Below are 229,283 nucleotides of genomic sequence, written 5' to 3'. Positions count from 1 at the left end.
CCACCTGCACGAGAGCGTGTTGCACGCGCAGGTCACCGATTTCATCGCCAGGCTGCGCCGCGCGTAGCGAGCCAGCGTGCGCCCCCGATCCGTAGTTTCAGACAGCCAGCTCTGATGCATCCTCGCCCCCTGGCTCTCGTCAGCGGCAGCACCTACACTGACGGTATGACCATGGCAGAAGTGATCGCGGCCGCGATGGCCCTTACCCCCGAGGAACGCTCGCGAGTAGCCGATGTGCTGTCTGACATAGACGGCCCTGATGCAGTTGCGGTCGAGACGGCTTGGGCTAGAGTGGCTACCCGGCGCGCCGATGAACTTGACCGCGGCACGGTCGCAGGTCTCACGCGCGAAGACTTGAAGGCGCTTTTAGCCAATCGTCGTGCATCGAGATCCGTGTGAGCTTCACGCTCGTCGTCCACCCCGAAGCCGCAGAAGAGCTGAACGAAGCAATCGCTTGGTACGAGCAAGGCGGTCAACACCGAGGTGTTGCGTTTGAAGCTGCCGTCGACAGACTAATCGATCACTGCCTCGCCTGGCCCCGCTCAGGCGAGATTGTTCCGGTGCCCGAAACTGAGCGGGTCTTCCGGCACGCAAGAATACCAAGATCTCGCTATCGTCTCATCTACTCCATTATCGGCCAGAGGTTCGCAGTGCTGGCTTTTGCGCACGAAAGCCGTATGCCCCTGTACTGGGCCAGTCGTGGCTGACCCAGTAGTAAAGAGCTGAACCGACTAGCGATCTTTGGGCGCCCGAAACGCGAGAATGCGCGCGGGGTTGTCGACCATCATCGCCGTGAGGGCCTCGTCCGAGACACCAAACTCTGCGAGCGTCGGCAAGAAGTGTTCTTCGATGTACCCGTACCCGTGCCCTCCGTAGCGCACGAGCTGCACCTTTTGACAGACGTCACCGCCCAGCACAAGCTGGCTGCCCCAGCCATCGGCCACGAGCTGGGCGAAGCCGCGCGCCACGACACGGTCAGTGAACGGAAACAGCGTGCCCCAAGGGCTGCCCGTCGTGCCCAAAAAATCAGCTTCAACACTCACGCCGCGCGCAAGCAGCCGCTTCGCGAGCGGCATCTCGTCGGCGATCGTACCGGCGTGCCCAAACACGACCGATCGCGGGTCTGCGCCTTCTTCTTCGAGCGCGTCGAGCACGCGCAGCTTCTCTTCGCCGAAGCCACCCATGTGCAGCGTAATCGGCGCACCGGTAATAGCAGAGGCCCGCCCTGCGGCACGCACACTGCGCATCTCGTCGGGGTGCACAGGGTTGCCCTCGGCCCCGACCTCACCGATGATGCCGGACTTCACGTACTGCCCTGGGCCCACGCGCGTGCCTACCACGAGGTCGCGTACGATCTCGTCGGTGAGCTCTTCAAGCGAACGCTCGGCAAAGCCCGCAGGGTGCAGATCTTTTTGGTACCAGCCAGCCCCCATCACGATGTTGAGGCCCGACGCGCGGCTGAGCCGAGCGAGCGCCTCGGGGTCGCGGCCCACCCCAAACGGGGTCACTTCAACCATCGTGCTGCCGCCGTAACGTGCGAAGTGCGACACCTCGTCAAGCATTTCGTCGAAGTCGCCGAGCACGTCGTTGTCAGAGTTCACGCGCCCGCGACGCACGGCGGCAAGGTTCGCCACCGTGAGCGGTTCGTGCACGGCGTCGTCCCACTCCCCCGCCCGCGGGCCCGGCGTGTGCAGCGGCCTGCGAATGTCGAGGAACAGGTGCTCGTGCATGAGCGTGCGGCCGAGCAGCTCTGGGCGCAGCACGCCCAGCACCGTCTGCGCGAGCCCTTCGCGGTTGGTGATCTCAAAATCGTGCGACATTAGCGGTCTTCTCCTGTAGCGGGGGCGTTTGGTGCGGCGATCTCCTCTGACGAGCGCGCAAATACGGCCGCGGCGTTACCCGCGGCGACAGCGGCAAGTAGCTCTGCGCCAGCACCCACCATGCCGAGGTAGGGCAAGAACTGCTGCGACAAGAACTCGAGCCCGTTGCCACCAAACGCGGTGAGCCGGTGCTTTCGTCGCACCCCGCACCCCGCGAGCACGCGGTCGCCTGCGCCCTCGGTCCATAGCGCGGTGAGCGCGAGAGCCGTGTCGTGGTCTGAGACCACGGTCGTCACGTTGGGCAGCTTGCCGAGCGCATCGAAGCACATGACCACCCCGAGATCCGCCACGGCCGCCAGCTTCGCCTGGTCGATGCCCGCTCCCGGCGCGCCGGTCGCAAGCCGAGCCCCAATGAGCTCGGCCATACCGGTCACGACAACGCTGTCACGCGCGAGCCCCGCCGCGTCGGTCGCGGCGAGACCCCGCCTGGCCGCGGCGATGTCACTTGCGGGCGCAAAGACGAGCGCGACCCCGGCGCGCCTGGCCGCCCGCGCCGCGGCCGTCACACGCTCAGCCTCGGCATCACGCCGAGGCCCCTCGCCCGGCAGCTCGATGAACCCGACGACGCCCGCCGGGTACTCGGCACGCGACAGGTCTGCCAAGATCTGAGCCTCGAGTGCTTCTGGGCTGGGCGCTGTTTGATCCGGATCGAAACCCGCCAGCCCATTGGTGCCGCCCACGATGTGGGCGCCGCTCGTGCGGGCGAGCTCACCGAGCTCACCCGGGCTCCACGAGGCGCCGTGACCCGCGAGGGCCGCCACGACCGCGGTGCCCTCGTGGGTGCTCGTGAGCGCGGTGAGCATGCCCGCGGCGTCTTGGGCCGTGAGGGTGCGGTCGCAGGCGTTCTCGGCGCCGAGCATCAGCCGCCCCAGCATCTCGGGGGCGACGCTCGCGCGCGCAAACGCGGCCGCCGTGGCTGGCACCGCGGCGTTGCCGAGCGGCTTTGCCGGGCGCGAGATAAGCGTTTCGGCGGGCAAAAACAGGTCGATACCGGCGACGTCGATGTCGCCGAGCACCGTGGTGACGAGGGGCATGTTGCTCGTTTCGTGTGAGCCAAGTGTGTAAATAAGGTAAGCCCGCGACCGCATGTAGGGGGATGGCGGTCACGGGCTTACGACCGCGCGCTTCGGGCAGAAACGCGCGGCGCCCACGCACAGTGCGTGGAGGTGTAGTCGTCTTGTGAGACGGCTTGCTTAGATCGCGGTCGCGACGAGCACGCGCGGGCTGCCGGGGAGCGCGACGAGCTCATCGAACTTCCAGCCGGCGTCTGCGAGCCACGCGGTGACCTGCTCAACGCCGTAGACGACCGTGCCGTCGATGTTGAAGTACTCGCCCGCGTGCAGCGCATCGATTGAGCGCTGAGCGTCGTCGTTGTCAAGGAAGAAGTCGATGATGTGCAGAGTTGCGCCGGGCACTGCTGCCTCGCGTGAAGCCTGCAGAATCGCCTGGCACTGCTCTTCGGTGAAGCGGTGCAGCACGCCGCCGAGCAGCACGAAGTCGTGCTCGCCGCCGGGCTTAGCAGTCTCGGTGGCGTCTTCTTCGATCACAATGCGGTCTGCCACGCCCGCCTTGGTCGCTGCGTCAGCGATGCCGCCGCCAAAGCCAGGTGCGTACACGAAGCGGGTCTTCAGGTCTGCGTTCTGCGCCATCGCGGTGATCGCGAAGCCAGCGGCGAGGCCACCGAAATCGAGCAGGCTCTTGTAGCCGTCGAACTTGAACGCCTGGCCGTACTGCTCGGCGTGCAGGTCGTTGTACGTCATGACACCGTTCATGAAGTCGCCCCAGCCAGCCTCGTCAAGGTCGAGCGTGCCGGCTTCGTCGGTGTCAACCGTGTGGTCGTAGCCGAGCCACTGCTTGTAGCTGATGTCGCCGAGGAAGGCGATGAACGGGGTCAGGTCAATGTCGCCCTTGCCCGAAAGGTACTTTGCCGAGTCCCCGGCGAGCGAGTACTTGCCGCCCTCGCGCTCGAGGAGGCCCAGGCCGTTCATTGCGTCGGCGAGGGTGCGGACCTGGCGCTCTGCGTGCTTGGTCGCTTCGCAGATCTCGGCGAGGTTCTTCGGGCCGTCGGCCAGAGCCTTGAACAGGCCAATGCGGCTAGCAGCGTCGAGCTGCTTCGCGCCCATGAAGCCAATGGCGATGTCGACGATACGTGCGGGTGTTGCGGTCATGAAGCGTCCTTGCATTTCAGGTCCTGCCGACGGGCGGGACGACGGTGTCCAAGAGTTGGTCTGCGGGAAACTCTACAAGCGTAGACAGATAATGTCCAGTGGGTTTGTGATTTATTTTCTACTAACATAGAAAAACAACTTGCTGTTTGCGTTTCACCGTCGAAAGGTTCACTTCTCATGGCTCTCACCACTCACCGCCTCGGCGCGGCGTCGTCTGAACTCCCCCCGATCGTTTTGCTGCACGGCTTTGCTTCGAGCGCATCTGACGATTTCGTGGCGCCCGGCTGGGACGCCGCTCTTTCGGCCGCGGGGCGCACCGGTATCGCCGTTGACCTGCCCGGGCACGGCGGGGGCCCGGCAATCTCGGGCGCTGCAGAGGCGACCACTTCGGCCGTCGTCGCAGCAATTCTTGAGGCGGCGTTCGCCGAGGTACCCGAGGGCCCCGTCGACGTGATCGGCTACTCGCTCGGAGGCCGCCTGGGCTGGGAGCTGCCTGCCGCATCTGACCGCGTGCGCCGCGTTGTGCTCGGCGGCGTCAGCCCCTTCGAACCGTTTGGCGCGGTGGACCCGGCAGAGCTCGCATCAGTGCTCTCAGGTGAAGCCCCCCAGAACCCGCTCGTGGGCATGATGGCCGGCATGATCTCGCAGCCGGGTCGCGACACCGCGTCGCTCGCCCAGCTGATCCCCGGCCTCGCGTCTGAGCCGTTCACCCCTGAGGCGGGCGGGCCCACCGTGCCCACCCTGCTGATCGCGGGCACCGAAGACCAGATGACCCAGGGCATCGAGACTCTCGCCGAAGCTCTGCCCGACGCCACGCTCACCCGCGTTCCCGGCGACCACATTGGTGCGCTGCGCAGCACCGAACTGCGCGACGCCGCGCTCGCGTTTCTGGCGTAACTCGCGTAACTCGCGACGAAACTGACAGGGGCGGTGCCGCGCTACTACACGCGGCACCACCCCGTTGTTGCTTAGAGGCGCTCCAGCCACTCGGTCACTGTGACACCCATACCGGCTCGGAAGGCTCGCCCCAGCGCTTTGCCGTCTGTGAACCCCGAACGCGCGGCGACCGCATCAAGGGTGAATTGCGGGTGGCTGCGCAAGAGTCGCTGGGCGAGCGCAAGCCTCTCAGCACGGATAGTCTCGGCCGGCGTACGGTCGGCCGAGCTAAATAGTGAGTACAGGGCGCGACGGGACATGTGATGTCGACGCGCCAGTTCTTCTGGCGTGAGCCACGGTTCATGCAGGTGTTCACGAAGGTCGGCCAAGATGAGCTGCAGGCGAGCCGCATCTGATGCGGGCAGCACATGCGCTTCTGCCGCGATCGATGCCAGGGTCGTGGTGAGCATCTCGATCGCAAGCAGACCAAGCGGCCCCGGCTGCTGCAGCGAAGTCGCCTCTGTGCGCAGCGCGGCCGCGAACGCCGAAAACACGCGGGCTTGAGCCGAGCGCTCAAGCGGCTGCATCACGAGCTGGCCAAGCGCACCGTGCGGCAGCGTAAGCAGCGTGCGTGGCACGCGAAATACTAGTTGCTGCTGGTGCGGCTGCGAGTAGTCGAGCATGTACGGTACATGTGTCTCGTACACGGTTAAGCTGCCCGGTGCCACGCGCACGCAGCGGTCTTGCTGGTGAATCGCGCCGGTCGATGAAAGCTGCAGGGACACGTGCAGGTCGTCGTTCTCACTTTGCCGCGCGAGATTCTGGGTGCGCGTCACAACGGTGGCATCTGATTGCACCGCCGCAACCATAACTTCGCGAGACAGCCCATACCGCTCGATAGTGCCGTTGAACTCGTGCGTAAACGTACGGCACTCGAGGGGCAGAAAGCTACTCGAGGCTGCGCGCTGCCAGTCTGCGGGGCTGCGCGCAGTGAGCATTGTCACGGTGATCCTCCTTTGCGCGGTTCGCTTGCATCGGCAGGCCCAGGCCGCCCTCTGCACTCCACTGTACGTCTGGCTTCGCAAAAAGTGGTGCCACCCGCGTGGGCGCGCTGTGCACAGATGGGGGTGCGGTGTGCACGTTTAGTGGCTGCGCTGCGCACTGGGGCTGCGTAGCATTGCCCGCAACAGCCTCCGACCAGGAGGGTTTCGAAGAAGAAATCGGAGTACAAAGATGACTCGCACGCTTCGTGTCGCAGCAGTTCAGGCAGAACCGGTGTGGTTCGATCTCGCCGCCACAATGGACAAGACAATCGACCTGGTGGCGCGGGCCGCCGCCGAAGGAGTCGATCTCATTGCATTTCCCGAGACCTGGCTGCCCGGGTACCCGCTATTCTTGTGGACCCTGCCCGTCCCAGAACAAATTGCCTGGGTCGGTAGGTACCACGCTAACTCGGTGCGCGTCGACGGGCCCGAGATGCGCAGGCTACGAGAAACCGCGCGCGAGCACGGCATCGGCATTGTGCTCGGCTACAGCGAGAAAGCTCACGGAAGCCTGTACATGGCGCAGACGGCGATCGGCCCCTCGGGCGAAATTCTGCTGCACCGTCGCAAGGTGAAGCCTACGCATGTCGAGCGCACCCTGTTTGGTGAGGGTGACGGGTCTGACCTCGTCGTAGCAGACACCCCGTATGGGCGCCTCGGCGCTTTGAACTGCTGGGAGCATCTGCAACCGCTCGGCAAGTACGCCATGTATGCCCAAAACGAACAGATCCATGTCGCCGGCTGGCCTTGCTTCGGCATGATGGGTCAGATCCCACAGTTGAGCCCCGAGGCAAACATTGGCGCGAGCCGCACGTACGCGCTCGAGGGCGGCTGCTTTGTGCTCGCAAGCACACAGATCATGAGCGCCGAGGGCATCGAAACGTTCCGTCTCGCCAGCGGCGAACTGCCGCCTGTCTATAACGGGGGCGGCGGATTTGCGACGATCTTCGGCCCCGACTCATCGCGCCTGTCGGAGCCCCTTGACGAGCACACAGAAGGCTTCGTTACCGCAGACATCGATCTGTCATGGATCGACCTTGCAAAGAATGCAGCAGACCCAGCAGGGCACTACAGCAGGCCCGACGTCACCCAACTAATTCTCAACACCGAGCGCCGTCGCACCGTCATTGCTGAAGGACTGTACGGTTCCGAGATCGAAATTCCGCCGCTCGACAGCGTCGACGCGGCGGCTACCCGTGACTCAGTTGGCGCGACAACGGGCGACGCCTCGGTTGACGCTCGCGAGCCAGGGGCAGCCGCCGCCCAGTAACCTACGCCGCCGGCGGCTCCCACAGGCCGTCGGCGCGCACGTCGCGGTCGAGCCACAGGTCGGCGGTCACCTCGCGAATCGCGCCGGCGCCCGCCGACTCGAGCAGCGCGATCGCTCCCAGGTTGTCGTCAAGCTGCGCCACGCTCGACGCGCCAAAGAGCACGTTCGCCGTCGCGGGGTTCGCGAGGCAGAATGCGAGGCCGAGTTGCGCGGGCGTCGCGTCGAAGGAACGCGCAATGCTCTCCACCTTGGGGTACGCCGCGACAATTGCCTCGCGAATGCCACCCACGTCGGCGCCGATCTTGCGCTTGGGATTGAGCTTGCCCACCAAAATGCCGCCCTCGAACGAGTCTGACGCCTGCAGGGCAAGCGTGCCCTCGCTAAACCAGCGGCCGTAAAACTCCCCCTCCGCCATACTGCGGCGCACGAGCCCGTACTTCAACTGCGCGAAGCTCGGCGGCGTGAGCCCCTCAGCCTCGGCCGTATCGAGGGCGAGCTGCAACGCCGCCGCCGGCCAGTTGTTCACACCCCACGATGCGAAGCTGCCGCGCGTAATTTCGGCCTGCACATCGCGCACTACCTGTGCGATATCGATATCGCCAAAGAAGTCGCCCACAACGACCGTGTCGAACGCGCCCGGAGCCCCTGCGGCACCACCCCAGGCCTCGCCGATGCGCGAGAGCGACTCGTCCATCTGACCGGCGAACCCGGTCGCCGGGTACTCCCAGAGCCACAGCTTGCCGCACAGCTGGTACTCCGAGCGATCGAGCGCCAGGTCACGCAGAGTCTCACCAAACAGCAGGTCGGTGCGCGAGGCTTCGGCGTGCGGGCCCATGTTGTAGTAGGCAACGTCGAAAAAACCTGCCCCCGCTTCAACCGCCCGCGACATCAGCGCCCGGCGATCCGGTGCCTCCATGCGGTCCCAAATGTTCCATGACCCGAGCGCAAACACGGGCGCCGTGAGACCCCCGGGGCCGAGCGTGCGTGTGGGAACCCTACCGTGAAACTCCATTACCGCCTCCTTGCAGCGCGCCACGAAATTCCCGCAGCGTTATTTTCTACGATCGTATAATATAAAGAACACGAGCGCCATCGCGCGCCCCATAAAGTGACACATCAGGCAAGACAAAGGAGTCCCATGACCACCCCAGAAACAGCCCCCAAAGCGCCCCAGGCGCCCCAGGCGCCCCAGGCGCCCCGCACCGTTCTCGTCACCGGCGGCGCAGGCGGCATCGGCCAGGGCATCGCCCGCGAGTTCATTGCAAACGGCGACAGCGTGATCCTCGCCGACCGCGACGAGACAGCCGTCACGGCCGCCGCCACCGAGCTCGGCGCGACTGCTCTCGCGCTCGACATCACCGACGCGGCCGCCGTCGCTGCCGCGTTCGAGAACCTTGCGGGCTCAGGCAACGCTGGCAACACAGGCGTCGACGTGCTCGTCAACAACGCGGGCATCCTGTCCGTGCACGGCGCAGTCACCGAGCTCACCCCCGAGGCCTACCGCTCGATCCTCGACGTCAACGTCGTGGGCACGTTCACCGTCACCCAAGCCTTCGCGCGCCACCGCATCGCGGCGGGCGGCGGCGGCGCGATCGTCAACATCTCCTCGATCGGCGGCCGCCAGCCCACCCCAGGCATGGGTGCCTACGAGTCGAGCAAGGCCGCCGTCGACTCGGTCACCCGCTGGGCCGCGATCGAACTCGCTGCCCACGGAATCCGCGTCAATGCCGTCGCCCCTGGCCCGGTACTCACCCCGATGCTCGAGATGGGCATGCCCGAGGGATCTCCCGCCCGCACAGCATGGTCGAGCCGCATTCCGCTCGGTGACCTCGCCAAGATCGGCGACATCGCCCCCGCGGTCGTGTTCCTCGCAGGGGCTTCGCACATCACGGGCGTAAGCCTCGCGGTCGACGGCGGCCAGCTGCTCACGTAACCCACGCGGCTCGCGGCGGGGCCCTGCTACCGCGAGGTCCTACTGCCGCGAGATCCTGCAGCCGCACGCCCACGAGACGGTATCAAAATAACGAGTCGGCCCGATAAGTACGTATTTATCAGGCCGACTCGTTATTTCGATGCCGACTCGTGCGTACTGCTGCTCGGCAACGCCCCGCGCGCGGGTTGTAATCCGGTGCGCGCGCATCGGGGCCGCGTGGCGCGAAGCGACACGCGAGGGGTCCCCGCCCTCAGCGCGCACTGGGTTGCAGCCCCGCGCCGCGCCACAAACCCGGGGCGCGGGCGCAACAGCACTATGCGCGCTCGAAGACCACCCGTCCGTCGACGACAGTAACGTCGACCTCAACCTCGGGCAGCCCCGCAGCGCCGACCTCAAACGGGTCACGCGCAAGCACCACGAGGTCTGCCACCTTGCCTGCCTCAAGCGTGCCCTTCCACGACTCGGCGTGGTCTTGCGCTGCCGGCACCGCCGTGTACGCGCGCAAAAGGCCGTGCAGGCGTGCCGCGGCGTCGTCGTCATCAGCTAGAGCTGCCACCCCGCCATCAGCGCCAACACCAGCAGCAGCATCCAAACCAGCAGCAGCACCCACACCAGCAGCAGCACCAGCACCCACACCCACGAGCACCCCGGCTGCCTCGCGCATGCGCAAGATGCGCGCGTCGGCGTCGGCGATGCCCCGTCGCCAGTCGAACCCAAGCACGGGGGCATCAGACGACAGCGCGAGCACGCCCGCTTCGAGGGCGACCTCAAGCTGCCACGCGAGATTCGCGACGTCCTCCCCCAGCGCCCCCACCAGCCAGTCGGCGGTGAGCGCGGCGATGCCCGACTGGGTGTTCAAGAACGCGCCCAGGCGAGCGATCTGCTCAACCTGATCCGGAGTCGCGAGATCGCCGTGAATGATCACGTGGCGCGCATCGCGGGCCGCGGGGGCTCCGGGCTCTGCCGCGGCTGCCTCGATCGTGTCGAGCACGAGCCCGATCGTGCGGTCACCCGTGGCGTGCACACCGACCTGCAGCCCGGCGAGGTGCGCCTCGCGCACGATCGCGGCAAGCCCTGAAGCCTTCGCTTCGATGGATTCGCCCTCGATGAGCAGGTCGCCGTGGGTGCCGTCTTCGTAGCCGTGCGCGGTCCATGCGTGGCGCGAGAGCGGAATCAGATCACCAAAAACCTTAATGCCGGGCACGCTGAACCAGCGTGGGTCGCTCACCCCTGCGACCCGGGCGTGCGAGCGAATGCCCGCGACGACCGTGTCAACGTCGCTTGGCCCGTCGAGCACGCCGTAGAGCGCGAGCAGGGTGACGCGCTGACGCAGCTCGCCTGCGGCGGCCAGCTCGCGGTAGATCTCGATGACCTCGCTGTGGAAGCAGCCGGTCTCGCCGTCGTCTTCGCCCGGACCAATGCCTGGCTCGGTGTAACTCGTAATGCCCGCGGCCGCCAGCAGTTCTGCCGTGCGCAGGATAGCGGCGCGGCGCTCCTCGCGCGTGTCGACAAGCTTGGCGGGCAGCCCCGAGGCGGTCTCGGGGTTCATGTCACCGAAGAGGGTGTGCGGCCAGCGCGCGCCGAGCCAGCTGCCGTGCAGGTGCGAGTCGTTGATGCCGGGCAACACAGCGCGGCCTGCCAGTTCGACCACCCGGGTCTCGGGGCCAACAAGCATAGAGATCTCGGCGTCGGTGCCGACCGCGACGATCTCGCCGCCGCGCACGGCGATGGCGCTCGCGCGACTCGCCGCCTCGTTCATCACGAGCACCACGCCACCGCGCAGTACGAGAGTGGCCGGTGTGTTCGGGGCTAAAGCGTTCATGCGCGTCACCGTACTTTCTGCGGCCGTCCTTGGCCGCGATGCGGGCCGGTCGGCCCGGTAAGAACTTCACCCGAGTCGAGTGACAAATTAAGTTCCACGTATGTAGAATAAAACCACATGATCGGCATGCGGGCAAAGGCGCCATGTCGAAAACTTGAAAATGGAGCACTCAATGACGATCCCTACTTCCACACGCGCAGCGGTTCTCACCGAGCACGGCGCCCCCCTCACGATGCAGGAGCTGCCCCTGCCCGACACGATCGAGCCCGGCGCAGCCCTCGTACAGATCACCTGCACCTCGCTCTGCGGCACCGACATTGAGATCTGGGCCGGCAAGATGACCTTCCCCGGCATGCTGCCCATGGTGCTCGGCCACGAGATGGTCGGCGAGGTCATCGCGGTGGGCGAAGGCGCCCAAGACGCGCTCGGCGAACCGCTCGAAATTGGCGACCGCATCGGTTGGTCTGAGTCGGTGTGTGGCCAGTGCTTCGGCTGCACCGTGCTGCGCCAGCCCGTCGCATGCTCGAAGCGCGGCTACGGATTCCTGCAGCGCTCAGACGTCGCGCCCTACGCGACCGCCGGCCTGTCGGAGTACGCCTACGTCACCCCCGGCGCACAGAAGCTCAAGCTGCCCGCCGAGGTCAAAGACACCTGGGCGTCGGCCGCAGGCTGCGCCGCCAAAACCGTGCTGCGCGCCTTCGACCGCGCGGGCGGCGTGCGCCCCGGCTCACGCGTCGTGATCCAGGGTTCTGGCGCCCTCGGCATCTTCGCGACCGCGGTCGCCGCGATCTCGGGCGCCGCCCAGGTCATCACGGTCGGCGCGCCCGCCCCCCGCCTCGAACTCGCAAAGCGCTTCGGCGCGACCGACACCGTCGACATCGCTGCCGGATCAGAGGCCACCATCGCCCGGGTGCTCGAGCTCACCGGCGGCAAGGGGGCAGACCTGATCCTCGACTTCGCGGGCGCGCCGTCGATCGGCCCCGAGGCCGTCGCCATGGCCGCCCAGCGCGGCACATGGGCGATCGTCGGTTCAACAGGCCCCACGGGCGACCCGTTTCCGATCTCGGCGATCATGGGCAAGGAGCTCACCGTCGTCGGTTCGCTCAACGGTGACGTATCTGATTACTACCGCTCCATCGAGTTCTTTACGTCGTTCGCCGATCGCTTCCCGTGGGACGACCTCTTCTCGGCCCCCTGCGGTCTCGCCGAAGCGTCAGACCGCATCGCGAACATGCACGAGCTCGGCGAAGTCAAGGCAGTGATCGACCCGCGCATCGACGCGGTTTCTTGACCGCACCAGTGTGAGCGAGCGGGTCCATGAGGTGGGGTTCGGGCTTTGGGCCCGCCGCTATCCGGTCGCGTCAGCTTCGCCGCCGCTCCTGCCAGACCCAGCCACGCGGCGGGCCCAAAGCCCGAACCCCACCTCACTCACTACCTACAGCACACAACCTAATAAACCACTAAGGACGACGATGACCTCCACCCCTATTCCCCGCAAAAAGCTCGGCACGAGTTCGCTTGAGACCTCGCTCTTTTCGCTCGGCTCCTGGCACGTGTATGACCGCATGCACTTCGAGGAGACGGTCAACCTGCTGCGCACCGCGATCGACCGCGGCATCAACCTGTTCGACGTGGGCGTCTACAGCGCCCCCGGTTTTCCTCCCGCATTCACCGACATCATCTTCTCGGCTGCCGTGCGCGCCGCGGGCATTAAGCGCGACGAGTACCTGCTTTCGGCAAAGCTGTGGCTCGAGGGCTTCGACCAAGAGAAGGGGTTCCGCCCGCAGCTCGAGGGCGCGCTCTTCCGCGTAGGCGCAGAGCATGCCGACCTCGTGGTACTCGGTGACCTGCGCCGCGACGACCTCGAACTGCGCGACCTCGTGACAAACCTCGCCGAGCTCAAGCAGGCAGGCCTGATTCACGCCTGGGGCGTCAACAACTGGTCGGCCACAAACGTGCAGAGCCTCATCGATATCGCAGCTGCCGAGGGTGTCGACGGCCCCTGCATGGCGCAGCTGAAGTACAGCGTTTCGCGCCGCTCGATTCCTGACGGTGCACCGTTCGCGAAGCTGTGGGAGCAGGGCCTCGCCATGCAGGCCTCAGATGTGATGGAGGGCGGCTACCTCGCGGGCAAGATCACGACCGACCGTGAGGTCGGCCGCGATCCGGGCTCGATTCGCCAGCGCATCATCGACGACGTGCCCGGTTTCGTGAAGCTGGCAGAAGAGCTCGAGTGCACGCCCGCACAGCTCGCCATCGCGTTCACGCTCACCCACCCCGCCACCGCCAACACCCTGTTTGGTGCATCGAGCGTGAAGCAGCTCGAGGCGAACCTCGTGAGCCTCGACGTGCTCGAGCGCGTGGGCGCCGAGACGATTCGCGAGAACGTCGCCCCGTTCTGGGCCGACAAGGGCCTCGTCGACCCCGAGGGCCCGTAATCATGAACGCGTTTGATTCAGCGGCGGCGGGCCAGGCGGCCGGCCAGGCCGCCGCTCAGGCCCCCGCTCAAGCTTCCGGCCAGGCCTCCGCTCACGGAACCGAGCAGCCAGGAGCCCGCCCGTTCGCGGCGGGCTCACCGCAGCTTACGCCCGTCCCCTTTGCGACAGAGCTCGAGCCGATCATCGAGGCGATGACGGCGACGCCGCAGCCGCCTATGACCCGCGAAACGCTACCGCTCATGCGCGGCGGCGGGCCGACGTTCCCCTCCCCCGCAGAGGTCGCGTCACAGTACGGCCTCGACACTGAGGAGCTCGTGATTCCCGGCCCCGAGGGCGCCCCCGACATCGAGCTCACCGTGTTTCGCCCGCGGGGTGTGCCTGCCTTCGTCGCCGACGCAGCGCAGTCGGCCGCAGCCCACGAGACCGCGCTGCCCGTGCTCGTGAACTTTCACGGCGGCGGCATGATCGTGGGTCACCGTTCGTGGGAGCATGGCCGCGTCGCCGACCTTGTCGCGCGCCACGGCGTGATCGGCGTAAACGTCGAGTACCGCCTCGCGCCCGAGAACCCCTTCCCTGCGGGCGTCGAAGACAACTACGCCGCCACCTGCTGGGTCGCTCAGAACGCGGCACAGCTAGGCGCCAACGCGGATCAGCTCATCGTCATGGGCGGCAGCGCCGGTGGCGGGTTCGCGGCGGCGGTCTCGCTGATGGCGCGCGACCGCGGCGGGCCACACATTGCGGGCCAACTGCTGTTGTGCCCAATGCTCGACAACACCAACTCGAGCCCTGCCAGCCTGCAGTATGACGGTATTGGCACCTGGCCGCGCGAGTCGAACCTGCTGGCGTGGGAGTGTGTGCTGGGCGAAGAGCTCGCCTACTCGCCCGAAGCATCCGAGTACGCAGCGCCCGCGCACGCGCGCGACCTGGCGGGGCTACCGCCCGCGTTCATCGAGGTGGGCGCAGCCGAGATGTTCCGTGACGAAGACACCCAGTACGCGAGCCGCATCTGGGCGGCGGGCGGGCAGGCCGAGCTGCACGTGTGGGCCGGCGGTTTTCACGGCTTCGACATGTACGCGCAAGACGCCGAGATCACCCGCGCGGCCTTTGCGAGCCGCGACTCGTGGCTCACCCGCATCATTGGCACAGTGCCGGTCGCGGCAACGGTCGCACCCGCGACGACCGCTCCCGGCGGGCCCGGTAGTGCGCCCACCGCAGAGGCTGATCAAGCGACAGACGCGCTGTGAACGCTCGCGCGCGCGGCGGCGCAAAGAAGCCCATGAGCATCTTGCGCATCACCCTGGTGCTCGGGTTACTCGAAGCGTTTGGGCCGCTATCGATGGACCTCTATCTGCCGCAGCTGCCGCAGCTCGCGCGCACGCTCGACACCACCGATGCGCTCGCCCAGGCGACCATGTCGGTCTGCATGATCGGGCTCGGGCTTGGGCAGCTGATCGCGGGGCCGCTGTCAGACCGCTACGGGCGCAAGCGGCCGCTCGTGGTGGGCGTCGCGCTCTTCGCGGTGCTGTCTGCGGTGTGCGCGGTGGCGCCCTCGATCGAGGTGCTCCTTGCGGCGCGCTTCTTGCAGGGGCTCGCGGGCTCGGCCGGCGTCGTGATCAGCATGGCGGTGGCGCGTGACCTGTTCGAGGGCGTCGAACTGTCGCGCATGCTGTCGCTCTTGGCACTCGTGACGTCGCTCACCCCGATCATCGCCCCGGTGATCGGCGGGCAGCTCGCACTGTTTATGGACTGGCGCGGCATCTTCTTCGTGCTCACCGGCGTGGGCGTGGCGCTGTTCTTTCTCGCGGTCTTTGGGCTGCGCGAAACGCTCTACGAGGGGCGGCACACGGGCGGCGTCGCCCGCACCACCGCGAGCCATATTGGCGCGGTGATGCGCGACCCGCTGTTCGTCGCGTTCATGGCGGCGGCCTGCCTCGGTGGGGTCGCGTTCTTCTCGTACCTGTCGATGTCGAGTTTCGTGCTGCAGGGACAGTTCGACCTGACCCCGCAAATGTTCAGCCTCGTGTTCGCTGCCAACGCGGTCGCGCAGCTCGGCGGCGCGCAGCTCAGCCGCCTTTTCGTGCGGCGCCTCGGCACCGCGCGCATGTACCTCACGGGACAAATCGCGGGCGCCGTATCGGCGGTCGCGCTCGTCGTCGCGACGCTTATGGGCGCCCACGCCCTCACCTACATCGTGCTGCTCGCACTGTTCATCGGCTCGGCTGGGCTCGGCGGGCCCAACGGCTCGACCATCGCGCTCGGCTCCCACGGATCGCGCGCCGGCACCGCCGCGGCCATGCTCGGCATGGCCATGTTCAGTGCGGGGGCGATCGTCGCCCCCACCGTGTCTGCCGTGTTTGGTACTTCGGCGCTCACCATGGCCGGGGCCATCGCAGCGGGCTCCGTTTTCGCCGCGATGATTGCGGTCTGGGCGATCCGGATCGTGCTGCCGCGGCAGCTCGCTGCCCAGCAACGAGAGCAGGATCGCGCCGCGCAGGATCGCGCCGCGCAGGATCGTGCCGGGCAGGATCGCGCCGCGCAGAGCGATGTGGTCACGCAAACGCAACCTCGAGTCTCTTGAAGACAACCCAATCTGTCTCGGCCGGGCTTACGCTGAACGTAACGACCGGTCTCGAAGTGGAGGAACCATGAATACCTACGAAAGTTTGCTTGCAGCCGTTGTCGCCCAGGGCGGCGAGACACGCGAGGTGATTGATCCGGCGACGGGCGAGCTGATCGGTCTCGCCCCGGTCGAGAACGTCGCGGCGCTTGAGGCAGCAATCGACAAGGCCGAGGCAACCCAGAAGTCGTGGGCTGCGCTGTCTGATGATGAGCGCATCGCGTACCTGCACAAGGCGGCCGACGCGATCGAGGCCTCGTCAGAGGCGCTCGCCGAGTTGCTGTCACGCGAGCAGGGCAAGCCGCTCAACGGCCCCAACGCCCGCTTCGAGGTGGGCGGTTGCGTCGCTTGGACCCGCGCTGCGGCAGACACTCCGCTGCCCGTCGAGGTGCTCGTCGATGACGAGTCAGGCTACGCCGAAATGCACTACCGCCCGCTGGGCGTCGTGGGTGCGATCTCGCCGTGGAACTGGCCCATGATGATCTCGATCTGGCAGATCGCGCCGTCGCTGCGTATGGGTAACACGGTGGTCATCAAGCCCGCCGAGACGACCACGCTGTCGGTGCTCGCGCTCGTCGCTGTCATGAACCAGGTGCTGCCCGAGGGCGTACTCAACATCGTGGCGGGCGAGGGTCGCGTCGTCGGCGACGCGCTCACGCGCAGCCCCAAGATCTCGAAGATCATGTTCACCGGATCGACCCCTGTCGGCAAGCGCATCATCGAAGCCTCGGCCCCGAACGTGACGCGACTCACCCTCGAACTCGGTGGCAACGACGCGGGCATCGTGTTGCCCGACGTCGACCCCGCCGCAATTGCAGAAGACCTCTTCTGGGGCGCGTTCATCAACACGGGCCAGACCTGTGCCGCGCTGAAGCGCCTGTACGTGCACGATTCGGTGTACGACGCGGTCGTGTCAGAGCTCGCTAAGGTGGCGGCAGCCGTGCCGATGGGAGTGGGCCTCGACGAGCAGAACGTGCTCGGCCCGCTGCAGAACCGCGCGCAGTATGACATCGTCGACCGCCTCGTCGAGTCGGCCAAGGCCTCGGGCGCACGCGTCGTGCTCGGTGGCAACCCTGACCGCGAGGCCGTAGGCAACTTCTACCCCACCACGCTCATCGCCGACATCGACCCGCAGCAGGAGCTCGTGCTCGAGGAGCAGTTCGGCCCCGCGCTGCCGATCGTGCGCTACTCAGACCTCGACGAGGTCATCGAGCTCGCGAACTCACTCACCGTGGGTCTCGGTGCGTCGGTGTGGTCGTCGGATCGTGACGCGGCACGCAAGATCGCTGCGCGCCTCGAGGCCGGCACCGTGTGGATCAACTCCCACGGCGGCCTGCACCCGATGATTCCCTTCGGCGGCGCCAAGCAGTCGGGTTACGGCCGCGAGTTTGGTGCACTCGGGCTCAAGGCTGTCGCGGAGCCGCAGGTCGTCAGCGGCTAACCCTCCCCGTCGTTCTGCGTGTTCGCCGCAGAATTGATCCCGAAAGGAACTACCCATGCAAGACCAGGTTCAGGCCGCGGTTCAGAAGTACGTTGACGGCTGCAAGGCCGCCGATGCAGCTGTTGTCGCTGACGCATTCGACGAGAACGCGATCATGTGGGGCTACCTCGGCCCCACATACGTGACGCAGTCGGGCGCCGATTTTGCCGCTAACGTTATCGCCGCGGCAGAGCCCGCAGGTGATGACTACGACTACCAGATTCACGGCATCGAGGTAACGGGCGACGTTGCGCACGCGATCCTTGACGAGCAGAACTTCTTGGGCGCGAGCTTCCGTAACCACTTCGGCCTCGTGCGTCGTGATGGCGTGTGGCGTATCGCGAGCAAGGTGTTCACCACCGTGTAGGTTTCGTAAGTAGCACAGCGGCCGCGTGCCCCCGTTCTCTGTGGGGGCACGCGGCCGCTGTTTTGTTCCGTTACGTCCCACGTCACGCGCTACCAGGTCCACCTACGCCTATGGTTGCGACCGGCGCCTATGGTTTCGTCATCGTAAACCGTCACAATCCCATAGGCGCGGGTCGCGCACGTAGGCGCAGGTGGCCACGCAGCCAGCACAGACGCTCACAACCGAATCAGCACACCAGTTATCCACAGATTCGTTACAGCCGCCCACGGCAGACGATATGCCGCAAAACTAGAACAGTGGACGTCACTAAATTTCTGTCTGAGGCAGAGGCGCTACTGCTGCAGCTGGAGGAGCTCTTGCGCACCGGGCACACCGAGGCAAGCGTGCGTGCTCACACTCATCGGGGCAGGTTGGTGAGGGTGCGACCCGGCATCTACGTCGCCGGCGACACTTGGCATTCGTTACGCCAAGATCAAAGGCAACTTGTTTCACTCATCGCCGCTCAAAACGCAGCCAGCCGCCCACTACTGTTCTCCCACCGAAGTGCGGCCACGCTCTTCGATGCTCCGGTATGGTCTGAGTGGCTTTGGCGTTTAGCTCGCGACGGACCCCACACAGTCGGGAGCGCTGCTCTTACGCCTCATGTGCTCACTGTTCCACCGCACAGCAGTGGGTCCTCCTCGGGAGTGCGTCGCCATCGCGCTGCAACGCTGCCCAGCGACACAGTGACGACCCACCGGTTCACTCATACGGGGATGGTTTCAACTGCCGTGGCCCTCGCGCGAACTGAGCCGTTCGTGGTGGCGCTCGCGTGTGTCGACCACATGCTGCATCACGAATTCAGCATCAACAACGTCATTGATGTGAGCTCGTGGCGACACTGGCAGTCTGAACTTTCGGCTGTGCTGCGCGCGACCCCGCGCAGCGCCGGCAATCTCGCGGTGCGGGCGCTGCTCGAGTTTGCGAACCCCGCTTCTGCGTCACCGCTGGAGTCCGTCAGCAAGCTGCGCATGCTGCAGTTGGGCATCGATTTCGAGTTACAGAAGCGCGTGCAAAGCCCGGGCGGACGCTGGTGGTACATCGATTTCTGGTTCCCCGGGCAACAGCGCTTCGGCGAGTGTGACGGTCGTGCGAAGTATGCCGATGAAGTGCTGCGCGAAGGCCGCAGCGCAGACGATATTGTGTACGCCGAGAAGCGGCGCCAAAACGCCATCGAGGGCATCACTCGCACGCGCGGTGTGCGGTGGGGCGCATCAGAAGTTGAGACGCGCGACACATTTGCAAAGATGTGCACTGACTACGGTGTCTCGCACCTCGGACGCCCGTTACCGAGCCTCGACCGCCGGCTGGCCCAGTTTCTGCTCATGCAGCCGTGACGAAAGAAATCGTCGAAGGCACACACGTAAGCGGGCGGTGGCCCTCAAATAAGAGGAGCCACCGCCCGCCAAAAACTCAACCGCGCAAGCACTCAAGCCCAAGCCCAAGCCCAAGCCCAAATGCCCAGGCGCCCCAGTCCGTAAGCGATCAGCTACGCGGTCGCTGCCTGCCGCTCGCGCAGCGCGAGCCACTCAGCCCGGCGCGACGCTTGCAGTACCGGGTCAGCGACCGGCGATGCCGCGAGCAGTCGTTGGCTGTACGGGTGCTGCGGGTTACGCGTCACCGCGTCGCCGTCGCCGACCTCAACCAGGTTGCCGCGGTACATCACGGCGACCCGATGGCAGATGCTGCGCACCACCCCCAGGTCGTGCGAGACGAACAGGTACGACACCCCCGTCTCGCGCTGCAGATCAATCAGCAGGTCGAGCACGGTGGCCTGTGTGGTCAAGTCGAGCGCACTCACCGGCTCATCACAGATGATGAGGCGCGGCTTGCGCACGAGCGCACGCGCGATCGCAATGCGCTGCCGCTGACCTCCCGAGAACTCGCTCGGGTACCGGTCGATCACATTCGCCGGGAGGTTGACGCGCTCGAGCATCTCGCCCACAACGCTGCGTGCCGCGGCGCGATCCATGCCCGCGGTCGACAGCGGCTCGGCGAGGATCTCACCGATGCGCATCTGCGGGTTCAGCGAACCGTAGGGGTCTTGAAACACGACCTGAATGTCAGACGCCAAATCACGCCGCGCCTTGCCCTTCAGGTGAGTGATGTCGCGCCCGTCGAACGTGATCTTGCCGCCTGCGACCGGCACCAGACCGAGCACGGCCTTGCCGAGCGTCGACTTACCCGAGCCCGATTCGCCCACGAGGCCCACGCACTCGCCAGCCCCCACCTCGAGCGACACCTCGTGCAGCACCCGGTTGGGTTTGCGCTTCGTACCGTACTCAACGACTACGTTCTCAGCCCGCAACAGCGGTGCAAATTCGCTCATCGCACTTCCTCCTTCACCGCTGCGCTGCCCGCGGCAGCACCCTCGGTTGTCCCCTCGACTGCCTCTGCGTCCAGCTCGGTGCGGCTCGCCGCACCGTCGAGCGATGCCGCGATCAGCTCGCGGGTGTAATCATTCTCGGGCGATTCGAAGATCGGGCCGACGTCATCAATCTCAACGATCGATCCGGATCGCATAACGACGACGCGGTCACAGATATCTGCCACTACACCGAAGTTGTGGGTCACGATGACGAGTGCCATCTGGTACTCGTTTTGCAGCTCACGCAGCAGTTCGAGCACCTCGGCCTGCACCGTCACGTCGAGTGCCGTGGTCGGCTCGTCGGCGACGAGTACCGAGGGCTTACCCGCGATCGCTCCGGCGATCAGCACGCGCTGCGCCATACCGCCCGACAGCTCGTGCGGGTACGACTTCATCACACGCTGCGGGTCGACGATACCCACGCGGTCGAGCATCGCGAGCGCGCGCTCTTTCGCGTCTGCCTTTGACATGCCGTGCACGGCGCGCAGCGGTTCGATGAGCTGAAACCCGATCGTGTACGACGGGTCGAGGTTACTCATCGGCTCCTGCGGAATGTAACCGATTTCGTGTCCAAGCAGCTGGGCGCGGTCGCGCTTGGACAGCGTGGTCACGTCCTCGCCACCGATCCAGATCGCGTCGGCGGTGTAGTAGCCCGACTTGGGCAACAGGTCGAGCATCGAGAACACCGTCTGCGACTTACCTGATCCGGATTCACCGACGATGCCGAGCACCTCGCCCGGAGCGACGTCGAGCGTGATGCCGTGCACCACCTCGACCTCTCCCTCGGGCGTCTCGTAGTTGACGCGCAGGTTCTCAAGCCGTACAGCGGAGTCGACGGCGGCGACCGAGATTGATCCGGTCGTGGTGGTCGTTGCGCCGATCGGCCGCTTGTTCGCGTTTTGCGCGTTGATCTTGCGGCGTGCGCGCGGTGACAGGGCGACGGTCTTGACGCTGATCGTGTCAGCGAGCGCCGAGCCGAGCACCGCGAGGGCAGCGATCGTGATGCCGAGCGCGAGCGACGGCCACAGCAGCAGTAGCGGGTCGGTGCGCATGACGCGGAAGCCCTCGTTCATCGAGGCGCCCCAGCCGGGGGTCGTGCCGCCGCCGATGCCGAGGAACTGCAGGCCTGCCTGCATGCCCATCGCCATGCCGGCGGTCAGCGCCGACTGGATCACGATGGGGGCGGTGACCTGGCGAATCACGTGGCGGGTCATGATGCGGGCATTCGACAGGCCCGATACCCGGGCAGCGTCAACATAGGCTTCGCTGCGCACCGCAAGCACGGTGGAGCGCGTGAGACGGAAGTAGCCGGGCGCCATGAAAACACCGACGGTGACCATCAGAATGTTGAAGTTGTTGCCCGTGTTCGCGCCCACAATCAGCAGGATCACCATGCCGGGGATCGACTGCAGGCCATCGCTGATCCACGTGGTGATGCGGTCGAGCTTGCCGCCGTAGTAGCCGGCAGAGAGGCCCGAAGGTACGCCGATCACGAGCGCCGTAACGATGGCGACGAGCGCACCCCACAGGGTAATCTGCGTTCCCCAGATCAGCCGGCTGGCGATGTCGCGGCCGGTGGTGTCGCCGCCAAGCCAGTGCTCAGCGCTGGGGGCCGCGCGCGTAATCGCGAGGTCAACGAAGTTGGGGTCGAAGGGCGACAGCCAGGGCGCGAAGACGCCCACGAGCACCACGAGAGCCAGAACCGAGAGCGAGATCGCGCCGGCAGGCTTTCTGATCAGTCGACCGAACAGGGAGTGGCGCTTACCCGCGCGCGAATCCACCGTCTGCGGTTCGATGTTATCGGTGAGCGGAGAGGTCATTTCACACGCGCCTTCGGGTTGATCCAGCCGAGCAGAACGTCGAGCAAGAAGTTAATGATGACGACGAACACGACCGTGATCACGGTGATTCCGAGCAGCATCGGAATGTCGCCGTTTTGCGAGGAGGACTGTGTCATCGGGCCGATGCCGGGCAGTGCGAAGATCTGCTCAACAATGATGGCGCCTGAAAGCAGGCCAACAAACATCAGCGCGAGGATCGTGAGTGACGCGGGAGCCGCGTTGCGCAGCAGGTGCATCACGATACGGTGACCGGGCAGTCCACGGCTGCGCAGGGTGCGCACGTAGTCCTGGGTGTCGGCCTGAATGATGGCGTTGCGCAGCTGTTCGGCGATCATCACGACCGCGCCCAGCGCGAGAGCGATGGCGGGGAGGGTGATGGACTGCAGCCAGCCGGCGACCGACTGACTCGGCTGCACGTAGCCCACTGCGGGGAACATGCGCAGCTGAACCGCGAACGTCATGACGAGCACAAGGGCAACCCAGAAGCCGGGCAGCGCGAAAAGGATCACCGAGCCCGCTTTGACGAGCTTGTCGATCCAGGTGCCGGGGCGCAGGCCCGCCGCGATACCGAAGATCGCTCCGAGAACCGCCGAGAGCAGAATCGAAACGGTCACAACCGACAGGGTGACGGGGAGCTTCAGCGCAAGCTGCTTGCCCACCGGCTGGAAGTTCTTCCAAGAGACACCGAAGTCGCCCCGAAGCAGGTTTGCAAACCAGTCACCGAACTGCACGAGCAGCGGCCGGTCAGTGCCGATTTTCTCGGCGAGAATGGCTTGCGATTCGGGGGTCGCTGCGCTTCCCAGCAAGCCGAGTGTTGGGTCAGGGATGGCGGTGTGCGCGAGGAAGAACGTGCCGGTCGCTACGACGAACAGCAAGATCACTCCCGAAAGCAACCGCTTCAGGGTAAAGGTGAGCATGAAGACTCCGGTGTCCGATCATTGGGGGTGGTGTGAAAGGGACCCCGCGTGCGCGGGGCCCCTTTCGAAGTGGTGACCGCTCGCGGTTAGCCCGCGAGGTCGATCTGACGCAGCGTCGGGAACATCATGCCGGTGATCGGGGTGACGGTGAAGTCACTCGACGAAACGTATGTGTTCACCGACTGTGCCCAGACCGAGAAGAACGCGTTCTCGGTGACGAGGGTGTTGAGCTTCTCAATCTCCTTGGTCTGCGCGTCACCCGGCTCTGCGGTCTTCACGACGTCGAGCTGAGCTGCAACCTCGGGGAACGAGTCGAGGCTCGGGTTCGGGTTGTACCACTGGGGCTGAGAAATCTGACGCTCAATGGTGGCCATCGGGTTCGAGTCCATCGCAATCACGCCGATGAACATCGGGTAGTCGGGAGCAACCGACATGTACTGCATGAAGTCGGTCTCCTTCCAGGTGAGACCGATGCCGAGCTCCTTGAACGTCTGGTCGACGATCGCCTGGTAGGGCTGGAACGGGGGTGCCATCGGCATCGTGACATCGAAGCCATCAGCGTAGCCTGCTTCTGCCAGCAGCTCCTTCGCCTTCTCGATGTTCGCGGGGTAGAGGTCGGTGAGCGACTCGACGTAGCCTGCGGTGCCCACGGGGAACACCTGGTTGGTGGCCTCGCCGACGCCCTGAGCGATCGTCTCGACCATCTCGGGGCCGTTAAACGCGTAGTTGAGCGCCTGGCGCACCTTCAGGTCGCCGAGCGGCTTGCCCATTTCGGTGGCACCGATGCGGTCACTGAACTCGAGACCAACCCACATCGAGAGCCCGGTTGCAACATTCCAACCCTGATCCGGAGCCATGTCCATGGCCGTCTTGTCAGCGTAGATGAGGTTGAACTGGTTGCTCTCCATGCCGTTGAGCATTGCCGTCGCGTCAGACAGCGGGCTCACCGTGAGCGGGTCGAACGGGAAGTCGTCGCTTGCCCAGTGGTCTGCGACCTTAGCGAAGTGGTACTCGGCGCCGGGGATCGAGTCGTCGCCGAGGGTGTAGGGGCCCGAGCCGACCGGCGTCTCTGCCAGCGTGCCCGCATCGATTGCGTCGGGCGACATCATGTAGCTACGGCCGAGGCCCATGTAGTACAGGATCGTGTCGTCGCGCTGCGTGAGGTTGATCGCGATGGTGTCTTCGTCGACGGCCTCGAAGCTATCGACGTTGCGGTACGCCTCCTGCGAGCGTGCACCCGCCTGCAGGTACTCGAGGCTCTTCACTGCGGCGTCGGCATCGAACGCAGCACCGTCAGAGAACTTCGCGTCGCTGCGAAGATCCATGGTGATGGTCTTGAAGTCGTCTGAGACCTCCCACTCGGTGGCGAGGGCGGGCAGCGGCTGGCCGTTCTCGTCGATCGCGAGCAGCGGATCGTAGATCGCCGAGAGGTACGGGCCATCGAACCCGACGTCAGCGAGCGACGGGTCCCACGACGTGACGTCGAGGAAGTTGCCGATGCTGAGGGGCTTGACTCCGCCGGCGGCCTCATCGCTGCCGCTGGCTGCATCCCCGCCACCGCCAGAGCAGGCGGTCAGAGCGAGCGCTGCTGCGGCGAGGGCCGCGACGCTCGTAAGTGTTTTCTTCATGTCTACTTCTCTCGATTCCGGGACATGGGTTTTGGGTGAAGACCTCGTTGTTGTCAGTGCCACCATGCAACGTGAACTGTCCGTTGTTCACCCGCGGGTTGTACGTCACTTCAACGTGTCGTCGGTTTTCATTCTACGCACGTTGACAATAAGCACAACTCCATTTTGTGTAACAAATTAGAAACAGACCGGCTGGCAAGTCTCTTGCGGATCGTATACGATCGCATCACGCCCCCATTGAAGTGGAGAACACGTGCTCAATCAATCCCAGATCGCAGCGATCGCCGACGAACTAGTGCAGGCAGACAAGGATCGCACGATCCTGCCCAAACTCACCAGCCGCTACCCCGGCATGCAGATCGAAGACTCCTACGCCATTCAGAAGGAATGGTCAGATCGTCGCATCGCCCAGGGCGCGCGCCTCGTCGGCCACAAGATCGGCCTCACCTCCAAGGTGATGCAGGTTGCCACAGGCATCTCAGAGCCCGACTACGGCGTGATTCACGACGACATGGTTTACGAATCGGGCTCGGTGCTCGAATTCGATCGTTTCTCGAACGTGCGCATCGAGGTTGAGCTCGCGTTCGTGCTCTCGAAGCCCCTCACCGGCCCCAATGTGACACTGTTCGATGTTCTCGACGCGACCGCGTACGTCGTGCCCGCCCTCGAGGTGCTCAACTCGCACCTCGAGCTCGAGGGCCGCACGATCGTCGACACGATCAGTGACAACGCTGCCATGGGCGCCATGGTGATCGGTGGCCGCCCGGTCAAGGTCGACGACATCGACCTCACCTGGGCGAAGGCGCTGCTCTACCGCAACGAGGGCATCGAAGACTCGGGTGTCGCGGGCGCGGTGCTCGGCCACCCTGCGCTCGGTGTCGCGTGGCTCGCAAACAAGCTCGCCCAGCACGGCCAGTCGCTCGATGCCGGTGAGATCATTCTCGCGGGCTCGTTCACGAAGCCCATGTGGGTTGAGCGCGGCGACACGGTGCACGCCGACTACAACGAGCTCGGGAGCGTCACGTGCCGGTTCATCTAACCCTCCCCGACACGCTGCGCGCGCGTCTCGACAAGAGCGATCGCCCACTCATCGGGCTGTGGGCCTGCGCCGGCAGCGCCGTCACCGCCGAAATTGTGGCTGGAAGCGGCTGCGATTGGGTGCTGCTTGACGCAGAGCACTCCCCCAACGGGCTCGAGTCGGTGCTGGCTCAACTGCACGCGATGTCGGCGTACCCGGTCGCGCCGGTCGTGCGCCCACCGTTTGGCGACACCGTCACGATCAAGCAGTTTCTTGATCTCGGCGCACAGAACCTGCTTATTCCCATGGTCGACACGGCGGCGCAGGCGCGCGAGATCGTGCGCGCGGTCAGCTACCCCGACGGCCAGGGCGGCGGAGTGCGCGGCGTAGGCTCAGCGCTCGCCCGCTCGGCCCGCTGGAACCGCGTCGAGGGCTACCTCGGTCGCGCCCGCGACACGATCAGCCTGACCGTGCAGATCGAGTCGGCCGAAGCTGTACGCAATGTCGAAGAAATCGTCGCCACCGACGGTGTCGACGCGATCTTCGTCGGCCCCTCCGACCTCGCGGCCTCGATGGGGCTGCTCGGCCAGCAGAACCACCCCGACGTGGTCGCGAACGTGCTGCGCGCGATCGAGGCGGGCCGCGCGGCAGGCAAGCCCGTGGGCGTCAACGCCTTCGTGCCGGCCGACGCCGAGCGCTACATCGCAGCTGGCGCCTCGTTCGTCGCCATCGGCGCCGATGTCGCGATCCTCGCGCGTCAAACCGAGGCTCTGGTCGACCGCTTCACGGCCTCTGGCTCCGGATCAGCCACCCCCCGCGCAAGCTACTAGCCGCGCGCGAGCCTCCTCCCCTGTCATGCTGCGGGAATACTCCCTCCCCCGTCATGCTGCGCGAGCGAAGCGCGTCGCAGCATCCACACGACTGGCCCCAGCGACTCCTTCGTCGCGCAGGGTGACAAGGAAGGGTTCGCCTTACCACTGCCGTCATGCTGCGGCGACGGAGTCGATCGCAGCATCCACGCGACCTACAGTTGCACTCACGCAGGAGATCAGCACTCCTGCAGGATCAAAACCTGGTTTTAGTCCTGCAGGAGTGCTGATCTCCTGCACGAGTGCAAATTCACTGCACCGCACCGAGCTCCGTGTCGACCGGAGGTGGACCCTGCGACTCGCAAGCTCGCGCAGGGTGACATGGGTGAGCCCGCGCAGGGTGACGGGAGGCTGGACAAGCTCGCGCAGGGTGACATGGGGTGAGCTCGCGCAGGGTGACGGGATTAAAACGGACCACGCCCACTCGGAGCCCCGAAAACTGCGCGTGACAAACGCCACCAGATCGTATATCATTTGAAATACAACAACGAAGTGAGGTAGCTATGACTTACGGAATCGACACTCCGGGCAAAATCATTGCCGTCCATCTCAATTACCCCTCGCGCATGCAACAGCGCGGCCGGGCCCCCGAGTTTCCCTCCTACTTCTTCAAGCCAGCTTCTTCGCTCGCTGCCACCGGTGGCAGCATCGAGCGCCCCGCCGGCACCGAGCTGCTCGCTTTCGAGGGCGAGATCGCACTCGTCATCGGTGAGCCCGCCCGCTGGGTTTCCCCCGAAGACGGCTGGAAGCACGTAGCAAGCGTCACCGCCGCCAATGACTTTGGCATCTACGATCTGCGCGCAGCCGACAAGGGCTCGAACGTACGCAACAAGGGCGGCGACGGCTTCACCCCCATCGGTCCCAAGGCCATCTCAACAGAGGGAATTGGTGAGGGCGAGTGGCGCGTGCGCACCTGGGTCAACGGTGCACTGGCACAGGAGGACACGACCGAGACGCTCAAGTTCAGCTTCGGCCAGCTCGTCGCAGACCTGTCTCAGCACTTCACGCTCGAGAAGGGTGACGTGATCCTCACCGGCACCCCTGCAGGCTCGTCTGTCGTCAACCCCGGCGACGTCGTCGAGATTGAGGTTGACGCCCCGAACGCGGCGGGTGCACCCACCACGGGCCGCCTGGTGACCACCGTCACGCAGGGCACCAACGAGTTTGGCGCTTTTGGTAACACCCCCAAGGCCACCGACCTGCAGCGCATCGAAGCCTGGGGCAGCGAAGACGAGCACGCGGCAGCCGTCGCGGCCGGCCGCGCAACCCCGCTCGATGCTGCCCCCCATCCCCTGAACGATGAGGTTCGCGCACTGCTCGCGAACGTCGCCGTCGCAACTGTCTCGGCATCGCTGCGCAAGCGCGGATACGTCGATATTTTCATCGACGGTGTGCACCCGAACCACGAGGGTGACCGCATCCTTGGCACGGCCAAGACTCTGCGCATGATCCCGTTCCGCCCCGACCTCTTCAAGTCACACGCCCCCGGGTTCAACGCCCAGAAGCGCGCGTTCGACACGGTCAACCCGGGCGAGGTACTCGTGGTCGAGGCTCGCGGCGAACGCGGCACCGGCACCGTCGGTGACGTGCTGGCACTGCGCGCCCAGGTGCGCGGCGCGGCGGGTGTCGTTACCGACGGAGGTGTGCGCGACTACGCAGCCGTGCAGGAGTTCGACATTCCCGTCTTTTCGCAGGGCGCGCACCCGAGTGTGCTCGGCCGCAAGCACGTGCCGTGGGAGACCGACGTCACGATCGCCTGCGGCGGCGCTGCGGTGCAGCCCGGCGACGTGATCATGGGCGACCGTGACGGCGTCATCGTGATTCCGCCGTTCTTGCTCGCAGAGGTTGCGGCAGAGGCCGCCGCACAAGAGAAGCAGGACGAATGGGTGGCCGCTCGCGTCGCCGAGGGCGCGGCGGTAGACGGTCTCTTCCCCATGAACGCGAAGTGGCGTGCGCGCTACGACGCTGAGCTCGCGGCACAGGCAGACCAGGCCTAAATCATGGCTGCGGAGTCCAAGTCAGAGCGGGCATACCGCCTGATCCGGGGTCGCATTGACAGCGGCCAGTACGTGCCGGGCTACCGGCTCGTACTGGCCCCCATTGCGGCAGAACTCGAGATGTCGGTCGTGCCGGTGCGCGAGGCGATCCGGCGCTTGGAAGCCGAGCAGTTTGTTACATTCGAACGCAATGTGGGCGCGCAGGTCTCACTCATCAAGGAGACAGAGTATCTGCACACCATGCAGACCCTCGCGGTCGTTGAAGGCTCAGCGACAGGGCTTGCCGCGCCCCACATTACGCCCGATCAGATTCGCCGTGCGCGCGAGATCAACCAGACCATGCGCGAGTCACTCACCATGTTTGATCCTCAAGCTTTCACCGCACTGAACCTCGATTTTCACAGTGTGCTGTTCGAGACCTGCCCCAACCCGCACATTCTTGAGCTGGTGCACAGGGGCTGGAACCGCATGAACGTACTGCGCAACTCGTCGTTCAGTTTCGTGCCGGGGCGTGCGAGCGAGTCAGTGCGCGAGCACGACAAGCTCCTCGACCTGATCGAGGCCGGCGCAGATCCGGTTGAGATTGAGCTCACGGCGCGCGAGCACCGCACGGCCACGCTCAACGCGGTGCTCGCCCACCAAGACGCGCACGATCACCCGCAGTTGCGCCCCGCATAATCACTGCACACCCAGCTACCCTCTCAAGACTTATCAATTTCACCGAACAAAAGTTACCCAACGAAGGAGTAATCATGACTCACGTAAAGCCCGAGGGCCTTCCCGAGAAGCTGCAGCTGTTCATCGACGGCGAGTTCGTCGATGCCGCTGATGGCGCCCAGTTCGACGTGGTCGACCCCGTCACGAACGAGGTCTACATCAAGGCCGCAGCCGCCGGCAAGGTAGACGTAGACCGTGCGGTCGCTGCTGCCAAGCGCGCGTTTGACGAGGGCCCCTGGCCCACGATGCTGCCGCGCGAGCGCTCACGCATTCTGCACCGCGTGGCAGACATCGTCGAGTCGCGCGACGAGCAGCTCGCGCTGCTTGAGAGCTGGGACTCGGGTCTGCCGATCACGCAGGCCAAGGGCCAGGCGCGCCGCGCAGCCGAGAACTTCCGCTTCTTTGCCGACCTCATCGTTGCCGAGCACGACAACGTCACCAAGGTGCCCGGCCGCCAGATCAACTACGTGAACCGCAAGCCCAAGGGCGTCGCGGGCCTCATCACTCCCTGGAACGTTCCGTTCATGCAGGAGTCCTGGAAGCTTGCTCCCGCCATTGCGACGGGCAACACCGTCGTGCTGAAGCCCGCGAGCTACACCCCGCTGTCGGCTGTGCTGTGGCCCGAGATCTTCCGTGAGGCTGGCGTGCCCGAGGGCGTGTTCAACCTGATCCTCGGCTCGGGCGGCGTCGCTGGCGATGCGCTTGTGAAGCACCCCGATGTGCCACTCATCTCGTTCACGGGCGACAGCTCAACGGGTGCCATGATCTCAACGAACGCTGCTCCCTACCTCAAGGGCCTTTCGCTCGAGCTCGGCGGCAAGAGCCCCTCGGTGGTCTTCGCTGACGCCGACATTGAAGAGGCGCTCGACGCGACCGTATTCAGCGTCTTCAGCCTGAACGGTGAGCGCTGCACCGCGGGCAGCCGCGTGCTCGTCGAGCGTTCGATCTACGACGACTTTGTCGCCCGGTACGCAGAGCGTGCCAAGAACATTGTCGTCGGCCTGCCCAGCGACCCGGCTACCGAGGTCGGCGCACTCGTGCACGAGAGCCACTTCGAGAAGGTCATGAGCTACGTCGAGATCGGCAAGAGCGAGGGTCGCCTCGTCGCCGGCGGCGGTCGCCCCGAGGGCTTCCCCGAGGGCAACTACGTGGCTCCCACCGTGTTCGCAGACGTGAAGTCTGACGCGCGTATCTTCCAGGAAGAGATCTTCGGCCCCGTCGTTTCGATCACCCCGTTCGACTCAGACGAAGAAGCACTGAAGCTCGCAAACGACACAAAGTACGGCCTCGCGGCCTACGTGTGGACCACGAACCTCAAGCGCGCACACAACTTCGCTCACGGCATCGAGTCAGGCATGGTGTGGCTCAACTCGAACAACGTGCGCGACCTGCGTACCCCGTTCGGCGGCGTGAAGGCTTCGGGCCTCGGCCGCGAGGGTGGCTACCGATCGGTCGATTTCTACACGACCGCACAGTCGATCCAGATCACCCTGAATGAGGCCCACAGCCCCCGCTTCGGCGCGGGCGTCGAAGCCGCAGGCAAGACCGTCTAACAAGACCGTCTAACAAGACCGTCTAACACTTTTCTCGATCCCCCCAAGTTAGAACGCAAGGAAGCGAACACCATGTCAAAGCTCAACGAAGAAGACAAGCAGTCTGCGGGTTTCTGGGTCACAAAGGAGGCCCCTATCGAGGCCCCTAACCCGATCCCCACGGCTACCAGCGAGGCACCCGACATCCTCCGCTGCGCCTACATGGAGCTCATCGTCACCGACCTCGCTGCGTCGCGCGAGTTCTACGTCGACGTGCTCGGCCTGTACGTGACCACCGAGGACGACGAGGCAATCTACCTCCGCTCGACCGAGGAGTTCATTCACCACAACCTCGTGCTGCGCAAGGGCCCGGTCGCCGCGGTGGCTGCGTTCTCGTACCGCGTGCGCACCCCCGAGGACCTCGACAAGGCTGTCGCCTTCTTCGAGGAGCTCGGCTGCGAAGTGCGCCGCAACCCGAACGGCTTCGTGAAGGGCATCGGTGACTCGGTGCGCGTTGTCGACCCGCTCGGCTTCCCGTACGAGTTCTTCTACCAGACCGAGCACACCGAGCGCATGTCGTGGCGCTACGACCTGCATATTCCCGGCGAGCTCGTGCGCCTCGACCACTTCAACCAGATTACGCCCGACGTGCCCCGCGCTGTCGGCTACATGCAGAACCTGGGCTTCCGCGTCACTGAGGACATTCAGGACAACGATGGCACGGTCTACGCCGCGTGGATGCGCCGCAAGCCCACCGTGCACGACACGGCCATGACGGGCGGCGACGGCCCCCGCATGCACCACGTCTGCTTCGCGACCCACGAGAAGCACAACATTCTCGCGATCTGCGACAAGCTCGGCGCGCTGCGCAAGTCGGACAGCATCGAGCGGGGACCTGGCCGTCACGGTGTCTCGAACGCGTTCTACCTGTACCTGCGCGATCCCGATGGCCACCGCGTCGAGGTCTACACCCAGGACTACTACACGGGCGATCCCGACAACCCGGTCGTCACCTGGGACGTGCACGACAACCAGCGCCGCGACTGGTGGGGCAACCCCGTCGTACCCTCGTGGTACACGGACGGCTCGCTCGTGCTCGACCTCGACGGCAACCCCCAGCCCGTCATCGCTCGCGAGCACGACTCCGAAATGGCTGTCACGATCGGCGCCGACGGCTTCTCATACACGCGTGACGAAGAGGGCGAGAAGGGCTTCAAGCTCGGCAACACGCTCTAGGTTCTTGGCAGCCTGAGGCTGCTTTTGATCCGGATCAATCCCCGGGGTGCTTCGCACCCCGGGGATTTTTCGCGCCCGCTGGGCAGCCCGCGCAAAATATGCGCGAGTAATTCCGCTTATGAACGAGCGTAAAGCGGAATTGCTCGCGCATATTTTCTACACGGAGGCGGCGGTCGGAAGTTCGATGCCCAGGGCGAGCTCCGCGTAGCTGCGCACCGAGGCACGGCACACCTCACGGGGAGTCGTGTCGCCGACGAGCGGATACAGGTCATAGGCGTCCTCGAGCGCGACCAGGTTGCGCGCGATGATCGCTGGTGGCGAGCCGAGCACGAACTCCCCCGTGCCTGCGCCGATCTCGATGAGCGTGCGGTAGAGCATGATCTGCCGCTCGGTAAGCGCGCGGTGGGCAGGTTGGTATTGCGGGTGCTCGGCCAGAATCGCGACGCTCTCGTATACGTGACGCAGTTCGTCGCTGATTTCGTCGGGCACACCAGCGTCAATCATTGCTGCGATGCGAGCCGCCGCGCTTTCGGCGCGATCGAGAATCTGCTGCCGCAGTTCACTGAACTCGTTCATCGCGCCCGCAATCGCCGTCATCTGCAGTTCATCGAGCGTCGCAAAATAGTGCAGCACGTTTGCCGGACTCATGTCGGCCTCTGCCGCGACCGCGCGCACATTCACTCCACGCTTCGGCCGTGACCGCGCGACGCGCCAGAACGCCCGAATAATGTCTTCACGTCGTTCGAGGCGGCGTCGCGCGGTCACGTTCATGCCCCCAGCTTATGGGATGGCGCAACAATACAATCCTTTTGTTTAAACAACAGTCCAACCTATACAACAAGGCGGTGACTTGACTAGCATAGGCACCAACGAAAGGATTAAACATTGTTCAATGATGAGCTCTCTAACCTCGCCGGCACCGCCCCTGTCGTAGGCACGCGTGCACGCGACCTGGGGGTGCCGTTCGACGGCACACCGGGCCCGCACAACGCCATCACCGACGTTGCCGGCCTGGAGGTTGGGTTCGTTACGATCATCGGTGATGAGCCCGACGCCCCCGTCGCGCGCACCGGCGTCACGGCGATCCTGCCCCGCGGTCGCGGGCGTGCGGGCGAACCGTGCGCCGCGGGCATCGCGGTGCTCAACGGCAACGGCGAGCTGACGGGCCGCAGCTGGATCGAGGAGTCGGGCCAGCTGCAGACCCCCATCGCGATCACCAACTCGCACGCCGTGGGTGCCGTACACTCGGGCGTCGACCGATGGATGGCCGAGCACCACCCGACAAGCGCCGCCGCTTGGATGCTGCCCGTCGTCGGTGAGACGTGGGACGGCTATCTGAACTCGATCAACGCCCCCTCGGTCACACCGGAGCACGCCGCGCAGGCACTCAATAACGCACGCTCTGGCCCCGTCACTGAGGGCAATGTTGGCGGCGGCACCGGCATGAACTGTTACGGGTTCAAGGGTGGGACCGGCACCGCATCACGCGTCGTACGGTCGGGCGACGATGCGTGGACGGTGGGCGTGCTGATGCAGGCCAACTTTGGCTCACGCAAGGAGCTGCGCATCGCGGGCCAGCCGCTCGGCCGCACCACGGCCGCCCCCAACCCCATGGAGACGAGCGGTTGGTTTGAGCGCGAAGCCAGCGCGGGCCTGCAGGCGGCGGGCGGTGCGGGCAGCGTGATCGTGGTGGTTGCCACCGATGCCCCGCTGCTGCCCGCGCAGTGCGAGGCGCTCGCCCGCCGCGTGCCGCTCGGCCTCGCCCGCACCGGCACGACCGGCAGCCATTTCTCGGGCGACATTTTTCTCGCGTTCTCAACCGCGAACGAGGGCGCGCTCGGCTCGAAGATGGCCGGCAATGGGATCCGGATCGAATCGCTTGCGCACGTCGCGTGGGGCTCGATCGATGCCTTCTTCGAGGCCGTCGTCGAAGCGACAGAGGAGGCCGTGGTAAACGCGCTCGTTGCGGCCCGCGACATGGAGGGACGAGCTGGCCACCTCAGCTACGCGCTGCCCCACGATGAGGTGCGCGCAGCCTTCGGTTCCGCTCGGTAACAGTCTTGAGAGCGCTCGCTGGCTACGCATGCGGCGGACACCCGGTACTAGGAAGCGGCCCCCGGGTGTTCGCGCACCTCGCTCGAAAGCGATGTGCCGCCCAGTTCAAGATAGAGCTGTCCCTCAGTGCGCGACACCGAAAGCGTGTTGCGTCGGCCTACTTCGGCCACCACCAGGTCAATGAAGCCCGGGTCAAATGAACGAAGGGTGATCTCTTCTGAGCGGTGAATGGTCTTACCCGCCCACGACGCGAGCAGCTTCGCAGGGTCGCGATGCGTATACACCGCCACCCTGTCGGCCAGTTTGCTGCCGAAGTGCAGCCGCGCGGCGTCGGGCGCACCGATCTCAATCCACGCGGTGATGTGGCCGGTCAGATCGCGCACGAGCACCGCCGGCTCGTCGGTCGAAGACACCCCGCCCGCCGCAAATGTGATGCCTTCTTCGTACTCGAGGCAGTACGCGAGCAGGCGCGTCACCATGTACGCGTCGGTTTCAGAGGGATGCCGCGCCACGCGCAGTGAGAAGTCCTCGTACACCCCACGATCCACGTCTGCCAGCTGCACATCAAAGGTGTGAATCGTCGCGCCTATTGCCATGTGTCAAGCCTACCGGCCGAGCGTTGCCGCTTCCTCTCGTAGGCGTGCATCGAGCTCGGCCTCGCGCTCAGGATGCATGACACCGGCCACAAACACGACCACGAGCGCGCCGCCCCAGATCAGAGATTCGAGCACCCCGCCCACCAGCACAGGCAGGTTCCACACCGAGATCGCAAGCACCGCACACAGCCCCAATCCGCCCAGCACGCTCGCTACGAGCACCGCACGCGGCGCCGCACCGCCCGCCACGCCCCGTCGCCCGCCAAAGGCGAGCACCGCGGCGCTCGTGAGGGCCATCATGAAGATCACGCCCACGGCACCCGCCCCCGAGTACCAGGTGTAGATCTGGGTGACCGGATCGAGCTGACCCAGCGCCGAGACGAGCACCACCGCCGAGGTCACAATGCTCACCCAGAGCGAGGCACGCGAAGGCGCCCGGTGGGCTGCGTGCACCTCGGCAAGCGCTCCCGGCAGCACACCGCGCTGGCCGAGGGTAAAGAGGTAACGGGTCACGATGTTGTGAAACGACAGCATGCAGGCAAACATGCTGGTGACCACGAGCACCTGCACCAGGTCGGCGACAATGGGGGCGACAACGGCTCCTGCGAGGTCGATCACGACACTGTCGGGCGCCTCGTTCGAGAGCGCAACGGCTTCGCCTGCCCCGAGCCCCGAGATCACGAGCCACGACGACACAAAGTACAGGGCGCCGATCGTGATCACGGCGATGTACGTCGCGCGCGGTACCGTTCGATCCGGATCCTTGGCCTCATTGCGAAATACGGCCGTAGCCTCGAAGCCAAAGAACCCCAGAAACGCGAAGAGGAGCCCGAGCCCCGGGGCCCCGACAAGCGCCTGGGCTGGATTGAGCGGAGCCGCCGAAAGGCTGCCACCGTTGAACAGCACGCCGAGATCGATCGCCAGCACCGCCACGACCTCGAGCACGAGCACCGCGCCCAGCACCTTCGCAGAGAGCTCAATGTCGCGGTAGCCCAGCACGCCCACAATGAGCAGCATGATGCCCGAGATCAACCACCAGGGTGGGGTGACACCGAGCCACAGATTGATCAGGTTGCCGGTTTGCACGCCGAGGTAGCAGGTCATCGAGACCGTAAGCAGCACATAACTGAACAGCGCGATGGCGGCGGTGCCCAACCCCAGACGCCTGCCCAGCCCGCGATGCACGTACGAGTAAAACGCGCCGGCGTCGGGTACCCGCGGTGACATCCACGTATACCCCACTGCGAACAACAGCAGAATAGCGGTGGCGGCGAGCACCATCGTGGGCACCCCCACCGAGCCCGAAATACCAATGATGATGGGAAAGTTGGCAGCGACAACGGTGATGGGCGCGGCCGCCGCGATCACCATAAAAACGATGCCGGGCACACCGAGGGTGCGGTTAAGCGTGAGATTCACGTGGGTCTCCTGTTGCGGGGCTTGACTCTGAGAAGTCTGGGCACACCTGAGTGATCTGCCGCGCGGTGGCGCGTACGAAGCACTCATGGCTCAACAGCGAAGAAGGGGTGGCGACGCTGCGCTTCTTCTTCGAAATGCTTTTCGGCAACCCTCAGTTTAGCGCGACGCTTGTTGCCGGGAGGTTACGACGTCCCTTGTGGCTAGTCTTTTGCGGCGCGCTCGGCCACCCGCACGTCGAGCGGAAAATCGACCGGCGAATCACCAAACAGCAGTTTCCCCGCCGAGCCTGCTGCGGCCGTGACCGCCGCGACGACTCGGTCTGCGAGCGCGATAGGGGTGTGCACAATAATCTCGTCGTGCAAGAAGAACACCAGGTGTGGCCTGTGCGCGAATGCGGGCCCCGAGGCCCGCGCCGCGGAGGGCGCGCCCGCCGCGCCCACCGCCGCGGGCTGCTCATCGAGAGCGGGCAGCTCGCCCAGCCGCAGCCGCAGGTCGGCGATCCACGCGAGCGCCCACTCGGCCGCGGTGCCCTGCACCACGAAATTACGCGTAAAGCGCCCGAAGTCTCGGGCGACCCTGCGGGCATTGCGCTCGTCCGCGGCCGTCGCGGCAGGGGCGTTCGCGCGCGCCTGTAGTTCGAACCACGCGGGATCCGGCCGGGGCGATGAGCGCCCGAGCCACGTCGACACGACCCCGCCGCGCTCCCCCGTCTCAGCCGCAGCGTCGACGAGCCGCATTGCGGCCGGAAAGCTCTTGCGCAGGCGAGGCACGAGCCGACCGCTATCACCCGTGGTGGCACCGTACATCGCGCCGAGCACAGCGATCTTGGCCTCCTGCCGGGTGGCGACCGCACCGCTCGTGACGATGCCTGCGTACAGGTCGGTGCCAGCGCCCGCTCGCGCCATCGCGCGGTCGCCCGCCATCGCCGCGAGCACCCGCGGCTCGAGCTGCGCCACATCAGCCGACACCAAGACCCAACCGGGGTCTGCACGCAGCACGGGCCGCAGTAGCCGCGGCAGCTGTAACGCGCCGCCGCCGTTCGACGCCCAGCGGCCGGTCACGACACCGCCTGGAATATACACCGGCCGGTAACGCCCGTCACGCACCCACTCGTCGATCCAGTTCCAGCCGTTCGCGGTGTAGAGCCGCGACAGCTTTTTGTACCGCAGCAGCGGCTCGATCGCCGCGTGCTCTACGTCTGCGATCTCCCACTGCGACGTCGAGTGCACGTCGAGGCCTGCATCGCGCAGCGCTTGCAGCAGCTTCGGCGGCGAATCGATGTTGACGCCCGGGTCGCCCAGCAGCTGTCCGATCCGCGCCGCGAGTACCGCCATCTTCTCGGGCCGCGCCCCCGCGGGCACGCGCGGCCCCAGGGCCTCTTGCAAAATACGTTCATGCTCGGTTACGTCCCACGGCACCCCGGCCGCACGCAGCTCGGCCGCGACGAGCGCGCCCGCCGACTCGGCCGCCACGAGCAGCGCCAGCTGCCCGGGCGACGCGGCAAGGGCGGCCCGCTGCCGTTCGAACTCGGCCACCGTCTCAGAAATACCCTGCGGCACCGCCGTTATTCGGGGCGTTTCGAGCTCAAAAAGTGTCGCTTGTTTCGGCTCCGGATCGGGGTCCTCGGGCCCCACGTCCCACGCCGCTGCAGCGCGCAGTGCGCGGGCGTCGGGCACGAGCTCGGAGCGCACGAGAATGGCGTGCGCGAGCCGGAGGTCGTGGCAGCGCGCGACGCGCAGGCCGCGCCGTAAGAGGCCCGGCAGCCAGCGGGCAGTGTCATTCCAGACCCAGCGCGGACTGTGCCTGGCCTCGGTGGTGCGCACAAACTCGTCGAGGTCTGCGGGCGCGAACTCTGTGCGCGATATTTCGCTCGCCGCTGCGTCGAGCCCTAACGCAGTGATGCGCCCGTCGGCACTTTGGCCGAGGGCGCACCACCGCATCGTCATCTGAGTATCGCGCTACGCGCGCTGGTACCCCGTAGGGTTACCAGCGCGGCTTGCGCTTGCCGTCTGCGCGGTCGCCACCAAAGTCACGGCCGCCGCGATCGTTACGGTCGTTGCCGTAACCGCCGCGGTCGCCACGATCATTGCCGTAGCCGCCACGTGAGCCACGATCGTTGTTGTAGCCACCACGATCGCCACGATCATTACGATCGTTACCGTAACCACCACGCGAACCACGATCGTTGTTGTAACCGCCCCGGTCGCCACGGTCGCCGCGGTCGTTGTTGTACCCACCGCGATCGCCACGGTCGTTACCGTAACCACCACGCGAACCGCGATCGTTGTTGTAACCGCCCCGGTCGCCGCCACGGCCACCGCGGTCGTTGCCGTAGCCGCCGCTGCGCGAGCCGCCACGATCGCCGCCGCGGTCATAGCCGCCGCGCGACCCCCCGCCGCCACGGTCTTCCTTCAGCTCAATGGCCTTGCCGCTGATGCGCGTGTCCTGGAGCTTTGCACGAGTCTCTGCTGAGAGATCCGCGGGCAGCTCAACAAGCGAGAAGTCGTCGCGCACCTGAATGCGGCCGAAGTCATCGCGGGTGAGGCCACCCTCGTTGGCGATAGCGCCAATAATCTGACCGGGCTGCACGCGGTCGCGGCGGCCCACCTCGATGCGGTAGCTCTTGAGGTCGTCGCGGCGCGGGCCGCGCTCGCGCTTCTCACGCTCAGGACGGTCCCTGCTGTCGTCCAAGAAGTTCGCGGCCTGCTTGCGGTCGCGATCAAACTTGCGATCGTCTTCAGCCGACAGCAGCAGCGGTGTCGCACCCTGTGCGACAACTGCGAGCGCAGCAGCCACATCAATCTCGGGAACGTCGTGGTGCTTCACGTAGTGCTGAATGATCTCGCGGAACCGCTCGATACGGCCCGTGCGGCCGAGGGCCGCCGTGATCTCGTCATCGAAGCGCGACAGACGCGTCGCGTTGACCTCTTCAATGCCGGGCAGCGGCATCTGAGTGAGGGTCTGCTTCGTGGTCTTTTCAATCTGCTTCAGCAGACGGCGCTCACGCGGGGTGACGAAGCTGATCGCGTCGCCCGTGCGGCCCGCGCGGCCGGTGCGGCCGATACGGTGCACGTACGACTCGACGTCGATCGGCAGGTCGTAGTTCACAACGTGGCTGATGCGCTCCACGTCGAGGCCGCGTGCAGCGACGTCGGTGGCGACCAGAATGTCGAGCTTGCCGTCCTTCAGGGCCTGCACGGTGCGCTCGCGCTGAGCCTGCTGCACATCACCGTTAATAGCGGCGGCCGAGTAGCCACGCGCGCGCAGTTTCTCTGCGACCTGCTCGGAGTCACCACGGGTGCGGGTGAACACGATCAGACCGTCGAAGTCCTCAACCTCGAGCACGCGGGTAAGCGCATCGAGCTTCTGCGTGTACGACACGACGATGTAGCGCTGCGTGATGTTCTGGCTGGTCTGCGTCTTGCCAGCAATCTTGATCTCTTGCGGGTCCTTCAGATACTGCTGCGAGATGCGGCGAATCTGTGACGGCATGGTGGCCGAGAACAGTGCGACCTGCTTGTCGTCGGGAGTATCAGCGAGGATCGTCTCGACGTCTTCTGCGAAGCCCATCTTGAGCATCTCGTCTGCCTCGTCAAGCACGAGGTACTTGATCTGGGTGAGATCGAGTGAGCCACGCTTCAGGTGGTCCATGATGCGGCCGGGGGTGCCGACAACAACATCAACGCCGCGGCGCAGAGCCGACAGCTGCTGGCCGTAGGCCTGGCCACCGTATACGGGCAGCAGGTTGACCTGCGGCAGGTGTGTCGCGTAGCTCTCAAACGCTTCACACACCTGCAGTGCGAGCTCACGAGTCGGGGCAAGCACAAGCGCCTGCGGCACACCAGCACCGGGCGTCATGCGCGAGAGGACGGGCAGCGCGAACGCTGCGGTCTTACCGGTTCCAGTCTGTGCGAGGCCGACAACGTCACGGCCTTCAAGCAATACAGGGATGGTGGCGGCCTGAATTGCCGACGGGGTCTCGTAGCCCACGTCGGTAACGGCCTGAAGAACTTCAGCAGAGAGACCGAGGTCGGCGAATGTAATGCGCTCACCCTCGGTTTCTGAAGGGACAGCGGATTCGCCTGATGTGGCATTCTCAGAAGAGGTCATCATACTAGTCTACCCCCGATTTACCTGAACACTTGGCGTGACAACGATTATTCATGCACTCGCCCCTTGGCAGCTCGCTTACTGCACTCAAAATCACCGCTCGTGCGCGCAGAACCAAGCACCCCGGGCATTCCTCGGCTTACGCTCAAATGAACAAGTGCGCACGGTCAACTTCGGCGACCCATTCGCGCACGGCAATGAAGCCTCAGAAAGGACTCCCCCATGAGTGAGCAGGCCCCTCCACAACAACCCGGTCTTAGTAGGCGTACTCTCGGCGCCCCGGCCATCACCCTCATGATTATCGCTGCTTCTGCACCACTTACAGTGGTCGCCGGCGGTGTCACGACCTCTTTTGCCGTCACCGGATCGCTCGGTGTGCCCCTCGGCTTTCTTTTGATCGCCGTCATCTTGACCGTGTTTGCGGTTGGCTACACCGCCATGAGCCGGTTCGTCACCAATGCTGGAGCGTTTTACGCTTACATCGCGCAGGGCCTCGGGAGGCCCCTCGGGGTGGGCGCCTCGCTCATTGCGCTCGTGTCGTACAACGCGATGCAGGTGGGCATCTACGGCCTGTTTGGTTTTCAGCTTTCGCTCTTCTTGGAGGCCAAGCTGGGCTTCGCTTCCCCCTGGTGGATCTGGGTATTACTGTGCATCGTTGTAGTCGGCGTGCTCGGCGTCAACCGCGTCGATCTTTCGGCTAAGGTGCTCGGTGCCCTCGTCGCACTCGAATTTCTCGTGGTGATCATCTTCGATGTCGTTTCGTTCTCGGTAGCGCCTGAGGGCGTCTCTACGGCAACACTCAACCCGTCCGAGTTGTTCGGCCCTGCCCTCGGCATCGTGCTCGTGTTTGGCGTGGCCGCATTTATGGGCTTTGAGGGCGCAGCCATTTATGGCGAGGAGGCGAAAGACCCCAAGCGCACGGTCGCCCGCGCCACGTACGCCGCCGTGGCAATTATCGGTCTGTTCTACGCGTTCAGTGCGTGGGCCTTTTCTGTGGGCATTGGCCCGTCGGAGATCGTTGAAGCGTCACGCACCCACGGCCCCGATCTGATGTTTGTGTTTATGACCGACCACACGAGCATGCTGTTTGCAGACATTATGACGCTGCTGTTCATCACGAGCCTGTTCGCGGCACTGCAGTCGTTTCACAACGCGGTCGCGCGCTACTTCTACTCGCTCGGCCGTGAGGGCGTGCTGCCCCGCGGCTTTGCGCGCACGTCGGCCGCGGGTGCACCGTGGGCGGGCTCACTCGCGCAGACCGTGATCGCCCTCGTCGCGGTAGCAGGCTTCGCGCTTGCAGGTGACGCGTTTGGCGGCGCCGCTGCACTCGGCGAAAACGCGATCCTGTATCCCGTGCTCACCATGTTCACGTGGCTCACCAACACGGGAGCGGCAGGTCTTGTGCTGCTCATGGCTGCTATCGCCGCCGCGGTGATCGGGTTCTTCATGAAGAACCAGCGCGGCCTGGGGCTCTGGACGCGGGTGATCGCCCCTGCCATTTCAGGGCTGGCACTGCTGTGGGTGTTCATCATGATCCTCGCGAACTTCCAGCTCATGCTCGATCAAGAACAGCCCGACGCGACGACCTACATATTGCCCGGCATGATCTTTGCCGCCGGCATCGTCGGCATCGTCTGGGGGCTGGTGTTAAAGGCGCGCAAGCCCGCACTCTACCGCCAGATCGGCCACGGCACCGAGCCCGGAGCTTACGACACCGAGCTGGTAGATCTGCAGGCAGAATAGGTCGCACCCCCTGGATCCGGAATCCCAGACAGAGGAGCTTCCGGGCGCATTGAACAGGCGGCGGTGACGCGGTGAGATAGAAGCACCGCGGCACCGCCGCCGCACTGTTTCGAAAGGGCCCACACCATGGCACTCCCCGGCGCACGTCCCGTCAAAGCCCCCCGCGGCACCGAGATCTCAGCGAAGAGTTGGCAGACCGAAGCCCCGCTGCGCATGCTCATGAACAACCTCGACCCCGAGGTCGCTGAGCGCCCCGACGACCTCGTCGTCTACGGCGGCACCGGCCGCGCGGCCCGCAGCTGGGAGGCGTACGACGCGATCGTCGACACCCTGCGCGACCTTGAGGACGACGAGACCCTGCTCGTGCAGTCGGGCAAGCCCGTGGGCGTCTTTCGCACGAACGTCTGGGCACCGCGCGTGCTCATCGCAAACTCCAACCTCGTGGGCGACTGGGCGACGTGGCCCGAGTTTCGCAAGCTCGAGGCAGAGGGCCTCATGATGTACGGCCAGATGACCGCCGGTTCGTGGATTTACATTGGCACCCAGGGCATTCTGCAGGGCACGTTCGAAACCTTCGCGGCGATCGGCGCTAAACGCTTTGGTGGCAGCCTCGCCGGCACCCTCACCCTCACCGGCGGCTGCGGCGGCATGGGCGGCGCGCAGCCGCTCGCCGTCACCCTCAACGACGGCGCGTGCCTCATCGTCGACGTTGACGAGTCACGCATGCAGCGCCGCGTAGGCAAGCGCTACCTCGACGAGGTCGTCACCGATCTCGACGAAGCGCTCGCGAAGGTGCAGCAGGCGAAAGACGAAAAGCGCGGCTGGTCAGTTGGGCTCGTCGGCAACGCCGCCGAGGTGTTCCCCGAGATTCTGCGCCGCCACCGCGCCGGCGAGATCACGATCGACATCGTCACCGACCAGACGAGTGCCCACGACCCGCTCTCGTACCTGCCCATCGGATACACGGTCGAAGAGTGGGCAGCACGCGCGGCAGCAGACCCCGAGCAGTTCACGCTCGACGCGCAGGCGGCCATGGCCGCGCACGTCAAGGCCATGGTCGAGTTTCAAGACGCGGGCGCCGAGGTGTTCGACTACGGCAACTCGATTCGCGATGAGGCACGCAAGGGTGGCTACGACCGCGCCTTCGAGTTTCCCGGCTTCGTACCGGCCTACATTCGCCCGCTGTTCTGCGAGGGCCTCGGGCCGTTCCGTTGGGCTGCGCTGTCGGGCGACCCCGAAGACATTCGCGTCACCGACGAGGCAATCCTCGAGCTGTTCCCCGAGAACGAGCACCTGCGCCGCTGGATTCGCGCGGCGCAAGAACGCGTCGAATTCGAGGGCCTGCCCGCCCGCATCTGCTGGCTCGGCTACGGCGAGCGCCAGCGCGCCGCGCTGCGCTTCAACGAACTCGTCGCCGAGGGCAAAATCTCGGCCCCGATCGTGATTGGTCGCGATCACCTCGACTCCGGATCGGTCGCATCGCCATACCGTGAAACCGAAGCGATGGCCGACGGCTCAGACGCGATCGCAGACTGGCCGCTACTCAACGCGCTGACGGCAGCGTCGTCGGGTGCGACCTGGGTGTCGCTGCACCACGGTGGCGGCGTGGGCATTGGCCGTTCGATCCACTCGGGCCAGGTGTCGGTGGCCGACGGCACACCGCTTGCGGCCGAGAAGCTCGAGCGGCTGCTCACGAATGATCCCGGCATGGGCGTGATTCGCCACGTCGACGCGGGCTACCAGCGCGCAGTAGACGTTGCGGCCGAGCGCGGGGTGCGCCTGCCAATGACGCCGACGATTCGCCACGAGTAACCCCTCCCGTCATTCTGCGCGAGCACCCCAGCCACCGTCATTCTGCGCGAGCTTGCGAGTCGCAGAATCCACCCCCGAAAGCGAACCTCCATTGCCCTCAATACTGATCGACAACATTGGCGAACTCACCACGAACGCTGACGCTTGCGAGCCAGGCGCCCCGGCGCGCCTCACCGACGCTTCGGTCGTCATCGAGGGCGACCGCATCGCATGGGTGGGCGCGGCAGCTGTGGCGCCGGCCGCCGACGAACGCTTCGACGCGGCGGGGCGTGCGGTGCTGCCCGGCTGGGTGGACTCACACACCCACATGGTGTTTGCGGGCGACCGCACCGCCGAGTTCGAAGCACGCATGTCGGGAGAGGCATACGCCGCGGGCGGCATCAACGTCACCGTGAACGCGACGCGCGAGGCCTCTGACGCCGCGCTCGAGCACAACCTTGAGCGCCTCGTCGACGAGGCCCGTCGTGGCGGCACGACGACCCTCGAGACAAAGACGGGCTACGGGTTGACGGTGGCCGACGAGGTACGCTCAGCACAAATCGCTGGCCGGCACGTCGACGCTGTCACCTTCTTAGGGGCGCACCTCGTACCAGCTGGTTCTGACCCCGGCGCATACCTAGACCTCGTCACGGGGCCCATGCTCGAAGCTGTTGCCCCGTACGTGAGCGCCGTCGACGTGTTCTGCGAGACAGGTGCCTTCGATGAAGCTGCATCTCGCAGCGTGCTCGAAGCTGCCGCCCGCGTCGGGCTCGCCACCCGCGTGCACGGCAACCAACTGGGACCTGGCCCCGGGGTACAGCTCGCCGTCGCGCACGGCGCGCTCAGCGTCGACCACGTCGCGTTCCTGAGCGACGAAGACATCGAAGCACTCGCGGCGTCTTGGACGGGATCCGGCAGTACAGCGGCACGCGACAATGCAGCGGCACACGGCACCGAGGCGGTGCGTGGCACCGTGGCGACCGTACTGCCCGCGTGTGACCTATCGACCCGCATGCCGCTCGCACCCGCACGCCAGCTCGTCGACGCGGGCGCGCAGATTGCGATCGCGTCAAATTGCAACCCGGGCACCTCGTACACGAGCTCGATGGCGTTTTGCGTCGCTACCGCGGTGCTGCAGATGGGTCTGACAATTCAAGAGGCCGTGCGGGCGGCAACCTTCGGCGGCGCACTCGCACTTGGCATGCACGAGGAGGGCTGGCGCGATCCGCGGGGCGCAGCGCAGCCTGCCATCGGCGTCGTGCGCGTGGGGGCGCGCGCCGATCTGCAGCTACTCGAGGCCCCCTCGGTGACCCACCTCGCGTACCGCCCGGGCATGCCGCTCACGACGGCGGTGTGGCGGCGCGGAGTGCGCGAGGTGTAGCGCGCTCGCAGCTTGGCCCTCACCGTGCGGCCAAAAGTGGGTGTTATGGGGCCCCATAACACCCACTTTTGGCCGCACAGTACGGGATGGGCTGCTTTCAGACACCCGGGAACGGAGACTCAGCGAACAGACGAGTGAGTTCGGGTGAGAGCGGCTTTGGGTTTTGCCCCAATTTTTCACACAGCAGCGCGCGAGTGCTGTCGATGTTTTCTCTGAAGAAATCTTCGTAGTGCAGCCGCACAACCGTGTACCCAGCGTCGCGTGCACGCTGCAGTCTGTATTCATCGCGGAGATACTGGGAGCGATCTGTGCGGTGCTGCTCACCGTCGTACTCGAAGATCAGCTTTCTCTTGTGATCGACCTGGTCGAAGCGGCCGATCCAGTTACCCTGCACATCAAAGACATCAGACTGCATCTCCAGTCCGTCAAGCCCCATGCGGGCCAGCTCAAAGTGCAACAGAGTTTCCATTCGTGATTCTGCGCCCACCCGCGACACTTGCAACGTTGCTCGAACACGCGTTACATGCGGCATGGAACATTTCGACAGCACAGCCGCAATCTCCTCGTGCGTTAATAGCGAAAAGGGGTTCGAGAGCGGGCCCTGCACTTTTAACAAGTGGTCGAGTGCCACCACGAGTTCAACAAAGCTAAGCATGCCCGCCGATTGCAGGAGCGCTGCTAGCTCGGGCATACAGGGCAAGCCAGCACGGTCACGCACTGTGCGAAATGAGGTTCGTTTGCGATGTCCAACAACATTTCGAACTCGAGGCCGGTTCATGTGGTTTGGCGCTGTGACGTGTACTTCTAGTGGGGCGATAATGGGCACACTTCTCAGGATCAGCGCTGTCGTATGGCTGAACGCTTCCCCCACACGCAACAACGGCAGCATTCCCTGCGCCATGTACCGCATTTCATCTTCACGATATCCGCGCTCATTGCCTTGCTGTAGACGATAAATCCCATGACGCACCCGCGTAAATCTCGGGTGTTTCAGCATTTCACGAGTCACCCCTAGAAGTGCCCAGCCCGCAATCGTGTGGGTAGTGCCCGGCGGAGCATCAACAGAAGTAGGTGTACGAGGCATACACTCCAGTGTGCACACCTTATGCGCCCTCACCGAGTTATCCACAGGAGGCGCCAAAGACGACCAGATTCTGTGTGCTCTTCACTGTTGTGGACGAAGTATTTCGACGAAGCGTCTACTTTTCACGCGTGTTTATCGGCCTGCTGTGCTTCCGTGTTATGTCGTGCGGCCAAAAGTGGGTGTTATCGGAGCCGATAACACCCACTTTTGGCCGCACGGTGAGGGCGGCACGGCGCGGCCCCTACGCGCGGCCGTGAATGCGGGTGGAGAGGGTCTGCGCCGCCTGCCGTACGGCGAGGGCGACGCCTGCGAATTGATCCGGAGCGATGCGCTCTTCAGCGAACGTCACCGCGATCGCAGCCACCGGCCACCCTCGGTGGTCAAGCACCGGCACGCCGATCGACGCGAGCCCTTCGGTGACCGACCCCCGCTCGAGCGCATACCCGCGCGTGCGGGTATCGTCGAGCACGGTACGCAGCTTGGAGTAGCGGTCGATGTGCTCACCGTCGGGCAGCGTGTGCCGATGCACGAACGCCTCCTGCGACGGAAATAGCGCCCGCACCTGGGCTTTAGGCAGCGATGCGAGAATTGCGCGTCCGCTCGCCGTGAGCTGCATGGGCAGCCGCACGTCGACATCGGTGACGAGGGGCCGCGACCCGGGCGCCCGCTCCTCGATGACGTAGAGCACGTCGCGGCCGTGCGGCACGGCGAGGTGGCAGCTCTCGCCCAGCCGGTCGACGAGCTGCGCGACGAGCGGGCGACCGAGCCTACCGAGCGGCTCCTGGCGCTCGTACGCACTCGAGAGCTCGACCGCGGCAATGCCGAGCCCGTAGCGTTTCTCCTCGGGCAGGTGCATCACGAACCCGTGCTGCTGTAGCGTCGCGAGCAGGTGATACACCGTCGACCGCGGCAGCTCGAGCTGGGTGGCGATCATGCTGGCCGCCATCGGCCCACGCGAACGCGCGAGCAGGCTCAAGATGCGCAGCGTCTGGTCGGCCGCCGGTACCTTGGGTTCGGTCATGAGTGCACCCTATCGCGCGCCGGATCGGTTGGGCCCGAGCCGCGGTGGGCCCGAGCCGCGGTGGGCCCGGGATAAGAGGTGAGCCCGGGCCGCGGTGGGCCCGGGATAAGAGGTGAGCCCGGGCCTACTGCTTAGCGTCGCGGGTACGCGAGCGTCGTGCCTAAGCGAGCTTTGCGCCGAGCGCAGCTTCGACGCTCGCACGCACCGCCCCGCTCACGACGAACTCGTGCGCCGCCGTGATGGTGGGCGACAGGAACGAGTCGGTGTCGGGGGCCGCGATGCGCGTGCGAAACAGCTCGTGCACCGCGAGCGTTGCGGGCGACGGCTGATGCTCGGCTGCGTCTTGCGCCTGCGCCCGAAAATCGAGCGAGCGAGTCGACGTGAGCAGCTCGATAGCGAGCACACGTGAGAGCCCGTCGATCGCGCGGCGTAGCTTGCGCCCGGCATGCCAACCCATCGACACGTGGTCCTCTTGCATCGCCGACGACGGGATCGAATCGACCGAGGCTGGCGCGGCGAGTCGCTTGAGCTCGCTCACGATACCGGCGGCAGTGTACTGCGCGATCATGAGCCCTGAGTCGAGCCCCGCGTCTGCGGCGAGAAACGGCGGCAGCCCGTGGTTGCGCGCGACATCGAGAAAGCGGTCGGTGCGGCGCTCGCTAATCGAGGCGAGGTCGGCGACGGCCACGGCGAGAAAGTCGAGCACATAGGCGACGGGCGCGCCGTGAAAGTTGCCGTTCGATTCGACCCGGCCATCGGCGAGCACGACCGGGTTATCGATGGCTGACGCGAGTTCGTACCCCGCTACGGTCGCAGCGTGGGCGGCGGTGTCGCGGGCGGCGCCGTGCACCTGCGGTGCGCAGCGGAGCGAGTAGGCGTCTTGTACGCGCGTGAACTCGCCCTCGCGGGGGCGCTGAATCAGATGCGAGCCCTCGAGCACGGCGCGCATGTTGGCGGCGGCGGCAGCCTGGCCCGGGTGCGGGCGCAGCGCGTGCAGGTCGGCGGCGAAGACCGCGTCGGTGCCGGTGAGCCCTTCGACGGAGGCGGCGGCGGCCACATCAGCGACGGCGAAGAGCTCGGCGAGATCTGCCAGCGCCAGGCACAGCATGCCCAACATGCCGTCGGTGCCGTTGATGAGAGCGAGACCCTCTTTCTCTGCGAGCACGAGCGGGGTGATGCCCGCGGCGGCGAGCGCGTCTGCTGCGTCGGTCGGGGCCGCATCGGCCGCCGCCCCGGCGAGCCGCACCTGCCCCTCACCCATGAGCGTGAGTGCACAGTGGGCCAGTGGGCTCAGGTCGCCCGAGCAGCCGAGCGAACCGTACTCGTGCACAACAGGGGTGATGCCGGCGTTGATGATCGCCGCGTAGGTCTCAACCACGGCCGGGCGCACACCCGTGCGGCCGGTGGCAAGCGTTGCGAGGCGAAGTAGCATAAGGGCACGCACAACCTCCCGTTCGACCTCGGCACCCGTGCCTGCGGCGTGCGACCTGATGAGGCTGCGCTGCAGCTGCTGCCGCTTTTCTACGGGAATCTGCACCTTAGCGAGGGCCCCAAACCCGGTCGAGATACCGTAGTGCGGCTGCGAGTCGTTTGCGAGATCTTCGACGATCTGGCGGCTGGTGGCAACACGCTCGAGCGCCGCACTCGATACAGCGATGGGGGCGTCGTGGCGTGCGACGGCGACGACGTCGGCGATGGTGAGGGGTGCGTCACCGAGGGTGACGGTGGCATATGCGTTCATGCTTCGATCACACCGCACCTGCGCGCCGGGTGGTACCCCGCCACACACTCCCCTGTCTGGGATCCCAGATGATTGGTCAAGCGGGGCGCGCGAGGGGCACCGTCTTTGTTACGGTCGAAGCATGATCCACGACACAGGGTTTCGCAACGAAGAGCCCCGCAACGAAGCGCACGTCACCTCTAACCTGTCGGTAGACCCGGCCTGGCCCCGCACAGGCGAGTGGGGGCCGCTGCCCGCAGACGACACGCACATCGATCTCGCACTCGTCGGCATTCCCACCTCGCTCACATCGCTCTCACCCACGAATGCCCACGAGACACCCGCCGCGGTGCGCGAGGCCCTGCGTCGCTACTCGAGCCACGTCGTCGCCCCGGGGTTTCCCGGCCGACGCCGCCGCGAGAACGAGATTGTGCTCGACGAGGCGCTCACCATCGTCGACGCCGGCGACGTCTCAAACCCCGACTCTGAGGCGGGCGAAGCTGCCGCTCGCGAACTGGTCGCGACGCTGTCGCAGCGCGCCGAGCTGGTTGTCGCGCTCGGCGGCGACAACTCGCTCACCGTGCCGGCCGCGCTCGGCGTCTGCGGCGCAGACCTCGAGAACGCAGGCCTCATTACGCTCGACGCCCACCACGACCTACGCGACGGCCGCTCGAACGGCTCCCCCGTGCGCAGGCTCATCGAGGCCGGGCTCAACCCGCGCCGCATCGTGCAGATCGGCATCGCCGACTTCGCAAACTCAGCCGAGTACCGCCGCCGCGCCAAGGAATACGGCATCACGGTCATTCACCGCGACGAACTACACACGCGCACCATGCACGAGGTTGTCGAAGAAGCGCTACACATTGCAGGCTCAGGCGGCGGCCCACTGCACGTCGACCTCGACGTCGACGTGTGCGATCGCTCGGTGGCCCCCGGCTGCCCCGCATCAATTCCCGGCGGTATTCAGGCGCACGAGCTGCGCCTCGCGACAAGGCTCCTCGCCACCGACCCGCGGGTGCGCGGCATCGATATCGCCGAGGTCGATGCGACAGCCGACACGAGCGACCAACGCACCGTGCGCCTTGCTGCGCTCTGCGTGCTTGAGGCCGCTGCCGGCCTCGCCGCCCGGCTCGGCAAGTAACCGCGGCGAGCCTCGCTACCCGGCTCGGGCGGCACTAGCCCGGATCAGGCCGCCCGCGACTCGCACACGGCCAGCACGCGAGTCGCGGGCGGCACCCTCGATTGCGTCTCACGGAGCCGCCCGGGTTAGAGTGTTTCGGTGCGGGAGACCCCGCCGAGAGGGAACACACCATGAATTCGACGGACGGCTCGCCCGCCGCAGCACCGCACGCCGCCGCACCGCAGCAGACCGCGCTCAAACGGGGGCTTTCGGCCCGCCACATCAGGTTCATGGCGCTCGGGTCAGCGATCGGCACGGGCCTCTTCATGGGGTCGGCGGGCGCGATTCAGACCGCTGGGCCCTCGGTGCTGCTCGCGTACATCATTGGCGGCGCGGCGGTCTTTATGGTGATGCGCGCACTCGGCGAGCTGGCCGTGCGCAACCCTGTCTCGGGCTCGTTCTCTGCCTACGCCTCGAAGTACATTGGCCCGTTCTCGGGCTTTCTGGTGGGCTGGACGTACACGTTCGAGATGTTCGTCGTCGCGCTCGCAGACGTCACCGCGTTTGGCATCTACATGGGGTTCTGGTTTCCAGACGTCGACCGCTGGATCTGGGTGCTCGCAGCCGTGTTCTTTATCGCGGCACTCAACCTGATTAGCGTGAAGGCGTTTGGCGAGCTCGAATTCTGGTTCTCGCTCATCAAGATCTCGGCGATCGTGCTCATGATCGCGGGCGGCATCGCCGTCATCGTGTTTGGTTTCGGTACGCAAAGCGCGGGCGCGGCGGGCCTCTCAAACCTGTTTAGCCACGGCGGGTTCATGCCCAACGGCGTGTGGGGATTCGTCGCCTCGTTCACAATCGTCATGTTTGCGTTCGGCGGCATCGAGGTGATCGGCATCACCGCCGGCGAAGCCAAAGACCCCGGCCGCGTGATTCCGCGCGCGATCAACTCGGTGCCGCTGCGCATTCTGTTGTTCTATGTACTCACGCTGGGCGTCATCATGTGCCTGCAACCGTGGAACGCCATCGACGGCAACTCCAGCCCGTTCGTGTCGGTGTTCGACGCGCTCGGCATTCCCGCCGCCGCCCACGTGCTCAACTTCGTGATCATCACGGCCGCCCTGTCTGCCATCAACGCCGACATCTTCGGCGCGGGCCGCATGCTGCACGGCCTCGCGCTCAAGGGGCAGGCCCCTCGTTCGTTCACGCACACGAGCCGCGGCGGCGTGCCCTATATGCCGGTCGTGGCGATGGTCGCTGCGCTGCTCGTCGGCGTCGTAATCAACGCGCTATTTCCGGATCAAGTTTTCTTCTTAATCGCCGCGCTCGCGACCTTCGCGACGGTGCTCGTATGGCTTGTCATCTTGATCGCGCACGTGCGCATGAAACGCGAAGTCGCACGTGAGGGTCTTGCCCCGAGCGCCTTCCCTGTGCCGTGGTGGCCGGCCGCGTCGTACATCACAATCGTGTTTGTCATTGTGGTGCTCGCGCTCATCGCCGTCGTGCCCGACACCCGCCCAGCAATCTACGTGGGCGCCGCCTGGGTCGTGCTCATTGCCGCCTGCTACTGGTTCTTCGTGCGTGGACGTAACCCGGCAGACCTCACCCCGTAACCGCGCCACAGAAGGGACACTCCGTACGCTTTATCAGCCTCTGAACCGTACGGAGGTTCCCATCTGTTGCGGCCGCTTGGTGTTGCAACCGGGTAATCCGTTGGATTGAGCTCAGCCCAGGCGCCAATCAATCGGAGGGGCGCCCTGCGCCGCCAGCTCGGCGTTCGCGCGGCTAAACGGTTTCGACCCAAAGAACCCGCGCCTGGCCGACAGCGGCGACGGGTGCGCACTCTCGATTACGGGCACGCTCCCCAGGCGGGGCGCGAGCGCCCGGGCATCGTTGCCCCACAAAATTGCGACGAGCGGCCCGCCACGTTCTGCGAGCGCGGCGATCGCGCAGTCGGTAATGCGCTCCCACCCTTTACGTCGGTGTGACCCCGCCTCCCCCGCCTGCACCGTCAGCACGCGGTTGAGCAGCAGCACCCCCTGCTCGGCCCACGAGCTCAGGTCGGGGTGAGTGGCAGGCGAGGCCCCGAGATCGTCGTGCAGCTCGCGATACATGTTGACGAGGCTACGCGGCAGCGGCCGTACGTCGCGGGCCGCCGAGAACGCGTACCCCATCGCGTGGCCGGGGGTGGGGTACGGGTCTTGCCCGACGACGAGCACACGAGCCAGCGCGAGCGGCCGCTCGAACGCCCGAAAGATGCACTCGGCGGGCGGCAGCACCTCGTGGCCCGCCGCCCGCTCTGCGTCGACGAATGCGAGCACCGCTTCGAGGTCGCCCGCGACCGGGCGCAACGCCTCGGCCCAGTCTGGGGCAATACGGCCCGCGGCCTGGAGCCTCTCAAGCGCCGCGAGGCCATGATCCGGATCAGTCATGAACATATTCTGCCTGAAACCGGTGGCAGATCAGCCCGTGACGCCACGAAACGAGCGACCCCTGTGGCGCATCTGCGGCAGGTTACGCCTCGTGTCAGCAAACATTGCCACGCATGCATCTGTTTCGTAGTCTCTTGGCAGCACCCTCGCGAACTCCGTCGCGGCGGCACCCTCTACTTCCACTCACCGAGGAGTTTCACGATGACTGATAACACCGCTTGGGGCTTTGAGACCCAGCAGATTCACGCCGGCCAGGTCGCAGACCCGACCACGGGCTCGCGTGCGCTGCCGATTCACCAGACGACCGCGTTTGTGTTTGAAGACACTGCGCAGGCAGCGGGCCGCTTCGCACTCACCGAGTTTGGGCCCATCTACACGCGCCTCAACAACCCGACGCAAGACGTTGCTGAGCAGCGTATCGCCGCGCTCGAGGGGGGCACGGCAGCCCTGCTGCTCGCGAGCGGCCAGTCAGCTTCGACGTTTGCGGTGCTCAACATTGCGGGCGCGGGCGACCACATTGTGTCATCGTCATCGATCTACGGCGGTACCTACAACCTCTTCAAGTACACGCTCGCGAAGCTCGGCATTGAGGTCACGTTCGTGGAGGATCAAGACGATCCCGCCGCATGGCAGCGCGCCGTTCGCCCCAACACGAAGCTGTTCTTCGCCGAGAGCATCGCAAACCCGCGCTCGAACGTGCTCGATATTCGCGCCGTCGCAGACGTGGCTCACGAAAACGGCCTGCCCCTCATCGTTGACAACACCGTTGCGAGCCCCTACCTGGTGCGCCCCATCGAGCATGGCGCAGACATCGTGCTGCACTCGGCCACCAAGTTCTTGGGCGGCCACGGCACAACCATGGGCGGCGTCATCGTCGACGGCGGCAAGTTTGCTTGGTCAGAGCACGTCGACCGGTTCCCCGGTCTCACCGAGCCCGACGAGTCATACAACGGCGTGAGCTACACCGGCGCGGTGGGTGACGGCATCGCTTACATCATCAAGGCGCGCGTGCAGCTGCTGCGCGACCTCGGCGCATCGATCGCCCCCATCAACGTGTGGCTACTGCTGCAGGGTATCGAGACCCTGTCACTGCGCATGGAGCGCCACGTGCAGAACACGCAAGAAATCGCTGAGTGGCTCGACGGCCATCCCGACGTTGCCACCGTGTACTACTCGGGTCTGCCGACGAGCCCGTGGTACGCCGCCGCGAACAAGTATGCCCCGAAGGGCGTAGGCGCTGTCGTCTCGTTCGAGCTCAAGGGCGGCGTCGAAGCCGGCCGCGCGGCCGTTGAGAACGTTGAGCTGTTCAGCCACGTCGCCAACATCGGCGACGTGCGCAGCCTCATCATTCACCCCGCTTCGACCACACACTCGCAGCTCACCCCCGAGCAGCAGCTCACCGCCGGCGTCACCCCGGGGCTCGTGCGACTCTCGGTGGGCCTCGAGCACATCGATGACATCAAGGCCGACCTCGAGAAGGGCTTCGCCGCCGCACGCAAGGTTGTCGCCGAGGCCAACGCCAACGCATAACCTCGCGCCGCAGATCGCCCCGAACGCGCCTTCGCCCTGCTGCGAAGGCGCGTTCGGCGCATATCGCGTCATACCCCTGGCGTTTACTCGCGCACGCGCACACGCACGCACGCTCCGAACCACGCACGCAGACCCGGCAGAATGGATCATCATGGACTGGCAGACCCCCGAGGACTCGTTTCCCACCGACTTCATCACTGACGCCCAGCTGCGCGCCCTCATGGGCCGACCCCCTATCTCGGGCGGATGGCGCGACGGCGACCCGGTGGGCCAGCGGCAGTTCGCCGCGATCGGCTCACTCACGACCGAGGCGGGCGAAGAGCTACCCAACGTGCGCATCGCGTACGAAACCTTCGGCGAGCTCAACGACGCACGCGACAACGCAATTCTCGTGTTCCACGCGCTCACGGGCGACAGCCACCTGATGGGGCCCGCGGGCCCCGGCCACCCCACCGACGGCTGGTGGTCTGAGATCGTCGGCCCGGGCCGCCCACTCGACACCGAAAAATACTGCGTCGTGGCCCCCAATGTGCTCGGCGGCTGCCAGGGCTCGACAGGCCCCGGATCCCTCGACCCCGAGCATCGCGAGTGGGGTGGCCGGTTTCCGTTCCTCACTATTCGTGACCAGGTGGCTGCGGCCGCACGTTTCGCAGACGCCCTCGGCATTGATCGGTTTCACACCGTCATCGGTGGCTCAATGGGCGGCATGCACGCGCTCGAGTGGGCCCTCACTCAGCCCGGCCGCGCCGGGCGGCTCGCCGTCATCGCGGCGCCTCCCGTAACGACCGCCGACCAGATCGGCTTGAACCTCGTGCAGCTCGAAGCAATACGTAGCGACCCTGCCTACCACGGTGGCGACTACTACGACGCCCCCGACGGGGTGGGTCCGCACCACGGCCTCGCTACCGCGCGCAGGCTCGCGCTGCTCAACTACCGCTCGAACACTGAGCTCGACGAGCGTTTTGGTCGTGCCTGGCAGTCGGCGGTAAGCCCGCTCGGCAGTGGCGGCCGCTTCGCTGTCGAGTCATATCTCGATTTCCACGGCAACAAGTTCACACGCCGGTTCGACGCCAACAGCTACCTGACCCTTGTGCAGGCCATGAACTCGCACGATGTGGGCCGCGGCCGCGGCGGCGTGCGCGCAGCGCTGTCGACCCTCGATCTCCCCACACTGGTACTCGGCATTCCAAGCGACCGCCTGTTCACGCTCGACGGCCAGGACGAGATCGCGCGTCACACCCCCGGCAGCCTCGACGGGCCCCAAGCCACACGCATCGATTCACCGTTTGGGCACGATGCGTTTCTCATCGAGTTTGAACGCGTCGGCACGGAGCTCTTGCGCCTGCTGAACAGCTGAGACCGTACCTCGTCAGGCCTGCCGCGGTGGCATCGCCAGTCCGCTACAGTTGTGTTGAAGCTTGCAGAATTCGACCGCTTCAACACGTACTCGGCTTACACGGAAGAGAGCCCGATGTCTGGCTTTTCAAGCGCGACGCGCCCCGCACGTTTACTGTTGCCCGCCGCGCTCGCGGCCACAGCGCTCCTGCTTACGGCGTGCAGCGGTGACACACCTGCACCCACCAGTTATGACGAGAGCCCTCTTGCCACCTACACCAACGGACTCTGGGACGGCGAAGAGCTCACACAAGAGCAGATCGTGAAGCAGCAGACTGAGCATGAGGAGCTCATTGCGCAGTGCATGACGAACGAAGGGTTTGAGTACACACCTGTCATCAACACGGGTGTCGAAACTAACGCTGAAAGCGAAGTCGAAGCGCCCGACTGGGGCACAGACGAGTTTGTCAAACAATACGGCTACGGTATCGCCGACAACCCCTTCGTTCAGGTGATGGCAGAGCGCCCTGAACCCGAGGAGTTCGTCGACCCGAATACCGCCTACGTCGATTCGCTCTCCGACACCGAACGTGCCGCATACTGGGAAGCGCTCACTGGCCCAGAGCTCACCGACGAAGAGTTGGCCGCGCTCGAAGAAGGAGACGGCAACGCCGAGGCGGGGTACGACTGGAAAACCTCGGGCTGCGACGGTTTCGCGCGGCATGAAACGGGCCAAGATTATGACCCGTATGTGGCCGCAAGCGAAGATCCGCAGTATGCCGACCTCTTCACCCAGATGCAAACAATTTGGGCCGGTGTCTACGACGATGAGAAGCCGCATGAAGACGTCGCGGAGCTCAACCGCACCTGGGCTGAGTGTATGACTGAGGCGGGGCAAGAAGACTACGCCTCACCAAATGTCGCCTTACAGGCACTCGAAGCCGAGTACCGCAGCATTGAACGGCCAGCGACAGCAGACGGCCGATACCAGGGGCCACTCAAGGCAGACAAAGAGAAGTTTCAGGAACGCGAGTTCGAAGTGTCTCTCGCTGACGCCGAGTGCAAGAAAGCCGTCAAGTACAACGACTCGCTCACACAGATCTTGTTTGCGCTTGAGCAAGAATTCGTCGACGAGCACAAGACGATGCTCGATGCCATGGTCGCCCAGTACGGCAGCGAGAGCGCTGCGCGTGGCAGCGCAGACGGCTAAGCCGTGTGGCTACGCAACCAGGGCGCGTCAGCTACTACAGTTGTACCCATTCACCGACAAGCGCTGCCGCATCGAAGCGCTAGCGGCCCCAAACGAACGAGAGCCTGATGCCTAAGATTTCACGCGTTACGCGCCCCGTGCGTCTCATACTTCCTGCCGCGCTTGCCGCCGCAGCACTCATGCTTACCGCTTGCAGCGGCGCTGACTCAAACAAAACCGAGCCGGGCCAGGGCCCGCTGTCGAAATACACGAACGCCCTATGGGACGGCGAAGAGATCACACAGGAGCAGCTCGATAAGCAGAACATCGAGGAACAAGACCTGATCGCTGCCTGCATGGCGAAAGAGGGGTTCGAGTACACCCCTGACACCAACAATGGCGGCACAGTCTACTCGCCTGATGAAGAGCCTGAAGGCCCGGAGTGGGGAACCGAGGAGTTCGCAAAGCAATACGGCTACGGCATCATCGATTCACCGTGGATGGGCTCTGAAGAGACCATGTCAGAAGAAGAGTGGGTCGATCCCAACGCTGACTATGTGAACTCACTCAGCGAATCTGAGCAAACCGCGTACTACGAGGCGCTCAGCGGCCCTTCACCCACCGAGGAAGAAATGGCCGCGATGGAGGACGAAGACTACCAGTACGAGTACAACTGGGAGACCTCCGGCTGCTACGGCGCAGCCCAGCACGAGTTACAACAAGATACCGACCCGTATCAGGCCGCGAGCGAAGATCCCCAATTCGCCGACATGTTTAAAGCGATGGAAGAGATGTGGAACACGCTCTACGACGAGCAGAATCCAAACGAAGACATCGCAAAGCTGAACCGCACCTGGGCTGACTGCATGGCTGAGGCTGGCCAGAACGAGTTCACGAGCCCCAACGCTGCCCAGCAGACGCTCTATGACGAGCTAAACGCTATGTCAATGATCGGCGATGACGGCGAGTACAAGGAACCCAGCAAAGAAGAGAACAAGAAGTTCCAGGAGCGCGAAATCGAAGTCGCACTCGCAGATACAAAGTGCAAGAAGAAATCTAACTACGATGACGCTCAGATGAAGATCATGTTCGACGCTGAACAGAAGTTTGTCGACGAGCACACGGCCACCCTTGAGGCGATGGTCGCCCAGTACGGCGTCAAGAGCAAGAAGGACTAGATCCTGTGACAGAGGACTCCAGCGAAACTCCTGAGACGTCTGACACTGCTGACACGGCTGAGGCTCCCGACAAGCCCACCCCCGAGCGTCGCGGCTGGTCTGGCACCAGGCTTGTCACGCTCGTCGCCTCGGTTGCGGTCGCATCGCTCCTGGTCGGTATCGCCGCGATGCAGTTCATCGTCTCCCCCGCCGAGTTAGCCGCGAAGTCGAAGCCTCCCGAGCCCGGCCCCATCACTACTCCTGTTGAGCTCCGCACGATCGAGAACACGGTCGTCTCGCGAGGCGAAGTGACCTACGCCGACGCAGTCGATGTGACGATCGACACCGCCGGGGGTGACGATCGCCCCGTGATCACGGGCCACGTGCCAACGGTGGGCACCGAGTTCAACACCGGCAACATTGCGCTCGAGGTCGCCGGGCGTCCCGTGATCGTGATGCCGGGTGGGCTGCCGGCCTACCGATCGCTCTCAATCGGCATGCGCGGCCCAGACGTCACGCAGCTTAAGACCGCGCTCGCGGGCATGGGGTATGCGTCGGGCGATACCAGCAATGACACCTTTGAGTGGGACACCGCCGCAGGCCTCGGCGCACTCTACGAACAAATCGGTTACTCAGCTGCCACCGGTGGCGAGGCTGCCCAAGACGCGCTGCGCGCCGCCGAGCGTGCCGTGCGCGATGCAAACGTGAGTATCGCTCAAGCACAGGCGAACCTCGAGCAGGCGCGCGCAGACAAATCGTCATCCCTCATCGGAGAACAGGCCGCAGTTAACTCGGCCTACACCTCACTCGAAGACGCGCAGAACGAGCTCGCCCAAGCGCAGCAGGCCGCTCAGCCGACGCTACCCTCAAGTGAGGTGCTCTTCCTTGAGAGTCTGCCCCGTCGCGTTGATGCTGTGTCAGTCGAGCGCGGCGACATCCTCTCGGGCAGCCCGATGAGTGTGTCGGGCGCGCAGCTCACCATCATCGGCACCGTATCGAAGCAAGATGCAGAGCTGCTCACAGACGGTACCGAAGCGTTTTTTCCTGGCCCGGGCGGTGACGAGCTGACCGCGACAGTACAGAAAATCGTCACGCCCAAGAAGAAGGGCGGTCAGGGCGATGAGGGGGGCGATGGGCAGGGATCCGGCGGTGCTGGCAGTTCGAGCGGTTCGGGCAGTGACAACAGCGCACGCTACGAGGTACATCTCACACCACAAACACTCACGCCTGAGCAGATTGAGGCCGTGCGCGGCACAAACGTGCGACTGCGGATTCCCGTCGCGTCAACCGAGGGTGAGGTGCTGTCGGTTCCCATCGCGGCTCTGTCTGCCGGTTCGGGCGGCGAAGACCGCGTCGAATTGCTCGTCGACCTCAAGAGCGGCCCCGACGCCGTCACCGAGCTCGTGAACGTCAAGGCCGGTCTCGCCGCCGACGGGTTCGTCGAGGTCACGAGCGGCGACGCCCGCATCAAGCCCGGCGCAAAGGTTGTGGTCGGCAAGTGAGCGAGCTCGACGATCCCATCGGCGACGCTACGAATGCGGGGCCGATCGTGTCGCTCGACGATGTGACCCGGTATTTTCCAGGTCCCCCCGCGGTCAACGCGCTGCGCGGCATCGATCTCACGATCGAACGCGGCGACTACCTCGCGATCGTGGGCCCGTCGGGCTCGGGCAAGTCGACGATGCTCAACACCCTCGGCCTGCTCGACCGTCCAAGCACGGGCACGTTTTTGTTCGAGGGCGTCGACGTCGGTGCGCTCAGCGAAGACGACCGGGCGGCGCTGCGCGCTACCGCCATCGGCTTCGTATTTCAGTCGTTCCACCTCATGCCGACCCGCAGCGTGCTCGAGAATGTGATGCTCGCCGGAACATACGAGGGCGTACCACGCGACGAGCGAGAACGTCGCGCGCGGCAGGCCCTCGCGCGCGTGGGGCTCGCCCACCGCGTCGATTTTTCGCCCAAGCATCTCTCGGGCGGTGAGCGCCAGCGCGTCGCGATAGCTCGCGCCGTGAGCGGGTCCCCCAGGCTCCTGCTCGCCGACGAGCCGACAGGCAACCTCGATCGCAAGAACTCCGATTCCATCATGGAGCTCTTCGCCCAGCTCGGCGAAGACGGCCTCACGATCGTCATGATCACCCACGACGAGTCGGTTGCGGCAGCCGCCCGCCGCCGCGTGCGCATGCACGACGGCACGCTCACGGAGCTGGCATGACGCGGCACCGGATCACTCCGCGCGACCTCATTCGCGAGGCCTTCGAGGGGATAGGCGCGCGGCCCTCACGTCTGCTGATCACCATGATTGGCACGGTGCTCGGCATTGCCGCGCTCGTCGCCACGATCGGTTTTGCGCAGACGGCGGCCGGGCAGATCGCGCAGCAGTTTGACGCGCTCGCGGCAACGCGCGTGACCGTTGAGCCGGGTTCGACCAACGGCGCTGGTGGTAAAGAACGAGCCACCGCGCGCATACCTTGGGACTCGGTCGAACGTGTGTCGACGCTTGCGGGGGTTGAGCACTCGGCGCTGTATGCGCAGGTGCCCGGCAGCCTCGCCGTCACGGCGGTGCGCGTGCAAGACCCGTCGGCGGCGGCGCAGGCCGCACCACCCATCGTGGCGGCGTCCCCTGAACTACTGAGCGTCGTTGACGGCCGGGTCCAGACCGGTCGATTCTTTGACGACGGCCATAACCAGCGCGCCGACCGCGTCGTCGTACTCGGCAAGGAGGCGGCGAAGCGACTCGGTATCAACCGTGTCACCGGCTCTCCCGCGATTTTCATCGACGAGCGCGCTTACACCGTGATTGGCCTCATCGACAAGGTGGGTACGCGCTCGGGATTGCTCGATGCTGTCATAGTGCCCGTGGACACGGCCCGCACAGAGCTCGGTCTCACTCGCCCAGACAGTCTCGACATACGCATCGCGATCGGTGCCGGATCAGTCGTCGCACGTCAAGCTCCCATCGCACTCAACCCCAATGACCCAGAGGGGTTCAAGGTGCTGGCGCCGAAGTCGGGCAATGACCTGCAGGCAGGCGTTGAGGCAGACGTCAACGTGCTCTTTTTAGCCGTCGGTATCGTGGCACTGCTCGCAGGCGGTATTGGCATCGCTAATGTGACACTGCTGTCGGTGTCAGAGCGGCGCGGCGAAATTGGGCTGCGCCGTGCACTCGGGGCGCGCACGAGAGACATTGCCCGGCAGTTTATGCTCGAGTCCCTCACGAGCGGGGTGCTCGGCGGGCTCATGGGTGTCGTCGTCGGTATCTTCGCAATTCTAGGCGTGTGCCTCGTGCAGCAGTGGACTCCGGTCATCGCGCCGTGGGCGGCACCCCTCGGTGTGGGCGTCGGCGCGCTCGTCGGTCTCGCCGCTGGCACATACCCGGCGCTCAAAGCCGCGCGCATCGAACCTGTCGATGCCCTACGCGACGCATGACGCCCAGCCTGAGGGCCCTCACACCGATCATTCGGATCCCTCCCACCTTGCCCGTCTAGGCTCGAACACGGCAGGGTGGGATTGATACGAAAGGGCCCCAGGGTGAGTCTCAAACTACAACACCGCGTGGGTCACACCATGCAAACGATCTTGCTGGCGGGGGTTGCGCTCTCGTGTGGCCTTACGGGCTGCACTCAGGCAATTGACACGTCAGCGCACGCAACCAGGCTGAGCGCGGCACAAGACTCAGATGTGCTGGCGCCGCCGTCTGAGCGCATCTATGAGGCGACCGATATCGAGATCTCCTCTGCGCAGTCATCGCCGAGCATCGCGCTGCCAGCAGCGATCAGCCCTTCTGGCTACTTCGTTGTGGGTGACGGGGTCATCACCGACGCCTGGTTTGAAACCAGGTTCGGCGGCGAGCTCGGCGACCATGCCACCGCTTCCTTTCAACTCACCGAGCCCACCGTGCTGCGGCGTGTGCAGAGCAAAGACGGGTCGCTCACCGCCGTGGGCACGCTCACCTATGGCGGAGTTGAACGCCCCGACACCTCCGTGCAGTTCAACGTCATTTCACTCGACGACGAGGGTGCCGAACTCGCGGTCACCGTACAGGCACCGGTCAGTGTGCTCGCAATCGACAACGAGCACACTGAAGTTGCGGCCCGCATCACGTTCGACGTGCGTGACTAACTCACTCGAAGCGGTTGCGTTTCGTGGCGTCGTGCACCTCTCCCACGAGGAGCTCGATGACGTCCTCGAGAAACACGACGCCGAGCTCTTGCCCCTGCGCGTCGTGAATGCGAGCGAGGTGAATCCCCCGCGCCTGCATGCGTGACAGCACATCTTCGAGCTCGGTGTCAGCATGCATCGAGAGCATCTCGCGCACACGCTTGCCCGGAATCGGTTCGCAGACCCGATGGTCGCCCAGTCGCACGAGGTCTTTAATGTGCACGTAGCCGCGCAGCCCTCCGGCCTCATCGGCGAGCAAGTAGCGCGAGAACCCGTGACGCGCCACCGCGGCTTCAACATCGGCGGGTGTCGACCCTGCGGGCAGCACCACCAGTTTGCCCTGCGGCACGAGCAGGTCGCTCGCCCGCTTCGTCGTAAATTCGAACGCCGCGGTCAGCGCACCACTACGATCCTCGAGCACCCCTTCGCGCGTCGAGTGGCTCACGATACTCGCCACTTCCTCGAGCGTAAACGTGCTGTTGGTCTCAGACTTCGGTTCTACGCCAAACAGCCGCAGCACCCCGTTCGCGGTGGCGTTCAGCGCCGCGATAACATGCCGCAGCACACGCGAGACTGCCACGAGCGGTGGGGCGAGGAGCAGCACGGCCTGATCCGGCATCGAGAATGCCGCGTTCTTCGGCACCATCTCGCCAAACACGACATGCAGATACGACACGAGCAGCAGCGTGATCACGAACGCAGCGATCGACACGGCCTCGACTGACAGGCCCGTCCATGACAGCGGGCCGACCAGCAGGTGGTGAATCGCGGGCTCAGACACGTTCAGAATCATGAGCGAGCAGACGGTGATCCCCAGCTGGCTCGTCGCCAACATGAGGGTCGCGTGCTCCATCGCGTAGAGCGCAGTCTTGGCGCGCTTCGAGCCGGCCTCGGCCTTGGGCTCGATCTGCGAGCGTCTCGCCGAGATCACCGCGAACTCGGCGCCCACGAAGAACGCGTTCGCGATCAGCAGCACGACAAGCCACATGATGCCCATCCAGTCGCTCATGAGCCCTCCCCTCGCGCTGCTTCGTCAGTGTCGCCAGTGTCGTCTGTGTCGTTCGCGGGAGGGCGATTCGGCAGCGGGTCACTCGTGAACTTGAGCCGCGAGATCCGGCGCCCCTCGAGGCGTTCGACCCGCAGCGTGCCGCCGCCCGCGAGGCGCACTTCGTCGCCCACCTCGGGCATGCGGCCCAGCTGACTCAGCACGAAACCAGCCACCGTGTCGTATTCATCGCCCTCGGGCACGTCGATGCCCGTCTGCTCAGCGAGCTCATCGGGGCGCAGGTCTGCCGGAAACGTCATCTGCTCGGCCGTACCCAAGACCCCCGCGGCGGCACGATCGTGCTCGTCGGCGACCTCACCCACGATCTCTTCGACCAGGTCTTCGAGCGTCACAATGCCCGCTGTACCGCCATACTCATCGACCACAATCGCCAGCTGAAATCCCTGGCCTCGCAGGTCCTCAAGCAGCTGATCGAGCCGGATCGTCTCGGGGACGCGCAACGCATCCTCTGCAAGAGCGGCCACCGGCACGTCGGCGCGTTTCGCACGCGGCACTGCCACGGCCTGCTTCACATGCACGACCCCCACGACGTCGTCGCGGTCGTCGTCGATCACGGGAAACCGCGAGAACCCGGTGCGGCCTGAGAGTTCAAGGACGTCACCGGCGGTTTGTAGGCGCTGCAGGCTCTCGATCTTCAGCCGGGGTGTCATGACGTCGGCCGCGGTGAGCTCAGCAAAGCGCAGTGTGCGCCCGAGCAGCGTCGCCGTGTCCTCTTCGAGTAGCCCAGCGCTCGCCGAATGCCGCACGAGCGACGAAAGCTCTTCTGCCGAACGCGCGCCCGAGATTTCCTCTTTGGGCTCGATGCCGATGCTGCGCAAGATACCGTTCGCGCTCCCGTTGAGGGCGAGCACCGCAGGCTTGAACGCTGTCGTAAATGCCGCCTGCGCGGGCATCACAAACCGCGCCGTGGGCAGGGGTTTTGCCAGCGCGAAGTTCTTGGGCACCAGCTCGCCCGCGATCATCGAGATCACCGTGGCAAGCGCGACCGCGATGGGTGCACTGATCGTACGACGCAGCTCGGCGGGCACTCCGAGAGCGCCCAGCGGCGCGTCGAGGAACGAGCTGATTGACGGCTCGAGCGTGTAACCCGCGAGAAGCGTGGTGAGCGTGATACCCAGTTGCGCACTCGATAGGTGCGTCGAGGTGCGAGAGAGACCGCGAATCACGCGGTCGAGGCCCCGCTCGCCGCCCGCTCGTCGACGCTCAAGGTCTTGCCGGTCGAGCGCGACCAGCGAGAACTCCGCTGCCACGAAGATGCCCGTGCCCGCGGTGAGAATTAATCCTACGGCGAGGAGTAGCCAATCGCTCACGCGATGCCCCCCTCGGGCGAGTGATTATGAGTGTGGTGCCGCGCGAGTGCGCGGCAGGTACTCGGGGGGTCGGAGCTTCTTCGAGAGTCTCGGTCCATAGCGCAGACAACTTTATCATTTCTCTCTGACGATTCGGCCCAGCGTTTTGCTTCACGTCAAACAAAAAAGGCGTAGGCTTGACGTGTACGGCTGTGGCGCCGAGACCCGGGGCTACATCTTGCTGTGAGAATCACAAAATGAGAGGACGTCGCTTTGGCGGAGCGCACGGAGACCACCGCAGAGGCTGGTCCCGCAGGAGATTTTGGCGCAAATGCGTGGCTGGTCGACGACATGTGGAAGAAGTTCCAGGTCGACAAGAATTCGGTTGACCAGTCGTGGTGGCCGGTGCTTGAGCGTTACGGTGCAGCCCAGGCTGCTGCCCAGCGCAGCACGCCCGGTGCACCCGCGACAGCGTCGATCCCGGTGACCACCCCCATCACTACCCCCGCACAGCCGGCGCGCACCACAAACGCCGCGCCGCGTGTGGCACCGATTCCGGCCGATGCGCCGCGCGCGAAAGACACCGCGCGCTCAGCAATGTCGGCCAAGGAGTCGACAGAGTCAGAACCGCAAGACGTTGTGACGCCGCTGCGCGGCATGGCACGCACACTGTCCAAGAACATGGACATGAGCATTCAGGTGCCCACCGCGACCAGCGTGCGCACGATTCCCGCGAAGCTGATGATCGATAACCGTATCGTGATCAACAACAACCTGCGCCGCAGTCGCGGCGGCAAGGTGTCGTTTACGCACCTCATCGGGTGGGCACTCATTCAGTCACTGAAGGAGTTTCCCAGCCAGAACGTCATGTATGCCGAGGTCGACGGTAAGCCGTCGGTCGTCGCCCCCGCCCACGTGGGTCTCGGCATCGCGATCGATATCCCCAAGCCCGACGGCACGCGCGCCCTCATGGTCCCCGCGATTAAGCGCGCCGAGACGCTCGACTTCAACGAGTTTCTAGCCGCGTACGAAGACCTCGTGAAGCGTGCCCGCGCAGGCAAGCTCACCGCCGACGACTTCGCGGGCGCCACCGTGTCGCTCACGAACCCCGGTGGCATTGGCACGGTGCACTCGGTGCCCCGCCTCATGCAGGGGCAGGGCTGCATCATCGGTGCGGGTGCGCTCGAGTACCCGGCAGAGTTTCAGGGCGCTTCGCCCGAGACGCTCACCGACCTGGGCATTTCGAAAACGATCACGCTCACCAGCACCTATGATCACCGTGTCATTCAGGGTGCGGGCTCTGGCGAGTTCTTGAAGATGGTGCACCAGCGCCTCATCGGTGGCTACAACTTCTACGAAGACATCTTTGCCGCGCTGCGCATCCCGTACAAGCCCGTGCAGTGGGCCTCTGATATTCACGTTGACGTGTCGGGCGCGATCGACAAGTCGGCACGCGTGCAAGACCTGATCAACTCGTTCCGCGTGCGCGGTCACCTGATGGCCGACACCGATCCGCTCGAGTACGTGCAGCGCACACACCCCGACCTCGAGATCGAGTCTCACGGGCTTACCTTCTGGGACCTCGACCGCGAGTTCGTGACGGGTGGCATTGGTGGCAAGCGCTCCATGCTCCTGCGCGACATTCTCGGTGTGCTGCGTGATTCGTACTGCCGCAAGATCGGCATCGAGTACATGCACATCCAGGATCCGGCTCAGCGCCTGTGGCTGCGTGCGCAGCTCGAGGTTCCCTACGCGAAGCCGAGCCGCGATGAGCAAATGCGCATTCTGTCGAAGCTCAACGAGGCCGAAGCATTTGAGACGTTCCTGCAGACGAAGTATGTGGGCCAGAAGCGCTTCAGCCTCGAGGGTGGCGAGTCGGTTATTCCACTGCTCGACGCGATGCTCATCGACGCCGCTGAAGACGGGGTCGACAGCGTTGACGTCGGCATGGCCCACCGTGGTCGCCTCAACGTGCTCTCGAACATTGCGGGCAAGACGTACGGCCAGATCTTCCGCGAGTTTGAGGGCGCCCAAACGGCGAACAAGGGCGGTTCGGGCGATGTGAAGTACCACCTCGGTACGTCGGGTGTGTTCACCGCACCCAACGGCACGCAGGTGCCCATTCACCTCGCGGCGAACCCCTCACACCTCGAGACCGTCAACGGTGTACTCGAGGGTATTGTGCGCGCGAAGCAAGACCTGAAGCCAATCGGCTCATTCACTACTCTGCCGATTTTGATTCACGGCGACGCTGCGATGGCCGGCCAGGGTGTCGTGTACGAGACGCTGCAGATGTCGCAGCTGCGCGGCTACCGCACCGGTGGCACGATTCACATCATCATCAACAACCAGGTGGGCTTCACGACGCTGCCCACCGACTCACGCTCGGCGATCTACGCCTCAGACGTGGGCAAGGTTGTGCAGTCACCCATCTTCCACGTGAACGGTGACGACCCCGAGTCGGTTGTGCGCGTCGCGAAGCTCGCGTATGAGTTCCGTCAGCGGTTCCACGTCGATGTGATCATCGATCTGATCTGCTACCGCCGTCGCGGCCACAACGAGGGTGACGACCCGTCGATGACGCAGCCCCTCATGACCGATCTGATTGAGGCGAAGCGTTCCACCCGTCGTCTCTACACGAGCGCGCTCGTGGGCCGTGGCGATCTCACTGAAGAAGAGTACGAGAACACCAAGAAGGACTTCCACGACCGTCTCGAGCTCGCGTTCCAAGAGACGCATGCGGCTCAGACCGGATCGATCCCGATCATCGACCAGAGCGGCATCGCAGAGATGGGCGAGGTGGGCGGCCCCGGCCCGGCTCCCCTCGAAACCGCGGTTGACCGCAGCGTGGTCGAGCGCGTGGGCGATGCGCACCAGAACAAGCCTGAGGGTTTCACTGTGCACCGCAAGCTGCAGCAGCTGCTCGACAAGCGCACCCAGATGAGCCGCGAGGGCGGCATTGACTGGGGCTTTGGTGAGCTGCTCGCGCTCGGTTCGCTACTCATGGAGGGCACGGCCGTGCGCTTCGCGGGGCAAGACGCGCGGCGCGGCACGTTCGCGCAGCGTCACGCCGTATTCCACGACCGCGCGAACGGTCAGGAGTGGATCCCGCTGCTGAACCTCGCCGAGGAGCAGGCACGGTTCTGGATCTACGACTCGCTGCTGTCTGAGTACGCGGCCCTCGCGTACGAGTACGGTTACTCGCTGCAGCGCGAAGATGCCCTCGTGCTGTGGGAGGCACAGTTCGGTGACTTTGCGAACACCGCGCAGGCCGTCATCGACGAGTACGTTGCAGCCGCTGAGCAGAAGTGGGGCCAGCAGTCTTCTGTCGTCATGCTGCTGCCGCACGGTTACGAGGGCCAGGGCCCTGACCACTCGTCGGCCCGCATCGAGCGTTACCTGCAGCTGTGCGCCGAAGACAACATGATTGTCGCGCAGCCGTCAACGCCCGCGAGCTACTTCCACTTGCTGCGCCGCCAGGCGTACGCGCGGCCGCGCAAGCCGCTCGTCGTCTTCACGCCGAAGTCGATGCTGCGCCTGCGCGGTGCGACCTCGAACGTCGAAGACTTCACGACCGGCACCTTCCAGCCCGTGATCGACGACCGCGTGGTCACCGAGCACTCAGCGGTGGAGCGCGTGCTGCTCGTATCGGGCAAGGTCTACTACGATCTGCGCAACGCTCTTGATAAGAACCCCGACCCGCGCATCGCGATCGTGCGTGTCGAGCAGTACTACCCGGTACCGGGGGCACAGCTCGTGCGCACCCTCGCACCGTACACGAACGCAAGTCTCGTGTGGGTGCAAGAGGAGCCCGAGAACCAGGGTGCGTGGCCGTTCATTTCGCTCGAGCTGTCAAAGCACCTGGCGAACGATCGCATTTCGCTCGTATCGCGGGCGGCTTCGGCCGCTCCGTCGACCGGATCAGCGAAGGTTCACGCGGCCGAGCAAGAGGAGCTCATCAAGCGCGCGCTGAACTTCGACGCGTAGTTCAGTTACCGACCAGCAGGGGGCTGCTTCACCGATTCTTCGACGGTGAAGCAGCCCCCTGCGGCGTTTCATCAGGAACATGCTGGGCTTCGCACCTCCCCGCAGGGTAGACTGAAAATAATTTCAACTTTTGCGGGGCGCCTGGCCCACCGCACCGACCCATCGAGGAGCACTCATGACGACGTGGCGCATGCCCATCGAAGGCACCGAGCAGGAGCGCCTGTGGCTCGCCTGGCCCACCACCGGGTACACGCTCGGCGACACCGAGGCCGAAGCCCTCGAAGCCCGCACCACCTGGGCAGCCGTTGCCAACGCTGCAAGTGAGCACCAGCCCGTGACGGTGGTCGTGAGCCCCGGCGACGAAGCGATCGCCGCGAAATTCCTCTCGGCTCAGATCAATACACTCGTGGCTCCCCTCAACGATGCGTGGATGCGCGACATCGGCCCGAGCTTCGTGATCGGTGACGACGGCCGCCTGGGCGCCGTGAACTACGTGTTCAACGGCTGGGGTGCACAGGACTGGGCGCAGTGGGATCACGACCAGCACATCGGCAAGATTGTCGCAGAGGCGGCGGGCGCCGAGCTCATCAACTCAGAGATGGTCAATGAGGGCGGCGGCATTCAGGTCGACGGCACCGGCCGCGTCGTACTGACCGAGACCGTGCAGCTCGACCCGGGCCGCAACCCCGGCTGGACGAAGGAGCAGGTCGAAGCCGAGCTCGCACGCACCATCGGCACGACCAGCGCTCTGTGGTTGCCCCGCGGCCTCACCCGTGACCACGACACGTTTGGCACCCGCGGCCACTCAGATATTCTTGCCGCGTTCACCACGCCCGACGTGCTCCTTATGCACAGCCAAAACTCGCAGTCACACCCCGACCATGTCATCGCGAAGACCAACCGTGAGGTGGCCGAGCAGTACCGCAGCGCGCAGTCGGCCGGGTTCGAGATCATCGACCTGCCCGCCCCCGAGACGCTGCGCGACGAAGAGGGATTCGTTGACTACAGCTACATCAACCACGTCGTCATCAACGGCGCCGTACTTGCTTGCTCGTACGATGACCCCGCCGACGATACAGCGCTCGGCATTCTGCGCGACGTCTACCCCGGCCGCGAGGTGATTGGCATTGATGCGCGCCCGCTGTTCGCACGCGGCGGCGGCATTCACTGCATCACGCAGCAGCAGCCCAAGACCGTTTAGGCTGCGCCACCCACCACCGCAGAGGTAGCCCCTAACGTGTCGACACTCACGCGAATTTTGCGCTTCACCCGCCAGCTCACGCCGTACTACATCGGCATCATGCTCGCCGCCGCCGTCATCACCGGCGCGGGCATCGCGGTGCCATTCATCACGGGGGCGGCCACCGACGTGGTCGTGGACGCGGCAGGCGCGGTAGCAAGCGGTGAGGCGGTGCCAGACGGCGCGATCCGGAGCGTCGTGCTATTAGCCCTCGCGCTTCTCGCCGCGAGCCTCGTTGAGACGTTCGTCAGCAACATTGGCGGCTACTGGGGCGACGTGATGAGTGCGAAGATGCGCACGATTTTGTCGACCCGCTACTACGAGCAGCTGCTCGCGCTGCCGCAGCGCTACTTCGATAACGAGCTCAGCGGCACAATTGTTGCGCGCCTCAATCGATCGATCACCGAGATCACGAACTTCATGAAGTCGTTCTCGAACATGTTCGTGACGATGCTCATGACGACGGTCGCGGTGCTCGCGATCAGCGCATGGCACTACTGGCCGCTCGCGGTGCTGCTCGCTATCGCTTACCCCGTCTACCTGTGGCTCACCGCGCTCACGAGCCGCAAGTGGCAGCGGCTCGAACACCAAAAGAACGAGCACGTCGACGTTGCCTCTGGCCGATTCACCGAGGTCGTAGGTCAGATGCGGGTCGTAAAGTCGTTCGCGCGCGAGGCGAGCGAACTGGGCGACTTTAGCGACCGATTCGATAAGACAATCGCGCTCACGGCCGAGCAGTCGCGCCACTGGCACATGATGGACGGGATCCGCCGTGGCGTGCTGAACCTCATCTTTTTCGCCCTGTACATCATCATTTTCGTGCGCACCGTGCTGGGCTATTTCACGCCCGGCGAGATGGTGATGCTGATCCAGTTGATGGCGATGGCCAAGCAGCCGGTACAAAACCTGAGCTGGGTGGTCGACTCCGCCCAGCGCGCGAGCGCAGGCTCGCGCTCGTACTTCGAGGTCATGGATCTCGATGCCGCGGCGCTCGTCGGGGCTGGTTCTCTGCCCCGCGATCCGGATCATGGCCGCGCAGCGACCCCCGGTGCGGCGACCGAAGCCTTGCGCCCCACGGTTTCATTCGACAGTGTCACATTTGGCTACGAAGACCACGAGCCGGTGCTGCGCGACATCACCTTCGACGCGCACCCGGGCGAACGCATTGCGTTCGTGGGTGAGTCTGGCGGCGGCAAATCGACGCTGGTCAGCCTACTTCTCGGATTTTATGCGGCCGGTGACGGGGCGATCTCGGTGCGGGGTGGCGGGCCCGACCTTGCATCGCTGCGCCGCAGCATCGGCGTCGTGTTTCAAGACCCGTCGCTGTTCTCGGGCTCGATCGCCGAGAATATTGCGTACGGTAATCCCTCTGCGAGCCGAGCCGAGATCGAAGCGGTTGCGCAGCGCGCCGCCGTCGCCGAGTTCGTGGAGAAACTGCCCGAGGGCTACGACACCGTCATCGGGGAGCGTGGCATGAAGCTTTCGGGTGGGCAGAAGCAGCGCATCGCCGTCGCTCGTGCCATGCTCAAGGACGCCCCCATTTTGGTGCTCGACGAGGCCACCAGCGCGCTCGATACGAAGTCTGAGCGGCTCGTGCAGCAGGGACTCGACGATCTGATGCAGGGCCGCACCAGCTTTATCATTGCCCACCGGTTGTCGACGATCGCAGGCGTTGACCGCATCATCACGCTCAAGGACGGGCGCATCGACGAGATCGGTTCACCCGCCGCGCTTGCCGCTTCGGGTGGCATCTACGCCGAGCTGCTGTCGCTGCAGCACTCGGCTTCGAAGGCCGACCGCAAACGCCTCAAGCAGTTCGACGTGGTGGGTTAGTCTCGCTGCTGGGCGCTGCCACATACAGCTGTTCATCGAGTAGCGACAGTCCGTCAAGGGGAGTTTCAAGGGCGACCTCGAGTAGAACTCTGAAGGGCTCCCCTGATCCGGCATTGAAGGCTCGAATGCTGGCACGTTCGTTCTCGATTCTGCCGATGAGGTTGCGTAGCACCAGCGTGCCTGGATAAAGGTAGGGATCTTGGAAGTTACTCATCTGTGGCCAAGATCGCTGTCGGAGTGAAGCGGTGTGAAGCGAGCTTTCACCTCTTCTATCGCCTCGGTGAGTGTGAGTTCGCCCTCTACATAGCGCCTCACAACACGGAGTCCCTCTTCGTCGGGTATCGCATCTTCAAGCGCCCAGCTGCCCAGAATATTGAGCATCGACTCACGGCGTTCGGCTATCGACGCGTGGTCGCGGGCAGGGCGACTTTCGGCCCCGCGATCGACAGCATGTTTCATGGCGACGCCTCCTGATCCACTTGATAGGAGTCTACCGACTACCGCCGACGTGGTGGGTGAACGAGCCTGCCTTGCTGGATTCTGCGAGTCGCTTCGCTCCCGCAGAATGACGAAAGGGGGTGCAGTTAGCGGCCGATCAGGCGGTGCGCGGCGAGCATGATGTGGCAGTCAAGACCGCGCTGACCGTACGCCCACCCATCCCCCAGCAGCTTCGAGATGCGGTCGAGCCGCTGGCGCACCGTGTTTTCGTGCACGTGCAGATCGAGCGCGGCCTGCGGCACCGAGTGCCCCGCATCGAGAAACGCTGCCGCAGTCTCGGCAAGCCCCGTGCCATGATCGCGATCGTAATCGAGCACGGGTCCGAGCACTTCGGCGATACCGAGTCTCGTGGGTTCGAGCGTCACTTTGGTGAGAAATGCGCCGATCGCGCCGTAGGTTTTGAGCGACACGAGCGTTTCTTGGAAGCCCGACCTGCGCGCGGCATCGAGCACCCGCTCGACCAGGGCGAACTCGTCTGGCACGACCTCGAACATGTGCAGTGCCGGCGAGTGCGCGACGAGCATGGCCCCCCAGCGGCGCGCGCCACGCTGCTCCATCTCGGCCTGAATACGTTCGAACGCCGCCTCGGGCACCACGCCAATCAACTGCTCACCGAGTTTTGCGTGCAGCAGTGATGGTCCAAAATCGACCTCGAGCTTGTGCGCGTACTCGCGCAGGGTCGACTCTGAGCCGTCGATGACGAGCACGCGAAACGGCTTACCCGCCACGATGCCCAGTTCACGCAGCTGTGTGATGACCGCGAACCCGAGGCCTCCGGGTGCCGGCGCTAACACCTGCTCGATGAGCTCGCGCCTGCGCCGGGCCAGGTCGCCGCGTTCTCGATCCTGCGCGCTCAAGAACACGCCCAGCACCCGGGCGCAACGTCGCAGCACGAGGTCGTCACTCGCCGAAAGCGGGCCAGGGGCCATCACCGCGCCGACCAGGTCGGTGCCGCGCGTCGCCGCCATGATCGCGTGCTGCGTGCCATCTTCGCGGGCGTGAGCTTGCGGGGTGCCAGTGCGCGCCGACAGCGCGATGAGCGGCCGCTCAGCGTCACCGATGTCGGCCGCGGCCGCACGCATGTCAAAGCGCACGGTCAGGTCGACAAGCTGCACGCTGCGCCCGAGCGCGCGGGTCATGCCGTCGCGCAGCGCCGCGAGCCCGCCGCCACCAGCGATCGCGTCCATCAGTGCTTCGTCTGCGCCCGTCACGCGGCGCTCGGTTGCAAGCTCGGCCTTGGTCGCGGCGTGCGCAGCACGTAGCTTGTCGCCCCCCGCCTCGAGCTCCGATACCCGAGTCATGTTGTCAATCGCGACGGCGGCCAGGTTGGCGAGTGTCTGCGCGATATAGACCTGCTCGGCCGAGAACTCGCGCGCAAACCGGTTGGCCACGAGCAGCGCACCAATGATTTCGCCGCCAGATCGCATCGGCGCCCCGAGAATTGCCTGCACCCCCTCTGCCGCGACGATGCGGTCGACCCGTTCGTCGCGGGTGAGCGCTTCATCGGCGGCGTAGTCGGAGGTTTGCGCGGGCTCGCCCGCCTGCGCGACGCGGCCCAGCACCCCGGCGCCGAGCGGCATTTGCAGGGTGCGGTAGGCCTCCGTCCACACCCCCGAGGTCTCAACAATGGTGGTGAGCCCCGAGCCATCGGTGCCGTTCAAGCTGATGTAGGCCATGTCGACATCCAGCAGTGTGCGCGCACGCGCCACGAGCTGCTGCAGCGCCGCCGAGCTGTCGCGAATCGAGGTGATCGCGATCGCAAACTCAGAGATTGAGCTGGTGAGGCGCTGCTGCTTGCGCGCCCACTCCACGAGTTCTTCGTGGCTTTGGGCGGGCACACCGAGGTTCTGCATGTAAAGAAGTCTATGTTGATTTTTGAAATGTATAGAACTCTCCACACGACTCGCGAGCGAGCCCGGGCATGCTCGTAGTCAAGGCCCCCACAGCTACGCGGGCCACTGGTCACAGTTTCACCACGCTTCACCTTCGACGGAGATGACATGAGCAACACCACCCGGGCGCGCAGCATTCGCGGCGCTGTGCTGAACACGCTGGGCGCCGAGGCGCCTTACGCTGCAAGCCGCCCCTTAAGCGTTGACACCCTCACCCTCGACGCCCCCGGCGCCCACGAGCTACTCGTACGCATCGAGGCCGCGAGCATTTGCCACTCAGACCTCTCGGTCGTAAACGGTTCACGCCCCCGCCCCGTACCGATGCTGCTCGGCCACGAGGCCGCCGGCATCATTGAGCAGCTGGGCGACGGCGTCACCGACCTTGAGCTCGGCCAGCGCGTCGTCCTCACCTTTCTGCCCCGCTGCGGCGAGTGCGCACAGTGCGAAACTGACGGCCGGCTCCCCTGCGCAGAGGGCAGCCGCACCAACGAGGCCGGCACGCTGCTCACGGGTAGCCAGCATCTCAGCCGCGAAACTGAGTCAGGTGCCACCGAAGAAGTGAAGCACCACCTCGGTTGCTCGGGCTTCGCCGAGTACGCGGTGGTCGACCGGCGTTCGGTAGTGCCCGTTGGCGCAGATGTGCCCGCCGACATTGCCGCGGTGCTCGGCTGTGCCGTGCTCACGGGCGGCGGGGCGGTGCTCAACGCGGCGAAGCTCGCACCGCAGCAGATGATCGCGGTGGTGGGCCTCGGTGGCGTTGGCATGGCTGCGCTTCTCACCGCCCTCGGCATCGGCCCGCGTGAGGTGTACGCGATCGACGCGAACGACGCCAAGCTTGACCTTGCGCGCGAGTGGGGCGTCACCGCCGCACTCACCCCGCAGCAGGCCATCGAGCAGGGCATCACCGCTGACGTCGTGATCGAGGCGGTGGGCCACCCTCGCGCGTTCGAGACTGCGTACCAGCTCATCGGTTTTGGTGGCACCCTCGTCACGGTGGGGCTCCCCGCCCCCGGTGCCATGAGCGAGATCGAACCGCTGAAGCTCACCGCGCGCGCCCAGCAGGTCATCGGCTCCTACCTCGGTTCGGCAGTGCCCAGCCGCGACATCCCCAAGTTCGAGCAGCTCTGGCGCGAAGGCAAGCTCCCGCTCGAGCGCCTCATCAGCGGCGAAATCGCCCTCGAAGACATCAACGAGGGCATGGACGCGCTCGCAGCAGGCACCGTGCTGCGCCAAATCATTCGCATGCCACAGGCGCAGGCGGATCCGGCACTAGAGGCAGCCGCCGCGGCAACGCCCGAGGCAGCCCTCGCCGCCGTGGGCAGCTAGAAGATTTTGTCATTCTGCGCGACGAAGAAGTCGCAGAACCCATAGCCAAGCTCGTAACAGCTTTCGCTTTGGATGCTGCGACCCGCAAGCTCGCGCAGCATGACCATAGACATCAACATTCACCCCAAGCAATAAGGACACATCATGACTACTCCCCAGCACTTCCGCGTAGCGGTTCTCGGCTCCGGCTTCGGCGGCCTCGGCATGGCAGCGCAGCTCGTGCGCGCTGGCGTTGATAACTTTGCCGTGTTCGAGAAGGCAGACGCCGTGGGCGGCGTGTGGCGCGACAACACCTACCCGGGCGCCGCGTGCGACACCCAGGCGCACGTCTACAACTACACCTTCTTTCCGCACCTGCGCGTGTCGAAGATGTTCGCGGGGCAAGACGAGATGCTCGGCTACCAGCAGCAGCTGCGTGATGCGTTTGGCATCGAGAAGCACATGCACTACAACGCCGAAATCGTCGAGGCCCGCTGGGTCGAAGAAGAGGCACACTGGCTGATCTCGCTCGCGAACGGCGAGCAGTACACCTCTGACTTCTTCATTCCCGCCTGGGGCCAGCTCAGCGAGGTCAAGATCCCCGCGTGGGAGGGCCGCGACAAGTTCAAGGGTGCGCAGTTCCACTCGGCGCACTGGCGTCACGACGTTGACCTCAAGGGCAAGAAGGTCATCTCGATCGGTTCGGCCGCTTCGGCCGTGCAGTACGTGCCGTTCGTCGCAGAAGAGGCTGGCCAGCTCGAGGTGTTCCAGCGCTCGGCCAACTACATCCTGCCCCGCGAGCAGATCGAATTCACGCAGGAGCAGCTCGACACGTTCGAAGCGCACCCCGAGACGTTCGAGGAGTCGCGTCGCGCGATCCACGAGCTGCGTGAGGCTGGCTTCGAGCGCACCCGCTCCAACACGGGCGGCCAGGCCGAGGGCGCCAAGGAGTCGATCGATTACCTGCACTCGGTGATCGAAGACCCCGAGCTGCGCGAGAAGCTCACCCCCACCTACGAGTTTGGCTGCAAGCGCATTCTGCGCACCTCGGCCTACTACCCCACGTTCTTGCGCGACAACGTCACGCTGGTCACCGAGGGCGTGTCGCACTTCACCGAGAACGGTATCGTGACCGCCGACGGCGTGGAGCACGAGGCAGACGTGATCATCTACGCGACAGGGTTCTACTCGCAGAACTTCCAGGGCAACCTCAACATCATCGGCCGCGACGGCGTCACGCTCGCTGAGCGCTGGGGCACCGAAGACGCCGAGGCCTACGTGGGTATGGCGGTCGACGGGTTCCCCAACATGTTCCTCATGTACGGCCCCAACACCAACCTGAACCACAACTCGGTCGTCACGATGCTCGAGATTCAGCAGGCATACGTCCAGGACGTGCTCGCGAAGACCGCTGACCTCGAGAAGGTGTCGGTCAATGTGCGCCGCGACCGCCTCGACGCGTTCAACGAGCAGCTGCAGGCCGAGATGCGCGGTTCGGCGTTCTCGAGCGAGTGCTCGAGCTGGTACAAGAACTCGAAGGGCAAGGTCATCAACAACTGGTCGGGCACCGTCGAGGAGTACCGCGACTGGGCGCGCGAGTTCAACGCAGACGACTACGTCGTCAAGTCGCTCGAGCTCGTGGAGGCCTAGGCTCATGACCGCCCTTCCTCTCGAGGTTGTCGCTCCGGATCAGCGCGAAATGGTTGCTGCGTTTCGCGCCGCGGGCTCGCAATCGTTTCAAGACGCCGCGTCAATGGCCGCGTCGCGTGAGGGCTATGAACGCTCGAGCGCCGCAAACGGTCTGCCGCGCGACGAGGTGACACTCGTCGAAGACGTTTCGATTGGGGAGGGCGCCGAGCGCTTTGGGGTGCGGGTTTACGACCCGCGCCCCGCGGGTGCTCGCTCAGCAGACGACGCCGTGCTGTTGTTTGCGCACGGTGGCGGCTGGATCATTGGTTCCCTTGAAACCCATGATCCGGTCTGCCGCAGGCTCGCTACTCTCACGGGGTTGCCCGTCGTGGCGATCGACTATCGGTTGGGGCCAGAGCACCGGTTCCCAGCAGCACACCTCGACTCACGCCGCGCAGTCGAGTGGCTGCGTGACGAAGCCGCTGCCCGCTGCTGGGACGCTCGGTGCATCGTCACGGTGGGTGACAGCGCGGGCGGCGGCATCGCAACCGCGCTCGCCTTCGAGCCCTCGTTGCGGGTGCCCGGCACCGCCGTTGCCGCGCAGGTGCTGCTTTACCCCGTACTCGATGTGTCGGCGGAGTCGGCCGGGTATGCCCGCGTTGAAGAGGGGTTTCCCCTCACCGCCGACACGATGCGCTGGTTTGCGCGTGAGTTTCTCGCACACCCCGAGGACGGCTTCGACCATCGTGTGTCGCCGCTGCTCGCTGTGCGAGAGCCGGGCGCTGCCGCGCAGCCGCCAGCGTGGATCATCACGCTCGGGCTCGACCCGCTCGCCGAAGAAGGGCTCGAATACGCGCGGCTGCTCGCCGAACGTGGCACCCACGTCGAACTCACACACCTGCCCGGTCACGCGCACGGCATCTTCACGTCGGCCGGCAAGATCGCCTCGGGCGAGGCGCAGCTCGTGCGCGCGGCCGAGTTCATCACCCGCACACTCGGGCGGTAGTGATAGGTCTTCCCACGAACCTGCCCACAGATGCCCCACTAAGTTTGATCTAGGCGACCCTAAAGCAAACTTACTGGGGCATCTGTCGTGCGCGCGGCCGAGTTCATCACCCGCACACTCGGGCGGTAGCGCGTGGCAAGATGGAACCATGACACAGTCGTCGACACTCACACCAGAACTCGAAGTCATCGTAGCGAGCGCGGCTGCAGCGGCACCGGCGTTTGCGGCCACCGCAGCCACAGATAGGGCCCGCGCCCTCGTAGCCGTGGCAGGCGCCCTCGAGAAATACAAACCCGAGCTGGTCGAGATTGCGATGCGTGAGACGGGGCTCACCTCGCCCCGTCTCACTGGCGAGGTCACACGCACGGCTGTGCAGCTGCGCCTCATGGCCGAGGCCATCACCGGCGGTAGCTACCTCGACGCCCGCATCGACCACGCAGACCCCGAGTTCGTGCTCGGCCCGCGCCCCGACGTGCGCCGCACTCACGTGCCGCTTGGCCCCGTCATCAACTTCTCTGCCTCAAACTTTCCCTTCGCGTTCTCGGTGATGGGCGGAGACTCAGCGGCCATTCTCGCCGCGGGCTGCCCACTCATCGTCAAAGCGCACTCGGGTCACCCCGAGCTCTCAGACGCGACCGCCAAGGTCGCTGCGGCCGCCCTCGAATCCGCAGGCATGCCCAAGGGTATTTTTCATCTGATCCACGGCCGCGACGCGGGCATTCAGGTACTCAAAGATTCCCGCATCAAGGCGGGCTCATTCACCGGGTCGATTCGGGTCGGCAGGCTACTCGCCGACATCGCCGCGAGTCGCCCCGCCCCTATTCCGTTCTACGGCGAGCTCGGTAGCGTGAACCCCGTATTCATCACGGCCGACGCGATCGCTGAGCGTGCGGGCGAAATCGCGGCGGGCTACCTCACGAGCGTCTCGGGCTCTGCGGGCCAGCTGTGCACGAAGCCTGGATTCGTGTTCGCCCCGGCCGCGTCGGCTCTGCCCGCTGCCATCAAATCGGCGGCGGGTGTTCCTGCCGAGCACCGCCTACTTGACCCACGCATCGCAACCGGTTTCGATACCCGCCGCGGTGAGGTACTCACATCCCCCGGAGTCACCACGATCCTCGAGGGCAGCATGCGGTTTGACGAGGCAGGTCAAGGTTGGGCTACCCCCACCGTCGTCGCAGTCTCGCTCGCAGACTTTAGGGCCGGCCACGCCGCGCTCGTTGAAGAATCGTTTGGGCCGCTCTCGATTCTGGTCGAGACGCCAGACGGCACCGACCTCGCGGCCCTCATGCCCGAGTTTTATGAGGGAAACCTCACGGGTACGCTGCACTTGAGCAGCCAGGAGGCAACCGGCACCACCTCAAACGCCGCCGAGCTGCAAGAGCTCGTCACAGCCATGAGCCGCCAGGTGGGGCGAGTACTGTTCAACGGTTGGCCAACGGGCGTGGCGGTGACGCCCGCGCAGCAGCACGGCGGTCCGTGGCCCGCGACGACGAACGACGCAAGCACCTCTGTGGGCACGGCCGCCATTGGCAGGTTCTTGCGCCCGGTCGCTTTTCAAAACGCACCGCAGGCGTTCTTGCCCGCTGAGCTGCGCGATGACAATCCGGGCGGCGTGCCGCAGCAGGTCGCCGCGGCCGGGGGTTCCCAGGGTTGGGGCGAGCGCTGGGAGTAGGCCACCACGCGGCTTCGTACACGTCATCCTGCGCGAGCCACCCCAACCACGTCATCCTGCGCGAGCCACCCCAACCACGTCATCCTGCGCGAGCCACCCCAACCACGTCATCCTGCGCGAGGAACGAGTCGCAGGATCCACACTCGATTCTGCGAACGAGCGCAGGATGATGGGGTCGTTATGGATCTCCTGTTAATGCTTCCTTCGGCATCGCCCGCACTGTTACGCTGAGCGCATGACACCCTCACGTTTGCGCATCATTGCCGCCGCGGCCGCTGTCGCCGCACTCGCTCTCACCGGTTGCTCGGCCTCTGGCGACGCTTCAGTGGTGGGGTCGTGGGGCAACACGGCGCAAGAGAAAGAACCCTCACTCGAGTTCGCAGAAGACGGCAATGTCACCGGCACCGACGGCTGCAATCGGCTTATGGGCAGCTACACCGAAGACGCTGGCGTCGTAAAGTTTGGCCAGCTTGCCTCGACCATGATGTTCTGTGAGGGCGTCGACACCTGGCTCGGTCAGGCCGCCACTGGCAAAGTCTCAGGCGACACGATCACCATCAGCGATGAGGCGGGCAAAGAGATCGGCACGCTCAAGCGCACGGCCGACTAGCGCGCGGCATCTCAGGGCAGCACGCAAGTGCTGCCCTGTACAAAGAGGGGCCCGGATCAAATGATCCGGGCCCCTCTTGTATTCATGCTGCCGCTATTAGCTCCAGAGCACCGCGATAGCGACGTTCACAGCCGAGAGGCCCGCGAGCGCGCCGATGATGCCACCCGACACCTGCGGCTTCTTGCGGTTGATGAGCACGAGCACGATGATCGCGAGTAGAACAATGAGCTTGACGCCGATCTTGGCGTTGTCCGGCTTGCCGCCCAGGGCGTATGTCATGCCGACGAGCAGCAGACCGGTCGCGAGCAACAGCCAGGCTCCGTGCATCATTCCCGCGCTGATCTTCGCGGCGCCCTCCTTCACACGGGGCAGCTGGGCGAGTGCGCCGCCGAAGACCACACCAAAGCCGACGATGTGCAGAACGACAAGAATGCCCTTAACAATTTCCATAGTGTCTATCGTAGCTGTTGCCCCCTGCACAGCAGCTGTCGCCGTCGGTTGTTACGATGAGGGCGGCCGATGAACTTTAGGGTAGACAGCGCGGTGCACGCCGCGCTCTGCAACGCGGTGACAGCACAGCACGAGGGAGGTTACGCATGTGGCTTCGCGTGACGCTGTTCTTGACGCTGCTCGCGGCGTGGATGGGGCTCATTTTCGCGTTCTCGGCGCAACCGGGCGACGCCTCTGACGTGCCGAGCGACGCTATCGCGGGTTACGTACAAGGCGCGGGAGCATCGTTGCAGCTCGACACGATTACGTTACTCGTGCGCAAAGGCGCTCACGCGGCCGCATACTTCGTGTTGGGGCTGCTCGCTTTCGAGACCCTGCGCAGTGTTGCGCTTACGCGGCTTCGATCGGCGCTCTCACTACCGACAGTGGCGGTACTCAGCCTCGTATTTGTGACCGCGTACGCCATCTCTGACGAGGTGCACCAGTTGTTCGTGCCGGGACGCTCGGGCGAAGTGCGCGACGTCGCCATCGACGTGGCATCGGGGGCAGCCGCCATTGCGTTGCTGCTCGCACTGCGCTGCGCGGGTACACGGCGTGCGGCAGGCGCAGCACGCGGGTGACACGAAAAAGCGGCTGGCGACGGTACCTGCCCGTCGCCAGCCGCTCACCCTCGCTTAGTGGAAGAAGTGGCGCTCACCCGTGAAGTACATGGTGATGCCAGCTGCCTTCGCCGCTTCAACGACCTCGGCGTCGCGCACCGAGCCACCGGGCTGCACAACCGCGCGCACACCGGCGTCGAGCAGCACCTGCAGGCCGTCGGCGAACGGGAAGAACGCGTCTGAGGCTGCCACCGCACCGCGCGCACGGTCACCCGCGCGATCGACCGCGAGGCGGCACGAGTCAACACGGTTGACCTGGCCCATACCCACGCCCACCGAAGCGCCGTCAGTCGCGAGCAGAATCGCGTTCGACTTCACTGCGCGGCATGCGCGCCACGCAAACTCGAGGTCGGCGAGCGTCGCAGCGTCTGCCGGCTCCCCCGTGGCGAGGGTCCACTCGGCGGCGGGCGCAAACGTGCGGTCTGAGTCCTGCAGCAAGAACCCGCCCGAGATCTGGCGCAGCTCGATCGGGTTGGGTGCAAAGTCGACGGGCAGCGCCAGGAGCCGCACGTTCTTCTTCTGCGTGAGGATCTCGAGGGCGGCGGGCTCGAAGCCGGGGGCCACGATCACCTCGGTGAAGATGCCCGACACGGTCTCAGCCATCTTGGCGGTCACAACACGGTTCGCGGCGATCACACCACCGAACGCCGAGACGGGGTCGCAGGCGTGTGCCAGCTCGTGCGCCGCCGCAATCGGGTCGACTGCTCCCTCGGGTGCGACAGCGATGCCGCAGGGGTTCGCGTGCTTGATGATCGCCACGGCGGGGCGCTCGTGGTCGAACGCTGCGCGCAGCGCCGCGTCGGCGTCCACGTAGTTGTTGTAGGACATGGCCTTGCCGTGCAGCAGCTGCGCCTGCGCGATACCCGTGCCCTCGAGCTCGGTAAAGAGCGCCGCACGCTGGTGGCTGTTCTCGCCGTAGCGCAGCACGTCTTCGCGCATGCCAAAGATCTCGTAGCCCACCGTCTTCTCGCTGATCGAGGCACCCTCGCCGGGCGTCTCGAAAAGCACGTCGAACGACACCTCGGCGTCGGCCTCGATCGAGTCGGCGCCCTCGGCCTCGTCTGCGCCCCAGCCCTGCTCGTCTTGATCGAGGAACCAGTTGGCGACGGCCGCATCGTACTGTGCGGTGTGAATGAACGCCTCTGTGGCGAGCGAACGACGCAGGTCGAGTGAGGTGCCGCCCGACTGCACCGCCGCGATGACCTCGTCGTAGCGCGCGGGCGACACCACGATCGCGGCGTTCGCGTGGTTCTTAGCGGTCGCGCGCACCATCGACGGGCCACCGATATCGATGTTCTCGACGACGTCGGCGGCGGGCTTGCCCTGCGCGACCGTCTCCTCGAACGGGTAGAGGTTCACCACCACGAGCTCAAACGGCTTGATGCCGAGCTTCTCGAGCTCGTCGCGGTGTGCGGCGAGGCGCAGGTCTGCGAGCAGGCCCGAGTGCACGGCGGGGTGCAGCGTCTTGACGCGGCCGTCGAGCACCTCGGCGAAGCCGGTGACCTCGGCCACGTCGGTCACGGGCTGGCCCGCGTCGCGAATGGTCGCGGCGGTTGACCCCGTCGACACGATCTCGACGCCGGCCTCGACGAGCGCGGTCGCGAGCTCGGCGATGCGGGTTTTGTCGCTGACAGAGATCAGGGCGCGGCGCACCTGCACCTGGTCGCGGTGTTCGTAGAGGCTGGGATCGTGGCTCTGGACTGCCATGGGGCTCCTTGGTTTCTCGAGTGGGTCAAACAAATCGTAGGTATTGGGGGCGCGCACCGCGCACAAGGGTGTTAAGCGTTAAGCGCCGAGCACGAGGGTGCCCTCAGCGATCTCGCGCACGGTCTCAACAAGCAGCGGCCGCTCGAGCTGCTTAATGCGCTCGTGCAGCTCGGGCTCGGCCTCGCCCGACTCAATCTCGACGCGCGCCTGGCGCAGCACGGGCCCGGTATCAACGCCCTCGTCGATGATGTGCACGGTCACACCGGTCTCGGTGGCGCCCGCTGCGAGCGCGTCGCGCACCGCGTGCGCGCCCGGGAAGTGCGGCAGCAGGGCGGGGTGGGTGTTGATCAGGTTCGGCGAGAATTCGCGTACGAAACCGCCCGGCAGGATCCGCATCAGCCCCGCACTTACGACGAGTCCCGGCTCGGGGCCCGTGCCCACACCGTGTTCTTGGATCGCGGCGGCGAGCACCTGCCCCCACTCTTCGCGGCTGCCGTAGTCGCGCGGGCGCACGATGAATGTGGGAATGCCCGCCGTGGTTGCGTGGGCGAGGCCCGGGGCGTCGGTGTCGGCACCAACGCACACGATGCGCGCCCCAAACCCGGGCTGCTCGGTCGCGTCGATGAGCGCCTTCAGGTTGCTACCGCCGCCAGAGATCAAAACCGCAAGTTTCAGCACCCGACTAGTCTACCCGCCGCGCGGGCTGGCCCTGTGCTAACCGGGCTGATTCGCGCTGCGCACGATGCGGTCGGCAAGCAGCCACGGCCGTGTGCGCGCGTAGAGCTCGTCTTCTTGTTCGGCCCACCGGTTCCAGTGCGGAGCGTACGTTTCTCCATCGCGGGCGAGCGCGCGCTCCTGCCGCTCGAGGGCAGGGCACTCGAGCCACACGCTGAGCACGCGCGCGCCGGGCGCCACGATGCTCGGGTCGTCGGGCTGCCCAATCGCACGAGCACGCCCCACCGCAAACGCCTGCGCCGCGGCGAGCGACTCGCGCGTGAGCGCACCGCACCCCTCGATGATGAGCGGCAGCTCGGGCCCGATCACCACGCGCTCGCCAAACTCCCCCGCGAGCCAGTCATACCGGCGGTAGGCACGCTGGGCGAGCACCCCGGCGAGCGCGCGCGAGCCTGCCGCGAGCCCGTCCCACCCGGGGTACAGGTCTTCCACGTGCAGCAGCTGCGGGTCGAGGTCGCACAGGCGTGCCGCGGCCACGGCACGCTCGGCGAGCGAGGTTTTCCCTGATCCGGATCGCCCGTCGATGAGCAGCACGTCGTAGTCTGCCGGTGAGGGCAGCGCGTCCCCGCCCATCAGAACGCCGCCAGCTGGTCGGTGCGAAACCGCTCGGCGAGCACCATCGCGGTCGCGGTGATCGATGCGAGCACGACCGCGGCGGCGAGGCCCGCGCCGTAGCTGCCTGGGGCCTGATGGCCGATCAGCTCGGCAATCACGACCGGCAGCGTTTGGGCGCCGGGCCGCACGAGAAACGAGGTCGCACCGAACTCTCCGAGCGACGCGGCGAACGCGAAGCCGAGGGCGAGGCCCGCGCTGCGGCCCACGAGCGGCAGGTCGATGGCGCGCAGCACGCGGCTGGGGCCCGCGCCGAGCACGGCGGCGGCATAGCGCAGCTCGGGGTCGATGCCGCGCAGCACCGGCAGCATGGTGCGCACCACGAGCGGCAGCGCGACGAGCGCCTGCGCGATAGGAATCAGCACGACCGATGTGCGCAGGTCGAAGCCGATGCCGAGCGGCTTGTTCATCGTGATGAGGAGCCCGAAGCCGAGCGTCACCGCCGAGACTCCGAGCGGCAGCATGACGAGCCCGTCGAAGAGCGAAATGCCGCGGCGCAGAGCGGCCGACCGCGGCCTGCGTGAGAGCACGAGCGAGACGAGGGTGCCGAGCACCATCGCGAGGAGCGCCGCGATGAGCGCGATCCTGAGTGATAGCCACGCTGCATCAAACACGCTGCCACGCAGCGGGGAATCGGGGGGCGGAATGACGAGCGCCACGTAATTTGCGAGGCTCCATGTGCCGTCTGGCCCGCGCAGTGAGCGTGCCACGAGCGTCGCGATAGGGAGCGCGTGCAGCAGCATGAGCGTCGCCGCGAACACGGCGATCGCGGGGAGGTCTGCGAGCGTGGGGCGGGCGCCGCGCTCGTCTTCTCGTACGATGTGGGTCGCGCGTTCGCCCCGGCGCCGCAGCCACGCCGACACCGCGAGCGCTGCTCCCACGATGGCGAACTGCGCGAGCGAGAGCACGGCCGCGCCCCGCAGGTCGAGAAACTGCACCGTGAGGCGGTAGATTTCGGTTTCGACGTTCGAGAAGGCGCGGCCGCCCAGCACGAGCACGATCGCGAACGATGTCGCACTGAATAAGAACACGAGCGCTGCCGCCGACGCGAGCGCCGGGGCGAGCGCGGGCAGGGTGACGCTGGTCCAGGCGCGCACCCGGCCTGCCCCGAGTACGCGGGCGGCGGCCCACGCGCTGTCGTCGAGCCTCGCCCAGAAGCCGCCCACCGTGCGGGCAACCACCGGCACGTTGAAGAAGGTCATCGCCGCCACGATCACCGTGAGTGAACGGTCGAGGCCCGTCCATTCGAGCGGCCCGCCCGGCCCCACGAGCGCGGTGAACGCGACACCCACCACCACGGTCGGCAGCACGAATGGCACGGTCATGAGCGCCCGCGCAAGACCGCGGCCACGAAACTCGAGCCGATACAGCACGTAGGCGGCTGGCAGCCCGAGCGCCACTGACGCGGCGGTGGTAAGCCCGGCCTGTGCAAGGGTCTGCCCGATGACTCGCCACGTGCGGGGTGAGCCAAAGACCTCGCCGAGCCCGCTCGCATCAAACTTGCCGCCCGATAAAAATCCCGTGGCGATGAGCGACAGCACGGGCCACACAAAAAACAGCGTCAAGAACGCGAGCGGCAACCCCGCCGCCAGGCTCCACCAGAGGGCCTGGCCGCGGGGTGTGCGGCGTGCGTAAGAAGTGCGGCGTGCGGCGTGCGCGCGGCCTGCGCTGCGAGTCGGCAGGGGCTACAACCCGATCTCGTCGCCAAGGGTGCGCAGCCAGCCCTCACGGCCGCGCTCGATCTCGGCGGCGCTCAGGTCGTGCGCCTGCTTGGCGGTCGGTTCAGGGGCGAACTGGGCCCACGCCTCGGGCATTTCGACGGTGTCGTCGACGGGGTTCATGTACATCGCGTCGGCGATGGTGCTCTGAAACTCGTGTGAGACGAGGTAGTCGACTACGGCCCGCGCTCCCTCGGGATTCGCTGCCCCCTCGAGCACGCCAGCGTACTCGGTCTGTCGCGTGCAGGTATCAAGCAGCGCCTTCGTGGTCGTGGCGTCGCCCGCCTCGTTCACGGTGAACGCGGGTGACGAGGCGTACGACACGACGATGGGTTTCTTGCCCGACTCGCCGCCCTGCGTGAACTGGCCGTAGTAGGCGTCGCTCCAGCCCTGCTCGATGCGAGCACCGTTATCGAGCAGGTCCTGCCAGTACTTCACGTAGCCCTCGTCGCCAAACGCGGCAACCGTGCCCACGAGAAATGATGCGCCCGTCGACGATGCGGTCGGGTCGAGCAGCACCGTCTGATCACGGTACGCAGGCTTCGTGAGGTCTTCGTACGTGACGGGCTCGGCGATACCCTGCTCGGCAAACCAGCCGGTGTCAATGTTCACGCAGGTCGCGCCGAAGTCGACGGGGGTAAGCCCCGAGTCTTCGATCGCAAAGTCGGCGGCGCCCGCGGGCAGCGCGGCGGGTGTGTACGCCTCGACTGCACCGCTGTCGATGAGCCGTGATGCGAAGATCGTGTCGACGCCAAAGAATGCGTCGGCGATCGGGGCACCCTGCGTGAGCACGAGTTTGTTGGTGAGTTCACCGCCGTCACCGGCTTCGATCACCTCGACGTCGTAGCCGGTCGCTTTGCTCGCGGCGGCCGCGAACTCCTCGTTCGGAAACGAGCTGTGCACCACCAGCGTGACGCTCTTGTCACCGCCGGCTGCGGGCTGCGCGCCCGCCTGCCCGACGCTGTCAGTTGCGCAGCCGGTCAGCGCCAGAGCCGAGACCGCGAGTACACCGAGAGTGGTTGAGATTGCAGGCTTCATTGAGCCGTCCTTCCTCCGCTGGCATGAACCAGATCAGGTTAAACGGTCGAAGCTCGCGTGCTTCCTCTCAGCCCCTCGCGCAGGGACTCCCGTGGATTACAGACCCCACCATAGCCCTACTTCCTCGATCCGCGCCAATTCGGCCGCAGAAAGCGCCCGCGCTTACTCTCAGATCCTGCCGCCGCGTCATCGCTGCCACTGTCATCACGAGCGCGAGCACCGCCGCCACGTAGGTCATCGAGGCCGCCCGAATCATTCGCGTCCCAGGCAAACGCGCGCTCGATAGCTTCGGCGTCTTCGAGCGCGCTGCGCGCACGCTCGCCCGGTCGCCCGGCATCTCGCGGGCCTTCGCGCGGCGCGGCAGGCTCGGGCACTTCGCCTGTGTCTTTCATCGTCTCAATGTCGAACGCAGTGTCTTCGGCGCGCTCGGGCGCAGCCCCCTGCTCCGGATCCCCCGCCGCCGCGCGAACTTCGCCCGTATCGAGTGGCTCCCCGTCAGAGGCTACGGCATCGAGCGCGTCAGACGCGATCCCGTCGGTGTCGAGAGAGTCGCTGTCGAAAGAGTCGCTGTCGAGCGCCTCGCTGTCGAGCGCCTCGCTGTCGAGCGCCTCGCTGTCGAGCGCCTCGGTGTCGAAAGAGTCGGTGCCGTAGGCGTCGTCGTCAGCACGTGCCCCGACCGGTTCGTGCAGTACCTCGGCGAACAGATCGACAACGGGAGCGCCCGCAGGCTCTGTGGCGTAGTCATCGTGAAGGCTACGATCATCGCGTACCGCCGACAGGTCGACGGTTTCAGCCTCGGCGAAGCCCGCTCCGGCGAACCCTGCGCTCGCTGAGCCCGCGGCCCTGTCTGCGCGAGCCGCACTCCACCGCGCCACCGGTTCGGGCAGCACTTCGCGCACCCGTGAATAATCGAGTCGCACCGCCGCAACACCGAGCACGAGACCCACGGCCACCTCGGCAGCGACGAGCCCACCCGTCACCCAGGGGGCTGGGCCCGTCGCCGCGAGTTGACCCGGGCCCAGGGATCCGGAGCCGAGGGCGGCGAGACCAGCCACGGCGAGGCCTGTGCAGGCCGCCGCGATCATTGGCAGCGCGAGAGCGATCGGCCACGAAGCGCGGCGCAGCTCAGCGCTCTGAGCGAGTAGCACGCCGACTGCCAGGTTCGCGAGCACGAGCAACACCGGCGCGAGCGCGCCGAACGACCCCCAGCCGCTGGGCAGCGCGCCCAGTATGGGCAGCGACGGGAGGGACGCCGCGGTGTCATGAAATGGCGAGAACGCGCCACCCGCCACGAAACCCGCGCCGCTCAGCCACGCGAGCGCCCAAATTACGCCGACGGGCAGCAGGGCGAGCTGCGCGAGAAACAATAGCAGCGAGCCGAGCATGTCGAGTTGCAGTGCCTGTGCGATCGCGATCACGTCGGCAAACCCCGCCGCAAGTGCGACGGCGAGGGCGACGGCGGCGACAGTGATGACGCCTGCAAGGGCTCCTGCGGTGAGCCGCGCCACAGTCGCGGCGCGGGCAGGAAACGCCGCCACCGATCCTTGCACGCCGAGAAATTCGAGCCCGCGCTGCATGCCACGCACGCAGAGCGACCACCAGTGTTCGTGCCCTACCGCGGCCGCGATCGCGAAGCTGACCGCTGCCGGCGCCAGGTAGACGAGCGCGGGCACAGCGACCGCGGCGGCGCTCGGCCAGGCGCTGTAGTCGCCCGCGACGGTAGCCACACCCCATGCGACCGCGGCGAACCCTGCGGTGCCACCCACAATGCCGGCAGCACCGCTGCGGCCGCGGCGACTCAGTCGTCTGCCCGCCCGCACCGCGAAGGCGACCGAGACAAGCGTGATCGCGAGCGGGGCGAGCGACAGCGTGAACGTGAGCGCATCTTGCCCGAGCCCCATGCCAAGCATGGTCTCCTGCGAGAGCACGAACTGCATAGGCACCAGGTGCGCGAGCAGCCAGGTGCCCGCGACGGCGGCGGCCACGTCGCTCGGTTCGGCCGCTATACCGAATGTCACCACCCACAGAAGGAGCGCAGGGAGGGCGATCAGCGCGATACCCGCCAGTGCCGCCGCGCAGCCTTCAATCGCCGCGACCACGGCCGTTATTATCGCTCTCATTGCTTCAGAAGCTTACTCTGCGCCGCTGGTAACCACTGGTAGCCGCTGAGCTGATTGGCCGTCTTGCGAGCCCGCGTTTGTGTAGCCGCTCCTAGCTGCGTGGGTCGGTAATGCGTCCCGCCATATGACCACAGCCGCGAGCAGGCACGACTACGCACCGAAATGACGAGCCGCCACGATAAATACGCTTTTATCGTGACGACTCGTCATTTCGATGCCGACTCGTGGGCCATGAATGACCCGGGCAGTCTGCGCCCAAGGACACCAGCCAGCCCCTCGGCATATAGACCACCAGCCACCAACCCACCTCCAAGACACATCACCCACACACGCCCCACAAGCCAAGCAACCCCTTGATCAAATAGCAAAAGACGAGCGCAGGAAATGGTGTAGACGATGGATTGCTTCACCTGGATGCTGCCGCGACTGGCTCGGCGAAGACGAAGAAGCCCGTTTCATCTCCGAGATCGTTGATCAACCCCCTCGGCCTCCCTCTCGTGTACGCGTCGCACGAGAACCAGAAAGGGCGCACCCCCGTATGACCCAGCGATGATGATGAAAGTGCTGCTGTACGCCGACCCGACCGGGGCGACTTCTTGCTGGAAGCCACCGTACGGGCGATACGAGGCCACCGGCGCACTATTTGGTGACGGAGCCGGAGGGCCGGGACACGCTACTAACCCACACAACTAGAGTGCGCGGCTCACCGCGCGGTGCGTTTCAAACAGCGGCACGGTCACCCCCTCGGGGGCGCGGCCAAAGCCGCACTCGGTCGCGACGCCAAACTCGCGCGCCACGTACTGGCGGGCGGCTGCGATACGTCGTTCGGCTCCCTCCACACCGTCTTCGCGGTGCACAAGCCCGAGGTAGAGCTCGGTCGCGTCGTCGATCGCCAGGTCTGCGAGCGGCGCGAAGTAGGCGGCGTCGTCACGCTCGATGGGCACCGGCAGGTGCAGCCACGTGAGTGTGCGCCCTGCCTGCTGAGCGACGAGATTTGCGAACCTCGTCAGGTAAGCGGTGTCGCCGGGCTCGACGAAGTGCTTCTCTGCGACGTCGCCGTAGCACAGGTGCACCCCCACCTCGACGGTCGCGGGTACGCGGCCGATCTGACGCGCGAGTCGCTCGCTCGTACCCGCCCATACATCGTCAAACCACTCGTACTTCTGGCCGCCGCGGGCGGCATAGGCGCTGCCCTCGAGGATCGCGAATTCGAGCGCGGCATCCCACTGAATCGCAAGCTTGTCATGTGGTATCGCCGCAAGAATCTGCTCGAGCTCGGCCGCGAGGGCTGCCTCGTATACGGGCTCAAACGCGGCTCGGTCTTCGGCGCGCACGAAGCTGCCGACCACCCCGAGCGGGGTGGGGAGCGACACTTGGAAGCGGGTGTCGCTAGGAATCACGCCGTCGGCCTGCAACCGCGCAAAAGTTTGCCACGATTCGAGCGCCGCCGCAGCGTATCCGAGCGGCGCAAGCTTGAGATCTGCGGCTTCTACCCCGTCGGCGAGGCGCACGGCGCGCAGGTCGAGTGTGCGCAGCTGAATGGGGGTGTCGCCGACGCGTTCGATACCCGGAGTCTGGGCGATGCGCCCCGGCTGAAACGCGATCCAGTGAAACCGCTCACCCACCTCGCCGTCGGGGATGCGCTTGATGTGCCCTCCGAGATGCTCTGCCGCAGTACGCATGGTCTGTTCTGCATTGTCGAAGTTGATGCTGCCGACGAGGTGGGCACCGACGGGGCGGGCCTGGGCGGGGCGCTGGGCTGCGGGCTGTGACATGGGAGGGCTCCTGGGACGACGAGGTGGGGTTACGCCCAGTATCCCGCGGCCCGCGGGGTGCCACCCGCTGCATTACCGTGTGTGACGCGATCGGTGCGTACGCGTGCTTGGCTCACGGTCGCGTTCGTTCTTGCGTTCGCAGGCACATCTTGGGCCAGTTCCCAGCGCATGAAAAGATGATCTCTCGACGAGCGCGGGCGTTAACTTTGACAAAATGAGGCCCAATTTTGTTAACTTTAACTTTGACTTCACCCCTGCCCAAACGCATAGCGAAGCGGCCGGGGTCTCCCCCGGCCGCTTCGCTATGCGCTTGCGCGCATAAGATGCTTCGTGTCTACAGCGCTGCGAAAGCCGTACGCAGCAGCTCTGCGGTCTCGGTGGGCGTCTTGCCCACCTTGACACCGGCGGCCTCGAGGGCCTCCTTCTTCGCCTGAGCGGTGCCCGCCGAGCCCGACACGATGGCGCCAGCGTGGCCCATGGTCTTACCCTCGGGGGCGGTGAAGCCTGCAACGTAGCCCACAACCGGCTTCGTCACGTTCGCCTTGATGTACTCGGCTGCGCGCTCCTCAGCGTCGCCACCGATCTCACCAATCATCACGATCGCCTTCGTCTCGGGGTCAGCCTCAAACGCGGCGAGCGCGTCGATGTGCGTCGTACCAATGACGGGGTCGCCACCGATGCCGATAGCGGTCGAGAACCCAAGGTCGCGCAGCTCGTACATCATCTGGTACGTGAGCGTGCCCGACTTCGACACGAGGCCGATGGGGCCCTTGCCGGTGATCGTCGCGGGAGTGATGCCCGCAAGCGCCTCACCCGGCGTGATGATGCCGGGGCAGTTGGGGCCAATAATGCGGGTGTTGCCACCGGTCGCCTTGGCGTGCGCCCACAGCTCAGCCGAGTCCTTGACCGGCACACCCTCGGTGATGATGACGAGCAGACCAATGCCAGCGTCGATGGCTTCGACTGCTGCGTCCTTGGTGAACGCCGGCGGCACGAACGCGACCGACACGTCTGCACCGGTCTGCGCCATTGCCTCTTCAACGCTCGCAAAGACGGGCAGCTCAATGGCGTTGCCCGCGGCGTCGACGTGCGACACGGTGGTGCCCGCCTTGCGCGCGTTCACGCCACCAACAACCTGGGTGCCAGCCGCGAGCATGCGTGCGGTGTGCTTAGTGCCTTCGCCGCCGGTGATGCCCTGGACGATGACCTTCGAATCCTTGTTTAGGAAGATAGACATTCTCTTAAGTTCCTTAAAGTCTAGGTGCGCGGGCTATCGGGCGTTGGCGAGCTCGGCGGCCTTATCGGCGCCCTCGTCCATCGTCGCGGCCTGGGTTACGAGCGGGTGCGCAGCCTCGTTCAGAATGCGGCGGCCCTCTTCAACGTTGTTGCCGTCGAGTCGCACCACGAGCGGCTTGTTTGCCGACTCACCGAGCTTCTCGAGCGCGCCCACGATGCCGTTCGCCACAGCGTCACACGCGGTGATGCCACCGAAGACGTTGACGAACACCGACTTGACCTGCGGGTCACCGAGGATCACGTCAAGGCCTGCGGCCATAACCTCAGCCGAAGCGCCGCCGCCGATGTCGAGGAAGTTGGCGGGCTTCACGCCGCCGTGGTTCTCTCCCGCGTAAGCGACTACGTCGAGCGTCGACATCACGAGGCCCGCACCGTTACCGATGACGCCCACCTCGCCGTCGAGCTTCACGTAGTTGAGATCCTGCGCCTTAGCCTTGGCCTCGAGCGGGTCCTCTGCTGCCTTGTCCTCGAGCGAAGCGTGCTCGGGCTGACGGAAGTCGGCGTTCTCGTCGAGCGAGACCTTACCGTCGAGCGCCACGATCTCACCTTCGCCCGTAAGCACGAGCGGGTTCACCTCAACGAGGGTGGCGTCTTCGCCTACGTACACTTCGTAGAGCTTCTGGAACACGGGCACTACCTTGGCCACGAGCTCCTCGGGGAAGCGTGCCGCGCGTGCAATCTCTTCAGCCTTAGCCGCGTCGATGCCCGTGATCGGGTCGACCTCGATGCGCGCGAGCGCGTCGGGGCGCTCCACTGCAAGCTCTTCGATCTCCATACCGCCCTCAACTGAGCACAGTGAGAGGTATGAACGGTTTGCCCGGTCGAGCAGCACTGAGAAGTAGTACTCCTCTGCGATGTTCGCGCCCGCGGCCACCATTACGCGGTTAACCACGTGGCCCTTGATGTCGAGCCCGAGGATTGACTTCGCGGCTTCAAACGCCTCGTCAGGGTTCTTGGCAACCTTCACGCCGCCAGCCTTACCGCGGCCACCGATCTTGACCTGGGCCTTCACTACTACGACGCCGCCAAGCTTCTCGGCGGCTGCGCGCACCTCTTCGGGAGTATCGGCGACGATGCCGGCAAGCACCGGCACTCCATATCGCTCAAAGAGGTCTCGCGCCTGGTACTCGTACAGATCCACGTACTGTCCTTTGCTTGTGATTGCTGGGAAACACGAGGCAGAAAATGTCTCGATGTCGAGATAAGTCGACCAATGAACGAGTCTAGCACCGCATTTGTAAGGGGTGATTCATGACACCTGATCGAAATCACAAGCGCACCTAAAACAGGGGGCCGCTTCTCAGTCTTTACTACTAATGTTATGGACAGCCGTGCCACCATAGCGAAGCCTCGCTCACAAGCCTTACCACTGGCGCACCATTCACCCCGACTCGTGGCTCGGCTGGAGAAGACACTCTTGAACACCCCCGAGGACCCAAAGCCCGAGGGCCTGCGCGCACGCAAGCGCCGCGCCACTGAAAACGCAATCGAATCTTCAGCGGTAAAGCTAGCCCTTGAGAACGGTGTCGAACACGTCACCGTCGAGGCCATCTGCGAAATGGCCGACATCTCACGAAGCACCTTCTTTAATTATTTCTCAGCGCGCGACTACGCCATTGTCGGGCGCGCCATCACTGTTCCCGAAGGCCCCGAAGCCTTCGCGATCCTTGATACCTCGCCCGACAATCTGCCGCTGGGCATTTATCGTCTGCTGTTTGCGGCGATCGGTCATCGCAGCGTCAACACCGAGGTCGCACGCCTGCGCATGCAGCTGTTTGCCGAACAGCCCGAGGCGGCACGCATGTCACAGATCAATATGCTCGAGTCATCGGGCCCGCTGTTTGTGGCGACGCTGTCGTGGCTGCATCTGCACCCTGAACACCGCAAGCTCGAGTCGATTGAGCGCGAGGCTTGGCTTGCCGCCACGATCGTGCACTCGATCGTTTCGGCGCAGATGATGGACTGGGTCAAAGGCGCGGGCGACATTGAAACCAACGAGGACGCGTTCCATCACGTCGTCGCCGACTTTCAGACCCTGCTGGGCGGTGCCCCCGCCCGCTAGGGTTCGTCAACCGCACGAGCACAAACGTCAACCGCCGGTGGTAACCGGCTGAGGCCTTCATCCCGCGGGGTGAAGGCCTCAGCTGTTTTTGATCCGGATCAAAGCCCGCGAGCGCACGTAGCTCGCGGGCCTGCCGGGCGCGCTTGTCAGTCGACCTTATTAGTCGATCTTGTTAGTCGACCTTGGTGATGGGGGCGAGCTTGACGAGCAGCTTGCGCTCCCCCACCGAGTCAAAGACAGCGTGAGCGACGCGTTTGCTGCCCTCGCCGGTGACGCTCGTGACGCGCCCTTCACCGTAGTCTTCGTGCTTGATGCGGTCGCCCGCCGCAAGCGCGAGACCGCTGTTGTCGCGCGCGTCGATGCCGATCGTGTTGGGAAAACCACCGCCCGCGGCCTGTGCCGCTTTGGCGAGCCGCTTGCGTTCGCGCCACTGCTCGAGCGCCGACTGCATCTTGCCGCTCGCGGGTTCTGAGACCGCGGCGCTGCCACTCATGCTGCTGGCCCCACCAAATGTCACGTTCGACTCTCTGCTGGTGCGCGAGGAGAACCCGCCGCTAGCACCGCCGCTTCGCGGCGCGTTGAGCGCCCGGGACTGGGTGCCGCCCCGGCTGGTGACCTCGCCGGGCGACTGCCGCCAGTGCACGAGCCCCTCGGGAATCTCTTGCAGAAACCGTGAGGGTAGCGCCGCGGCGATGTCGCCGAAGGTGGCGCGTGTGGAGGCGAGCGTGAGATACAGCCGCTCGCGCGCACGCGTGATGCCCACGTACATGAGCCGCCGCTCTTCGTTGACGCCGCCCGTCTCGTCCATCGACATCTGGTGCGGCAGCAGCCCCTCTTCGACGCCCGTGATGAACACCGCTTTGAACTCGAGTCCCTTCGCGGTGTGCATCGTCATGAGTGAGACGGTTCCGCTCGTGTCGTCGAGGTCGTCGGCGGCGGCCACGAGGCTCACCTCGGTGAGAAACGCGATGAGGCCTGCACCGGGTTGTTTCACATCGAACTCGCGGGCCACGGCAATGAGCTCTTCAAGGTTCTCGGCTCGTGCGTCGTCTTGCGGATCACGCTTGGCGCGCAGCTTCTCGATCATCTCCGTCTCATCGAGAATCAGTTTGATGACATCGCCCACCGGCGCGGGGGTCGCCTCCTCGCCCGATACGTCGGTGGCCCCGCCGCCCGCCGCCATGTTCGCGGCACGGGTCAACAGGTCTGCGAGTTCAAGCACGGTGGTGCGCAGCTTGGGGCCGAGTTGCGGCACTTCGGCGGCGCGCTGCATGGCTTCGTGAAACGAGAGCCCCTCAGTCTCTTGGAAGATAGCAAGGTGCGCCTCGGCCATCGGCCCGATGCCACGCTTGGGGGCACCGAGCAGCCTGGACCACGCGATCGGGTCGTAGGGGTTTGCGATGCTCGTGAGGTAGGCCATCGCATCTTTAATCTCGGCACGCTCATAGAATTTGGTGCCACCGAGCACACGGTATGGAATCGCCGAACGAATCAGCAGCTCTTCGAGGGCTCGCGTTTGTGAGTTGGTGCGGTAGAACACTGCGACGTCGCCGTAGGCGAGGCCCGCTCGGTGCAGGTCTTCGATCTCTTCGGCAACGAACCGTGCCTCGTCGTGCTGCGAGTAGCCCGTAAACCCGACAATCTTTTCGCCGTCGCCCTCGGCGGACCACAGGTTCTTCTCTTGCCGGTCGAAGTTGTTGCCGATCACGGCGTTCGCGGCCGACAGAATGTTTTGTGTCGAACGGTAGTTCTGTTCGAGCTTCACAACCTCTGCGCCCACAAAGTCGCGCTCGAACTCGACGATGTTGCGAATGTCGGCGCCGCGAAACGCATAGATTGACTGGTCTGAGTCGCCGACGACGGTGAGGCTGGCCGGCGGCACCTGCCCTGAGGCGTCGAGCTCGCCGGCGCGCGCCGGCGGCATCAGGTGTTCCACTTGCTCGGCCGACACCGGCCTGGTGAGCTCGCGAATGAGCGAATACTGGGCGTGGTTCGTGTCTTGGTACTCGTCGACGAGAATGTGCCGAAAGCGTCGTTGGTAGACGGCGGCGACGTCGGGGTGCGCGCGAAACAGGTGCACGGTCTGCCCGATGAGGTCGTCGAAGTCGAAGGCGTTGGCGCGCCGCAGCTCTTGCTCGTACATCGTGAAGATCTCAGCGAACAGGCGGTCGCGTGGATCCGCCTCGTTCATGGTCGCACGAAACGCGTCGACGTCTGACAGCTCGTTCTTGAGCTTGGAGATTTTGCCGCCCGCGTTTGCCGGGGTGAAACCGTAGCTTGCCGCGTCGGTCTCTTTGATGATGCGCTTGAGCAGCGCGCGCGAGTCGGCCGAATCGTAGATCGTAAAGCCAGAGACGTAGCCAAAACGCTCGGCCTCGCGGCGCAGAATACGCACGCACGCCGAGTGGAACGTTGACACCCACATGCCTTCGGCAGCGCCTCCGAGCAGCCCGCCGATGCGCTCGCGCATCTCGGCGGCGGCCTTGTTGGTAAAGGTGATCGCGAGGATCTGGCTCGGCCAAGCCTCGCGCCCCCGAATCAGGTGCGCGATGCGGTGTGTGAGCACACGGGTTTTGCCAGAGCCCGCTCCTGCCACGATCAGCAGCGCGGGGCCCCGGCTCACCACTGCCCGCTCTTGAGCGGGGTTGAGCCCGTCAAGCAGCGGATCGGCGCCGCCCGCGCCCGTAGCATCACCGATTGGCAGGCCCGAGGGGTCAAGAAGTTCGAAGTCGCTCATTGTGCGTTCCAGTCTAGGCCTCACCCCTGACATCGGGCGATGGCTTCTATGCCAGGGGCGATCAGTCACAATAGAGGGTATGTCTGCTGCCCCCGCCACCGTGTCTGCCACCGCCTCCAAGCCCTCTGTTCTCGTTTTTGCCACGGGCGGCACGATCGGCATGCGGGCAACCGATGCGGGGCTGGCGCCTGATCCGGATTTTCCAGAGATTCTCGAGCAGATCGTCGAGGGCATTTGCGCGCCGCTGGGCGTCGAGCCGCGCGTGAATCACCTGCTGCCGGCGATCGACAGCGCGAACGCTGAGGCCGATACCGCGCCGCGCATTGCGCGCGCGATCAGGGCGCGCGTGCGCACGCACCGGCCGCGGGGCGTCGTGATCGCGCACGGCACAGATACCCTCGCGTACACGGCGGCCAGGCTCGCGTTTGAGCTCGCAGATCTCGGCTGCCCCGTGGTCGTCACGGGCAGCCAGTTCGCGCACGGCGCCGAAGGCACTGACGCGATCGATAACCTGTCGCTCGCGATTCGCGCGTCGGTGCGTGCGTCGCAGGCCGCGCCCGTGTCGATCGCGTTTGGCGGCAAGCTGCTGCCGGCGGTGCGGGCAGAGAAGCACGACACCGAGGCGCTCGAGGCGTTTCGCGCCGAGCGCCCGCTCGCACAGGGCGCGCTCGGGGTGCCCACGGGCGAGGGCGAGACGCGGCCGCGTTCGGCGCGCGTGCTCGCGTACCGCTTCGTGCCCGGTGTGACGGCCGAAGATCTCAGGTGCGCAACGCTTGGTAACCCCGACGCGCTCGTGCTCGAGTGCTACGGCAGCGGCAACGCGCCCATGGCGCGGCCGGGCATGCTCGGTACCCTGCGCGAGATCGGCGCGCGCATGCCGGTCGTCGCGATCACGCAGTGCGCGGGCGGCGGCGTCGACCTGGCGCGCTACGCGGTGGGCCGCGAGCTCGCCGCGGCCGGCGTGATCGACGGCTCTGATTTAACGGTCGAGGCTGCGATCGCGAAGCTCGGCTATCTGCTCGATCGAGGCGCCTCCGGATCAAGTTTGCGGGCTCTCATGGAGGCGAATCTCGTGGGTGAGTGCGCCGGGCGGTAGCGGATCTTCCCCGTCATCCTGCGGGAACTACCTCCCCAACGTCATCCTGCGGGAGCTTGCGACTCGCAGGATCCAGGAGTCAGCGACCGGAACCAGCATCACGAAGCGTGACACCGAGATCGGGGTGGTCTACGAAGATGCCGTCGACGCCCGTGGCGAGAATCATGTCGAACTCTGCCTGCCACTTGCCCCACTCGGCGGGGTGCAGCGAGGTTTGAAACCGGGGGTTAAGAAAACGATTCTCGGGGCGCAGCGTCCAAGTGAACACTTTGAGCCCTCGCGCATGTGCTCTCGCCACCAGATCAGTGGGGCCCGTGGCTCGACCCAACGCATTCAGTTTCAAGAGGCTGCTCTTGGCCACGCTAATGCCGTCGACACGGCCCGCCAGCAGCTCGAGCCCTTCGTCGCTGCGGTACCAGGCGTAGCTGCGGTGTGGGGCACCGGGCAACGGCTCATCTGCGGGCGCACCAAGGCGCTCGGTTAAGAACACGAACGAGGCGTGTACCCCCGCCGCCTTCAGCCGGTCAAGCACGCCCAGCTCAAACGATTCGATAACGAGCACGTCGCCCTTGTCGCTCCAGCCGGCCTGCTCGAGTTCGCCCTTGAGGAGCTCGCCAATATCGACGCCGACGGAGAGATAGAAGGCTGCGTGCTTGACTTCTATAACGGGCACGAGCGTGCGGCCGCGCTTCTTCGTCTCGTCGTCAACGATCGCGAGCACATCGCGCAGCCGTAAGATGGGCTGCTGGCCATCGAATGCCGTGTTGTCTGGGCGCAGTTTCGAGAGCCGTTCGCGGCAGCGCAGCGTCGACAGCTCGGCCCAGGTCAGGTCTTCGGTGAACCAGCCCGTCAACTTCTCACCGTCGACAGTCTTTGTGGTGCGCAGGTGCGCGAGCTCGGGGCGGTGCGCGATGTCGGTGGTGCCAGAGATTTCATTTTCGTGCCGCACCACGAGCACCCCGTCTTTCGACACCACAATGTCGGGCTCGACCGCGTCTGCTCCGAGTTCAAATGCGAGCCGATATGAGGCCTCTGAGTGCTCGGGGCGATACCCCGGGGCGCCGCGGTGACCGATGACGAGCGTACGCTGAGCCGTGCTGTGCATGCCACCAGACTAGACGCGGATACTTGACCATTCGCCAGCGGCACAATCACTCAGCACAATTGGGCAGTTACACAGGCTAAATCACAGCCGCAGCCTGGGCGCTCTTCGATAGGCTGGGCGCATACATACGCGAGGAAAGGATCCCCGACGCATGAGCAACCCGGCTCTTAGTAAGAACCCCGCACTCAACGGCAAGACGCTTACCGCCGATGAGCTGCGCCGCATCTACGATCAGCCCGCAGCCGAGACGCAGCGCCCCGGCGTAGACGCCCCGGCCACCGATCAGGGCTTCGGCGCACAGCAGCCGCCGCAGGTCACCCCGTCAGACCGCCCGATGACGTACGAGAACACGATCTCGAAGACCGTGGCGCTGTTTCTCATCGTGCTCGCGTTTGGTGCGGTCGGCTGGTTCCTGCCGGCACTCGCAATCCCCGCTGCAATCATTGGCCTCGTGCTCGGCCTCGTCAACTCCTTCAAGAAGGAGCCGAGCGTTCCGCTCATCATTCTGTACGCGGTGTTCCAGGGTGTCTTCCTTGGCGGCATCTCGGGCATCTTCGAGGCGCAGTGGGCCGGCATCGTGTCGCAAGCGATCATCGGCACCCTCTCGGTGTTCGGTGTAACCCTGCTGCTGTTTCGCAGCGGCAAGGTGCGCACCAGCCCCCGCGCAACCAAGATTTTCTTGGTCGCGATGGTCGGGTACCTCGTGTTCTCGCTCATCAACGTCGGCATGATGATGTTTGGTGCGACCGACGACCCGTGGGGCATGCGCGGCGCAACCGTATTTGGTATTCCGCTCGGTGTGCTCATCGGTGGTCTCGCCGTGCTGCTCGCGGCGTACTCGCTCGTGATGGACTTCGAACTGATTCAGAACGGCGTGCGTAACCGCGTGCCCGAGAAGTGGGCGTGGTCGGCGGCCTTCGGCCTCATGGTGACGCTGATCTGGCTCTACGTCGAGATCCTGCGCATCCTCGCGATTCTGCGCGGCGACTAATCACAGCGGCTGCAATCTAGCAGCACTCACTCAAGTGGGCACGGTTCTTTTGAACCGGGCCCACTTTTGTTTTACCTGGTGCGAGCCGCAAACCAGCCGACGGTAACGAAAGCATAACGGTGGGTGATGGGGCTTGGTGATTATCGCCTCACCCACCTCCTATGTGCGCCGAGCTGCGCCCACTCACTCCAAACTTGTGAATCAGCAAGCGTGTTACAGAGCTTCCTCTGGCGGCGCGTTTGTTTCAGATTTCGCCCTCGCGCGAGCGAGTACTCACCAGTTAGGAAGAATAAGATGCGTACCACCATCAAGTCCTACCTTGAGGCCGCGAAGGCCCGCAAGGAAGACGGCGAGCAGGGATTCTCGCTCGTTGAGCTCATCGTCGTCGTCGTGATCCTCGGCATCCTCGCCGCGGTCGCCATCCCGATCTTCAGCGGCATTCAGGCAACTGCTCGCCAGAGCGCCACGGATGCCGCTGCCGCAAATGCAGCTTCACAAATTGCGGCTGCGATGGCTGGCGGAGACGACGCGGAAGTACCTGCTGATCACGATGATTTCTCTTACGCCTTTATCGGCGGCACTCCTACCGATATCGACAAAATCTGCGTCGAGGCAACACACGAAGGTGGGGAATCAGCAGAGAAGGGCCCTGGCTGCACCCCTTAGGCACCGTGAGCCAAGTCTCGGGTCCCGGATTCCTGACTCCGCCAGGAACCCGTGGCCCGGGACTTTCAGCCCTACCAACTTTGTTTATCACTGGATAGCGTCACATATTTCGAGGGCGTCATGAATCACGAACCAGCCAGGGTCGGCAGCGTGACCGACAACATGACACCGGCAGACACGGGTTTTTCGCTCGTCGAACTGATCGTGGTCGTGGCGATTCTTGGCATTCTCGCCGTAACCGCTGTTCCCATATTCAGTGGAATTCAAGAAGAGGCTCGCCAGAGCACAGGCAAGGCTCTCGCCGCGAACGTCGCCACCGACGCCGCTGTACAGCTCTCGGCCGGCAACGCTGCGACCCTCCCCAGTGCCGCAAGCGTCGACCCACCGTTCGAGGTGAAGTGGGAGTCGGGGCAACCCGACTCCGTCGACACGATATGCGTACTCGTGACCCGCACCGACGGCGGACCCGACGCGACCGCCGGGCCCGGGTGCCCCACCCCATAACCTTCGCTCCTCGAGAGGATGAGCCGCATGCTGTACTTGGTTACACGCCGTATGCAGGGTCTCGTTCGTCGTGTGATGCGGGGTGGATCCTGCGACTCCCGCCGCCGTGGGCGCAAGGTCGCTTGGGATGGCTCCTGCGACTCGTTCCTCGCGCAGGATGACAAGAGGGTCACCCTCGCGCAGGATGACAAAAGCAGGAAGACCCGTGCGCAGGATGACAAGAGGGATGCCGGCATGAGCATGGTCGAGATCGTGATCTCCCTGTTTCTCATGGGCATTCTCTCGCTCGCCGTACTGCCGCTCATCATCGGAGTAACCCAGCACTCGGTCGTCAACAAGAACACGCTCGCTGGCACCAACTTTGCGCGCAGCGAGCTCACTAGCATTCAGGCCGCATTTCCTTCAGACCCCGGCACCAGCACGACCAGCTGCAACGCGCTCCAAGCTAGGCAGAACTCTGCGGGCATAACAGACACCGGCACGGGGCTTACCGCGTTCATCACGGTCGGGTCCTGCCCCACCAGCGGCTACCCCCGCACTGTTCCCGTCACCATCACTGTCAAAAAAGACAGCGACACCGTCGCGACGCTCAAGAGTCGCGTGCGGGTAGCCAAGGCGGGTGCCTAATGTCTGCCGCAGATCACCCCAAATCAGACGCCGGCATGAGCCTCGTCGAACTGATCATGGTCGTGCTGATCTCGGCGCTCGTGCTCACCGTGCTCGCCTCGCTCTTTGGCAACGGGCTCGCCGCTCAACAGGGCGCGACCGAACGCACCCTCGCCACGAGCCAGGCCAATGCTGCCGCGGCACAGGTCAACAAGGCGATACGCGAGTCGGTCTCTGCCCGCATCTTTCCCACCTTCACCAACACTCAAGGCCTCCCGCAGACGCAGCTCAACCTCACCAAAGAGACCGACGACGGGCTGATCTGCGAGGTCTGGATCTGGGAAGACCGGGCCGACGGCGACACCATTTTCTATCACAACGCCTACCGCAACTACGCTGACGACCCGATTCCCGGCAACAGCAGGGTGAGCCGGTGGAAGACCGACGCCGGCACCGGCCGGCACGTCGTCAGCAGCACAGGCTCCGGTGGCGTACAGCCCCGCGGCGCCCACTTCACGTTCGATATTGGGGGCGAAGAAGGCAAAACCTCCGTCGTAGTCACCGGCGGCGCCAACATTCAGGGCCGGATCAACACTGCGGGCGTCACGAACCCGTGTGCTGGGAGTTGGTGATGTCACTGTGCATGAAACTCAACTGAACACAGCCACAACCGCAGCCAGGGCGGTACCGCGGCACACCGGCAGAGAGGCAGCAATGAGGTCACACACAGGTCGGCGGCTACACCGTTCGCTGCGCGACGAGGGCGCTTCGACTCTCGTCACCGTGCTCGTGATTATGCTCGTGCTCACCATCGGTGGTCTCGCCGCCGCCGCCCTCACCACCAGCACCACCGGCACGCTGAGCCAGTCGGCGAAATATACCGCAGCTGAAGCCATTGTCGACGCCGGCATCGCCGACCAAACCAGCAACATCGAACGGGGCGTCTTTGCTGGTTGCGCGACCACCCCAGGGTTTTGGCCTGAGAACCCCGATCCAATAGACCCCACCGCTGCACCGAAACAGTTTGCGCCAGGAGCCGAAGACCCACAAGCAATGTACCCCGTAACTTCTGGGGGCCTGAACTACTACTACCGCTTCTCGTGTTCGGCAGGCGAAGCGATTCTCGAAGTCGCCGCCCCTGTTGGTGACGACTATAGCGGCGCCGTAACCCGTCGATCGGTCTTCAGTTACGACGTGCAACACGACGTGCTGGCCCCCGCACTCATCACGAAGAAGACCCTCACCACCGGCGTATTCAGTGGAATCACCGCAGACGACGAAGAAGACATGGCCGACCTCTGGGTGATTCCAGAAGACGGCGGCAGCGGCAACTTCAACTGCGCACTGGGCGGCACGATCGACGGCTCAGTCTATGTAGCGAACGGCATCGTCACCGCTACAGCCGCCTGCAACATGCGTGGCTCGCTCGTTGCCTCGGGCAACATTCACCTCACCGCCGCCGTTTCCACCAAAGGTGATCTGATCTCTCAGAACGGCAGTATTTCCCTTATCGCCGGAGTCAATGTCAAAGGCAGCGTCTATGCCAAAGGCGACATCACAATCGCCGCAGGCGCAACCGTTGATGGTGACATAGTATCTGCCGAGGGCAAAGTGACGTTCCTAGGAATTGCCACCGTGGGCGGCAGCGTGAAAGCCAAGAAGAACATCAACGCTGTTTTGCTCGTCAATGTGAAGGGTGACGCCGTGTCAGAAGAGGGCACGGTAAGCACTTTTCTTGCCACCATTCGCGGCGAACGCATCTCAAACTCGGGTGAACCCACGCCCCCCGTGCCCGAACTCACGTACCAACCGCATTGGCGCGGCGTGAGCAACGCAGACATCGACGCCCTTTACCCCAAAGCCGCTGGCACGGCGCCGGGAAGCTCCCCCGGAGGTTTCAACTACGAGAAATGGACGGGTGACTGCCAAGCCAGCGTGCCGTGGCTGCTCGGTTTGGGTGACCTCTCGTCGGGTCATGCTATGCGAAAAATGGCCAGCTACACCCAACCAACCGTAATCGATGCACGCCATTGCACGAACGGCATCAAGGTAAGCCGAGCTCTCACCGGCGCTATCTTCCCCTACAAAATGAGCCTCAAAACCGACATGATGATCGTCGCAAAATCGTTCGACTGGCAGGGCGTACGATTCTCTTCTGGCGGCGGTGGCACCCCACACAAACTCTGGTTCATTTCACCCGATGAAAACTGCGGCGCAAGCAACTTTGGTATTCCACTCCACGGGGCCGAGATCGACGCGACAATTACCCCTATGCTCTACACGAACTGTTCAGCAAACTTCACCCTGCTCGGGCTCGGCAGGTGGAACGGAAGCATGGCTGTCAATCAGTTCGATGGGCTCCCATCATTCAAATACCGTGCCTCAGGATTTCCGGGCTGGAACGAAGTCTTTGACACTGCCACCGGCAACGTGACGGCCTGGGAGCTCACCGAAGAGCGAGACCTGAACTAACATGACAGTCCTCACTCTGACCCTCGCCTTCGCCGCCCCCGCCGTCATCGCGGGCCCCGGCGCCCTCGCGACCGTCGTATCCCCCGGCCTCCTGATCGGCCTCGCCGCAGTGTTCGGTCTTGCCATCGGATCCTTTCTCAACGTTGTCGTCTACCGTGTGCCGGCGGGCAAGTCGCTCGTGCCCGCGAGCAGGTGCCCTCACTGCGAAGCGCCGATCCGGCCCTGGCAGAACGTGCCGATCGCCTCTTGGATCGCGCTGCGAGGCAAGTGTGCGGGGTGCCGCGCACCGATCTCGGCGCGGTACCCGCTCGTTGAGTTCGCGACGATGGTCGCGTTCGCGGCCGTCGCCTGGTGGGGCCTCTACTCCCCCGCCCTGCCGCCCGCCATGCTCGCCGGGTACCTGTTTCTCGCGGCCGCATCGATCGCGCTCGCGCTCATCGATTTCGACACGCAGCGCCTGCCCAATGCGATCGTCTACCCGACGGCCCTGGTACTTGCGCTGTGCGTGCTGGTGTCGGCCGCCACGACCCGCGACTGGGGCGCAGCTCTCACCGCGCTCATCGCATCGGCGGGCCTCGCCCTGTTCTACCTCGTGCTCTGGTCCATCGGCGGTATGGGCTTGGGCGACGTGAAACTCGCGCTCGCGCTCGGTCTCGCGCTCGGATGGGTCGGGTGGCCCGCCGTGATCGTGGGCACCTTCGCGGCGTTTGCCGCGGGGGGCGTCTACGGCCTGGCGCTCGTCGCGCGCAGGCGCGCGGGCCGCAAAACCCGCGTGCCGTTTGGCCCCTGGATGCTCTTGGGCGCCTGGATCGGGCTCACCCTCGGCGACCCCCTCGTGACCTGGTACTTGAACACATTCTTTGCCCGCTAACCCGGGCCTACCACCTACGCAGAAAGGCAAGTCGACATGGCAAGGACCATTGTGGGGCTCGAAGTCACCGAGGAGGAGGTGCGCGCGGCAGAAGTGACCCTCGGCAAGAATCCCAAGATCATGAGCCACGGATCAGTGCGCCTGCCCGCCGGTGCCGCCAAAGACTCTGAGGTGCTCGACCGCACCGCCGTCGTGGCGGCGCTGCAAGAGCTGTGGCGCAAGACGGGTTTCAAGAGCAAGCGTGTGGTGCTCGGCATCTGTAGCCGGCGGGTGTTGGTGCGTGACTATCGCACGCAGGCAATGGCTCCGGATCTGTTGAAGCAGGCACTGCCGTTTCAAGTCGCAGACCTTTTGCCGGTGCCCGTCGACCAAGCGGTGATCGACTTTTATGCGGTGTCGCAGGAGGGTGAGCAGGTGACCGGGCTGCTCGTAGCAGCCGTGCTTGAAACCGTGACCGAGCTCGTGGAAACAGTGGGGCAGGCGAAACTCATTGTCGAGCAGGTCGACCTCGCCCCGTTTGGGCTGCTGCGCGCGATCGACACGCTCACCGAGTCTGAAGAGACCGTCGCCGTTGTGCACCTCGGCCCGCACACCGGGTACGTGGTGATCGCACAGCAGGGCGTACCCAAGTTTGTGCGCATCATGCCGCTTGACCTCACCGAAGCGGTGCCGCCGCCCGAGTTTGCCGTCGACGGTGGTGTGTCTGCGGGCGGTGTATCTGCGGGCGGTGTATCTGCAGATGAGCCTGTGCCCGCTCTAGCTGACTCGGGCGGGATGCCCGCCTTCGGCGGCGCGGACCTCGGCGGCGAGCGCAACGCCGCGACGGCCAGGCTGTTTGGTGCCCCCGCGCGAGATCAGGTGCCCATCGCGCCACAGAAGATCGACGATCTCGTGTCGCAGATCCTCAACACGATGCGGTTTCACGTCGACCGCACGGGCACCACGATCGATCGAGTGCTCATCACCGGGGTGGGCGCTGGTATTCCCGGTGTGCAACCCGCATTTCAAGACCGGCTGCCCATGCCTGTCACCCGCGTGGGCGGTCACCACCTCACCCAGCAGGAGGAGCGGTCACGCCACGGTCAAGAAGATCTCGAGCTGCTCACCCCGGTGGGGCTTGCGATGATGGGAGGCCTCTAATGCCCATGCAGTTGAAGCGCGAACCCAAGCAGGCCACCGCTCTGGCGGGCGGCACTCCGAGTGTCAACCTGTTGCCGCCCTCGGTGCTGCGTGCCCGACAGCAGTCTCGCCTGATCAAGCAGTGGGGGTTTCGCATCGTCTCTGCCCTGGTGATCGTCGCGGCAGGGTGCCTGATGCTCTTTGGCTGGCAGACGGTCACCGCGTTGCAGCTTGCGCAGGTTCAGGCTCAGACCGATGAGCTGATCTCACGGGTCTCGGCCGAGGCCGATATTCAGCTGACCTTGAAGACAGAGAAAGACCTCGAATCGTACAGGGACGAAGCGATGGCTACTCAACTAAAGTGGCAGCCGGTGATCGACGCGATGCGAGCAACGATTCCTGAGGGCGCCACCCTGAGCGCCTTTCAGCTCGCAAGCGGTGCCGCCCCTGCAGGTGACTCAGACGCGGTGGGGCTCACCGGCACGGTCGACGTGAGCGGCAATTTCGTTTCGCCCGTGGGGCTGCTGCGAGCGATCGGCGCAATCGACTCACTCACGAGCGTTGTGTTGATCGGCGGGGCCGAAGACGAGACGACCGGCCTGTTTGTGGTCACGCTCGAGGTCACCTTCGATCAGACCGTATACACAAGCGTTGAGGCCGAAGAGAAAACCGACACCGATGAGACAGCGGAAGCTGCGGAGTCTGAAGAAGAAGTCGAGGAAGCAGACGCTGCGGAGTCTGAAGCGTCGACCGATATCGCTGAATCAGAAGCGCCAGCCCCCGCTGCGCCCGCGGCCGACGCCGCCGCAAACGCCACCGGCGCGACCACAGAAGAGGAGCAGTCCAATGAAAATTGATGCGAAGTTGCTCTCGCTACTCGGACTCATGGTGATCGTAGGCATTTTTGGGCTCGGCATCGCCGCGATCGGCCTCCCCATGTATGAGGGGGTACAGCGTTCCCAAGCCGAAATTGCTGAGGCCCAGCAGAACAACGCCACCTACGAGGCGCGGCTCATTGAGCTGGAATCAGCGAAATCTGCTCAGGGGGAGATCGAGGCGAGCATCGCAAAATTGCGCGAAGAGCTGCCCGCCTCGGTAGACAGCGCCTCCATCGCCGACGCGATCGGAGCGGCAATGACCGCTCACGGCCTCATCCCTACGCTTACAACGGTGGGTAAACCAGTGCCGTTCACACCGCGCACCGATCCGCTCGAGGAGGGGGCAGCACCAGTTGATCCGGCACCTGACACAGCAGCAGACACAGATGCCGCGGAGGCCGTAGAAGCGGCCGAGGACGTTGCGGCGGGCGAAGCGGGCGAGGCCAGTGCCGGCGCACCGGCCGAGGCGCCGAGCGACCCGCGGCAGCAGTCAGAGATCGTGCTAGAGGTAAAGGCCCCCGACCAGGCTGCGGCCGTAGCATTTCTTGACGCGCTGGGACGCGCAAAGCCGCTGCTGCTCGTCACCGCCGCCGACTACCAGCCAGACGACACCGGTACCGCTGAAGAAGCGTTCGTCGGCAAACTCTTAATCACCATGACCACGTTTCACCTGACGGAGCAGAAATCATGAGCTGGGATACCAATGACCGCGGACTCACGAGGCGCGAGATGCGTGAGCGCGAACGCACCCTAGAGGTGCCGGTAGTCGCGGCGACGCCCGACACGACGCCGCTGCCTGCCGTGCCGACACAGTTCTCGCAGGCCTCGTTCACACAAGAACCGGTGAGCCTCGACGACCTCGACCGGCTCGACAGTCTCAACGACCTCGAAAGCCCACATTTTGACGAACCTGCGTTTGCGGCGGGCAACCCCGGCGGCACCGTTTCACTGCGTGACCTCGCGGTAGCTGCACAAACCGCGCGTGCGTCTGACATTCACCTCACCGAGCACCACCCTGCCCTCATGCGCGTTGACGGTTCCCTCACCGTGATCCCCGGCGGCGAAGCGCCCGCCTCAACCGAGTGGTTTCGTGGCGCGCTCGAGGGCATGATGACGGCGAAACAGTTGCAAGAGCTCGCCGACACCGACGAATACGACTTCTCGGTCGAAGTGCCGGGCGTCGCACGGTTTCGTGTCAACGTGTTTCGACAGCTTGGCAAGCTGGCGCTCGCGATGCGGTTCATTCCGGCCGAAACAAAGCCGTTCGAAGAGCTTGGCGTGCCCGCGATCGCGGGCGAGCTCGTCACGCGCCCCCGCGGCCTCGTGCTCGTTACCGGCCCCACCGGATCGGGTAAGTCGACCACGCTCGCAGCGATGATCGACCTCGTGAACCGCAAACTGCCGCTCCATATCGTGACGATCGAAGACCCCGTCGAGTTTCGCCACCAAAGCAAGACCGCCCTCGTGCACCAGCGCGAGATTGGCAGCGACACCCGGTCGTTCTCTGAAGCCATGCGCCGCGTTCTGCGTCAAGACCCCGACATCATCTTGATCGGTGAGCTGCGTGATCCGGAGTCGATCTCGATCGCGCTCACGGCCGCAGAGACCGGGCACCTCGTGATGTCGACCCTGCACACGCAGTCGGCCGCGAAGTCGATCAACCGTATGGTTGACGCGTTTGCGCCCGAGCAGCAACAGCAGGTGCGGTCGCAGATTGGTGACGCACTGCAGGGCATCATCACGCAGACGCTGCTGCCGCGCAATAACGCGCCCGGTCGCGTGATCGCGACCGAGGTGCTCGTGAATACGCCCGCGATCGCGAACCTGATTCGCGAGGGCGAGATCAGCCAAATCTATTCGATGCAGCAGGCCGGTCGCTCTCTCGGCATGCACACGCTCGATCAGGATCTGCGCAAGCTGTACGAGCAGGGACAGATCTCAGCCGAGACCGCGCAATCGCGCGCCGCCGACCCGAAGGCCGTGATCGAGGGGCTCAACGTGCGTTCGGGGCTCGTCGAAGAGTCGTGGCTCGGCACCGTCGAGGGCAACGAGAACAAAGGATGGCTGAGCTGATGGCCGCGATCGAAGAGTACAGTTACGAAGCTGCCGACGCCACCGGAAAGCGGGTCACTGGCAAGCTTGAGGCAGCCGGCCGCGACCAGGTCGTGTCGACGCTGCGTGCGCGCGGACTCACCCCGCTCGAAGTCGCACCCATCTCAAAAACCGGGCTCAACACCGAAATCAGTATTCCCTGGCTCGAAAAGAACCTGCCCTCAGACGACCTTGCCGTGTTTGCGAAGCAAATGGCGGGACTCTTGAACGCCGGTCTGCCCCTCTTGCGCACGCTCACAGTGCTCGAAGAGCAGGCCGAGAACAAGCGCCTGCAGCGTGCCCTGCAGGTCATTAAAACCGATATCGAGCGCGGATCTACCCTGTCGAACGCGATGGGCAAACACCCCAAAATGTTTCCGCCGCTCATGGTCAACCTCGTGCGCGTGGGCGAGATGGGCGGTTTTCTGGCCGACGTGATGGTGAGCGCTGCCGCCACCTATAAGAGTGAGGCCGAGCTCAAGAACCAGATCAAAGCTGCAACCACCTACCCCATCATCGTGTTCTGTATCGCGATTTTGGGGTCGCTCGGCATGATCATCTTCATCGTGCCAATCTTCGCCGAAATGTTTTCGAGCATGGGGTCTGAGCTGCCGCTGCCGACACAGGTGCTCGTCACGCTCTCTGACAACATGATCTGGATCGTGCCGCTGCTGCTGCTCTTTGGCGTCGGTGGGTTCTTTTGGTGGCAGGGCAATAAGCACAAGGACTCGGTGCGCCGAGTAGTCGACCCGTGGCGGCTGAAGCTGCCCGTCGCGGGGCCACTCGCGACGAAGGTCGCGGTCGCGCGATTCTCGCGCGGGCTGTCGATGATGCTGAAGGCGGGCGTACCGCTCGTGCAGGCACTCGACATCGTGGGCCAGGCTTCAAACAACTGGGCAATTGAAGAGGCCGTGCGGGCAGTGCAGGACTCGGTGAAACAGGGTCGGTCGTTCTCGACACCGCTCGAGGAGTCGGGTGTGTTTCCCACCATGGTTGTGCAGATGATCACGGTGGGCGAAGAATCGGGCACGCTGCCCGACATGCTCGAGAGCATCGCAGATTTCTACGATGACGAGGTGAAGACCGCGACCGAGCAGCTCACATCTTCAATTGAGCCGATCTTGATCGTTGGTATCGGCATCATCATCGGTGGCATGGTGGTCGCGCTGTACCTGCCGATCTTCTCGATCTACGGCGAAATCGCGAACGCGTAGGGCGGCGCTTTCGGATGGGCAGCTGCAGCAAAATATGCGCGAGTAGTTCCGCTTATGAAGCGTTCTAGAGCGGAACTACTCGCGCATATTTTGGATATGAGACCCTACGCCGAAACGCGCAGCACCTCTTCCAGCGTCGTGTCTCCCAGTTTGGCCTTCTGAAATCCGTCTTCCCTCAGCGTGACCATGCCGTTGCGCAGCGCCGCCTCGCGCATTTCTGTGCCGGTCGCCTGCCCCGTGACCAAGTGTTCAAGCTCCTCAGTCATCACCATGACCTCGTGCAGCGCGATCCGGCTGCGATAGCCTGTGCCCGAGCACTCGGGGCATCCCACCGGTCGATAGAACGTCGGCGGCGCTTGCTCGTCAAACGAAACCTTCAGAGCGCGCAGTTTCTCTGGCTGCTCAGCATATGGCTCGCGGCATCGCGTGCACAGTTTACGCGCGAGTCGCTGCGCCACGACCGCGTTCACCGCGGTGCCCACCAGAAACGGTTCGCACCCAATGTTTGTGAGCCGCGTGAGTGCACTTGGAGCATCGTTGGTGTGCAGCGTCGATAGCACCAGGTGGCCCGTCAGCGCCGCCTCGATCGACATTGCTGCTGTCTCTTCATCACGGATCTCACCGACCAGCACGATGTCGGGGTCCGAGCGCAAGATCGAGCGCAGCGCAGTATGAAACGTGAGCCCCGCCTTGTGATTCACCTGCACCTGGTTGATGCCCGGCACCCGGCTCTCGACAGGGTCTTCCACCGTAATCGCGTTAACCTGGGGCGTCGCCACGGTCGTGAGCGCCGTATACAGCGTCGTTGATTTACCCGATCCGGTGGGGCCCGTGACCAGCACCATGCCGTACGGCTTGGTGATCGCGTCGCGAAAATTCTTCTCATTGATCTCAGAGAACCGCAGATCCTTGAGCGTCAGCCCCCCGGTACTGCTCGAGAGAATACGCATCACAATTTTTTCGCCCCACACCGTGGGCAATGTGGCGAGACGCAGGTCGATCTTCTGCCCCGCGTGCGTCACCGAGATACGGCCGTCTTGCGGTTTGCGTCGCTCAGAGATGTCTACCGACGCCATGATTTTGAGGCGCGAAATAACTCCGTCTTGAATGGCGCGTGGCGCCCGCTGCGTCTCATGCAGCACCCCGTCAATGCGGTAGCGCACCGTGAGAAATTGCTCCCCCGGTTCAATATGAATATCGCTTGCCCGGTCGTCAATTGCTTGCGAAATAAGAAGGCTGACAAACCGCACCACGGGTGCGTCATCTGTGCCGCCATCGAGCAGGTGCTCGGCCACCACTTCGTTGGTGTGTGCTTCTTCTGCACCGGCGTCCATCTGCACCGATAGCTCAGACAGTTCGTCGTCAGACCTCAGGTAGCGACCGAACGCGAGGTCGAGCGCCCCGGGCGCCACTGCGACGGCGGCGATCGAGTGCCCGGTCGCCGTCGCCACGTCGTCCACCGCGATCAAGTCGCTAGGGTCGACCATTCCCACGACCAGCTGTCGCCTCGTCTGCCGCACCGGAATCAGCCGGTACCTGCGACACAGTGCCGCTGGCACGAGTGCCACGGTCTCGGGCTGAAGCTGCTCAGCGTTCAGGTCAATAAACGGCACCCCCAGCCGGTGGGCCACCGCCTGCACGATCTGAGCCTCTGGTAGTCCCTCTGCGATGAGCTTTGCACGCAGCCCTTCGCCATCGCCGTACTCTGCCACTAGTGCGCGCATCTGGTCAGCACCGACGATGCCAGCGTTCACAAGACTCTCTGCAATTTTCACGGGTGATTCCTCTCGAGAGAGCGCCCGTCACAGAGCGCACAAGCAGCAGTGGGAGAGGTAAAGGGCCCCTAGCAGCCACTCGCGTGACGCAAGAGGCCCTTCACCAGCGGGGCCAGGTTAGAGCGAGATCGACTGCTCTGCAGACTTCACCGCAAGTCGCGCCATCGCCAGGTTCGACTTGGAGCGGTCGAGGGCCAAGTAGATGAAAATCTCTGGCTTCGACTTGAGCGGGCGAATGACGTGGTACTGGCTCTCGAGTGTCACCAGAATGTCTTCGAGGCCCTCGTCGAGGCCGAGCGAACGCATGGTGCGCAGCTTCGCGCGCATGAACTCGGTCGTACCAGCAGCCGCTACCTCGAGGTCGAGGCCGCCGCCAGCCGAGGCCAGGAGCATGCCCGACTCGCTGTCGCCGAGCAGCACGCCCATCGCGCCGTCAACGTCGGTGATGAGCTTTGCAAGGGTGTCGTTGATGTTTGACATGGTGTCTTCCTATTCTCTGGGGGTCAACGTGTTATCGGTTGTCGTTAGAATCCGTGTGCGGGAGCGGGGCTCGAACCTGCAAGCTGCCCGCCAAGTTCCTGCAGAATATTGCGCGAGCTCAAAATCGCTTGCCCACTGCGCTCTTCGGCCCCGAACACGGCGAGCAGCACAAACGACTGCTTGGGTACCCGACGCAGCAGCACTCTGCCGTAGTCGGCCTCGATGAGCGTGTACTGCGCTTCACCGATCGCTCTGTCGAGCGCGACGGCCTCGGTGAGCGCTTGCAGCGAGCTCGCCATGCTGGTGAGCCGCTGATCGTGGTCAGTGAGTGAGACCGGATACCGCGTGATCTCGAACCCGTCGTCGGTCGCAAATGCCGCCACCTGCAGTGACCTACACAACTGGCTCAGTTCTTCAAGTGCGCGCTGGCACGCGGCCACGGTCACCGGGTTGTGCTGGTCGGCCAGCACCGCTTCTTCCGGGTACATTACATTCTCCCCTTCATGCTCTCGCGAGTTTCTACGTCGGCGATGAGGGTCATCAGCATGACCCTCATCTGTACGGTGTCTCGGGCGTCCACCTCAAACACGGGCGTCGCGCGACCAGGAAACGCGTCGGTCACAACCCGCTGCACCTGCTGCATCACGTTTGCGCCGTGCACGTCAGAGCGGGTGATACCCACGACGGCGCCGCCACGTTCAACAACGTCTTCGAAGGCTTCGAGGTGCTCACGCACGCCCTGTGCCAGGTTGGGTGCGTCAGCGTTCACCAGCAGCATGAGCCCAAAGGCTCGCTCTTTCAAGATGGCCCACATGAAGTCAAACCGTCGCTGCCCCGGCACCCCGTAGAGCCGTATCTTCTCGCCCGGGTTAATACCGATCTCGCCGTAGTCAAGCGCTACGGTCGTCGTGGGTTTCGCCGACACCGAGTGGTCGGTGTTGAACGCTTCGGTAGACACGACTTCAATATCGCTGAGCGACTGTATTGCGGTGGTCTTGCCTGCGCCCATCGGGCCTGCAAACAAGATGACGTGCTCTGCCATTGTTATAGCCCCAATCGGTTGCGTAGACGTTGAAACAGCCCCGGCTTGCGCACTGCGGCCACTGCTGCTTGTTGCCCAGGCGAAGCCACCGGCGCGGCGTGCGCGGCCCCCGGCCGAATCGCGCCCGTGTCTCTCGGTGCGGCCACTTTGAGCGTGTTCATGAGGCTGAGCGCGTTAATCAGCGCCCTCGTGGGCTGGTACTGGCGGTCTGAGAAACCGGCGAGCTCTTCGATCGTGAACATACCGTTGGCCAGCATCGCGGCCTGCCGCATGTCATCAAGCTCGGGACTAATCGTGGTGAGGTTTGGCCACCGCTGCATGCGATACAGGTCCCCCTCCTGCAGCCACGGCGCGAGCCGCTGTCGAAACGCGCGCTGGCTAATGCGCCAGAGTAGGCCATCGAGGTTGCTCGCCTGCGGCAGCGATCCGGCCGTCGCAGTTTGATACGCGATTTCGAAACCTTCGAGCTGCGCAGCGAGCTCACCCGGGTCCTTCGGCCAAAAGTATGTGTGATCGAGGGTGTTGACAGCGAAGCGCGAGCCGTCTGGCAGCGTCACCATCACGGTCACCGGATCGCCGCCCACGAGCGCTGAGTGCAGCGCAAGCGCTACCCCCGCCCACCCCGTCTCGGGGGCCGTGAGCCCAAATCCGCCGGTCATTTCGGCGGCGATCTCGCGCTGACTCTGGGTACCCAGCCCTCGTGTTTCACTGGTCCAGCTAGTTCCGTCCCAGCGCCGCAGCCACAGGCCACCCTGCGGGTCTGGATACCATCCATCGGCAACGCTCTGCTGAGGTTCAAGCACCTTCAGCCACCTCCCCTCGTTGTGCCACCGGGCGCGTACGAGGATCAGGCCCCTCAGCCGCGTCGATGCCCGGGTGACGTTGCACTCCAACCTACGATGGGGCGGCGAGTGGATCCGTGTCACTGGCAAGCACGCGTCAAATCTCACCCACCTACCTCAGCCACTCTTGCTGCGGGCAGGTTTGCCAGCCGGCCCAGCTCCGGATCCGCGCCCAGCGCAGACCCGGAGCTCAGGCGCTCAGCAGTTGGAGGTCGTGTGCCTTGCGCAGGATCTCGGCCTGGCCGCTCGCACCCAGCTTGCGCGCAATCGCGCGCACGTGCGTGCGCACGGTGTTGACGCTCACGTGCACTTCATCGGCGATCTCGCGGGTGTTGAGCCCGCGTCGCAGGGCGAGCAGAGTCTCAATTTCGGTCTTCGTGAGCGCCTGCGGCGGTGTCACCGACTGAGTCTGCGGCTGTTCACCACGCATCGCCTGCGCTGCCTCGACCAGCTGGCGATACACGCCCGTGTCGTGCGCAAGGTCGGCCAGCGCCTCGCCTTCATCACGCCCCAGCAGCATAAAGGCCTGCGCAACCGCGATGGCGGGTAAGCGTTCGGTGTCGTACACGGCGTGACGTGCCGCCTCTCGCTGTCCACGACGGGTGAGGGCGCACGCCCGCAGCAGCAGTACGGCGGCGTCCACGCGCACACCCCATTTGCCTTCGAGTCGTTCACCACACGCGAGTGCTTCGTTGTACTGTCCCTTGGCGCGCGCGAGCGCCGCCTCAAACAGGGATGCCGCTGGTTCTGCGATGTCACTGGCCGCCTGCAACCGCACCGCTTCACGCAGTTCGCCTGCGTGCACCAGCGTGAGACACTCCCAAAACGCTCGCGTACTCGTAGGGAGCTCATGACGCGGAAACGCTGGCCCCGTGTGGCCGACATTCTCACGTATTCCAGACGCAAGCATGGCCTCAGCACGGTTCGATCCGGGGCTTTCACAAAGCGTCGTGAAGACCCGGTCGAAAGTGTCGTACGCGGCGATCTCTTTGAAACCGTGCGACGGTGAAAGCACAAGCGCGCGGTAGCCGATTGGTGCCCGCGACCTGACTCGGCCGGGTTGTTTGTCGACCGGGCCACGCATTACGTCGATGAGCCCCTGGAGCACTTCGGCGCGACTCGCCAGGTGCGAAAAGCCAACGAAACTCGGTAACCGGTCGAGCCCCTGCGGTGTCGTACCGGCCGCCACGAGCACGTGCGCAGCAACGAGCGTGGCCTCGGCCAAAGAGGCCTGCGCGTCGGTGCTCAGGTCGGCCAGCTGCAGCGAACCCTGCCCCGCCATATTGGCGTAGCACTCGGTGTACAACGCGCGCGCCTGCTGCACTGCTTCGCGTGCACCGCCCAGCCGCAGATGCAGTACGCACCTGAGCGCGCGTGCCAACAGCACCTGAGCCGCGCAGCTGCTGCGGGAAGTATTCGACAGGTTCGCGATGCTGCTCAGCAGGTTTTGTTGGGTGGTGTGCGGGTCGAGCAGGCTGCGAAACAGACGTGTGGTGGGAAACCCTCGCAATTGCTCGTTGCCAAGCCGTAGCAGGTCTTCTACCAGCTCAGGCGCGAGGGTCTCGTAGATTAAGAAGAACCTCGAGCGCAACAGTTTTTCACATCGTGCGAGGTCACCTAAGAGCAGCCACTGCCCGAAAGCGCCAACCGTGTCATCAATTTCAGTGAGTTTGGCGGCCAAGTTTCGTCGCAGGTCTGGGGTAGCGCTATTCCATTCGCTCAGCACTTCCCAGAAGTCGCTCCCCCACGCATACTCACCCGCGTGCACTGCTTTACCTGGATCAAGCGCTCGGTTGCTGCGAAATTCCCGCAGCACGTTGTCCGTCACGCCCGGAAACAGCTGTGAGATGTGTTGGTCTTTGAACCGCGGCATGAGCGCGAACGTGCCGATCAACGATGCCAGGCCAGCAACTTTGGGGTCTGACTTGGGATGCGTCTCGAGGAGGTACCGGTTGACCGCCTGCATCATCTGAGCGAACACAGACTCGGGGTACTCGGCGGGAAACAGCCGCCGGTCGGCCGCCAGTGCGATGCCGAAAGGCATGCCGTTCATTTGACCGAACGCTTGCCGAATCTCTGTGTCACTGGGCAGTACGAATTTCTCGCCAGACGCCAGCGTCGCCATGAACACTTGCCTGGATTCTTCGTACGAGAAGAACAGTCGGCCGCTCGAGGGCTGCATAAAGCGGTCCTGCATGCGCGGCCCCAGCTCGTCGCCCACCTCGAGCGGGCTGAAGGTACTGGTGATGAGCCGAAACCCCGGTACTAGGTCGATCAGGCTGAGCATCACCCGCGCGTAGGTCGGCGACGCGTGCAGGTCGTAGTCATCGATGATCACGGTGATGCGCATGGCACCACGCTCGGCCATCAGTTGGCGCAGCTCGCGGGCAAACGCCTGCGTCCCCGTGACCGCGTCGCGATTGAAGCAGTCGTAGAGTGCAGTTGCCTGCTGAGTTGTCCACACGCCGACATAGAATTCACCCGCGCGCTGCAACTCTTGTTCGATTTGCTGCAGCAGTGTCGTGCGACCCATGCCTGGTGCACCCGAGTAGTTGATCCACTGAGCGCGTGACTCGAGTGCGGCCCGAAACAGGTGGGAGCGCACAATGGGGGTGGTCGCCACCTGATTTCTGAAGTGGACGCGCCACGCACACTCGGGGTGCGCATCTACACCGGCGGTAAGAATCTGGGCAAAGTGGTCGTGGCGCGCTCGCTGCGGCGTGACGGCCATGCTGCGCCCGCACGCGAGCATTACAGCGCCCGTGCGGCAGGCGTAAGGCGGGCGTTCAGCCGCCGCCCCCGCTGACCTCGAAAAACGGGATGCGAAAAGTAACTAGACATGGAATCCCCCAATTCCGTAGGTGGCCTCCCCCGAGACCGCCTCAATACTTCCTGACATTACCCTGAGAATGCCTAAAATGGCAACTTGACCTCGCCAGCAATGGCATCGCTGAAGCTCACGATTCACTCGCGTAAAGCACAAAAACCCCGGCCGGGGCCGGGGTTTTTGTGCTGGGCTCAGGGCCCGCTAGTTGGGATTTACTCCCACTCGATGGTCCCCGGGGGTTTCGATGTCACGTCGAGCACGACGCGGTTGACGTCGGGCACCTGGTTGGTGATCTTGTTCGAGATGCGCGCGAGCACGTCGTAGGGCAGACGGGTCCAGTCGGCCGTCATCGCGTCTTCGCTCGACACCGGGCGCAGCACAATGGGGTGCCCGTATGTACGACCATCGCCCTGCACGCCCACCGAGCGCACGTCGGCGAGCAGCACGACCGGGCACTGCCAGATCGACTTGTCGAGACCCGCGGCGGTCAGCTCGGCGCGTGCGATCGCGTCTGCTTCACGCAGAATTTCGAGACGTTCACGCGTGATCTCGCCGACGATACGAATGCCGAGGCCGGGGCCGGGGAACGGCTGGCGGCCGACGATCTCCTCGGGGATCCCGAGCTCGCGGCCAATCTCACGTACCTCGTCCTTGAACAGCAGGCGCAGCGGCTCGATCAGTTCGAAGTCGAGGTCGTCGGGGAGGCCCCCCACGTTGTGGTGCGACTTGATGTTCGCGGTGCCCGAGCCGCCACCCGATTCGACGACGTCGGGGTACAGCGTGCCCTGCACGAGGAACTTGACCTCTTCGCCCGATGCACGTGCTTCTTCGACGAGGTCGAGCTGCACCTTCTCGAACGTGCGAATGAACTCGCGGCCGATGATCTTGCGCTTGGTCTCGGGGTCAGAAACACCCTCGAGGTGACCCAGGAACGTGTCTGCAGCGTCGACGGTAATGAGGCGCACTCCGGTCGAGGCGACGTAGTCGCGCTCCACCTGCTCACGCTCACCCTTGCGCAGGAGCCCGTGATCCACAAACACGGCGGTGAGCTGGTCACCGATCGCCTTGTGCACGAGCGCAGTCGACACGGCCGAGTCCACGCCGCCCGACATCGCCGAGATGACGCGGGCGTTGCCCACCTGCTCGCGAATGCGCTCGACCTGTTCAGCGATCACATTGCCAGCATTCCAGTCGGCGTCGAGGCCGGCGATCTGCTGTACGAAGTTCTCGATCACGTTCTGGCCGCACTCTGAATGCTTCACTTCGGGGTGCCACTGCACACCGTAAAGCTTTCGCGCGGGTGACCCGAACGCCGCCACGGGGGTGACCGCGGTCGAGGCGAGCACGTCGAAACCCTCGGGTGCCTGCTGCACGGCGTCGCCGTGGCTCATCCACACGCTCTGGGTGACAGGCTGGCCGCCGAGCAGCGCGCCGCCATCACCGAGCACGGTGGCGTCGGTCGCGCCGTATTCGCGGTCGCCGGTGTTGCCGACGGTGCCGCCGAGGGCACGCGCCATCACCTGGAAGCCGTAGCAAATGCCCAGCATGGGCACGCCCAGGTCGAAGATCGCGTTATCAAACTGGGGTGCGCCGTCTGCGTACACCGACGACGGGCCGCCCGAGAGCACAATGCCCACGGGCTGCTTCTCGGCCATTTCGGCCGCGGAGATCGTGTGCGGTACGACTTCTGAGTAGACCCCAGCCTCGCGCACGCGACGGGCGATCAGCTGCGCGTACTGCGCACCAAAATCGACCACGAGCACCGGGCGCTGCGCGGTCCCTGATTGTTCTGCCATGCTGGCCTTTCGCTTGAAGGTAAGAAAAGTTTAGTTGGCGCCCGCGGGCGCTGCCTCGGCGATCGCGAGGAAATCGTTCACTTCGCGCACGATTTTCGCTTCGAGGAAGAACGACATGAACGGAATCACGCCGCCCAGGGCGATGAGCAAGAACTTCCAGAAGTTCCAGCGCATGGGGCTCCACACCATAAAGTCACTCACGAGGTAGACGACGTAGAACCAACCGTGGGCAATAAGAATCGCCTTAAACAGGTCGAATCCGCTGCCGGTAAAGTCGGCGTCGATGCCCTCTGGCGCGAGCGGCACAAACTCGGCGAACCCGTTCGGCGTGAACAGAAACAGCTGCACGTTGAACGCATACTTCATGACCATCACGGCGCACAGCAGCAGCAGCATAATGCCGGTGATCACCGAAGTGACCTTGTAGAACGAGAGCGCCTTGCGAATACGCGGGTAGTCGGCGGGCTTGGGCTGCAACTGCATGGTGTGTATTCTACCGTTCGGTTTCGAGGGGTGCTGCGGGCTCTTGTTCGCCCGCGGCCTGAAGAATCTTGAGCTCGTGTTCTTTTTCCCACGCGTCGCGCGCGAGGCGGTACCAGAAGAACACGGCAAAGCCAGCAAACACGAGCCACTCAATCGCATAGAACACGTTGAGCCAATTCACCGCATCGACGGGCAGCGGCGCGACCGAGTCGATCGGGTCAAGCCCAAGTGTCGTGAGGGCCGCAGTGCTGGCCTCGCCAGCGCTGCCTGCCGCGGGGTGCAGCACGAAATAGCCCGCGTACACGGGCCCGTCCACGTGCTGCCACACGTTCGCTAGGTGCGCCGACGTCATCGCGGCAAGCGACTGCGGATCGCTCGCGGCCCGGGGAATCTGCGGCGCCTCGGGCGGCATGTACCGCCCCTCAAGCTGGCGCGCATCAATCAGATCCGGATCGCGCGAAAGCGCAGCCGCCGCAGCCTCGGCCGCGGCCTCGGTGGGTGCCCAGCCAACCGCGACGGCGAGGTGTGCATCGTGCGCCGCGTCAACGCCTGTAGTGACCAGGTTGCCGACGACCCAGGCGCCCTCAGCGCCGTCGTTGACACGCTTCGTGACGACGGCAAAGTCGCCCGGGGCGAAGGCGCCGCCTGCGAGCACGACGCTCGCGGCGGCCTCCTCAGTAACGCCCTGCGTCGGTGACGCAACCTCAGACAGCGCCCGTGGCGTCTCGGTGTCGATTTCTTCTTGCACCTTCGACTGCACGGCAAAGCCTGCCTGCCACTGCGCGAGCGCTGCGAACCCGGCAGCTACCGCGAGCGCAAGCAACAGCGCGAGGATCCAGCGCGGCCTGCGCATCACCCGGGCGAGCGTCGGCTCGCCCAGGTACTCGGGTCGTTTCGAACCCGACATGCCGGGTTAGCGCTCGGCGTGGACGATGCCCACGCGCTGGAACTCCTTGAGCTCCGAGTACCCTGTCGTGGCCATAGCGCGGCGCAGCGCACCAATCAGGTTCGAGCTGCCGTCTGCCGTGTGGGCGGGGCCGTTGATGATCTCGGCAAGCGGAGCCACTTGGTCGACCTTCACGCGGCGACCGCGGGGCAGATCTTCGTGGTGTGCTTCTTGGCCCCAGTGCCAACCGTGGCCGGGGGCGTCTGAGGCTTTGGCCAGCGTCGAACCGAGCATCACAGCGTCAGCGCCGCACGCCATCGCCTTGATGATGTCGCCCGAGGTGCCGAGACCGCCGTCGGCGATCACGTGCACATAGCGGCCACCCGACTCGTCGAGGTAGTCCATGCGCGCACCAGCCACGTCGGCGATCGCCGTCGCCATGGGGGCGCGGATACCCAGGGTAACCCGGGTCGTCGACGACGCGCCGCCACCAAAGCCAACGAGTACACCCGCGGCGCCCGTACGCATCAGGTGCAACGCCGACTGGTAGGTGGCGGCACCGCCCACGATTACGGGCACGTCAAGCTCGTAAATGAACTGCTTCAGGTTGAGCGGGGTGCGCCCAGCCTCTGCCACGTGCTCGGCCGAGACCGTGTTGCCGCGAATCACAAACAGATCGACGCCCGCGTTCACGACGGTGTCGGTGAACTCGGCGGTGCGGTGCGGCGACAGGGCGCCCGCAACGGTTACGCCCGCATCGCGCACCTGGCCGAGGCGGTCGCGAATCAGCTCGGGCTTGATGGGCGCTGCGTACAGTTCACGCATGCGGTCGACGGCTTCGCGCTCATTCTCGACGCGCGCAAGCTCTGCCAGCAGCGGCTCGGGGTTCTCGTGGCGGGTCCACAGGCCCTCAAGGTTGAGCACACCGAGGCCGCCGAGGCGCCCCAGTGCGATTGCCTGGTCGGGCGACATGACTGAGTCCATAGGCGCGCCAAGCACCGGAATGTCGAAGTGGAACGCGTCGATCGACCATGCGGTCGATACCAGCTCTGGGTCTCGGGTGCGCCTGGTCGGCACGACTCCGATCTCGTCGAAGGTGTATACGCGACGTGCGCGCTTTCCGCGGCCGATCTCGATCTCGTTGCTCACCCGACCAGTCTACCCGGCCAACCCTGCACGCCTTCGCAGACGCCCCGCTATCTGACACAAAGGGCCCGGGGAGACTTGCTCCCCGGGCCCTGTGTCACGTTACGCCACGCGCGGTGACACGTCGTAAGCCGTCGCTAGTTGCGGTAGTTAGGCGCCTCAATGACCATCTGCACATCGTGCGGGTGGCTCTCTTTAAGACCGGCCGAAGTAATGCGCACGAAGTTACCGCGGTCCTTCAGGTCAATGATGGTGCGCGCGCCGACATAGAACATCGACTGTCGCAGGCCACCAATCATCTGGTGCGCGACCGCTCCCACCGGGCCACGGTAGGCAACCTGGCCCTCGATGCCCTCGGCGATGAGCTTCTCGTCACTCGGAACATCGGCCTGGAAGTAACGGTCCTTCGAGTACGAAGTGCGCTCGCCGCGCGTCTGCAACGCACCCAGCGAGCCCATGCCACGGTAGTTCTTGTACTGTTTGCCGCCCACGAAGACGAGGTCGCCGGGGCTCTCGTCGGTTCCGGCGAACAGCGAGCCCATCATCACCGATGATGCGCCCGCGACGAGTGCCTTCGCGATATCGCCCGAGTACTGCAGGCCACCGTCGGCGATCACGGGCACGCCCGCAGGGGTGGCGGCCTTAGCGGCCTCGTACACTGCGGTCACCTGGGGCACGCCCACACCAGCGATCACGCGAGTGGTGCAGATCGAGCCGGGGCCCACGCCCACCTTGACCGCGTCGGCGCCAGCCTCGACGATCGCTTTTGCGCCAGCGTACGTTGCGACGTTACCGCCGATGATGTCGACGCCGTTGAATGCACTGTCTGCCTTGAACTTGGCGATGATTTCGAGCACGCCCTTGCTGTCGCCGTTGGCGGTGTCGACGACAATCACGTCAACACCCGCATCAACCAGCTGACCCGCGCGCTTCCACGCGTCGCCGAAGAAGCCCACCGCAGCGCCCACGCGCAGGCGGCCAGCGTCGTCCTTCGTGGCAAGCGGGTACTGCTCTTCTTTGTCGAAGTCCTTGACCGTGATGAGGCCGGTGAGCCTACCGTTGCCGTCGACCAGCGGCAGCTTCTCGATCTTGTGCTCGCTAAAGATCGCCTGCGCCGCGTCGCGTGAAATGCCAGCGGGGGCGGTGATCAGCGGCATGCGAGTCATCGCGTCGGCCACGCGCACCTGCGAGCGATCCTTGGGCTCGATGAAGCGCATGTCACGGTTGGTGATGATGCCGAGCAACACACCGTTCGAATCGACAACGGGCAGGCCCGACACGCGGTACTCACCGCACAGCGCGTCAACCTCGGCCACGGTTGCGTCGAGCGTCGTGGTCACGGGGTTCGTGATCATGCCAGCCTCGCTGCGCTTGACCCGGTCGACCATTTCGGCCTGATCCTGGATCGACAGATTGCGGTGCAAAATGCCGAGGCCGCCGTTGCGCGCCATAGCCACAGCCATGCGTGTTTCGGTGACCGTGTCCATGGCAGCAGACACGAGCGGAATGTTGAGCCTAATGCGGCGGGTGAGCTGCGTGGACGTGTCCGCCTCGCTCGGGATGACGTCGGTGTGCGCAGGCAAAAGCAGCACATCGTCGTAGGTTAGTCCGGTGAATGCGAAGGGATCACGCTGTTCCATGGCACCTCATCTGTCGTGTAGTGAAGTTTTCGGGGCGCCAGCAAGCCCGGGGTGGGGGCGGCGCCGTCGTACTAGTCTAACGGCACCTGAACCGGGCCGGTCTGTGCAGCCGGCGAGCGACGCATTTGCGCCACCATTTCAGACACCAAAATCACGAGTGCGACCCACACCGCCACGAACCCGATCCAGCGCGTAATCGACACTTCTTCGTGCATCACGAAGAAGCCGTACAAGAACCCGAGCACCGGTGTGAGGAACTGAATGAAGCCGAGGTACGACAGCGGCAGCCTGCGTGAGGCCTCACCAAACAGGATCAGCGGGATCGCGGTCGCGATGCCACTCGCGAGCACGAGCACAGCGATGGTGGGCCCGTGCGCAAAGGCTTCGAGCCCGACCAGGTTCGCGATGAGAATCATCTGCACAATGCCGATTGGCACCGACACGAGCGTCTCGACGGTGAGCCCGGTGACCCCGTCAACGCTCTCCCCCGCGTGTTTGTGCACCGCGCCATAGAGGCCGAATGAAACCGCGAGCCCTAACGCGATCCAGGGGAAGCTACCGTAGCCAATGGCGGCAATCACGACGCCCACCGCGGCGATGCCCACGGCGACCCACTGCGGGCGCGTGAGCTTCTCATTTCTCACGAGCACACCAATGAGAATCGTGAAGAGCGGGTTGATGAAATAGCCGAGTGCGGTCTCGATGACGTTGCCGGTCATCACTCCGATCACAAACAACTGCCAGTTGATGTACAACAGCAGCGAAGACAGCGAGAACCAGCCGAGCAGTCGGGGTGTCTTGATGATCTTCACCACGTGGGACCAGCGGCGTGTAAGTGTGACGAGCAGGGCACAAAAAACGAGCGTCATGCTCACGCGCCACGGCACCACCTCGAGCGGGTTCACCACCGCGATCAGCCCGAAGTACATGGGGAACGTGCCCCACATGAGGTAGGCACCGACGCCATACCCGAGGCCTGCACGAAACCGTTTCACTGCCCCAGTGTATCGGGACAGCGCAGGAGCGCAGACGAAAGCGAGCCCCTCAACCGAATGGTTGAGGGGCTCGCTTTAACGCGCTGTTTTACTTAGCGCGTGACGACTGCGAGGATATCGCGAGCCGAGAGCACGAGGTACTCGTCGCCACCGTACTTGACTTCGGTGCCACCGAACTTCGAGTAGATGACAACGTCGCCGACGGCAACGTCGAGGGGAATGCGGGTGCCGTTGTCAGACACGCGGCCGGGGCCCACTGCCACGACCTCGCCCTCCTGGGGCTTCTCCTTCGCGCTGTCGGGAATAACGAGACCCGAAGCAGTGGTCTGCTCGGCCTCGACCTGCTTGATAACGATACGATCCTCGAGCGGCTTGATGGCGACCGACACAGTAGACCTCTTTCCGATAGCTGAAGTGTTCGCGCGCTCGCCCAGTGCGTGCGCGCCCACCACAGAGTCTATGGCGCACGTTGGCACTCGTGCAAGAGGAGTGCCAACGCTCTGCGTGAGTATCGCGCACAGCGAACGAGAACGCGAACACAATTGCACCGCAGTGAACACGAAAAACTGGGCGCGTAGACTGATTACAGAATTTCTCGGGCAGCCTGTCGTCTCGCCCCACCACTCTTGTTTGAGGAGCACCATGTCTACCCCCACCATGCCAGGCCCGCACGCACCGCAGCCGCACGGATACCAGCAGGTACCCCATGCGCCTTACCAGCAGCCGCAGCAACGCCTCCAGCAGCCGGTGCCGTCCTCGAACACCACGCTTGGCGCCACCAACACCTTCGCGTTTCTCGCGATCATTTTTGCGTTTGTAGTACCTCTTGCTGGCATCATCTTCGGCCATATGGGGCTCAGCCAGATCAAGCGCAATGGCGACGCAGGTCGCGGCATTGCCCTCACCGGTCTCATCATCAGCTATGCCGCCTTCGTCTCGCTATTGCTGTTCTTCTTGTTCTATGCGCTCGTGATTTTCGCCTTCATCGGTGCCGTCGGGTCCGCGGGAGGCGCGTTCACCGACCTCACGATGTCGTAATCCCCCGTGACAGCTCAACCTGATTCCCCCGTCGCTCCGGGGTGGGAAGCTCTCCTCTCAGAGGCGGGCACTGCACTCCTAACCGAGGTGTGCCGAACCCTCGACGAACCCGGTGTGTCGGCCACCCAGTTGAACGGAAGCCTGCGTAAGCGCGGCATTGATCCGGCCCTCATTGCCGCTGTGCTGACGCAGGCAGAGATGCGCCGTAAGGCACGCGCAAAGTTTGGCGATTTGGCGGGCTCCCTCCTCTTTACGCAGGCGGGGCTCGAGCAGGCGACGCGGGCGCCGGTCGCGCGTTTGCACGCCGCGCGGTTCGCTGCGGCCGGTTGCCACGCCGTCGCCGATCTCGGCTGCGGTATCGGGGCAGAGTCACTCGCGCTGCTTGCCGCGGGTGTCGCGCCGCGGGCGGTGGAGCTGGACCCGTTTACGTCCCAGCTTGCGGGGCACAATCTCGCCGCGCTGGCGTCGAGCCTGGGCCGCGATATACCCGCGGTAACCAACAGCGACGCGCTGTCGTTTGACCTGGCTGGCTGTGACGGCGCATTTCTCGACCCAGCGCGCCGCACCGCCGGGCACCGTGATACGCGGCGCATCGCGTCACCCGACGACTACTCACCGTCGCTCAACTTTGCGTTTGCCGTGGCCGAGTCGCTGCCCACGGGGGTGAAACTCGGCCCGGGGCTGGACCGAGAGCTGATTCCTGACCGCGCCGAAGCTCAGTGGGTATCGGTTGACGGCCAAGTCGTTGAGACCGGGCTGTGGTTTGGGCCCGTTGCGCGGCCCGGCGTAAAGCGCGCGGCGTTGGTCATGCGCGGTGACGAGTGCTACGAGCTCACCGCCGCCGCTGATTCGGTTGATGCCGAGACGCGCGGTCTGGGCGACTACCTGTACGAGCCCGACGGAGCCGTGATTCGGGCACGCCTCATCGGCGACCTTGCGCGGTCCCTGGGCGCCGGCATGCTGAGCGAGAAGATCGCGTACCTCACGTCTGACGCACTGGCAGTGACACCGTTTGCGCAAGGCTTTCGTGTGCTCGACCGGCTGCCAGCGAAGGAGAAGGAGCTGCGACGAGCCCTCGCCGAGCGCGACATTGGCACCCTCGAGATCAAGAAGCGTGGCGTTGACGTCGATCCCGCCGCGTTACGCAAGCGCCTCAAACTGCGCGGCAAAGCCAGCGCAACGGTGTTTCTCACGCGCGACGGCGACGACGGCCACATCGCGCTGCTAGCGGAGCGCTGCTAGCGGAGCGCTGCTAGCGGAGCGCTGCTAGCAGCGCGATGCTCGCGCGCCGACGGCGCCATGGATTCTGCGAGTCGCAAGCTCCCGCAGAATGACAGGAGCTTATCGGCCCTACTTTCGGTCGTTCTAGAAGTCGTTCAGCGACTCGGGGTCGAGACCGAGCTCTGCGCAGCCAAACGGCGTACCGAACACGTTGATGGTCGCGTACGGGTCGACCGCACACGTCTCGATCCATCCCAGGCTCTGCGCCGTCGCCCAGATGAAGAAGATTCCGACGAGGGTACCGAGGAGCGTGCTTATCGACCCGATGACGATACCGACGATGCCGGGCACGTTCTTTGCCCCGGCCTTCTTCGACTGCACCACGGCGACGATGCTCAGGATCAGGCCGACGAACCCGAAGAAGATCGACACTACGAGCCCGACGATACCGAGGGTCTTGCCCGGTACCGGGGTGCCCGCCGGGTAGCCAGCAGGTGCGGCAGGCGCGGTCGGCGTTTCTGCGCGATAGGCAGGCGCAGCAGGCGCAGCAGGCGCAACAGGCGCAACAGGCGCAGCAGGCGCAGCAGGCTCTCCGGGTGCGACAGGAGTGGTCGGGTCTTCAGGCCGCTGCTGGTCGTTGGGGGTCTCTGTCACTTTAGTCTCCTCGTAGAACGGTCGGCGCCGAGGCACCTGTTTTCCCACAACGCTACCGTGTCAGCGCACTGCCACTCGTAGTATCCAGTCAGTCGCCAACATCTACGCGGGGCTGGCCAGCTTGTCCCCGTGGCCAGCGCTCGTGCAGGAGATCAGCGCTTATGCGGGATCAAAACCGCTAATCGATCCTGCATAAGCGCTGATCTCCTGCGTAAGCACAAAAACCAAACCAAACCGACTCCTACGGCACCTGAATCTCGGTCACCGGGAGTGTCGAGTCGGCGCCAAAGCCGAGCCCAGAGGGTGCATGCCCCGCAGCGACAAGCTGCGCCCCGAGCGACGCGATCATCGCGCCGTTGTCGGTGCACAGTGACAGCGGCGGCACGCGCAGTTCCACCCCGGCCGCCGCACAGCGCTCGGCCGCCACCTCACGCAATCGTGCGTTTGCGACGACCCCACCTCCGAGCAGCAGGCGCGGCACGCCCAGGTCGGCGCAGGCGGCGAGCGCCTTCGTCAACAGCACGTCAACGACGGCTTCGCGAAAGCTCGCCGCGACATCTGCGACGGGAACATCGACGCCCTCGTCACGTTTTTTCTCGACCCAGCGTGCCACCGAGGTTTTGAGCCCCGAGAACGAGAAGTCGTAGCGGTGCCGCTCCAGGTCTTTAGGGTGGGTGAGCCCACGCGGAAACCGGATTGCTCGCGGGTCACCCGCAGCCGCCACGCGGTCGATCTGCGGGCCGCCCGGGTAGGGCAGCCCTAACAGCCTTGCGACCTTGTCGAAGGCCTCCCCCGCCGCGTCGTCGATCGTTTCACCGAGCATTTCGACATCGCTCACGAGGTCGCGCACCAGCAGCAGCGAGGTGTGTCCGCCAGACACGAGTAGTGCGACGGTGGGCAGTTCGAGTTCACCCACTGAACCAGTCGAACCGGCGACGGGCCTAAGCCCCTCTCCCTGCAGCAGATCGGCGCCGACGTGGCCGACAAGGTGGTTCACCGCGTACAGCGGCTTGTCGAGTGACAGCGCGAGCGCCTTTGCCGCCGCGACTCCGACCATGAGTGCCCCCGCCAGGCCCGGCCCGCTCGTCACCGCGACCGCGTCGAGATCTTCGAGCCGCACGCCCGCGTCAGCAACGGCACGCTCGATTGTGGGACGCATGGCTTCGAGGTGCGCTCGCGCCGCGACCTCAGGCACGACCCCGCCGTAGCGCGCGTGTTCATCCATCGATGACGCGATCGTATTGGCGAGCAGGGTGCGCCCCCGCACAATGCCCACACCGGTTTCGTCGCAGCTGGTCTCAATACCCAGCACTAGTGGCTCAGTAACGCTCACGATAGATCCTTCACTTGCAGCTTCATGACGATCGCGTCGACGTCGTCTGGTTGGTAGTAGCGCGGCCGCACGCCGATCTCCTCGAACTCGAGGCTCACATACAGCGCAATCGCGACGGGGTTATCGGCCCGCACTTCGAGAAACAGTTCGCGCACTCGCCGCTCGCGCGCGCACGCGATGAGCGCTTCGATGAGTCTGCGCCCGTGCCCCGCACCGCGCCACTCGGGCGCGACGGCGATCGTCTGCACATCTCCCTCGCTGCCCACTGCAAGCAGTCCGGCGTAGCCCTGCACACCGCCCGCCGCGTCTTCGAGCACGAGGTACTGTCGGTGCTCGCCCGCGAGCTCCTCACGCATCATCGCGAGGCTCCAAGCCTCGCCTGCAAACACCCGCTCTTCGATCGCCCACACGGCGTCTAGGTCACCGAGCGTCGCGCTCCGGATCGAGAGCGCCCCCGGCGCCTTCGACGCTTCGGCGTGCGGCGACGCAGGCGCTCGCTCCGGATCGAGCCCGGCCGCCCCCTGTATCACGCGCTCACCCGCTTCTGCGGGCCCGGTTTTACGACGTCAGGTTCGCGCAGGTAGAGCGCCTGATCGCCCGCGAACTCAATGCCCGAGGCTAGTCGCCTCGCCGCGAGCCGCACGAGCGCCGCGGCATCGATCACGCTGGGCCAGAGTTCACCTGCGACCTCTTCGTGGTCTGCACGCGCGACGAGCCCTGGCCCCGCCACGCACTCGGGAATACCCGCCCAGTTGACCCCCGCATAGTCGGTCACAAACAGCTCTTTACGGCGAGCATCGGTCACGACACGTACCGCTGCGGCGGCTCCCGTTTCGAGGGCCGCAAGCGCTGCGGCCTCGTGGCTTTCGATACCGTAAAGTGGCGCGCCGCGGCCCGCGGCAAACGCCTGCGCCGCCGCGATGCCCACCCGCAGCCCGGTGAAGGGGCCCGGCCCCATGCCCGCCACCACGCCGTCGATGCGTGCCGCTGGCACGCCGCTCTCGGTGAGAACGAGTGCGAGCAGTGTGCCAATCGCTTCTGCGTGGCCGCGCGGGTTTTCGCTCGCGACGGCCCATACTCGGCCGTCGCAGCCAAGTGCCACGCTCGTGCCGATCGACGTGTCGATCGCGAGCAGGCAGCGCCCGCTGAGCTCGGGCGCTGCAGCCTCGGTCACCGCATACTGCGTGCTCATACCAATATCCCTTCGGCCCAGCGTGGGCCATGCCCCGTGAGCGTCATACGTCGCGCCTCTATCGGCGCCTCCGACCAGTCCTCGTCATCGGCATCAGCACCAGCACCAGCACCAGCATCAGCATCAGCACCAGCGGGTCGCTCGATCTCGATCTCGATCCACGAGTCCTGCGGCTCGACGACCCCGGCCCCCCACTCGGCGACCACCACCGAGCCGTCGAAGTCGAGGTCTAAGTCGTCGAGCTCGTCGGAGTTCGCGAGCCGATACGCGTCGACGTGCACGAGCGGTGCCCCGCCGACGAGTGACGGGTGCGTGCGGGCGATCACAAACGTGGGGCTCTGTACGGGGCCGCGCACTCCGAGGCCCTCGCCGATACCGCGGGTGAGTGTCGTTTTGCCCGCTCCGAGCGGGCCGGTCAAGATCAGCAGGTCGCCGGCCGCGAGGGCCCGTCCCAGCCGCACTCCCAGGTCGTGCATCTCGTCGGGCGATCCCGCCACGATGCGTTCGACTACACTCACACCGATTCCCCCTCTGCCGCGATACGCAAGACGCGCGGTCCAATACTCGCAATAATCTCGTAGTTGATGGTGCGCATGAGTCCCGCCCAGATTTCAACGGCCGGGTACCCGCGCTCGGGATCCCCAAACAGCACCACCTCGTCGCCGAGGCTCAGCCTTCCAGCGAGCGGCCCCACGTCGACGATGAACTGGTCCATGCCGATCCGGCCCACGATCGGCCGCGGCTCACCCGCGATCGTCACCCACGCACCTGCGCCGTTCAGGGCACGCGGCATGCCGTCTGCGTACCCCATCGGCACGAGCGCCAGCGTCGTGGCGGTCTCGCACACGTGGTTAAAGCCGTACGAGACGCCGGTGCCAGCGGGCACGCCTCGCAGCGCCACGATCTCAGACCGCAGGGTCATCGCTGGTACGAGCCCCAGCTGCGCCGAGGTCGTGCCGGCGAGCGGGCTCAGCCCGTACGCGACGACGCCTACGCGCACTGTGTTGTAGTGCAGGTGCGGTGACTTGAGGGTTGCGGCGCTCGCGGCGAGGTGCATCAGCTCCGGATCCACGCCGCACTCACGCAGCAGCTCGATGGCCGCGTCGAACTCGGTTGCCTGCGCCCGGTCGCACTCGTCGCCCGCATTCGCGAGGTGACTGAAAATGCCGCGCACGCGCACCGTACCTGCGGCGTGCAGTTCGGCGGCGCGCACAAACAGAGTGTGCCATTCGTCGCGTGACGCGCCGTTGCGGCTCAGCCCCGTATCGATCTTCAGCTGTGCGGTGGCGGGGGTGCCAGCCGCGATAGCGGCGGCAGCCAAACGGTCAAGTTGTGCAAGATTACTCACACCAATCTCGATGCGCTCTGCGACGGCGGGCGCGAAGTCGACACGCGCTCCGTGCAGCCAGCACAGAATCGGTGCTTCAATACCGGCTTCGCGCAGTGCGAGCGCCTCCTCGAGATCTGCGGTCGCGATCATCCCGGCGCCGCCCTCGAGCGCGGCGCGCGCAGCGATGGCGGCCCCGTGACCATACCCGTTGGCTTTCACGACAACGATCACCACGCCGCCCGTGAGCTCGCGAATATGGGCCACGTTGTGACGAATCGCGGGCGTCGAAATCGCTGCAATGCGCATTGATCCGGTTCTCATTGCTGCCTCAGCTCCGTACACGTGCACGCACAGTCGCCGTGCACACTAGTTTCTGGCGTCGCGGCCTTTTCGGGCGACGCCTCGATGATCACGAACGCAGTGGCGATGCCCGCATCGTGGGTGAGTGAGACGTGGGCAGTGTGCGCCCCGCGCGCGGCAAGCGCCCGCACGAGCGGTGCAGTGCGGGTGAATGCCGGCGCGCGGTTCTCACCGCGCAACAGTTCAAGGTCTTGCCAGCTCACCCCGTCAGATCCACCGAGCGCTTTGATCAGCGCCTCCTTCGCGGCGAAGCGCGCGCCCAGTGACGCGACGGACAGTTCGCGCTCGGCCGCGGTAAAGAGCCGCGCGGCGAGCGCGGGGGTGCGCGCGAGTTGGCGTTCAAAACGCCCAAGATCGACGGTGTCGACCCCGATCCCGCAAATCATCGTGAACTCACCCGCACGCCCCGCACCGCGTTACTCGACCGTCACAGACTTCGCGAGGTTGCGCGGCTGATCAACGTCGAGCCCCTTGGCCGTCGACAGTTCGAGCGCGAACCACTGCAGCGGGATCACCTGCAGCAGCGGGTCGAACAGCGGGTCTGACAGCGGCAGCCGAATCACATCATCGGTGAACGGCAGCACCGCGGTGTCGCCCTTCTCAACGATCGCGATGACGCGGGCACCGCGCGCCCGAATCTCTTGAATGTTCGACACGACCTTCGAGTGCATCAGCGGCGAAGTGCGTGGGCTCGGCACGAGCACGAACACGGGCTGGCCGTGATCGATGAGTGCGATGGGGCCGTGCTTCAGCTCCCCCGCGGCGAAGCCTTCAGCGTGAATGTAGGCGATCTCTTTGAGCTTCAACGCGCCTTCGAGCGCCACGGGGTACCCCACGTGGCGGCCCAAGAACAGCACCGAGCGTGTGTCGGCCATCCACTGCGCGAGCTGCTGAATCTGCTCGTGCGTGTCGACCGCCTCGCGTACTTTCTCGGGTAGCGCTTCAAGCTGCGCGACCGCCGCTTGCTCGTCGGCAGCCGAGAGCGTGCCGCGCACGCGCCCCAGGTGCAGGCCGACGAGGTAGAGCGCCGTGATCTGCGCCACAAACGCCTTCGTTGACGCGACCGCCACCTCGGGGCCCGCGTGCGTGTACACCGCGGCGTCTGACTCCCGCGGAATGGTCGCACTCTGCGTGTTACACACCGACACGGTCGTGACCCCGCGCTCGATCGCGTACTTGACGGCCATCAGGGTGTCCATCGTCTCGCCCGACTGGCTCACTGAGATCACCATGGTGCGGTCTGAGAGTACCGGGTCGCGGTAACGGAACTCGTGGCTCAGCTGTACCTCGACGGGAATCCGAGCCCACTGCTCGATCGCGTAGGCACCCACCTGGCCCGCGTACGACGCCGTGCCGCACGCGATGATCACGATGCGATCAATCTCGCGCAGCCGCTCGTCACCCAGCGCGGTGAGCTCGGGGATCTCGACGCGACCGTTGTCTACGCGGCCCCGGATCGTGTTGGCTACGGCCTCGGGCTGCTCATTGATCTCTTTGGCCATGAACGAGGACCAGCCGCCCTTGTCTGCGGCGTCGGCGTTCCACTCGACCTCGTACTCAGTGAACTCAACGGGGTGACCGTCAAAGTCGGTGATGCGCACTTCGTCGGCCGTGATGATGGCGATGTTGTCTTCGTCTACGGCGACTGCGCGGCGCGTCGACGACACGAACGCCGCGACGTCTGAGCCGAGAAAGTTTTCGCCGTCACCGAGCCCCACCACGAGGGGTGAGTGGTGGCGCGCCGCCACGACCTTGCCTGGCTCGTTCTGGTGCGTAGCCAAAAGCGTGAACGTGCCGTGCAGTTTGCGCACGATGCCGCGCAGTGCCGTCTCGAGGTCGCCGACGCGGGCATACTCGAGCCCGAGCAATGCGGCAACGACCTCGGAATCGGTCTCACTCACGAGCGACACGCCGCCCGCCAAAACTTCGTCCCGCAGCTCGCTGAAGTTTTCAACGATGCCATTGTGAATCAGGGCGAGCTTTCCGTCATCGCCGAGGTGGGGGTGGGCATTTTCGTCGCTCGGGCCACCGTGTGTGGCCCAGCGCGTGTGACCGATCCCGGTCGCACCCTCGGGTAACGGGTCGTCTTCAAGCCGTTCGATGAGTCTGGCGAGCTTGCCCGACTTCTTGCGCACGGCGACTTTGCCCGCGTCATCAATCACGGCGATACCCGCCGAATCGTAACCGCGGTACTCCAGACGCCGCAGACCATTCAGCAGCACTTCGACCGTTTTATTCGGGCCGACATATCCGACGATTCCACACATGGGTGCCATTTTAGTGGCACCATGGATGCACAATGTCCGAGAACAGTCTCCCCGTGCTCAGCACCGACACGCAAGCACTCATTCGACCCGAATTCACCTCCCCGTTCGACGAGATCGGCCGCGATGAGTGGGCCAGGCTCTCGGGTGAAACCCAAGCTCCCCTCACTGAGGAGGAGATTGCCGCGTTTCGCGGGCTTGGTGAGCCGCTCGACGTGGCCGAGGTGTCAGACATCTACCTGCCGCTGAGCCGCCTCATCAACCAGTACGCCATCGCCGCCCGAGACATGCACCACCGCACCCGCGGCTTTCTGCATCGCGAAAACGACCGTCAGAGCCCGTTTGTAATCGGAATCGCCGGGTCAGTCGCGGCAGGCAAATCGACCGTGGCGAGAATTCTGCGCGATCTGTTGGCCCGCTGGCCCGAGACCCCCAATGTGCAGCTCGTCACCACTGACGGATTCTTGTACCCGAACGCCGAACTCGAACGACGCGGCATCGCTCACCGCAAAGGCTTTCCCGAGTCCTATGATCGACGGGCGCTCTTGCGGTTCGTGTCACAGGTCAAGGCGGGTGTGGGCGAGGTCGTGGCCCCCCACTACAGCCACCTGATCTACGACATTGTGCCCGGCGAGGTGACCGTCGTGCGGCGCCCAGATATTTTGATCGTCGAGGGTCTCAACGTGTTACAGCCGCCCTCTCACGGCCACCCGGTCGCCGTGAGTGATCTGTTCGACTTCTCGATCTACGTCGACGCCCGCACCACCGATATCTGGCGCTGGTACCGGCACAGGTTCTTGAAGCTGCGGCAGACGGCGTTCTCCAACCCCAACTCGTACTTCAGGCGCTACGCCGACCTCGACGACGAGACCGCGATCGCGCTCGCAGACGATTTTTGGACCAAGATCAACGAGCCCAACCTGATCGATAACATTCGTCCTACGCGGGCACGGGCAAGTTTGGTGCTGCGCAAGGCGGCCGATCATCGGGTACACAGCGTGCTATTGCGCAAGCTCTAGCCGGGGCGTCGCCGCCCCGTGATCCGGAGCGAAAAAACGCACAGGGCCCGAAACCCACCGCGAACCTGAGGGTTCGTCGTGAGTTTCGGGCCCTGCGTGTTGCCGGCGGCGCGGCGCGTGTGAATTACACCGCGAGACGCTCCTTGACGATCTTCGCGAGATCACCGGCAAGCTGCTGAGCTTGCTCGGCCGTCTCGGCCTCGACCATCACGCGCACGACAGGCTCGGTGCCCGAGGGGCGCAAGAGCACGCGGCCCTTGCCACCAAGCGCGAGCTCAGCCTGCGTGACCGCCTGCTGCAGCACCTCATCGCCCGCGACGCCCGCACGGTCGACACCGCGCACGTTCACGAGCACCTGCGGGTACACCCGCATGCACGTCGCGAGCTCAGCCAGCGACTTGCCGGTGCGTTTAACCTCGGCCGCGATGTGTAGGCCGGTGAGAATCCCGTCGCCGGTCGTGGCGTGTTCACTCATGATCACGTGACCTGACTGCTCGCCGCCAAGCGAGTAGCCACCCTCGTTGATCGCCTCGAGCACGTAGCGGTCACCCACGCCGGTCTCGACTATGTCGATGCCGTTGTTGGCCATCGCGAGCTTCAGGCCGAGGTTCGACATCACGGTTGCTACGAGCGTGTTCTTATCAAGCTTGCCGCGGTGCATCATCGACAGTGCAATGATCGCCATGATCTTGTCACCGTCAACAACGTTGCCGTCGGCGTCGACCGCGAGGCAGCGATCGGCGTCGCCGTCGTGCGCGATACCGAGGTCAGCGCCCACTTCGAGCACCTTCGCCTGCAGCGGCTCAAGATATGTCGAGCCGACGCCGTCGTTAATGTTGAAGCCGTCGGGATCGTTGCCGATCACGGTCACCTGTGCGCCAGCGTCAGAGAAGACGTCGGGCGAGATACCCGCGGCTGCGCCATGAGCGCAATCGAGCACGACGTGCAGCCCTTTGAGCGAGAGCCCTTCGAGCGTGCCAAGCAGGTGTACGAGGTAGCGGTCTTCGGCGTCGGCGAAGCGGCGAATACGACCCACCTCGCGCCCCGTCACCGCGACCACGGGCCCGCGCATAGCGGCCTCGATCTGGTCTTCCACGTCGTCGGGCAGCTTGCGCCCGCCCTCGGCGAAGAACTTAATACCGTTATCGGAGGCCGGGTTGTGCGACGCAGACACCATGACACCGAAGTCGGCGTCGGTGTCTGCCACGAGGTACGCGGCGGCGGGAGTCGGAATCACTCCCGCGTCGAGCACGTCGACTCCCGCCGCGGCGAGACCCGCGGCGACGGCGGCCGAAATGAATTCACCGCTGACACGCGGGTCACGCGCGACAACGGCGATAGTGCGACGGCTCTCGCCTCGGGCATTTCGCCCGAGCACGAGAGCCGCTGCGTGTGCGAGGTTCAGGGCCAGCTCGGCGGTCACATCGACCCCGGCTAGACCCCGAACCCCATCCGTGCCAAACAGGCGTCCCATATGTGGGGTCCTGGTTAGCGCTTCGAGTACTGAGGCGCCTTACGGGCCTTCTTGAGACCGGCCTTCTTGCGCTCCTTGATACGAGCGTCGCGGCTCAGGAAGCCGGCCTTCTTGAGCGTCGGGCGGTTGTGCTCGGCGTCAATCTCGTTCAGTGCGCGCGCAATAGCGAGACGCAGTGCGCCTGCCTGGCCCGAGGGGCCGCCGCCGCCGATGCGAGCGATGACGTCATACGCGCCAGCGAGCTCGAGCACGGTGAAGGGGTCGGTGATGAGCTGCTGGTGCAGCTTGTTGGGGAAGTACTCGGCGAGCTCGCGACCGTTGACGGTCATCTTGCCCTCGCCGGGAATGAGGCGCACGCGGGCGATAGCCTGCTTGCGGCGGCCCACGGCTGCACCGGGAACGGTGAGCGCGGGGCGCGGTGCCGACGCGGCAGCCTGCGCTGCGGGCGTCTCGGTGGTGTAGCTCTCGGTGGCCACGGTCTGCTCTTCAGTCACTGTGAAGTCTCTCTCTTAAAGTCTCGTTGGCGCGACTACTGCGCGACCTGGCCGAAGGTGTACGGGGTGGGCTGCTGGGCACCGTGGGGGTGCTCTGCGCCTGCGTAGACCTTAAGCTTGCGGAACTGGTCAGCGCCGAGCGAGTTCTTCGGCAGCATGCCGCGGATCGCCTTCTCGACTGCGCGCTCGGGGTTCTTCTCGAGCAGCTCGGTGTAGCTGGTGGCGCGCAGGCCGCCCGGGTAACCCGAGTGGCGGTAAGCCTTCTTCTGCGCTGCCTTGTTGCCCGTGAGGACCACCTTGTCGGCGTTGATGATGACAACGTAATCGCCCATGTCCATGTGGGGAGCGAAGGTCGTCTTGTGCTTGCCGCGCAGAAGAACTGCGGCATGCGATGCGAGGCGGCCGAGAACCACGTCACTGGCGTCGATGACGATCCAGTCGTGCTTCTGCTCAGCTGCCTTCGGTGAATAAGTGCGAGTCACTGTCGTGCTGCTTTCTGTCGAATTGGAGGTGTTCGCGAATCCCACTCCGTAGCCCGTTCCCGCGAGGGATGCAGGGCCCGTGGAGGGCTCAACAAATCGGATGCTTGCGCACCAACTAGCGAGCTTACCACACCTGCACGGTTTACTCTCGCACCGGATCGCGCCTCGCCCGCGTCTGCTCGGCACGAAGCGCGAGCTCGGCGTCGCCCGGGTAGGTGATTTCTTCAAGCGAAAGCCCGTGTGCCGGCATCACCGCGAACCGGCTCGTGCGCTCGCGTGCCCGTCGCAGCGCAGCGAGCTCCGCCTCAGTGATGCGGCCACTACCGACTGCGACGACCGCGCCGACGAGCGCGCGCACCATCGAGTGACAGAAGGCGTCGGCCTCGATCCGGGCCGCAAAGGCACCGTCAGCAGCTTCGTGCCATTCGAAGCTGAGCAGCTCGCGCACCGCAGTCGCACCCTCGCGAGCTTTGCAGAACGTGGTGAAGTCGTTGAGCCCGAGTAGCTCATCGCTCGCGCGCTGCATCGCGGCGAGGTCGAGCGGACGCGGCACATCTGCCGTAAACCGTGTTGCAAGCGGGTCTTTGCGTACACCCTCGCCACGCAGCCGGTACTCGTAGCGTCTGCGCAGCGCAGAGAAGCGGGCGTCGAAGCCCGCGGGAGCCTCTGTGACACCGTGAATCACGATGTCGGCGGCCCCGCGCTTCAGCACTCCCCCGAGCTTGCGTACCCGCAAGCGGCTGTCGCCGCCCCACTTCTGCAGCTGGGCACAGCTCACATCGATGTGCGCGACCTGGCCGCGCGCGTGCACCCCAGCGTCGGTGCGTCCCGCGACCGTGAGCCGCGGCGGCGCCTGCAGTGCGGGGCCCGTGCGCAGCAGTGTCGAGAGCGCCCGTTCGAGCTCTCCCTCAACCGTGCGCAGACCAGGCTGTGCCGCCCAACCAGAGAAATCGGTGCCCTCATACGCCAGGTCGATACGCAGCCGGGTGAGCTCTACTTCTTCTGTCACCCCTTGATCTTGCCATGCGCGGGGCCTTCGCACGTGCGAGATTCACCGACACGGCGTACACTCGAAGGCTGTATGCGTTGCCATGAGGCACCGCGACCAGCATGAAACCGGACCGCATGAACCTCACTCCCACCATTTCGACAGCACGCTTCGGTGGACTCGATGGACTGCGCGCCATCGCAGTCGGCCTCGTGCTTGTCTACCACTTCTTCCCGCAGGCGCTGCCCGGCGGGTTTCTTGGCGTTGACATCTTTTTTGTGATCAGCGGTTTCTTGATCACGTCGTTACTCATTCGCGAGAAGAAGAAGTACGGTCGAGTGTCACTGTCGGGGTTCTGGCAGCGTCGCGCGCGCAGGCTATTGCCCGCGCTCGCACTCGTGCTGCTCGTGTGCACGAGTCTCGCGGCGCTCGTCGGCGGCGACCTGCTGGTGGGTATCGGGCGACAGCTCGCGGGCGCGGCGACCTTCGTGAGCAACTGGGTGTTCGTCGCTGCTGGTTCCGATTACTTCACGCGTGATACGCCCGAACTGTTTCGCAACACCTGGTCACTCGCGATCGAGGAGCAGTTCTACATTCTGCTTCCCCTCGTGGTGTTACTGCTGCTGCGCATTATTCGCAGGCGCACAGTAGCGCTGCTGTTTGTCGCAGGCGGTGTTGCTTCGATGGTGTGGATGGCGGCGCTCTCGCTCACCGACGCCACCGCTTCACGCGTCTATTTTGGTTCTGACACGCACGCCTTTGGGCTCATACTCGGTGCCGCCATGGCGATCGTCGTGACGCGGACTGGGCCAGCTTTCGCACCGCGGCCGCGCGCGCAGCTTGGTTACCTCGCCGTCGCGCTGACAGGCTTTGGTGTGCTTGGCGCGCTCGCTATCGCGCTCCCCGAGGGCAGCGCGCTCAGCTTTCAAGGCGGGTTTCAGCTCGCCACGCTGGCGGCGCTCGCCACAGTGTGGGCCGTCACCCGGCCTGGCGCGTGGATCGGACGGGCAATCGATATTGCGCCGATGCGCTGGGTCGGTGAACGCTCGTACGGCCTCTACCTCTGGCACTGGCCGCTACTGCTCATTGCGACCGCCGCTTTCCCTGCTGCCGCAGGCTGGCAGGTCGCTACCGTCACGCTGGCTGTCACCATGTTTTGTACCGCGCTGTCGTATAGGTATGTCGAACAGCCCGTGCGCAAATACGGCCTCCGTGGCTCACTGCGCATGCTGCTGCAGCCACGTTCTTACACTCCCAAGCGCCGGATCGTGGCCGCCACGCTCGCCGCCGTGCTTATCACCTCGGTGCCTGCGACCGCGTTCGCCGTCAGCACCGCGCCCTCGCAGAGCTCGGCCCAGGCAGCGATCGAGCGCGGGGCCGCGCTTGTGGAGGCGTCAGCGCCCGCTTCGGCTTCGCCAGGAGCTCCTACCACCGCTGAAGCGCCGAGCGATGCCCGCGACAAAATAGCGGGAGAGAAGAGCGCCGATAACGAAAAGGGCACCAAGGACGCCGCCGGCAAGAACACCGCCGACAAGAACACCGCTAGCAAGGACACTACAAGCAAAGACGCCGACAAGAAGACCGCACACAGCGTTCCCGACGCTCCACGCGCTGCTGGCGGCGACATTACTGCCGTCGGCGACTCGGTGATGCTGGCAAGCGCGCCCGAACTTGACGCTGTATTTCCCGGTGTATCCATCGACGCCGCGGTGTCGCGCGGAATGGCTGCGGGCGTGGGGATCATCGCCGACTCCGCCGCGCAGGGCGCGCTTCGCCACGTGCTCGTGGTGGGCTTGGGCACCAACGGCACGGTTACGACCGATGAGCTCGAAGCGATACGGCAGACCGCGGCGGGGCGACAGCTTGTGCTTGTCAACGCCTACGGTGACCGCGATTGGATACCCGGTGTCAACGACACGATCACGGCGTTCGCGAACTCCTACCGCGGCGTCGTCGTCGCCGACTGGCAAGCCAGTGTCACCGGCGTGGAGGGAGCGCTCGCGGGCGACGAGATCCACCCGAACCCGAGCGGTGGCGAGATTTACGCCCAGAGTGTGCAGCGGGCGCTAGACGAACTCGACACCCCGCTCGAGGCTACAGGTTTCGCGCTCCCCCGCCGCTAGACGATCAGTCTCGCCGCCAACATCGTTGCAGCTGGGCATCGAGCGCGTGCGGCCAAAAGTGGGTGTTATCGGGGCCGATAACACCCACTTTTGGCCGCACGATGTCTTGACCCCGTGCCTGTGACCTGGTTCGTGCCGCTTGAATGCCAGCAGACCGCTTACCTGGTGCCGACACCGGCGGAAAGCGTTTTGCCAGTTGTTGCTCGGAGCTTCACCCTCCCCCGTCGCTAACCCTGCGTGGCACTGACGCGCGCGGGCACGGGCGCTTGAAATGATCCGGATCGATGCGCAGACGCAAAAGCGCCCCGCTGATCAGATCAGCGGGGCGCTTTTGCGTGGAAGGGCGAGAATTACTCGGCCTTCTCCTCGGCGGGAGCCTCGGCAGTCTCGGTGACCTCAGTGGTCTCCTCAACTACGACGTCCTCCACCACGGGAGCCTCTTCAGCTGCGGGAGCCGCAGCCTTCTTGGGCTTGGGGTTCACGGGTTCGAGAACGAGCTCGATGACCGCCATCGGAGCGCGGTCACCCTTGCGGTAACCGGTCTTGATGATACGGGTGTAGCCACCCTCGCGGTTCTCAACGAGCGGCGCGATCTCGGTGAAGAGCTCGTGCACAACCGAGTTGTCGAGGATGCGACGCATCACGCGGCGGCGTGCGTGCAGGTCGCCGCGCTTCGCGAACGTAACCAGGCGCTCAGCCAGGGGCTGCAGGCGCTTAGCCTTCGTCTCGGTGGTCTGGATACGCTTGTGCTCGAAGAGCTGCGAAGCCATCTGGTTGAGCATCAGGCGCTCGTGTGCAGGTCCGCCTCCGAGGCGGGGGCCCTTGTTGGGCTTAGGCATGATTTACTCCATTAAGTGATCGGGCAGGCGATGCCGGATCGATTAGTTGTTGTCGTCGTCGTAGCTGTAGAACTGAGCGCCATCGAACCCGGGCACCGCGTCCTTGAGCGAGAGGCCCATCTCAGTGAGCTTGTCGCGCACCTCAAAGACAGACTTCTGGCCGAAGTTACGGATGTTCATGAGCTGCGCCTCTGAGAGTGCAACGAGCTCGCTGACCGTGTTGATGCCCTCACGCTTCAGGCAGTTGTAGCTGCGAACCGAAAGATCGAGATCCTCGATCGGAATCGACAGCTCACCCTCGGCCACAACCTCAACGGGTGCGGGCCCGATCTCAACGCCCTCGGCAGCCGTGTTCAGCTCGCGAGCGAGGCCGAACAGCTCAACCAGCGTCGAACCAGCCGAAGCGATTGCATCGCGGGGGCTAATTGCCGGCTTGGTCTCAACGTCAACAACCAGGCGATCGAAGTCAGTGCGCTCGCCCGCACGAGTTGCCTCGACGCGGTAGGTCACCTTCAGCACCGGCGAGTAGATCGAGTCGACCGGGATACGGCCTACCTCGGCGTCCTCGTTGCGGTTCTGTGCGGCCGAAACGTAGCCACGGCCACGCTCGATCGTCAGCTCAAGCTCGAACTGTGCCGAGTCGCTGAGCGTAGCGATCACGAGCTCGGGGTTGTGCACCTCGACACCGGCCGGAGCCGAGATGTCTGCAGCGGTAACCTCGCCTGCACCAGTCTTGCGCAGGTAAGCCGTGATCGGCTCGTCATGCTCGCTCGAGACGACAAGTCCCTTGATGTTCAGGATGATCTCGGTGACGTCCTCGGTCACACCAGGAATGGTGGTGAACTCGTGGGCGACACCCTCGAAACGAACGCTCGTAACTGCTGCGCCAGGAATCGACGACAGCAGCGTACGACGAAGCGAGTTGCCGAGCGTGTAGCCGAAGCCAGGCTCGAGCGGCTCGATCGCGAAGCGCGAACGAAACTCGGAGATCGATTCTTCAGTCAGAGTGGGTCGCTGTGCAATGAGCACTGTGTGTGGTCCTTTCGCTGGAGTCCGCTATATGACTCATGCGGTATCGGGAATGAGGGAAGGGACGATGCGCCACGAAGATTCGCGACGCATCGCCACGCGCTCGTGCTCGTGTTAGACGCGACGACGCTTCGGGGGGCGGCAGCCGTTGTGGGTCTGCGGGGTTACGTCGTTGATCGACCCAACCTCGAGGCCTGCAGCCTGCAGCGAACGAATCGCCGTCTCGCGACCCGAGCCGGGGCCCTTCACGAAAACGTCGACCTTCTTCATGCCGTGCTCCTGCGCCTTGCGCGCAGCCGACTCAGCGGCGAGCTGAGCAGCAAAGGGAGTCGACTTACGCGAACCCTTGAAGCCCACGCCACCTGACGAAGCCCAGCTGATCACAGCACCGGTGGTGTCAGTGATCGAAACGATCGTGTTGTTAAACGTTGACTTGATGTGGGCCTGGCCCACTGCAACGTTCTTCTTGTCTTTGCGACGCGGCTTGCGTGCCGCGGTCTTTGGTGCAGCCATTGAGTATTCTCCTGAAAAGCTCTGTGTGTTGGTCTAACGGACCGGCGGTTACTTCTTCTTGCCGGCGACGGTGCGCTTCGGGCCCTTGCGGGTACGAGCGTTCGTCTTGGTCCGCTGGCCGTGCACAGGCATACCCTTGCGGTGGCGGATACCCTGGTAGCTACCGGTCTCAACCTTGCGGCGGATGTCGGCTGCGACCTCACGGCGGAGGTCACCCTCAACCTTGAAGTTACCTTCGATGTGGTCGCGCAGCGCGACGAGCTGATCGTCGGTCAGATCCTTAACGCGGATGTTGCCGTCGATCTCGGTCGCAGCGAGCGTCTGCAGCGCGCTGGTCCGGCCGACGCCGTAGATGTAAGTGAGTGCAATCTCAACGCGCTTGTCGCGTGGGATGTCTACTCCGGCGAGACGTGCCATTCTGGCTCTCCTTGGCGGTAGTGGAGGTGTGAAGCGTATCGGGGAATCGGGCCTCCGACCCGAGGTGTCACGCGCAACCGCTGTGCGGTGCGCGCTCTTAGATACGCGGTTAGATATTTAGTTATGTGCTCTGCGGGGCCGCACAGGCCGGGCAATTAGCCCTGGCGCTGCTTGTGGCGCGGGTTCTCGCAGATCACCATGACGTTACCGTGGCGGCGGATGACCTTGCACTTGTCGCAGATCTTCTTAACGCTGGGCTTAACCTTCATGATGTTTCCTTACCGGTTCGCTGTCCTCGTACGCGCGGGGTGCCGCGCGCCGTTACTTTCCAGCGACTACTTGTATCGGTAAACGATGCGGCCGCGGGTCAGATCGTAGGGCGTCAGCTCCACAATCACGCGGTCCTCGGGGAGGATGCGGATGTAGTGCTGGCGCATTTTGCCCGAGATGTGAGCGAGCACCTTGTGTCCATTGGTCAACTCAACGCGGAACATCGCGTTGGGCAGAGCCTCGACAACGTGTCCCTCGATCTCGATGACGCCGTCTTTCTTCGCCATAGCCTCACTGTCGCCTAGTAGTTATGCTGGTCATGCGAATGCCAAGACCTGTTTTGCGAACGCAAAAACAGGCGCAAAGCACCAAAGAACAAGAGTACCCGGGCGAGCCGTGTTTGTAAAGTCGCCGCCCAAAACAGTTCGACCCCCGGCCTGGGGCCGAGGGTCGAACGGTGATGCTGATCCGGATCTATCTATGCGATCGGAGCCGGCTTGATGCCGAAGGGCGCCAAGCCCGCGGCCCCGCCGTCTTCTGCGGTGAGCACCCAGATGCCGCCCGCGTGAACAGCTACCGAGTGCTCCCACTGGGCGCTCGCGCGCCCATCGGCCATCGATACGGTCCAGCCGTCGTCCTGGATCACCGTGTCGATCTTGCCCTCAGAAATGATGGGCTCGATGGCGACTACAAGCCCGGGCTTCACCTCGGGGCCCTTGCCGCGCACCGCGTAGTTGAAGACCGGCGGGTCCTCATGCATGCTGCGGCCAATACCGTGGCCAATGTAGTCTTCGAGTACGCCGAAGCTGCTCTCGCGCTTCACGCACGCTTCGATCGCCACACCAACCTCGTTGAGGTATTTGGCTCGAGCGAGCTGGGCAATGCCCGTCCACATCGCGAGCTCCGTCACGCGGCTCAGCTCTTCGAGCTGCGCCGTGCGCTCGGGATCTGCCGGGTTGGGTACCACCGCGGTAAACGCGGCGTCGCCATTCCAGCCCTCGATGATTGCGCCCGCATCGACCGCGATTACGTCCCCCGGCTGCAGCGGACGGTCCGTGGGAATCGAGTGCACCACGTCGTCGTTCACGTTGGCGCAGATCGTGTGCTTATAGCCGGGCTCGAGCATGAAATTGGGTTCACCGCCCCGCTCACGAATGGCGGCCTCAGCGAGCGCATCGAGCTCAAGCGGCGTGACGCCCGGACGAATCGCGGCCTTGGCGGCTGCCAGCGCAGCCGCGGTCGCGAGGCCCGGCTCAATCATGAGCCGCAGCTGCGCCGGCGACTTGTAGATTGAGCGCTTAAGGATCCCTCTGCGTGCCACTTGTTAGCTAACCGCCTTAGCGCCGAGCTGCGCGTCGAGGCCCGATGCGATACGTTCAGCGACCTCTTCAACGCCGCCCATGCCGTCGACCGATACCAGGATGCCGCGCTGCGAGAACAGCTCGATCAGCGGTGCCGTCTGGTCGGCGTACACGTTCTGGCGGTGGCGAATGACCTCTTCGGTATCGTCGGCGCGGCCCTCAAGCTCGGCACGCTTGAGCAGTCGCGCCACGACCTCATCGGTGTCTGCTTCGATCAGCACAACAGCATCCAGTGAGTCGCCCACGAGCATGGCATCGAGCGCGTCGACCTGGTCGACAGTGCGAGGGTACCCATCGAGCAAAAAGCCCGATGCGGCGTCGCTCTGCGTGAGACGGTCGGCCACGATCTCGTTGGTCAGCGAGTCAGGCACGAGCTCGCCGCGCTCGATGATCGCCTGTACCTGCTTGCCGAGTTCGGTGCCACCCTTGATGTTTGCACGGAAGATGTCGCCGGTCGAGATTGCGGGGACCCCGTAGCGCTCTGCGATACGGCTCGCCTGGGTTCCCTTGCCTGCGCCGGGGGGCCCGATAATGAGCAGTCGGGTCGTGGTGGTTTCGGTCACTTAAGAAGCCCTTCGTAGTGGCGCTGCTGCAGCTGAGCGTCAATTTGCTTGACGGTCTCGAGGCCGACGCCGACGATAATGAGGATGGATGCACCACCGAACGGGAAGTTCTGGTTCGCTCCGAAGAACGACAGCGCAATGAGTGGGATCAGTGCAATGACGCCGAGGTAGAGCGAACCTGCCGAGGTGACGCGCATAAGCACGTAGTTCAGGTACTCAGCGGTGGGACGGCCGGCGCGAATGCCGGGAACGAAGCCACCGTACTGCTTCATGTTGTCGGCGACCTCTTCGGGGTTAAACGTAATCTGCACGTAGAAGAAGGTGAAGCCGATGATCAGCAAGAAGAAGACGAGCATGTACAGGGGCTGATCGCCGTACACGAGGTTGTTCTGCACCCAGACAACCCATTCCTTGGGCTCTTCGTTAATCTTGGGCTGATTGAACTGCGTGAGCAGCATTGGCAGGTAGAGGATCGCCGACGCGAAGATAACCGGGATCACACCGGCCATGTTGACCTTGATCGGAATGTAAGTGCTCGAACCACCGTAGGTACGGCGGCCGACCACGCGCTTCGCGTACTGCACCGGGATGCGACGCTGAGACTGCTCAACGAAGACAACCGCGGCGACAACCAGCAGACCGACGGCGGTCACCAGGAAGAAGACTTCCCAGCCCTGTGATTCCTTAATGATCCACATCGCGTTGGGGAACGATGCCGCAATCGAGGTGAAGATCAGAAGCGACATACCATTGCCAACGCCGCGTTCTGTGATGAGCTCACCGAACCACATGATGAGGCCGGTACCAGCGGTCATCACGAGGATCATGATGACAATTGCCCACCACTCCTGCGATACGAGGTTACGGCACGCCTCATTGGCGCTCGAACCAAACAGCTGCCCCGAACGCGCCACCGTGATCAGCGTCGTTGACTGCAACACTGCAAGCGCGATAGTGAGGTAGCGGGTGTACTGGGTGAGCTTCGCCTGGCCGGCTTGGCCCTCCTTGTGGAGCACCTCAAAGTGGGGAATAACCACTCGCAACAGCTGCGTGATGATGGACGCCGTAATGTACGGCATGATGCCAAGCGCAAAAATCGACAGCTGGAGAAGGGCGCCACCACTGAAGAGGTTCACCATCTCGTAGAGGCCAGAGGCACCCTGCTGGTTTGCTGCAAGACACGCCTGCACATTGCTGAACTGAACGAACGGCGTCGGGATAAACGAACCGAGCCGGAACAACGAAACGATCGCGAGCGTGAACACGATCTTTCGCCGCAGATCCGGGGTTCGAAAGATCCGTCCGATGGCGCTGAACAAAATCTGCCTCCTGGGAACGTCGCCTGGGGCCTTCGCCTGACGACGAGAACCGATTGCACCAGCCTACACGCCCGCGTGTGGCCGTACGAAACCGCCGCGGTCGCGACGGTGAAAGTCATAAAAAAAGGGGGAAGCTAGCCGGTGATTGACACCGGCTAGCCCCACCCCCATCACCAGCGCCGAAGCACTAGTGAATCAGCATCCGTGAGGATACTTACTTGATCTCGCCACCGGCGGCAATGATCTTCTGCTCTGCTGAGCCCGAGACCTTGTCGACCGAGATGGTGAGCTTGACCTGCAGGTCGCCGTCACCAAGTACCTTGACGGGATGGTTTGCACGAACCGCGCCCTTAGCAACGAGATCAGCAACCGTGACCTCACCGCCCTGGGGGTACAGCTCTGCGAGCTTCGCCACGTTCACGACCTGGTATTCGGTGCGGAACGGGTTCTTGAAGCCGCGCAGCTTCGGGGTGCGCATGTGCAGCGGCATCTGCCCACCCTCGAAGCCAGCCTTGACCTGGTAGCGTGCCTTGGTGCCCTTGGTGCCGCGGCCTGCGGTCTTACCCTTGGATGCCTCGCCACGACCCACGCGGGTCTTAGCCTTCTTGGAACCCTCGGCGGGGCGAAGGTGGTGTGCCTTCAGCACTGCGCCGCGCTCCTCAGTGTTCTCGCTCATGCGTCGATCTCCTCAACCTCTACCAGGTGAGCAACAGCGCGAACGTAACCGCGGTTGATCTTCGAGTCCTCGCGAACGACCGAATCGCCGATCTTCTTGAGGCCGAGGCTCCGCAGCGATGCACGCTGGTTCTGCTTCTCACTGATAACGGACTTCGTCTGCGTAATCTTCAGGCTCGCAGCCATTACGCACCTGCCTTTGCCTTCGCGGCAGCGTCGGCCAGCGCCTTTGCCTCTGCGCGCACAATGCGAGCGGGGGCAACGCGGTCGAAGTCGAGGCCACGGCGAGCTGCGACGGAGCGGGGCTCCTCGAGCTGCTGCAGCGCCTCAACGGTCGCATGCACGATGTTCAGGGTGTTCGATGAACCGAGCGACTTGCTCAGCACGTCGTGGATGCCAGCGCACTCGAGTACGGCGCGCACGGGGCCACCGGCGATAACACCGGTACCTGCGGCTGCGGGACGAAGCAGCACCACACCGGCTGCTGCCTCACCCTGCACGGGGTGGGGAATCGTGCTGCCGACGCGGGGAACGCGGAAGAAGTTCTTCTTCGCTTCCTCAACGCCCTTGGAGATAGCGAGGGGAACTTCCTTCGCCTTACCGTAGCCAACACCAACGGTGCCGTTGCCATCGCCTACCACGACGAGCGCGGTGAAGCTAAAGCGGCGGCCGCCCTTGACGACCTTCGACACACGGTTGATCGTAACGACGCGCTCGAGGAACTGGCTCTCGTTGCGGTCACGACCGCCGCGCTCGTTGCGAGTGCCGCGATCACGGCTGCCGCGACGCTGCTCGCGCGGCTCGCTGCGGTGATCCTGGGCCGGTGCGGCCTGGGTATCAGCCTGAGCCTCTGCAGACACTTGCTGCTCCTTCGTTTCGTTGCTCACAGGGTCAGCCCCCCTTCGCGAGCGCCATCGGCGATCGCTGCGACGCGGCCGGCATACTTGCTGCCACCACGGTCGAACACGACGGTGTCTACACCGGCGCTCTTCGCACGCTCAGCGACGAGCTCGCCGACCTTGCGGGCCTTGGCGGTCTTGTCACCCTCGAAAGCGCGCAGATCAGCTTCCATGGTCGAAGCCGATGCGAGCGTGAAGCCCTTTGCATCGTCGATGACCTGAACGAATACGTGACGAGCTGAGCGCGTCACTGCGAGACGGGGACGAGCCTCCGTGCCGACGATCTTCTTACGCAGGCGGGCGTGGCGGCGGATACGCGCAGCCGTACGACCCTTAGCCCGGGACATTGAAGCGGCCATCGTTACTTACCAGCCTTTCCAGCCTTGCGACGGACATTCTCGCCAGCGTAACGAATACCCTTGCCCTTGTAGGGCTCCGGCTTCTTCAGCTTGCGGATGTTAGCGGCGGCCTCTCCGACCCCCTGCTTGGAGATACCGGCAACGGTGATCTTCGTGTTGCCCTCGACCGAAAGCGTGATGCCCTCGGGAGCGTCAACGATCACCGGGTGCGAGAAGCCGAGTGCCAGCTCGAGGCCGGTGCCCTTCTGCTGCACGCGGTAACCGGTGCCAACGACCTCGAGCTGCTTAGCGTAGCCCTCGGTCACACCGATGATGTTGTTGTGGATGAGCGTGCGGGTCAGACCGTGCAGTGCTCGTGAATCGCGCTCATCGTCGGGGCGCGTAACCAGGAGCTGGCCGTCCTCAACCTTTGCGCGAATGGGCTCTGCCACAGCGAGCGTCAGCTCGCCCTTGGGGCCCTTGACCGTGACATTCTGGCCATCGATCTTGATGTCTACACCACCGGGAACGGTGATGGGAAGCTTACCGATACGTGACATGACGGCTTACCACACGTAAGCGAGGACTTCCCCGCCTACGCCCTTCTGATCAGCCTCGCGCCCCGTGAGGAGACCCGAAGAGGTGGACAGGATCGCGATGCCGAGGCCGCCGAGAACGTTGGGGATCTCAGTCGAGCCTGCGTAAACACGCAGACCGGGCTTGGAAACGCGCTTGATGCCTTCGATCGAGCGCTCGCGGTTGGGGCCGTACTTCAGCGACATGGTGAGGGTCGTGCCGACGCGTGCAGGCTCAACCTTCCAGTCCTTGATGTAACCCTCGGTCTTGAGGATCTCGGCGATCCGCTCCTTCAGCTTTGAGCCGGGGAGCGAAACGTCGTCATGATGTGCGCTGTTGGCGTTGCGCAGTCGGGTCAGCATATCTGCGACCGGATCAGTCATCGTCATGAGTGACTCTTTCTTTCTCGCCTGGTATCACGCTCCGGTACAGGGAGCGTGACCTGGGTGATACACGGTGCGGGTGCCCGAGGATTACCTCGGGCACCCGTCCGCTTGGACTATTTAATTATTCGGACTTGAACGGGAAGCCGAGCGCGCGAAGCAGCGCACGACCCTCGTCGTCAGTCTTGGCCGTGGTTACGATCGTGATGTCGAAGCCACGCACGCGATCAATCTTATCCTGATCAATCTCGTGGAACACACTCTGCTCGGTCAATCCGAAGGTGTAGTTGCCGTTTCCGTCGAACTGCTTAGCCGAGAGACCGCGGAAATCGCGGATACGGGGCAGTGCGAGCGAGATCAGACGGTCCAGGAACTCCCAGGCGCGGTCACCACGAAGGGTAACGTGTGCACCAATGGCCTGGCCCTCGCGCAGCTTGAACTGTGCGATCGACTTACGAGCCTTGGTGACCATGGGCCGCTGGCCCGTGATCTTCATGAGGTCGGCAATCGCGCCCTCGATGACCTTGCTGTCGCGTGCGGCTTCACCGACACCCGTGTTCACGACGACCTTTACGACGCCGGGAACCTGCATGATGTTCTCGTACGAGAACTCCTCACGCAGTGCGGGCACGATCTCCGCGCGGTACTTCTGCTTCAGACGGGGCTGAATCTTCGTCTCAGTCATTAAAGATCCTTCCCTGACTTCTTGGCGTAGCGCACGCGCACGGCCTTCTTCTTGCCGTCCTTCTCGACCTCTTCAACGCGGAAGCCAACGCGAGTGGGCTTCTTCGTCTCGGGGTCGACGATGGCGACGTTGGAGATGTGGATCGGGGCCTCAACGGTCTCGATGCCACCCTCGCGTGCGCCCTGGCTCGACTGGCCAACACGGACGTGCTTGGTTACGAAGTTCACGCCTTCGACCAGAACGCGGTCGGTGTCGGTGAGAACCTCGAGCACACGGCCCTGCTTGCCCTTGTAGCCGCCGCGCTCCTGCGACGGGCCCGAGATGACCTCTACGAGGTCACCCTTCTTGATCTTCATGCCCATAGGACTAGATCACCTCCGGTGCGAGCGAGACGATCTTCATGAACTTCTTGTCGCGAAGCTCACGTCCGACCGGCCCGAAGATACGGGTACCGCGGGGCTCCCCGTCGGCCTTAAGGATGACGGCAGCGTTCTCGTCGAAGCTGATGTACGAGCCATCAGCGCGACGGGTCGACTTGCGCGTGCGAACGATGACTGCCTTAACGACGTCACCCTTCTTCACGTTACCGCCGGGGATCGCGTCCTTGACGGTCGCGACGATCGTGTCACCGAGACCGGCGTAACGACGACGCGAACCTCCGAGAACACGAATGGTAAGCAACTCCTTGGCGCCGGTGTTATCGGCAACCTTGAGTCGGGATTCCTGCTGAATCACTAGCTACTCCTTACTCAGTAAGCCTGAGGCTTACTTCGCCTTCTCGAGGATCTCGACCAGGCGCCAGCGCTTTGACGCGCTGAGCGGACGGGTCTCGTGGATGAGCACGAGATCGCCGATGCCTGCGGTGTTCTGCTCGTCGTGGGCCTTCACCTTCGACGAACGGCGCATCACCTTGCCGTAGAGGGGGTGCTTAACGCGGTCCTCGACCTCGACAACGATGGTCTTGTCCATCTTGTCGCTGACGACGTAGCCGCGGCGCGTCTTACGGTAGCCGCGCTGTTCGTTTTCGACCTCAGCCATGTTTAGGCCTCCTTCGTATCAGCGGCGGCATCCGCCTGCTCGGTCTTCTTGGTGGCCTTGGCCGGCACGGCTGCGGGGGTGACCCGAATGCCGAGCTCGCGCTCACGCAGCACGGTGTAAATGCGAGCGATGTCGCGCTTCACCTGGCGCACGCGGCCGTGGCTCTCCAGCTGGCCGGTGGCCGACTGGAAGCGCAGGTTGAAGAGCTCGGCCTTAGCCTTCTTGAGCTCTTCAGCCAGACGCTCGTTCTCGAACGAATCTAGCTCCGTGATGGCCAGTTCTTTGGTCCCGATCGCCATTACGCGTCGCCCTCCTCGCGCTTAATAATGCGGGCCTTCAGAGGCAGCTTGTGAATTGCGCGGGTCATTGCCTCGCGCGCAAGCTGCTCATCAACGCCTGCGACCTCAAAGAGGACGCGGCCCGGCTTGACGTTGGCCACCCACCACTCGGGTGAACCCTTACCCGAACCCATGCGGGTTTCCGCGGGCTTCTTGGTGAGGGGACGATCCGGGTAGATGTTGATCCATACCTTGCCACCACGCTTGATGTGACGCGTCATGGCGATACGAGCGGACTCGATCTGACGGTTGGTCACATATGCGGGGGTCAGGGCCTGGATACCGAACTCGCCGAAGGAAACCTTCGTGCCGCCCTTTGCCTGGCCGCTACGGCCGGGGTGGTGCTGCTTGCGGTACTTGACTCGACGGGGAATCAGCATGCTTACTTCTCCGCTCCTGCTGCAGCGGGTGCAGCCTCGGCCTGTGCACCGCGAGGTGCACGACGGCGGTCGCCACGGTCACGCGACGGCTTCTGGGCCGCCTGCTCGCGAGCGAGTTCCTTGTTGGTGAGGTCACCCTTGTAGATCCAGACCTTCACGCCAATGCGGCCGAAGGTGGTCTTAGCCTCGTAGAAGCCGTAATCGATGTTCGCACGGAGCGTGTGCAGCGGCACGCGACCCTCGCGGTAGAACTCCGAGCGGCTCATCTCGGCGCCGCCAAGACGGCCTGAGACCTGGATCCGGATGCCCTTGGCGCCAGCGCGCTGTGCGCCCTGGAGGCCCTTGCGCATCGCACGGCGGAATGCCACGCGAGCAGCGAGCTGCTCTGCGACACCCTGAGCGACGAGCTGAGCGTCGGCCTCGGGGTTCTTCACCTCGAGGATGTTGAGCTGGATCTGCTTGCCGGTGAGCTTCTCGAGGTCAGCGCGAATGCGCTCAGCCTCAGCACCGCGGCGGCCAATCACAATACCGGGGCGTGCCGAGTGGATGTCCACGCGAACACGGTCACGGGTGCGCTCGATCTCGACACGCGAAACGCCGGCGCGATCAAGCTGCTTGGTCAGGTGCTGGCGGATCTTGATGTCCTCGGCCAGGTAGTCAGCGTAACGCTGACCCTTCTTGGTCGAGTCCGAGAACCAGCGCGAGACGTGATCAGTGGTGATCCCGAGGCGGAAGCCGTAGGGATGAATCTTCTGGCCCATTTACTTGGCTCCCTTCTTCGCTGCCGCAAGCTCATCAGCGGTTGCAATAACAACCGTGATGTGGCTCGTGCGCTTGTTGATGCGGAAAGCGCGGCCCTGTGCACGGGGGCGGAAACGCTTGAGCGTTGCGCCCTCGTCGACAAAGGCGCGAGCGATTACAAGCTCGTCCTCGTTCAGACGCAGGTTCTCCTTGTCAGCCTTCACACGTGCGTTAGCGATTGCCGAAGCAACCAGCTTGAACACGGGCTCAGCTGCAGCCTGCGGGGCGAACTTCAGGATGGCAAGTGCCTCCTGAGCGTTCTTTCCACGAACCAGGTCAACAACGCGACGGGCCTTCTGGGGGGTGATGCGGATATGACGCACGCGTGCGATCGACTCCACCATTTCTCTTCCTCCTTCACGTCGCCGCTTAGCGGCGACGGCCCTTCTTGTCGTCCTTCACGTGGCCACGGAAGGTGCGGGTGGGCGCGAACTCGCCCAGCTTGTGCCCAACCATGGTTTCGGTGACGAACACGGGAATGTGCTTACGACCGTCGTGAACCGCGATGGTGTGTCCCAGCATTGCGGGGATGATCATCGAGCGGCGCGACCAGGTCTTGATCACATTCTTGGTGCCAGCTTCGTTCTGGACAACTACCTTGCTGAGCAGGTGGTTATCGACGAAGGGGCCCTTCTTGAGACTACGAGGCATCTTCTACTCTCTCCTACCCGCGGACTAGCGCTTCTTGCCAACGGTACGGCGACGCACAATGAGCTTGTCGCTTTCCTTGTTCGGACGGCGCGTGCGGCCTTCCTTCTGGCCCCACGGGCTGACCGGGTGACGGCCACCTGAGGTGCGGCCTTCGCCACCACCGTGCGGGTGATCAACAGGGTTCATGACAACGCCACGAACGGTCGGGCGGACGCCCTTCCAGCGCATACGGCCGGCCTTACCCCAGTTGATGTTCGACTGCTCGGCGTTACCCACCTCGCCGACGGTCGCGCGGCAGCGCGCGTCGACGTTGCGGATCTCGCCCGAGGGCAGACGCAGCTGAGCGTACGGGCCGTCCTTAGCAACGAGACGCACCGACGAACCAGCCGAACGAGCCATCTTCGCACCGCCGCCGGGCTTCAGCTCAATGGCGTGAATGACCGTACCGGTGGGGATGTTCTTGAGCGGCAGGTTGTTGCCCGGCTTGATATCCGCGCCAGCACCCGACTCAACAATGTCGCCCTGCTTCAGCTTGTTCGGGGCGATGATGTAACGCTTCGTGCCGTCCTCAAAGTGCAGCAGCGCGATACGCGCCGTGCGGTTGGGATCGTACTCGATGTGCGCGACCTTGGCGTTCACGCCGTCCTTGTCGTTACGACGGAAGTCGATAACGCGGTACTGGCGCTTGTGGCCACCACCGATGTGACGGGTAGTGATACGGCCCTGGTTGTTACGACCGCCCGTCTTGGGGAGCGGACGCAGCAGTGCCTTCTCGGGAGTGGAGCGCGTGATCTCGGCGAAATCGGCGACGCTCGACCCGCGACGACCGGGGGTCGTCGGCTTGTACTTACGAATAGCCATAGTGTGTTCCTTTTCGCCCCTTCTACAGCGCAGCCGTGAAGATGTCGATGGAGCCCGACTTCAGCTTGACGATGGCGCGCTTGGTGTCCTTGCGCTTACCGGTGCCAAACTTGGTGCGGCGGGTCTTGCCCTTGCGGTTGAGGGTGTTGATCGAAGCGACCTTAACCCCGAACACCGACTCGATCGCGAGCTTGATCTCGGTCTTCGTCGCGGTCGGCTGTACCTCAAAGGTGTACTGGCCGTTTGCGTCGATCAGGCCGTAGCTCTTCTCGGAAACGATAGGGCGGATGATGACGTCGTGTGCAGACTTGTTCAGGCTCACTTCGTGTCCTCCTTGGCGGCGCGGCCGGCGACGAATGCGTCGAAGGCTGCCTTGGTGAAGACGAGATCGTCGCTGACGACCACGTCGTAGGCGTTGAGCTGGTCCTGGAACAGGACGTGCACGAACTGGAGGTTACGAACGCTGAGCGCCGTGACCTCGTCCTCGCGGCTGATAACGACGAGAACACGCTTGCCCGGTGCGACCTGCGCGAGGAACTCGCGTGCAGTCTTGGTGCTGGGCTTGTCGCCGATGCCGAAGCTTTCAACAACGTGCAGACGGTTCGCGCGTGCGCGATCCGAGAGCAGACCGTTGAGCGCTGCAGCAATCATCTTCTTGGGGGTGCGCTGCGAGTAATCGCGGGGCACGGGCCCGTGAACGATGCCGCCGCCGCGGTGCTGAGGCATACGAACCGAACCCTGACGGGCGCGGCCGGTACCCTTCTGCTTGAACGGCTTGACACCCGAACCCGAGCGTTCGCCACGGGTCTTGGTCTTGTGCGTGCCCTGGCGCGCAGCTGCGAGCTGAGCGGTGACCACCTGGTGGATCAGCGGGACATTGGTCTCTGCGCCGAAGATTGCCTCCGGCAGCGAAACATCGAGCTTGGTAGCGGTAGTCATGAACTTACGCTCCCTTCACTGCGTTGCGAACGAAAACGAGACGACCGCGAGCACCGGGAACTGCACCCTTTACCAGGATGAGACCCTTCTCAGCATCGATCGCCTGGACGATGAGGTTCTGCACGGTCACGCGCTCGCCACCCATACGGCCTGCCATCTTCTTACCGCGGAACACGCGACCGGGGGTCGCCGCGCCGCCGATGGAGCCGGGCTTACGGTGGTTGCGGTGGTTACCGTGCGAGGCACCCACACCCTTGAAGTTGTGACGCTTCATAGCGCCAGCGAAGCCCTTGCCCTTAGAAGTGCCAACGACGTCGATCTTCTGACCGGCTTCGAAGGACTCGCCAACGGTGAGCTCCTGGCCGAGGCTGTACTCAGCCGCGTCCGAGGTGCGAACTTCGGTGAGGTGACGGCGAGGCGTAACGCCTGCCTTCTCGAAGTGACCCGCGGTCGGCTTGTTCACCTTGCGGGGGTCGATCTGACCAGCCGCGATCTGCACGGCGCTGTAGCCGTCGACCTCGGGGGTACGGATCTGCGTGACCACGTTGGGGGCCACCTCAATAACGGTCACGGGAACGACATTGCCGTTCTCGTCCCAGACCTGCGTCATACCGAGCTTGGTGCCCAGAAGACCCTTCACGTTGCGTACTACTGACATGTTCGGACCTCCCTTAGAGCTTAATCTCGATGTTGACATCGGCAGGGAGATCGAGACGCATCAGCGAATCGACTGCCTTGGGAGTGGGATCCACGATATCGATGAGGCGCTTGTGCGTGCGCTTCTCGAAGTGTTCGCGGCTGTCCTTGTACTTGTGAGGTGAACGGATCACTGCGATCACGTTCTTCTCGGTGGGGAGCGGCACGGGGCCGATCACAGTTGCACCCGCGCGGGTCACCGTGTCGACGATCTTACGTGCTGAGCTGTCGATGACCTCATGGTCATACGACTTGAGTCGAATGCGGATCTTTTGTCCCGCCATGACATCTCTACTTTCTACTTGCGTCGTACTTCACGCTTGTGGCGTGACGCATTGGACGTCTTACGTACCAGCGCCCGTGGCATAGCTGAGCCCTAGGGCTCTACGTGCTGGGTCTCTGTTCACCTGTCAAAACCACCCGTGCAAGCAAAGGTGGCCCACTCGTACAAAAACGGCCAGACTAAATCTTGGCCGCCTCTGCGCGCATGGTTTTCGTTCGCTACCCGCGGCCTAACCAAAACCCCGATTTCTCGAGGCGGTTATGCACTGCCTGGCAGTGATCCACGCCGAGGCATGGAGTACTGAACCTGTATATTCTCGCACGCCCCGCGAGATGATGCAACCCGGGCGTGTCGCGTGTCGTGTGCCGCGCTACGCGCGAGATCGCAAGAGTTTCGGGAGCGCTAGGTAGAAAACCAACACGCCTAGGCCGGCGGCAAGAAGCGCAAGTGCGCCAACAACGCCGGTGAAGAGTGAAGCGAGACCGAGCAGCGAAGCGAGCAACGTCGCCCCCGCTGTAAAGCTCGACGCCTGCACGTGCGTGTAGCCCATCTGCTGGAGCCGTTGATACGTGTGTTCCTTATGGGGTTCATCCCATTTGTGCCCCGCGCGCACGCGCTTCACAAGCGTCACTCCCACATCGCCGAAGTAGATCACCATGGGCCCGATCGTCGCGAGAAGCGGCACCCCCGCTAGCAACGCCGCGAAGCTGGTGATCGCGGTAGCTCCCCCCAGCAGGTAGCTTCCAACATCACCGAGAAAGGCTCCCGGCCGTGTCAGGTTCCAAGGCAAGAAGCCGGCGAAACCGGCGGCCAGAATCAGACCGGCCGCGACGAGCCACGGGAGCCCGACTACCCAGCCCGAGACCGCGAACGTTGCGCCAGCGATCACACCATGAACGCCGCTGATCCCGTTGAGCCCGTCCATGAAATTTGCGACGTTGATGTAGCTCGAGATAAAAAACACTGCGTACAACACGAGCAACGCCGTGGCCCACAGCGGCAATTGCAAACCGGGGGCCGACGCAGACCACCCAAATGAGGCACTCCCCCGCAACGCACTAAACATGTTTGCGCCGGTGAGCTGTTGCGCCCACACCAACGCAATCGGGGTCAGCAGCGCGATCAAGAGCAACAGCACGCTACGCACCCGCACACTCACCCCGTGCAAGTCCTCGGCAAGGCCGAGCAGGCCGGCGCACAGGGATCCGGCGACGATGATCGCGAGCGTCACCCAGCCGGACCGCTCAGAGAAATCGAGCGAATACAGCAGCACCGCAACGCCGCCAGAGACCGTCATCGCGAGGAGAACGGCGAGGCCGAGGCCGCGCAGCACCGGTCGCGAGTGGGAAGAGCGCTCGTTGGGCACATCCATGATGCCGAGCTTCACGAGCAGCGGTCGCACCGCGAACGGCAGCAACAAACTACCGAGGAGTGTGAGAAGGCCCGCGAGCAGAGCTATCGTGAACCCCATTAGTGCACTCGCTCCTCAGCAGCCCGGGTCAGGTCCATGCGAGCCACCCAGCCCTCGTGATCGAGCACCTCGGGCGAGATCGTGTCGACATGCGCGTGCGAGATCATCGGGTGGAACGGACGCTCGTTACCCTCGCCTTCGCCTGTGAGCTCTTCGTGCAGTTTTTCTCCGTGGCGCAGGCCCGTGAAAACGATCTCGACGTCTTTGCCGGACTGTGCGATCATGCGCTTCGCCACGTCGAGAATAGATACCGGCTCCCCCATTTCGAGGATCAACACCTCACCCTGACGGCCAATGCCGCCCGCCTGCACGACGAGCTGGCAAGCCTCAGGGATCGTCATGAAGTAGCGCGTCACATCTGGGTGCGTCACCGTCAACGGGCCGCCCTTGTCGATGAGCTTACGGAACGTGGGCAGCATTGATCCGCGGCTTCCGATCACGTTGCCAAATCGCACGGAGAGATAGCGCATGTCGGTCTGCTGCGCCATCCAGGCAGTGAGTTTCTCTGCGACTCGCTTCGAGTGTCCTAGCACGCTCGTCGGGTTCGCCGCCTTATCGGTTGAAATATTGACGAAGGTTCCTACCCCAGCTGCTTGCGCCGCGCGCAGCACGTTCAGTGTGCCCAGCACGTTGGTCTTCCACGCTTCATCGGGGTACTGCTCAAGCATCGGCAAGTGTTTGAGTGCCGCCGTGTGAAACACGACGTCGGGCTTACGCTCAAGGAAAATGTGGCGCAGCGCGTCGGCATCGCGAATGTCGGCGAGCACAACGTCATTCGTGTCGAGCAGCCCGTGGCCACTAATGGACAGCTGGCTCTCTTGCAGCGCGGTCTCGTCGCGGTCGAGCATGATCAGCTCGCTCGGAGCAAAGTTAGCAAGCTGCCTACACAGCTCAGACCCGATCGAACCACCGGCACCCGTCACGAGCACGCGTTTGCCCTGCAGATACTCGGCGATCGACTCAGTCTCGAGCCGCACAGGATGCCGCCCGATCAAGTCTTCAATCGACAGCTCACGCACGTTGGCGATGACTGACTTATTTTGCAGAATCTGCGCCAAAGGTGGCAGCACCAACGCAGTCATGCCGGCTTTCTCGGCCGCTTTATCGACTCGACGCATCATCGCGGCGTCGGCATCACCGATGCACACAATAAGCTTTGTGGCCCGCGTCTCCCGCGCAATACGCGACAGATCGTCGATCCCGCCGAGTACACGCACCCCACGCACCTCTTGGTTACGCTTGGTCAAATCATCATCAATAAAGCCAACGGGCATTGCTGACCCCTTGGAGTCTGTGAGCAGCCGCTTCGCGGTCTGCACCCCCAAATACCCGGCTCCATAGAGCAATGTGTTCTCGGCCTCATCGCCCGGCAGCAACTGCCGTTCACTGCGAAGCCGGATCAGGTACCTTGCGACCCCCATCAGGCTGAAGGTGATCGGGGCTGCGATCACGAGCGTGCTGCGAGGAATGCCGTTACCGTAGCCCACTACGAACGCGAACAGCCACGCGAAGATCATCACGCCGGTGATGTCTATTACCAAGGCGCGTACCTCGTCAAAGCTGCCGATGGCGTACCGGTTACGGTACAGCCACGTCAGCCAACCACCCAGCAACTGCAGCAGCGCCGTGACACCAATCACAGCGATGGTTGAGCCCCACGAAATACGCGGCAGGTTAAAGTCGAACCTGAGCACGAGGGCCACGAGAATCGCGACGGTCCACGCCAGTGCGTCGAGAAGGTAGAGCGCGCCATACTGCCGCGCAAAGTGGGTGATGCGTTCGGCTGCGGTCTGCGGCACTCCTGCTCCGTTCGCTCTGCTGTACGAGGGCAGAATTAAACCCTCCCACCCTCGAGGATACTCCTCGCCACGTGGAGTTTCTGCCAACCGCCTCAGGCCGACATCCAACGAAGCGGTTTCAACGCGCCGCGCGAGCGACCAGGCCGCGAAATACACAAAACCCCCGGGATCACTCCCGGGGGTTTTGTAGGTCTACCTAGAGACTTAGCGAGCTAAGACTTAGGAGAGAACCTTGGTCACCGTGCCGGCGCCGACGGTGCGGCCACCCTCACGGATTGCGAAGCCGAGGCCGTCCTCCATGGCGATGGGCTGGATCAGCTCAACGGTCATGTCGGTGGTGTCGCCGGGCATAACCATCGGCTTGTCCTCGGGCAGGGTGATAACACCGGTCACGTCAGTCGTACGGAAGTAGAACTGGGGACGGTAGTTCGTCTCGAACGGGTTGTGGCGGCCGCCCTCTTCCTTCTTCAGGATGTAGGCAGTGCCCTCAAAGTTCGTGTGAGGGGTGATCGAGCCGGGCTGAACAACAACCTGGCCGCGCTCAACGTCTTCACGCTTGGTACCGCGAAGCAGGAGGCCACAGTTCTCGCCTGCCCATGCTTCGTCGAGCTGCTTGTGGAACATCTCGATACCGGTAACGGTGGTCTTCTGCGTGTCGCGCAGACCAACGATCTCGACCTCAGAGTTGATCTTCAGCGTGCCACGCTCGGCGCGACCGGTCACAACGGTGCCACGACCGGTGATCGTGAAGACGTCCTCGACGGGCATGAGGAAGGGCTTGTCCTTGTCACGCACGGGGTCGGGGATGTTCTCGTCGACTGCTTCCATGAGCTCGAGAACGGCGTTAGCCCACTTCTCGTCGCCCTGGAGAGCCTGGTAACCCGAAACGCGCACGACGGGAACGTCGTCGCCGGGGTAACCGTGCTTGGAGAGCTCCTCGCGGACCTCCATCTCGACGAGCTCGAGGATTTCCTCGTCGTCAACCTGGTCGCACTTGTTGAGCGCAACGAGCAGGTAAGGAACGCCAACCTGCTTTGCGAGCAGGATGTGCTCCTTGGTCTGAGCCATCATGCCGTCAGTAGCAGCAACCACGAGGATTGCGCCGTCCATCTGAGCAGCACCGGTGATCATGTTCTTGATGTAGTCGGCGTGGCCGGGTGCATCAACGTGCGCGTAGTGGCGCTTGGGGGTCTCGTACTCAACGTGCGAGATGTTGATCGTAATACCGCGCTGGCGCTCTTCCGGTGCCGAGTCGATCTGATCGTAGTCGCGCTTCACGTTGGTGTCTGACGGGAACTTGTCAGCAAGCGTCTTCGAGATCGCAGCGGTAAGAGTCGTCTTACCGTGGTCAACGTGACCGATCGTACCGATGTTTACGTGCGGCTTGGTCCGCTCGAACTTGGCCTTCGCCACTATGGTCCTCCTCAGGACATGAGTACCGCTTCCCTTCGACCATTTCGAAGGGCACGAGTACAGGGTTTGTGTACCTATGTTACAAGCTCAGCGCCGCATTCGCGACCTGAGCCTACGGCGAGCGGCCAACTTACAGCCAGCCGCTCACCGATGGGCAATGTTACTCGCCCTTAGCCTTCTGAACGATCTCATCGGCCACGGCCTTCGGCACCTCTGCATAGGAGTCGAAGGTCATCGAGAACACTGCACGACCGCTGGTCTTCGACCGCAGGTCTCCAATGTACCCGAACATCTCTGAAAGCGGAACGAGTGCGCGAACAACCTTCACGCCGCTCGCGTCCTCCATCGACTGGATCTGTCCACGACGTGAGTTCAGGTCGCCGATAACGTCGCCCATGTACTCCTCGGGCGTACGAACCTCAACGGCCATCATCGGCTCAAGAATGACGGGCTGCGCGAGGCGTGCCGCTTCCTTGAACGCGATCGATCCAGCAATCTTGAACGCCATCTCAGACGAGTCAACGTCGTGGTATGCGCCGTCGAGCAGGGTCGCCTTAACACCCACGAGCGGGAAGCCGGCGAGGATGCCGTACTGCATGGCGTCCTGGATACCGTGGTTGACCGACGGGATGTACTCGCGCGGAACGCGACCACCGGTCACCTTGTCCTGGAACTCGTAGATCTTGTCGCCCTCGACCTCGAGCGGCTCAAGCGCGATCTGCACCTTAGCGAACTGACCCGAACCACCGGTCTGCTTCTTGTGGGTGTAGTCGTACTTCTCGACCGCGCGACGAATCGTCTCGCGGTAAGCGACCTGGGGCTTGCCCACGTTAGCTTCAACCTTGAACTCGCGCTTCATGCGGTCGACAAGGATGTCGAGGTGGAGCTCGCCCATGCCCGCGATAACGGTCTGGCCGGTCTCTGCGTTGAGGCTCACGCGGAACGTGGGGTCCTCTTCTGCAAGCTTCTGGATCGCGACGCCGAGCTTCTCCTGGTCACCCTTGGTCTTAGGCTCAATGGCCACCTCGATCACGGGCTCGGGGAAGGTCATCGACTCGAGCACAACCTGGTTGTCTGCGTCCGACAGGGTGTCACCGGTCGTGGTGTCCTTTAGGCCGATCACAGCGTAGATGTTGCCCGCCATCAGATCGTCAACAGGGTTCTCCTTGTTGGCGTGCATCTGGAAGATCTTGCCGATGCGCTCCTTCTTGCCCTTGGTCGAGTTGATGACCTGGGTGCCCGAAGGAATCTTGCCCGAGTACACGCGTACGTAGGTCAGACGACCGAAGAACGGGTGCACAGCGATCTTGAACGCGAGAGCCGAGAACGGGTCGTCGGCCTTCGGGAAACGCTCGATGACGATTGACTCGTCGCGGGGATCGTGAGCCTCGATTGCACCAACGTCGAGCGGGTTGGGGAGGAAGTCCACAACAGCGTCGAGCATGGGCTGGATGCCACGGTTCTTGAAGGCCGAGCCGCAGTACACCGGGTAGATCTCGTTGTTGACAACGAGCTTACGAATGCCGCCCTTGATCTCGTCGATCGTGAGCTCTTCGCCGCCGAAGAACTTCTCGAGCAGCGCGTCGTCGGTCTCAGCCGCAGTCTCAACGATAGTCGCGCGGTACTCTTCGGCCTTCGCCTGGAGCTCAGCGGGGATCTCGCGAGTCTCGTAGTTTGCACCAAGAGTAACGTCACCCTTAGCATCGCCCTCCCAGACGAATGCCTTCATGGTGAGCAGGTCGACCACGCCGGTGAAGTCTGCTTCTGCACCGATGGGCAGCTGCATGACGAGCGGCTTAGCGCCCAGACGGTTGATGATGGTGTCTACGGTGAAGTAGAAGTCCGCGCCCATCTTGTCCATCTTGTTGACGAAGCAGATGCGGGGCACCTCGTACTTGTCAGCCTGACGCCAAACGGTCTCGGACTGGGGCTCAACGCCCTCCTTGCCGTCGAAGACAGCAACTGCGCCGTCGAGCACGCGCAGCGAACGCTCAACCTCGACCGTGAAGTCGACGTGGCCGGGCGTATCGATGATGTTGATCTGGTTCTTGTTCCAGAAGCAGGTCACGGCGGCAGACGTGATCGTGATGCCGCGCTCCTTCTCCTGCTCCATCCAGTCAGTCGTCGCGCCACCGTCGTGGGTCTCGCCCAGCTTGTGGTTGACACCCGTGTAGAACAGGATGCGCTCGGTAGTGGTGGTCTTGCCAGCATCAATGTGGGCCATGATGCCGATGTTGCGGACCTTACTCAGGTCAGTGAGCACGTCTTGTGCCACGGGGTCTCCTCCGGGTGGGGGTGAAGTTTGGGATCGCGGGCCTAGGGCCCGCCATGGTGGGCCGACTCGCTTGTGACGAGTCGGCCCACCAATGGGTGACTACCAGCGGTAGTGTGCGAACGCGCGGTTCGACTCAGCCATCTTGTGAGTGTCCTCGCGACGCTTCACAGCGGCACCGAGGCCGTTGGATGCGTCGAGGATCTCGTTGGTGAGACGCTCCGTCATCGTGTTCTCGCGACGAGCCTTCGCGTAGCTGGTGAGCCAGCGCAGTGCGAGGGTGTTGGCGCGGTGCGGCTTAACCTCGACGGGCACCTGGTAGGTGCTGCCGCCGACGCGACGTGAACGAACCTCAAGGGTGGGGCGCACGTTGTCGAGCGCCTTCTTGAGAACGGTCACTGCGTCCTGGTCTGACTTCTGGGCTACGGTCTCGAGTGCTTCGTAAACGATGCGCTCGGCCAGGCCCTTCTTGCCATCAACCAGGATCTTGTTAACCAGCTGGCTAACGATGGGTGCGCCGTATACGGGATCGGCGACTACGGGACGCTTGGGAGCAGGACCCTTACGAGGCATTACTTCTTCTCCATCTTCGCGCCGTAGCGGCTACGAGCCTGCTTGCGGTCCTTAACAGCCTGGGTATCGAGCGCGCCGCGAACGATCCGGTAACGAACACCGGGGAGGTCCTTGACACGGCCGCCGCGCACGAGCACCAGCGAGTGCTCCTGCAGGTTGTGGCCCTCGCCCGGAATGTAGGCGGTGACCTCGGTGCCGTTACGAAGCTTCACACGAGCGACCTTACGCATCGCCGAGTTCGGCTTCTTGGGGGTGGTGGTGTAGACACGGGTGCAAACCCCTGCCTGCTGCGGGTTCGCCTTCAGGGCGGGCGCCTTGGTCTTAGAGACCTTCGGCGTACGGCCCTTGCGAACCAACTGCTGAATAGTAGGCAATGATTCTCCTATTTAGTCCTGCACGGTGACAGGAATGCTTCAATGGATGAGCATGCGTTGCGACTTACGCCGCAACTGAGCTGCTGCTTGCGACTACCCGGGGGTAGTCGCGTGCGGGTGCAGCTATGCCGTGGGGGCGCGAACCTTGCGGTTCACATACCCAACGGTGAACGCCCAGCACACCGCCTCGAGGGCAGCGCAAACGGGTGCACACCAGTTAGCCACTTTACGCGCACAAGCCTGCGTACGCAAGAGGATTCACTCGACACCCAGCCGGGCGTGTCGCGGCCTACGCGTTTGGCGGTTCGAGGTTGTGGCTCAGCTCGTCAAGAAGCGCTTGAACCTGCGGCTCGACAAACCGCTCCAGCGCGGCCCTAATTCGTGCCCTGTGGCCCACAAGGGCGAGGCACATTGCGCGCCCTACGGTGTCGGCGTGCTCGTCAGCTCGGGCAATTTCGGCGGCCAGGACGCGCCGTTCGACAACGGTGAGCGGTGGCCGGGTAGGCGCTGCTTCTGGTCTAGATTGCTCGGCGAGCCCAGCGAGCGTAAAGAGAAACGGCTGGCCCGGGTCACCTGGTTCCGGATCCGGATCGAGCCCGTCGTACTCAGGCCCGAGCCCGGCCGCGGGGTCGTAGCCTGTGCCTTGCCGCTGCTCCTCCCCCGTCAGCTCAGCGTGCAGCAGCGGCAGTTCACGCTCAGTAAACTCGTCGACCTCGCGATCCACGATGCGCTGCATACGACTCGTGAGCGCATGCGACACGGTGTGCGGCACGTCACGGCCAAAACCGGCAGCCGCAAGCACCGGAGATCCCGTGCAGCGTCGGCACACCCGAGAACGGCCACGATGGCTCCCGGGTGTCCACGAGGGCAACCATCTCAGCCACGCGTCGACAGCCACCGAGACGCGATCGTCAATGGCGGCCATCACCCTTCTCCCTCTTCTGCACGCTCCCAGGGCCAGCGCGGAGGCGGCCTGTCGGTGTAGACGCGGCGTGCCAGCACGGCCCAAAACGCAAGGTTGGCGAGGGCCCACGCTACGCTAAGCGCGACGGCGTAGGGGCTCATCCAGGTGTCGTCGATTGACATGCCCGCAAGCACACCCCCCAGGCACCAGACGAGATAGGTGCCTCCCGCGGTGACCACCAGTTGCCCCCAGGCCGGGCTGCGCTGGCCGCGCAAAAGGGTGAGAGCCTGGCGCCACAGCGACCCCGCGAGGAGCGCGAGCGCGAACATGATGACCACGGGAGCAGCCCACCGTGCTACAGGCTCGGTCATCACCGGTTCGGTGCCCGTTGACAGCGCGATGACACCCCAAAACGCCACGACGAGCGCAACCGCGACGATGCCGGTGGCGACGATCAGCGCCGCAACATAGCCTCGGGTCACGCCTCGCCGGCGTTCGGGAACCATCGCTACTTCGCCTGCACCTCAGCCAGCGCTGCCTCGTACTCGGCCAGCTCGGCAGCGTTGCGCGCTTTCACTCGGCGGCCGCGCGCGCCAATCCACGCACCAAACCACACCGTGACCTCGCGCCCCACTACACCCGCGGCTATGGCCGGAAGGCTCAGGCCGTAAGTGCCAAGCAGCGCGAGCGGGCTGACGTTCAGCAACACGGAAAGCCCTGACTCATCGACGGCGAGACCCGCGACAGTCGCGACCCAGACGAGCAGACCCACGAAGAACCCACCCAGCACATACGCCCACCAGCCAGCACGTCCAACGATCAACACGAGCACTGCGAGGCCCACAAAGAATGCAACGGCGCCCGCAATGAACGCCCACGACAGCAGCTCGGCTAGCAGCCCGTCAACGAACTGTGAGGGGGCAAGCTTCGGGGCGAGCGTGACCGCCACGACCCCGGCACTCACAATCGCGAACCCGATGCAGGCCAGCAGCGCGATCAGCACGCCCATGCCGCGGTTGCCACGGATCTCGGGCGGCATGGGGGACTGCATGTAGAGTCCCGCCATGGGGTGATCGGCTGCGACACGAATCTCACCGTCGCGCACCTCATCGGCGCCCGCGCTCGGCAGGGCGTCGAGCCCAAGCGTCGGGTCAGTCGCCCCCGCAGACATGTCGATGTTCAGCTGCGTATCAACCTCTGAGATTGCCTGTCGGCGTGCCTCTTCTGCGAGCTCGGGGGTCGGCGCGACACCCTGATCCTCGACCGCGGGCTCGGCGCCCTGGTGCACGGAGGCCTGGGACACTGCAGCACCGACAGATTCGGACTCGTGTGAGTTCGTGGCCCCGGTCGGGGCTTCCCCGCCCGCGGCGCTGGCGGCCTGGGCTGCGGCGTGATCCGGATCAGATTGTGTCTGCACATTGGACTCAGTCAGCGCCTCAGCGGGCGACCCCGTGGCCCGCTCCACCGCCTCAAGCACCTCGGTCTCGCTCGCGGCCGTTTCGGCGACGGGCGCGCCGAGGTTCGCGGGGGTGTCTGGAGCCTCGGCCGCTCGCGCTGCGGGGGTCTCGCGTTCTTCGCTCATCGCTTCACCTCTTGGGATCAAAAATCGTTGGTGAGCCTTCCACCATCACGCCACAGTACAAGCTTGCCACCAAAATATGCGCGTCCCTCGCCGCAGAGCCAAAAGCGGGGCATAAAAAACGTGTGGGCGCCCGCACCGAAGTGCGAACGCCCACGCGCGGTGTGGCGGCTACTTAGCTGTAGTTGCCGGGGTTGAACTCATCAGCCGTGAAGCTGTCGAAGTCAACGAACGACAGGTCGTTCTCGTCGAACGTGCCCTCGGTCGCGAACAGGCGGTTGGGGTACCGCTCTGCCTTCGCGTCCTCAGTCGCCTGCACGGTGACGTCACGGTACACGCCCAGGCCGGTGCCAGCCGGGATCAGCTTACCGATGATCACGTTCTCCTTCAGGCCGATGAGCGGATCCTTCGATCCCTCCATCGCTGCCTGCGTGAGCACGCGGGTCGTCTCCTGGAACGATGCGGCAGACAGCCACGACTCGGTCGCAAGCGAGGCCTTGGTGATACCCATAACCTCGGAGCGAGCGGTCGCGGTGCGCTTGCCATCGAGCAGTGCTTCGCGGTTGATGCGCTGGTAGCTTGCGCGGTCGACGAGCGCGCCCGGGAGCAGCTCGGTGTCGCCGTGGTCGACGACGGTGACCTTGCGCAGCATCTGGCGCACGATGACCTCGATGTGCTTATCGTGGATCGGCACGCCCTGCGAGCGGTACACGCCCTGCACGCCCTCGACGAGGTACTTCTGCACGGCACGCTCACCGGGGATGTGCTTGCCGTTCTCGGTCGAACCGACCTGCAGAATGTCCTTCGGGTCGAGGGTGCCCTGCAGGAAGGGCTGGCCCAGCTGCACGTGATCGCCATCTTCGACGAGAAGGGTCGCGCGCTTGAGCACGGGATATGCCTTCTCTTCGGTGCCGTCGTCAGGCGTCAGCAGAATGGTACGACCCTTGGGGGTGTCCTCGATGATGATGCGGCCGGCGGCCTCAGCGATGGGTGACGCACCCTTCGGGGTACGCGCCTCGAAGAGCTCCTGCACGCGGGGCAGACCCTGCGTGATGTCATCTGCCGAAGCCGAACCACCGGTGTGGAACGTACGCATCGTCAGCTGGGTACCGGGCTCACCAATCGACTGTGCCGCGATGATGCCGACTGCCTCGCCGATGTCGACGCGCTGGCCGGTCGCAAGCGAACGGCCGTAGCAGGTCGCGCACACGCCGACTGCAGACTCACAGGTGAGCACAGAGCGCACCTTGATCTCGGTCACGCCGCCGTCGATGAGCTTGGCGATGAGCACGTCGCCCACGTCTTCGCCACCGGTTGCGACCACTGCGCCGTCTGCACCGATCGCGTCGGTCGCGAGCGTACGTGCGTACACCGAGTTCTCAACGTTTTCGTCGCCTACGAGCACGCCGTTTGCGTCGGGCGCCGCAATCGGAAGGTCGAGACCGCGGCGGGTGCCACAGTCTTCCTCACGAATGATGACGTCCTGCGAAACGTCGACGAGTCGACGAGTCAGGTAGCCCGAGTCAGCGGTACGCAGAGCGGTATCTGCCAGACCCTTACGCGCACCGTGGGTCGCGATGAAGTACTCGGCCACCGACAGGCCCTCGCGGTACGAGTTGATGATCGGGCGGGGAATGATCTCGCCCTTCGGGTTCGACACCAGGCCACGCATACCCGCGATGTTACGGATCTGCAGCCAGTTACCACGAGCACCCGACGACACCATACGGAAGATGGTGTTGTCCTTGGGGAACTCTTCACGCATCGCCTCGGCAACCTCGTCGGTCGCTTCGGTCCAGATCTCGGTGAGTGCCTTGTGGCGCTCAGAGTCCTGGATCATGCCGCGGTCGTAGTCGCGCTGAACCTTCGATGCGCGCTCTTCGTGCATCGCAATGATTTCAGCCTTCTTTGTCGGCGTCACAACGTCAGACAGCGCGACGGTAACACCCGAGCGCGATGCCCAGTAGAAGCCCGCATCCTTGATGCGGTCAAGCGTTGCCGCCACCTCAACCTTCGGGTAGCGCTCGGCCAGGTCGTTGACAAGGCTCGAGAGCGTTCCCTTGTCTGCGACGCGCTCAAAGTACGGGTAATCAGCCGGCAGCGCCTCGTTGAAGATAGCGCGGCCGAGTGACGTCTGCACGATGACGGGCTTAGCCGAGGTCACACCCTTTGCGTCGGTGTACGCCTCAAGACGAATCTTGATGGGGGCACCCAGGTCGAGCGTGTGCTCGTCCATAGCGAGGATCGCCTCGGCGATCGAGCCGAATGCACGCCCGGCGCCAACCTCGTCCTCCTTGAGGGTGGTGAGGTGGTGCAGGCCGATGATCATGTCCTGTGAGGGCAGCGTCACCGGGCGACCGTCAGACGGCTTCAGGATGTTGTTCGATGCGAGCATCAGCACGCGTGCCTCTGCCTGCGCTTCGACCGACAGCGGCAGGTGAACTGCCATCTGGTCGCCATCGAAGTCAGCGTTGAACGCGGTGCAGACGAGGGGGTGCAGCTGAATTGCCTTGCCCTCAACGAGCTGCGGCTCGAACGCCTGAATACCGAGGCGGTGCAGCGTCGGTGCACGGTTGAGCATCACGGGGCGCTCGCGAATGATCTCCTCGAGCACGTCCCAAACCTCTGAACGTGCGCGCTCCACCATGCGCTTTGCTGCCTTCACGTTCTGTGCGTGCGACAGATCCATGAGGCGCTTGATCACGAACGGCTTGAAGAGCTCAAGTGCCATCTGCTTAGGCAGACCACACTGGTGCAGCTTCAGCTGCGGGCCGACCACGATGACCGAACGGCCCGAGTAGTCAACGCGCTTACCGAGCAGGTTCTGACGGAATCGACCCTGCTTGCCCTTGAGCATGTCGCTGAGCGACTTCAGGGCGCGGTTGCCGGTGCCCGTGACGGGGCGGCCACGGCGGCCGTTGTCGAACAGCGCGTCGACGGCCTCCTGCAGCATGCGCTTCTCGTTGTTCACGATGATCTCGGGAGCCCCGAGGTCAAGCAGGCGGCGCAGACGGTTGTTGCGGTTGATCACGCGGCGGTACAGATCGTTCAGATCCGAGGTCGCGAAGCGGCCACCGTCAAGCTGCACCATCGGGCGCAGCTCGGGCGGAATCACCGGCACAACATCGAGCACCATTGATGCGGGGCTCGCGCCCGTCGTCAAGAACGAGTTGACCACCTTGAGGCGCTTAATCGCACGGATCTTCTTCTGGCCCTTACCCTCAGCGATCTGCAGGTGCAGCAGCTCGCTTTCGGCTTCGAGGTCGAAGGTCTCTAGGCGCTTCTTGATTGCTGCAGCGCCCATGTACGCCTCGAAGTAGTCGCCGTAGCGATCCATGAGGTCAGCGAACACCGCGTCCTCGGGCTTGAGATCGCCCACCTTGAGGTTGCGGAAGTCCTCCCACACGCGCTGCAGGCGAGCGATGTCGTCATCGAAGCCCTTGCGCAGTGCGGTCATTTCCTTCTCAGCCGAAGCCTCGGCACGACGGCGCTGATCTGCCTTCGCCCCTTCAGCTTCAAGCGCTGCCAGGTCTGACTCGGCCTGCTGCTGACGCTGTGCGATCGAAATATCGCGCTGGTCTTCGAGCGTCTTCAGCTCGAGACGCAGCTCGGCCTCCAGCTCGCCCAGGTCTTCGTGGCGCCCCTCTTCGTCAACGTCGATCACCATGTAGGCGGCGAAGTAGATGACCTTTTCGAGGTCCTTCGGCGCCATGTCGAGCAGGTAACCGAGACGGCTAGGTACACCCTTGAAGTACCAAATGTGCGTGACCGGTGCGGCCAGCTCAATGTGGCCCATGCGCTCACGGCGCACGCTTGACTTGGTGACCTCGACGCCACAGCGCTCACATACGATGCCCTTGTAGCGCACGCGCTTGTACTTGCCACACGAGCACTCCCAGTCGCGGCTGGGTCCGAAGATCTGCTCACCGAAGAGGCCGTCCTTCTCAGGCTTCAGCGTACGGTAGTTGATCGTCTCAGGCTTCTTGACCTCGCCAAACGACCAGCTGCGGATGTCCTCAGCGGTCGCGAGACGGATCTGCAGCTCGTTAAAATCTGGTCCCTCGAGCAAAATTGTTCTCCCTTGGTAACTTAAGTCGTTTGATCCGGCTTAGATCTCGTCGACAGACGAGGTCTCGAAGCGGGAGGAAAGGTTAATGCCCAGCTCTTCAGCGGTGCGGTGCGCCTCATCGTCGTTATCGCGCAGGCTCACGACGTTGCCGTCCTTACCAAGCACCTCAACGTTCAGGCAGAGCGACTGCATCTCCTTCATGAGCACGCGGAACGACTCGGGCACACCAGGCTCGGGGATGTTCTCGCCGCGCACGATGGCCTCGTAGACCTTCACACGACCGAGAATGTCGTCAGACTTCACCGTGAGCAGCTCCTGCAGCGCGTAAGCGGCGCCGTAAGCCTCGAGTGCCCACACCTCCATCTCACCGAAACGCTGGCCACCAAACTGGGCCTTACCACCGAGGGGCTGCTGCGTGATCATCGAGTACGGGCCCGTTGAACGCGCGTGGATCTTATCGTCCACGAGGTGGTGCAGCTTGAGGATGTACATGTAGCCGACCGAGATCGGGTACGGGTACGGCTCACCCGAGCGGCCATCAAACAGCTGCGTCTTGCCCGTGTGATCGACCAGGCGTTCGCCGTCGCGGGTGAGGAGCGTCGAGTCAAGAAGACCCGCGATCTCGGCCTCTGACGCGCCGTCGAACACGGGGGTTGCGACCTTCGTGTTGGGTGCAGCCTCGAGAGCCTGCTCCGACAGCTTCGCTGCCCACTCGGGAGCGCCCTCAACCTTCCAGCCCTGCTTGGCGATCCAGCCGAGGTGAATCTCGAGCACCTGGCCGAAGTTCATTCGACCGGGGATACCGAGCGGGTTGAGGATCACGTCGACGGGGGTACCGTCGGCGAGGAAGGGCATGTCTTCGACGGGGAGGATCTTCGAGATGACGCCCTTGTTGCCGTGACGGCCAGCAAGCTTGTCGCCCTCGGTGATCTTACGCTTCTGCGCAATGTAGACGACCACGCGCTGGTTGACGCCCGAGCCCAGCTCGTCGTCGTTGTCGTTCTCAGCGTCAAACACCTTCACCGACGTGACGGTACCCGAGACACCGTGCGGCACCTTGAGTGAGGTGTCACGCACCTCGCGGCTCTTCTCGTTGAAGATGGCGCGCAGCAGGCGCTCTTCTGCCGAGAGCTCGGTTTCGCCCTTGGGCGTCACCTTGCCGACGAGAATGTCGCCGGGGCCAACCTCGGCGCCGATGCGGATGATGCCGCGCTCGTCGAGATCCTTCAGCGCCTCCATGCTCGCGTTGGGGAGGTCACGAGTGATCTCCTCCTTGCCGAGCTTGGTGTCGCGCGCATCGATGTCGTATTCCTCGATGTGGATCGACGACAGCGTGTCGTCCTTCACCAGGTTCTGGCTCAGGATGATGGCGTCCTCAAAGTTGAGGCCCTCCCAGGGCATGAACGCGACGAGCAGGTTCTTGCCAAGCGCGAGCTCACCATTCTCGGTGGCGGGGCCGTCAGCGATGACCTCGCCGGCCTCGATGCGCTCACCCTCCTTGACGATGACGCGGTGGTTATAGCTCGTGCCCTGGTTCGAGCGATCGAACTTGCGCAGGAAGTAGCTCTTACGGCCACCCTCGTCGAGCTGAATCGTCACGACATCAGCCGAAACGTCTTCAATCACGCCGCTCTTCTCGGCGACAACAACATCACCGGCGTCGATGGCTGCGTAGCCCTCCATACCGGTGCCAACAACGGGCGACTCGGAGCGCACGAGCGGCACAGCCTGGCGCTGCATGTTCGCACCCATGAGCGCGCGGTTCGCATCGTCGTGCTCGAGGAACGGAATCAGCGACGTCGCGACCGACACCATCTGGCGGGGCGAGACGTCCATGTAGTCCACGCGGTTAGCGTCGACCATCATCACCTCAGAGCCGCGGGGGCGTGCAAGCACCTGCTCCTCTGCAAACGTGCCGTCCTCGGTGAGGGGCGCGCCAGCCTGCGCGATGAGGTACTCGTCCTCTTCGTGCGCGGTGAGGTAGTCAACCTGATCAGTGACCTTGCCATCAAGAATGCGGCGGTAGGGCGTCTCGATGAAGCCGAACGCGTTGATGCGGGCAAACGTTGCGAGTGCACCGATCAGGCCAATGTTCGGGCCTTCAGGGGTCTCAATGGGGCACATACGGCCGTAGTGCGAAGGGTGCACGTCTCGCACCTCAACGCCTGCGCGGTCACGTGAGAGACCGCCCGGGCCGAGGGCCGAGAGACGACGCTTGTTCGTGAGACCAGCAAGCGGGTTGTTCTGGTCCATGAACTGCGACAGCTGCGAAGTACCGAAGAACTCCTTGATCGCGGCCAGCACGGGGCGTGTGTTGATCAGGGTGTTCGGCGTAATCGCTTCGATGTCCTGAGTCGTCATGCGCTCGCGCACAACGCGCTCCATGCGGCTGAGGCCGGTGCGCACCTGGTTCTGGATCAGCTCGCCCACGGCGCGAATGCGACGGTTGCCAAAGTGATCGATGTCATCGGTGTCGAGGCGGTTGTCGAAGGGCTTGCCGTCGCGTACGCCGGGCAGCGTCTTCGTCTCTGCGTGCAGACCGACGAGGTACTTGATCGTCGCAATGATGTCCTCAAGCGACAGCACCGAGTCGGTGATGGGGGCGTCAACGCCCAGCTTGCGGTTGATCTTGTAACGACCGACCTTCGCGAGGTCGTAGCGCTTCTCATTGAAGTAGCTGTTATCGAGCAGTGCCTTGGCAGCCTCGATCGCAACCTGCTCGCCCGGGCGCTGCTTGCGGTAGATGTCCTTCAGCGCTTCTTCCTGGGTGAGGACGGTGTCCTTCTCCAGGGTCAGCATGATCGACTCGTAGCCGGTGAACTCTTCCATGATCTCTTCGGTGGTCATGCCGAGAGCCTTGAGGAACACCGTGACCGACTGCTTACGCTTGCGGTCGATACGCACACCAACCTGGTCGCGCTTATCGACCTCAAACTCGAGCCATGCACCACGGCTTGGGATCACGCGTGCGGTGAAGACGTCTTTATCGCTCGTCTTCTCCTGTGCGCGCTCGAAGTACACACCGGGGCTACGCACAAGCTGCGACACAATGACGCGCTCGGTGCCGTTAATGATGAACGTGCCCTTGTCCGTCATGATGGGGAAGTCACCCATGTAAACGGTCTGGCTCTTGAGTACCTGAGTCTCGGTGTTGTAGAACGCCGCCTCGACGTACAGAGGAGCCGCGTAGGTCTTACCGCGCTCCTTGCACTCCTCGATGGTGAACTTCTGATCATCGAGGATCGGGTTCTCGAACGACAGCTGCATGGTGCCAGCGTTGTCTTCGATCGGTGAGATCTCGTCAAAGATCTCTTCGAGGCCACTCTTCAGGGCGATGTCATCGCGCCCCTGAGCCTGTGCCTCGGCGACGCGCTGCTTCCAGGCGTCGTTACCGACGAGCCATTCAAAGCTCTCAAGCTGCAGCGCCAACAGGTTTGGCACCGACAGCGTGTCGGAAATCTTGGCGAAGGACAGGCGCTCGTGATTGCGACCGTTCTTCGGTTGGGTGGTGGACGATGCGTTGCGCGCAGCAGCCAAGGAAACTACCTCCGTGGGCCCCGTCGGGCCGGTTGAGCCTGGTCTTGCGAGAAGTGCATCGGATCACGCGGTCGAGGCTCATTTGCGCTTTCGCGCCAGCTCCCGGGGCCTACCACTATATGAAGGCACACTGGTGTCCGTAGTGCAGCTACTAAGAGTAACACCATCGTTACCTGCTGTCTACGTCACGATCAGCAATTTACGCGGCCGGATCGCCCGTCCCAGCATATTCTCGGCTACCGCCTCATCGTGCGCGACGCGCGGCACTCACAAAACTCTCTAGCTCGCGGCGCTACTGTAGCTCAATGCATCAAGTTTCACCTCCGCGGCGCCATGATCCGGATCACACATCGCGGCCGCCGCGAGCTGCGGCGCCGTGGGCGTTTGGCGCGATCGCAATCGTGCTCGCGTTTGGCGCGTATCTGCGGTTTGCCGAGCAGGGACCGCTCGGCGTCGACTCATGGTGGCACGGTGTCGCGGCGGTATCTCCGGGCAGCGGTACATTCGCGATCGCGGCGTTTATGGCCGAAGTGGGCAGCGGCGTGGGCGCCGCCTCGTGTGCGGCGATCGCGGCCGCGCTGTTCTTTGCGCTGCGGCTGCCCCGTGGCGCGGCGACCGTGTTAACAGCGATGCTGTTTGGAATTGCCGGATCAGAGCTGCTGAAGAGCCTGATCGCGCGCCCCAGACCATGGGGGCAGCTCTACAGTGCGAGCGGCAGCTCGTATCCGTCGGGGCACACGATGGGCGCAGCCGCGCTCGCCGTCTCACTCGCGCTCGTTGTGTGCAGCGCAGGGTGGCTCGCACGGCGTCAGCACGTGTGGGTATACGCGGGGGCTGGGGCCTGGGTGGCGCTGATGGCGTGGAGCCGTACGGCGCTGCACGTGCACTGGCTGAGCGACACCGTAGCGGGTGCGCTCCTGGGCACGGCAGCGGCCCTGCTGAGCTACGCACTGTGGAAACCGTGGTTCGGCGCAGGTCGCGCTGAGCGCGGTGCGGCGGGGCTCGCTTAGGCCAATGTCGGAGGGTCACTTTAGGCTGTTGACATGAGCCAGAACACTTCTTCAACTGAATCCCACGATACCCAGACCGTCATGTTTGGCGCCGACTGGTGCGGGGACTGCCGGCGCGCCAAGCTCGTGTTTGACCGTGCCGGAGTGAACTATCGCTACGTCGATCTCATCGCAGAGCCCGACGCGGCCGAAGTCGCCCGTGACATCAGCGGCCGCACTAATATTCCGGTGATTCTGTACCCCGATGCCAGCCACCAGGTCGAGCCGTCCAACGCAGACATGCTGCGCAAGATCGACGAATTGGGGTTGGGTCGTGGCTAGCAAGATTGCCACCGGGCCACCGCTTCCGCTGGCCGTTACGCTGCCGTCTGGGCTCGTCGCCGCGATCGAAGAAGACGAGTGGGTGCCCGGGGCGGTACAGCTCGTGATCGATGGCACCCCGCAGTCGCACGTGAATCTCGAAGACGAGACCGACTTGTTCTTTGAGTACGTGCGCCGCATGGGGCACGTCATCGATCTGTTTCGACCGGCGGGTGAGCCGATCTCGGCACTGCACCTCGGCGGCGGCGCATTCACGCTGCCGCGCTATGTCGAGGCCACTCGGCCCGGCAGCAGGCAGCAGGTGGTCGAGCTCGAGGGTGCGATCGTCGACCTCGTACGCGAGGCTGCTCCCCTACCCAAGCGCGCGAGCATTCGGGTACGGCGCGGCGACGCCCGCGAGGTGCTGAGCAAGCTCCCGGCTGGCATGCAGGGAGCAATGGACCTCGTGGTTGTCGACATTTTCGCGGGGGCGCGCACTCCCGCGCACGTCTCGAGTACGGAGTTCTACGAACTGCTGCGCCCGCTGCTCGCGCCCGGCGGCGTGGTAGTCGTGAACATCGCAGACGGCACCGGGCTCCCGTTTGCGCGCAATCAGGCAGCGACCCTTATGAGCCTGTTTTCAGCGGTCGCGGCGGTCGCAGAACCGCAGGTGCTCAAGGGACGCAGATTTGGCAACATCGTGTTTGTCGCTTCGGCCGAACCACTTGACGCGCTTGACTGGCTGCCTCGGCTCTTGGCGGGGGGCCCACACCCCGCGCGTATGCTGCACAGCCGAGAACTCGCCGAGCTCGCGCGCGGTGGCCGCATCGTGACCGACGCCACCGCAGTTGACTCCCCCGCGCCCGCACGAGAGCTGTTCGGCCGTGGCTGAGCTTGAGCGGGTGCGCGTGTGGGGCGAGGCGCTCATCAACATGTACCTCCCGAAGCAGGGCTGGCAGTTTGGGTTTGACCACGCGAAGCGCCGGGCGGGGTTGTGCCACTTCGGCAAAAAGCAGATCACCGTTTCACGCTATTTGGCGGTCAAGTTCTCTGACGAAGAGATCTATCAAACGCTGCTGCACGAGGTCGCGCACGCGCTAGCCGGGCCAGATGCCGGGCACGGTCCCCGCTGGAAACGCCTTGCAGAGGTCATTGGCTATGTCGGCGGCACAACCCACCAGGGCGAGATCGCTCACGAGCATGCCCCCTGGGTGGGAGCGTGCCCCGCCGGGCACGCGCACTACAAGTTTCGCGCGCCCACGAGGGACGTATCGTGTGGCCGATGCCAGCGTGGGTTCTCGCCCGCTCACCTGATTAGGTGGCAGCGCCGCGCACATTAGTCCGGCTCACCACACTCACCGCCCGCGGTGACGCGACTAACAACCCGCGGTGGCGAGTGCCTGACGCAGCAGCGCCCCTCGTCCGCCCGAAAGTTCGCGCAGCGTCTCGTCTGAGAGCGCGAGTTCTGGCGTCATCCACGTCACCTCGAGCGCGTCCTGCCTAGGGTTACACGTCCCCGTAACCGGTACGACGTACACGAGCGACACCGCATGCTGGCGCTCATCGTAGAACTGCGAGATTCCCGGGATGGGAAAGTATTCGGCGACCTGTGCTGGCACCAGCGCGTTGGGCATCTGCGGAAACGCCATTGGTCCGAGGTCATTTTCGAGGTGCCTGGCGAGCGCTTCACGCACGGGCTCGCCGTAGCGCACGCGGCCAGACACCAGCGTGCGGGTCATAACACCGTCTGGCGTGCTGCGCAGCAGCAGCCCCACCTCGGTGATCTGTCCCATGCCGTCCACACGCACCGGCACTGCTTCGACGTAGAGCATGGGCAGCCTGCCGCGCACAAAGCGCAGTTCCTCTTCGTTCAGCCAGCCGGGATTTGCTGGCCTGTCGTCGCCCTCGGGCCTGGGCGCCGTGTCGATGCTCATGCGTGTTCACCCTTCGGTCACGGTTAATGCCCGCACGATGGGGCATCACCGTGTTCCATTCTGCCGTACGCTCGGTGGCTATGCACGCACCGCGTAGGGTGGGCGTTATGGACCGAACGCTTTCGAACTCCCCCGCCGTTCATAGCGAGCCGGTTGCACGGGTTGCGCTCGTGCAGGTGGCGAGCCCGCCCGCCGAAGCGCAGCACGATCGCATCGCACGCGTTGCACAACTGTTGCGCGGGCACACCGGTGTCGACCTATTTGTGTTGCCCGAGCTCTGGAGCCCCGGCTACTTCGCCTTCGACGAGTATGCGACGCGCGCCGAGGCGCTTGATGGACCCACCGTAACCGCGATGGCGGCGGTGGCACGCGAGCTCGGCAGTTGGATTCACTTGGGCAGCATTATCGAACGCGGCAGCAGTGAGCATGGCACGCAGGGCCAACTGTTTAACACGGCAGTGTTGCTCAACGCAGCTGGTGAGATCGTGCAGCTGTACCGCAAGATTCACGTGTTTGGTTATGAGTCACTCGAGTCACAGCTACTCACCCCCGGCGACACCCTCAGCGTCACCGACAGCCCCGTCGGCCCGCTCGCCAGCACCACCTGTTACGACCTGCGGTTTCCTGGCCTGTGGCAGCAAATCAGCGAGCGCGGCGCTTGGGCGGCGGTGGTGCCCGCCGCGTGGCCAGCCGCCCGGCGCGAGCACTGGCGTGTACTGTCGCAGGCCCGCGCGATCGAGCATCAGCTCTGGGTGCTCGCGTGCAACGCCGGCGGCGTGCAGGGCGACGTGCAGCTCGGTGGGTTCAGCCGCATCGTCGACCCGAGTGGTCGCGTCATCGTCGAGTGCGGCGACGGTGAGGAGGTCTGCGTGGCAGATGTACCGCTCGATGCTGTGTCCGCCGTGCGCGCCGCGTTTCCCGTCATCGCAGACCGGCTTTCTGACGCTCGCTACCGCGAGCTCAGCGGCGAGCCGCTCGCTTAATCGGGCTGTTCCGAGTCGTCCCCTACGATATTGCTATGACGTTTATTCGGCCAAGCGCAGCCGCTTTGCTCGCCCTCGCCCTTGTCGGCTCACTCGCCGCATGCGCGCCAGAGCCCGAGCCCGCGGGCCCCAAGAAGTCCGCCTCCTCACAGGCGGCCGAGGCGAAAGCGCGGGCCGAAGCTGACAAGAAGAAGCGAGAAGCGGCCGAGTCAGACGCTGCTCCGCAGCCTGAGGCCCCCAAGCCCGCCGCGGCGGACTCGGGTTTTGACCGCCAGGCGCACTCGATCGACGACCCCATGTCGATCTGGGTCGTCGGCAACAAGCTTCGCCCGTTCACACCCGTCGACTTCGAACCGTCAGACCTCGTCGAGACCGTGGGCGTCGCCAACGACAACGGTCAGCCACTGCGCGAGGTCGCCGCCCGCGCGTCTGAGCAGTTCATCGCGGGCGCCCGCGATGCTGGTTACGATGTGCGCATCATTAGCGCCTACCGCACCTATGGACTGCAGGTGCAACTGTACAACGGGTACATCGCGCGCGATGGCCAAGAGGCCGCCGACACGTACTCGGCGCGGCCCGGTCATTCTGAGCATCAGACGGGCCTCACCGTCGACCTCGACGATTACGGCGCCTGCTACCTCGCAAGCTGCTTTGGTGACACCCCCGCTGGGCAGTGGCTCGCTGCAAACGCGGCCGCCTACGGCTTCATCGAGCGATACCCTGCCGAGAAACAGCACATCACCGGCTTTATGCCCGAGCCGTGGCACTTCCGTTACGTCGGCCCCGAGCTCGCGTCCGAGATGCAGCGCACGGGCATCACGACGCTCGAGGAGTTCTTCGACTTGCCCGCGGCGCCTGGCTACGCGGGCTAGGCGGGCACGATGTCAACTCTCGCATCCACTCCGGATCAGGTTATCCATGTCAGTGCCGTGGTACTGCGCGACCGTGCCGGTCGTGTCTTGAACGTGCGCAAGCGCGGTACAAGCGCGTTTATGCTGCCGGGTGGCAAACCCGATCCCGGCGAGAGCGCCGCAGCCTGCGCGGCACGCGAAGTTGTCGAAGAACTCGGACTCACGCTCAACGCCAGCGATCTGGTACTCCTCGGCACGTTTCGCACCGTGGCCGCCAACGAGCCAGGCTTCGCACTCATGGCGACCGTGTTCACGCACGACTTTCTCGCCGCGGCGCTCGATGCCACCCCGCGCGCAGAGATCGAAAGTATCGAGTGGATTGATCCGGCACTGGAGCGTACAGACCTCGCGCCACTCAATACACAGTGCGTGTTTCCAGCGCTCGCCGCGCAATCATAGCGGGCTAGACAAGGCCTTGATCTCGCAGCCAGTCAGCCGCGATATCGCGCGCATTCAGCTCATCGTTCACGCTTCGCGCGTTGAGCGCAACGAGATCTTTGGGCGTGAGTTTAGCGCTCACTTCGTCGATGATCTTGGCGGCGGCGTCATCGACCCGATCACTCACGACCGGCACCACATGCGAAGCCAAGAAGATGCCCTTGGGATCTGCGAGCGTCACAAACTCGCCGCCCGACAGCGCAGGGTCAGCCGAATAAATGTTAGCGAGTTGGATGTCACCGTCGGTGAGCGCTTTGAGCGTGAGTGGCCCGCCGCTATCTTCGATGGGCGTGAACGCGACGTCGTTCACGCCGTACACGCTCGCGAGCCCCTTCGGCCCGTAGGGGCGCGTCTCGGCCTCGGAGTTCGCGCCGAGGGTGAGTGGTTCAGTGACACTCGCGAGATCTCCGATCGACTCCAGCTGCCACTCGTCGGCAAACGCGCTCGTAACAACGTATGAGTCTTGGTCGGTGGCGGGTGACTGGGCGAGCACGCGCAGCCCACTGGGCGTCGCGTCTGTAAGCGCGGCATACACGTCGTCTGCTGTGCGTGCTTCGGTGTCGGGCTGCCAGTACTGCAGCAGGTTACCCGTGTACTCCGGCATCAGATCGATGCTACCCGCCTCGAGCTCGGGCAGGTACACCTCGCGCTGGCCGATGCGCAACTGCCGGTCCACCTGATAGTCGCCCGCTTCGAGCGCCTGCGCGTACAGCTCAGCGATGATCTCGTTCGAATAGTAGTCTTGCGAGCCGACGACGATCGTGCCACCGTCGGCGTCGTTCTCGCCGCCAGCGGCGAGCGGGTCGCCTCCCCCGGCGCCTGCGCAGCCCGCGAGTGTGAGGGCGAGCGCCGCGGCCGCGGCGCTCGCGGCCAGCTTGAGTGAGCGTGAAATGGCGAAGCCTTGCCTGGTCATGATCGAATCACCTTTCTTGTCTTGTGTTCGACGGTGGGGTGCGCGCGTTGCGCGACGCGGCCCACCGCGCGCTGAGTGAGTCCAAGGAATAAATCAAGGAGCAGGGTGAGCGCAACCACGAGCAGCGCACCCGCAAGCATCTGCGCGTAGTCACGGGTCTTAAGCCCCGCGAACAGGTAGCGCCCCAGCCCAGCATCCGCGACATAAGCCGCAAGCGTCAGTGTCGACACGACCTGCAGGGTGGCGGCCCGCACCCCGCCCACCAGCACCGGCAGTGCGAGCGGCAGCTCTGCCTGCCAGACGACCTGCAGCGGTGTCATGCCGACCGCTTTCGCGGCGTCGGGCACTGCCGGGTCGACCGCCTGCACCCCCGCATATGCGCCAGCCAAAAGCGACGGAATCGCGAGAATAACGAGGGCAAGCACGGGCGCTAACACGCCAATTCCGAGCGCGAGCCCGAACAGCGTGAGCAAACCGAGCGTGGGCAGCGCGCGAGCAGCCCCCGCGACGCCACCAACCCAGGCGGCTCCGCGGCGGGTGTGCCCGATTGCGACGCCTGCGGGCAGCGCGATCGCCGAGCCCACGACAATGACGACAACCGTCAGCGCGAGGTGCTGACCGAGCCGCACGGGAATCGAGCCCGTACCACTCCACTGGGCAGGGTCCAAGAGCCATGTCAGAGCATCGGCAAATAAGTTCATGCGCGCTGCCCCTGTACTACCCGCGCCCAGGGACTGAGCACCCGGCCAATTCCGAGCACGGCGAGATCGAGCACGAGGGCGAGCAACACGGTCGCGATGACGCCCGCCCACACCTCACCCGCGATGCCGCGCTGAAATCCGTCGGTGAGCAACGACCCAAGGCTGGGCACACCGATCAGCGCGCCGATCGTCACGAGACTCACCGTCGACACCACTACAACCCGCAGCCCCGAGACGATCACGGGTGTTGCAAGCGGCAGGTCAACGCGCCAAAACAGTGCGCGGCGTGAGTGGCCAAGGGCGATCGCTGCGGTGCGCACCTGCTCGTCGACGGACGCAAACGCGTCGGCGGACGTTCGCACGAGGAGGGCCACACCGTACACGGTGAGCGCCGTAACCATCGTCTGCCACGAGCGCAACGGCACCCCCAAAATGGCGGGCACGATGATGAGCAGCGGCAGCGCCGGGATCGCATACGCCAGGCTCGCGATACTCAAAAGCGGCCCGCCCGCACGCGGGCGCACGAACGCGAGGCGGCCGATCGGTACCGCAATCACGAGGCTCAACGCAATCGCTGGCAGACTGAGCGCGAGGTGTGCGGCAGCGAGGCCCGCCACCTGCTCCCAGTTGTTGAGCCACCAGCTCATTCTTCGAGCACCCCCACAGGTGTGCCGTGCTCGTCGAGCGCGACCGTGCGGTCGCCGACGCGCTTGACCCGTAGTTTGCGCTCAGACAGGTTGGCGCCCACAAACTCGCGCACGAACTCGTTAGCCGGCGCGGCAAGCACACTCTGCGGGGTGTCATGCTGGGCGATACGTGCTCCCGCTTCAAGGAGCACGATTTCATCTCCCACACGAAGGGCCTCATCGACGTCGTGCGTCACAAACACGATCGTTTTGCCGAGCTCGGCCTGCAGCCGCAAGAGCTCGGCCTGCAGCTCGCGGCGTACAATCGGATCTACCGCCCCAAACGGCTCATCCATCAGCAAAATATTGGGGTCTGCCGCGAGCGCGCGGGCCACGCCCACCCGCTGCTGTTGCCCACCCGACAGTTGTGCCGGAAAGCGCGTGCCAAGCGCGGCGTCGAGCCCAACGAGTTCAAGCAGCTCGCTGGCGCGTCGCTTTGCCGCTGCGCGGGTCGCTCCCGTGAGCCGTGGCACCGTCGATACGTTGTCGAGCACGCTACGGTGCGGCAGGAGCCCGCCCTGCTGCATGACATACCCGATCGACCGTCGCAGCTGCACAGCGCCCCGCTCGCGAATGTCTGCGCCATCGATGAGTACACGGCCCGCCGTTGGCTCAACCATACGATTGATCATGCGCAGCAACGTCGTCTTACCCGAACCAGAAGAACCAACCAGCGCGACCACAGAGCGCGAAGCGATCGCCAGCGAGAAATCGGTGACAGCGATTGTGCCGTCGGGGTATCGCTTCGACACGCCCTCGAACTCGATCATGTGGGGCACCTCCTCAATTGGTGTGCGGCCCTACGCCCCACCCTACTGGTGTCTAAACAGCGGGCGCGACCGGTTCGCAGGGGATTCGCGGGCTACCATCGATGGGTGCACGCTCTCACCACCCCGCGCCCCGGCCCCGTTTTCTATATCGGTCGGGCAGTGCTGCGCCCCTACCTTCGCCTGCGTTACCGCCCTCGTGTAACTGGGCGTGAGCACGTGCCCGCTACCGGCCCCGTTCTCGTCGTCAGCAACCATCTTTCGGGCCTCGACACCGTTTTGATCCCGTCGTTCTCACCCCGGCGCGTGCAGTTTCTCGCAAAAGCCTCGCTGTTTCACTCGCGCTTGGGCGGTTGGTTCTTTCGCCAGATCGGTGCCATTGCGGTGCACCGGAACACATCCAGTGCCGCCCAGGCAGCCCTGGACGCGGGCCGCGACGTGCTTGCTGCGGGCAGCGTCTTCGCTGTGCTTCCCGAGGGCACCAGGTCGCGCGATGGCAGGCTGTACCGCGGCCGCTCAGGTGCGGCCTGGCTGGCACTCGAGACGGGCGCCACCGTCGTACCTGTGGGTCTGATCGGCACGAACCGGCGGCTACTGAACACCAGGACCGAGCGGCCGGATCCCGTCGAACTGCGTTTCGGCGCCCCCGTGCCGCTCTCAGACCTTGCGGGTCTGCCCGGTGGCCGCGCGCGACGTGAGGCCACCGAGCGCATCATGGCGGCGATCGCTACGTTATCCGGGCAGGAGCGCGCAGGCGAGCACGGTTCGGGCGGCCGCGGGGCATAGCCTTTCGTGTCATACGGGGGCAGAATGGTCGCATGGACGCCGACGTCATCATTGTGGGAGCCGGGCTCGCGGGTCTCACCGCCGCACGTGAGCCCGCTGCCGCGGGGCTGCGCACGATCATCATCGACCAAGAGGGCCCGCAAGACTTGGGTGGGCAGGCATGGTGGTCGTTTGGTGGGCTCTTCTTAGTCGACACCCCAGAGCAGCGCCGTTTTGGGGTGCGCGATTCATTTGAGCTCGCCTGGCAGGACTGGCGCGGTAGCGCGCAGTGGGACAGGGGCGCGGCGAGCGCCGGCCCTCACGCTGGCGATGACGTGTGGGCCGAACGCTGGGGACGCGCCTACGTCGAATTTGCGGCGAGTGAGAAGCGCGCCTGGATTCGGCAGGCGGGCATCGACCTTACCCCCGTTGTCGGGTGGGCCGAACGCGGCGACCTGACCGCGGGCGGGCACGGAAACTCGGTGCCGCGGTTTCACGTGCCGTGGGGCACAGGAACGGGCGTGATCCGGCCCTTCATCGATGCCGCAGAGCGAGCGGTCGAAGCGGGCCGAACCCGTGTGTTGCACCGGCACCGATGCGACGAACTGCTGGTCGAGGCGGGGCGCGTGGTGGGGGTCGCGGGTACGCGGCTCGCACCGTGCGCGAATCTGCGCGGGGCCCCCTCGAACCGTGAGGTGGCAGGCGATTTTGAGCTGCGCGCGCCAGCGGTGATCGTGGCCTCGGGCGGCATCGGTGGCGACCACGATCTCGTGCGCAAGTTTTGGCCCGCACGCCTTGGCACGCCGCCCGCACACATGGTCACGGGCGTGCCGGCCTACGTGGACGGGCGCGTGATCGACCAGGCCGGAGCCGCCGGTGCGCGGCTCGTCAACCGCGACCGCATGTGGCATTACACCGAGGGCATTCGCAACTGGAATCCCGTGTGGCCGGGGCACGCGATACGCATTCTGCCCGGTCCCTCGCCCCTGTGGCTCGACGCGCTCGGTCGCAGACTGCCGCTGCCCGGTCTGCCGGGCCACGACACGCTCGGCACGCTGCGGCTGCTGCGCACGACGCCGGATCTCGCGGCCCACGATCATTCGTGGTTCATCGTGACGGCGCGTATGGCCGCCAAGGAGTTTGCGCTGTCTGGCTCTGAGCAAAACCCTGACCTGACGAACCGTGACAAGAAGTTGCTCGTGCGCACGCGGCTTGGTCGGGGTGTGCCCGGGCCGGTGCAGGCATTCATTGATCACGGGGCAGACTTTGTACGGGGCGCCTCGGTGCCCGAGCTCGTAGCGCGTATGAATGAGCTCACGCCTACTCCACTTCTCGACGCGGCCAGGGTCGCCGGGGTCGTGCGTGAGCGTGACGCCGAACTTGCGAACCCGTTTACAAAGGACGCGCAGGTGATGAGTATCCACAACTCGCGCAGGTATTTGGGTGATCGACTCACCCGCACTACCTCCCCGCACCGGCTACTCGACCCCAGCGCGGGCCCCCTCATCGGCATCAAACTGCACGTGCTCACGCGCAAGAGCCTCGGCGGCATTCAGACCGACCTGAGTTCTCGGGCGCTCAGTGCGACGGGTGAGCCGGTGCCCGGGCTGTATGCCGCGGGCGAAGCCGCGGGGTTTGGCGGCGGCGGCGTGCACGGCTACAACGCGCTCGAGGGTACATTCTTGGGCGGGTGCCTGTTTTCGGGGCGTTCGGCGGGCCGGGGTGTCGTACGCGATGTCAAGTAGCCCTGCTGTATCGCCGCGCGCACCGCTCTAGCTAACACCCCAACGTAATATGGCTCATACACATGTTGTGTATGAGCCATATTGCGTAGGGGTGGTGCTGCTACAGCAAGCCCGCGCGCAGTTCAGCCGCCGACTTAGGCGACAGCAGAGCCGGGGCGATATCAAACGGCGTCTTTGCGCCATGATCGCCCGCCTGCGCGAGTCGAACGACTGCTCGCGCATACGCCACAAGCACACTTGACGTGAACTCGGGGTTTGAGTCGAGCTTGAGGCTGTACTCGACTACCTGCTTTGTACCCTGCGACGTCTCGCCGCTGCGAATCACAAAACCGCCGTGCGGCATGCCCGAGTGATCGCGCGCAAGCTCCTCGGCCGAAATGAAGTTGACGGTCGTGTCGTACGGTTCGAAATAGTTGGGCATCGTCACGATCGCCTCGCGCACCACCTCGGCGTCTGCGCCCTCTTCAAGCACGACAAAGCACTGTCGCACGTGCTTCTCACGGGTCGTGAGCTCGGGCTGCTCGCCCGCACGCACACGCTCGATCGCGTCCACTGCGGGCAGTGTGTACTGCGCTGCACCCGCCACGCCGGGGATACGACGCACCGCGTCCGAGTGCCCCTGGCTAATACCACTGCCCCAGAATGTGTAGGTCTCCCCCTGCGGCAGAATAGCCTCGCCATAGAGACGGTTGATCGAGAACAGGCCCGGGTCCCATCCGGTCGAGATGACCGCCGTTGTACCACCGGCGGTCGCTGCGGCATCAACCGCGGCGAAGTGCTCGGGAATGAGCGCGTGGTTGTCGAAGCTGTCAACGATCGAGAACCTGCGTGCGAGCTCGGGGCTCTGCACTGGCAGGTCGCTCGCCGAGCCACCGCAGAGCACAAGTACGTCGATGTCATCTGCGTGCGCGTCAATGTCGGCGAGCGCAAAGACGGGAGCATCATCTACGGGATCGAAGGTGACCGGGTCGCGGCGAGTAAAAATACCCGCGAGCGAGAGGTCGGGCTGGGCCGCAATAGCGGTCTGCACACCGCGCCCCAGATTGCCATAACCAACGATTCCGATGCGAATAGTCATCAGCGTTGCCTTTCTTGCGCGCGCGATTTGCGCTGAGCGCTGATGCGAGTGTAATGGGCTAGTGTTACGCGCAGGTCACAGCTACTGGCACCGCGCAGACGCAGGCAGCCCACACACCCGGTCGAACGCCCACGTATACACGAGGGTAAATACCAGAAAGAATACGAGCAGCCCGGCCTCAATCATGAGGGCTTCCCAGAGCCCCACGCCGAGCAGCACCGCGACGAGCGGCACGGTAAACACAAGCACCCCACCCTCGTACCCCAGCGCGTGCAGGGCGCGCGCGACGGCACCCCTGCCGCGGCGAGCCGAGCGGCGTTCGAATGCCTCAAAGCAGAGATTCCAGACGTAGTTCCAGGCCGTCGCGGTGGCGGTTACGAGCACGGCGGTCAGCGTTGACTCGCCACCGCCGTGACCGAGCAGCGCACCCAGCACGAAGATCGTAAACAGCAGGCTGATGCCCTCGTATCCGATCACGAACGCCACACGACGAAGCACAGGATTTGACGAAAAGAAGCGCGCCTGCGCGGCGGGCGCAGCAAAGGTGTGGCCTGGGGCGGTCACGGGTATCACTCCAAATGATGGGGTTTCACGGTGGGCACTCTTGCCGCACTAAAGCGCGATAACCTCTACGCACAGGCTATATCGCAACGAAACCAGTCGTCAAGTCACAAAATCATCGCCGAAACCGCACAAATTGTGAAACTTTGTGCCACCGGAAACGTCACGTGCCGCAGTAGCTCACAAACGGGCGCGCGCCCGCCTCAGGTGCGACCGCGAAGCGGCCGAACCCTGCGCGGGCGAGCGCCGGCCTGGCCACGGCCTCGAGCATCTCTTCAAACATTGTGAGGTCGCCGCTGGTCGCTTGGGTGAGCGCCTCTTCGAGTAGCGCGTTGCGTGCGATGTAGAGCGGATTTGCAGCGTTCGCCTCGCGCATGGCGAGTGTGTAATCGGTACGCTCGCGCTGCCATGCCTCCAGTAGTGCGGTACCGCGCTGCACGACCTCATCATCGAGAACCGTACCGGGCAACCCGAGTTTGGTGCGCATGCCGGCGATCCACTCCGCATCGTAGGCGGGGCCAAAGCGTGCGAGCACCTCACGTGCAGCTGCGACCGCACCCTCACTCGTTTCGCTTTCACCCGCATCATCACGACCGTTCGTCCTGCCCACACCATTCGTCTCGCCGGTGGCCCTGGCTTCTAACGCTACGAGCGGCAGCAGCGCCTCAGCGAAGCGGGTCAAGTTCCATGCGGCCACCGTGGGCTGCGCACCGAACGCGTAGCGGCCCTGCCTGTCGATCGAGCTGAACACCGCCGCCGGATCGTAATTGTCGAGAAACGCGCACGGCCCGTAGTCGATCGTTTCACCCGAGATGGTCATATTGTCGGTATTCATGACGCCGTGCACAAACCCGGCGAGGGTCCATTGTGCAACGAGGGAGGCCTGACGCGTCACGACGTGATCGAGCAGCTCCAGCGCAGGGAGGGAGGCAGCTGCGCGATCCGGAGCGTGCCGCTCGAGCGCAAAGCGCGTGAGTCGTTCAAGCAGCCCGGTGTCGCCCGTTGCGCGGGCGTACTGGAAGGTGCCGACGCGCAGGTGGCTCGCCGCCACGCGCACGAGCACCGCCGCGGGCACGAGGTCACCGTCTCGCGCGATGCGTCGCCCCGTCGTGATCACCGCAAGCGCGCGGGTCGTGGGAATGCCGAGCGCGTGCATCGCCTCACTCACGAGATACTCGCGCAGCATCGGCCCAAGCGCTGCAAACCCGTCGCCGCCGCGCGCGAACGGGGTGGGGCCAGAGCCCTTGAGGTGAATGTCGACGAGCGTGCCACCCTGCATACGCAGTTCGCCCAGCAGTAGCGCGCGCCCGTCACCGAGACGCGCTGAATAGGAGCCAAACTGGTGCCCGGCGTACACCTGCGCGACGGGCTTTGCGCCCGGCGCGAGGTCATTGCCGAGTAGCGCTCGTACCCCAGCTTCGCTGCGCAGAGCCGCGGGATCGAGCCCCAGCTCGCGTGCGAGCGGGTCGTTGAGCACGGTGATCTCTGGGTGCAGTGGCCGCTGAGCTTCCCACGGCAGCGCGAGCTCTGGGAACGCGTCTGCGTATACGCACTCGAGAGGTAGCAGGGCTGTCGAAGCCGGTGTGGCAGGTTGCTTCGTCATACCTCCAGGGTACGCCTGTACCGCGGCGGTCTTATTGCGGCGGCGTAGTTGCGCCGCCGCTAGGCCTTCAGCTGCAGTGTGGTGATGCAAGTGGGATCGGTGCTGCCGGTGCGCACGGTTTGTTCTCCTGTGCGGCCGTCGGCCGTTACCTGCACGCGATACTCGCGCTCGCGCGGCAGCCAGACACCAATGAAGCCGTTGTCTTCGGTGCTGGTAACTTCGTCGCGCACCACCTCGCCGGTCTCGGCATCGGTGATGCGCAGCTGAATCTCGGCGCCCTGCATCTCGCCGAGGCACGACGTGGGTACGTGAAACTCGCACGGGTGGGTCTGGGTTTCGTACGGGGCCAGCGACAGGTAGAACTCATCACCCGCGAGCGGGAGCGATTCTTCAGCGGGGGTGCCGGGCTGCAGCAGCACGCTGCCGGGCAGCACCTGCGCGGTGAGCCCGTTCGGCCTGTCGTTGACGGGTAGCGCCTCGAGCCCCTCGACGAGCGTCACGGCATCATTCGTCGACAGACCGAGCCCTGAGAGTAGCTGAGTGGCCGACGCGGTCGCTACCGGGGCCACTGCCTGGTTGGGTGCGTCGTTCGAAGTGGCTGCGCACCCCGTGAGCGAAAGCGCCGCGACGCATACGAAAGACCAGACGATGCTCGTTCTCATGTCTCCCATACTGGCAGGACCAACATGACAATCCCCCTGCCGCTGCTCCTGAACACAAAATATGCGCGACCAATTCCGCTTTTGAACGAGTCTAAAACGGAATTAGTCGCGCATATTTTCGTACACGTCAGGTGGCCGTGCACACTAGATGATGCTTCGGCCCTCACGCTTGGCCTCTTTTGCGTCGCGAATAAACGCGCGCACAATATAGGTGAGCGTGCCCGCCACCAGCACGGGCCAGCTCAGCACGTAGACGGTGAGCCAAAATGTTGCGTTCATCGGTTTGCTCCTTCCGTTGTAATGTCATCGCTAGCAACCTCACTGGGAGCCACCACGACATCAATCGTTTCTGATGCAGCACGGTCGAAGTCACCCGTGCGCTCCTTGATGAGCGCAAAGTCGAAACTCTCACCGCGATTCAGCATGGTCAGCCCAACACACACCAGGGTCGACACGGCATAGGCGACGAGGGATCCCGCGAGCACCGGGTAGGTGTGCAAGAACCCAATACCAAACGGCGCGACCGCAACAATCGAGACCCCGCCGATGATGAGCGCGGCGCGTTTGCCGAAGAACCCAAAGGCCATAAGCCCGAGCACTACGCCCACGCCAATAACGGAGAGCACATCGACAATCACACCAAATGCGCCGTCAAGCTGTAGCCATTCGAACCGCACCGGCACGAACACCGCAAGTGCCACAACAACCGCCACACTGAACGCGACGTTGGTGACGCGGCCCCAGTAGAAGCTCGCGATGACGGGGAACACGAGTGCGCCCCACATCGCCCCAACAAACACAAGCAGGTCGAGAATGTTGAACTGCATCGAAGCGAAACCGAGCCCGGCGGCGGTGGCGACAATCATCGTGATGCGCCCCACGAACACCATGGTGCGCGGGTTCGCCTTCTTCTTACCGGCAATGTTCTGCCCGTACACGTCTGCCATCATGATCGATGCGAGCGCTGTCATGTCGGCGTCGGCGGTCGAAGACAGCGAGCCGATAATCATTACAAAGAACACGCAGATCAAGACGGGGCCTAAGTACATGGCCGCCATTTGCGGAATCAGATTGTTGACGTCGCCGCCCATCGGTTCAATGCCAGCGTAGAGCGCGATAACGCCGAGCATGCCGATACCGATGATGGTGGCACCGTAGCCCACCGTCGCGGTCACAAACGTCTTCTTGATCAGATCCTCGCGCACAGCAAACAAGCGCTGCGCAATCGTCTGGTTGCCGATCGCGTACGCGAGCACCGCCGCAATGTAGGGTGCGCCCTGGTTAAAGAACGCGTCTGACGAGAAGAAGTCGCGCTGCTGCGGGGTCAGGTTCGCGGCACCCGTCTCGAACAGGCCTGGGCCGCCCGCCGCAAAGAACACGACGGGAATGATGATGGCAACAGCGCCAAGCATCGCCACGACCTGCGCAAAGTCGGTAAGCACCGAAGCACGAAACCCCGACCAAAGTGTGTAAAGCAGCACGCCCGCAGCGATCGCAATGATGCCCTGCGTAAACGTGAACGGTGACAGCATCGAAATGAGTGCGCCGCCCGCGATGAGGTTCGACGTGAGGCTAATGAGGCTGCCAAGCACGTTTGAGCCAGCGAGCATCAGCTGACTCGAGCGCCCGTGACGGGCAAACATGACCTCGGCGATCGTGTGGGCTTTCGGCGCTACGGCCCTGATCCGGCGCCCGAAAGGATAGATCAAGAGGATCATGAGTGCACCCCAGAGCCCATAGTGAATGGGGCCCGAAATGCCATAGGTATAGCCAGAGGTGGCGGAGGCGTACATCGATGCCGCCCAGATCCAAGTGGCCGTCATGGATGCCGCCGAAATGCCGAAGCCGATCTTGCCGCCGCCCGTCATGTAGCCGTCGGCGTTCTCCTTCTTCTTGGAGATGCGGATCGACATGTACAGGCTGCCGCCGAAGAACAGCAGCATGAGGGCCACCGTAACGGGGCCCGAGAGTGTTTGGAAGTGTTCCACAGTGAGTGTCTTTCTATCTCGTCATGTGCCCAGGCTCAGTGCGAGCCGCGGGCGCTGGTCGTGAGAAAGGAAAGACAGCTAGGTGGGTTCGAGGTGAAAGTGTTTGCGTGTGGCGTGTAATTGACTGTGCCGTAAGGTCATTGAGTCCTTGAGTGGTTACGGGCAGCGCAGCACACCACCCTAATCTTTAGGCGAACTCTCAGGCTACCAAACAGCGCGCCACTTGCGCACGGCTCCACGCAGAGGTATGCGCAAAACTGGGGCGAGGGCAGGCTATGGTGAAGAGTCACAGGCGTCTTCGTTCACCAGTCACACGGGAGTGTCGCACCATGACCACACCAGCCGCTCAACGCAGGCTTCAGAATATCCGCCACGGCGCCACCGTGGTCGGCGGGCTCATACTCATTGGTGTGATCGTGTGGGTAGACGTGGCAACGGGGCTTTGGCAAGACGTGGTCATTCTCTCGGGGCTCGCTGCCGGCCTCGTCATGTTTATTCTCACAACTGTGGTGCTCAACCGGCTCACCGAACGGGGCGTCGCCAAACGCTGGGCGCCCATGAACAGGCTTGCCATCACCGAGTTCTTGCACGCTATCGTCGATGACGACGCAAGCGAGGTGGCCCGCGGCCACTTCGTGGCACGCACTCTCAAGCTCCCCGCCCAGCTTGGCCCCGAGTCGCTTAAGGGCCTGCGTCACCAGGTCGTCAACGAACGGCGTGCCCTGTCTGATGCGCTGAGCCGGTGGACGCAGTTTCTCACGTCGAGCGGTGACAACGAAGAGATTCTGCTGCACGTAGCCAACGTCTCGCTGTACTTCGATGCCGTGCGCGATGCCACCCTAGCGATCGAGCACCACAGCGACAGCGGCACCACAGCTTCACGCACCGAACTTGCTACCGCGCTCGAGGCCACGGTCGCTGCCTGCAACGAGCACTCGAGCGCGCTCGTTGCAGAGCTACAGAGCAGGGTGCACCCGCGCACAACGGCGCACCTGCGCGGGGCAGGCACGCAACGCACGACAGAACCGCTGAGCGCTACAGAATAAGCCTGGCGTTAGCGAATCTCGTCGGCGTCACCCGGCCGCACGCCAATTTCGTCGAGCACGAGCCTTGCACGCTCCGCCGCCGCACGCGCCTGTCCGTGCGCCCCCTGACCGGTCAAGCACTCAACAAGCCCCGCGTGCGCGGGCTCGTCATACACATCGATCGCGAGCAACCTGCGGTACAGCTGCGCGGCGCGTGCCCATTCACCGAGCGCGCGCAGCTCTCGCGCTAACAGGTGCGACAGGTCGCTCACGATCGCATCGATCTCATGCCGCATCGGTTCTGCCCACAGCGCATCACGCTCCCCGGCAAACGCTTCCTCCTCGGCGAGCTGGAGCGTCTGCCAGACCGCAGCGCACTGCGCGAGGCTGGCCGCGGTGCCCGTCGCCAACCGCGCCGTCGATTCTCGATGCTCTCGCGCCGCACGCTCCGTAAAGCGCGCACTGTCGCAATCCAAGCGGTCAAATCGAGCGCGCAGGAGCCCACTGCCCAGCTCGATGAACTGATCATGCGCGAACTTCCGCTCCGGATCGAGCGCGCGCCGCGCCGTAGAAAGCGCCACAGTGAATCTGTTGGACAGCACCGCCGCATCGATGCCTGGCCAGAGCATGTCCATAAGCTCTTCGCGTGGAATCAATGCTCCTCGCCGCGCGATGAGCACCTTGAGGAGCAGCTCTGCTTTGCGTGACCGCCACGTGACGGGTTCACCGTTTAACGCTTCCACGCGAAACCTGCCGAGTGCCCAGACACGGGGCGCTTGGCGCGGAACGTCACCTGCAACCTCGGTTGCTGCGACAGTGGCTCCGACGGGACCTGCCCGGAGTTTGCGCAGCAATTGGCGTGCTGTGTCATCGACGCTGCGCAATCCGATCCGGCCCGCCGTGATCGACGCCTCGCGCGCGAGCAAGCTCGCCTCCGAGACGCTCCCGCCACCGGCCGCCAGCAGGCTCGCAAGATCGAGCTGGGCCTCGGCAAGCCACGCCTGCGCGCCAAGCCGCGCGCTCGTGGCGACCGCCTCGCGCAGGTAGCTCTCGGCGGCGGCGTCATCACCCAACCTGCGCGCGAGACGCGCGAGGGGGCGCGCGACTGTGCCCCAACTGGTCACACCGTGCCCAATTACCGCGAGCCTGTTTGAGAACGGCGCGAGCGCCTCGTACAGGGCCTCGACCTGCTGCAGCGCGCCTGCCTCCGCGGCTACATCGGCCGTGATCGCTGCAGCCGCGAGCCAGTTGCGATCACGCGGCATCTCGGTGAGCGGATCGAGCTCATGCAGCATCTGGGTGGCGGGCGCGAGACTGCCCTGCCCGAACCACACCCACGCGAGGGCGGCCTGCCATACGGGCTCGCCTGGAAACCGCTGCCTCGCGTCGAGCAGCGGCTCAATGAGTTCGCTCGCGCTGCCCTGTAGCCACCGGATCACGGCCATCTGGCCGCGCAACACCGTATCTGCGTCGGGGTCTTGGGCGGCGAGCGCTTGTCGATAGCCGAGCCCGGCGAGCGACTGGGCGTCTTTGGCGCGGCCGTCGGCCGTAGCGCGCATCGTTCTGATCCAGGTGGCGTGGCGGCCCTCGATGAGTTCGTGGAAGGGGCCTGCGGAAGTCAGCTTGGGTGAGAGTTCGCGATCGATGCGGGCAAAGTCGCCGAGCTCTGCGAGAGCACCGAGCAGCAAGAACCATGCGGCCTCTGCGAGTCCACGCTCGCCCGTACTGGTGCATATGTCGAGCGCCTGCTGCGCGCGTTTGGCGCGCAGCGACGCGTGCTCTGGCCCCGAGTGGACCAATCCCGCGGCGACGAGCGCGGCGGCGCGCGCACGCGCGGGGCCGTGGCGTGCGGTGTGGGTGAGCAGCCCTGCGACGAGGGCGCGCGCACGCCGCGCGTCGACCTCGATGAGTGTTACGGCGAGGGCCGCCTGGAGCACCGTACGCTCGCCGGGGTCCGCGGTGGTGGCGAGCTTAGCTTCGAGCTCGATCGCCTGCGCGTGTGTGCCTCTGCCCGAGAAATTTATACTGAGCGTTTTCATGAGTTCCCACCCCCGTGTGGTGACTCGTTGCTGGAATCGTTCATCAGTCAGATCCACGCGCACGCGCACACGAATTTAACTGAAGTTTAATAGCTTCACCATACACTCGAGCCATGGCTAAGCAAGTCACAACTCTTGGGGGTTTCGGGGACCCGCGCACACGTGGGCAGGTGGCACAGGGGGCCGTTTTACGGGCCACCCACCGACGTGTGCGGCGGCTACTCTGGGCGCTGCCCGTCGCAGGCGCCCTTGCGTTGGGGTTGGCCGGGTGCGCACCTGAACCGGGCGCCACGGCCGAAAATCCACCTGCCGCGGCCGCTGATCCGGAGCGAGAAACGGCAGCCAAGCCCGTTCAAGAACCCGAAGTGACCGAGGAGACACCCAAGGAACAGGCGCCCGCGCCGCAGGATTGCGGCTGGGGCGCTGAGCGAGTCGCCGCCGACCTCTCGGCCGTGCCTTCCGGGCAGGAGGGCGACCTCGCCGACGTGTTACCCGGGTCGTGGCAGCACGTTGGCATCGATGAGGGCGCCGGATACGACACCGATCTGGGCGCAGATATTCGCTACGTATTCCCGTCGACCAGCGAGGTCATCTACTGCCAGGACGTGCCCGGAATCACCGACCAGGCCGAGAACCGCGTCGCGTTTGAACTCGCGGGCACCGAGATCGTGCTGCCCGCTCCCGCCACCGGTTACGCTGTGCAGTCCTGGAGCGATAGCGCTATGGTGTGGCTGAACCACCGGGACGGCTCGCTCTACCTGTTACAGCGCCGCTAATACATCTACTAGTTCTAGGGGGACCCCATGTCACGCCACACTCGTTTGCAGGGCCGTTCGGCTGCTCGCGCCGCCGCAGGAATCGTCAGTCTTGGGCTCATGCTGAGCGCCGCAGGGTGCGCAAACCCGGTCGATCAGCTGGTCAACAACGTCACCGAGGGGGCCCTGAAAGAAATGACCGGGGTCGAGGATATTTCGCTGCCGACCGATGGCAACGGCAAGGCGTCGCTGCCGAAGGGCTGGCCCGATATTCCGATGCCAGCGCAGGCGCCTATCACGTCGATGAAAACCGCCGAGGGCATGCAGGCCATGTTTCAGGGCAGCACGAGCGACTACGAGAACCTCTTGAAAGAGTTTGAGAGCGCCGGGTTCGAACAGGAGTCAGAAGCAAACTTCAGCGACCAGATGCGCAATTACACGTTTAAGCGAGACTCACTATCTGTGGTGCTTTCGCTACTCGCCGAAGACGCAGACTCTGAAGCGATCATTCAGTACCTCGTATACGAAGACACCGCCGCTGAGTAGGGCGTGCGCCCGGCCCTATAGCGCCCCAATGCTCCAGCTGGCGGTGTGGGTTGCCCCCGGCGCGAGCACGACGAGGCCAGCATCTTGCCCGCGGTTGAACGCGTCGGGCGCACAGGTCATAGGTTCTACCGCGAGCCCTGCGCGGTGCCCCGGGTGAGCCGGGTTGCTGAGGTCCGCGGTGTGTATCTGCAGCCACGGGCAGGCCGCGTCCCACGTCATCGCGACGCCCGAGCCCGCGGCGCGCAGCTCGACGCGTGCTAGACCCGCATCGTCACGGTGCAGGCCCGTGAACGCGTGATCAATTTCAGCATCGGCTATAAGCCTGGCCGCGCGAAAGTCAAACCGGTCGGAGTCGACCGTCACCGGTGCGAGCTCGGTCGGCGCAAGCCTGTCGGCGGTGACTTCGAGCACCGAGTCGGCAGGCAGTGTGAGCACCCAGTCGTCGACACGGCCCTCGCCCGCGACAAGGTAGGGGTGCGGGCAGACACCGTAGGGCGCCGCGTGCGCGCTCAAGTTTCTGGCGGTGACGCGCTGGGTGAGGCCACGGTCGCCGAGCTCATAGGTGGTCTCAACTTCAACGCGCCAGGGGTAGCCGGCTTGCGGCTCGACACGCGCGACCAAAGTGACGCTGTGGGGTGTGCGATTGCGCGGCGTGAAGGCTAACCACGGGGTGAAGCCGTGAAGCGCATGGTCTCGGCCAACCTCGGTGATCGCCAACTGGAAGTCTTGCTCGTCAAACCCGTAACGCCCGTCGACCACCCGATTGGGCCACGGGGCGACCGTCGCCCCGCGGTAGGCCGGGCGCAACTCGTCTGCCGCAAACGGTACGACGAGGTCGCGCCCCGCCACCCGGTACAGCCTGAGGCTGGCCCCGACGCTCGCGATGACAGCGCGCTGGTCGCCCAAGCTGAGTTCGAACTGCTCTCCGCTTACGGGGGTCGGCGTTTGTGCGTCGTCGCTGGGGTAGCTCACAGGGTGGTCCATTCTCGAAGTAGCTTGTGTGGAAAGTTGAGAGGGAGGGCTGCACGGGCAGCCCTCCCTCGGTGGTAACTAGGAAGCGCGACGGCGTGCGCGCACGCCCATCACCGCGATGCCCGCCACCGCGAGCAGCGCCCCGAGCGCGAGCACACCGGGCAGTGCCCCCGAGCCGGTTTCCGCGAGTCCCTGCTTAGCGGCATCGGCTGATCCGGCGCCGCCCGCCTGCGATTCAGTACCCGTAGCCTCAGTGCCGGTGCCGGGCTTAGTGCCTGGCTTCGTGCCGGGGGTCGTAGTGCCTTCGCCGCCTTCGTCTGCCCCGGCATTGCCGCCTTCGCCACCGTCTACACCCGCGCCGGGCGCATCTGTGAGCTCCACAGCGGCCGCTTCAGACGTCGCGACGAGCCCATCAGCGTAGCCGTCGTAGCTCGCCTGCACACTGGTGATGCCAGCGGGCACCTCTGCGATCGCCACACCGTCGACGAGCGGCACCGTCTGGCTCCACGGCTGCGCGTCAGCGTTAGCAAGCGCGGGTGCGCCCACGGCACGCAGCGTCACGGTACCAGCGACGCTGCCACCGTCAGCGGCAGTCACCGTCGTCGTCACGTTGCGGCCTGAGGCAACGCTGGAGGTTGTCGAAGCCACGGCCTCAACGCCCCGCCACTCGTGCATCGCTTCAAGTACCTGCTGCGAAACGCTCACAAAAGCGCCGTGCCGCGGGCTCTTCGGGAGGCCGTCCTTACGCGGGGTCCAGCCCGGCTGCTTCGATAGACGGTTCGATTGCGAGCTCGACGAGATCGCTTCGCCCGTTGTCACAAAGGCTTTGTACCCACCGTCGCTGTAGTTATCGACCAAGAAGGCGTAACCGTCACCAGACTCGTTGGCGGGATCGCCCTCGTTGAGCTTGATGATCTGCGGGCCCTCGCCCACGTTCTTGGTAATGTCGTTCGTCATGGCCGTGTCGACCAGCTGCCACGTCGTGTTGGGGTCGGCATTCCAGTCAGACTTCGAGGTGGTCGACGTGAGTACCTTCGACTTCTCGAGGAAAATGTCCTTACCGTTGACGAGTCCGTCGGCTCCCTGGCTGTCTTCGTTCTTCGTGAACCGGTAGTAGGTGTCACCGATCTTCTGCACGGTCGAGTCGATGCGCGCATACCCGGTGTCTTGCCACTGCTCAGGCTCGGTGAAGGTCACAAAGTCACGCGTAAGCACGGTGAACATGCGCGCGTGCAGGCGACCCGTCGTGTGCGCTTCGTCGTCGTACAGACGTGACGCGAAGAACACGACATATGACTGCAGCTCGTCATCCCAGTACGCCTCGGGCGCCCAGGTCATGCCCGCAAGCTGCTGGTTGACGACGATACCGCCGTTGTCATCACCGTTGGTACGGCTCCAGTTGACGAGGTCTGTCGACTCCCACACGTTTACCTTGAGGCTGCCGTCGCTCTGAGCCGCGCCCCAGCCACCGCCGCAGCCGATGCACAGGTCGGTCGCGATCATGTAGTACTTGTCACCGTCGTGCGATCGCAGAATATATGGGTCACGGTGCCCCGTGGTGTCGGCCGAGTTGTCGACGATCTGCTTGCCGCCGTTGACCTCGGTGAACGAGAAGAAGTCGTTGCCCTGCGTCGCCGCGGCGTAAATGCGCTCATCGCTGTCTGACTTGAAGTAGGCAGAGGCGTACCCCGCGTCTGGTGCGGTGCGGCTAAGTTCTGCCACGGTGATCTCGAAGCTACGCGCGTCTGTCTGGTCACCCTGCGTGGCCGTAGCCGTGAGCGTCACTGTTTGGTCGCCCGCACCATATGCGGGCCGTGTGACCTGGCCCGCGCCGGCGAACGGATCGGCAGACCCTACCGCTGGTGCTTCATAGCTGGCGTCGGTCGGTGTCACGATGTCGGGGTCAGATGAGGCCCACGTGATCGTTGAACCGTCTACTGCGCCAGTGGCCACGAGCGGCAGGTGCTCGGTTGTGCGCGACTGCAGCGCGATCGCGTCGAGGTCTGCTGTCACCCGCGGTGCCAGTACGACCACGTCGAGCGCGACGCTCACGCCAGAAGCGGTTGTCGCGGTGAGCGTTACTGCTGTGTCTACCGTCTTGGGACGCGTCACGTTGCCCGACACCGCCACTACGTCGGTGTTCGAAGAAGCCCAGGTCAGCGCGACCCCGTTCACAGTTGTAGGCAGTGACAGCTTGTGTGTGACCCGATCGAGTGCGGCGTTCTTGCCGAGAATGAGCGTGCCCAGATCGGCGCTAAGGAGAGCTTCGGTGCTCGCCGCTTTCTCAGCTGCCGTCGGCTGAGCCGCCGCCAACTGTTCGGGCGTGAGCGCCACGTCCCACAGCTTCATGTCTGTGACATCGGCGTTCAACAGCGGGTCGCCCTCGTACAGTGAGCGCCCCAGGTAGCCGAGTACGTCCCCGCCCGGCACAATCGATGAGAGTGCAGCCCGGTGCTGTACCGTCGAAATCTGCTGCCCGTCGCGGTAGAGCGTGAGCGCTTCGCCCGAGCCCACCAGTGTGAGCGTGCTAAACCCCGGGTTCAGTCCACCGCCAGCAGGCAAGCGCGTTTCACCGTTGCTGTCGCCACTCTTCACGCGGATCGCCGCGAGCGCCTGCCCGCCATAGCCACCCTGTGCGCTCACCGGGCTCACAAAAATATGGTTGCCCAGCTTCGTCGAGTTCCACGGGCCTACGCCGTCACCGAGCACCCACCCGAAGTGGTTTGCCGCTGTCGTGCTGGCGACCGTAAATTCAACGGTGAATTCGTTGTCGTCTCCGGTGATCGCCCCCGACGGAAGCGTGGCATAACCCGTACCGCGCATGCGCAGTACGTCGTCGACCCCCGCACGCACAAAGTCTTGGTCGTTTAAGCCTGTCAGGGCGGCATTGCGGCCGTTACCCGAGACGTCGAGCAGCGTCGCCCCGTCGTGCGACATGTCGTAGTGCGCGCCGGGCGCAGGCACCGTCTCGTCTGCTGCAAATGCGGCGGGTGCTCCCGTGACGGCGAGCACGCCGGGCAGCGGCATCGCGAGGGCGCACGTGAGAGTGAGGCCGAGCACGCGACTGCGTACGCGGCGTTGAGAGTCACTCACCCCAGCGGGTGGTGTCGAAGTAGCTGAAACAGGCAATCTCATCGTTGAGGGCTCCAAAGTGTCAGTGCGTATACAGAAACATGGGTAGAAGGCACCGGCGAGTAGGTACACAAAAGCAGCGCGACCGCCCCGGTGTAGACGGTCACGCACGGAGGTGGCCCGCACCGCGGGCCACCTAGCAGGGGCTACAGCCCCTGAGCAAGCCTGTGGTAGGCCTGGTTCCAGCGCAGCTCACGTTCGAAGCCTGGACTCGTCGTCGACTCGTCGATCACGAGCAGTTCGACCTTGGCCATGCGCGCAAACTCCATCACCACGTCGATCCCCACGGCCGTGAACATGGCCGTGTGGTGGGCTCCCCCGGCGGCGAGCCAGCACTCCGACGAGGTGTGGAAGTTGGGCGCGGGCTGCCATACGGCGCGGCCCACGGGCAGTTTGGGCAGATCCGGCGCATCGACGTTCTCGACCACGTTCGCGACGAGCCTAAACCGGTCGCGCACATCGGCGAGCGACACCACCACAGCCGGGCCAGCGTCGGCCGTAAACACGAGCCGCACCGGGTCGTCCTTGCCGCCGATACCGAGCTCGTGCACCTCGAGAGAAGGCCTCGCCGAGGTGAGGCTCGGCGACACCTCGAGCATGTGCGCGCCGAGAATCAGCTCGCGTCCGGGCGTCAGATCGTAGGTGTAGTCCTCCATCAGGCTCACGCCGCCGGGCAGACCAGCGCTCATGACGTTGCCCACGCGGGTGAGCAGCGCCGTCTTCCAGTCGCCCTCGGCACCAAACCCGTAGCCCTCGGCCTGCAGCCGCTGTACGGCGAGGCCGGGCAGCTGCTTGAGCGCCCCCAGATCTTCAAAGTTCGTGGTAAACGCGCCGAAGCCGCCCTCTTCGAGGAACGACCGCAGCCCCACCTCAATGGCGGCTCCGTCGCGCAGCGCAGCGTGCCGGGCGCCACCCGGCAGCAGCTCGGGCGCGACATCGTAGAGGTCGACATACTCGGCGACGAGCGCATCGATCTCGGCCTCGCTCGCGGCAGCGACGGCGTCTGCGAGGTCATTGACCCCCCAGGTGTTCACCTGCACGCCGAAGACGTGCTCGGCCTCGGTCTTGTCGCCCTCGGTGACGGCCACGTTGCGCATGTTGTCGCCGAAGCGGGCGAGTTTGAGTGAGCGCGCAGCCGCGAGACCGGCGGCCGCTCGCTGCCAGGTTTCAATGCGCGAGCGTACGCGGGGGTCGCTGACGTGGCCAGCAACGGTGGTGCGGGGCACGCCCAGTCGCGTTTGAATGTACCCAAACTCGCGGTCGCCGTGGGCGGCCTGGTTGAGGTTCATGAAGTCGAAGTCAATGTCGTTCCACGGCAGTTCGACATTGGCCTGCGTGTGCAGGTGCAGCAGCGGCTTCTGCAGGGCGTCGAGGCCACTGATCCACATCTTGGCGGGGCTGAACGTGTGCATCCACGCGACGAGACCAATGACCCGATCATCGCTGTTGGCCTCGAGCATGATGCGTTTGATGGCGTCACGGTCGGTGAGCACCGGCTTCCAGACGAGCTTCACCGGAAGGTCTGCAAGGCCCGCCGCGACCGCCTGCGACTGCTCGGCCACCTGCCGCAGCGTCTCTTCGCCGTACAGCAGCTGGCTGCCGGTGACGAACCAAATTTCGTACCCGTCAAGCGAGTTATCGAGGGGCGAGCGGGTCATGAGAGATCCTTCCGAGTAATGGACGGGGCCGCGGCTAGGGCCCCTGACTGTGTAGCGGCGAGCTCGCGCGCGGCGACCGCTGCGCGCGGAGCTGCGAGGCCCGCAAGATAGTGGTCGAGGTAACGCCTGTACCCGGCGACGCCCGAGGCGATGGGGGCGAGCGTCGTCTGCGCGACGCCCGCAAACACCTGCGCCTCCAGATACTCTGCGAGCGTCTGCCCGGCAGAGCTGGTGCGGTAGGCGGCGAGCACGGCCATGCCCCACGCGCCGCCCTCGGCTGCGGTTTCTGCAATGGTGACGGGGGTGTCGAGAGCGTCGGCGAGCATCTGCTGCACGACGCCCGCGGTGCGAAAGACGCCGCCGTGCCCCACGAAGCTGTCGATCACGACGCGCTCGTGTTCGAGCGCGCGCATGCCGAGGCTGAGTGTGCCAAAGATGCCGTACACCTGCGCCCGCATGAGCGTCGCGAGGTTAAACTCGGCCCCCGGCGCCCGCGTCACAAGCGGCGCACCGTCGCGAAGGCCCGCAATCGGTTCGCCTGAGAGCTGGTTGTACGCGAGCACGCCTCCCGCGTCTGCCGGGGCCGTCTCTGCTGCCGCAAGCAGCGCGGCAAAGGCTCGATCCCTGCCCGGATCGGCCCCTATCGCAGCCGCGAACTCGCCAAATACGCCCGCCCACGCGGCGAGCTCGCTCGCCCCGTTGTTGCAGTGCACCATGGCGACGGCGTCGCCCACAGGCGTTGTCACGAGGTCGACGTCGGGGTGTATTTCGGTGAGGCCGCGCTCAAGCACGACCATCGCGAACACGCTCGTGCCCACGCTAATGTTGCCCGTGCGCGGGGCGACCGCGTTCGTCGCAACCATGCCTGTTCCCGCGTCGCCCTCTGGGGGCGCTGCGATGGCACCGGCCGCGAGCGTGCCCGCCGGATCGAGGCGGCGCGCGCCCGCCTCGGTCAGGGTGCCGGCCGCGGCGCCTGCGGGGAGCACACGCGGCAGCAGGTCACGAATCGCTGCGTGGACTGGGTAGCCCTGCTCGCTCGCAAACTGCGCGAATGCTGTGCAGCGGGTCTCGTCGTAGTCACACGTGGTCGAGTCGATCGGAAACATGCCGGCGGCGTCACCCACCCCGAGCACGCGCTCCCCCGTCAGCTGCCAGTGCACATAGCCCGCGAGCGTCGTGAGGAAGGTAACATCGGCGGTGTGCGGCTCACGGTCGACCATCGCCTGCGCGAGGTGCGCGACCGACCACCGCAGCGGAATGTTCTGCCCAAATCGCGCGGTGAGCTCTGCCGCCGCGGGTCCCGTGTTGGTGTTGCGCCAGGTACGAAACGGTACGAGCAACCGGTCTGACGCGTCGAACGCGAGGTACCCGTGCATCATGGCCGAGACACCGAGGGAGCCCACGCGCTCGAGCGCGACCCCGTGGGTTTCGGCGACCCGGACCGTCAGCCTGGCGTAGGCGTCGGCGATACCGGCCCACACATTCTCGAGGTCGTAGGTCCAGAGCCCGTCGCACAGTTCGTTCTGCCACTCGTGCTCACCTGTCGCGAGGACTTCGTGGGACTCTTCGTCGATGAGGCACGCTTTGATGCGGGTCGACCCGAGTTCAATGCCGAGCGCGGTGTGACCCGCTCGAATGCGTGCGCCACGCGTCGCGTGCGCTGCTACTGTTGCGCCCGTCATCGACGCTCGTCGCTCGTCTGCCCGTACACATTTTGGTAGCGGGCGTAGAGTCGGTCGATGTTTTCTTGTGCGATGGGAATCAGCTCACCTGCGCTGCGCGCATGGTGCACGGTGCGGGCGACGTCTTCGACCATCACCGCGGCCTTCACCGCGTCTTTCGCAGACACACCAATGGTGAACGGGCCGTGATTTTGCATCAGCACCGCGCGTGAGCGATGCCCCGTGAGCGTTTCAACAATGCCCTGCCCGATCGAATCATCACCGATGATCGCAAACGGACCGATGGGAATGGGCCCACCAAACTCGTCGGCCATGGCGGTGATGACACACGGGATCTCTTCGCCGCGGGCGGCCCAAGCCACCGCAAACGTAGAGTGGGTGTGCACGACGCCGCCCACTTCTGGCATGTGTCGGTACACATACGCGTGAGCCGCAGTGTCGCTCGACGGGCTGCGCTCAGACCCCAGGCTGCCGGGCACCGCCGCGCCGTCGAGGGTGCACAGGATCATGTTCTCGGGGGCGAGCTCGTCGTATGAGACGCCTGAGGGTTTGATCACAAACAGGTCCGCCCCGGGCACGCGGGCCGACACATTGCCGCCCGTCCACACCACGAGCTCGTTACGCACAAGCTCGCCGTGCAGCTGCGACACCTCTTCGCGCGCCTTGGCGATCTCGCGCTCTACTTCAGCTGAATACGCTGGAACAGTCATGTTCGTTACTCCTTCGAACGGGTGACGAGGCGCTGCAGCAGCACGAAGGCCAACAGGATTCCGCCGGTGATGATGGTGGTCATTTCGGGCCGTATTCCGCCGTCACGGGTGATGAGCACCGTCATCAGCCCGAGCACGAGCGCGCCCACGACAGAGCCGAGCACATAGCCGAAGCCACCCGTGAGCAGCGTGCCGCCGATCACGGCCGCCGCGATCGCGTCGAGCTCCCAGCCGATACCGGTGATGTTCTGGGCCGTGCCGAGGCGTGCGGTGTAGATCAAGGCTGCAACGCCCGCAAGGGTGCCGCTGATGACGTACACGAGCATCGTGGTGCGCTCGACGGGCAGGCCCATGAGCTTGGCCGACGGGGCAGAGCCACCGATTGCGTAGACCGTGCGGCCCGTGCGGGTGCGGTGCAGTACAAAGAATGCGCCCGCCACGATGAGGGCTGCGAGTACGACGCCCGGGGTGACGATCAGGTCGTTCACCTTGGGCCCGTCAATCACCTTCCACTGCGTGCTCAACCAGGTGAGCGCGGTGGCAGACTCGGGTACCCGCTCGGGCTCAGTGCTCAGAAGCGACGCAAGACCGCGGCCCAAAAACATCATCGCAAGCGTCGCGATGAACGGTTGCACGTTGAAGTATCGAATCAAGATGCCAGAGACGAGCCCCATGAGGCTGCCGATGCCGATCATCACAACGATGACGATGGTGGGGTGCCAGCCCGCCTTAGCCAACATCACGCCCGCGACGCTCGAGAGTGCGACAATGGCACCCACCGACAGGTCAATGCCGCCCGTCAAGATCACAAATGTGAGCGCAACGGCAAGCACGATCAAGTGGGCGTTATTGATGAGAAGGTTTGACAGCGTGCTCATCTGAAAGATGCGGCCGTACGCGATCTCGCCGAACACGAGCAGCGCGAGACACAGCACAATCGCGGCGAGGGTGGGAAACACGGCCAGGTTGGTGGTGGCGGTGTTCTTGAGCGACTGCCATGCAGTGGCGAGTTTGGTGGTCTCAGCCGACGAGGTCGGAGCCTGTGTGAGCGTCATACCGTCATCTCCTTTTGCTTCTCATCGAGCTTGATGAGCGCCGTCTGTGGCAGCCCGGCAGTGGGTAGTGGCCCGCCGGGCTTCTCGCTGCGCGATCTCACGAACCAGGCACGCACCCGCTCTGACTGCAGCAGGCACAGCACCAGAATGACCACGGCTTTGAAGGCGGGGGTGGCTGAAGACGAGACGCCGAGAAAGAGAATGGTCTTGTTGAGGGTCGCGATGAGCAGCGCACCGACCGCGGCGCCGCTGATCGAGAACTTGCCGCCGGTGAGCGCGGTGCCACCGATCACCACTGCCAAGATGGCGTCCATTTCGAGCTGGTACCCGGTGCGCGATACGTCAACGGTCATCACGGTGGCCACAGAGAACACACCGGCGATGCCCGCGAGGATGCCGCTCGCAATGTACACCGTCATCAGGATCCCAAACGGGCGTACGCCGGCCATGCGGCTCGCCTTCGGGTTGATACCGATCGACTCGACCATCAGGCCGAGTGCGCTGCGGCGCACAATGACGCCCACGGCGACGACAATCGCAACCGCGAGCAGAAAGACCACGGGAATGCCCAGCACGAAACCGTTGGCGATCCACCGAAAAGTGTCATTCGTGGCGGTCGTGTTTTGACCACCCGTGATCACCTTGGCGAGGCCGCGCCCCGCGAGCATCAAGATCAGGGTGCTAATGAACGGCTGCAGCCCTACGACAGCCACGAGCACTCCGTTGATCGCGCCCATCAGCGCGCTCACCAGCAGCGTGAGTCCGAGCGCAGCGAATGCTGCACCGGGGGTGGGGCCTGCCGAGCGCAAGAACTCCATTGAAACCGCGCCGGCAACCGCCATCACTGAACCAACCGAGAGGTCGATGCCGCCCGTGGCGATGACCATGGACATGCCCAGCGCGATCATCAAGATTGGGGCGGATGCACGCAGAATATCGATGAGGTTCCCCACGAAGTGGCCGTTCTCGGGGTTTACCGAGATGGCCAAATAGCCGGGGTCCTTCACCAGGTTGAGCATGAGGAGCAGCACGATCGCGGCTGCACCCCAAAACAGGGGCGACCGCACGATCCGCTTGAGTGTGCTGTCGTGTGAGGCGCTGGCGTTCATCGTGTTTCCTCTCTCGTAGTGGGTTCGGGGTGGGCGGCGGGATCGTCAGAATCAGCGGCGATCACATCGACGATGTGCTGCGCTGTGACGCCCGGGCCGTTCATAATCTCGCCGACCTTCTGCCGGTCCTTCAGCACGACGATGCGCTCGCTCAGGCGCACGACCTCTGTGAGCTCAGAAGAAATGAACACGACAGACACGCCGCTTTCTGCGAGCTCGGCGACGGCCTCCTGGATCTCGGCCTTCGCACCCACGTCGATGCCGCGCGTGGGCTCGTCGAGTATGAGCAGCTCGGGGTTCGTGGCGAGCCAGCGGCCCAGCAGTACCTTCTGCTGGTTACCGCCCGACAGGTTCTTGATCATGCGCTCGGGATCTGCGGGGCGCACGCCCAGAGCATCGATGTACTTCGTCACCAGCTCGTCTTGTTCTTTGCGCCGGATCGGCCGTGCCCAACCGCGCTGTGCCTGCAACCCGAGAATGAGGTTCTCGCGCACCGTGAGGTCGCCGACGATGCCCTCGTCGCGTCGATTCTCGGTCGAGTATGCGATGCGCTCTGACAGTCCCGTCGCGGGGGTACGCAGCTCGATGCGCTTGCCGCGCTTCTTCAACTTGCCCGTGTCGGGTCGGTCGGCACCGTAGAGCAGGCGTGCGAGTTCGGTGCGACCCGAACCGAGCAGCCCCGCCACACCCACGACTTCGCCGGGGTAAATACTAAAATCTGTGGGTTCGAGTGAGCCGCGGCGACCGATCCGGCTCGCCTCGACGAGCGGAGTCTCTTCGCTGTGATCGCGGCTTTCGACGCGCCTGTTGCCGCCGAGCTCAGCGAGCGCGTTGAGGTCCTTGCCGATCATTTCGGCGATCAGCGCGTGCCGGTCAAGCTCTGAGGTGCGGTACTCACCGACGAAGCTGCCGTTGCGCAGAATGGTCATGCGGTCGCTGATCTCATAGATCTGATCGAGAAAGTGCGACACGAACAGGATCGCGACGCCCGAGTCGCGCAGCTGGCGCATGACGCCAAAAAGCTGCTCAACCTCTGCTGCGTCGAGGCTCGAGGTCGGCTCGTCCAGAATGAGCACGCGCGCGTCAATGACCATGGCGCGGCAGATTGCGATGAGCTGCTGCAGCGCGATCGAGATGGTGGAGAGCTGTTTGCGCGTATCGAGGTGCCCGAGCCCAAAACGCTCGAGTTTGACACGGGCGGCGGCATGGGTCGCTTTCCAGTTGATTCCGAACGGACCGCGTATCTCGTGCCCGAGCATGACGTTCTCGCCGATGCTGAGGTTCGTGACGAGGTTGACCTCTTGGTAGACCGTGGCGATGCCGGCGGCCTGCGCGTCGGCGGTGCCGAGAAAGCGCTCGTCCCGGCCATCAACGGTGATGGTGCCCGAGGTGATCTTGTAGACGCCCGTGAGCGCCTTGATCATGGTTGATTTTCCGGCGCCGTTCTCGCCCATGAGAGCGTGAACCTCGCCCGGGAAGAGCCGGAGGCCGGCTCCATCGAGGGCTTTGACCCCGGGAAACTCGACCGTGATGCCGCGCATGTGCACGGTTGGTGTTTCGAGTTCGGGCATGACGAATGCACCCCTTCAGCGTGTGCGATGTAAGAGTTTGAGAAGAAGCGGGGAGCTGGGCGCCAGGCGCCCAGCTCGCACTCGCTAGTACTGGCGCTCGGGAAGAGCGGTCTTGGCTGCCTCGGGCGAATCGAACGCCATGCTCGGCACCATGATGTACGACTCAACGGTGTCGCCGTTGAGGGTCTTGCGCACCGCGTCGATTGCGGTCTCACCAAACAGCGGGTTGTACTCGTGCACGAAGCTCAGCTTGCCGTCTGCGAGCGCCTCGAGCGCGGGCTTCGTGCCGTCGATCGTCGCAATCTTGACGTCCTCGCCGGGCGTCAAGCCCGCCTCTTCTACTGCCTGAACCGCGCCGAGACCCATCTCGTCGTTCTGCGCGAAGATGAGCTGAATGTCGTTACCGTTCGACTTCAGGAGTGTCTCGGTGACGCTCTTGCCCTCGCTCGTCGACCAGTTGGCGGTCTGTGCCGCGACCTTCTCGAGCTTCGAGCCCTCAACGGCTGCGTCCCAGCCCTTGTTGCGCTCGTTGACGACGCCCACGCCCGCGGGGCCCTCAAGCACGATGTACTTGCCGCCGTCTGCGAACTGATCTACCGCCCAGTCACCCACACCCTCAGCAACGGTGGCGTTGTCGGGCGCGATGCGCGTGACGTACAGCTCGGGGTTGTCGGGCTCGATGCCGCGGTCGAGCAGCAGCACGGGAATCTCTGCCTCCTGCGCGCGGGCGAGCGGGTCTTCCCAACCGGTCGCCTCGGTTGCCGACAGCAGAATCACGTCGACACCCTCGTCCACGAACGACGTGAACGCGTCGATCTGTGACTTCTGGTCGAGGTTGGTGGCGGGGGCGTACTTCAGGTTGAAGCCCTCCTCCTCGGTGAACGTGTCGCGCACGTTCTGCTCGTTGGCTTCACGCCAGCCACCCTCGGGGCCAACTGCCACGAAGCCGACGGTCACGGCGTCGCCGCTTGCAGCGTTCGCGTCGCTTCCACCCTCAGAGCCACCGCTCGAGCAGCTCGCCAGACCGAGCACGAGTGCCCCGGCCGCAAACATTCCTGCCATGCCGAGCATGCGCTTCTTCATTGCCATGTGTTTCTCCTCCTTGAGATCCCTTTTTGGTATCCCGGCGACTTCGCCGACACGAGCGCAGCCAGACGACAGTCGCCGCTCGTTCACCCAATTGTGCGCGCTCACAATTGGGGCGAGCAACATGATTCGCACTTCGTTACCAACTTGTTACCGCGAACACGACGGAGGCGCCACAGGCGTCCAAGCACTCAGGGATGGCTGTTTGCTCTCGTGCAGGAGATCAGCGCTTATGCAGGATCAAAACTCGGTTTTGGTCCTGCGCGAGTGCGGATCTCCTGCGCGAGTGCAAATCCGAAGTAGCGAGCGCGCGACCGGGAGCGACCGGGCGCACGTTGCGCGCGCGGTTACTCCAGCATGCCGGGCGGCGCCGTAGACTCACGCACGACGAGGCGCGGGCTGATCTTCGTTTGTTGCGCGCTGGGCGTGCCACCGATGGCCTCCACTAAGAGACTCACCGCCAGCTCGCCCAGCGCCACAAAGTCTTGCCGCACCGTGGTAAGCGGCGGCAGGTAGTGGCTCGAGTCGGGTACGTCGTCAAAACCGACGACGCTCACCCGGCCGGGCACCGAGATGCCGCGCTCTGCCAGACCGTGAATCACGCCCAGCGCCATCTGGTCGTTCGCCACGAAAACCGCGGTAAACCGGGTCGCATCTACCGAGCGCGCCCAGTCGTACCCGCAGTCGGCCGTCCAGTTGCCCTCGAAATACTCCCCGCCAGGCACGCCGGCGGCGTGTAACGCGTCGCTCCACCCCCGCTTACGTTCGCGCGCATCAAACCAGTCGGCGGGCCCTCCTAGATGCGCGATGCGCTCATGCCCGAGCTCGATGAGGTGAGCCACCGCGAGGTTCGCCCCCGCATACTGATCGACCGAAGCTGTGGCAACCCCCGGCAGCGTTGCGGGGATCAATAGGATCTGTGGCACCGTCGTGGGGTGAGCCTGCAGCGTCTGCAGCGAAGACTCACGCGGGGCGATCATGCACAGCCCGTCTATGTCTTGTTCGAGAAGCCCTTGCAAGGCCGCTTCTATACTGAGGCTGCCATCGTCGGTGGTGGTGAACGATCCCACCGTGTAGCCGGCCTCATGGGCGGCAGCTTCAAAGGCGTGCAGCATGCTGTTGGGGCCGTATTCGACCGGGTTATCGACCAGCACCCCCAGCCGCATCGCTTTGCGCATCGCCAACGCCCGCGCGGTCGCGCTGCGTTGGTACTGCAACTGCACGATCGCGTCATCCACTCGCTTACGCGTCGTGTCTCGAATGTTTGGATGCCCGTTGAGCACGCGCGAGACGGTCATGTGTGAGACCCCCGCGAGCTTCGCCACATCGTAGATGTTGGCTCGCCCCGCACCGGTGGTTGCTGGGTAGTTCATCTGTCACCTTCCCGTCTGCCGCGTGGGCGCCCGGGCCTCCCTCCGTTGGAAGGCCCGCCCGGGCGCACCCGGTCTTACAATCAGACGATATCGTAGCCGCTGCGCTGGCGGCTGCTGCTGAGCCGCACGCGTGGTCGCGGCCGCAAGATCGCCACCGCTCCGAGCATCGCGAGCACGAACGCGCCGCCCAGCACCCACTGCAGCGTCTGCCCACCGGTCGCGGCGAGCGCCGCGTCAGCCTCGGTTGCTGCGGTCTCAGATCCGGATCCCTGCGTGCCCGCGGTAGTACCCGAGCCGTTGCCGCCGTCATTGCTGCCGCCGGTGCCATTGCCGCCGTCGGAGCCGCCGGTGCCACTGCCGCCGTCAGCCCCACCGTCAGCCCCACCGTCAGCGCCGCCGTTCGTCGCGGGATCCTTCACCACGACGGCGAGTTTGACCGTCGGCGCGGCGAGCTCTTCGGCCGCCTCCATGTCGAGCACGGGCATGCCCTCGGCATCGAAATGCACACGTCGCACGAACATGTCACGGCCAGACAGGCCGTTGTGATCGGTGCGCGCGTGGAACACGTAGATCAGGCTGCCGTCTTCGTCTTCAGACCACATCCCATGCCCGGTACCGAGCTGCCATTCGCCCTCGAACTGGCCCGACTTCTGCAGCGGCGCGTTGAGCTTTTGCCATGATGCCGGATCAGTCAGGTCACTGCCGCTCGCGTCTGCGATCGCGAGGCCCGTCGTGTAGGTGTCGCCCACGCTCGAGCCCGAGTAGAGCATGTAGAGCTTGCCGTCACGTGTGTGCACGTTGGGGCCCTCAGCGCACACGTTGTCCCAGGCGTACTCGGGTGTGATGATGCGCACCGGATCGCTGGTGAGCGTCGTCGGGTCTGCGGGGTCTACCTTGGCGATAAACGTGACACACACCTGCTGCCAGGCGTAATAGGCCTGGCCATTAGCGTCGGTGAAGTACGTCATGTCGAGCGAGATGCCAGAGACATCGTTCAGCGCAGAGCCGTCGGCCCGCACGACGTGTTCGGGCTTTGACCAGTTCGCCGGGTCGGCCGGGTCGAGGTGGTTACCCGACTCGTCTTGGCCGAGCTGCATGATCGATGCGCGCCCCGTCATCATGTTGGGACCGTTGCCGTAGCAGGGCATAAACAGGATCGACAGTTTGCCATCGATCTCGTGAAACTCGGGCGCCCAGAAGCAGCCGGTCATGACACCGCCGTAGGCGTCGGTGTCACCGCGATCGAGTAGGTGAATTTCGGTGCCGCCGGCCGCGTCTGCGAGCCCCGAGATCGTCTCAGCCACACGAATCGGCATGAACGCTCGGCTCTGCTGATGAATATTGTCACCGTAGATATCGTTGGTGGCGATCATGAGGTAGCGGTCTTCGCCGTTGTAATCGAAGTGATACACCGACGGGTCTGCACGCTCGTCAGCAAACGGCTTCGGGTACTCGGTCTGCTTCACCGTGCCGATCGCCTCATAGCGACCCGGCGTTGACACGTCGACCCCCGACGTGTCCCACTCAGAGATGGGCAGCTCACGGGTAGACCCGTCAGAGTACGTAAGCTCGGTAGCCGCTGGCAGCCTGGCGTCGAGGTCTGTGCTGCCCGGCGTCACGGTGAGGGCTTCGTACTCGGTGAAGCCCGTGTTCGTGATGCGCCCGTATCGCTGTGTAAGCGATGCCGCAACCTCTTGTGGCACGGTCAGTTGCACACCGCCAGCAACATCGTCGATACCAGCAATGTTTGCCGAGTCGAGCTGTCGTGCACCAGTCACACGGCCGGCGATCGACGTGCCCACCTCGGGGGTGGTCACCGCCGCAATGAGATCATCAAAGTTCTGGTGTCGTTCGGCTCCGCCGGCGGTCGACCACGAAACGCGGTACACGCCCGCATCGGTGTCAAAAATGGCGGTGGGGCGACGCACACCGTCAGCCTCGTCGAGCGCCAGCAGCCCCACTTCTTCATAGCTGCGCAGGTCATCGGTGACCGCGAGCAGGGCCGAGTTCGTCTGCGAACCGTCTGCACCGCCGCCGCGTGCTACCCGAGTGGCGATGACCCCGTACCGGCCGTCTTCGAGCTGAAAGACCGACGGATCTTGCAGGCTACGAATGAGAGCAGAGTCGGGCCCGGTCACGGGCACATCTGATGCTACGCGCGCAAAGAACACGCCGTAGTTCTCATTGAGTGGCTGCCACTTGGAGTCTGCGGCGAGCGCCAGATGCATGCTCAGAGCAACGTCTGGGTTATTGGCGGCCTGCACCGTGGTGGGGGTGCGATGGTAGGCGAGCAGTTCTGCAGCGTCTTCGAGCACCGTCACGGTAAACGTCTTAGAAGTGGTCTCGGCAGGGGCGCCCTCGCGCGCGATTTCGACGGTAATGCGTGCGGGCTCTGCGGCCTGGGCCGCTCCCTTGCCCGAAGCCACGGTACCGTCGGTGACTGTTACGCCCTCAGCTTTCTTGACCGTCACGGTTAAGCCGGCGGGCGCCGCTGGCAGCTGTGCGCCGTTGGCCATGACCGAAGGCACCACGTACTGTTCGGCGGCGAGTGCAAGCCGTTCAGCGTTTGTGAGGGTTGATGGCATCACGCGCACGGTCGTGTCTCGTGTGGCAGTCACGCCGCGCAGTGTGACCGTGGCGGTGAGCGTCACCGGCACCGCCGCGGCTCCCGCTTCGGGCTGTGACACGCTGCCGTTTGCGTCGATCACGTCGGGCACGCTCGAGGTCCAGGTGATCTCGCCGGATCCGGTGGGCAGGGCGACGCGGTCACGCGTGATGTCTCCCTGCGGCATGCTGATGCCGTCGAGAATGTGATCGGCCTGGGCCCCAATGGTGACGGCGTTGAACCCCGCGTCTGCAAGGCTCGCCTCCTGCACCTCGTCGGCGCTCAGCACACGGTCATAGACGCGAAACGCCGAGACCTCGCCTGCAAACAGCGGGTCGGGCCACGGCGAGCGACCAATGGTGCTGAGCGACTGATCTGCGATGGACGCGGGCGTGAGTGACGTGTTTGTTTTGCCCGCCAACTGCCCATCGATGTAGAACGAGAGGGTCCCTGCTGCGCCGTCGAGCACGCTCGTGAGCGAGTACCACTGGTCTGCTGCCAGGTTGGACGACGCGGCCGCGTTCGACTCCCCCGAGTTCGACGCTGTTGTGATCGCGGTGCGCGGGGCGTCCTTCGCGGTGGCAAAGAAGTACTCGGTGCTGGAGTTATTGCCAATGTTCCAGATGAAGTTGTAGTCGCGCTTCATCGCCGCCGTGATCTTTACCTCGGTCGTGACGGTCGCCGAGCTCTTGCCGGTGAGCAAGCCCTCGGGAAGGCGTACCCAATTACCCGGGCCGCTCTTGGCGCCGCCAGAAAGCTTGAGCGATGTTCCTGTCCACTGCGAGTCGGCCGAGTTTTCAACCGTCGCGGCGTCGCCGCCAGGCACGAGGTTTGCCACCTCGCTGCCACTCGTCTGGGTAAACGCGAAGTCAGCCACGAGGCCGTCTGTGGCGGGGGCGGCGAGCGCCGCGCTGCCGAGTGGCATGAGTGAGAGAGTGATCGCACCCGCCGCGGTGAGCGCGAGCGCGCTCCGTGTATTTCGTTGCATCAATAGCCTCCTTTGGCCGTCGAAGTCGATAGGTGCGGGCGCCGCCCCGCTTGCTGCTGCGCGTGGCGGCGCCCGTCGAGCTGCGTCTAGTGCCCGGTGGGTCGCGTCACCCGACGGCGACGCAGCGCGAGCGATCCGAGCAGGGCCAGGGCCCCTAGCGCGGTGGCCGCGAGTGCGCCCATCACGGGTGAGTGCGGGGCGCCGGTCGCGGCGAGCGCCGCGTCGGTCTTGGGCGCTGCGGCCTCGGATCCGGATCCCTGCGTGCCCGCGGGGGTACCTGAGCCGTTATTCCCTTCGCCCCCGGCGCCCTTGCTGCCGTCCGTGCCGTCAGTACCGTCAGTACCGTCCGTACCGTCGGCACCGTCAGTACCGTCAGTACCGTCAGTGCCGTCAGTGCCGCCGCCGTTGCCGCCGTCGGCGCCCTCATCGGAGCCGCTACCGGCACCCTCATCCGGAGCCTGCGCGACCGTGATCTGCGCCGTCACGGGGTGACGGGAGTCGTCTTGAGCGATGCCCTGCACAAGGAACTCGCCCGCCGCCGCGTACTCGTCGGCTTCGATCGCTTCCCACTCCACAGCGACCTCGTGCACGGCGCCGTCGGCGGTCGTGAGTGCGACCGTGGCGGGGAGCTGCGGCGCAACCCCCGGCGTCGTGGCCACTGCCACCTTTGCCGCATCTTCGACCGCGATGGCGGGCGCATAGGCCGCGAGCACGCCCTCGTACTGGGCGCGGGTCACGGGCACGATCGTGCCGTGGCGCGGCTTGCCGTTGTCGGAGTTGACCGGGAGCTGTGACACGGGCATTTCATCGCCAATGACCTGCCAGGAGCTCGCGTCGGTGATGTCGTCAGTCGCCATGGGCACGTAGTGGTTCGGGCCGCCGTGGTAGTTGGGCTGGTCGGCAAATAGGTAGTACTCGTACCCGTTGACGTCATCTGCGTTGGCGGGAAACAGTGAGGGGCCTTCGCCCGCCGAGAAGGTACCGCCGTAGCCGTTTGGCTGTCCATTGCCAATCTTCGTGCCGTCTTCGACCCACTCGTCAGCGGCGCCGGTGGTGCCGGGGTATGCCGCTGCGACCTTCGCGAGCAGGTCTGTTGAGTGCTCCTGCCGCAGCGTCATCGACTTTTCGTCTTTGTACACGCGATAGTAGTCGTCGCCGTGCTTGGCCACGGTGACGTCGATTGATCCGGCGCCTGCCTGGCCGCGGCGGTCAACGTCGATCCACACTTCTGGTTCTGAGAATTCAACGAAGTCGGGTGTTGTCGCGACCATCATGCGGTTGTAGTTGGGGGTGTTACCGTGGCTGCCCTCGGTGTCTGTGTCGTACAGGTTCGACGCCCAGTACACGACATAGAGTCCCAGCTCGTCGTCCCAGTAGGCTTCGGGGGCCCATGTGTTGCCAGCAAACCCGGTGCTGACGGTGACGTGGCGCTGCTCTGACCAGTTCACGAGGTCGCTCGACTCCCACACCTCAATGGCGCGTGAACCGTAGGTCTGCGCACCGGTGAACCCACCGGGGCGGCCGTCAATTTTCAGGTCGGTCGCGATCATGTAGAACGTGTCACCGTCTGGCGAGCGCAGAATGAAGGGATCACGCAGCCCCTCTTCGCCCATGTTCGAGGTGAAGATGGGAGTGCCCTCATTGAGGGTGTTCCAGTCGAGGGCGTTATTTCCCTTGGATGCCGCGAGGCTAATCTTCTCGCCGCCAACGCCCTCACCGGTAAAGAAGGCCCACACGTAGGCTTCGTCGGGAGCTTCGTCAGCGGGAAGCGGTGCGATCGACGCGGTGAAGTCACGGGTGAGCGTAACTGCCCCGTTGGTGGTGGTGGCGCGCAGGTTCACCTCGGCGGCAGCGGTGGCCGGGCGCGTAACGGTGACGGTGTGGGAGTCTGCGTTGACTCCAGCGCCGATGCTGGCGTGCTCGGCACCCTTCGTGATGTCCCAAGTGATCGACGACCCCTGAGCCCCCAGAAGTGGGAGCGAGAAGTCGCCGCGCAGCGCATCAATGTTGTTGATCGAGAGGGCGTCGCTATCGCGCTGTGCCGAGCTTTCGTCGGTGACCGCTGCGACGTTCACGGTAATGGTCGCCACGATGCCTGGGTTGCCCGCCGCCGTCGCCGTAATCGTCGCTTGGCCGGCAGCACCGGCCGTGACGACCCCGGCTGCGTCGACCGCGGCGACAGCGGCGTCTGTGCTCGACCACACAACATCTTGCTCTGACCCCGCGGGGGCGATCGTCGATCGCAGGGTCGTGCTCTCGCCCTCCCAGGTCTGCCATGCCTGCTCACCGCTGTCATCGGTCGAGATTCCAGTGCCCGACAGTGCGATCGATGCGGGCGTGGGCGCGCCCAGCTGCGTGGCCGTGAGCGCCGCGGGTGTGATCGTGAAGTTGTCGATCAGCCCCGAGAAGTACTCGCCGCCGCCCCAGTTGGCTTTGCCGAGCTGAAGCACGCCGCCGTTGCTACCGAGGATCTGCGACAGGCTCGGGCCCTTTGTGTTCTTCGACACCAGCTGCTGGTCGACGTACACGCGGGCCGTATCGCCGTCGAGCACGATGTCGATGTGCTGCCACTGCCCCGCGGTGCGCGCGGCGGTCAGGTTACCCTCGGTGACACGCGTACCGGTGTTGTTGTAGCGTTCGACCGTCAGTTTGGCAGCGGTATCGAGCGTGCCGAGGTAGGTCTCTTTGCCGTTTGTTGGCGCCCCGGCGCCCCGCGCCGCATACACGGCCCAGCCCGTGTTGCCCTGCGTGTCGGGCAGGCTGTCGTACGAGATCGTCACGGCGTCGAGGCTGGCAAGCGGCGACCCACCGCCCGTCTTGGTCACATCGAGCCAAAAGTTTTTGCCGAGCCTGGCCGCGGTGCCTTGCCCGGGCGCCCCGGCTTCAAGCTTCTCGGTGCCCTGCACCGTCGCCTGCGCCCCTCCCCCGGCAAAGACCCCACCGGCCGCGGGCGCATTGAAGTCAAACTCCGCGATGGGCGCTGGAATGGTCCCGGGATCGGCAAACGCGCCCGCCCCCGGAACTGCGATCAGGGCGCACGCGGCGGCGGTTGCAATGGCACCGGCTCTCAGCCACGTATTACTTCGGGTATTGCGTGAACTCACTCCGTGTCTCCTTCGACAGTTTGCGTGCAGTGCGATGAGCCTTCTCCGCGCAGATACGCGGCACCCCCGTCACGCTCGTCACCAACGGCAACTTGTGAGCGATAACAAGCATCGGCAAAGAATCATGTTAGCGAGAACGGCCTCGCTGCGCTAGCCCCGACACCACACAGCTGGCCGCGGGAACCCTGCCGAGATGCAGCGCGCGGCGTTACCCTGTAACCGTCAGCACACCGGCATTGAAGCGGAGGCAGCATGGAGCCCGTGATCATCTCTGGCGGCTCGGGGCTCATCGGTCGCGCGCTCGCCCAGTCACTGCGCGCGGGCGGCACTCCCGTCACGCAGCTCGTCAGGCGGCCAGCGACCGGCCCCCATGAGATCCAGTGGCAACCGGGTGAGCGCGCTCTTGATCCGGATCATGTTGCCGGGGCCCGCGCCGTCGTAAACCTCAACGGAGCGAGCATCGGCAGGCTGCCGTGGACGCGCGCGTACCAGCGGCAGCTACGTGCGTCGCGGCTGGACGCGACGCGCACGCTCGCGACCGCGCTGCGAGCGCTCGGACCGGGAGCCCCGGCGTTCTTATCGGCATCGGCCGTGGGATTCTACGGTGATGCGCCGGGGCAACAGCTCACCGAGCAGCACAGCGTGGGGGCCACGTTTTTGGCGCGGCTGTGCGCAGATTGGGAACACGAGGCCAGGCGCGCGGGCCCCCAGGTGCGGGTCGTACACCTGCGCACCGCGCCGCTGCTATACCCCGAGGGCGTGCTGAAACCACTCGTCTCGCTCACCAGGCTCGGGGTCAGCGGCCCGCTTGGGCGGGGCACTCAGGTGTGGCCGTGGATCTCACTCACTGATGAGGTGCGCGCCATCGAGCACCTCATCAGCGAGCCCATCGAGGGACCCGCAAACCTGAGCGGCCCCGCCCCAGCCACCGCCACCGAGATCGGGCGCGAAATCGCCCGCCGCCTGCACCGCCCCTACTTGCTACCGGCGCCCGCCTGGGCGCTGCGCGCAGGACTCGGCCGCGATGCCGCCGACTCCCTGCTCTTGGCCGACGCCCGCGTCGTACCCGAGCAGCTCACCCGCTCGGGGTTCACATTCGAGCACGAGACCGCCGCCGCGGCAATCACCGCCGCGCTGAGCGGCTAGGCGAGCGCTCCACCGAGGTCACCATGAGCAACGACATGCACCACGACATGCACCACGATCACGTCGCACAGTATCGGCGCCTGTTCTGGATCATGCTGGTGTTCGCGATACCCACCGTGCTGCTGTCACCCATGTTCGCGATGATCGTGGGGTACCCGCTGCCCGATCTGCCAGCCCTCACCTGGGTCTCCCCCGCCCTCGGAACGCTGATGTATGCGTGGGGTGGCAGGCCGTTTCTGACCGGAGCCATCACCGAGATCCGGTCTCGCACGCCCGGCATGATGCTGCTCATCGGCCTCGCCATCACGGTCGCGTTTCTCGCGTCGTGGGGTGCGAGCCTCGGCCTCATTCACCACGAGCTCGACTTCTGGTGGGAGCTCGCGCTCCTTATTGTGATCATGCTGCTCGGGCACTGGATCGAGATGCGTTCGCTCGCCCAAACCACCTCAGCCCTTGACTCACTCGCCGCACTCCTCCCCGACGAAGCCGAACGAGTCGAGCCCAGCGGTGAAGTCGTCACCGTCTCGCCCGCAGAGCTCAACGTCGGTGACGTCGTGATCGTGCGCCCCGGCGCCAGCGTGCCCGCCGACGGCCGCATCACCGATGGCAGCGCGGCCATGGACGAGTCGATGGTCACGGGCGAATCTCACACCGTCACCCGCAGCGAGGGCGAACACGTCACCGCCGGCACCGTCGCCACCGACTCGGGTCTGCGCATCGAGATCACCGCCACCGGCGATGACACTGCCCTCGCAGGCATTCAGCGCCTCGTCACCGAGGCGCAACAATCGTCATCGCGCGCACAACGCCTCGCCGACACCGCCGCCGGCTGGCTATTCTGGTTCGCCCTCGGGGCCGCCATCATCACCGCGATCATCTGGACCCTCACAGGCCGCCCCGACGACGCCGTCATACGCACCATCACCGTGCTCGTCATCGCCTGCCCGCACGCCCTCGGCCTCGCCATCCCCCTCGTCGTATCGATCGCGACCGAGCGCGCCGCCCGCGGCGGCATACTCATCAAAGACCGCCTCGCCCTCGAACGCATGCGCACCGTCGACACCGTGCTGTTCGACAAAACCGGCACCCTCACTCGCGGCACCCCGGTCGTCACGCACCTCGACACGACGCCGGGCATTGATCCGGATCAGATGCTCGCGCTCGCCGCCGCCGCCGAGTCAGACAGCGAGCACCCGCTCGCGCAGGCGATCGTGCGGGCCGCGGCAGACCGCGGCCTCGACGTGCCCGCGAGCTCGGAATTTGCGTCGTCGCCCGCGGTGGGCGTGACCGCGACCGTGGCGGGGAGCCGTGTGCGCGTGGGCGGCCCGCACCTGCTCGCCGAGGAGGGCGCGGCGGAGCACCCGGCCGCCGACGAGTGGCGCGCGAGCGGGGCGACGATCTTGCACGTGCTGCGAGACGGCGCGGTCGTGGGGGCGCTCGCGCTCGCCGACGAGACGCGCCCCGAGTCGCGTCAGGCCGTTGACGCCCTGCACACCCAAGGCGTCACAGTCGTGATGATCACGGGCGACGCCTGGGCCGTTGCGCAGTCGGTTGCACACGACCTGGGCATCGATCGCGTGTTTGCGGGCGTGCACCCCGAAGACAAGGCAGCGAAGGTGCGCGAGCTGCAGGGCGAAGGCCGAGTCGTCGCGATGGTGGGTGACGGCGTGAACGATGCCCCCGCGCTCGCGCAGGCCGATGTGGGGCTCGCTATTGGGGCCGGCACCGACGTCGCGATCGCTTCGGCGGGCGTGATCCTCGCGAGCGACGACCCGCGCTCGGTGCTGCAGGTGGTCGCGCTGTCGCGCGCCACGTACCGCAAGATGAAACAGAATCTGTGGTGGGCGGCCGGGTACAACCTGGTGTCGGTGCCGCTCGCGGCGGGCGTGCTCGCGCCCGTGGGGTTCGTGTTGCCGATGTCGGTGGGAGCGGTGTTAATGTCGCTCTCGACGGTGGTCGTGGCGCTGAACGCGCAGCTGTTGCGCAGACTCGACCTGCGGCCCGGGTGACACTAGATATCTGATGTTTGTCTGATGTACCCTGAGGGTATGAGCACTGCCACATTCACAGACCTTCTGCGTAGGCCAAAAGAGGTGCTTGCGCGCATCAACGAAGAGCAGGTGCGCATCACGCGCCGAGACGGCGACGACTTGGTTATTTTGCGGGGCCATGACCTCGATGTGCTCGAGAGCGGCGTAGCGCTCTCAAGTCAACTCATCAGAGCGATCCACCGCAATAGCGGCAACGTTGAAGTCGCGCTCACCGAACTATTTGCTTGGGCCAACGACTTCAAAGACAGTGAACTCGCTGAGTACGCGACAGAGATCGAGAGCCTCCTATACTCCGCCAGTGAGCTCGGCAGTTTTGAGCGACTGCTGCGCGTGCAAACGGAGTGGCGCGAAACCGCCGCCGCATACGCGATGGATATGACGCCCACTGATCCGGTTGAATTTACTGATCCGCCACGTCGGGCTCCACGCCCCTAAGACTATGAACAGGAAACGCGGCGAGGTCGTTCCTAGACCAGTAAAGCTGACTGAGTTCGAAATCTATTTCGCTAGCAATGCCGCCCAACTTCAGGGAGCGGCACGCGAGCAACGCCCGCTTACAGGAGGCCGAGTTCGAGCACGATGAGCGCAACGTTGAGCGCCACGATGCCGGCTGTGACACCCCAACCCGCGGCCGTCGTCCACGCCGCGTTCGTGGCGCCAGCCATGATGCTGCGGCGCGAGGTGAGCCACACCAGCGGCACGAGCGCGAACGGAATACCAAAGGACAGCACCACCTGACTCAATACGAGTGCGAACGTGGGGTCGACCCCCACCGCCAACACGACGATCGCGGGGATGATGGTGATGAGCCTGCGCGTAATGAGCTTCAACCGCGTGCGAAATAGACCGCCCATAATGTCGCTGCCGGCGTAAGCGCCCACCGCGGTCGAGGCGAGCCCCGACGCAAGCAGTGCGATCGCGAACAGCAGCCCGGCCGTCGTGCCGAGTGCTGTTTCGATGGCGGCGTGCGCCCCCTCGAGCGTATCTGTGCCATCGACTCCAGGAAGCACGGTGGCGGCCACGAGCAGCATCACAAGGTTCACCGTCCCCGCAATGGTGAGCGCGATGGTGACATCAATGCGGGTCGCTCGAATCAGCCTGGGCAGGGGCACGCGCGGCCCCGTGCTGAATCGGTCGCGTGCGAGTGACGAGTGAGCGTAGATGGCGTGCGGCATAACGGTCGCCCCCATAATGCTCGCGGCGAGCAGCACCGACTGCGCACCGTCAAACTTCGGCACCATGCCACCCAGAACGTCGCCCGGGGCGGGTGGTGCGACGAAGAGGCCGTAACAAAACCCGATCACGATCACGATGATGAGCCCCATGATGGCAAACTCAAACGTTTTGGCGCCCCGTTTGGCCTGCACAAAAAGCAACGCCGTCGAAACCACTCCCGTGATGATCGCGCCCGCGACGAGTGAAATATCGAAAAGGATCCAGAGGGCGACAGCGCCGCCGATCACTTCTGCGACATCAGTCGCGATCGCCACAAACTGAGCCTGCAGGCCGTAGAGAATGCGGCCGCGGCGGGTCTTCATCCGCGCACCCAGCAGCTCAGCCATGCTCGACCCCGTGGCGAGCCCCAGCTTTGCAGAGAGGTATTGGATGAGCCATGCCGCGACATTCGCCGCCACGAGCACCCATACGAGCAAGAACCCAAACTGGGCCCCCGCCGACATATTGACCGCAACGTTACCCGGGTCAAGGTAGGCGACGCCCGCCACCATCGCTGGGCCGAGCAGCCAGACCGGCGCTGATTTAGTCTTCTGCCCCGCTGCCTGATTGGCCACAGTCTTCACCGTTGTTACCGCTCCATTCGAATCAAAACAGGTGCCTAACTCAAAAAGTTCGACATGCCGAACATTTATGATGGTAGCACCTTTGGATTGGTCTTTTCGGTGCTTGGGGCTTTGCTCGTGTTAGCGTGATGCCAGTTGGACGCGGCGCTGAGCGAGAGGAAATCATGGGCACAGCAGCACTCGTTTCGTGGCAAGCACCAGATGCTCGCTCCTGGCTCAGGCCGCCCGGGCCCAAGGATTACAAGCTCACGCGCGGTGTGCTCGCGGCACGCATCGGGTCTGCACGATACCCGGGAGCCGCGGTGCTGGGTGTGAGCGCAGCCTGGCGCACCGGCGTAGGAATGCTCCGATACATTTCGCCCATTGAACCGCTAGGAGGCGTCGCCCAGGGGCTTCCCTCAGCTGCGGCGGCAGTGCTCGCCGCCAGGCCCGAAACTTTGTTTGGCGCAGGGCCCTGCGATGCCTGGCTGCTCGGTTCGGGCACCGACCCGGCCGACCGGGTGGACGCTGAGACCACCGAGCTCAACGCCCTTCATCAGGGGCACGCGCCGCTCGTGGTCGATGCAGGCGCCCTCACAACGACGCTCACTCGAGACATCACCAGCGCCCCGGCTGTGCTCACCCCGCACATCGGAGAGTTTCGCAGGCTCTGGGCAGCCACAGGGCTCCCTGAGTTAGCTGCCGACGCCGATCAAGCTGCGGCCGCCGCACGCCTTGCCGCTCACCTTTCAGCAACTGTGCTACTCAAGAGTTCGACGAGCATTGTCGCAACCCCGAGCGGCCGGCTTTTATCGGTGGGCCCGGCCACCCCGTGGTTGGCGACGGCTGGCACAGGTGATGTACTCGCCGGCATCCTCGGTGCACTGGTCGCGCGCCATGCGCCCCAGGTAGTCACCGACCCCGAGGTACTCGGCCCGCTGGCGGCCACCGCTGCCCTCGTTCATGACGCGGCCGCACGCATTGCGTCGGGCGATCACACTGTTGACCCAGCGTTGTGCACAGGGTCACCGATCACGGCGCTTGACGTGGCAAACAGCGTGCCCGCGGCGATCGCGTCATTGACGGCCATATGATGCCGCTTGCCACGGTATTTCGGCACATCGCTGCCCCCGAGCGTCTTCGTGTCAGCGCTGTGACCACCGACCTGATGGCCAAGTCTTTGGTGCAAAGAATCAACGAGGGATCCGGCTTATTCCGGAAACGTCGACATACGAGAAGACGTGTTTTGCTGCTGCAACCCTACGCCTTCAAGTTGGCGCTACGCACTGCGCGAGAGCATCTCGAAGGGCTGCAAGCTTTCCCTCTTCCCGTGCCGCTCTGCTGACCTCGTTAAGCTCCTCACCATGGATTGGGCGCCAGTCAAGCACCCAGCCTGCGTCGTGCGCGACTCTCGACCAAAACAATCGCTGAGTCCGCCCATTGCCTTCGCGAAAGGGGTGAATGTAATTGAGTTGGTCATAAAATACTGCAAGTTCATCAACAAACGATGCTCGACCCAGGCCTTGAAGGAACTTTTTGTCTTTCAGTGATGTGAAGACGTGGAATGCGTTTGTCTCGAGCCCCGCCTGTGGCGCGAAGAACTGCCCTTGGCCTCGCCGCATATCGATAGTTCGGAGGCGCCCAGCCCAGTCGAATAGGTCTTGGAAGATGTGCTGATGGAGCGCCTGCAATTCGGCCAAGTCCCGAGTGCCGGGCACAAGGTTGTAAGTCTGAAGTTGGATCGTGCGACTCACAGTGAGGTCAACCTCGATTGCCGCAAGCGCTTCTGCAGTATCGGCTCCGGGTTTATTACGCAGCACCCCTGTATGGGGGTCTAAGTAAGGATCAGGTGTTTGCGGCAAGTCCGAACCGTTCGCGGGTAAGCTCTACGAGCTCATCAGCACTGATCACCCCAGCGACGTATTTGTCACTATCTTCTCGGAACGCCGAGCTGACATTGAGCCCTTCGAGCATGGCACTGTGTACCGTCTGATTAACCAAGGTTTCTCGTTGATCCTGTGCACTCATCCCCATACCTCCTTCGCCGATAGTCACTAATTCTATCGCGGGGTGCTTAAAATGCATCGGCCCACTCTTATAGTGGGCCGTCGTCGCGACCTCCCGAAGCGGTGGGCTCTCGTGACGCCCGCGCCCGTGTAATCGCAGCGACTCGATCCGGGACTCGCAGCTTCGTCAGAATATTTGACACGTGGTTGCGCACGGTCTTCAGGCTGATCATGAGTTCGTGTGCAATTGCCGCGTTTGTCTTACCGAGCGTCATGAGTTGCAGCACCTCACGTTCGCGGGCGCTCAACATTGGGAGCGCCGATTCAGCCGCGGTAGCTCCCGAGGCAAAGTGGCCGATTACCCGGTCGGCGATCTCTGCTCCGAAGACCGCGTCGCCCACAGCTGCGGCACGAATCGCCGCCTCAATTGCGTCTTCCTCGGCCCCCTTGAGGAGATATCCCCGCGCCCCCGCGCGCATCGCCGCGAACACGGAATCGTCGTCTTCAAACATCGTGAGTATGAGCACCGCAGGGGCCGGGCTCATCTGCGCGATTCGCCTGGTTGCCTCAATACCGTCGAGCCCCGGCATCTTGATGTCCATCAGCACAACGCTTGGCCGAAGCTGCTGCGCAAGCGACACCGCATGTTCCCCATCATGCGCTGACCCCACGAGCTCGACGCCCGCAAGATCGCCCACCATCAACGCAATCCCTCGCCGAAACGCCGGATGATCGTCTGCAATCAACACCGTGATCATGACTTCTCCTCGGTTACCGTAGCGTGTAAGGGCAACTTCGCAGTGACCACAAGCCCACCGGTTGGTCGTTCGTAACGTTCGCAGCTGCCCCCGAGTTCTGCCGCACGCTCTTGTAGCGACCGCCAACCCACCCCGGCGAGCGAGTCGGTTCGAGCAAGCGACTGGGTCAGCTGCAGTCCGCGACCGTTATCTGCGATCTCCACCACCAGCACACGACCCAACGCAACGTCAAAAGCGATGTGGAACGAAACTCTACAGTGGCTCGCCGCCGCGTGGCGCACCACGTTGGTTACCGATTCCAGGGCGATCCGATAGGCCGCGACCTCAACAGCCGCGGGCAGCTGCGCGACGCCCGCATCGGCGTCTGTATCGGCGCCTGTACCAGCGCCTGTACCAGCGCCTGCCTCAACATCGACACCCAGCCCCGCAGTCATGCCCGCGACTCGAGCTCGCACTGCCCCGACAAGTCCTAACTCATCGAGCGCAGCAGGTCGAAGGTCGTTCACCAACCTGCGCACCTCCCGGATCGCTTCGCGCACTTCCTTTCGGGCTTCGCGAATCAGCGAGTCACTGCCTGGCGGTGCCCCTCGGCTCGCGGCAGCCAACTGCAGCAACACGGCCGCGAGCGCCGGCCCAACCCCATCGTGAAGATCTCGGCGGAGCCTGCGTCGTTCTTCTTCACGGGCTCTGACGATCGCTTCACGAGACGCCCCCACATCGACTGCGAGCTGTTCGGCCGCGATAAGCGCGGCGGCATAGTGCGCTAGGTCTGAGAGCAACTGCGCATCTGCCGCAGCAAATCGTTTGCCCTCTCGTGCCCGCGCTACGACGGTACCGAGCGGCCTACCGCTATGCACGAGGGGTGCTTGAATGGTCACCGAGGGGTGCGCCTGTACTGCACTCAGCCCGGTTACATCGGCGTTCGCAGCACGCGACCCGGATGGCTCCAGCCACACCCGTTCTGCGTTCAGCGCTTCAGCGACGGTCACCATGACGAGTTCAGTCACGTCTGCCCCGGCAGCCTGGTCTACTCGCTCACCGAGAAGCCTCAGGGCCTCCCCCGGCGCGGCACGATAGCCGTACACCCAGCGTTCGATGCGGCGCCGCAGCCACGTCGCGGCCGGATGAATCGCGATCGCCACGACTCCGACGGCGACGATGCCGCCCAGCCCGCTGCTCCCAAGCAGGCGCGCGGCACCCCATAAGGCGGCAGCGTAGAGCGCCAACACCGCACCAGTGAGCGCCAGCCAGAGCAGTGAATGGCTCACCACTGGCCGAATGTCAAACAGCCCGTGAGCGAAGACGCTGCCTGTGATCGCGAGCGGCATACCCACCGTGATGACACGAGTGTCACCTCTATCACCCACGTCTGCTCGGCAAAGAACCAGACGTTAAGCCAAAACAGCAGCAGCCCGAGCGGCAGCGACAGCGCACCCCACACCAGCCAGAGCAGGCTTCGTCGTTCATCTCCCACGGCCCCGCGCATACGTACGCCCACCGATACGACCGCACCACCGATAAACGCAATCACACTGACCAGCCCCACGACCCCCAGCACGTTCGCCACGACTTCGGGCAGCCACTGCGAACCGCTGACTACCGGTGCCAGCTGCGCAAACCCGGGATCCGGCGCTGCAGCTGCACCGAGAAGAAACAGCACCGTACCCGCCATGCACAGCCAGAGCCAGCGTCGCCACGCGCGTGATGCGGGGCGACCGCTTGGCACAAGATAGGCGATGAGCACGAGCCACAGATACAAGAAGACCCAAGCGCCCTGGCTCGCTTGGCGCAGCGGGCCAGCGATGGCGCTGGGGAGCAGGGCGAGCGGCGGCCCGAGCAGCAATGCCACTGACAGCGCGTGCGCGATGAGCAGCCAGCCGATTGTTGCGGGGCCGCGCCACAGCAGCACGAGCACGCCTAACCCCAGGGGGATCAGCGAGGTGCTGGCGGCGGCGTTCATGGCTTCAATGTACCCGCGCCGATCTCGCCGGGCTATGCTCCCGGGATTTCTTCCCGGCAGCAGCGGGAAGGTGCCCCATGCGCCTGGGCCCACGCTGAGCGCACGCTTGTGGGTGAGGGCAACCGGCCTTCAGAACGCAAGTAACGCAGTGAAAGATACGAAAGGAGCAGATCATGTCACGCAGTCGATTCGAACGATTTCTACCGTGGTCTGGGGTGATTGCGGCGGTGTGCTGGACGGCACAAATGTTTGTTGGTGTGGTTGGCGAGACCGATGATCCGGGTGGCGCGAGCGTGCAGGTGCTACGCGAGCACACACTGGCGAACATGGTGCACATGGCGTTACTCATGGCGACCGCGATGTCGCTCGTCTACTTTGCGGCCGCTACACGCGCCGCATTGCGGGCCACTGAGGCCGCAGAGGCGGGCGCGTCTGCCGTTGCGTTTGGCGGCTGGCTCCTCGTCGCGGTCGCCCTCGCTCAGATGGCGGTGCGCGACTTCGCGCTACTGTCGGCGGCGGCTGACGGCAACGCCGCCGCCACGACCGCGATCGGCTACCTCGCTTGGCCCGGCTGGGTGGGGATGCTGGCGGGACTTGCGACCGTGTTTGTCTCGATCGGGATCGGTGCTCTGCGGGGCGGCGCGCTTCCACGTTGGTTTGCGATCGTCACGCTCATACTCGGAGTGCTTGTGACGCTCGGCGCACTGCATATTCCGCCGGGCGGCATGATCGGCTACCTGCTGCTGCCGCTATGGCTTGTGGTGGCCGCGCTGCTGATCGCGCGCAGCCAGCGTCACGAACGCGCAGCGGTGGGATAGATCTTTGAGGGCGCACGGCTCCGGTTCAGTCGGTGGTGGTCGGCCAGAGGGCGCGCAATACGCTCGTTGCTTCGTCGAAGCTGGTGCCCGATTCATAGGCGGCTTCAACGAGTGCGCGTGCTCGTTCGACGACTGCTTGCGGTGCGCGTGCGGCCCCGGGGGCGACCCGTGTTCCTGCGGCAGTTCGAGTCACGACGAGTCCTTCTTGCTCGAGGGCTCGGTAGGCTTTTGCAGCGGTACCCTGGGCGATACCGAAGTCGCGGGCGGTTTGCCGGACGGTCGGGAGGCGCTCCCCACCGCCGAGCTGCCCTGAACGGATAGCACCGCGGAAGAGGTCCGTGATGTCTTCGGCGGTACGCAGCGAGGGCGACTCCGAGGGTGTCATTGCACGATCTCCGTGCTCGTGTCTACTGAGGCTTCCGCGCGCTCAGCAGGGGCCTGCCGGTCCCTGGTCACGGCTCGGCGAGCACGGATGGAATCGATTGCCAGCCGAAGCAGGAGCGCGGCGCCAACACCCTGGAGGACGTACCCGCCCTTGTGCATCAGGAACGCGAAGTCTCCGTATCCCGTGCCGACATTGACGATCGGCTGCCCGCCCCTGCCTGGTACCTGAGGATAGATGCCGACGATGAACTCGCCGATGAACCCGATGTGCGCCCACACAGCGCCGAGGGTGAGCAGCACACCGCCGAGAAAAACGAGGGTGAACAGGCGCGCGGTTACTCTGCGATCCTCGGACCCGCCGCCGGCTGCGCCCAACGCGAAGCCAGGACGATTCGCGTCACTCGCCAGCGCCCGCATGGACACCGCAGCGGCGAGGAGCAAGACGACCATAGTAGCGAGGTGGTGAGGCCAGCCCGCACCCCAGATGTACCCGACCCCATCGGGCGCTGCCATGTACACCGGAAGGTCTTTCTGCAGCGGGCCGATTCCGTAACGGTCGGCCCCTGCAGGAGCCGACACCCCGATAGCCGAGTGCCACGTGACGGTGAGCAGAAGTGCCACGGCGCACGCAGCAGCAAGCCAGAGCAGCGTGGGCGACGCGAATGCCCACCAATGGCGACGCGGCACGATCGCGCCCTGAGTCATCGGCGGCATCGGTGCGCGCTTCATAACGATCGCAGCAAGAGCGATGACGCACGCCGCGGCCAGCAGAGGGAGCGGGCGCTGCCACCAGCCGCCCCAGTTCGTTTGCAAAGGATCGGTAAGAGCGAGCGCGTTCGCCAAGGAAGCAACAGCGAGCACCGCGAGCGACCCCGCCACCCCCGTCGCCGTGAGCACCGAGAGACGCCTCGTGCCCGGGGAGAACGAGATGATCCTGCGCGGACGAATCCACGAAAGCCCGAAGAACACGACACCGAGCGTGAGCGCCATCTCAACGGGAAACACTTCCTTGAGTTGCCAGACAAGCCAGTACAAAACATCCATGTCATCACTCCATTCTCAACTTCTTGTAGCGCAAAGATAGCACAAGTTGTGTCGTGATCATGGATCAAGATGGTGAATGAGTGCCCAAAGAGCCGAGGTGTCCGGCTCGGGCCGACGTGGATCCTGCGACTCCTTCGTCGCGCAGGATGACCCGTAAGCAGCGTCGCGCAGGATGGCGACGGGAGTACACAAGAAGAAGAGAGTACGCAGGCTGGCGACCGCAACACAGGGCCCCACGCTACCAGCGCCGAAAAATAAAGGAACCCCCAAGAGTAGAAGCCTCTTGGGGGTTCAGCAGCGGTGTAATCTCCGCTACGTGGCTCCGACCGGCATCGATCCGGTGACCTTTCGATTTTCAGTCGAACGCTCTACCAACTGAGCTACAGAGCCAGGCGACTCATTCAAGAATTTGTCACCTGAGACGAAGAAGCCCTTCCATAAGAAGGGCTCTTCATCTGGCGACCCTGACGGGACTTGAACCCGCGACCTCCGCCGTGACAGGGCGGCGCGCTAACCAACTGCGCTACAGGGCCTTACATATTCAATTGTGTGTTAGCAAGTTCCTCAGTGACCCCAACGGGATTCGAACCCGTGCTGCCGCCGTGAAAGGGCGGTGTCCTAGGCCACTAAACGATGGGGCCGAAGCGATTCATTCTGAACTTCTTCTTGACTTCCTCGCTAACAAGATATGACTTTACGCGACCATCT

Annotated in this window: 209 protein-coding genes, 3 tRNA genes and 1 riboswitch (1 of these 213 running past the window's edge); of the genes, 77 read left to right on the top strand and 135 right to left on the bottom strand. The window is 64.6% G+C overall.

Features of this window, described 5'->3' with window-relative positions; translation table 11 throughout:
* From ACXR2T_RS01310 to ACXR2T_RS01300, 3 genes are all read left to right on the top strand, one after another.
* A protein-coding gene (locus tag ACXR2T_RS01310) for a TetR/AcrR family transcriptional regulator (protein ID WP_458812249.1) crosses the window boundary here: on the top strand, window positions 1-67 show its final stretch. It extends 527 nt beyond the left edge of the window; only the last 67 of its 594 coding nucleotides appear in the window; its start codon lies beyond the left edge, outside the window; its stop codon occupies window positions 65-67.
* A 98-nt stretch (window positions 68-165) separates the two neighbouring features.
* Window positions 166-399, top strand: a complete 234-nt coding sequence (locus ACXR2T_RS01305; protein WP_458839746.1) for an addiction module protein — start codon at window positions 166-168, stop codon at window positions 397-399.
* A complete protein-coding gene (locus ACXR2T_RS01300) occupies window positions 396-707 on the top strand; it encodes a type II toxin-antitoxin system RelE/ParE family toxin (RefSeq protein WP_458839747.1) in 312 nt (103 codons plus the stop codon). Before ACXR2T_RS01305 ends, ACXR2T_RS01300 begins: the two co-directional genes overlap by 4 nt.
* Window positions 708-731: 24 nt before the next feature.
* Here ACXR2T_RS01300 and ACXR2T_RS01295 read toward each other — a convergent pair whose 3' ends face one another.
* From ACXR2T_RS01295 to ACXR2T_RS01285, 3 genes are all read right to left on the bottom strand, one after another.
* Complete coding sequence (locus tag ACXR2T_RS01295) at window positions 732-1,820, bottom strand: phosphotriesterase family protein (protein ID WP_458812243.1); 1,089 nt, start codon at window positions 1,818-1,820, stop codon at window positions 732-734.
* Window positions 1,820-2,914, bottom strand: coding sequence for a phosphotriesterase family protein (locus ACXR2T_RS01290; protein WP_458839749.1), 1,095 nt, complete (start codon window positions 2,912-2,914; stop codon window positions 1,820-1,822). The genes ACXR2T_RS01295 and ACXR2T_RS01290 overlap by 1 nt, the downstream gene beginning before the upstream one ends.
* Window positions 2,915-3,073: 159 nt before the next feature.
* The gene (locus ACXR2T_RS01285; RefSeq protein WP_458839751.1) at window positions 3,074-4,048 is read right to left on the bottom strand and encodes a methyltransferase family protein; all 975 of its coding nucleotides are present in this window, start codon (window positions 4,046-4,048) and stop codon (window positions 3,074-3,076) included.
* A 177-nt stretch (window positions 4,049-4,225) separates the two neighbouring features.
* Between ACXR2T_RS01285 and ACXR2T_RS01280 the strand changes: the two genes are divergently transcribed.
* Entirely contained in the window at window positions 4,226-4,945 is a 720-nt protein-coding gene (locus ACXR2T_RS01280; protein WP_458839753.1) for an alpha/beta fold hydrolase, read from the top strand.
* Between the two features lie 71 nt (window positions 4,946-5,016).
* On the opposite strand, the gene ACXR2T_RS01275 is transcribed toward ACXR2T_RS01280, so the two are convergent.
* On the bottom strand, window positions 5,017-5,922 hold the full coding sequence (locus ACXR2T_RS01275; RefSeq protein ID WP_458839767.1) for a helix-turn-helix domain-containing protein: 906 nt from the start codon (window positions 5,920-5,922) through the stop codon (window positions 5,017-5,019).
* Window positions 5,923-6,157: 235 nt separating this feature from the next.
* Here ACXR2T_RS01275 and ACXR2T_RS01270 point away from each other — a divergent pair, with 235 nt between their 5' ends.
* Window positions 6,158-7,237 carry a carbon-nitrogen hydrolase family protein gene (locus ACXR2T_RS01270; RefSeq protein ID WP_458812231.1) on the top strand — a complete coding sequence of 360 codons (1,080 nt, stop codon included), beginning with the start codon at window positions 6,158-6,160 and terminating at the stop codon, window positions 7,235-7,237.
* Window position 7,238: 1 nt separating this feature from the next.
* Here the strand turns inward: ACXR2T_RS01270 and ACXR2T_RS01265 are convergent, their stop codons facing one another.
* Window positions 7,239-8,249 (bottom strand): aldo/keto reductase, encoded by a 1,011-nt coding sequence (locus ACXR2T_RS01265; protein WP_458839755.1) that lies wholly within the window; start codon window positions 8,247-8,249, stop codon window positions 7,239-7,241.
* Between the two features lie 126 nt (window positions 8,250-8,375).
* Here ACXR2T_RS01265 and ACXR2T_RS01260 point away from each other — a divergent pair, with 126 nt between their 5' ends.
* Window positions 8,376-9,170, top strand: a complete 795-nt coding sequence (locus tag ACXR2T_RS01260) for an SDR family NAD(P)-dependent oxidoreductase (RefSeq protein ID WP_458839757.1) — start codon at window positions 8,376-8,378, stop codon at window positions 9,168-9,170.
* A gap of 313 nt (window positions 9,171-9,483) precedes the next feature.
* Here the strand turns inward: ACXR2T_RS01260 and ACXR2T_RS01255 are convergent, their stop codons facing one another.
* The gene (locus ACXR2T_RS01255; protein ID WP_458839759.1) at window positions 9,484-10,992 is read right to left on the bottom strand and encodes an amidohydrolase family protein; all 1,509 of its coding nucleotides are present in this window, start codon (window positions 10,990-10,992) and stop codon (window positions 9,484-9,486) included.
* Window positions 10,993-11,164: 172 nt separating this feature from the next.
* Between ACXR2T_RS01255 and ACXR2T_RS01250 the strand changes: the two genes are divergently transcribed.
* The 7 genes from ACXR2T_RS01250 to ACXR2T_RS01220 all read left to right on the top strand — a co-directional run bounded on the left by ACXR2T_RS01250 (window position 11,165) and on the right by ACXR2T_RS01220 (window position 19,270).
* Window positions 11,165-12,283 (top strand): zinc-binding dehydrogenase, encoded by a 1,119-nt coding sequence (locus ACXR2T_RS01250; protein ID WP_458839761.1) that lies wholly within the window; start codon window positions 11,165-11,167, stop codon window positions 12,281-12,283.
* 181 nt (window positions 12,284-12,464) lie between these two features.
* Window positions 12,465-13,430, top strand: a complete 966-nt coding sequence (locus ACXR2T_RS01245) for an aldo/keto reductase (protein ID WP_458815168.1) — start codon at window positions 12,465-12,467, stop codon at window positions 13,428-13,430.
* A 2-nt stretch (window positions 13,431-13,432) separates the two neighbouring features.
* Complete coding sequence (locus ACXR2T_RS01240) at window positions 13,433-14,674, top strand: alpha/beta hydrolase (RefSeq protein ID WP_458815166.1); 1,242 nt, start codon at window positions 13,433-13,435, stop codon at window positions 14,672-14,674.
* Window positions 14,671-16,008, top strand: coding sequence for a multidrug effflux MFS transporter (locus tag ACXR2T_RS01235; RefSeq protein ID WP_458838020.1), 1,338 nt, complete (start codon window positions 14,671-14,673; stop codon window positions 16,006-16,008). Before ACXR2T_RS01240 ends, ACXR2T_RS01235 begins: the two co-directional genes overlap by 4 nt.
* Window positions 16,009-16,075: 67 nt before the next feature.
* Window positions 16,076-17,488, top strand: coding sequence for an aldehyde dehydrogenase family protein (locus ACXR2T_RS01230; RefSeq protein WP_458838021.1), 1,413 nt, complete (start codon window positions 16,076-16,078; stop codon window positions 17,486-17,488).
* A gap of 55 nt (window positions 17,489-17,543) precedes the next feature.
* Complete coding sequence (locus ACXR2T_RS01225; protein WP_458815160.1) at window positions 17,544-17,894, top strand: nuclear transport factor 2 family protein; 351 nt, start codon at window positions 17,544-17,546, stop codon at window positions 17,892-17,894.
* 755 nt (window positions 17,895-18,649) lie between these two features.
* Window positions 18,650-19,270: a hypothetical protein gene (locus ACXR2T_RS01220; RefSeq protein WP_458838022.1), complete on the top strand. Its 621-nt coding sequence runs from the start codon at window positions 18,650-18,652 to the stop codon at window positions 19,268-19,270.
* 152 nt (window positions 19,271-19,422) lie between these two features.
* Here ACXR2T_RS01220 and ACXR2T_RS01215 read toward each other — a convergent pair whose 3' ends face one another.
* The 4 genes from ACXR2T_RS01215 to ACXR2T_RS01200 all read right to left on the bottom strand — a co-directional run bounded on the left by ACXR2T_RS01215 (window position 19,423) and on the right by ACXR2T_RS01200 (window position 24,687).
* The gene (locus tag ACXR2T_RS01215; protein WP_458815153.1) at window positions 19,423-20,262 is read right to left on the bottom strand and encodes an ABC transporter ATP-binding protein; all 840 of its coding nucleotides are present in this window, start codon (window positions 20,260-20,262) and stop codon (window positions 19,423-19,425) included.
* Window positions 20,259-22,121 carry a dipeptide/oligopeptide/nickel ABC transporter permease/ATP-binding protein gene (locus ACXR2T_RS01210; RefSeq protein ID WP_458838023.1) on the bottom strand — a complete coding sequence of 621 codons (1,863 nt, stop codon included), beginning with the start codon at window positions 22,119-22,121 and terminating at the stop codon, window positions 20,259-20,261. The genes ACXR2T_RS01215 and ACXR2T_RS01210 overlap by 4 nt, the downstream gene beginning before the upstream one ends.
* Complete coding sequence (locus ACXR2T_RS01205) at window positions 22,118-23,059, bottom strand: ABC transporter permease (protein ID WP_458815149.1); 942 nt, start codon at window positions 23,057-23,059, stop codon at window positions 22,118-22,120. Before ACXR2T_RS01205 ends, ACXR2T_RS01210 begins: the two co-directional genes overlap by 4 nt.
* Before the next feature lie 86 nt (window positions 23,060-23,145).
* Window positions 23,146-24,687, bottom strand: a complete 1,542-nt coding sequence (locus tag ACXR2T_RS01200; RefSeq protein WP_458815147.1) for an ABC transporter substrate-binding protein — start codon at window positions 24,685-24,687, stop codon at window positions 23,146-23,148.
* Between the two features lie 253 nt (window positions 24,688-24,940).
* On the opposite strand from ACXR2T_RS01200, the gene ACXR2T_RS01195 reads away from it, so the two are divergent.
* From ACXR2T_RS01195 to hpaD, 6 genes are all read left to right on the top strand, one after another.
* Entirely contained in the window at window positions 24,941-25,726 is a 786-nt protein-coding gene (locus ACXR2T_RS01195) for a fumarylacetoacetate hydrolase family protein (RefSeq protein ID WP_458815145.1), read from the top strand.
* Window positions 25,711-26,535 (top strand): HpcH/HpaI aldolase family protein, encoded by an 825-nt coding sequence (locus tag ACXR2T_RS01190; protein WP_458838024.1) that lies wholly within the window; start codon window positions 25,711-25,713, stop codon window positions 26,533-26,535. The genes ACXR2T_RS01195 and ACXR2T_RS01190 overlap by 16 nt, the downstream gene beginning before the upstream one ends.
* Window positions 26,536-27,077: 542 nt before the next feature.
* Window positions 27,078-28,571 carry a fumarylacetoacetate hydrolase family protein gene (locus ACXR2T_RS01185; RefSeq protein ID WP_458838025.1) on the top strand — a complete coding sequence of 498 codons (1,494 nt, stop codon included), beginning with the start codon at window positions 27,078-27,080 and terminating at the stop codon, window positions 28,569-28,571.
* Window positions 28,572-28,574: 3 nt separating this feature from the next.
* Window positions 28,575-29,249, top strand: a complete 675-nt coding sequence (locus ACXR2T_RS01180) for a GntR family transcriptional regulator (protein WP_458838026.1) — start codon at window positions 28,575-28,577, stop codon at window positions 29,247-29,249.
* Window positions 29,250-29,323: 74 nt separating this feature from the next.
* Window positions 29,324-30,841: an aldehyde dehydrogenase gene (locus tag ACXR2T_RS01175; protein ID WP_458815135.1), complete on the top strand. Its 1,518-nt coding sequence runs from the start codon at window positions 29,324-29,326 to the stop codon at window positions 30,839-30,841.
* 72 nt (window positions 30,842-30,913) lie between these two features.
* Window positions 30,914-32,056, top strand: coding sequence for a 3,4-dihydroxyphenylacetate 2,3-dioxygenase (gene hpaD, locus ACXR2T_RS01170; protein WP_458815133.1), 1,143 nt, complete (start codon window positions 30,914-30,916; stop codon window positions 32,054-32,056).
* Between the two features lie 156 nt (window positions 32,057-32,212).
* Here the strand turns inward: hpaD and ACXR2T_RS01165 are convergent, their stop codons facing one another.
* On the bottom strand, window positions 32,213-32,827 hold the full coding sequence (locus tag ACXR2T_RS01165) for a TetR/AcrR family transcriptional regulator (protein ID WP_458838027.1): 615 nt from the start codon (window positions 32,825-32,827) through the stop codon (window positions 32,213-32,215).
* 114 nt (window positions 32,828-32,941) lie between these two features.
* On the opposite strand from ACXR2T_RS01165, the gene ACXR2T_RS01160 reads away from it, so the two are divergent.
* Window positions 32,942-34,111 (top strand): DmpA family aminopeptidase, encoded by a 1,170-nt coding sequence (locus ACXR2T_RS01160; RefSeq protein ID WP_458838028.1) that lies wholly within the window; start codon window positions 32,942-32,944, stop codon window positions 34,109-34,111.
* Between the two features lie 47 nt (window positions 34,112-34,158).
* Here ACXR2T_RS01160 and ACXR2T_RS01155 read toward each other — a convergent pair whose 3' ends face one another.
* From ACXR2T_RS01155 to ACXR2T_RS01140, 4 genes are all read right to left on the bottom strand, one after another.
* Window positions 34,159-34,707, bottom strand: a complete 549-nt coding sequence (locus ACXR2T_RS01155) for a YaeQ family protein (RefSeq protein ID WP_458838029.1) — start codon at window positions 34,705-34,707, stop codon at window positions 34,159-34,161.
* 9 nt (window positions 34,708-34,716) lie between these two features.
* A complete protein-coding gene (locus ACXR2T_RS01150) occupies window positions 34,717-36,126 on the bottom strand; it encodes an APC family permease (RefSeq protein WP_458815125.1) in 1,410 nt (469 codons plus the stop codon).
* A 200-nt stretch (window positions 36,127-36,326) separates the two neighbouring features.
* The gene (locus ACXR2T_RS01145; protein ID WP_458838157.1) at window positions 36,327-38,066 is read right to left on the bottom strand and encodes a bifunctional 3'-5' exonuclease/DNA polymerase; all 1,740 of its coding nucleotides are present in this window, start codon (window positions 38,064-38,066) and stop codon (window positions 36,327-36,329) included.
* A gap of 43 nt (window positions 38,067-38,109) precedes the next feature.
* The gene (locus ACXR2T_RS01140) at window positions 38,110-40,239 is read right to left on the bottom strand and encodes a DEAD/DEAH box helicase (RefSeq protein WP_458838030.1); all 2,130 of its coding nucleotides are present in this window, start codon (window positions 40,237-40,239) and stop codon (window positions 38,110-38,112) included.
* A 219-nt stretch (window positions 40,240-40,458) separates the two neighbouring features.
* Between ACXR2T_RS01140 and ACXR2T_RS01135 the strand changes: the two genes are divergently transcribed.
* From ACXR2T_RS01135 to ACXR2T_RS01125, 3 genes are all read left to right on the top strand, one after another.
* The gene (locus ACXR2T_RS01135) at window positions 40,459-41,979 is read left to right on the top strand and encodes an APC family permease (protein ID WP_458838031.1); all 1,521 of its coding nucleotides are present in this window, start codon (window positions 40,459-40,461) and stop codon (window positions 41,977-41,979) included.
* A 126-nt stretch (window positions 41,980-42,105) separates the two neighbouring features.
* Window positions 42,106-43,791, top strand: a complete 1,686-nt coding sequence (gene hutU, locus ACXR2T_RS01130; RefSeq protein ID WP_458838032.1) for a urocanate hydratase — start codon at window positions 42,106-42,108, stop codon at window positions 43,789-43,791.
* A 91-nt stretch (window positions 43,792-43,882) separates the two neighbouring features.
* The gene (locus ACXR2T_RS01125) at window positions 43,883-45,151 is read left to right on the top strand and encodes an amidohydrolase family protein (RefSeq protein ID WP_458838033.1); all 1,269 of its coding nucleotides are present in this window, start codon (window positions 43,883-43,885) and stop codon (window positions 45,149-45,151) included.
* Between the two features lie 97 nt (window positions 45,152-45,248).
* On the opposite strand, the gene ACXR2T_RS01120 is transcribed toward ACXR2T_RS01125, so the two are convergent.
* The 3 genes from ACXR2T_RS01120 to hutH form a co-directional block, all read right to left on the bottom strand.
* Window positions 45,249-46,148: a DUF559 domain-containing protein gene (locus ACXR2T_RS01120; protein ID WP_458838034.1), complete on the bottom strand. Its 900-nt coding sequence runs from the start codon at window positions 46,146-46,148 to the stop codon at window positions 45,249-45,251.
* A gap of 328 nt (window positions 46,149-46,476) precedes the next feature.
* A complete protein-coding gene (locus ACXR2T_RS01115; protein ID WP_458838035.1) occupies window positions 46,477-47,256 on the bottom strand; it encodes an IclR family transcriptional regulator in 780 nt (259 codons plus the stop codon).
* 160 nt (window positions 47,257-47,416) lie between these two features.
* Window positions 47,417-48,997, bottom strand: coding sequence for a histidine ammonia-lyase (gene hutH, locus ACXR2T_RS01110; RefSeq protein ID WP_458815111.1), 1,581 nt, complete (start codon window positions 48,995-48,997; stop codon window positions 47,417-47,419).
* 121 nt (window positions 48,998-49,118) lie between these two features.
* Between hutH and ACXR2T_RS01105 the strand changes: the two genes are divergently transcribed.
* Window positions 49,119-50,117 (top strand): agmatinase family protein, encoded by a 999-nt coding sequence (locus tag ACXR2T_RS01105; protein WP_458838036.1) that lies wholly within the window; start codon window positions 49,119-49,121, stop codon window positions 50,115-50,117.
* 170 nt (window positions 50,118-50,287) lie between these two features.
* Window positions 50,288-51,709, top strand: a complete 1,422-nt coding sequence (locus ACXR2T_RS01100; protein ID WP_458838037.1) for an amino acid permease — start codon at window positions 50,288-50,290, stop codon at window positions 51,707-51,709.
* 111 nt (window positions 51,710-51,820) lie between these two features.
* Here ACXR2T_RS01100 and ACXR2T_RS01095 read toward each other — a convergent pair whose 3' ends face one another.
* Window positions 51,821-52,528 (bottom strand): uracil-DNA glycosylase, encoded by a 708-nt coding sequence (locus tag ACXR2T_RS01095; protein WP_458838038.1) that lies wholly within the window; start codon window positions 52,526-52,528, stop codon window positions 51,821-51,823.
* Window positions 52,529-52,729: 201 nt separating this feature from the next.
* Between ACXR2T_RS01095 and ACXR2T_RS01090 the strand changes: the two genes are divergently transcribed.
* From ACXR2T_RS01090 to ACXR2T_RS01055, 8 genes are all read left to right on the top strand, one after another.
* Window positions 52,730-54,058: a bifunctional o-acetylhomoserine/o-acetylserine sulfhydrylase gene (locus ACXR2T_RS01090; RefSeq protein ID WP_458815103.1), complete on the top strand. Its 1,329-nt coding sequence runs from the start codon at window positions 52,730-52,732 to the stop codon at window positions 54,056-54,058.
* 151 nt (window positions 54,059-54,209) lie between these two features.
* The gene (metX, locus tag ACXR2T_RS01085; protein ID WP_458838039.1) at window positions 54,210-55,415 is read left to right on the top strand and encodes a homoserine O-acetyltransferase MetX; all 1,206 of its coding nucleotides are present in this window, start codon (window positions 54,210-54,212) and stop codon (window positions 55,413-55,415) included.
* Between the two features lie 54 nt (window positions 55,416-55,469).
* The gene (locus ACXR2T_RS01080; protein ID WP_489945469.1) at window positions 55,470-56,603 is read left to right on the top strand and encodes a hypothetical protein; all 1,134 of its coding nucleotides are present in this window, start codon (window positions 55,470-55,472) and stop codon (window positions 56,601-56,603) included.
* 107 nt (window positions 56,604-56,710) lie between these two features.
* On the top strand, window positions 56,711-57,760 hold the full coding sequence (locus ACXR2T_RS01075; protein WP_458838040.1) for a hypothetical protein: 1,050 nt from the start codon (window positions 56,711-56,713) through the stop codon (window positions 57,758-57,760).
* 5 nt (window positions 57,761-57,765) lie between these two features.
* The gene (locus ACXR2T_RS01070; RefSeq protein ID WP_458838041.1) at window positions 57,766-59,241 is read left to right on the top strand and encodes an efflux RND transporter periplasmic adaptor subunit; all 1,476 of its coding nucleotides are present in this window, start codon (window positions 57,766-57,768) and stop codon (window positions 59,239-59,241) included.
* Window positions 59,238-59,951, top strand: coding sequence for an ABC transporter ATP-binding protein (locus tag ACXR2T_RS01065; protein WP_458815093.1), 714 nt, complete (start codon window positions 59,238-59,240; stop codon window positions 59,949-59,951). Before ACXR2T_RS01070 ends, ACXR2T_RS01065 begins: the two co-directional genes overlap by 4 nt.
* On the top strand, window positions 59,948-61,165 hold the full coding sequence (locus ACXR2T_RS01060) for an ABC transporter permease (RefSeq protein ID WP_458838042.1): 1,218 nt from the start codon (window positions 59,948-59,950) through the stop codon (window positions 61,163-61,165). The genes ACXR2T_RS01065 and ACXR2T_RS01060 overlap by 4 nt, the downstream gene beginning before the upstream one ends.
* A gap of 102 nt (window positions 61,166-61,267) precedes the next feature.
* Entirely contained in the window at window positions 61,268-61,858 is a 591-nt protein-coding gene (locus ACXR2T_RS01055; RefSeq protein WP_489945468.1) for a hypothetical protein, read from the top strand.
* A gap of 1 nt (window position 61,859) precedes the next feature.
* Here ACXR2T_RS01055 and ACXR2T_RS01050 read toward each other — a convergent pair whose 3' ends face one another.
* Window positions 61,860-62,906: a hemolysin family protein gene (locus tag ACXR2T_RS01050; protein ID WP_458815087.1), complete on the bottom strand. Its 1,047-nt coding sequence runs from the start codon at window positions 62,904-62,906 to the stop codon at window positions 61,860-61,862.
* Entirely contained in the window at window positions 62,903-64,273 is a 1,371-nt protein-coding gene (locus tag ACXR2T_RS01045) for a hemolysin family protein (RefSeq protein ID WP_458838044.1), read from the bottom strand. Before ACXR2T_RS01045 ends, ACXR2T_RS01050 begins: the two co-directional genes overlap by 4 nt.
* A 252-nt stretch (window positions 64,274-64,525) precedes the next feature.
* On the opposite strand from ACXR2T_RS01045, the gene ACXR2T_RS01040 reads away from it, so the two are divergent.
* The 3 genes from ACXR2T_RS01040 (at window position 64,526) to ACXR2T_RS01030 (ending at window position 71,312) form a co-directional block, all read left to right on the top strand.
* Window positions 64,526-68,239 carry a multifunctional oxoglutarate decarboxylase/oxoglutarate dehydrogenase thiamine pyrophosphate-binding subunit/dihydrolipoyllysine-residue succinyltransferase subunit gene (locus tag ACXR2T_RS01040; protein ID WP_458838045.1) on the top strand — a complete coding sequence of 1,238 codons (3,714 nt, stop codon included), beginning with the start codon at window positions 64,526-64,528 and terminating at the stop codon, window positions 68,237-68,239.
* A 175-nt stretch (window positions 68,240-68,414) separates the two neighbouring features.
* Window positions 68,415-69,440 (top strand): agmatine deiminase family protein, encoded by a 1,026-nt coding sequence (locus tag ACXR2T_RS01035; protein ID WP_458838046.1) that lies wholly within the window; start codon window positions 68,415-68,417, stop codon window positions 69,438-69,440.
* A 36-nt stretch (window positions 69,441-69,476) separates the two neighbouring features.
* Window positions 69,477-71,312 carry an ABC transporter ATP-binding protein gene (locus ACXR2T_RS01030; RefSeq protein WP_458815079.1) on the top strand — a complete coding sequence of 612 codons (1,836 nt, stop codon included), beginning with the start codon at window positions 69,477-69,479 and terminating at the stop codon, window positions 71,310-71,312.
* Window positions 71,313-71,522: 210 nt separating this feature from the next.
* Here ACXR2T_RS01030 and ACXR2T_RS01025 read toward each other — a convergent pair whose 3' ends face one another.
* The gene (locus ACXR2T_RS01025) at window positions 71,523-71,771 is read right to left on the bottom strand and encodes an antitoxin VbhA family protein (protein ID WP_458838047.1); all 249 of its coding nucleotides are present in this window, start codon (window positions 71,769-71,771) and stop codon (window positions 71,523-71,525) included.
* 125 nt (window positions 71,772-71,896) lie between these two features.
* The gene (locus ACXR2T_RS01020) at window positions 71,897-73,663 is read right to left on the bottom strand and encodes a helix-turn-helix domain-containing protein (protein WP_458838048.1); all 1,767 of its coding nucleotides are present in this window, start codon (window positions 73,661-73,663) and stop codon (window positions 71,897-71,899) included.
* Between the two features lie 147 nt (window positions 73,664-73,810).
* Between ACXR2T_RS01020 and ACXR2T_RS01015 the strand changes: the two genes are divergently transcribed.
* The 5 genes from ACXR2T_RS01015 (at window position 73,811) to ACXR2T_RS00995 (ending at window position 79,924) form a co-directional block, all read left to right on the top strand.
* A complete protein-coding gene (locus ACXR2T_RS01015) occupies window positions 73,811-75,028 on the top strand; it encodes an alcohol dehydrogenase catalytic domain-containing protein (protein ID WP_458838049.1) in 1,218 nt (405 codons plus the stop codon).
* Window positions 75,029-75,172: 144 nt separating this feature from the next.
* On the top strand, window positions 75,173-76,657 hold the full coding sequence (locus ACXR2T_RS01010; protein ID WP_458838050.1) for a flavin-containing monooxygenase: 1,485 nt from the start codon (window positions 75,173-75,175) through the stop codon (window positions 76,655-76,657).
* Between the two features lie 4 nt (window positions 76,658-76,661).
* Window positions 76,662-77,642: an alpha/beta hydrolase gene (locus ACXR2T_RS01005; RefSeq protein WP_458838051.1), complete on the top strand. Its 981-nt coding sequence runs from the start codon at window positions 76,662-76,664 to the stop codon at window positions 77,640-77,642.
* Window positions 77,643-77,790: 148 nt separating this feature from the next.
* On the top strand, window positions 77,791-79,314 hold the full coding sequence (locus ACXR2T_RS01000) for an aldehyde dehydrogenase (NADP(+)) (RefSeq protein WP_458838052.1): 1,524 nt from the start codon (window positions 77,791-77,793) through the stop codon (window positions 79,312-79,314).
* A gap of 235 nt (window positions 79,315-79,549) precedes the next feature.
* A complete protein-coding gene (locus ACXR2T_RS00995; RefSeq protein WP_458838053.1) occupies window positions 79,550-79,924 on the top strand; it encodes an META domain-containing protein in 375 nt (124 codons plus the stop codon).
* A gap of 96 nt (window positions 79,925-80,020) precedes the next feature.
* Here ACXR2T_RS00995 and ACXR2T_RS00990 read toward each other — a convergent pair whose 3' ends face one another.
* Entirely contained in the window at window positions 80,021-80,374 is a 354-nt protein-coding gene (locus tag ACXR2T_RS00990; RefSeq protein ID WP_458838054.1) for a hypothetical protein, read from the bottom strand.
* Between the two features lie 146 nt (window positions 80,375-80,520).
* Here ACXR2T_RS00990 and ACXR2T_RS00985 point away from each other — a divergent pair, with 146 nt between their 5' ends.
* Window positions 80,521-80,994 carry a VanZ family protein gene (locus ACXR2T_RS00985; protein ID WP_458838055.1) on the top strand — a complete coding sequence of 158 codons (474 nt, stop codon included), beginning with the start codon at window positions 80,521-80,523 and terminating at the stop codon, window positions 80,992-80,994.
* A gap of 54 nt (window positions 80,995-81,048) precedes the next feature.
* Here the strand turns inward: ACXR2T_RS00985 and purH are convergent, their stop codons facing one another.
* The 9 genes from purH to sucC all read right to left on the bottom strand — a co-directional run bounded on the left by purH (window position 81,049) and on the right by sucC (window position 93,175).
* Window positions 81,049-82,740 carry a bifunctional phosphoribosylaminoimidazolecarboxamide formyltransferase/IMP cyclohydrolase gene (gene purH, locus ACXR2T_RS00980; protein ID WP_458838056.1) on the bottom strand — a complete coding sequence of 564 codons (1,692 nt, stop codon included), beginning with the start codon at window positions 82,738-82,740 and terminating at the stop codon, window positions 81,049-81,051.
* A gap of 78 nt (window positions 82,741-82,818) precedes the next feature.
* On the bottom strand, window positions 82,819-83,418 hold the full coding sequence (purN, locus tag ACXR2T_RS00975; RefSeq protein ID WP_458815063.1) for a phosphoribosylglycinamide formyltransferase: 600 nt from the start codon (window positions 83,416-83,418) through the stop codon (window positions 82,819-82,821).
* Between the two features lie 36 nt (window positions 83,419-83,454).
* The gene (locus ACXR2T_RS00970) at window positions 83,455-84,048 is read right to left on the bottom strand and encodes a nucleoside/nucleotide kinase family protein (protein ID WP_458838057.1); all 594 of its coding nucleotides are present in this window, start codon (window positions 84,046-84,048) and stop codon (window positions 83,455-83,457) included.
* Window positions 84,048-85,652 (bottom strand): ABC transporter permease, encoded by a 1,605-nt coding sequence (locus ACXR2T_RS00965; RefSeq protein WP_458838058.1) that lies wholly within the window; start codon window positions 85,650-85,652, stop codon window positions 84,048-84,050. Before ACXR2T_RS00965 ends, ACXR2T_RS00970 begins: the two co-directional genes overlap by 1 nt.
* 120 nt (window positions 85,653-85,772) lie before the next feature.
* Complete coding sequence (locus tag ACXR2T_RS00960) at window positions 85,773-86,843, bottom strand: thiamine ABC transporter substrate-binding protein (protein WP_458815057.1); 1,071 nt, start codon at window positions 86,841-86,843, stop codon at window positions 85,773-85,775.
* A riboswitch (TPP riboswitch) is annotated at window positions 86,837-86,946 on the bottom strand. It overlaps the preceding gene by 7 nt.
* Before the next feature lie 13 nt (window positions 86,947-86,959).
* A complete protein-coding gene (locus ACXR2T_RS00955) occupies window positions 86,960-88,963 on the bottom strand; it encodes a cell division protein PerM (RefSeq protein ID WP_458838059.1) in 2,004 nt (667 codons plus the stop codon).
* Window positions 88,964-89,652: 689 nt separating this feature from the next.
* On the bottom strand, window positions 89,653-90,738 hold the full coding sequence (locus tag ACXR2T_RS00950; RefSeq protein WP_458815053.1) for a uroporphyrinogen decarboxylase/cobalamine-independent methonine synthase family protein: 1,086 nt from the start codon (window positions 90,736-90,738) through the stop codon (window positions 89,653-89,655).
* A 334-nt stretch (window positions 90,739-91,072) separates the two neighbouring features.
* Window positions 91,073-91,975 carry a succinate--CoA ligase subunit alpha gene (gene sucD / locus ACXR2T_RS00945; RefSeq protein WP_458815049.1) on the bottom strand — a complete coding sequence of 301 codons (903 nt, stop codon included), beginning with the start codon at window positions 91,973-91,975 and terminating at the stop codon, window positions 91,073-91,075.
* 33 nt (window positions 91,976-92,008) lie between these two features.
* The gene (sucC, locus tag ACXR2T_RS00940; RefSeq protein ID WP_458815047.1) at window positions 92,009-93,175 is read right to left on the bottom strand and encodes an ADP-forming succinate--CoA ligase subunit beta; all 1,167 of its coding nucleotides are present in this window, start codon (window positions 93,173-93,175) and stop codon (window positions 92,009-92,011) included.
* A 276-nt stretch (window positions 93,176-93,451) separates the two neighbouring features.
* Between sucC and ACXR2T_RS00935 the strand changes: the two genes are divergently transcribed.
* The gene (locus ACXR2T_RS00935; RefSeq protein WP_458815045.1) at window positions 93,452-94,096 is read left to right on the top strand and encodes a TetR/AcrR family transcriptional regulator; all 645 of its coding nucleotides are present in this window, start codon (window positions 93,452-93,454) and stop codon (window positions 94,094-94,096) included.
* 172 nt (window positions 94,097-94,268) lie between these two features.
* Here the strand turns inward: ACXR2T_RS00935 and ACXR2T_RS00930 are convergent, their stop codons facing one another.
* The gene (locus tag ACXR2T_RS00930) at window positions 94,269-96,833 is read right to left on the bottom strand and encodes an ATP-dependent helicase (RefSeq protein WP_458815043.1); all 2,565 of its coding nucleotides are present in this window, start codon (window positions 96,831-96,833) and stop codon (window positions 94,269-94,271) included.
* A gap of 79 nt (window positions 96,834-96,912) precedes the next feature.
* Here ACXR2T_RS00930 and ACXR2T_RS00925 point away from each other — a divergent pair, with 79 nt between their 5' ends.
* Window positions 96,913-97,929, top strand: coding sequence for an asparaginase domain-containing protein (locus ACXR2T_RS00925; RefSeq protein WP_458815041.1), 1,017 nt, complete (start codon window positions 96,913-96,915; stop codon window positions 97,927-97,929).
* Window positions 97,930-98,008: 79 nt separating this feature from the next.
* On the opposite strand, the gene ACXR2T_RS00920 is transcribed toward ACXR2T_RS00925, so the two are convergent.
* Complete coding sequence (locus tag ACXR2T_RS00920) at window positions 98,009-99,034, bottom strand: glycerophosphodiester phosphodiesterase family protein (protein ID WP_458838060.1); 1,026 nt, start codon at window positions 99,032-99,034, stop codon at window positions 98,009-98,011.
* Window positions 99,035-99,185: 151 nt separating this feature from the next.
* On the opposite strand from ACXR2T_RS00920, the gene ACXR2T_RS00915 reads away from it, so the two are divergent.
* From ACXR2T_RS00915 to ACXR2T_RS00860, 12 genes are all read left to right on the top strand, one after another.
* Window positions 99,186-100,025, top strand: a complete 840-nt coding sequence (locus ACXR2T_RS00915) for a Bax inhibitor-1/YccA family protein (protein ID WP_458815037.1) — start codon at window positions 99,186-99,188, stop codon at window positions 100,023-100,025.
* A 294-nt stretch (window positions 100,026-100,319) separates the two neighbouring features.
* Window positions 100,320-100,691, top strand: coding sequence for a prepilin-type N-terminal cleavage/methylation domain-containing protein (locus ACXR2T_RS00910; protein WP_458815035.1), 372 nt, complete (start codon window positions 100,320-100,322; stop codon window positions 100,689-100,691).
* Window positions 100,692-100,811: 120 nt separating this feature from the next.
* The gene (locus ACXR2T_RS00905) at window positions 100,812-101,195 is read left to right on the top strand and encodes a type IV pilin protein (protein ID WP_458815033.1); all 384 of its coding nucleotides are present in this window, start codon (window positions 100,812-100,814) and stop codon (window positions 101,193-101,195) included.
* A gap of 18 nt (window positions 101,196-101,213) precedes the next feature.
* A complete protein-coding gene (locus ACXR2T_RS00900) occupies window positions 101,214-101,822 on the top strand; it encodes a type IV pilus modification PilV family protein (RefSeq protein WP_458815031.1) in 609 nt (202 codons plus the stop codon).
* Window positions 101,822-102,433 carry a type IV pilus modification PilV family protein gene (locus ACXR2T_RS00895; RefSeq protein WP_458815029.1) on the top strand — a complete coding sequence of 204 codons (612 nt, stop codon included), beginning with the start codon at window positions 101,822-101,824 and terminating at the stop codon, window positions 102,431-102,433. Before ACXR2T_RS00900 ends, ACXR2T_RS00895 begins: the two co-directional genes overlap by 1 nt.
* A gap of 82 nt (window positions 102,434-102,515) precedes the next feature.
* Window positions 102,516-104,273: a hypothetical protein gene (locus ACXR2T_RS00890; RefSeq protein WP_458815027.1), complete on the top strand. Its 1,758-nt coding sequence runs from the start codon at window positions 102,516-102,518 to the stop codon at window positions 104,271-104,273.
* Window position 104,274: 1 nt separating this feature from the next.
* On the top strand, window positions 104,275-105,144 hold the full coding sequence (locus ACXR2T_RS00885) for a prepilin peptidase (RefSeq protein ID WP_458815025.1): 870 nt from the start codon (window positions 104,275-104,277) through the stop codon (window positions 105,142-105,144).
* A gap of 36 nt (window positions 105,145-105,180) precedes the next feature.
* A complete protein-coding gene (gene pilM, locus ACXR2T_RS00880) occupies window positions 105,181-106,284 on the top strand; it encodes a pilus assembly protein PilM (protein WP_458815023.1) in 1,104 nt (367 codons plus the stop codon).
* On the top strand, window positions 106,284-107,120 hold the full coding sequence (locus ACXR2T_RS00875; RefSeq protein WP_458815021.1) for a hypothetical protein: 837 nt from the start codon (window positions 106,284-106,286) through the stop codon (window positions 107,118-107,120). Before pilM ends, ACXR2T_RS00875 begins: the two co-directional genes overlap by 1 nt.
* Window positions 107,110-107,832 (top strand): hypothetical protein, encoded by a 723-nt coding sequence (locus ACXR2T_RS00870; protein ID WP_458838061.1) that lies wholly within the window; start codon window positions 107,110-107,112, stop codon window positions 107,830-107,832. The genes ACXR2T_RS00875 and ACXR2T_RS00870 overlap by 11 nt, the downstream gene beginning before the upstream one ends.
* On the top strand, window positions 107,829-109,214 hold the full coding sequence (locus tag ACXR2T_RS00865; RefSeq protein ID WP_458838062.1) for a type IV pilus twitching motility protein PilT: 1,386 nt from the start codon (window positions 107,829-107,831) through the stop codon (window positions 109,212-109,214). Before ACXR2T_RS00870 ends, ACXR2T_RS00865 begins: the two co-directional genes overlap by 4 nt.
* Entirely contained in the window at window positions 109,202-110,446 is a 1,245-nt protein-coding gene (locus ACXR2T_RS00860) for a type II secretion system F family protein (RefSeq protein WP_458815015.1), read from the top strand. The genes ACXR2T_RS00865 and ACXR2T_RS00860 overlap by 13 nt, the downstream gene beginning before the upstream one ends.
* A 104-nt stretch (window positions 110,447-110,550) precedes the next feature.
* On the opposite strand, the gene ACXR2T_RS00855 is transcribed toward ACXR2T_RS00860, so the two are convergent.
* From ACXR2T_RS00855 to groES, 13 genes are all read right to left on the bottom strand, one after another.
* Complete coding sequence (locus tag ACXR2T_RS00855) at window positions 110,551-112,221, bottom strand: GspE/PulE family protein (RefSeq protein WP_458838063.1); 1,671 nt, start codon at window positions 112,219-112,221, stop codon at window positions 110,551-110,553.
* Window positions 112,222-112,338: 117 nt separating this feature from the next.
* The gene (locus ACXR2T_RS00850) at window positions 112,339-112,701 is read right to left on the bottom strand and encodes a hypothetical protein (protein ID WP_458815011.1); all 363 of its coding nucleotides are present in this window, start codon (window positions 112,699-112,701) and stop codon (window positions 112,339-112,341) included.
* A gap of 44 nt (window positions 112,702-112,745) precedes the next feature.
* On the bottom strand, window positions 112,746-113,189 hold the full coding sequence (locus tag ACXR2T_RS00845; protein WP_458838064.1) for a roadblock/LC7 domain-containing protein: 444 nt from the start codon (window positions 113,187-113,189) through the stop codon (window positions 112,746-112,748).
* The gene (locus ACXR2T_RS00840) at window positions 113,189-113,743 is read right to left on the bottom strand and encodes a GTP-binding protein (protein WP_458838065.1); all 555 of its coding nucleotides are present in this window, start codon (window positions 113,741-113,743) and stop codon (window positions 113,189-113,191) included. Before ACXR2T_RS00840 ends, ACXR2T_RS00845 begins: the two co-directional genes overlap by 1 nt.
* Before the next feature lie 2 nt (window positions 113,744-113,745).
* A complete protein-coding gene (locus ACXR2T_RS00835) occupies window positions 113,746-114,546 on the bottom strand; it encodes a DUF2510 domain-containing protein (RefSeq protein ID WP_458838066.1) in 801 nt (266 codons plus the stop codon).
* A 229-nt stretch (window positions 114,547-114,775) separates the two neighbouring features.
* Complete coding sequence (locus ACXR2T_RS00830) at window positions 114,776-117,316, bottom strand: helix-turn-helix transcriptional regulator (RefSeq protein WP_458838067.1); 2,541 nt, start codon at window positions 117,314-117,316, stop codon at window positions 114,776-114,778.
* Between the two features lie 308 nt (window positions 117,317-117,624).
* Window positions 117,625-119,208: a glutamine-hydrolyzing GMP synthase gene (gene guaA, locus ACXR2T_RS00825; RefSeq protein ID WP_458838068.1), complete on the bottom strand. Its 1,584-nt coding sequence runs from the start codon at window positions 119,206-119,208 to the stop codon at window positions 117,625-117,627.
* Between the two features lie 30 nt (window positions 119,209-119,238).
* Window positions 119,239-119,691, bottom strand: coding sequence for a DUF3817 domain-containing protein (locus ACXR2T_RS00820; protein WP_458814999.1), 453 nt, complete (start codon window positions 119,689-119,691; stop codon window positions 119,239-119,241).
* A gap of 10 nt (window positions 119,692-119,701) precedes the next feature.
* Complete coding sequence (locus ACXR2T_RS00815) at window positions 119,702-120,598, bottom strand: SURF1 family cytochrome oxidase biogenesis protein (RefSeq protein ID WP_458838069.1); 897 nt, start codon at window positions 120,596-120,598, stop codon at window positions 119,702-119,704.
* A gap of 6 nt (window positions 120,599-120,604) precedes the next feature.
* Entirely contained in the window at window positions 120,605-121,726 is a 1,122-nt protein-coding gene (locus tag ACXR2T_RS00810) for a GuaB3 family IMP dehydrogenase-related protein (protein ID WP_458838070.1), read from the bottom strand.
* 134 nt (window positions 121,727-121,860) lie between these two features.
* On the bottom strand, window positions 121,861-123,363 hold the full coding sequence (guaB, locus tag ACXR2T_RS00805; RefSeq protein ID WP_458814993.1) for an IMP dehydrogenase: 1,503 nt from the start codon (window positions 123,361-123,363) through the stop codon (window positions 121,861-121,863).
* A gap of 71 nt (window positions 123,364-123,434) precedes the next feature.
* A complete protein-coding gene (rarD, locus tag ACXR2T_RS00800) occupies window positions 123,435-124,358 on the bottom strand; it encodes an EamA family transporter RarD (RefSeq protein ID WP_458838071.1) in 924 nt (307 codons plus the stop codon).
* Window positions 124,359-124,450: 92 nt separating this feature from the next.
* A complete protein-coding gene (gene groES / locus ACXR2T_RS00795; RefSeq protein WP_458814989.1) occupies window positions 124,451-124,747 on the bottom strand; it encodes a co-chaperone GroES in 297 nt (98 codons plus the stop codon).
* A 253-nt stretch (window positions 124,748-125,000) separates the two neighbouring features.
* Between groES and ACXR2T_RS00790 the strand changes: the two genes are divergently transcribed.
* Both ACXR2T_RS00790 and ACXR2T_RS00785 read left to right on the top strand, forming a co-directional pair.
* Window positions 125,001-125,396: a DUF4190 domain-containing protein gene (locus ACXR2T_RS00790; RefSeq protein ID WP_458838072.1), complete on the top strand. Its 396-nt coding sequence runs from the start codon at window positions 125,001-125,003 to the stop codon at window positions 125,394-125,396.
* Between the two features lie 6 nt (window positions 125,397-125,402).
* Entirely contained in the window at window positions 125,403-126,638 is a 1,236-nt protein-coding gene (locus ACXR2T_RS00785) for a THUMP-like domain-containing protein (RefSeq protein WP_458838073.1), read from the top strand.
* A gap of 123 nt (window positions 126,639-126,761) precedes the next feature.
* On the opposite strand, the gene ACXR2T_RS00780 is transcribed toward ACXR2T_RS00785, so the two are convergent.
* The 8 genes from ACXR2T_RS00780 to glmS all read right to left on the bottom strand — a co-directional run bounded on the left by ACXR2T_RS00780 (window position 126,762) and on the right by glmS (window position 133,753).
* Window positions 126,762-127,271 carry a DUF4190 domain-containing protein gene (locus ACXR2T_RS00780; protein WP_458838074.1) on the bottom strand — a complete coding sequence of 170 codons (510 nt, stop codon included), beginning with the start codon at window positions 127,269-127,271 and terminating at the stop codon, window positions 126,762-126,764.
* A 241-nt stretch (window positions 127,272-127,512) separates the two neighbouring features.
* The gene (gene tsaD, locus ACXR2T_RS00775) at window positions 127,513-128,604 is read right to left on the bottom strand and encodes a tRNA (adenosine(37)-N6)-threonylcarbamoyltransferase complex transferase subunit TsaD (RefSeq protein WP_458838075.1); all 1,092 of its coding nucleotides are present in this window, start codon (window positions 128,602-128,604) and stop codon (window positions 127,513-127,515) included.
* Window positions 128,601-129,047 (bottom strand): ribosomal protein S18-alanine N-acetyltransferase, encoded by a 447-nt coding sequence (gene rimI / locus ACXR2T_RS00770; RefSeq protein WP_458838159.1) that lies wholly within the window; start codon window positions 129,045-129,047, stop codon window positions 128,601-128,603. Before rimI ends, tsaD begins: the two co-directional genes overlap by 4 nt.
* Before the next feature lie 83 nt (window positions 129,048-129,130).
* Complete coding sequence (gene tsaB / locus ACXR2T_RS00765; RefSeq protein ID WP_458838076.1) at window positions 129,131-129,796, bottom strand: tRNA (adenosine(37)-N6)-threonylcarbamoyltransferase complex dimerization subunit type 1 TsaB; 666 nt, start codon at window positions 129,794-129,796, stop codon at window positions 129,131-129,133.
* Entirely contained in the window at window positions 129,793-130,272 is a 480-nt protein-coding gene (tsaE, locus tag ACXR2T_RS00760; protein WP_458838160.1) for a tRNA (adenosine(37)-N6)-threonylcarbamoyltransferase complex ATPase subunit type 1 TsaE, read from the bottom strand. Before tsaE ends, tsaB begins: the two co-directional genes overlap by 4 nt.
* A gap of 38 nt (window positions 130,273-130,310) precedes the next feature.
* On the bottom strand, window positions 130,311-131,432 hold the full coding sequence (alr, locus tag ACXR2T_RS00755; RefSeq protein WP_489945467.1) for an alanine racemase: 1,122 nt from the start codon (window positions 131,430-131,432) through the stop codon (window positions 130,311-130,313).
* An 11-nt stretch (window positions 131,433-131,443) separates the two neighbouring features.
* The gene (locus ACXR2T_RS00750; protein WP_458814971.1) at window positions 131,444-131,872 is read right to left on the bottom strand and encodes a holo-ACP synthase; all 429 of its coding nucleotides are present in this window, start codon (window positions 131,870-131,872) and stop codon (window positions 131,444-131,446) included.
* A gap of 30 nt (window positions 131,873-131,902) precedes the next feature.
* A complete protein-coding gene (gene glmS / locus ACXR2T_RS00745) occupies window positions 131,903-133,753 on the bottom strand; it encodes a glutamine--fructose-6-phosphate transaminase (isomerizing) (protein ID WP_458814969.1) in 1,851 nt (616 codons plus the stop codon).
* Between the two features lie 32 nt (window positions 133,754-133,785).
* On the opposite strand from glmS, the gene coaA reads away from it, so the two are divergent.
* Window positions 133,786-134,769, top strand: coding sequence for a type I pantothenate kinase (gene coaA, locus ACXR2T_RS00740; RefSeq protein WP_458814967.1), 984 nt, complete (start codon window positions 133,786-133,788; stop codon window positions 134,767-134,769).
* 124 nt (window positions 134,770-134,893) lie between these two features.
* Here coaA and glmM read toward each other — a convergent pair whose 3' ends face one another.
* The 4 genes from glmM to ACXR2T_RS00720 all read right to left on the bottom strand — a co-directional run bounded on the left by glmM (window position 134,894) and on the right by ACXR2T_RS00720 (window position 138,228).
* The gene (glmM, locus tag ACXR2T_RS00735) at window positions 134,894-136,243 is read right to left on the bottom strand and encodes a phosphoglucosamine mutase (protein ID WP_458838078.1); all 1,350 of its coding nucleotides are present in this window, start codon (window positions 136,241-136,243) and stop codon (window positions 134,894-134,896) included.
* Between the two features lie 14 nt (window positions 136,244-136,257).
* The gene (gene rpsI / locus ACXR2T_RS00730) at window positions 136,258-136,737 is read right to left on the bottom strand and encodes a 30S ribosomal protein S9 (RefSeq protein WP_458814963.1); all 480 of its coding nucleotides are present in this window, start codon (window positions 136,735-136,737) and stop codon (window positions 136,258-136,260) included.
* Between the two features lie 35 nt (window positions 136,738-136,772).
* Complete coding sequence (rplM, locus tag ACXR2T_RS00725) at window positions 136,773-137,219, bottom strand: 50S ribosomal protein L13 (protein WP_458814961.1); 447 nt, start codon at window positions 137,217-137,219, stop codon at window positions 136,773-136,775.
* Window positions 137,220-137,361: 142 nt separating this feature from the next.
* Window positions 137,362-138,228, bottom strand: coding sequence for a tRNA pseudouridine synthase A (locus ACXR2T_RS00720; protein ID WP_458838079.1), 867 nt, complete (start codon window positions 138,226-138,228; stop codon window positions 137,362-137,364).
* A 116-nt stretch (window positions 138,229-138,344) separates the two neighbouring features.
* Here ACXR2T_RS00720 and ACXR2T_RS00715 point away from each other — a divergent pair, with 116 nt between their 5' ends.
* A complete protein-coding gene (locus ACXR2T_RS00715; protein WP_458838080.1) occupies window positions 138,345-140,330 on the top strand; it encodes an acyltransferase family protein in 1,986 nt (661 codons plus the stop codon).
* Window positions 140,331-140,680: 350 nt separating this feature from the next.
* Here ACXR2T_RS00715 and rplQ read toward each other — a convergent pair whose 3' ends face one another.
* The 40 genes from rplQ to rpoB form a co-directional block, all read right to left on the bottom strand.
* On the bottom strand, window positions 140,681-141,169 hold the full coding sequence (rplQ, locus tag ACXR2T_RS00710; protein WP_458838081.1) for a 50S ribosomal protein L17: 489 nt from the start codon (window positions 141,167-141,169) through the stop codon (window positions 140,681-140,683).
* A gap of 42 nt (window positions 141,170-141,211) precedes the next feature.
* The gene (locus ACXR2T_RS00705; RefSeq protein ID WP_458811400.1) at window positions 141,212-142,198 is read right to left on the bottom strand and encodes a DNA-directed RNA polymerase subunit alpha; all 987 of its coding nucleotides are present in this window, start codon (window positions 142,196-142,198) and stop codon (window positions 141,212-141,214) included.
* Between the two features lie 114 nt (window positions 142,199-142,312).
* Window positions 142,313-142,711: a 30S ribosomal protein S11 gene (gene rpsK, locus ACXR2T_RS00700; RefSeq protein ID WP_053352811.1), complete on the bottom strand. Its 399-nt coding sequence runs from the start codon at window positions 142,709-142,711 to the stop codon at window positions 142,313-142,315.
* 48 nt (window positions 142,712-142,759) lie between these two features.
* Window positions 142,760-143,128 (bottom strand): 30S ribosomal protein S13, encoded by a 369-nt coding sequence (gene rpsM, locus ACXR2T_RS00695; RefSeq protein WP_458811402.1) that lies wholly within the window; start codon window positions 143,126-143,128, stop codon window positions 142,760-142,762.
* Window positions 143,129-143,283: 155 nt separating this feature from the next.
* A complete protein-coding gene (gene rpmJ, locus ACXR2T_RS00690) occupies window positions 143,284-143,397 on the bottom strand; it encodes a 50S ribosomal protein L36 (protein WP_017793389.1) in 114 nt (37 codons plus the stop codon).
* 66 nt (window positions 143,398-143,463) lie between these two features.
* Entirely contained in the window at window positions 143,464-143,685 is a 222-nt protein-coding gene (infA, locus tag ACXR2T_RS00685; RefSeq protein WP_017793388.1) for a translation initiation factor IF-1, read from the bottom strand.
* Between the two features lie 191 nt (window positions 143,686-143,876).
* Window positions 143,877-144,719 (bottom strand): type I methionyl aminopeptidase, encoded by an 843-nt coding sequence (gene map, locus ACXR2T_RS00680; protein ID WP_458811405.1) that lies wholly within the window; start codon window positions 144,717-144,719, stop codon window positions 143,877-143,879.
* A 3-nt stretch (window positions 144,720-144,722) separates the two neighbouring features.
* The gene (locus ACXR2T_RS00675; protein ID WP_458811407.1) at window positions 144,723-145,322 is read right to left on the bottom strand and encodes an adenylate kinase; all 600 of its coding nucleotides are present in this window, start codon (window positions 145,320-145,322) and stop codon (window positions 144,723-144,725) included.
* Window positions 145,319-146,641 (bottom strand): preprotein translocase subunit SecY, encoded by a 1,323-nt coding sequence (gene secY / locus ACXR2T_RS00670; protein WP_458811408.1) that lies wholly within the window; start codon window positions 146,639-146,641, stop codon window positions 145,319-145,321. The genes ACXR2T_RS00675 and secY overlap by 4 nt, the downstream gene beginning before the upstream one ends.
* Window positions 146,642-146,855: 214 nt before the next feature.
* The gene (gene rplO, locus ACXR2T_RS00665) at window positions 146,856-147,317 is read right to left on the bottom strand and encodes a 50S ribosomal protein L15 (protein ID WP_458838082.1); all 462 of its coding nucleotides are present in this window, start codon (window positions 147,315-147,317) and stop codon (window positions 146,856-146,858) included.
* Window positions 147,314-147,502 carry a 50S ribosomal protein L30 gene (gene rpmD, locus ACXR2T_RS00660; RefSeq protein ID WP_017793383.1) on the bottom strand — a complete coding sequence of 63 codons (189 nt, stop codon included), beginning with the start codon at window positions 147,500-147,502 and terminating at the stop codon, window positions 147,314-147,316. Before rpmD ends, rplO begins: the two co-directional genes overlap by 4 nt.
* A complete protein-coding gene (gene rpsE, locus ACXR2T_RS00655) occupies window positions 147,502-148,203 on the bottom strand; it encodes a 30S ribosomal protein S5 (RefSeq protein WP_017793382.1) in 702 nt (233 codons plus the stop codon). Before rpsE ends, rpmD begins: the two co-directional genes overlap by 1 nt.
* Window positions 148,200-148,574, bottom strand: a complete 375-nt coding sequence (rplR, locus tag ACXR2T_RS00650; RefSeq protein WP_458811413.1) for a 50S ribosomal protein L18 — start codon at window positions 148,572-148,574, stop codon at window positions 148,200-148,202. The genes rpsE and rplR overlap by 4 nt, the downstream gene beginning before the upstream one ends.
* Before the next feature lie 2 nt (window positions 148,575-148,576).
* Complete coding sequence (gene rplF / locus ACXR2T_RS00645; RefSeq protein ID WP_458811414.1) at window positions 148,577-149,113, bottom strand: 50S ribosomal protein L6; 537 nt, start codon at window positions 149,111-149,113, stop codon at window positions 148,577-148,579.
* A gap of 6 nt (window positions 149,114-149,119) precedes the next feature.
* Window positions 149,120-149,518, bottom strand: coding sequence for a 30S ribosomal protein S8 (gene rpsH, locus ACXR2T_RS00640; protein WP_458811416.1), 399 nt, complete (start codon window positions 149,516-149,518; stop codon window positions 149,120-149,122).
* Window positions 149,519-149,636: 118 nt separating this feature from the next.
* Window positions 149,637-150,197: a 50S ribosomal protein L5 gene (gene rplE, locus ACXR2T_RS00635; protein ID WP_458811418.1), complete on the bottom strand. Its 561-nt coding sequence runs from the start codon at window positions 150,195-150,197 to the stop codon at window positions 149,637-149,639.
* Entirely contained in the window at window positions 150,197-150,559 is a 363-nt protein-coding gene (rplX, locus tag ACXR2T_RS00630) for a 50S ribosomal protein L24 (RefSeq protein WP_458811420.1), read from the bottom strand. Before rplX ends, rplE begins: the two co-directional genes overlap by 1 nt.
* Window positions 150,560-150,563: 4 nt before the next feature.
* The gene (gene rplN / locus ACXR2T_RS00625) at window positions 150,564-150,932 is read right to left on the bottom strand and encodes a 50S ribosomal protein L14 (RefSeq protein WP_017793376.1); all 369 of its coding nucleotides are present in this window, start codon (window positions 150,930-150,932) and stop codon (window positions 150,564-150,566) included.
* Between the two features lie 30 nt (window positions 150,933-150,962).
* A complete protein-coding gene (gene rpsQ / locus ACXR2T_RS00620; RefSeq protein WP_458811422.1) occupies window positions 150,963-151,235 on the bottom strand; it encodes a 30S ribosomal protein S17 in 273 nt (90 codons plus the stop codon).
* A gap of 2 nt (window positions 151,236-151,237) precedes the next feature.
* Window positions 151,238-151,534: a 50S ribosomal protein L29 gene (rpmC, locus tag ACXR2T_RS00615; protein ID WP_458811424.1), complete on the bottom strand. Its 297-nt coding sequence runs from the start codon at window positions 151,532-151,534 to the stop codon at window positions 151,238-151,240.
* Window positions 151,534-151,953, bottom strand: coding sequence for a 50S ribosomal protein L16 (gene rplP, locus ACXR2T_RS00610; RefSeq protein WP_458811426.1), 420 nt, complete (start codon window positions 151,951-151,953; stop codon window positions 151,534-151,536). The genes rpmC and rplP overlap by 1 nt, the downstream gene beginning before the upstream one ends.
* A 2-nt stretch (window positions 151,954-151,955) precedes the next feature.
* The gene (rpsC, locus tag ACXR2T_RS00605) at window positions 151,956-152,714 is read right to left on the bottom strand and encodes a 30S ribosomal protein S3 (protein WP_017793372.1); all 759 of its coding nucleotides are present in this window, start codon (window positions 152,712-152,714) and stop codon (window positions 151,956-151,958) included.
* Complete coding sequence (gene rplV / locus ACXR2T_RS00600; protein WP_017793371.1) at window positions 152,715-153,098, bottom strand: 50S ribosomal protein L22; 384 nt, start codon at window positions 153,096-153,098, stop codon at window positions 152,715-152,717. It lies immediately after the preceding gene.
* Window positions 153,099-153,123: 25 nt separating this feature from the next.
* Entirely contained in the window at window positions 153,124-153,405 is a 282-nt protein-coding gene (gene rpsS, locus ACXR2T_RS00595; protein WP_017793370.1) for a 30S ribosomal protein S19, read from the bottom strand.
* A 24-nt stretch (window positions 153,406-153,429) separates the two neighbouring features.
* Window positions 153,430-154,266 carry a 50S ribosomal protein L2 gene (rplB, locus tag ACXR2T_RS00590; RefSeq protein WP_458811429.1) on the bottom strand — a complete coding sequence of 279 codons (837 nt, stop codon included), beginning with the start codon at window positions 154,264-154,266 and terminating at the stop codon, window positions 153,430-153,432.
* Window positions 154,267-154,288: 22 nt separating this feature from the next.
* Window positions 154,289-154,588: a 50S ribosomal protein L23 gene (rplW, locus tag ACXR2T_RS00585; RefSeq protein ID WP_458811431.1), complete on the bottom strand. Its 300-nt coding sequence runs from the start codon at window positions 154,586-154,588 to the stop codon at window positions 154,289-154,291.
* Entirely contained in the window at window positions 154,585-155,205 is a 621-nt protein-coding gene (gene rplD, locus ACXR2T_RS00580; protein ID WP_458811432.1) for a 50S ribosomal protein L4, read from the bottom strand. Before rplD ends, rplW begins: the two co-directional genes overlap by 4 nt.
* A 4-nt stretch (window positions 155,206-155,209) precedes the next feature.
* The gene (gene rplC / locus ACXR2T_RS00575; protein ID WP_458811434.1) at window positions 155,210-155,863 is read right to left on the bottom strand and encodes a 50S ribosomal protein L3; all 654 of its coding nucleotides are present in this window, start codon (window positions 155,861-155,863) and stop codon (window positions 155,210-155,212) included.
* Between the two features lie 13 nt (window positions 155,864-155,876).
* Window positions 155,877-156,185 carry a 30S ribosomal protein S10 gene (gene rpsJ / locus ACXR2T_RS00570; RefSeq protein WP_010156393.1) on the bottom strand — a complete coding sequence of 103 codons (309 nt, stop codon included), beginning with the start codon at window positions 156,183-156,185 and terminating at the stop codon, window positions 155,877-155,879.
* A 369-nt stretch (window positions 156,186-156,554) separates the two neighbouring features.
* On the bottom strand, window positions 156,555-157,655 hold the full coding sequence (locus ACXR2T_RS00565; protein WP_458838083.1) for an MraY family glycosyltransferase: 1,101 nt from the start codon (window positions 157,653-157,655) through the stop codon (window positions 156,555-156,557).
* Complete coding sequence (locus ACXR2T_RS00560; RefSeq protein ID WP_458811439.1) at window positions 157,655-159,454, bottom strand: polysaccharide biosynthesis protein; 1,800 nt, start codon at window positions 159,452-159,454, stop codon at window positions 157,655-157,657. Before ACXR2T_RS00560 ends, ACXR2T_RS00565 begins: the two co-directional genes overlap by 1 nt.
* Window positions 159,455-159,673: 219 nt before the next feature.
* On the bottom strand, window positions 159,674-160,867 hold the full coding sequence (tuf, locus tag ACXR2T_RS00555) for an elongation factor Tu (protein ID WP_458811441.1): 1,194 nt from the start codon (window positions 160,865-160,867) through the stop codon (window positions 159,674-159,676).
* Between the two features lie 160 nt (window positions 160,868-161,027).
* Complete coding sequence (gene fusA / locus ACXR2T_RS00550) at window positions 161,028-163,142, bottom strand: elongation factor G (protein ID WP_458811443.1); 2,115 nt, start codon at window positions 163,140-163,142, stop codon at window positions 161,028-161,030.
* Between the two features lie 99 nt (window positions 163,143-163,241).
* Window positions 163,242-163,712: a 30S ribosomal protein S7 gene (gene rpsG, locus ACXR2T_RS00545; protein ID WP_458811445.1), complete on the bottom strand. Its 471-nt coding sequence runs from the start codon at window positions 163,710-163,712 to the stop codon at window positions 163,242-163,244.
* Window positions 163,712-164,086 carry a 30S ribosomal protein S12 gene (gene rpsL / locus ACXR2T_RS00540; RefSeq protein ID WP_017793360.1) on the bottom strand — a complete coding sequence of 125 codons (375 nt, stop codon included), beginning with the start codon at window positions 164,084-164,086 and terminating at the stop codon, window positions 163,712-163,714. Before rpsL ends, rpsG begins: the two co-directional genes overlap by 1 nt.
* A gap of 289 nt (window positions 164,087-164,375) precedes the next feature.
* Window positions 164,376-165,011, bottom strand: coding sequence for a spermidine/putrescine ABC transporter substrate-binding protein (locus ACXR2T_RS00535; RefSeq protein WP_458838084.1), 636 nt, complete (start codon window positions 165,009-165,011; stop codon window positions 164,376-164,378).
* On the bottom strand, window positions 165,011-165,496 hold the full coding sequence (locus ACXR2T_RS00530) for a DUF6121 family protein (RefSeq protein WP_458838085.1): 486 nt from the start codon (window positions 165,494-165,496) through the stop codon (window positions 165,011-165,013). The genes ACXR2T_RS00535 and ACXR2T_RS00530 overlap by 1 nt, the downstream gene beginning before the upstream one ends.
* A gap of 2 nt (window positions 165,497-165,498) precedes the next feature.
* The gene (locus ACXR2T_RS00525; protein ID WP_458838086.1) at window positions 165,499-166,572 is read right to left on the bottom strand and encodes a hypothetical protein; all 1,074 of its coding nucleotides are present in this window, start codon (window positions 166,570-166,572) and stop codon (window positions 165,499-165,501) included.
* A 172-nt stretch (window positions 166,573-166,744) separates the two neighbouring features.
* Entirely contained in the window at window positions 166,745-170,638 is a 3,894-nt protein-coding gene (gene rpoC / locus ACXR2T_RS00520) for a DNA-directed RNA polymerase subunit beta' (RefSeq protein WP_458838087.1), read from the bottom strand.
* A gap of 39 nt (window positions 170,639-170,677) precedes the next feature.
* The gene (rpoB, locus tag ACXR2T_RS00515) at window positions 170,678-174,175 is read right to left on the bottom strand and encodes a DNA-directed RNA polymerase subunit beta (protein WP_458811456.1); all 3,498 of its coding nucleotides are present in this window, start codon (window positions 174,173-174,175) and stop codon (window positions 170,678-170,680) included.
* Between the two features lie 305 nt (window positions 174,176-174,480).
* Here rpoB and ACXR2T_RS00510 point away from each other — a divergent pair, with 305 nt between their 5' ends.
* From ACXR2T_RS00510 to ACXR2T_RS00495, 4 genes are read left to right on the top strand one after another with little or no spacing between them, the layout of a single operon-like run.
* Window positions 174,481-175,185: a phosphatase PAP2 family protein gene (locus ACXR2T_RS00510; protein WP_458838088.1), complete on the top strand. Its 705-nt coding sequence runs from the start codon at window positions 174,481-174,483 to the stop codon at window positions 175,183-175,185.
* A 33-nt stretch (window positions 175,186-175,218) separates the two neighbouring features.
* Window positions 175,219-175,506, top strand: a complete 288-nt coding sequence (locus tag ACXR2T_RS00505; RefSeq protein ID WP_458811460.1) for a glutaredoxin domain-containing protein — start codon at window positions 175,219-175,221, stop codon at window positions 175,504-175,506.
* Window positions 175,499-176,377: a spermidine synthase gene (locus ACXR2T_RS00500; protein ID WP_458838089.1), complete on the top strand. Its 879-nt coding sequence runs from the start codon at window positions 175,499-175,501 to the stop codon at window positions 176,375-176,377. Before ACXR2T_RS00505 ends, ACXR2T_RS00500 begins: the two co-directional genes overlap by 8 nt.
* Complete coding sequence (locus ACXR2T_RS00495) at window positions 176,370-176,825, top strand: SprT-like domain-containing protein (protein WP_458838090.1); 456 nt, start codon at window positions 176,370-176,372, stop codon at window positions 176,823-176,825. The genes ACXR2T_RS00500 and ACXR2T_RS00495 overlap by 8 nt, the downstream gene beginning before the upstream one ends.
* 36 nt (window positions 176,826-176,861) lie before the next feature.
* On the opposite strand, the gene ACXR2T_RS00490 is transcribed toward ACXR2T_RS00495, so the two are convergent.
* A complete protein-coding gene (locus ACXR2T_RS00490) occupies window positions 176,862-177,419 on the bottom strand; it encodes an NUDIX hydrolase family protein (protein WP_458811466.1) in 558 nt (185 codons plus the stop codon).
* Window positions 177,420-177,526: 107 nt separating this feature from the next.
* Here ACXR2T_RS00490 and ACXR2T_RS00485 point away from each other — a divergent pair, with 107 nt between their 5' ends.
* Genes ACXR2T_RS00485 through ACXR2T_RS00475 form a run of 3 tightly spaced genes read left to right on the top strand, consistent with a single transcriptional unit; the run spans window position 177,527 to window position 179,712 of the window.
* The gene (locus tag ACXR2T_RS00485; protein ID WP_458838091.1) at window positions 177,527-178,402 is read left to right on the top strand and encodes a nitrilase-related carbon-nitrogen hydrolase; all 876 of its coding nucleotides are present in this window, start codon (window positions 177,527-177,529) and stop codon (window positions 178,400-178,402) included.
* 35 nt (window positions 178,403-178,437) lie between these two features.
* Complete coding sequence (locus ACXR2T_RS00480; protein WP_458838092.1) at window positions 178,438-179,274, top strand: M15 family metallopeptidase; 837 nt, start codon at window positions 178,438-178,440, stop codon at window positions 179,272-179,274.
* 9 nt (window positions 179,275-179,283) lie between these two features.
* Window positions 179,284-179,712: an NUDIX hydrolase gene (locus ACXR2T_RS00475; protein ID WP_458838093.1), complete on the top strand. Its 429-nt coding sequence runs from the start codon at window positions 179,284-179,286 to the stop codon at window positions 179,710-179,712.
* Window positions 179,713-179,716: 4 nt separating this feature from the next.
* On the opposite strand, the gene ACXR2T_RS00470 is transcribed toward ACXR2T_RS00475, so the two are convergent.
* The 4 genes from ACXR2T_RS00470 to ACXR2T_RS00455 are packed head-to-tail and all read right to left on the bottom strand — an operon-like array spanning window position 179,717 to window position 182,821.
* Window positions 179,717-180,664 (bottom strand): ABC transporter substrate-binding protein, encoded by a 948-nt coding sequence (locus tag ACXR2T_RS00470; RefSeq protein ID WP_458811474.1) that lies wholly within the window; start codon window positions 180,662-180,664, stop codon window positions 179,717-179,719.
* The gene (locus tag ACXR2T_RS00465) at window positions 180,661-181,365 is read right to left on the bottom strand and encodes an ABC transporter permease (RefSeq protein WP_458838094.1); all 705 of its coding nucleotides are present in this window, start codon (window positions 181,363-181,365) and stop codon (window positions 180,661-180,663) included. Before ACXR2T_RS00465 ends, ACXR2T_RS00470 begins: the two co-directional genes overlap by 4 nt.
* A complete protein-coding gene (locus ACXR2T_RS00460; RefSeq protein ID WP_458811478.1) occupies window positions 181,362-182,012 on the bottom strand; it encodes an ABC transporter permease in 651 nt (216 codons plus the stop codon). Before ACXR2T_RS00460 ends, ACXR2T_RS00465 begins: the two co-directional genes overlap by 4 nt.
* Window positions 182,009-182,821: an ABC transporter ATP-binding protein gene (locus tag ACXR2T_RS00455; RefSeq protein ID WP_458811480.1), complete on the bottom strand. Its 813-nt coding sequence runs from the start codon at window positions 182,819-182,821 to the stop codon at window positions 182,009-182,011. Before ACXR2T_RS00455 ends, ACXR2T_RS00460 begins: the two co-directional genes overlap by 4 nt.
* 105 nt (window positions 182,822-182,926) lie before the next feature.
* On the opposite strand from ACXR2T_RS00455, the gene ACXR2T_RS00450 reads away from it, so the two are divergent.
* Entirely contained in the window at window positions 182,927-183,604 is a 678-nt protein-coding gene (locus ACXR2T_RS00450) for a lysophospholipid acyltransferase family protein (RefSeq protein ID WP_458838095.1), read from the top strand.
* 32 nt (window positions 183,605-183,636) lie between these two features.
* Complete coding sequence (locus ACXR2T_RS00445) at window positions 183,637-185,328, top strand: FAD-binding dehydrogenase (RefSeq protein WP_458838096.1); 1,692 nt, start codon at window positions 183,637-183,639, stop codon at window positions 185,326-185,328.
* A gap of 100 nt (window positions 185,329-185,428) precedes the next feature.
* Here ACXR2T_RS00445 and ACXR2T_RS00440 read toward each other — a convergent pair whose 3' ends face one another.
* The 6 genes from ACXR2T_RS00440 to ACXR2T_RS00415 all read right to left on the bottom strand — a co-directional run bounded on the left by ACXR2T_RS00440 (window position 185,429) and on the right by ACXR2T_RS00415 (window position 191,175).
* Window positions 185,429-186,406 carry a diaminopimelate dehydrogenase gene (locus tag ACXR2T_RS00440; RefSeq protein ID WP_458838097.1) on the bottom strand — a complete coding sequence of 326 codons (978 nt, stop codon included), beginning with the start codon at window positions 186,404-186,406 and terminating at the stop codon, window positions 185,429-185,431.
* An 81-nt stretch (window positions 186,407-186,487) separates the two neighbouring features.
* Complete coding sequence (locus ACXR2T_RS00435) at window positions 186,488-186,970, bottom strand: PACE efflux transporter (RefSeq protein WP_458811488.1); 483 nt, start codon at window positions 186,968-186,970, stop codon at window positions 186,488-186,490.
* 160 nt (window positions 186,971-187,130) lie between these two features.
* Window positions 187,131-188,570 carry a protein adenylyltransferase SelO gene (locus tag ACXR2T_RS00430; RefSeq protein ID WP_458838098.1) on the bottom strand — a complete coding sequence of 480 codons (1,440 nt, stop codon included), beginning with the start codon at window positions 188,568-188,570 and terminating at the stop codon, window positions 187,131-187,133.
* A 59-nt stretch (window positions 188,571-188,629) separates the two neighbouring features.
* On the bottom strand, window positions 188,630-189,232 hold the full coding sequence (locus ACXR2T_RS00425) for a CueP family metal-binding protein (RefSeq protein WP_458838099.1): 603 nt from the start codon (window positions 189,230-189,232) through the stop codon (window positions 188,630-188,632).
* Window positions 189,233-189,376: 144 nt separating this feature from the next.
* Window positions 189,377-189,511: a putative transporter small subunit gene (locus ACXR2T_RS00420; RefSeq protein WP_458811494.1), complete on the bottom strand. Its 135-nt coding sequence runs from the start codon at window positions 189,509-189,511 to the stop codon at window positions 189,377-189,379.
* Window positions 189,508-191,175: a sodium:solute symporter family transporter gene (locus tag ACXR2T_RS00415; protein ID WP_458838161.1), complete on the bottom strand. Its 1,668-nt coding sequence runs from the start codon at window positions 191,173-191,175 to the stop codon at window positions 189,508-189,510. The genes ACXR2T_RS00420 and ACXR2T_RS00415 overlap by 4 nt, the downstream gene beginning before the upstream one ends.
* 374 nt (window positions 191,176-191,549) lie before the next feature.
* On the opposite strand from ACXR2T_RS00415, the gene ACXR2T_RS00410 reads away from it, so the two are divergent.
* Window positions 191,550-192,266, top strand: a complete 717-nt coding sequence (locus ACXR2T_RS00410; RefSeq protein ID WP_458838100.1) for a hypothetical protein — start codon at window positions 191,550-191,552, stop codon at window positions 192,264-192,266.
* Between the two features lie 8 nt (window positions 192,267-192,274).
* Here ACXR2T_RS00410 and ACXR2T_RS00405 read toward each other — a convergent pair whose 3' ends face one another.
* Complete coding sequence (locus ACXR2T_RS00405; RefSeq protein ID WP_458838101.1) at window positions 192,275-194,284, bottom strand: AfsR/SARP family transcriptional regulator; 2,010 nt, start codon at window positions 194,282-194,284, stop codon at window positions 192,275-192,277.
* A gap of 113 nt (window positions 194,285-194,397) precedes the next feature.
* On the opposite strand from ACXR2T_RS00405, the gene ACXR2T_RS00400 reads away from it, so the two are divergent.
* Both ACXR2T_RS00400 and ACXR2T_RS00395 read left to right on the top strand, forming a co-directional pair.
* A complete protein-coding gene (locus ACXR2T_RS00400) occupies window positions 194,398-195,060 on the top strand; it encodes a hypothetical protein (RefSeq protein ID WP_458838102.1) in 663 nt (220 codons plus the stop codon).
* Between the two features lie 27 nt (window positions 195,061-195,087).
* Window positions 195,088-195,585 carry a hypothetical protein gene (locus tag ACXR2T_RS00395; RefSeq protein WP_458838103.1) on the top strand — a complete coding sequence of 166 codons (498 nt, stop codon included), beginning with the start codon at window positions 195,088-195,090 and terminating at the stop codon, window positions 195,583-195,585.
* Window positions 195,586-195,600: 15 nt separating this feature from the next.
* Here the strand turns inward: ACXR2T_RS00395 and ACXR2T_RS00390 are convergent, their stop codons facing one another.
* The 12 genes from ACXR2T_RS00390 to ACXR2T_RS00335 form a co-directional block, all read right to left on the bottom strand.
* Window positions 195,601-196,557, bottom strand: coding sequence for an aldose 1-epimerase family protein (locus ACXR2T_RS00390; RefSeq protein WP_458838104.1), 957 nt, complete (start codon window positions 196,555-196,557; stop codon window positions 195,601-195,603).
* 78 nt (window positions 196,558-196,635) lie between these two features.
* The gene (locus ACXR2T_RS00385) at window positions 196,636-199,617 is read right to left on the bottom strand and encodes an immunoglobulin-like domain-containing protein (RefSeq protein WP_458838105.1); all 2,982 of its coding nucleotides are present in this window, start codon (window positions 199,615-199,617) and stop codon (window positions 196,636-196,638) included.
* 218 nt (window positions 199,618-199,835) lie between these two features.
* A complete protein-coding gene (gene araA / locus ACXR2T_RS00380; protein ID WP_458838106.1) occupies window positions 199,836-201,347 on the bottom strand; it encodes an L-arabinose isomerase in 1,512 nt (503 codons plus the stop codon).
* Complete coding sequence (locus ACXR2T_RS00375; RefSeq protein WP_458838107.1) at window positions 201,344-203,029, bottom strand: xylulokinase; 1,686 nt, start codon at window positions 203,027-203,029, stop codon at window positions 201,344-201,346. Before ACXR2T_RS00375 ends, araA begins: the two co-directional genes overlap by 4 nt.
* Entirely contained in the window at window positions 203,026-203,739 is a 714-nt protein-coding gene (locus ACXR2T_RS00370) for an L-ribulose-5-phosphate 4-epimerase (protein ID WP_458811514.1), read from the bottom strand. The genes ACXR2T_RS00375 and ACXR2T_RS00370 overlap by 4 nt, the downstream gene beginning before the upstream one ends.
* 5 nt (window positions 203,740-203,744) lie before the next feature.
* On the bottom strand, window positions 203,745-204,794 hold the full coding sequence (locus ACXR2T_RS00365) for an ABC transporter permease (RefSeq protein WP_458811516.1): 1,050 nt from the start codon (window positions 204,792-204,794) through the stop codon (window positions 203,745-203,747).
* Complete coding sequence (locus ACXR2T_RS00360) at window positions 204,791-205,903, bottom strand: ABC transporter permease (RefSeq protein WP_458811518.1); 1,113 nt, start codon at window positions 205,901-205,903, stop codon at window positions 204,791-204,793. The genes ACXR2T_RS00365 and ACXR2T_RS00360 overlap by 4 nt, the downstream gene beginning before the upstream one ends.
* Window positions 205,900-207,474 (bottom strand): sugar ABC transporter ATP-binding protein, encoded by a 1,575-nt coding sequence (locus ACXR2T_RS00355; protein WP_458838108.1) that lies wholly within the window; start codon window positions 207,472-207,474, stop codon window positions 205,900-205,902. The genes ACXR2T_RS00360 and ACXR2T_RS00355 overlap by 4 nt, the downstream gene beginning before the upstream one ends.
* A gap of 84 nt (window positions 207,475-207,558) precedes the next feature.
* Complete coding sequence (locus ACXR2T_RS00350) at window positions 207,559-208,563, bottom strand: ABC transporter substrate-binding protein (RefSeq protein ID WP_458811522.1); 1,005 nt, start codon at window positions 208,561-208,563, stop codon at window positions 207,559-207,561.
* Between the two features lie 344 nt (window positions 208,564-208,907).
* Window positions 208,908-209,933: a LacI family DNA-binding transcriptional regulator gene (locus ACXR2T_RS00345; protein WP_458838109.1), complete on the bottom strand. Its 1,026-nt coding sequence runs from the start codon at window positions 209,931-209,933 to the stop codon at window positions 208,908-208,910.
* 80 nt (window positions 209,934-210,013) lie between these two features.
* Window positions 210,014-213,526 carry a family 43 glycosylhydrolase gene (locus ACXR2T_RS00340; RefSeq protein WP_458838110.1) on the bottom strand — a complete coding sequence of 1,171 codons (3,513 nt, stop codon included), beginning with the start codon at window positions 213,524-213,526 and terminating at the stop codon, window positions 210,014-210,016.
* A gap of 86 nt (window positions 213,527-213,612) precedes the next feature.
* Window positions 213,613-216,630 carry a LamG-like jellyroll fold domain-containing protein gene (locus ACXR2T_RS00335; RefSeq protein ID WP_458838111.1) on the bottom strand — a complete coding sequence of 1,006 codons (3,018 nt, stop codon included), beginning with the start codon at window positions 216,628-216,630 and terminating at the stop codon, window positions 213,613-213,615.
* Between the two features lie 252 nt (window positions 216,631-216,882).
* On the opposite strand from ACXR2T_RS00335, the gene ACXR2T_RS00330 reads away from it, so the two are divergent.
* Genes ACXR2T_RS00330 through ACXR2T_RS00320 form a run of 3 tightly spaced genes read left to right on the top strand, consistent with a single transcriptional unit; the run spans window position 216,883 to window position 220,262 of the window.
* Window positions 216,883-217,776: a TIGR01777 family oxidoreductase gene (locus ACXR2T_RS00330; protein ID WP_458838112.1), complete on the top strand. Its 894-nt coding sequence runs from the start codon at window positions 216,883-216,885 to the stop codon at window positions 217,774-217,776.
* 23 nt (window positions 217,777-217,799) lie between these two features.
* Window positions 217,800-219,785, top strand: a complete 1,986-nt coding sequence (locus tag ACXR2T_RS00325; protein ID WP_458838113.1) for a heavy metal translocating P-type ATPase — start codon at window positions 217,800-217,802, stop codon at window positions 219,783-219,785.
* A gap of 39 nt (window positions 219,786-219,824) precedes the next feature.
* Window positions 219,825-220,262 carry a hypothetical protein gene (locus ACXR2T_RS00320; protein WP_458838114.1) on the top strand — a complete coding sequence of 146 codons (438 nt, stop codon included), beginning with the start codon at window positions 219,825-219,827 and terminating at the stop codon, window positions 220,260-220,262.
* 119 nt (window positions 220,263-220,381) lie between these two features.
* Here ACXR2T_RS00320 and ACXR2T_RS00315 read toward each other — a convergent pair whose 3' ends face one another.
* Window positions 220,382-221,617 (bottom strand): Nramp family divalent metal transporter, encoded by a 1,236-nt coding sequence (locus ACXR2T_RS00315; protein WP_458838115.1) that lies wholly within the window; start codon window positions 221,615-221,617, stop codon window positions 220,382-220,384.
* 173 nt (window positions 221,618-221,790) lie between these two features.
* Here ACXR2T_RS00315 and ACXR2T_RS00310 point away from each other — a divergent pair, with 173 nt between their 5' ends.
* The gene (locus tag ACXR2T_RS00310) at window positions 221,791-222,699 is read left to right on the top strand and encodes an ADP-dependent NAD(P)H-hydrate dehydratase (protein ID WP_458838116.1); all 909 of its coding nucleotides are present in this window, start codon (window positions 221,791-221,793) and stop codon (window positions 222,697-222,699) included.
* Window positions 222,700-222,873: 174 nt separating this feature from the next.
* Here the strand turns inward: ACXR2T_RS00310 and ACXR2T_RS00305 are convergent, their stop codons facing one another.
* From ACXR2T_RS00305 to ACXR2T_RS00285, 5 genes are all read right to left on the bottom strand, one after another.
* Entirely contained in the window at window positions 222,874-223,323 is a 450-nt protein-coding gene (locus ACXR2T_RS00305) for a Fic/DOC family protein (protein ID WP_489945472.1), read from the bottom strand.
* A 127-nt stretch (window positions 223,324-223,450) separates the two neighbouring features.
* A complete protein-coding gene (locus ACXR2T_RS00300) occupies window positions 223,451-223,633 on the bottom strand; it encodes an antitoxin VbhA family protein (protein ID WP_458838117.1) in 183 nt (60 codons plus the stop codon).
* A gap of 67 nt (window positions 223,634-223,700) precedes the next feature.
* A complete protein-coding gene (locus tag ACXR2T_RS00295; protein WP_458838118.1) occupies window positions 223,701-224,369 on the bottom strand; it encodes a response regulator transcription factor in 669 nt (222 codons plus the stop codon).
* Entirely contained in the window at window positions 224,366-225,640 is a 1,275-nt protein-coding gene (locus ACXR2T_RS00290) for a sensor histidine kinase (RefSeq protein ID WP_489945466.1), read from the bottom strand. The genes ACXR2T_RS00295 and ACXR2T_RS00290 overlap by 4 nt, the downstream gene beginning before the upstream one ends.
* Window positions 225,634-226,329, bottom strand: a complete 696-nt coding sequence (locus tag ACXR2T_RS00285; protein WP_458838120.1) for a hypothetical protein — start codon at window positions 226,327-226,329, stop codon at window positions 225,634-225,636. The genes ACXR2T_RS00290 and ACXR2T_RS00285 overlap by 7 nt, the downstream gene beginning before the upstream one ends.
* 173 nt (window positions 226,330-226,502) lie before the next feature.
* Here ACXR2T_RS00285 and ACXR2T_RS00280 point away from each other — a divergent pair, with 173 nt between their 5' ends.
* Window positions 226,503-227,147, top strand: a complete 645-nt coding sequence (locus ACXR2T_RS00280; protein WP_458811546.1) for a hypothetical protein — start codon at window positions 226,503-226,505, stop codon at window positions 227,145-227,147.
* A 25-nt stretch (window positions 227,148-227,172) separates the two neighbouring features.
* On the opposite strand, the gene ACXR2T_RS00275 is transcribed toward ACXR2T_RS00280, so the two are convergent.
* From ACXR2T_RS00275 to ACXR2T_RS00255, 5 genes are all read right to left on the bottom strand, one after another.
* A complete protein-coding gene (locus tag ACXR2T_RS00275) occupies window positions 227,173-227,532 on the bottom strand; it encodes a GntR family transcriptional regulator (protein ID WP_458838121.1) in 360 nt (119 codons plus the stop codon).
* On the bottom strand, window positions 227,529-228,575 hold the full coding sequence (locus tag ACXR2T_RS00270) for a hypothetical protein (RefSeq protein WP_458838122.1): 1,047 nt from the start codon (window positions 228,573-228,575) through the stop codon (window positions 227,529-227,531). The genes ACXR2T_RS00275 and ACXR2T_RS00270 overlap by 4 nt, the downstream gene beginning before the upstream one ends.
* 317 nt (window positions 228,576-228,892) lie before the next feature.
* Window positions 228,893-228,965: transfer RNA gene (locus tag ACXR2T_RS00265), tRNA-Phe, on the bottom strand.
* Window positions 228,966-229,031: 66 nt separating this feature from the next.
* Window positions 229,032-229,108 (bottom strand) — tRNA-Asp (locus ACXR2T_RS00260).
* A gap of 35 nt (window positions 229,109-229,143) precedes the next feature.
* Window positions 229,144-229,216: transfer RNA gene (locus tag ACXR2T_RS00255), tRNA-Glu, on the bottom strand.
* Between the last annotated feature and the right edge of the window lie 67 nt (window positions 229,217-229,283).

The organism is Leucobacter faecis, from assembly GCF_054456635.2.
This window is presented reverse-complemented; position numbering and strand designations above follow the sequence as displayed.

Bases quoted from the DNA above. Each gene is read 5' to 3' on its own strand.
- araA (WP_458838106.1), bottom strand. From the start codon at position 201,347: ATGACCCGCTCGCCCCTCGATAACTCGCTTGACGGGTACGAAATTTGG.
- glmM (WP_458838078.1), bottom strand. From the start codon at position 136,243: ATGGGACGCCTGTTTGGCACGGATGGGGTTCGGGGTCTAGCCGGGGTC.
- rplX (WP_458811420.1), bottom strand. From the start codon at position 150,559: ATGGGCATGAAGATCAAGAAGGGTGACCTCGTAGAGGTCATCTCGGGC.
- ACXR2T_RS00915 (WP_458815037.1), top strand. From the start codon at position 99,186: ATGAGCAACCCGGCTCTTAGTAAGAACCCCGCACTCAACGGCAAGACG.
- ACXR2T_RS00480 (WP_458838092.1), top strand. From the start codon at position 178,438: ATGACGTTTATTCGGCCAAGCGCAGCCGCTTTGCTCGCCCTCGCCCTT.
- ACXR2T_RS01145 (WP_458838157.1), bottom strand. From the start codon at position 38,066: ATGCGGTGGTGCGCCCTCGGCCAAAGTGCCGACGGGCGCATCACTGCG.
- ACXR2T_RS00790 (WP_458838072.1), top strand. From the start codon at position 125,001: ATGTCTACCCCCACCATGCCAGGCCCGCACGCACCGCAGCCGCACGGA.
- ACXR2T_RS01255 (WP_458839759.1), bottom strand. From the start codon at position 10,992: ATGAACGCTTTAGCCCCGAACACACCGGCCACTCTCGTACTGCGCGGT.
- hutH (WP_458815111.1), bottom strand. From the start codon at position 48,997: ATGAACGCATATGCCACCGTCACCCTCGGTGACGCACCCCTCACCATC.
- rplD (WP_458811432.1), bottom strand. From the start codon at position 155,205: ATGACTACCGCTACCAAGCTCGATGTTTCGCTGCCGGAGGCAATCTTC.
- ACXR2T_RS00310 (WP_458838116.1), top strand. From the start codon at position 221,791: ATGGGCACAGCAGCACTCGTTTCGTGGCAAGCACCAGATGCTCGCTCC.
- guaB (WP_458814993.1), bottom strand. From the start codon at position 123,363: ATGGAACAGCGTGATCCCTTCGCATTCACCGGACTAACCTACGACGAT.
- rpsC (WP_017793372.1), bottom strand. From the start codon at position 152,714: ATGGGCCAGAAGATTCATCCCTACGGCTTCCGCCTCGGGATCACCACT.
- ACXR2T_RS01280 (WP_458839753.1), top strand. From the start codon at position 4,226: ATGGCTCTCACCACTCACCGCCTCGGCGCGGCGTCGTCTGAACTCCCC.
- ACXR2T_RS00275 (WP_458838121.1), bottom strand. From the start codon at position 227,532: ATGACACCCTCGGAGTCGCCCTCGCTGCGTACCGCCGAAGACATCACG.
- ACXR2T_RS00415 (WP_458838161.1), bottom strand. From the start codon at position 191,175: ATGCTGCTGTTCTTCGGCGGCAGCCTGTACATGTCGATCCGCATCTCC.
- ACXR2T_RS01020 (WP_458838048.1), bottom strand. From the start codon at position 73,663: ATGCAGAACCTCGGTGTGCCCGCCCAAAGCCACGAAGAACTCGTGGAG.
- ACXR2T_RS00865 (WP_458838062.1), top strand. From the start codon at position 107,829: ATGAGCTGGGATACCAATGACCGCGGACTCACGAGGCGCGAGATGCGT.
- ACXR2T_RS01215 (WP_458815153.1), bottom strand. From the start codon at position 20,262: ATGAGCGAATTTGCACCGCTGTTGCGGGCTGAGAACGTAGTCGTTGAG.
- rpsM (WP_458811402.1), bottom strand. From the start codon at position 143,128: ATGGCACGTCTCGCCGGAGTAGACATCCCACGCGACAAGCGCGTTGAG.
- ACXR2T_RS01060 (WP_458838042.1), top strand. From the start codon at position 59,948: ATGACGCGGCACCGGATCACTCCGCGCGACCTCATTCGCGAGGCCTTC.
- ACXR2T_RS00455 (WP_458811480.1), bottom strand. From the start codon at position 182,821: ATGATCGAGTTCGAGGGCGTGTCGAAGCGATACCCCGACGGCACAATC.
- ACXR2T_RS00530 (WP_458838085.1), bottom strand. From the start codon at position 165,496: ATGGTTCCCGAACGCCGGCGAGGCGTGACCCGAGGCTATGTTGCGGCG.
- ACXR2T_RS00350 (WP_458811522.1), bottom strand. From the start codon at position 208,563: ATGGCAATGAAGAAGCGCATGCTCGGCATGGCAGGAATGTTTGCGGCC.
- ACXR2T_RS01225 (WP_458815160.1), top strand. From the start codon at position 17,544: ATGCAAGACCAGGTTCAGGCCGCGGTTCAGAAGTACGTTGACGGCTGC.
- rpsK (WP_053352811.1), bottom strand. From the start codon at position 142,711: ATGGCTGCACCAAAGACCGCGGCACGCAAGCCGCGTCGCAAAGACAAG.
- ACXR2T_RS00280 (WP_458811546.1), top strand. From the start codon at position 226,503: ATGTCACGCAGTCGATTCGAACGATTTCTACCGTGGTCTGGGGTGATT.
- ACXR2T_RS01005 (WP_458838051.1), top strand. From the start codon at position 76,662: ATGACCGCCCTTCCTCTCGAGGTTGTCGCTCCGGATCAGCGCGAAATG.
- ACXR2T_RS01105 (WP_458838036.1), top strand. From the start codon at position 49,119: ATGATCCACGACACAGGGTTTCGCAACGAAGAGCCCCGCAACGAAGCG.
- ACXR2T_RS01115 (WP_458838035.1), bottom strand. From the start codon at position 47,256: ATGACCGAACCCAAGGTACCGGCGGCCGACCAGACGCTGCGCATCTTG.
- ACXR2T_RS00430 (WP_458838098.1), bottom strand. From the start codon at position 188,570: ATGACGAAGCAACCTGCCACACCGGCTTCGACAGCCCTGCTACCTCTC.
- ACXR2T_RS01075 (WP_458838040.1), top strand. From the start codon at position 56,711: ATGCCTAAGATTTCACGCGTTACGCGCCCCGTGCGTCTCATACTTCCT.
- ACXR2T_RS01090 (WP_458815103.1), top strand. From the start codon at position 52,730: ATGACTGATAACACCGCTTGGGGCTTTGAGACCCAGCAGATTCACGCC.
- ACXR2T_RS01120 (WP_458838034.1), bottom strand. From the start codon at position 46,148: ATGCTGAAACACCCGAGATTTACGCGGGTGCGTCATGGGATTTATCGT.
- ACXR2T_RS00360 (WP_458811518.1), bottom strand. From the start codon at position 205,903: ATGAACGCCAGCGCCTCACACGACAGCACACTCAAGCGGATCGTGCGG.
- ACXR2T_RS00920 (WP_458838060.1), bottom strand. From the start codon at position 99,034: ATGCACAGCACGGCTCAGCGTACGCTCGTCATCGGTCACCGCGGCGCC.
- rpmJ (WP_017793389.1), bottom strand. From the start codon at position 143,397: ATGAAGGTTAAGCCCAGCGTTAAGAAGATCTGCGACAAGTGCAAGGTC.
- ACXR2T_RS00465 (WP_458838094.1), bottom strand. From the start codon at position 181,365: ATGAACTTATTTGCCGATGCTCTGACATGGCTCTTGGACCCTGCCCAG.
- glmS (WP_458814969.1), bottom strand. From the start codon at position 133,753: ATGTGTGGAATCGTCGGATATGTCGGCCCGAATAAAACGGTCGAAGTG.
- guaA (WP_458838068.1), bottom strand. From the start codon at position 119,208: ATGGCAGAACAATCAGGGACCGCGCAGCGCCCGGTGCTCGTGGTCGAT.
- rplR (WP_458811413.1), bottom strand. From the start codon at position 148,574: ATGGCCGCTTCAATGTCCCGGGCTAAGGGTCGTACGGCTGCGCGTATC.
- hutU (WP_458838032.1), top strand. From the start codon at position 42,106: ATGGCACTCCCCGGCGCACGTCCCGTCAAAGCCCCCCGCGGCACCGAG.
- ACXR2T_RS01200 (WP_458815147.1), bottom strand. From the start codon at position 24,687: ATGAAGAAAACACTTACGAGCGTCGCGGCCCTCGCCGCAGCAGCGCTC.
- ACXR2T_RS01220 (WP_458838022.1), top strand. From the start codon at position 18,650: ATGGTTTCAACTGCCGTGGCCCTCGCGCGAACTGAGCCGTTCGTGGTG.
- rpmD (WP_017793383.1), bottom strand. From the start codon at position 147,502: ATGGCTGCGAGCCTGAAGATTACGCAGACGAAGTCCGTTATCAGTGAG.
- ACXR2T_RS01245 (WP_458815168.1), top strand. From the start codon at position 12,465: ATGACCTCCACCCCTATTCCCCGCAAAAAGCTCGGCACGAGTTCGCTT.
- rplQ (WP_458838081.1), bottom strand. From the start codon at position 141,169: ATGCCTAAGCCCAACAAGGGCCCCCGCCTCGGAGGCGGACCTGCACAC.
- ACXR2T_RS00420 (WP_458811494.1), bottom strand. From the start codon at position 189,511: ATGAACGCAACATTTTGGCTCACCGTCTACGTGCTGAGCTGGCCCGTG.
- ACXR2T_RS00460 (WP_458811478.1), bottom strand. From the start codon at position 182,012: ATGAGCTGGTGGCTCAACAACTGGGAGCAGGTGGCGGGCCTCGCTGCC.
- ACXR2T_RS01050 (WP_458815087.1), bottom strand. From the start codon at position 62,906: ATGAGCGACTGGATGGGCATCATGTGGCTTGTCGTGCTGCTGATCGCG.
- ACXR2T_RS00375 (WP_458838107.1), bottom strand. From the start codon at position 203,029: ATGACGGGCGCAACAGTAGCAGCGCACGCGACGCGTGGCGCACGCATT.
- ACXR2T_RS00340 (WP_458838110.1), bottom strand. From the start codon at position 213,526: ATGCAACGAAATACACGGAGCGCGCTCGCGCTCACCGCGGCGGGTGCG.
- ACXR2T_RS00295 (WP_458838118.1), bottom strand. From the start codon at position 224,369: ATGATCACGGTGTTGATTGCAGACGATCATCCGGCGTTTCGGCGAGGG.
- rplB (WP_458811429.1), bottom strand. From the start codon at position 154,266: ATGGCTATTCGTAAGTACAAGCCGACGACCCCCGGTCGTCGCGGGTCG.
- infA (WP_017793388.1), bottom strand. From the start codon at position 143,685: ATGGCGAAGAAAGACGGCGTCATCGAGATCGAGGGACACGTTGTCGAG.
- ACXR2T_RS00970 (WP_458838057.1), bottom strand. From the start codon at position 84,048: ATGGGCGGGGACGCGCTGCCCTCACCGGCAGACTACGACGTGCTGCTC.
- rpsQ (WP_458811422.1), bottom strand. From the start codon at position 151,235: ATGGCTGAGGTCGAAAACGAACAGCGCGGCTACCGTAAGACGCGCCGC.
- ACXR2T_RS01210 (WP_458838023.1), bottom strand. From the start codon at position 22,121: ATGACCTCTCCGCTCACCGATAACATCGAACCGCAGACGGTGGATTCG.
- ACXR2T_RS01175 (WP_458815135.1), top strand. From the start codon at position 29,324: ATGACTCACGTAAAGCCCGAGGGCCTTCCCGAGAAGCTGCAGCTGTTC.
- ACXR2T_RS00320 (WP_458838114.1), top strand. From the start codon at position 219,825: ATGAGCACTGCCACATTCACAGACCTTCTGCGTAGGCCAAAAGAGGTG.
- rpsH (WP_458811416.1), bottom strand. From the start codon at position 149,518: ATGACGATGACTGATCCGGTCGCAGATATGCTGACCCGACTGCGCAAC.
- ACXR2T_RS01100 (WP_458838037.1), top strand. From the start codon at position 50,288: ATGAATTCGACGGACGGCTCGCCCGCCGCAGCACCGCACGCCGCCGCA.
- ACXR2T_RS00325 (WP_458838113.1), top strand. From the start codon at position 217,800: ATGAGCAACGACATGCACCACGACATGCACCACGATCACGTCGCACAG.
- ACXR2T_RS00840 (WP_458838065.1), bottom strand. From the start codon at position 113,743: ATGGCAGAGCACGTCATCTTGTTTGCAGGCCCGATGGGCGCAGGCAAG.
- rpsS (WP_017793370.1), bottom strand. From the start codon at position 153,405: ATGCCTCGTAGTCTCAAGAAGGGCCCCTTCGTCGATAACCACCTGCTC.
- ACXR2T_RS00300 (WP_458838117.1), bottom strand. From the start codon at position 223,633: ATGAGTGCACAGGATCAACGAGAAACCTTGGTTAATCAGACGGTACAC.
- ACXR2T_RS01010 (WP_458838050.1), top strand. From the start codon at position 75,173: ATGACTACTCCCCAGCACTTCCGCGTAGCGGTTCTCGGCTCCGGCTTC.
- ACXR2T_RS00875 (WP_458815021.1), top strand. From the start codon at position 106,284: ATGCCCATGCAGTTGAAGCGCGAACCCAAGCAGGCCACCGCTCTGGCG.
- ACXR2T_RS01240 (WP_458815166.1), top strand. From the start codon at position 13,433: ATGAACGCGTTTGATTCAGCGGCGGCGGGCCAGGCGGCCGGCCAGGCC.
- ACXR2T_RS00535 (WP_458838084.1), bottom strand. From the start codon at position 165,011: ATGGCCGCCATTGACGATCGCGTCTCGGTGGCTGTCGACGCGTGGCTG.
- ACXR2T_RS01035 (WP_458838046.1), top strand. From the start codon at position 68,415: ATGACGACGTGGCGCATGCCCATCGAAGGCACCGAGCAGGAGCGCCTG.
- ACXR2T_RS00355 (WP_458838108.1), bottom strand. From the start codon at position 207,474: ATGCCCGAACTCGAAACACCAACCGTGCACATGCGCGGCATCACGGTC.
- ACXR2T_RS00400 (WP_458838102.1), top strand. From the start codon at position 194,398: ATGGCTAAGCAAGTCACAACTCTTGGGGGTTTCGGGGACCCGCGCACA.
- rplP (WP_458811426.1), bottom strand. From the start codon at position 151,953: ATGCTGATTCCCCGTCGAGTCAAGTACCGCAAGCAGCACCACCCCGGC.
- ACXR2T_RS01015 (WP_458838049.1), top strand. From the start codon at position 73,811: ATGAGCAACACCACCCGGGCGCGCAGCATTCGCGGCGCTGTGCTGAAC.
- ACXR2T_RS00510 (WP_458838088.1), top strand. From the start codon at position 174,481: ATGCATCAAGTTTCACCTCCGCGGCGCCATGATCCGGATCACACATCG.
- sucD (WP_458815049.1), bottom strand. From the start codon at position 91,975: ATGTCTATCTTCCTAAACAAGGATTCGAAGGTCATCGTCCAGGGCATC.
- ACXR2T_RS00345 (WP_458838109.1), bottom strand. From the start codon at position 209,933: ATGAACTACCCAGCAACCACCGGTGCGGGGCGAGCCAACATCTACGAT.
- alr (WP_489945467.1), bottom strand. From the start codon at position 131,432: ATGCGCATTGCAGCGATTTCGACGCCCGCGATTCGTCACAACGTGGCC.
- ACXR2T_RS00270 (WP_458838122.1), bottom strand. From the start codon at position 228,575: ATGGATGTTTTGTACTGGCTTGTCTGGCAACTCAAGGAAGTGTTTCCC.
- ACXR2T_RS00950 (WP_458815053.1), bottom strand. From the start codon at position 90,738: ATGTCACAGCCCGCAGCCCAGCGCCCCGCCCAGGCCCGCCCCGTCGGT.
- ACXR2T_RS01305 (WP_458839746.1), top strand. From the start codon at position 166: ATGACCATGGCAGAAGTGATCGCGGCCGCGATGGCCCTTACCCCCGAG.
- ACXR2T_RS00985 (WP_458838055.1), top strand. From the start codon at position 80,521: ATGTGGCTTCGCGTGACGCTGTTCTTGACGCTGCTCGCGGCGTGGATG.
- ACXR2T_RS00525 (WP_458838086.1), bottom strand. From the start codon at position 166,572: ATGAGCGAAGAACGCGAGACCCCCGCAGCGCGAGCGGCCGAGGCTCCA.
- ACXR2T_RS00870 (WP_458838061.1), top strand. From the start codon at position 107,110: ATGAAAATTGATGCGAAGTTGCTCTCGCTACTCGGACTCATGGTGATC.
- ACXR2T_RS00750 (WP_458814971.1), bottom strand. From the start codon at position 131,872: ATGATTTGCGGGATCGGGGTCGACACCGTCGATCTTGGGCGTTTTGAA.
- ACXR2T_RS00885 (WP_458815025.1), top strand. From the start codon at position 104,275: ATGACAGTCCTCACTCTGACCCTCGCCTTCGCCGCCCCCGCCGTCATC.
- pilM (WP_458815023.1), top strand. From the start codon at position 105,181: ATGGCAAGGACCATTGTGGGGCTCGAAGTCACCGAGGAGGAGGTGCGC.
- rplV (WP_017793371.1), bottom strand. From the start codon at position 153,098: ATGGTGGAGTCGATCGCACGCGTGCGTCATATCCGCATCACCCCCCAG.
- ACXR2T_RS00900 (WP_458815031.1), top strand. From the start codon at position 101,214: ATGAGCCGCATGCTGTACTTGGTTACACGCCGTATGCAGGGTCTCGTT.
- ACXR2T_RS01095 (WP_458838038.1), bottom strand. From the start codon at position 52,528: ATGACTGATCCGGATCATGGCCTCGCGGCGCTTGAGAGGCTCCAGGCC.
- tsaB (WP_458838076.1), bottom strand. From the start codon at position 129,796: ATGAGCACGCAGTATGCGGTGACCGAGGCTGCAGCGCCCGAGCTCAGC.
- ACXR2T_RS00440 (WP_458838097.1), bottom strand. From the start codon at position 186,406: ATGACTATTCGCATCGGAATCGTTGGTTATGGCAATCTGGGGCGCGGT.
- ACXR2T_RS00330 (WP_458838112.1), top strand. From the start codon at position 216,883: ATGGAGCCCGTGATCATCTCTGGCGGCTCGGGGCTCATCGGTCGCGCG.
- ACXR2T_RS00470 (WP_458811474.1), bottom strand. From the start codon at position 180,664: ATGACCAGGCAAGGCTTCGCCATTTCACGCTCACTCAAGCTGGCCGCG.
- ACXR2T_RS00395 (WP_458838103.1), top strand. From the start codon at position 195,088: ATGTCACGCCACACTCGTTTGCAGGGCCGTTCGGCTGCTCGCGCCGCC.
- rplO (WP_458838082.1), bottom strand. From the start codon at position 147,317: ATGAGCGAGAACACTGAGGAGCGCGGCGCAGTGCTGAAGGCACACCAC.
- ACXR2T_RS01205 (WP_458815149.1), bottom strand. From the start codon at position 23,059: ATGCTCACCTTTACCCTGAAGCGGTTGCTTTCGGGAGTGATCTTGCTG.
- ACXR2T_RS00485 (WP_458838091.1), top strand. From the start codon at position 177,527: ATGGACCGAACGCTTTCGAACTCCCCCGCCGTTCATAGCGAGCCGGTT.
- ACXR2T_RS01185 (WP_458838025.1), top strand. From the start codon at position 27,078: ATGACTTACGGAATCGACACTCCGGGCAAAATCATTGCCGTCCATCTC.
- ACXR2T_RS00490 (WP_458811466.1), bottom strand. From the start codon at position 177,419: ATGAGCATCGACACGGCGCCCAGGCCCGAGGGCGACGACAGGCCAGCA.
- ACXR2T_RS00365 (WP_458811516.1), bottom strand. From the start codon at position 204,794: ATGACGCTCACACAGGCTCCGACCTCGTCGGCTGAGACCACCAAACTC.
- rplE (WP_458811418.1), bottom strand. From the start codon at position 150,197: ATGACTGAGACGAAGATTCAGCCCCGTCTGAAGCAGAAGTACCGCGCG.
- ACXR2T_RS01285 (WP_458839751.1), bottom strand. From the start codon at position 4,048: ATGACCGCAACACCCGCACGTATCGTCGACATCGCCATTGGCTTCATG.
- ACXR2T_RS00850 (WP_458815011.1), bottom strand. From the start codon at position 112,701: ATGTCAAACATCAACGACACCCTTGCAAAGCTCATCACCGACGTTGAC.
- ACXR2T_RS00895 (WP_458815029.1), top strand. From the start codon at position 101,822: ATGTCTGCCGCAGATCACCCCAAATCAGACGCCGGCATGAGCCTCGTC.
- ACXR2T_RS00815 (WP_458838069.1), bottom strand. From the start codon at position 120,598: ATGTCGGGTTCGAAACGACCCGAGTACCTGGGCGAGCCGACGCTCGCC.
- ACXR2T_RS01180 (WP_458838026.1), top strand. From the start codon at position 28,575: ATGGCTGCGGAGTCCAAGTCAGAGCGGGCATACCGCCTGATCCGGGGT.
- ACXR2T_RS01230 (WP_458838021.1), top strand. From the start codon at position 16,076: ATGAATACCTACGAAAGTTTGCTTGCAGCCGTTGTCGCCCAGGGCGGC.
- tsaE (WP_458838160.1), bottom strand. From the start codon at position 130,272: ATGCACGACCTGGGAGTGCGGCTGGGACGGGCCCTCGCGGCCGGCGAC.
- ACXR2T_RS00370 (WP_458811514.1), bottom strand. From the start codon at position 203,739: ATGACTGTTCCAGCGTATTCAGCTGAAGTAGAGCGCGAGATCGCCAAG.
- ACXR2T_RS01275 (WP_458839767.1), bottom strand. From the start codon at position 5,922: ATGCTCACTGCGCGCAGCCCCGCAGACTGGCAGCGCGCAGCCTCGAGT.
- ACXR2T_RS00930 (WP_458815043.1), bottom strand. From the start codon at position 96,833: ATGAGCGACTTCGAACTTCTTGACCCCTCGGGCCTGCCAATCGGTGAT.
- ACXR2T_RS00475 (WP_458838093.1), top strand. From the start codon at position 179,284: ATGTCAACTCTCGCATCCACTCCGGATCAGGTTATCCATGTCAGTGCC.
- ACXR2T_RS00845 (WP_458838064.1), bottom strand. From the start codon at position 113,189: ATGTACCCGGAAGAAGCGGTGCTGGCCGACCAGCACAACCCGGTGACC.
- ACXR2T_RS00425 (WP_458838099.1), bottom strand. From the start codon at position 189,232: ATGAGAACGAGCATCGTCTGGTCTTTCGTATGCGTCGCGGCGCTTTCG.
- ACXR2T_RS01290 (WP_458839749.1), bottom strand. From the start codon at position 2,914: ATGCCCCTCGTCACCACGGTGCTCGGCGACATCGACGTCGCCGGTATC.
- ACXR2T_RS01270 (WP_458812231.1), top strand. From the start codon at position 6,158: ATGACTCGCACGCTTCGTGTCGCAGCAGTTCAGGCAGAACCGGTGTGG.
- ACXR2T_RS00820 (WP_458814999.1), bottom strand. From the start codon at position 119,691: ATGCAGTTGCAGCCCAAGCCCGCCGACTACCCGCGTATTCGCAAGGCG.
- rpmC (WP_458811424.1), bottom strand. From the start codon at position 151,534: ATGGCGATCGGGACCAAAGAACTGGCCATCACGGAGCTAGATTCGTTC.
- metX (WP_458838039.1), top strand. From the start codon at position 54,210: ATGGACTGGCAGACCCCCGAGGACTCGTTTCCCACCGACTTCATCACT.
- hpaD (WP_458815133.1), top strand. From the start codon at position 30,914: ATGTCAAAGCTCAACGAAGAAGACAAGCAGTCTGCGGGTTTCTGGGTC.
- ACXR2T_RS01260 (WP_458839757.1), top strand. From the start codon at position 8,376: ATGACCACCCCAGAAACAGCCCCCAAAGCGCCCCAGGCGCCCCAGGCG.
- ACXR2T_RS00955 (WP_458838059.1), bottom strand. From the start codon at position 88,963: ATGAGAGCGATAATAACGGCCGTGGTCGCGGCGATTGAAGGCTGCGCG.
- purH (WP_458838056.1), bottom strand. From the start codon at position 82,740: ATGGCAGTCCAGAGCCACGATCCCAGCCTCTACGAACACCGCGACCAG.
- ACXR2T_RS00925 (WP_458815041.1), top strand. From the start codon at position 96,913: ATGTCTGCTGCCCCCGCCACCGTGTCTGCCACCGCCTCCAAGCCCTCT.
- ACXR2T_RS01135 (WP_458838031.1), top strand. From the start codon at position 40,459: ATGAGTGAGCAGGCCCCTCCACAACAACCCGGTCTTAGTAGGCGTACT.
- ACXR2T_RS00905 (WP_458815033.1), top strand. From the start codon at position 100,812: ATGAATCACGAACCAGCCAGGGTCGGCAGCGTGACCGACAACATGACA.
- ACXR2T_RS00910 (WP_458815035.1), top strand. From the start codon at position 100,320: ATGCGTACCACCATCAAGTCCTACCTTGAGGCCGCGAAGGCCCGCAAG.
- rpsG (WP_458811445.1), bottom strand. From the start codon at position 163,712: ATGCCTCGTAAGGGTCCTGCTCCCAAGCGTCCCGTAGTCGCCGATCCC.
- ACXR2T_RS00405 (WP_458838101.1), bottom strand. From the start codon at position 194,284: ATGAAAACGCTCAGTATAAATTTCTCGGGCAGAGGCACACACGCGCAG.
- ACXR2T_RS00890 (WP_458815027.1), top strand. From the start codon at position 102,516: ATGAGGTCACACACAGGTCGGCGGCTACACCGTTCGCTGCGCGACGAG.
- ACXR2T_RS00565 (WP_458838083.1), bottom strand. From the start codon at position 157,655: ATGGGGTTCACGATAGCTCTGCTCGCGGGCCTTCTCACACTCCTCGGT.
- ACXR2T_RS01250 (WP_458839761.1), top strand. From the start codon at position 11,165: ATGACGATCCCTACTTCCACACGCGCAGCGGTTCTCACCGAGCACGGC.
- ACXR2T_RS00995 (WP_458838053.1), top strand. From the start codon at position 79,550: ATGACACCCTCACGTTTGCGCATCATTGCCGCCGCGGCCGCTGTCGCC.
- coaA (WP_458814967.1), top strand. From the start codon at position 133,786: ATGTCCGAGAACAGTCTCCCCGTGCTCAGCACCGACACGCAAGCACTC.
- ACXR2T_RS01155 (WP_458838029.1), bottom strand. From the start codon at position 34,707: ATGGCAATAGGCGCGACGATTCACACCTTTGATGTGCAGCTGGCAGAC.
- ACXR2T_RS01140 (WP_458838030.1), bottom strand. From the start codon at position 40,239: ATGATGACCTCTTCTGAGAATGCCACATCAGGCGAATCCGCTGTCCCT.
- ACXR2T_RS00445 (WP_458838096.1), top strand. From the start codon at position 183,637: ATGGACGCCGACGTCATCATTGTGGGAGCCGGGCTCGCGGGTCTCACC.
- ACXR2T_RS01000 (WP_458838052.1), top strand. From the start codon at position 77,791: ATGACACAGTCGTCGACACTCACACCAGAACTCGAAGTCATCGTAGCG.
- ACXR2T_RS00285 (WP_458838120.1), bottom strand. From the start codon at position 226,329: ATGAACGCCGCCGCCAGCACCTCGCTGATCCCCCTGGGGTTAGGCGTG.
- ACXR2T_RS01025 (WP_458838047.1), bottom strand. From the start codon at position 71,771: ATGAAACATGCTGTCGATCGCGGGGCCGAAAGTCGCCCTGCCCGCGAC.
- ACXR2T_RS00830 (WP_458838067.1), bottom strand. From the start codon at position 117,316: ATGGCCGTCACGCCGCAGCGAGCGCGCCACGACCACTTTGCCCAGATT.
- ACXR2T_RS01165 (WP_458838027.1), bottom strand. From the start codon at position 32,827: ATGAACGTGACCGCGCGACGCCGCCTCGAACGACGTGAAGACATTATT.
- ACXR2T_RS00505 (WP_458811460.1), top strand. From the start codon at position 175,219: ATGAGCCAGAACACTTCTTCAACTGAATCCCACGATACCCAGACCGTC.
- ACXR2T_RS00990 (WP_458838054.1), bottom strand. From the start codon at position 80,374: ATGGAAATTGTTAAGGGCATTCTTGTCGTTCTGCACATCGTCGGCTTT.
- ACXR2T_RS01295 (WP_458812243.1), bottom strand. From the start codon at position 1,820: ATGTCGCACGATTTTGAGATCACCAACCGCGAAGGGCTCGCGCAGACG.
- ACXR2T_RS01265 (WP_458839755.1), bottom strand. From the start codon at position 8,249: ATGGAGTTTCACGGTAGGGTTCCCACACGCACGCTCGGCCCCGGGGGT.
- ACXR2T_RS00860 (WP_458815015.1), top strand. From the start codon at position 109,202: ATGGCTGAGCTGATGGCCGCGATCGAAGAGTACAGTTACGAAGCTGCC.
- ACXR2T_RS00715 (WP_458838080.1), top strand. From the start codon at position 138,345: ATGAACCTCACTCCCACCATTTCGACAGCACGCTTCGGTGGACTCGAT.
- rpsJ (WP_010156393.1), bottom strand. From the start codon at position 156,185: ATGGCGGGACAAAAGATCCGCATTCGACTCAAGTCGTATGACCATGAG.
- rplF (WP_458811414.1), bottom strand. From the start codon at position 149,113: ATGTCACGTATCGGTAAGCTTCCCATCACCGTTCCCGGTGGTGTAGAC.
- ACXR2T_RS00410 (WP_458838100.1), top strand. From the start codon at position 191,550: ATGACCACACCAGCCGCTCAACGCAGGCTTCAGAATATCCGCCACGGC.
- ACXR2T_RS00960 (WP_458815057.1), bottom strand. From the start codon at position 86,843: ATGAAGCCTGCAATCTCAACCACTCTCGGTGTACTCGCGGTCTCGGCT.
- rplC (WP_458811434.1), bottom strand. From the start codon at position 155,863: ATGTCAGTAGTACGCAACGTGAAGGGTCTTCTGGGCACCAAGCTCGGT.